Here is a 230686-nt window from a genome sequence, read left to right as displayed (position 1 = left end):
CATGCCTGCCCGCCAGTGCGCGCGTGCCGATCGTCGAAGCCGCGAACTGAAACGCGCAGTCGGATGATTTCGTTGTGGAAACAACCATCTCCAGGAGGAGACGAGCCATGGCGCAAGAACAGCATCCCAGGGTGGCGCACAGGCGCCGTATCGGCCGCACGGCGCTCGAAGTCAGCGCATTGGGTCTAGGCACCGCGCCGCTCGGCGGCCTGTATCGCGACCTGTCCGAAGAAGAGGCGCAAGCCACCGTCGACGCCGCGTGGGAAGCCGGCATCCGCTTTTTCGATACCGCGCCGCACTACGGCCACACCAAGGCCGAGCACCGGCTGGGCGCGGCGCTGCGGCGCTATCCGCGCAACGAGTACGTGATTTCCACGAAAGTGGGCCGCCATTTCGTGCCGCGCACGCACGAGTACGACGGCAGCGAGGGCTGGCAAAACCCACTGCCCTTCGAAGCGATTTTCGACTACACGCGCGACGGCATTCTGCGTTCGTTCGAGGACAGCCAGCAGCGGCTCGGCTTAGTCGATATCGATATCCTGCTCGTGCACGATATCGGCCGCTACACGCACGGCGAGCGCAACGAGCACTACTGGCGGCAACTGCGCGACAGCGGCTTCAAGGCGCTCGACGAATTGCGCAAGGCGGGCGCGATCAAGGCGATCGGCTTCGGCGTGAACGAGCGCGAAGTGATACGCGAGGCGATGCAGGAATTCGACATCGACTGCGCTTTGCTGGCGGGCCGCTATACGCTGCTCGAACAGGCTCCGCTCGACGACCTGCTGCCCGAGTGCGAGAAGAAGGGCGTGAGCATTCTGCTGGGCGGCGCGTTCAACTCGGGCATTCTCGCGCACGGACTGCTCGGCGAACTCAAATTCAACTACGCCGACGCGCCGCAGGACGTGGTCGAACGCGTGGCGCGGCTCGATACGATCTGCCGGACCTACGACGCCCCGCTCGCGGCGGCGGCGCTGCAGTTTCCCTATGCGCACCCGGCCGTGGCGACGGTGCTCAACGGCGCACGCAGCCCGCAGGAGGTGCGCGAGAACGTCGCCTCGTTCGAGACGAATTTGCCCCGCGAGTTGTGGCTCGCGCTGCGCGACAAAGGTCTCCTCGATCCGCGCGCGCCGCTTCCGCAGGCTTGAGCCATGACTACCATCTCTACGATCGAACGGATCGACGCCCATCAGCACTATTGGGACCCGGCACGCGGCGACTACGGCTGGCTCACGCCTTCGATGACCGCGCTGTATCGCGCGTTCGGACCCGCCGATCTCGCGCCGCTGCGCGCGTCGTGCGGCGTGGCGCGCACGGTGGTCGTGCAGGCCGCGCCGACTATCGAGGAAACACGCTGGCTGCTCGATCTTGCACGCAACGAGCCGTCGATTGCGGGCGTGGTGGGCTGGGTCCCGCTGGACGATCCGCACGTCGCCACGCTGATCGCCGAACTCGCGCGCGAGCCCAAGCTGCGCGGCGTGCGCCCGATGCTGCAGGATCTGCCCGACGACGACTGGATCGCGAAAGCCGATACCGCGCGCGGCGTGCAAGCGCTCATCGCGCACGATCTCGCTTTCGACGCGCTCGTATTCACGCGCCACGCGGATGCGCTCGCGACGTTCCTCGCGCGGCATCCCGCGCTGCGCGTGGTGATCGATCACGGCGCGAAGCCGCCGATCGCGGCGGGCGGCGAGAGCGGCTTTGCGGCGTGGGCGCACGCCATCACGCGCTTCGCGCAGTTTGCGCACGTGCACTGCAAGCTGTCGGGGCTCGCGACCGAAGCCGCGCCCGGCTGGGACGACGCTACGCTGGCGCCGTGGGTCGCGCATCTGCTTGCCGAGTTCGGGCCGCAACGCCTCATGTGGGGCAGCGACTGGCCGGTGCTGAACCTCAATGGCGATTACGCACGCTGGTACGCGAGTGCGCAGCAGCTTACACAAGCACTTTCCGCAGACGAGCGCGCCGCCGTTTTCGGCGGCAACGCTGCGGCTTTCTATCGGCTTGAATCCGGGCTCGGGGACCATCCAGCCGGTTAGAAAAGGTCCGCCGAACGCCACGAGGCGCGCCTGCGTCGCCATAATGGCCGTTTGCGTCATCCCAACTTCTTCCCGCGATTTCTTCGCTCGATCGCGGCATGGGGGCCTGCTGCAATACGGGGTATCGCCGTGCCGCGCTTCCAACTGGAGTGGCAGATGGTACAAAGACTGGCCGGCAAAACGGCCCTGATTACCGCGGCGGGCCAGGGCATCGGCTACGCGGCCGCCGAACTGTTCGCGCGCGAAGGCGCACGCGTGATCGCCACCGATCTGCGCATCGACGCGCTGGCAGCGCTGCCGGTCGAGGCGCGCAAGCTCGACGTGCTCGACGGCGCGGCCATCACGGCGCTCGCGCAGGAACTGGGCGCGATCGACGTGCTGTTCAACTGCGCGGGTTTCGTGCACGCGGGCTCGATCCTGGAAGCGAGCGAAGAAGACTGGGACTTCGCGTTCGATCTGAACGCGAAGGCGATGTACCGGACCATCCGCGCCTTCCTGCCGGGCATGCTGGCGAAGGGCGGCGGGTCGATCATCAACATGTCGTCGGCGGCGTCGAGCGTGAAGGGCGTGCCCAACCGCTTCGTGTACGGCGCCTCGAAAGCCGCTGTGATAGGGTTGACGAAGGCTGTGGCCGCGGACTTCGTGACGCGCGGCGTCCGCTGCAATGCGATTTGCCCGGGCACGGTGTCGTCGCCGTCGCTGGAGGAGCGCATCGCCGCGCAGGCGGCGGCGCAGGGCACGAGCGTGGACGCGGCGCGCGCCGCGTTCGTCGCGCGCCAGCCGATGGGGCGCGTGGGCAAGCCCGAGGAAATCGCGGCGCTCGCGCTCTACCTCGCTTCCGACGAATCCGGATTCACGACCGGCCAGGCGCATGTGATCGACGGCGGATGGTCGAACTAGTTAGCCCGAACCATCGCCCCAGGCGATTCTGACCGACTGCAACGCACAGACACACGAGGAACACAGACGATGAAACTGCTTCGCTACGGCCCGAAGGGCCACGAGAAACCGGGCCTGCTCGACGCCGAAGGCCGCATTCGCGCGCTCTCGGGCAACGTGGCCGACATTGCGGGCGACGTGCTCTCGGACGCCGGCCTCGCGCAACTGCGCACGATCGACCCGGAAACGCTGCCGCTCGTCGAAGGCAATCCGCGTATCGGGCCCTGCGTGGGCCACATCGGCAAGATGGTCTGCATCGGTCTGAACTATGCCGATCACGCCGCCGAGTCGGGCATGCCGGTGCCGAGCGAGCCGGTCGTCTTCAACAAGTGGACGAGCGCCATCGTCGGCCCGAACGACGACATCGAGATCCCGCGCGGCTCGAAGAAGACCGACTGGGAAGTGGAACTGGGCGTGGTGATCGGCAAGCGCGCAAAGAACGTGAGCGAGGCCGATGCGCTCAACTACGTGGCGGGCTACTGCGTGATCAACGACGTGTCCGAGCGCGAATGGCAGATCGAGCGCGGCGGCCAGTGGGACAAGGGCAAGGGCTTCGACACCTTCGGCCCGACCGGCCCGTGGCTCGTCACGCGCGACGAAGTGGCCGATCCGCAGAACCTCTCCATGTGGCTCGAAGTCGACGGCCATCGCTACCAGAACGGCAGCACGCGCACGATGATCTTCACGGTCGCGAAGCTGGTTTCCTATCTCTCGGAGTGCATGAGCCTGCAGCCGGGCGACGTGATCTCCACCGGCACGCCGCCGGGCGTGGGCATGGGCGTGAAGCCGAATCCCGTGTTCCTGAAGGCGGGGCAGACGGTGCGCCTTGGCATCGAGGGCCTGGGCGAGCAGCAGCAGAAAACGCGCGCGGCAGAGTAAGCGCGCCTGACGCACGAAAAAGCGCGCGAGGGGAGGCGGGACAAACCCGCTTCACCTCGCGCGCTTTGTTTTGCGGCGCAGACTTTTCAGTTCGTCGGACTTTTGTCTTCCGGCCCGCTGCCTTCCGCGAGCCGGTTCACCGTCCCCTGCGCCAGCGCCACGAGCTTTTCGTCGCCGTTTTCCATCACGTACACGCTGCACTGGCAGGTGGCCTGGTGGCGCCCCGCGTGCACTACCCGGGCGCGCGCCATCAGCGTGCCCTTGAGCGCCGGGCGCAGATAGTTGATCTTGTATTCCCCCGTCACCACCCGCGGCCCAAGGGCCAGCGCGCCGGCAAAGGTCAGCGCGTTGTCGGCGAGATAGCTGATCACGCCGCCATGCACGTAGCCGTGCTGCTGCTTGAGGTCGTCGCGTACCGGCAGGCGCAGGGTCAGCTCGTCCGCTCCCACGTGTGTCAGTTCCGTTCCGAGCAGCACGCTGAACGGTTGGGCATGCAAAGCGCCGCGTGCGCGGTCCACAAGATCTGTCATCGTCGCATTCCCTGGGTCTATCCCCGAGTGGTTTCCTAACCACTCTAGGAAGCCTTAGCGTCGAGTCAAGGTGAATCGAATCGAGCTGCCAACTTACATTAGTTGCGTATACGAAAAGGGCTCAATTACGTATACGAACGACTCCCCTGTCAGCAAGCATTTGATTGCAAAATGTATACGGAACTAGCCCATTTGGCGCCATTTTCCCATCTTGGTCGTCAATTCTCTGCAAACACGGCGTGATTTTCGCTGGTCGTCAGGCCGTCAGCCCGTCAGCTCAAGCGCTGCCATCCTCCTTGCGAGGAACATGAAGCCCTGCGCCCCAACGCGCTAAGGTGTTGAAAGAGTGGAGACAAAAATGGGACCAGCCGACTTCGGCGCATTCGAGCACGAAGGTTGGGAACGTGTCGCGCAGGCCTATCACACGTATTTCGGCGATTTGACTGCCCAGTCGAACCGCGCGATGCTCGAGACGCTTGGCGTGGGGCGTGGCACGCGCTTTCTCGACGTCGCATGCGGGCCTGGCTACCTCGCTGCCGCAGCCAGGCGCCGTGGTGCGGACGTCGCCGGCGTGGATTTCTCGGTCGCGATGGTCGACAGACGTATCGGCGCGATGCCGGGGAACTTCGAATTCCTATGTGCTGTGTCTTGGCTTCCGCACTCAAGGCTTAGGTGCAAGATTGTTTGCGGGAGGTCCGAGCGACAGCCCATCATCGTCCATCGAGGACGGGGCGCCTTACCGACACTGAGCATACTAGCGGCATGCAACTGCGAGACCGTCGAGTGGGCGAGTGTCATGCCCTCCCATTGACGCGCATAGTGGCTGCCCGCGCTCCATCGCGGACTGCTGACAGCGGCCCGGATAGCGTTGACGAAGATTCGGAAGACTTGCTCGTAGAGCGGCCAGACGCCAGCTCGCCGGCATGCCCGGCACGGGAACCCTGTCGCTCCGCTGTCGCGCTTGTGCGCCGCGGCGGGCGGCAGACCGTTTGCGCAGACAATTCAAGAGTTTCAGTATCCTCTGCTTCCATTGTGCAATGGCCTCGATTCTCCTGGTTGATGACGACCCGAACATCCTTCGTCCGCTTCGGATACTCCTCGAGGAGGGCTATCGTGTGCTCACGGCGCTGAACGGCCTCGCGGCCATGCCTGTCACGGCAGCCGGACGCCCGGACGTCATCGTCACCGACTGGATGATGCCGGCGGTCGATGGCGTTGCCTTCTGCCGGTGGCTGAAGGCCGACCCTGCGACGGCAACCATTCCCGTTGTGATGCTGTCGGCTGCGCTACCGCCCTGTCCGACAGGCAACCTATGGGACGTCCTCCAGATGAAGCACACGCCGATAGGGCGCCTGCTTCATGTCATCGGCCGGCTACTGGACGCGCACGGCACCGCGACCTGACGCCGACGCGCCCGCGATGGGCTAAGGTCCCGGTTACGCGCGGTGCCGGGCTCGTGCAGCTCAGCGCGCAGGGCGAAGTCATGCGCGTGACGACCGCCCCTCGTGCAGAGCCCGACGGGGTCGTGCTGCGCAAGGGTACCGTCATCAAGCTGGCGCCTGACCCGGCGCAGCAGTCCACGAGCCTGTTGCGCCTAGGCGCGAGCGTCGCCGCTATACGCCGCGAAACGTTCTCTTGAGCGCCGCAAGCGCTTGTCTGCACGGGCACACGCTACCCGTGCGAGTCCACCCACGCGCGAGCCTAAGCCAGTCCCGCCACCTGCGCGTCGTCTGGCGTGCCGAAGATGCCAAGTATGACGGAAGCCTCGACCGGTCTGTGCTCCCGAGTAATCGGGCCGCTTGCGGCATAACGCACCGGGGCAAGGAGTTCTGTTGCGCGATGGCGTGCCCCCATAGCACGTAACCTTTGTACTCTTCCTGCTCCATGTGCAAACGGCCTCGCCCGACGTGGTAACCCAACGCCGATTGTATGAGAACCTTCAGCACCGGCTGTCACGCTGCGCAGCTCGGCATACCATCCGCCTCCAATCCACGTCGTCGCGCGTTCGCAGGACTTCAAACACGCGTGCAAACGATTGTCTGCGTATTCGAGCAAGCTAGATGTCTACCGACGCCTCGTCAACTCTATCTGCCACGCATGTGCAATTGCGACCTTGTCGTTTGGCGGCATAGAGAGCCCGGTCCGCTGCAGCCACCAGGAGCGTCGGGTCGTGACCATCGCTCGTGTGGAGGACGGCGACACCGAGGCTGATGGTAACAATCCCGGAATTGCTCCCCCGGTGCGGAAGACGGAGGCTTTCTACCGCCTGTCGGATTCGCTCGGCTACGACTAGTGCGCCATCCCGGTCGGTGTCGCGCAATATCAACGCAAATTCTTCGCCGCCATATCGCGCTACGGTGTCAGTAAAGCGCGCGGCCGACGATGCAATTGTTCCGGCAACGATGCGCAGGCATTCATCGCCGCGTTGATGGCCGTAGAAGTCGTTATAGCTCTTGTACGCGTCAACGTCCGTCATGATGACGGCCAGATATCCCCGCTTGTCGGCACGCGACTCCTGTTGCCAGTGATGCGCCAGCTCGCGGTCGAAATGGCGCCGATTGAACAGTCCAGTCAGTCCATCCCGGAAGGCGAGGCCGCGTAACTCGGCTCTTTCTTCAGCGGCACGTTTCTCCAATAGCGTTCGTTCAGTGATGTCTCTGACCGTAGCGGTCAGAGAATCGGGCTTTCCCGAGAACGGTTCGATTACGCAGCGCAGGTGGGCCTCCATCCATAGAACGCTACCGTTCATGTGTCGGAGGCGACTGGTTTCAGAAGCTTCGACCTCACCCGAGGCTACTTTCGCTATGGCCGCTGCGAGCGCATCGCGGTCATCGGCTAACGCCAGGTCGGTCAGGTGTGTGCCGGTGAGGTGCTCGGGCGAGTGCCCCAACAATGAGGTGATACGCGGGGACACGTAGGTCAGCCTGCCGTCCAACCCGAGACTCATGACGATATCAGTCGCGTTTTCGGCGAGCACCCGATATCGACGTTCGCCGTCACGCAGCATCATGAAGAGCCGGTTGCGCTGGGCCTGGGTGGCGGTGATGGGCAAAGCGATGCCCAATGCGGCGACGAGGAAAAGCTGCAGGCCGAAGATACGACCTTGCATCGTTTCATAGGGGAAGACCCATAGTGGGCCCGTTCCGCGCAGGGTGAAAGAGACGGCGATTGCGAGGCACAGAAGCAGGCCAACCATGACACCTGCGAGGTCTGCCTGAAATGCGAGCAGGACAATGGGCGGGAGCGCCCAATACAGGAGCGGAAAACGGCTTTGGCCGAACACGCCTACCGTGGCAATGCAAACCACCAGTAACAGGAACGCAGTCTTGCGGCGCTGGTCGGCGCGCAGCAAATGAGCCACGTCACCAGTCCAGAAAACAAGCGCGGCAGGCGTGAAGATGGCGAGACTCAGGGCATCCGAAATAAACCAGTTGGCGAGGTCAGGCAGCAGCCGCCCACTTAGTCGTCCATGCAGTAGCGTCATCGCAAGGACGCCCGACACCGCAGGCGCAAGCAGTACGCCGCCCGCCACAAATCTCGTCAGCGGCCTCGCCCGAACCATCTCGGAAACGGTCGAGATGCGTGGTGCAAAGGCAAGGGCGATAAGTACCTCAACGATGTCGGCAGACGAATAGGACGCAGATACGCCGAAACTCTCGCCCACGAAAAGATTGGCAGCCAGATTGCCAAGCACACCACCGGCGAAAACCGAATACCGTCGCCGAGGCGGTGCAACCATCAGTTGTGACAGCAGCACCGCGTTGGTTAGCCATATTGGCGCGATTTCTCCCGCCATGGTTTTGAGCGCTCCGCTGGCGAGACAGGTGAGCGTTGTTACCATGAACGCTAGCAATAGGTGCCAGACGTCCGCAGGGTGGCTGGCAAGACTTGACGACCGCGAATCTGCTCGCAAATCGGGCGAGCGGCGAGCAGCCGAATTCCCCATCTTTATCTCTCTGTATTCTTGGTCTTCGCTTGCATCCCGGATGGATGCGCGGCGCCCATGTGCATGTTCGGAAGGCACGTTAAGCAAGACGCCTTGCTGCCTCACGAATCCATTTATCGGCCAGGAACGGCGAAACTTTACGGGGCACCATGCTGGACGGCTCTAGTTCTGTGGACCGTCTGCGGAAAATACCTGTTTGTGCCGCCAATGCAGGCACCCCCGCAAGCGGACCGCGAGGAGAAGGCCACGGAAGTCCGTTCTGCTCAATCCGAACTCTTCCAAAACTGATTGCGAAAGTGTCTTGAACAATAGTCAGAGTTTATTACGTCGCGCGTGCAACCGATGTAGTTGCGTGAACAACTATTAGGGATTTAATTCTAAAACTTGCACTCGACGACGTTGAGAAACATTTGCGTCCTGGTTCCCCCCGTATGAACGCAGTCTTCGCCGCTGCGCTGGTTCGCTGGGCCGTTTGTGTTCCTCGGTTTGGTGCCCGCGCAAGCATATCCCGCCCGGGGTGCGCGTCTTCGACACGATGAACGCTCGGTCGGAGAGCGTTTCTCACCTTGCTCAGGACACGAGCTTCATTTAAATGGCTTGCCGCCGTCAATTACACAAACTTACACTATTTGGACAAAACGGCCGGGCTCACGCCTGCAGTTGCACAGCTTGCGGTTAAAGTCTGCTGCCACGAGTCTAGGTGCCCACAAGCTCGTCGACCGCGTGAACTGCATGCGCTCTTCGCGTCACGCACCTATTTTGGTCTTGCATATACTGGGGCGCGAAGCATGGCACGAAACTATTGCTGCGGTGCCGACCATAAACCCGGTCATGATGACTCGGATGGCTGTGCCAGGACAGCGAGCCAGCAAACCGCGCCCCAAAGATGCTCGGTAGCCCATCAGAGTCGATAGACGCGCTCTGCATTGTCGTGGAACAGTGCACGACGCTCGGATTCAGAGAAGTCCTTCGTAATTGCCTTGAAGGCATCAAAGACCGCATCGTAACTGCTGAACAACTTGTCGACAGGAAAGTTACTCGAGAACATGCATCGCTCGACGCCGAATGCATCGATTGCATCGAGAACAAACGGCCGAATGCTGTCGACTGTCCACTTCCAGTCCGCCATCCCGAGCCCCGAAATCTTGCACGAAACGTTTGGCGCGGATGCCAGCATCCTCATCCCTTTTCTCCAGCCTTCGACTTCGGCGGGCATACGGTCCACCGGCATGCCAGTATGGTTGAGAATGACAGGAGTATCGGGATAAGCCTGGGCCAGCGCTGTCGCTTCTTCCATCTGCGTGCAGTACAGTTGCAAATCGAAGGACAGGTTGTAGCGTCGCAAGAGGGAGTAGCCCGCTCGCCATTGCGGGTCGCTCATGAGGTGCGGACTGTCAATGAACGTCTTGACTGGGTCACGATGGAAGTTAAGACACTGTCGGATTCCGCGCACGTTCGGATATTCGAGATGTGCCTCCATGACCTCCTGGACCTTCGGTGACGACAAGTCTGCAAAGGCGACGATTCCGTGCGGATAACCGTGCTTGTCTGCCACGCCCTGGAGCCACCGCGTTTCCGCCACCGGGTCATTATGGTCATATTCGACCTGCAGGTGGACCGTCTTGACGACATTCTGGTTCTTGATGTCGGCCAGAAAGTTTCCAATCAGATAGTCCTCACGAATCGCCGAGTAATCACCGAAAACGCGCTCAAGCATGGGCCCCTGAAGCCACGGATAGTCGCCGTTCTTCAGGTCATAAAGATGATGATGCGGGTCAATGATGGGAAGGTTGTCCACAATGTCTCCGAATACGTTTGAATCAAGGCACGTGGCCGCCCGTTCGTCCACAGGCGGCCGTCGCACGAGCAAATGCGCTTAGTAGCTGCCGGCCGACGGCGGATACACGCGCTTCACAGTAGCCTGGGTGGCGGGCTGGTCAATCGTTTCCTTGGTAACGAGCGGCTCTTTAAGCGCCAGCTCCTGAGTCGTTGGCTTCTTGTTCAAAGCGTTGTTCACCTGAGTGGTGGCGTCGATACCCTGGCCAACGGCTTCCTGCAGGAAAATTCCCTGGACGGCACCATCACGCAACAGCTTGATGGTGGTCGGGCTTCCATCCGCCGTCACAACGGCAACCTTACCTGTGAGTCCCCGCGTTTGAAGCGCTTTGGCTGCGCCCGTCGCCGCTTCATCGTACATCCCGTAGATGGCCTTAACGTCGGGGTGGGCGGTCAGAATGTCGTTCGCCTGCGAAACAGCCTCGTTGACGGTCAGACCGTGGGTCTCAAGGACCTGAACCAGGTCGCAACCGTCCGCAGCAAACGATTCCTTTGCGCCCTTCATATATTTTTGCGCGTTCTCGCGGTCTTGCGGAAGCGACAGCATCGCAATTTTGTTACCGCCGCGCTCCTTCGCCAGCTTGCAGACATACGAGCCCTGTGCCTTGCCGGTTTCATAATTATTGGCGGTGACCGCCGACGTATAGTCGGTCTGTCCAGCCTGTGGACCGATGCCAGCAAACGCGATGGGGACAGACTTTTCCTTTAGCAGCCTCAATACCGGAGGCGTGCTCGTCGAACTGACGGGCCCCATGACAATAGCGGAGACGCCTCGCGTCAGCGCCGTCTTTACGTTGTCCATCTGCTTGGCAGGAGAATTCTCGGAGGTGAATTCCACGTAGTTCATGCCCAGTTCTTTCGCGCGCTCTTTCACTCCGTACGCGACCCATTGCCAGTACGAAATGTCCAAGGACGGTGCGATGTACGCAACCGTCTGTTTGGCCTGCGGGAGCGCCGACTGTGATGCCATCGCGACGCAAGCCAGCGCGCTACAGACAGCCATCGTGGTCAACGGCTTCCCAAGGTGGTGAAATTTGGCGAGTCGAAAGACGTTCATCATTGTCTCCTTGCTGAGTGTTGTGCCGCCGGCTTATCGCCGTGCTTTGGTGACGCGGTCGACAAGCACCGCGATGAGAATCACGACACCTGTCACGGTGCCTTGCCAGAAACTGTTCACGCCAATGAGATTCGCGCCGTTCTGGATAATCGTTATCATCAGCGCGCCGAGCAGCGCACCGATGGCCGACCCGGTGCCGCCGAAGAGGCTTGCGCCCCCGATGACCACCGCCGCGATTGCCTGAAGCATCAGGGCGGACCCCGCCGTTGCCTCTGCATTACTGATGTACGAGATGCTCACGATGCCCGCAAATGACGCGAGCAATCCCGAAATTACATACGCGGACAAACGAACGCGGTTAACCGGAATACCGATGACACGAGCGGATGAGCTGCTGCTGCCGACTGCATAAAGCCATCTTCCGGCCACAACCTTTCGCAGGCAAAACTCGATAAGAATCAGCAGCAGCACGCACCAGAGCACGTAGTTGATGACTCCTGGAATCAATGTTCCGGAGTTGAGCAGCCAATAGTTCGGGTCGTTGATAGGAAGCGAGTGGCCGTCGGTGACGATGAACGACAGACTTCCGGCAATGGCATACGTACTAAGCGTGACGACGAATGGCGCGAGACCTACGAAGGTCACGAGTGCGCCATTAATCGAACCGATGATGAAACCGACAGCCAGGCCTGCGATGCTGCTGACGATTGCGCCATAGCCATGTGACATCGCGAGACCGGTGACCATGCCTGTCAGGGAAAAGACTGAGCCGACTGACAGGTCGATACCACCCGTGATAATCACGAGGAGTACACCGAACGCCATGATGACGAGCGGTGCCGCAGCCTGGGTAACATTCGCTAAATTTCCCATCGACAGCGCGGCCGGAACGACCATGCCGACAGCAAGTTCGATGACCACAATGGCAATTGCGATAGCAATTTCGGTCCGATATGCCGACATCATGCGCCGGATACCACCGCCAGAATCCTTCGAGCCGCTCCGTATTGAATGCGTCACTGCTTTCATGCTTTGTCTCCTGACTTAATCTTCGATGTCCGAAACGTTCAATGTTTCAGGCGGCCATTCCTGTAGCGCTAGCAAGGCTCTCTTCACTAACGTCTGTGTGACGAAGAATGCCGGTCGGCCGCCCGGAAAGGTCAAATGCGAGCACCGTGTCACAAAGTTCGACCAGTTCCAGGTACTCAGTCGACCACCAGACGACTGCCGTACCCTGTCTGGCGAGCTTGCGAACGAGTGCGTAGATTTCCCGCTTTGTCCGAATGTCGACTCCGCGCGTGGGTTCCTCGAGCACCAGCAGTTTCGGTTTCAGATTCAGCCAGCGCGCAACGAGGATTTTTTGCTGCGTGCCACCGCTCAAAGTTGAAGGGAGGTGCCATAGGGAACCAGCACGTATCTTGAGCGCGTCGAGGAGGGCTTGCCCCTGCCGAAGCTCTTCGTCACGAGCTATCTTTTTTCGCTCGACGATGCGCCGCGCTGCCATCAGGTTGTCGATGATTGGAAGCGTTGCGAGAATGCCCTTATTTGCGCGGTCGCCAGATATATAGCCGACCCCGGCGCGAGCCGCGCCTGACGGCCCGCGATGCTTGACCGGTTCGCCAGCGCGCTCGATATCCCATCGAGATTTTGGCCCGAGTCCCGTTAGGGCCTCAATGAGAGCCAGAGGACCGGTCGGAGCGCCCGCGAGTCCCACAATGGCCCCCGGACGTATTTCGAGTTCGATATCGTCGAGGCGGACAATGATGGGCCTTTCCGCGGTGCCACCGTTGTCGTGACTTGTGTCGTGACCTTCCCGCAAATCCGATGCAGCTTCCAGGCTGACCTCGGTTTGTTGGTCAGGCTCGACGGATTGCCCCATATAGTCGACGATTTCGCGGTCCGTGATGGCATTGAGAGGCGCACGGTCGACAGCTGTTTTTCCGTCGCGAATGATAGTGCAAACGTCAGCAATCTGACGTATCTCGCGCATGCGATGAGATACGAACAGGACGGCGAGACTTGTCTCCGCTACCAGCCTTCGAATGACCGCAAAAAGACGACCAGTTTCGGCAGCAGTGAGGTTCGCTGTCGGCTCGTCAAGCAGCAGCAGCCTCGCGCCAGACCGGAGTGCTCGAGCGATTTCGACGAGCTGTCGCTCGTGAAGCGATAGCTCACCCACCAGACGGCTAACCGATTCCCGTGCGAACTGCGGGTCAATCAACGATAGAGCATCAATCGCGAGAGCACGTGATGCTCGCTCGCTATAGGTCCCGAGCGCGCGTTGCATCCGGGGCATGGCGATATTTTCCGCGACCGACAGATGCGGCAGCAGTGCCAGCTCCTGGTTCACAACCGCAATCTCCCCTGTGTCAGCGGGCGATGCTGAGGAGCCACCGAGGTCGCGTCCGGCGAATTGAAGCGTGCCCCCGTCCCGTTGATGCTGGCCAGAGATAATCTTGATGAACGTCGACTTCCCGGCTCCGTTCCCACCAAGGAACGCGTGCACCTCTCCTGGACGGACAGACAGGTCGAAGCTCTTGAGGACGCTGGTAGCCCCGAAGCTTTTGACGATTGACTTCGCTAGCAACAACGTAGGTTGTTCAGACATTGCGCATCTCCGTCGCGAAAACAGCGAACGAACGGCTCCAACCGCAGGTTGCGAGAGCCGCCTGCAGTGAGTGACAAATTTCGGAGGCTTAACTGAGTGGCTACAAATGCAGCGAGCCGAACTCAGTGCCGGTCGCGCTCCTTAGCTGGGGGCGACCAAGTAGCGACGGACGCGTCGCTTGCTGGGAGGGGAATTCAGGGTATTCATCTACGTCTCCTGTGCGGTTGCTGCACCGCGCCATATTTATATGAGGCAATGTTTTAGGCCACTTGGGTGACCTGACACGGGGTAACATTTCAACTGTTTTCCTGTCCGTATCGTTGATGTCGAGGATGGCAGCGACCACCGTCCGAAGGCAATGCAGTTTTGTTCAATCGCGACTGAAAAAAATTTGACCATGCGAATTCCTCCGTTGAAGGCCATCATTGCTTTCGAGAGCATTGCACGCACGAAGAGCGTCAACCGGGCAGCGGAAGAGCTTGACCTTACGGCGTCGGCCGTCAGCCATCAGTTAAGCAACCTCGAATCAATGATTGGCCAATCCCTGTTTCAACGGACAGGTCGTGGTCTCGTCCTGACACCGACCGGGGAGCGATATCTTGCCGATGTGACGGGGTCGCTGGCGGACCTCAGCCGGGCAACTGAGCGTGCCTCGAGCCAGAAGGAAGTCGACATCCTGCGCGTGCATTCGAGCCCGAGTTTCGGCCTGATGTGGCTATTGCCGCGGCTATCCTCGTTTCAGGAAGCAAATGGCGACGTTCAGTTGAACGTCGCCTGCTCATACGAGAACGTATCGTTTTCGAACGGGTATTACGACATCGACATTCGTCATGGCTATGGAGAATGGAGCAACCTTGAAGTGCGCACGGTCCGGGGCGAATTCATTGCACCGCTGGCGTCGCCGGCCTATCTTGAGCGGCATCCGGTGAAGACTCCAGATGACCTGCTGGCCCAGCGGCTGGTCTATTCGGAGACGCCTCTCGTTCAGTGGCGGCAATGGTTTGGGCGGGCCGGGGTTGCTGGTGCGAACAAGACGTTCGACTTCTCGTTCGACCGTTCCTACATGTCCATCGAGACAGCTTCGCTAGGGCTCGGAATTGCTCTGGAAAGCGTGATGATGGCTTCGCAAAAGATAAAGGACGGCGCACTTGTGCAGGTCTTCGACAATAGCCATTCGGTCGAGGTTGGCGCACATCATCTCGTTTACCCTAGCCAGAACGCCGAATTGCCCCGAGTTGCAAAATTTTTGACCTGGATTGAAGAGGAAATTGAACGCTGCAAGGTGGGCTCGCAGGGATAACCCTGGGGGCTGAAAATTTCTCAGCTACGGTTGAGGGGAACTGCGTTGATGCAAGGTTCGCCGGCGGACAAACTTCGCCTACACCTAGTTCATCAATGGAGACACCCACATGTTGCTCGGGAATCAAGTCGTTATCGTCACGGGCGCGGCATCGGCACGCGGCATCGGTAAAGCGACGGCAAAGGCGATGGCAGCACACGGCGCGCGCATTGCAATTCTGGACCTGAACCTGGCGGACGCGGAAAGCGCTGCGCGTGACCTCGGGGAAGGTCATCTCGGTCTGGCGTGCGACGTCACCGACAAGGAAGCCTGCGTCGCCGCAGCAGATGGTGTCGCCGCTAAATACGGCCGAATCGACGCGTTGATAAACAACGCGGGGATTACGCAGCCCATCAAGACACTCGAAATCTCGAAGAACAACTTCGACGCAGTCGTCGGCGTGAGCCTGCTGGGGACGCTGTATATGTCACAGGCCGTCATCCCGCACATGAAGAAGCAGCAGCGTGGCAGCATCGTTTGCATGTCTTCCGTTTCCGCGCAACGCGGCGGCGGCATTTTCGGCGGCCCGCACTACAGCGCAGCGAAAGCTGGCGTTCTCGGGCTTGCCAAGGCGATGGCTCGTGAATTCGGCGGCGACCATATCCGCGTCAATTCCATTACGCCCGGCCTTATCCAGACGGACATCACGGGCGACAAGCTGACCCCTGAGATGCGCGCAGACATCATCAAGGGCATCCCACTGGGGCGTCTCGGCGAGGCAAACGACATCGCCAATGCCTGCCTGTTCCTGGCAAGCGACCTCTCCACCTATCTGACCGGCATCACTCTCGACGTCAACGGCGGCATGCTGATTCATTGAAGTGACGTGCCCTCTTTCGCTTCCGACATTGCATAAACATACGACGCACTTGGCCTAGCCGGGGCGTCTTGCCGCCAAAGCGGCACAGAGACATGGCGCTGAGCCCGTCACCGTGACGAGCTCAGATGACAGGAGACAACCCATGAAATCCAGACTGGCCACACCGGGAATCGGTGCAGACCTCTCGGCTTCGAGCGACTCATCAGACTTTGAGGCGCGAACTTACGCAAGAGTCGCCCGTCGCCTCATTCCCTTTCTGATGCTTTGTTACCTCGGCGCGTATCTCGACCGGGTGAACGTGGGCTTTGCAAAGCTGCAGATGCTCAACGACCTGCGCTTCTCTGAAACCATTTATGGCATCGGTGCAGGCATTTTCTTTCTGGGCTACTTCCTCTTCGAAGTCCCGAGCAATCTCATTCTGCACAAAGTCGGCGCGCGAAATTGGCTCGCGCGCATCATGCTGACCTGGGCGGTGATTTCCGCAAGCTTTTTGTTTGTGAAGACGCCGACCACGTTTTATGTACTGCGCTTCCTGCTCGGCGTCGCGGAAGCGGGGTTCGCGCCGGGCGTGATTCTGTACATGACCTACTGGTTCCCGGCCGCCCGGCGCGCAAAAGCGCTCTCGATGTTTTTCATGGCGATTCCAATGGCTGGCATCCTCGGTGGCCCGCTTTCCGGCTGGATTATGCATTCCTTCCAGGGAGCCCAGGGACTTGCAGGATGGAAATGGCTTTTCATGCTGGAGGCACTCCCGTCGTTGCTCCTTGGCATCGCAATTTTTCTGTATCTCGACAACGGAATCGCCAGTGCGAAATGGCTGTCCGATGACGAAAAGGCACTTCTCAAGCGCAACGTGGAAAGCGACCGTACGGCGGCCACCGAGCACGTGTCCATCCGTGCGTTTGTCCGCGACCGTCGTCTCTGGCTAATGGCTGGAATCTACTTCTGTGTAGTTCTCGGTCAATACGGCCTCACCTTCTGGCTGCCGACAATCATCCGTCGCACAGGTGTCGCGGACCCGCTGTGGGTTGGTGTCCTGACCGCGATTCCGTACATTTGCGCCATCATCGCGTTGCCGTTACTCGGAAGTAGCGCCGATAAGCGCCGCGAACGCCGTTTGCATCTGGCGATTCCGATGCTGGTTTCTGCCGCCGCTTTCGCCACACTGCCGATGCTCGGAAGCGTGGGTCCCTCGATTATCTGCGTGAGCATCGCTGCTGCCGGCATCCTCGCGTCGTCGTCATTGTTTTGGGCGCTTCCTACTGCTGTTCTCAGCGGTATGTCCGCTGCGGCCGGAATTGCCGCGGTCAACTGTTTCGCGAATCTGGCCGGCTTTTTCTCGCCCGCCATTGTCGGATGGCTAAATGACTTCACCGGCCACGCGACAGCAGGCCTCATCTTCATTTCGACGGCTGTCGTTCTGGGCGCGGTTCTGGTGTTCTTCGTGCCCGCAAAGACTGTCAATCGCTGAACGAACTCTTTCCAGGAGACGAGTAAATGAGTACAACCGTCATCGAGGATGTGTCGCTCGCTGAGCGCGCATACCGCATCCGCCGTAACGCTTTGCTAATGGGCGAAGTACAGGGCCAGGGTTATATCGGCCAAGCGCTCGACATCGCTGACGTTCTGGCCGTTTCATATTTCGGCGCGATGAACTACCGCGCGGCGGAGCCAGACTGGGAGGACCGGGACCGATTCCTGTTGTCGAATGGTCATTACGCAATCGCGCTGTACGCTGCATTGTTCGAAGCGGGCATTCTTCCCGAAGAAGAACTGGAGACCTACGGCAGCGACGACAGCCGTCTGCCCATGTCCGGAATGGCGAGCTACACCCCGGGGATGGAGATGTCCGGTGGGTCGCTCGGCCAGGGGCTAACGATTGCCGTGGGCCGGTGTCTCGGACTCAAGCGCAAAGGCTCTAAATCGTTCGTGTACACGCTCTTCTCCGACGGCGAACTTGACGAAGGAGCCATCTGGGAAGGTCTCCTCTCGGCGGCGCACTGGAAGCTTGACAACCTGATTGCGATGGTCGACGTCAACAACCAGCAGGCCGACGGCCCGTCGACGCAAATCATGGCTTTCGAGCCGCTCGTACCGAAGCTCGAAGCGTTCGGTTGGTACGTGCAACGCGTAAACGGAAACGACATCAATGCCGTGAAGGCGGCCTTCGACAACGCTCGAAATCTGAAAGAGGCTAAACCGCGAATCATCGTGTGCGACACGAAGATGGGCTGCGGCGTGCCTTTCCTCGAGCAGCGGGAGAAGAACCACTTCATCCGGGTGGACGCTCATGAATGGAAGCTGGCGCTGGACGCACTTGATGAAACTTTTGCAGGGAGCAAAGCATGAACTCGGTCGTCGATAAAAAGCCTCGTCTGAAGACCTCGGCGATGATTGCGTCCATCGCCGGCGAAGGCCAGGTGACACGCTCTGCGCCGTTCGGGCATGCACTTGTCGAATTGGCTCGCGCGAAGACGAATGTCATTGGCATGACGGCCGACCTGGGCAAGTACACCGACCTCCATGTCTTCGCAAAAGAGTTCCCGGACCGGTACTACCAGATGGGCATGGCGGAACAGCTTCTGATGGGCGCTGCCGCCGGCTTCGCCCACGAAGGAGCGCAGCCGTTCGTCACCACCTACGCCGTGTTCGCGACGCGTCGAGCGTATGATTTTATTCATCAGACCATCGCCGAGGACAACCTCGACGTCAAAATCGTCTGCGCGCTGCCTGGCCTGACGACCGGGTACGGCCCGAGCCACCAGGCCGCTGAAGACCTTGCGCTCATGCGCGCAATGCCAAACATGACGGTAATTGACCCGTGCGATGCGCTCGACATTGAACAGATGGTACCGGCCATCGCGGCGCATAAGGGTCCGGTCTATGCGCGCCTTCTGCGTGGCAACGTGCCCGCGGTGCTCGACGAGTACAACTATCAGTTCGAACTCGGCAAAGCCAAGATGCTGCGCGATGGCAACGACGTCCTCATCATTTCGTCGGGCATCATGACAATGCGTGCGCTGGAAACTGCGAAGGCGCTGGCGTCGGACAAGGTGGACGTTGCAGTGCTGCACGTTCCGACCATCAAGCCGCTCGACACGGAGACCATCATCCGCGAGTCAAAGCGGACGGGGCGCATGGTCGTCGTCGCTGAGAACCATACGGTTATAGGCGGTTTGGGTGAAGCTGTCGCAACCACGCTCTTGAGCGCCGGCGTTTCGTGTACGTTCAAACAGGTCGCGCTGCCCGACGAGTTTCTCGACGCCGGTGCACTGCCGACGCTCCACGACCGCTATGGCATTTCGACAAATGTCATGGCGGCCAACATCAAACAGTGGCTGACTTAAACGTCAGCTGGTCAGCAGGCGTTCGCGTGTAGGAGATGCGTACGCTGGCGATACTCGCTTTTCAAGCGTCTCCTCCATGTATCACGTGGAATGGACTAGGCCCACTACCGGTGGGCTATTTTTTATCCAGGTCTCGCGCCGCGGGAAAGCGATGTGACGGCATCTGTAGCCCGTGGTGACCTCGGCGTGTTCTTGCAAGCGTCAGGCACCAGCCAACATGGATTGAACTCAGGGCTCAAGAGACGACCGCGGACTAGCGTATTCGCGGCAGGCTTCGCATACTGCCTTTGACGGGCCGTGCACCGGTTTCTGCACAGCTAGGTTTGGGAAGGCGGTGCCTTGGCTGCGTACTGAGGAGGAGACAAAACGAGCTCCTTTCTCGGTACGCATTCCGCCTCGTTATTTTTTGCCCTTGAGGGTGAACGGAGCGAGGAGCGACTGAATGTCGACCTGTTGTCCCTGAAGCAAAAGCAGACGAGCGTGGAGCACCGTGTTCTCGAGAACAAGCTTCGCGGTGCTCAGCAGGTACATCGCATGGAGGTCCGAGTCCGACATCGCCGCCTCTACAACGTGGTGCCGTTCTACCAGCGAGCACATGACAAGGCGTCGTAGCTCCTGTTCGCCGAACGGTAGGTCCGCATAGTCGATTGGGTCTTCTGCCTCGACTTCACACAGCATCTCAACAAGCGCTTCGGTGCTCACTTCCATGTGCCAGCTCCTTGACGGTGGTCAGACTGTTCATGAAGTGCTTCCAGATTAACGTCTTCCGTGTGGAACGTCCAACGTTCTCTGCAACGCGATAGCTCCTTGTATAAGTCATGATGTAAGCGCTACCGAGCGATTGACCGACGAGCACGAAGGGCGCGCGTTCCCCAGCGACCTGCAATGCGCGATGCAAATCTTCAGCAACCGATTTGGCGCCTTGTGCTTCTGAGCTGCGGTCGCTCCACATGATTCCTGCGCGACTATATGAACAGGCGCGGGTGACCTTCGAAACGGATGGCTGGACGGCCGACCAGTCCAGCGAACCGCTAATGCCCAGGCCGGATTCGAACACCACGGTCGGAGAGCCATTGCCAGTGCAGTTGAGCTGTATGCGCCGGTCGCCGATGTTCACCATCTCACCCGGCGGTTGATGGTTCTCAGTCGCGAGGTGCCGCTGGAGCGCTTCATAGCCTGTTCCCGCAATAAGTAGCGCGGCGAGTATTGACAGCAAGATTAGGCCAATTCGGAAAATCAAGCGCACGGTCCAGTTCCTGGAAGTTAGTTTATGGCTGTGTGGTGGACTTGCAAAGTACGGAGATAGTTGCGCCTCCGCGCGATTATTCAAGAGAGGCGGCCGCTAATGACGAAATTGCTCATCATAGATTTTCTGAAACGCCCGCGAGATGCGTCATCAAACGACTCGCCAGTGGCGATTTTTTTCACGAGGACCGATACGCCGGCGTACCGCCGTATGCCCCAACTCGACTGCTGAGGAATATCAAAAGGAGAACGCCAAGGCCGCTCAGGGCCGCCAGTCATCGCGTGGCACCCAGAGTGAGCACGGCAGTCATGACGTTTTCATCAGGGAATGTTAAATGTCGAGGGCTTCAATCAGACGGAATTGTCGAGCCGGAAAAATCCCCTTATGATTTCGGTCGACTTTAAGGGATGCCCCGACAAGGAAAATCTAAATGGGAGCGCAGGACATTATCTCATTTATGCAGTCTGCATTATTCCAGGCTGACCGGCTCGTAAAACTCGACTCCCCTGCGGGGGCGAATGCGCTATTGCCGCAAACCGTGACGGGTACCTCACGGCTTGGCCGTAACTTCGAATACGTCATCGACGCTGTCTCGACGAACAGCTCGCTCGAGCTGAAGTCTCTTATTGCGCAGCCGGTCACGCTCTGGCTTCAGCGTGCCGACAAGTCCTATCGCCCGCAGCATGGCTACGTCCATACCGCGCGCCGGCTTGGCGCCGACGGGGAGCTAACGAGTTACCAACTGGGCTACTCCTCATGGCTGCATTTCCTGAAGTTCCGTAAGGACGCGCAGATTTTCCAGGACAAGTCAGTAGAGGCTATCCTCGAATCTGTCTTTCAGATGCATCCGCAGGCGGCCGGGGCATTCCGGTTTGACATTCAAAACGCATCGCCGGTTCGGTCATTCTGCGTTCAGTACGAGGACGACTGGACTTTCGTGCACCGGTTGCTCGAGTCCGAAGGCTGGTTCTATTACTTCGAACACGCCGATGACGGAAAGTCACACACGCTTGTCGTGACCGACGACCTCTATTCGCTCAAGGCCATGTCGCCCAAGGAGGTCGACTTCTACCGCGCCGGTACCTCCAGCCAGACGGAAGCGCTTGTGCAGTGGTCCGGCACGCGCACGCTTCAAAGCACGAGCTACAGCTCGCGCACCTTTGACTACAAGACTCCCGGCACCACCAAGGAGACTTCGTTTCCGACGGTCGTGAATCAGGGCGACCTGCCGGAACAGGCGGAGGTCTACGAATACACCGGCGCCTATAGCTGGCAGGAAAGCGACCGTGGCGACAAGCTCACCAAGCTCAAGCTGGAAGAGTGGGAGTCGCGCGCGAAGCGTTTTTTTGGCGTCGGAGGCCTGCGCAGCATCGACGTCGGCCGCTGGTTTTCGCTGGACTACCATCCCGCCCACGAGCAGGACGATGGCGAGGACCGGAAGTTCGCGGTCATCGAAGCCTCGTGGTATATCCGGAACAATATCCCGGTTAGCGAGACTCACGCGTTCCCGCATAGCCTCTCTGAACGTCTGGCGGCGGTTCGCGCTACGTATGAGCAGTGCGCAGCTGCGTTCTCGGTCGAAGATTCCGTCGGCGATGGCAGCGATGGCTTCTTTCTCGTCGAGGTCGAGGCGCAGCGACTGAAGGTTCCGTTTCGCAGCCCGTTCGAACACCGCAAGCCGGTCATGCACCTTCAGACGGCAACGGTGACGGGCCCGGAGAACGAAGAGGTCTACACCGATTCGCTCAACCGCATCCTCGTGCGCATGCACTGGGACCGACGTGAGGCGTCCGCCGCGACGTGCTGGGTGCGCGCCGCGTTCTCGGACACGGGAAGCGGCTATGGTAGCGTCCACGTGCCCCGCATCGGCGAAGAAGTGACCATCGACTGGGTCGGCGGTGATTGCGACCGGCCCATCGCGACAGGGCGCGTCTATAACGGCGCGACGCAGCCGCATTGGCACTCGAATGGCATGCTCTCCGGCTTTCGGTCGCGTGAATACGGTGGCGCGGGCGGCTTCAACCAGTTCCTGATGGACGACGCGACAGCACAGAATCGGCTGCAATTGCTGTCGTCCCAAGGTAACTCCATGCTGCACATGGGTTACCTCATTGCCCAGGACGGGAACACGCGTGGCAGTTATCTCGGCAGCGGCTTCGAACTACGCACCGATGCCTACGGCGCGCTGCGCGCGAACCGCGGGCTGTTCCTCTCGACTCACGCAGCCGCAGGCACGAACGCGCAGCAACTTGACGTAAGCGCCGCACGAGGGCAGTTGTCAGGCGCAGGCAACCTTCTCGAATCGCTCAGCAGCGCGAGCACGACGCATCAGGCCGAAAGCCTGCAAGCAGGCCAGGACGCGCTCAAAGCCTTCACCGCAGCGTCGACTGATAGCGTCCATGGCCAGGCGAGCGGGGGGCGTACTGCCGGCGGCGGCACTGGTTCGGCCAATGCGTTCAAGGAGCCCATTCTCCTGGCGGCAAGCCCGGCGGGAATCGGCGTCTCGACGCAGCAGTCAGTGCACGTGAGCGCCGACGAGCAGCTCACCCTGGTCAGCGGTCAAAGCACGCATATCGCCACAGGCAAGTCGCTGCTTGCGAGCGTGACCGACAAAATCAGCCTCTTCGTCCAGAACGCAGGGATGAAGCTCTTCGCCGCGAAGGGCAAGGTCGAGATTCGCGCGCACTCGGACAACATCGAGCTGACCGCGCAGAAGACAGTGAAGGTGCTGTCGGCCTCCGAAAACGTGGAAGTGGCTGCGAGCCAGGGCGTCCTGCTGACAGCCGGAGGCGCGTACATCCGTATCAAGGATGGCAACATCGAGATTCATGCTCCCGGGCAGATAGACATCAAGGGTGCGCAGCATGCATTCAACGGCCCCACGAGCCGTCCCTACGACCTGCCCACACTGCCGAAGGGCGACCTGCACAACAAGCTCGAGCTCAACCTGATGGACGACAACCTGAAGGCCGTGCCCAATGCGCCCTACAAGGTGGCGTTCGAAAACGGCACGACGATGGCGGGCAAGCTCGACGGCAACGGGCATGCTCTGCTTCGGGACGTGCCCGACGGGCCCGCCAAGGTCTTCTTCGGAGAAGACGCGCGACCCTTCACCCCGCAGCCCGTGCAGGCGGCGAAGGCGCTTGAGCAGGAAGACATCCTCAAGGAACTCCACGCAGGCGGCCATGACGGCATCACGGACGAAAACCTCTTCAGCCTGTTCAACAAATTCTCTGGCCGACCGGACGTGACATGAACGCTAACGACCAGCAGGCAATCGAAGATGCGGCCAAGGAGATTGGGCTGTCGATGGCGTCTAACGCCTTCCCGCTTTTCTACGTCGCGCAGAACGTCTACGACACGACGGAAAGCGTCTGGACGGTCTGGAACGCTCGCGAAAGTGTGGACGAGATAACGAAAATCGAGGCCGGCATCGACCTGGTATTCGCCGTCGTGGGCTGGGTTCCTGTCGTCGGCGCCGGCGTCAAGCGGACGTTTCGCCTGGTCAACCACAAGTCCGAAATATATGGCCCACTGCTGTTCGACATTTTGCGTCTGGTGCTTCAGCGTGCGCACCTCCAGATCAGCCCGGATGCGCTCATCGACAAGCTGTTCGATGCAACGGGCGTCAAGACGTACCTCACGGAGGCTCGTGAACATATCCAGAAGTCCTGGCTGTATCGCGAGATGCCTACGAGTGTTCAAGCCACGTTCATGCAGGCACTGGCCTTTGTAGAAACTAACCTGCCATACTGGCTCGCGCAGTTCGTCCAGCGCAAGCTGCTTCATTGGCGCAAAAAGCAGCCGAACTCGTCAGCCGTCAGCACGCTCGAGGAGCACCGAACGACTGACAAGCCAGGTGCAAAGGGCGAAGAAGCCAAAACAGGCCAGGACCGACCTGTGCCGACGCCCTCGCGCGGCGTCGTCAATGCCAAGCTCGCTGTCACCGACATCACGACGAATATCACGGGCATTCTGGGTGAGCACATCGGCGACTATTACTGCTATGAAAAGCTTAAATGGGGAAATGGCTGGAAGGACCACGACAAAGGCCTGAGCGGCAAGTGGAGTGAGCAGCCGGGGCTGCGGGTTATGGGCAAGCTCAACGATAAGGGCAAGCTGAACAAGCTTTTCGACGTCAAGGCACGTGGTCACGGCATCGACGGTGTTTGGCGTGCCGCCCCTTTTAGCAACCAGATGAAGGACTTCGCCATCGTCGAAATGAAATCGTCGACGACAACGCGAAAGCTGCAAGACCCAAACGCAAAGCACAATATCTCCAGCAAGCTCGGAACGATTAAGGAGGCGGTGCGCCCTCCTGCCCAGGACCTGCTTGAGCCGCCGGACGACGCAGGGCCAGCGTTGCCGACCAGAGGTAGCGGCAAGCCTGGCGGCGGGAAGCCTGCATCTGGCGGTGGAAAACCAACACCAGGTGGCTCCGCAAATGAGAGCAGTCCTGCGAGAAAGCAGCAGGCCGACTCCGCAACGCCGACAGCGGACACAACGCCGAAGGACAAGACCACCGCGACCGGACCGAGCAGTGCAAAAATCGCCCGGGTCCAGATGAGTCACGAGTGGATTGAAGCCAAACTCTCCGGAGCCGTTTCGGACCAAGGCCTGGTCAACACGATTTTGAGGTCCGGGTACTCGCGACATCTGCTGTACGTCCCGTTCTACCTTCCGTCCGCCGTGCAACACGTCGAAGCGCTCACGACGGGCGCTGAACACGACCATACTGACCACGACCTTCCCTTCACCCATCACTACAAGGAGGGAGAGGTTGAAGAAGCGGTCAAGCTGAAAGCGAGCAGGATAAGATAGCCTAGGGCTAAGAGATTATGGATATGAACGAAGACTTCGATTCGACACGGCGGCAACGCTTTCTTGGCGAGGACTACTTCAAGTGGCGTTTGGACCTCCTTGATGACGGCATCGCGTACTGGTCCGAAAATACTGCGCCAACCGGCAGCAATGAGAACGAGCGGAAGGCGCTGACGCAGCGCTACCTCGTTTCCGATGTCTATCGACGCTTCCTACTCCTGTATACAGGTGGAGCGGACCTCAAGCTGCTGCGTGGTGAACTTGAGCCGGTTCTCGAAGCCTTTGAACGGTACGCGAAAGCTCAACGGCTGAATCGACAGGATGCCGGCGAACCGCCATTGGTCTTTGAAGAAATTGGCGAATATGAAACGGCGATGCAGCTCATCGGCTTTTGCTACCTGCTGCATCGACGTGACCTGCTGCCGCGCATCGTCGAGATGTTTGACCCCTCCTATCGGGGGAAGGACACGTTGTATGAGGACCTGCTGGCTTACGAACTCGATGGTCGAATCAACGTAGATAGCTGGTATCACGACGTGCCGTATCGGCCCCTCGTGTTCAGTCTCTATCGCGAGACGAAGAAGGAATCTGTCGACGACATGACGGAATACCTCGAAGCCTGGTATCCGGGAATGGCCGCAGCTCCATGGCACGACGGACATCTGGAAGCCCAGAAGAATGGCAAGGGTACCTACGTCGGCTACTGGGCAGTTGAGGCGGCAGCGGTCGCATTTCTGCTGCAGCTGGACGACAGCTCTTTCCGCGACCATCTGCTGTATCCGAAGGACCTCGCTGATTTCGCGCGCAACTTCGATGCAGCGGAAGACGGCGCGCCAATACGCCGGGATAGTGGACCAATGACGGTACGAACGGGGCAGACGTGTCCGGAAACCGGCGTTTGGAAAGCACAAGGCCACAACGTACCTGGTGTGCTGGTAAATCAGGGGGATGCGATGCCGGATGTCTTCGCACCCGACCGGAATGGCGCGTACCGACCACAGCCGGCGCTGTGGGAGTTCGAACGTAAAGCCTGAGGTCTAGGTGAGTTCAGTCAGCAAGGGCACGCTGCGTACGGAAGTAGATTTCTGGGCGCGTCAGCAAATCAACGGAAGATTATTCGCCTGCTGACTGCGTGAAATCGCAGACACCCCGCCCACGCGCGAGCGGGAAGCGATTCAAAAATGACCCGAATCCTGATACAGAGGACTGTCTCGACCCTCGCCGTGGCGGTCCCGGCACTTGCGTGCGCCGTTGGCACGAGCCAAGCCAAACCTGTCAAGTACCGATGCACGGCGGACCGGAATATTGTTAGCCATTACCTGCATGTGACCGTCGACGACGAGAAGGTGAGCAAGTTCAGCTACACGGCAGGCACTCCGGCCGAGGAGAGCATCAACTCGTGCTCTGTCGACTCCAATGTAGCGACGGTGTCTGACACTGCACCGGGCGTTCAGTCTTTCTCCACGAGCGCTGGCGAGATTCTGGTGACAAGGAAGGGGAAAAAGTTCGTCTTCGACCTTCCCAAGCTCAAGGTGACCGACCTCTGCGGGCAATCCTCGACCATTGCGAAGCACATCGCTATTACACCGGCCTCCCGTCGTTGCTCAGACGTCGTCAACGTCGAATAGCCAACGGGTCGACTGTGAAACACTCCGTGCACGTCGCGACCAAAGAAGTTTGGATGCACGAGCGTCCACTCAAGAGGAGGTTGGAAGAGTTCTTCGAGACTACCGATTTCCTCTCCGAACGATGAGCGCGCTCCGGTCACGAGACGCTATGCACAGCTTTTTACGCGTGAAGTGGCTCAGGCCGGACTGTGGCCAGTCTGGTACCAGCAAACGGGTCCCGTCGCCAGTCCACGTCAGCGCGCTTGCCCGATTGTGGTTCTGCTGGCACACGGATTGCAAAATGCTCGAGCGATTGGCCCGCGCTCGTCGCCTGCACGACCCACTGAGGGGTATTGCCCTTGCCGTCCCAGGTATTTCCAAAGGCGTCGCGGTACTTTGCCGCGCGCAGTCGTTCTTGGTCCGCGGCGATAGAAGCGGCGACATCCTCTGGGTCGATTTCGAGCTCAGCCATCCTGCGCCGAAGATAGGCCACTATGCTTTCGCGTTTCCGTTCGTCCATCTAGTTGTGCTCGCCCTGAATGCAATCCTTGAGCAGGTTATCGCAGGTCGCCAGGATAACACAGGCTGATTACGACGCGCTCAGGGAGTCACCTGAGACATGAACGCGCTCGCCGACCTGGACCGGCGGCTGCGTTGAATAGTTGAAGTTCCGGTAGCTACCGTCCTGCATTCTGACCTGCACCTGGTAACTCGTCGCCTTGCGAACAGCATGCTCAATGCCATTGCCTGCAAGGCCACCGCCGACGGCGCCGGCAATCGTTGCCAGAACGCGACCGCGCCCCCCGCCGACCTGATTTCCCAACAGCCCGCCGGCGACTGCACCGCCTACGGCTCCGAGACCCGTTGTCGGCTCGGGTTCCTGGACCGTATTGACTGCGACGACTTCTCCGGCGTTCGGGTCAACGGCGACTGGTCTCGGAGCCGGTTGTGCCGACGATTGATATGTGTCGTTGTTTGCATACCGCGGGGGCTGCTCAACTGGCACGCTATGGTGATGATGGACGCGCGGCTGGGCGGGCGCTTCCTCCCTGGTCACGCGCTGCTCCGCGCTCGATTGCGGTGAAGCGACCGGTGTGCTCGCGACTTGTGCAGCGACCGGAATAGCTTGCGTCGGAGGAGCGGTCACAGCTCGGGATGTCGGAAGCACGCCTGTCATCGCCGCGATACCTGTAGCGCTGGCCAGGATGACTGCCACGGCTGCGCCGGCAACCAAAGGATGAATGCGACTACGCTGCGGTGAACCGGAATTCAGATTGGTGCTCATGTCGCGCTCCGTTGAGGTGTGTCAGCAAGAACGCCGCAATCGACACAGCGGTGCACCGGGCCAGTGTGAGATTTGTAAGCAGTTGTAGTGCTCTACGGAGGGGCAAGGGAAAGCGTCTTCGAGGGCGGACCGTTAAAGCGTCAAGGACGTCAGCTCTGTCTCCGAGTCCTGATAATTCTCTGGTTGCGTCGCCCGTCCGTGGTACTAATCGTCCAAAGAGGTGACTTGGCTGGGTACGTGCCTCGCACTGCCCCAAGTGAATTGCGGCCAGAGAGTAGCCCAGTCGCTCGACTCACGCCGAACGACTGGCGCTAACACAGCGATGCAAGTTACCTTTGCGAGGAAACACCAGGTCGCTTTTCTCCGATACGGCGAAAATTTTTCGACCGTGGTCCGCTCGATTCCGACCTGAAGCGTTCATTCCGAGCTTCCAGGCTGATGGTTTCGATTGCGCAGCAAAGTCGCGATGATGCTCATATAGCCAACGGCTCACGCCCTCATTGCTGAGGAGTGTTGCAATATAAGCGGCTGACACCGTGAGATGTAGCTGCTCGATGCCATGGCGTTCATCGGTCTGTGCTACACCAGTTTGAAGCGTTGCGAGTTCACGGTCGAGATGAGCGAGCTGCTCTGACACTTCGTTGCCCAGTTTCCCACGAGTACCAGCATCAATTTCGAGTTGCTCCGGCGGAGTGGCAGCAACAATCGCCCGCGCAAGGCCGCCGTGAAGTTTCCCTGCCCACACATGAGCTCGACAACCTCCATTTGCCGAGAAGGCTTCATCTGCTTCAGCGCCTTAAAGGTGTCGCCGGGCAGGCTTTGTCGGCAGGCAGCACGGCGGCCTCATCCGATATGCCGTAAGGGTCCAGCCGGCATTCTATTGTTGCGAGAAATGCGTGGAATGACCGTGTAACCATTGCCGAAATGATCCGTTGCGCATTTTGGGGCATTTTTTCACGGTTTAGGGCTCAAAAATCGGGTTTGCGTGGCCGTAAACGCAGTGCGGGCCCGAGCGATCACATGCTCGCGCCTCACTCATTCACTGCCATCCAGGTGTCCCGATGTTCAGCAAGATCAAGGTCGCATCCGGCCTGTTGTGTGTCCTCGTCGCGTTCTGCGTACTACAGCTCGTGACCGCAGGACTTGGTTACTGGTCGCTTACGCGCACGCACGACGACGTGGCCGACCTCTCGAAGGTGGCGTTGCGGCAGGCGAGCGCCGCCAACGTCATCACCCAGCAGTTGATGGACGCCCGTATCAATCTCTCGCGCGCGGGCACGCGCATGGTCCGCGGCGGCACGGTGCCGACCGACATGGTCAATCACGCGCGCGACCAGCTGGCCGCCGCCGACACCACGTTCGCGGCGCTCATGGCCGTCCCGCCGATCAACGACGACAATCGCGCGCGCGTCGCCGCGCTCGGCGAGCGCTATCAGGTGTACCGCAAGGCGCTCGGCGAGCTGATCGACGACCTCAACGGCAACAATCTGCAGGCCTTCCTCGACCAGCCGACGCAGTCGTACCAGGACGCCTATCTCGCCGAACTGCACGCCTTTGCGCAGTTCAACGCCGCGGCGAGCCGCGCTTCGCTCGATTCGATCGACGCGCGCCTCGCGCTCTTCCAGATCGTCGGCATCGTCATCCTGGTCCTGCTGATCGCACTCGCGACCGGCGTGCACCTCGCGCTGCGCCGCGGCGTAGTGGAGCCGCTCGAGGAAGCGGGCCGCCATTTCGAGCGCATCGCGCGCGGGCGCCTCGACGAGCGCATCGCCGCGCGCGGCGAGAACGAGATCGGCCGGCTGTTCCAGGGCCTTGCGCTGATGCAGTCGAGCCTGGCGCGCACGGTCCACACCGTGCGCGAAACGGCGGGCTCGATCAACGTGGGCGCCGACGAGATCGCCACCGGCAACGCCGATCTTTCGGCGCGCACCGAATCGCAGGCGGCGTCGCTGGAGCAGACGGCGGCGAGCATGGAGGAACTGACGGGCACGGTGCGCAACACGGCCGACAACGCGCGCGAGGCGAACGCGCTGGCCGAGGCGGCGCTCGACGCGACCGCACGCGGCGGCGCCGTGGTGGGCGAGGTGGTCGAGCGCATGCGCGGCATCGCGCAAAGCTCGGACAAGATCGCGGAAATCATCGGCGTGATCGACGGCATCGCGTTCCAGACCAACATTCTCGCGCTCAACGCGGCCGTGGAAGCGGCGCGGGCAGGCGAGCAGGGCCGCGGTTTCGCGGTCGTGGCGGGCGAGGTGCGCGGGCTCGCGCAGCGCAGCGCGCAGTCGGCCAAGGAGATCAAGACGCTGATCAGCGAGTCGGTTTCGCAGATCCGCGGCGGCTCGGAGCTGGTGGAGCGCGCGGGCGAGTCGATGCGCGAGGTGTCGAACTCGATTTCGCGCGCCACGCAGATGATGGCGGGTATCAGCGCCTCGTCGCTCGAGCAGAGCACGGGCATTGATCAGGTGAATCAGGCCGTCTCGCAGATGGACCAGATGACCCAGCAGAATGCGGCGCTCGTCGAGGAGGCCGCGGCTGCCGCGGCTTCGCTGCATCAGCAGACGCGCCAGCTTTCCGAGGCCGTGGCGGCGTTCGAGATTTCGCCGGCGGTGCTGGCGGCCTAAGCGACTCGAGCGGTCTGGGCGCCTTGGCGGCGGGCTTGCGCCCGTCTGCCTCGGCGCTTCGCGTGGTTGTGCCTCAAACGCCCATGCCCTGATAGGCCGTCAAGAGGTGATACGGCGTCGTGGACGGCATGTCCGCGCGCGCCACGTCACCGTTTGCGCTACGGCATTCCACCCAGCCCTGCGGCGTGAGAAAGCGCGGCGCGAAGCGCCCGATCTGCGGCGCGAGCGCGGCGCGCACCGCGGCGTCGCCGTGCGTGGCGAGCGCGCGCAAGTATTCCGTTTGCGCCCAGATACGCTGCGTCGCATCGATCACCCGGCCCTGCTCGTCGAGCGCGGCCGCCACGGCGCCCGTTTCCGGGTCGACGCCGTGCTTCTGTGCAAAGACGAAGGCGCGCGCGAGCGCTTCGTCCAGTCCCGACGCGCCCAACCGGGCGCCCGCACGCGAAGCCAGCCAGAACCATTCGAACTGATGACCGGGCTCGAGGCGGTTGTCCGCCGCGCCGACCGGCAATTCGGCGATGCAGCCCGTCGGCGCGTGCAGGAAGCCGCGCGCGAGGGCCTCGACAAGCCGCGTGATCGCCGTGTCGAACGCGCTGTCGCCGGTCGCCTCGCTCGCCGCGAGCCAGGCCTCGGTGAGGTGCATGAGCGGATTCTGCAGCGGGCCGCCGGTAACGCTCGCGAAGGACGCGTCGAGCGCCGCGTTGAGCAGGCCGTCGCGGGCCGCGAAGCGGTCGACGATCAGCGAGGACGTTTCGCGCGCGACGTCGAGCGCCTCGGTCGCGCCGAAGCGCTGGCCGTAGGCCGCAGTGGCGAACACCACGAAGGCGTGCGTGTAGAGGTCCTTGGTGGTGTCGAGCGGCGCGCCGGCTGCGTCGACGCTATAGAACCATCCGCCGTGCTGCGGGTCCCGATATGTGTGGCGCAGCGTTTCGAAGAGCGTTTGCGCGTGCGCGGCGTCGCCGGCCTGGGAGAAAACGAAGAGCTGGCGGGCACACGCCATCGCGCGGTAGCGCGTGACGGGCAGCGGGGTCGCGCCGGCCGCATCGAGCGCCTCGTAGGGCAGGCGCAGTTCGGCATTGAAGCCGGGGCCGCGCCACATCGGCAGGACGACGCGGTCGAAATGCTCGCGCAGGCTGGCTGCGCTCGTAGGTGTGTTCATGGCGAAAAGTTGCGGCGAAGCGCGTCACATCGAAAGAGCAATGCCGGCGATTGTACGCATTCGCAAACTACGCGGGACATTCCAGGCGGCGCAGCACGCTCGCCCACGACTGCGCACCTGCTGACCTGCGCGGGGTGTTGGTCGATGCCGGCTGGGTAAGTCGGGGAAGAGCCCCTGGCCGTGCGTTCCGGCATGCGACAATGCGCGTTCGAACCAGAACACGAGGACGTCGCCAAGCGGCCGTGACCGGCCGGCGCGCGACGCGAACCGCATCGCTGACACATGGCTGATTACGCAGATACCGCATCCTTGAGCTCTTCGCATCCCGAACGCAACGCGCCGTGGCAGCCCCACGCGACGTCCGCGCCGTCCGACGTGACTGAATCCCCGCTTGCTGTCGAATCCGATGCTCCGCACGCGCTTGCCGTCGACGGGCCCGCGGCCGTTGCCGAAGCGGATGCCGCCGTGCGTCAGGGCACGCTGAGCGGCTTCGAAAGCCCGGAGTCGGCTCAAGCGGTGGCAATGCCCGTCGACGAAGCCAGCGCGACGAGCCCTGTTGCGGCTGCAACGACTGCGCGCCGCGCGCCGCGGGCGAAACGAGTTGCTGCTCCTGCCGTGGCCGAAGCGGTGGAGCCGGGCATTGGAGTGGTGCAGGAACCGGGTCCCGCAGCCTTTGTCGCCGAGCCGTCGTTTGCCGCCGGCCCCGCCGAGGGCGTGGAGCCCATCGGGTTCGCGTCCGAAGCGGCTCACGCGGCCCCCGAGCCGGACGCGCTGACGCAGCGCCTCGACGCGCTCCAGGGCGCGCTCGCCGAGCAGCGCCGTATGGCGGTCGCCTCGTCGCGGCAACAAAAGTGGATGCTCGCCGCCGCGTCGATGGCGGTGCTCGCATCGGTCGGGTTCGGGATCGCGCAGTCGGTGCGGCTCGACAGCCTCGCAAACGAATCCCGCGCCGACGAGGCGCGCCTCGAGCAATTCATCCTGAAGCAGCAGTCCACGCTCGACGACCTGTCGCAGCGCGTGGCCGCGCAAACCGCCGCCGCGGAAACCCCGGCGCCGCCGCCCGCACGTATGTCTTCCAGGGCGGTGGCCGCCAAGGCCTCGCCCGCGCCCGCGCACCGCGCAGCGGCCCATTCCACGCGTGCGGCTCACGCGAAAAGCGCCCAGAAAGCCACGCGCTGACCGGCTTCGCCCCGCGATCCTGCCCCTGTACCCGAAATTTCGATGCGTTGTATTGCTGCAACGCATCGATTGCGCTCGACCCCGTGCGACGGCGCGTCGCAGTTTTTTTGCTGCGCTGCACTAGCGCTGCCCTAGGGAAAACCCTATAATTCGTTCTGTCTTAGGGAAAACCCTGAACCGCAGCCTAACTGGGAGTCGCCATGAGCTTCATCTTTGCCCTGTTCCAAAAGGTAAGCGACCTCTTCGCGTCGCCGTATCTGCCGATGGATTCGGAATACTCGTACGAAGCGCGCCACCGCGAAGCCGAGCGCGTTCGCCGTTCGCACTACATGCCGTTCGGCATGCCGCGTGACTGATCGAAGCTGAAACGCTTCGGGCGGCGCGCGCCGTCCAACGCGTTTCTCCGGTCAGACCGCGAGGTCTTCAGCAAGGCCGGCTCTCGCAAGAGAGCCGGCCTTGCTGCGTTTTGGGGCGGCTGCAAGCCACTGGCTTGTCGGCAGCCGCGCGCGGCTCGTGTCATAGTGATGCCGCCTCGAAATCGCTAAGCCTCATCATGTCCAATACCTACTTCTACGACCCCGCCCAGGGCCATGGCCTGCCGCACGATCCATTCAAGGCGATCGTCGCGCCGCGCGTGATCGGCTGGATTTCCAGCCGCGCAAAAAGCGGCGCGCTCAATCTCGCGCCCTACAGCTTCTTCGGCGCGTTCGCCACGTTTCCGCCGATCATTGGGTTCTGCAGCGAAGGCCGCAAGGACAGCATCAGCAACATCGAAGAGACCGGTGAGTTCGTCTGGAATCTCACGTCGAAGGCGCTGGCGCCGCAGATGAACCGCACCTCCGCGCCGGTCGCCGCCGACGTCGACGAATTCGCGCTCGCGGGCCTCACGGCCGCGCCGGGCCGCAGCGTGGCGGTGCCGCATGTGGCCGAGTCGCCTGCCGCGCTCGAATGCAAGCTGCTGAAGGTCGTGCGGCTCAACACGCTGGACGGCGCGCCCATGGACAACTGGCTCGCGCTGGGGCAGGTGGTGGGTGTGCACATTCGCGAGGAATTCCTGAAGGACGGCCTGTTCGATACGCAAGCGGCCCAGCCCGTGATGCGCGCGGGCTATCGCGCCGACTACGCGCAGATCGGCGAGATGTTCCAGATGGTGCGGCCGAGCGCGTAAGCCGCTGCGGGCGTGCGCTTCGGGATGAACGGGTCGCGGCGTTGCCGCGTGCTGCCCGCCCGCCGATAATGGCCCGACAGCGCGAAGCGCGCAGGGAGGCAATCCATGCAATCTCCGACGGGATCGGTGGTGGCGCTCAGTTCTGCCGCCTCGACGATGTTTTCGATCGGCCTGATCGCGCTGGGCTACTGGGGACTGCACGAGCCGTCTGCCTGGCGCATCGGCGACCGGGTGGTCGTCGGCATCGCGCTCGCGGGCTTCGCGTGCCTCGGCAGCGTGCCCTGGCTCGCCACCTCGCCCGCGAAGCCCAACGACGAGTCGCGCTTTCTGATGGCGCGCCGCGCCTTTCTCTGCGGCGCGGCTGCCGTGTGGGTGTCGATCGCGCTGTCGCTCGTGTTGTGACGAGAAGCGCGATCAGAAGCGGGCGCGCAACCCCACCGTGCCCACCACTTGATTGGCCGTCGTCGACGCGCCGCCCGCCGTGTTGATGAACGCCACATAGTTGTGTCCCGAGGCGTGCTGGTACATGGCCTCGCCGTAGAGGTCGGTGCGCTTCGAGAGGCGGTACACGACCTGCGCGTCCACCTGATTCCACTTCGGATCGGCGCCGTAGGTCGTCGTGTTGCTCACGTGGCCGTCCGTGAAGGTGTAGGCGAGACCGAGACTCCACGCCGGGTTCAACTGATACTTCCCGTTCACTTCGTAGTTGTTGAAGCTCATGTCGCCGCCCTGCGAGCCGAACGAGCTGGTGCCCGCATACTCGCTGCGCGTGAAGACGAAGCCCGCCGTCGCCGGCCCGAAGGTGTAGTTGATACCGCCGCCGAACGAACGCAGGCGGTCGGCGCCGAGCGCGAAGCCGCCCTTGCCGTTGGCCGTCGATTCCGCGAGATCCACCGCGCCCGGGCTGCTTGCCGTCGCGCCCTGGGTGCCGTTCAGCTGCAGATAACCGGCCGCGATGGCGAGCGGCCCGTTGATGTAGCTGGCGCCGAAGCTGTAGGCGCGGTTCACGGCGAAGTCGGTCTGGTTCGAGAACGCGTACAACGCGCCGAATTTCAGGCCGCTATACGTGTTGCTCGTGAACTTGACGGCGTTGCTCATGCGCAGCGAGTGGTTCAGGTTGTCGTTGTCGAACGGATGCGCGAAGCCCGTGTCGCCGAAGGTGCCCGCCGTGGCCGAGAGCGGCGCGACGAAGTCGACGAGCGAGTCGTACTGGCGGCCGAGCGTGAGCGAGCCGAACTGGTCGCTCGCGAGGCCCACGTAGGCCTGACGGCCGAACATGCGGCCGTCCTGGCCGAGCTTGCCGTTCTGCACGTTGAAGCCGTTTTCGAGCACGAAGACCGCATGCAGGCCGCCGCCCAGGTCCTCGCTGCCGCGCACGCCGAAGCGGCTGCCGTTCACGTTGCCGCTCGTTGCCTGCCAGAGCGCGCCGCCCGACTTGCCGCTCGCGACGTTGTTCGTGTACATGATGCCGGCGTCGATCAGGCCGTAGAGCGTGACCGAGCTTTGCGCGTGGACGGCGGGCGCGGCGAGCGTGCCGAGGGCGCCGATCACGGCGGCAGCGGTGGTGAGCGAGAGGGTGTTCTTCATTCGAGGTTCCTGTAGCGTTGTTGTTTCGCGGCGTATGCAAAAGCGGGTTTGCAACAGCGACAGGAGTGTAGGCAGTGACAGGCGCCGGAAAAACCGGCTGTGACTGGAGAGGATTCTTCCTCGATCTGGAAGGATGATTTCATCTCTCTGTCATAAATCGACTCGGGCATCGACTTGGGCGATGCTGGGCTTGCGCCCGGCCCGAAGCAGGAGCGGCCTTGCGAGTTTGGTACGATTCACGCTTTGCCAGCCGACCCTACCTGCCGCGTGAAGCGTTACGTGCCGTTGATCCGCGATCGAATCGCGATGTCGTTGTCCCGCCTGAGGCCTGCCGCCGCGCGGCTGGGCGGGTTTGTCCGTCCCGCATTCGCGCGTGCGCTCCACCATGTGCGGCACCCCACGCGGCGCGGTGTGCTCATGACGATTGGCGCGTTGCCGGCGCTCGTCGTGCTCTACGTGCTCGTGCTGATTCCGTTCACGCCGGGCATTGGCGACATCCGCAAGGCGCGGGTGGACGAACCGGCCCAGATTCTGTCCGCCGACGGCAAGGTGCTCGCCGAGTTCAAGCCATCGAACCGCGAATGGGTGCCGCTCGCGCAGATCTCGCCGCACATGGTCGATGCGCTGATTTCCACCGAGGATCACCGCTTCTACGAGCACCACGGCATCGACTTCAAGCGCACGGCGGGCGCGGCGCTGCACACGTTCTCGGGCGAGCGCCAGGGCGGCTCGACCATTACGCAGCAGCTCGCGCGCAATCTATATCCCGATGAAATCGGCCGCGCGCCCACGCTCACGCGCAAGATCAAGGAAGCGATCACGGCGTTCAAGATCGAGGCGGTGTACAGCAAGCAGCAGATTCTCGAGACGTATCTGAACACGGTGCCGTTCCTCTACAACGCCTATGGCATCGAGATGGCGGCGCGCACCTACTTCGGCGTGTCGGCGGATCAGCTCGACATCCTGCAAGCCGCGACGCTCACCGGCATGCTCAAGGGCAACGCCTACTACAACCCGGTGATCAACCCCGAGCGCGCGCTCGCGCGGCGCAACACCGTGCTCGGCCAGATGGTGAAGTACGGCAAGCTCAGCGAGGCGCAGTACGCCACGCTTTCGAAGAAGCCGCTGCGCCTCGACTTCGAGCGTCAGACCGAGCCGCCCGGCCCCGCGCCGCACTTTGCGCTGCAACTGCGCAAGTGGCTGATTTCGTGGGCCGACCGCAACGACTACAACATCTATTCGGATGGCCTCGTGGTGCGCACCACGATAGATTCGCGCCTCCAGCAAATGGCCACCGCCGCGCTGCGCCAGCACACGAACCAGCTCCAGGGCATCGCCAACGGCGCATGGAGCGGACGCAACGGCTGCGTGGCCGGCAACGACCTGTTCGCGACGTTCATGCGCGAAACGCAGGACTACAAGAGCGCACGCGACGCCGGTGCGAACGACGCCGACGCGCTCAAGCGGCTCGCTGGCGACCGCACCTTCATGCGCAACCTCTGCAAGAGCAAGACCGCGGTGGAGGCGGGCTTCCTCGCCATCGACCCGCGCAGCGGGCAGATCAAGGCGTGGGTGGGCAGCCGCGACTTTACCGACGAACCGTTCGACCACGTGCAGCAGGCACGCCGTCAGCCGGGCTCGACGTTCAAGCCGTTCGTGTACGGCGCGGCCTACGCGGCGGGCGCAAAGCCGAGCGACACGTTCATCGATCAGCCGGTGGAAATCCCGCTGGCGGGAGGCGAAATCTGGAAGCCGACCGACGACGTGCCGCCGAGCAATCGCCCGATGACGCTGCGCGACGCGATCGCGTTCTCGCGCAACCGCATCACCGCGCAGCTCATGCAGACGGTGGGCCCGGACAAGGTCGCGCGGCTCGCGCGCGCGATGGGCGTGCGCGACAGCCAGCTCGCCCCGGTGCCGTCGCTCGCGCTCGGCACGAGCCCGGTCACGTTGAAGGAGATGGTCTCCGCGTACAGCACCATCGCCAACGACGGCGAGTACCTCGAACCGCGCATGGTCACGAGTATCGAGGACCACAAGGGCAACGTGCTCGCGCAGTTCGAGAGCGCTTCGCCCGAGCGGGCGCTTTCGGCAGAGGCGGACCGCACGCTGCTCGACACGATGCGCGACGTCGTGAACCGCGGCACGGGCTCGGCCATCCGCACGCGCTTCGGCATACGCGGCGACGTGGCAGGCAAGACCGGCACGACCCAGGGCAACACGGACGGCTGGTTCATCCTGATGGACCCGCAACTCGTGGCGGGCGCGTGGGTGGGCTTCGACGACGGCCGCGTGACGCTCGACGACTACTGGGGGCAGGGCGCACGCAGCGCACTGCCGATCGTCGGCGACTTCTTCCAGCGTGCGTTGCGCTCGCGCCTCGTCGATCCGCGTGCGCGCTTCGACACCGAGGTGACGCCGGGCGCGTTCGAAACCTTCCGCGAGAACCTGCGGGCGTGGATGGACAAACTGTTCGGCAAGCACGAAGCGCCGCCTCCCGCCCCGCCGGTGCGGCATGCGCCGCCGCCGCGCGTGAGCGCGCCGGCACCTGCATCCGTGCCGGCTGCGGCTTCGGAGGCGGGGGCATCGGTGCCAGCGGAGGCATCGGCACCGTCTGCTGCTTCGGCGGCGGCCGCCGAATCCGCCGCGCGCGCGATCATGGGCCTGCCGCCGATCATCGGGCCGTCCAGCGCGCCGGCGGCGCAAGCCCCGCAGCCTTCGTATCCGGCACAGGCGCCGGCGCTCGCACCGACCCCGACGCCCGACGAGGCGGACCCTGACACGCCGGGCGCGAGCGCGAGCTACACGCCGCCCGTGGCCCAGCCTCAGCAGGGGCAATGAGCGGGGCGTCGCGCGGCCGGCTCAGCGAGTCGCGCGCGCTTCTCCCGCGCCGGTAGCGACAGGGCGCGCCGCGTGCCGGGCGCGCAGGTGAGTGAGCAGCGCCCGGCGCACGGGCGCGTCGTAGTAGCGACTGGCGACCCACGCAAGCAGCACGATGCCCGGTACGAACACGGCGGCGATGACCCGAGACGGATGGCTCAGTGTGTGAATGCGCGACACGAGGTCCTGAACGATGAATCCGAGCGGCACATGAAGAACATAGATGCCGTAGGAAACGAGGCCGGAAAAGGCGACAAGCGGGAGCAGGCGCGCCGGCGGCTCCACGCGGGACGCCACCCAGACGATTCCAGGAAGGACCACCAGCGAGAGAAACAGATCGATCGCGTTTTGATGCGCTGCTGGCCAGGGGATGCAGAGCAGTGCGATCGCCAGCACGATGACCGCGAGCGCCGCAGGATGTCTGCGCTCGCGCACGGGGCGGCCGAATCGATAGAGCAGCAAGCCAGCGGGAAAGGCGTAGCCAAGGCGGGCGAAGCCCGAATCGAAGGTGTCCCAGGCCACTCCGCCGCTGATGGAGGACGTGCAGGCCAGGTACACGAGACAGAGGCCGGATACGCACATGATGGCGACGAGCGTGCGCGTCGTCAGATCGCGAAAGAACACACCGTAGGCAAGGCTCGCCACCAACTCGAAGAACAGCGACCAGGCCGGAAAGTCGAGCGGGTAAATAAAACTCCAGACCGTCGGCCCGGGATAGAACGTAGGCAAGCCGACGTGTGACGGCAGCATCAGCACGCTTGCCGGCAGCGCCGAAGCGATCTCGCTCCAGTTCGATACGGGCAGACGCAGCCCCATGGCAACGAGACCGAGCACGAGGCCGGCGCCGTAAAGCGGGTACAGGCGAACCAGTCGCAGTTGAGTGTATTGACGGCAACTCAAGGCGCCCGACGCGAGTTTACAGTCGTAAGCACTCCCAATGACGAAGCCGCTCATGATGAAAAAGAGATCGACCGCCAGATAGCCGTGCTCGATGGCACGCACGTGGCACAGCATTGGAAAGTGTACGAAGACGACAAGCAGCGCAGCAGCGCCGCGCAGGCCATCTAGCGTGGCGTATCTCGATCCCGGCTGGGTACCCTGCATGACTCGTTCCCCTTGCGATTTTCTTATCGCTTGTGCTCGCAAGGGTATCTGCCCTGGGGATGGGGGGTGTGTTCGGTAACGAGCATATCCAGTGGAAACCGGGCTCAACGATTTCCGCCGACTCAGCGCGCATTGGGGTCAGGTATCTATTCGAGCGCGGTCGAACGCATTGAGCCGCGTTACAGACCGCGCCGAAGCATACGCGTGCGTTACTCGCGCACCTTGAACACGGAGACGAGTTCGGCGAGCGCCGCTGCATGATCGTTGAGCGCGGCGGCGGCGCGCTCGGCGTCGCCCACCAGCGCGGCGCTCTGCTGCGTCGCCGCGCCGATCTGCGAAACCGCGATATTGACCTGCTCGATACCGCCCGATTGTTCGCGAGAGGCCACGCTGATCTCGCCGATGATCGAGCGCACTTCATCCACGCGCGCGACGATGCCGCGCATGGTCGTGCTCGCTTCGCCGGCGATCCGGTAGCCCGTTTCGACCGTCGACGACGATTCGGTGATCAGCGCCGAGATTTCCTTCGCGGCCGCCGCGCTGCGCTGCGCGAGCGCGCGCACTTCGCTCGCGACCACCGCGAAGCCCTTGCCGTGCTCGCCCGCACGCGCGGCTTCCACGGCCGCGTTGAGCGCGAGGATGTTGGTCTGGAACGCGATGCCGTCGATCACACCCGTGATCTCGGCGATCTTCTGCGATGCGCGGCTGATGTCGTTCATCGTTTCCACGACGCGGCTCACGGCGCGCCCGCCGTCGAGCGCGGCTTCGGCTGCGCTCGTCACCACGGTGTTGGCGCGCGTCGCGTGATCGGCATTCTGCTGCACGGTGGACGTGAGCTCTTCCATGCTCGCCGCCGTCTCCTCCAGGCTGCTCGCCTGGCTCGCGATGCGCGAAGCGATCTCGCCGCTGCCTTGCGCGATGCGCGAGGTGTCCTCGCTCATCTGCGCGGTGGCGCTGCGCACCTGCGCGACGATCTGCGCGAGGCCCACGCCGATGCCGTCGATGGCGCGCGTGAGGCGGCCGATCTCGTCGGCACCCGCCGTGCCTTGCGCGTGCGCTGCATCGCCTTGTCCGATGCCGTTGCGGCTGTCGTTGCCGATGCGCACCGTGAGGTCGCCCGCGGCGAGCTGGCCGGCGGCGTGCGCGGCGGCGTCGAGCGGCCGGCTCACGAGGCGGCGCGCCGCGTAGATCGACAGCGCGGCGAACAGCGCGACCAGCACGAGGCCGATGGCCGCGAAGCGGTCGCGCGTGGCGTTCACGTCGGCCATGATTTCGTCGCGCACGGCGACGCCGCCCACGAGCCATTGCCACTGCGGCACGCTCACGAACGAGACGAACTTGGCGCGCGCGTCGCCTTCACCTCGCGTCGAGTCGGCGGAGGTGTAGTCGAGCGTGCCTTCGCGCGTTTCGAGCATGCGCGACCAGGGCGCGTCGGCGTCGTCGTAGTGTTTGCCGACGGCGCTCGGGTGGACGAGGAAGGTGCCGCGCGTCGGGCCGTTCGAAGCGTCCATCACGAAGTAGTAGCCGCTCTCGCCGATCTTGAGCTTGGCGATCTCGCTCTTGAGCGCATCGATCTGCGCGCCCACATCCACGCCGACGAACAGCGCGCCGATCACGTGGCCGCTGGCGTCGAGAATCGGCTTGTACTGCGTGATGTACTGCTTGCCGAACAATTGGGCGAGGCCGGTAAAGGTGCGGTTGGCCATCACCGGGCCATACGCCGGGCCCTTGCGGTCGAGCAGCGTGCCGATCGCGCGCGAGCCGTCCTGCTTCTTGAGCGACGTGGTCACGCGCACGAAGTCGTCGCCGCTGCGCGCGAAAACGGTGGCGATTTCGCCGCTGCGCGCGAGAAACTGGTCGGGGATCGTGAAGTCCAGATTCAGCACGTGATCGCCGGACTTGAAGACCGGCGTGGCCTTGCCGGCAATGTCGACCGTTTGCGTGGGGTCGAGCGTGAAGGCGCCGGGCAGGAAGCTCTCGAAGAGCTGCATGGCACGGTCGACTTCGGTTTCGAGCGCGCCGTTGATGAGCGAGATCGACGAGGCGACCGCCTGATCCTTTTCGGCAATGCGCGAGCGCACCTGGTGGCCGACCTGCGTCGCCGCCGAATGCGTGATCGCCCACGTGAAGGCGGCAAATATGGCTGCGACGAGCACGCACGATAGCAAGGCGAGGCGCACGCCGACACTCGCGCGGCTTGATAAGCGTGAAAGCATGGATTCGGTTCCGGAAAGAGCTTGTGAAGAAGGAACCTGCGCCTTCGAGGCGCTGGCATGACGCATTACGGCGCGCGCGCGCGATCCTTTAGGGCTAGAACCGAAAAACCTTACAATCGCATAAAGATTACCGATGGGTTACGCCATTTTCGGTGTGCAGATTGTGGGATATTTCGGAACCCAAAATAACGCCACCACAAAGAAAGGGCGCATGAAGCGCCCTTTCGTTATGTTTCTCGCGATACGTCGCTCGCGCTGTGCAATCCTCTGCGCGGCCGTCAGCGGCGGGCTCGCCACGTTCTGAGCAAGAGCGCGTTGGTCACGACGCTCACGCTGGAAAACGCCATGGCCGCGCCCGCGAGCATGGGGTTGAGCAGGCCGAAGGCGGCGAGCGGAATCCCGATCAGGTTGTAGAAGAATGCCCAGAACAGGTTCTGCTGGATCTTGCGCCACGTGCGCCGCGAAATATCGATTGCGGCGGCAACGAGCGCGGGGTCGCCGCGCATCAGCGTGATGCCTGCCGCGTGCATGGCGACGTCGGTGCCCGTGGCCATGGCGATGCCGATGTCGGCGGCGGCGAGCGCCGGCGCGTCGTTGATGCCGTCGCCGGCCATCGCGACGATACCGCCGCTCCTGATCTTGAGGTCGCGGATCGTGCGCGCCTTGTCGTCGGGCAGCACGTGCGCATGGACTTCGCGGATACCGAGCTGCGCGGCCACGGCCGCCGCGCTGCCCGCGTTGTCGCCGGTCACGAGCACGCTGCGGATGTCCATCGCCTCGAGGCTCGCAATGGCTTCGCGCGCCGTGGGCTTCACGGTGTCGCCGAAAGCGAGCAGGGCGAGCACCCCGCCGTGCGGCTCGAAGAGCCACGACACCGTATTGCCCGCCTCTTCGAGCGAACGCGCGCGGTCCGCGAGCGCGGGCGGTACGGCGAGCGCCAGTTCGTCGAGCCAGCGGCCGCTGCCGATGGCGAGGCGCCGGCCGTTCACTTCGGCCTCCACGCCGCGCCCCGGCACCGCGCGCGCATGGGCGGCGACAGCCAAAGCCGCTGACGCCTGGGCTTCGGCCTGGGCGTCATACGCCTGCACCACGGCCTTCGCGAGCGGGTGATCGCTGTGCCGCTGCACGGCGGCGGCGAGCGCGAGCGCCTCGCCATGCTCGAGGCCTTCGGCCGCATCGAACGCGGTGAGCGAGGGCTGGCCGAGCGTGAGCGTGCCGGTCTTGTCGAAGGCGACCACGCTCACGTTGTGGGCGGTCTCCAATGCTTCGGCATCCTTGATGAGCACGCCGTGGCGCGCGGCCACGCCGGTCCCGGCCATGATCGCGGCGGGCGTGGCGAGGCCGAGCGCGCACGGGCAGGCGATCACGAGCACGGCTACAGCGTTGAGGATCGCCGTTTCGGCGCTCGCGCCCGCGAACAGCCAGCCGCCCAGCGTGATGGCCGCGATCACGAGAATCGCCGGGACGAACACGGCGCTCACGCGGTCGACGAGACGCTGGATCGGCGCCTTTTCGGCCTGCGCGCTTTCCACGAGGCGAATGATGCGTGCAAGCGTGGTTTCCGCGCCGATGGCCGTGGTGCGCACGGCGATCGCGCCTTCGCCGTTGATCGAGCCGGCTGTGACGGGATCGTCGGGCGCTTTCGGCACGGGCAGGCTTTCGCCCGTGATGAGCGATTCGTCGATGTGGCTGCGGCCTTCGAGCACGACCCCGTCCACGGGCACACGCTCGCCGGGGCGCACGACCACCGCGGTGCCCACGCGAACCTGGGCGAGCGGCACTTCGCGCTCCTCTGCGTTGGCGCCATTTGCGCCAACGACGCGGATGCGCGCGCGATCGGGCCGCAGCGCGTTGAGGGCGCGGATTGCGTCGGTGGTCTGGCGCTTCGCGCGCGCTTCGAGCCACTTGCCGAAGCGCACCAGCGTGATGACCACCGCCGAGGCCTCGAAATACAGATGGGCCATGTCGCCGGGGTGCGCGAGCATCGCATAGACGCTCACGCCATACGCGGCCGATGTGCCGAGCGCGACCAGCAGATCCATGTTGCCCGCACCGGCGCGCACGGCCTTCCACGCGGCGCGGTAGAAGCGCGCGCCGAACACGAACTGGACGACGCTCGCCAGCGCCAGCTGTGCCGCGGCGGGCAGCATCCAGTCGAGGCCGAGCCAGTGGCCGAACATCGGCAGCACGAGCGGGGCCGTGAGCACGGCCGAAATCAGCACGGCGCGCCATTCGCGGCGCGCTTCGTCGCTGGCGGCGGCGCCTTTCTGCGGGGCGGCGGCGCCTTCGTCGGCGGCGAGTGGCGTGGCTTCATAGCCGGCCTTTTTGACGGCGGCGACGAGCAGGTCCTGCAATTCGCCCGTGAGCGGCGAGCGGGTGTTGACGGTGGCCTGCTCGGTGGCGAGGTTCACGCTTACGCCAGCCACGCCGGGCACGCGCGCGAGTGCCTTCTCGACGCGGTTCGCGCACGACGCGCAAGTCATCCCGCCGATGGCGAGCGTCGTGGCTTCCGTGGCGACGGGCACGGCTTCATAGCCGGCCTTTTCGACGGCGGCGACGAGCGCGGCGGGCGCGACGCCGCCGCTGGCCTCGACGGTGGCCTTTTCCGTGGCGAGGTTGACCGAGGCGCGCGTGACGCCCGGCACCTTGGCAAGCGCTTTCTCGACGCGCATGGCGCACGAGGCGCACGTCATGCCGTGGACTTCGAGTTCGGCCACGGCGGTATCGGTGCGTTCTGCTACGAGGGGTTCATTCATGATGGGGTGCGAGCACTGGCTGTCATCGATGTTACGCAGTATCTACGTTCCCATCATGGGAAGGTCAAGGGGCGCGACACTACGCCCCTTTCGTTTCAGAGGGAAGTCCTGAGCGCAAGCTCTCCGCCTGTAAGGCAATATTCCACGCCACAGTCTTTTCAGGCCCATGCGCGAGCGATACGATACCAACCGGCGGCATTGGCGCCTTGCCGCGTGCATTTCACTACGGCCCTGGGGGGGCCGCGCGGAGTGGCCAGCCGGTCGACGTCACTTCATGGACCGCCCGCACCGAATACAACCAACAAATGACAACAATACATCGAGCATTCTCTACGTACCGTAGCTGCTCCGCGCTCGCCTGCCTTGCCCTGATTGCCGGATGCGCCTCGGCGCCGGGCGACGTTGCGCCGAAGAGCAACGGCTGGATGAAGGACGAAGTCTCCGACTCCTATGTGTTTGGCTATCCGCTCGTGCTGATGGACGTGGCGCGCGAATCCGCCACCGGCAGCGGGCCCGGCCAGGCCGCGCCGAACACGCTGCGCCACGCGCAGTCGCTGCCGCCCGTCGGGGCCTCGAGCCCGCTCGAACCCAACCTCGACACGCTGACTTCCAGCGGCTGGCTCGACGTATCGAGCGAGCCGGTGCTCGTCACGCTGCCCGACACGCACGGCCGCTACATGGACGCACGCGCGCTCGACATGTGGACGAACGTCGTCTGGTCGACCGCCGGCGCGCAGTCGGGTGAACGTGTCAGCGGACTGAAAGCGCAAACGATTGCATTTGTTCCGGCCGGCTGGAAGGGCACGCTGCCCGCGCGCGTGAAGCGCGTCGACGTGTCGACGCGCTACGTGTGGTTCCTCGCGCGCATCCAGACACGCGGCGGCGCCGACATCGCGGCCGTGCGGCGGCTGCAGCACGGGCTGCAGGTCACAGCGCTGTCCGGGTGGGACGAGCGCGGCGCGCGCGGCAAGGCCGGCGCTCGCGGCGGCCGCGGCAACGAGCCGACCGGCGCCACGCAGAGCGGCGATCCGGTGGCGCCGGGCACACCGTCCGCCCAGGTCGCGGCGCTCGACGCGCACGGTTTCTTCGACCGGCTCGCCCTGGCGCTGGAAGACAACCCGCCCACGGCAGACGACGCGCACGCGCTCAAGATTCTCGGCGACATTGGCGTACACCCGGGCGACCCGGCGCAGCTGCCCTCGGGCGCGAAGGACGCCGCGGTCATCAAGGCGGGTCTCGCCGATGGCCGCACGCGCGCCGCGACGCCGCCGTCCAACCTGCTGGCGGGCAACGGCTGGCTCTGGGTGGGCGACGACGCAGGCAACTACGGCCCCGACTACTCGCTGCGCGCCTACGCGGCGTACACGTCGCCGGGTCTGCCGACGACCCGCGACGAAGTGCGCGCCCGCGTGAGCCAGGACAGCGACGGGCATGCGCTCAACGGCGCGAACCGCTACACGATTCACTTCACGGCGAAGCAGCTGCCGCCGGTGCGCGGCTTCTGGTCGATCACGGCCTATACCACCGACGGCGCGCTCGACGCCGACGCGCCCGTGCGCGTAGCGTTCGGCGACCGCAGCGGCGCACGGCGCAACCGCGACGGCTCGCTCGACGTGCAGGTGAGCGCCGAGCGGCCGCGCGGCGGCGCGAACTGGGTGCCGGCGCCGCATGGCGACTTCCGGCTCGTGATGCGCCTCTACGCGGCGAAGCCGCAAGCGACCGACGGCAGCTGGCAGCCGCCCGCCGTCGAGCGGCAGTAATCGCTGAACCGGCCTGAACGAAGCGTTGGCGGGGCGCTGTCCCGCCAACGTTTTTTTGCGCCGTATAAGCCCGTTCGAGCGCGCCACGCCCGGCTTGTCCGCCCGCGTTTTCATGCATCGCGCAATACGCGCGGCGCACGTTACGCAATCGCCGGGCCATCGCCTTTGCGCTGTTACTTCTTGTTGCGCAATACCTGCGCCGCGGGCGGCGTTTTCCCGTCGTCCGATCTTCTATCGGACCTATACTTCCGGCTGTCGGCATCCCCGGATTTCCGACATCAGACCCACATCCCGCGGCGGGCCTGTTGCCGCCTCATCCGCAAGCAAGCATGGCAAGCCTCAACAAAGCGTCGCTCAACTCTTCCTTGCAGTCGGTGCGCGCGGTCGCGCGTGCGCCCCGCACCCGGCACATCCTTACCGGTGTCGTCATCTTTCTGATTGTGTTCGGTCTGGTCGGCTTCTTTGCCGCGCCGCCGATCATTCGCCATGTTGCCGAGCAGCAGTTGAGCAAGCAGCTCGACCGGCCCGTCACGATCGGCCGCATCGCGCTCAATCCGTACACGCTGCGCCTCGAAGCGGACCGTGTGCATATCGGCGAGCGCGGCGGCAACGGCGACTTCTTCGATGTCTCGCGCGCCGTCGTGCAGGCGTCGTGGTCGTCGATCTTTCGCGCGGCACCCATCGTCGACGAACTGCGGCTCGACTCTCCGCGCGCCACGATCGTGCGGCTCGACGCCCAGCACTTCAACTTCTCGGACCTCATCGAGAAGTTCTCGACGCCCTCGAAACCCGGCAGCAAGCCGACGCAGTTTTCGGTTTCAAACATCCGCATCGAGAACGGCCAGATCACCTTCGACGATCGCCTGCTCAACGAAAAGCACGTGATCGACCGCTGGTCGCTCGGCATTCCGTTCATCGCCACGCTGCCTTCCAAGACCGATATCTTCGTTCAGCCGATGCTGCGCGCGCGCATCGACGGGGCGAGCACGCTCGCCATCGACGGCAGAACCAAGCCCTTTTCCGCGACGCGCGAGTCGGAAGTGGAGCTGCGCCTGACCGACCTCGATGTGCCGAAGCTCCTCACCTACGCGCCGACGAAGCTGCCTGTCACAGTGAAGAGCGGCAAGCTCTCGACCAACCTCAAGCTCGATTTCGTGATGTCGGGCGAGAAGCCCACGCTGCGTGTGGCGGGCACGACCGACCTGAACGACTTCGACTCGACCGACAACGCCAATGCGCCGTTCTTCAGCGCGCGCAGTCTGCACGTGGCGGCAGCCTCGCTCGAACCGTTCAGCAACGTCTATCGTTTCGACGACATCCATCTCGACGCGCCCACCGTGTGGGTCGCACGTGACAAGCAAGGCGTGCTGAGCATCGAGAAGCTGATGGGCGCGCCGGCCGCGCAAAACGCGCCGGCCGCGAACGAGGCCGCGAACAAGGCCGCGAGCGCCGCGCCGGCCTCGGGCGCCTCGGGTGCCCAGCGCGCGCAGGCGGCGCCCGAGGAAGCGAAGCCCGCGCCGCTCGATGTCTCGATCCGCCAGTTCGCGCTCACGAACGGCACCGTGCACATTGCTGACGATCTGCCCGCGCGCCCGGTGAACGTCGAACTCACGCAGCTTTCCACCACGCTTACGAACTTCTCGACGACTGCCAAAGCCGGCGCGCCGTTCACGTTTGCGACGAATGCGACCGACGGCGGCACGATCAAGGCGTCGGGCACGGTGAGCCTCGCGGGCAAGAACGCCGAAGCCAACATCGCGCTCGAGCGCGTGGGTCTGCCGCAAGCGCAGCCGTATATCGACAACCTCAGCAGCGCGCAGATTCTGGACGGCAGGCTCAATCTCACGTCCACGCTCAAGGCCGACTGGGCGCAGCAGCCTGCCGTCGTGCAGGTCGGCCAGAGCACGCTCGGCCTCGAATCGCTCAAGCTCGCTGCGCGCGGCGCGAAGGCGCCTGCCATCGCGCTCGACCGCGGCACGGTGCAGGTAAGCGGCATCGACCTCAATGCGCGCAAGGCGCAGATTGCATCGGTCGACGTGACCGGCCTCGTGGTGAACGCCGAGCGCCAGAAGGACGGCAAGGTCGACCTGGCGCAACTCGCCTCCACGCAGCAGGCGGTGCCCGAGCGCACGGCGATTCGCGCCGCGCAGAAGTCGGTGCAGGAAGGGCCGGCCTGGCGCTACACGATCGACGCTTTCACGCTGAACAACGGCACGATCAACTTTACGGACAATTCGACGCCGCGGCCGGTAAAGCTCGCCATCACGCCGTTCGACCTGAAGATCCAGCAGATCAGCGACGACCTGAGGCACCCGCTGCCGATCGACCTGAAGGCGACCGTCAACCGTAAGGGCACGCTCGCGCTGAGCGGCAAGATCAACCCGACGCCGCTCACGGCGCAGCTGAAAATCGACGCGAACCGGCTCGACGCCGCCGCGTTCGAGCCTTATTTCGGCAATCAGCTCAACGCGGTGATCGCGAGCGCGCTGCTCAACATGAACGGGCAACTTTCTGTGGAGCAGGGCAAGGCGCTCAAGGCGAACTATCGCGGCGATGCGGCGCTCGTGGACGTGCGCATGCTCGACAAGGCCACATCCGGCCCGTTCGCGGGCTGGCGCTCGCTCGCGCTCACGAACCTGAAGGCGAACTACGACGACGCGCGCGGCACCGACGTGGACGCGAGCCGCGTGACGTTCGCAGGCTTCTATGGCCGCGTGCTGCTCGACGCGCAAGGCAAGCTCAATCTCAAGGACGTAGTCGCGCATCAAACGGGCACCGCGCAGTCGCTCACGCAGGACAAGAGCGGCAAGCCTGGCGAGCGCGAGCCGGTGCCGCTCACGCCGCAGGCGGCGAGCGCGCCCGTGCAGACGGCTTCCGCACCGGCGTCGGCTTCCGCGCCGGCAACGGTCGTGGCCGCGCAGCCGCCGAAGAACCCCGTGCGCCTGCACTTCGGTGAGCTCGTGCTGCAGGACGGCCGCGTGAACTATACCGACAACTTCATCAAGCCGAACTACTCCGCCGATCTCGTGCAGATCCACGGCACGGTGGGCGCGTTCGGCACGCAGTCGACCACGCCTGCGCCCGTGGATGTCTCCGCGAAGCTCGCGGCGAACGGTCCGCTCTCGATCAAGGGCACGGTGAATCCGCTCATCGACAAGCCGTCGCTCGACCTCACGGCCAGCGCGCACGATATCGAGCTCACGAACCTCACGCCGTATTCGGCGAAGTACGCGGGCTACCCGATCACGAAGGGCAAGCTCAACGTCGATCTGCACTACCAGCTCGCGAACGACGAGCTCACGGCGAACAACCATATCTTCATCGACCAGCTCACGTTCGGCGATCACATCGACAACGACACGGCCACCAAGCTGCCGGTGCGGCTCGCGATTTCGCTGCTCAAGAACCGCAGGGGCGAAATCGATGTGAACATCCCGGTGTCAGGCTCGCTCTCCAACCCTGAGTTCAGCCTGGGCGGCCTGATCTGGAAGGCGGTGCTCAACCTCATCGCGAAGGCGGTGACCGCGCCGTTCACGCTGCTCGCCAATGCGTTCGGGGGTGGCGGCGAAGACCTGGGCTATGTCGAGTTCGCGGCCGGCACGGCAACGCTCACCGATGCCGACCAGAAGAAGCTCGACACGATCGTGAAGGCGCTCGACGACAAACCTTCGATCAAGATCGATCTGATCGGCCGCGTCGATCCGGCCGTGGACACGCCCGCACTGCGCGAGCAGTACGTGGATCGCCTCGTGCGGCTCCAGAAGGTGAAGGACACGGTGGGTAACGGCGAGAGCGTCGATACCTCGCAGGTCAAGGTGGACGACAAGGAGTACGAGAAGTACCTCGCCAAGGCCTATAAGGATGCGGACTTCAAGAAGCCGCACAACATGATCGGCCTCACGAAGACGCTGCCCGTGGACGACATGAAGCAGGCGCTGGCCGACCACGCACCCGTTGACGACGCCACCTTGCGCAATCTCGCTCAGGATCGTGCGCAGGCGGTGCAGCAGTACTTCGAAGGCAAGGTCGATCCGAGCCGCGTGTTCATCGTGGCGCCGAAGCTGGACGCCAAGGGCATCGACGACAAGGGCGCGACGACGCGCGTGGATTTCGGGCTGAAATAAGCCGTGGTTTGGTGATTCGATGCAGCGGCGCGTTTCGGTCTAACCGGCGCGCCGCAGCTTTTTCGGGCTCGCAAAAGCGTGTTCTTCGATGACCTGCGCGAGCGTCGCAAAGGCCGGCGCGATCTCCTCGTGCGGCACGCACGCATAACCCGTTAGCAATCCTTTGCGGTCCTGGCGCACGCTATAGTAGGCCGCAAGCGGCCGCACGATCACGCCTGCGTCGTAGGCGGCCGCAGCGACGGCGCGGTCGTCGGCATGGTCGGGCAGGCCGAGCACGAAGTGCAGGCCCGCTTCGTCGCCCATAACGGGCAGCGCATCGCCGAAGTGGCGCGTGACCGCGTCGATCAGCAACTGGCGCCGCTCGCCATAGAGCGTGCGCATGCGGCGCACGTGCGAAGTGAGATAGCCATCCATGATGAACTCGGCGAGCACGGCCTGCTGCATGAGCTGGCCTTCGCGATACAGCTCCGCCACGCCCGTGCGGAATGTGGCGGCGAGCCGCTCGGGCACGACCATGTAGCCGATGCGCAGGCCGGGAAACAGCAGCTTGCCAAGGCTGCCCACGTAGATCACGCGGTCCGATTCGTCGAGACCCTGCAACGAGGCGAGCGGCCGGCTGCCGTAGCGGAACTCGCTGTCGTAGTCGTCCTCGATGATCCACACCTTGTGCTGGCGCGCGTATTCGAGCAGCGTGCGGCGGCGCGCGAGGCTCATGACCATGCCGAGCGGATATTGATGCGAAGGCGTGACGAGCGCGATGCGCGGCGGGTCGCGCAGGTCCTGCTCACGCGGATTGAGCCCTTCGTCGTCGACGGGAATCGGTGCGAGCTTCAATCCCGAGGACTGCAACACACTGCGCGCGCCCCAGTAGCACGGTTCTTCGACCCACGCCGTGTCGCCGTGGTCGGCGAGCAGCCTCACGGCGAGATCGATGGATTGGTGAATACCCGTAGTGATGATGATCTGGTCCGGCGTGCAGCGCACCGAGCGTGCCACGCGCAGGTAGTCCGAAAGCGCGCGCCGCAGCGGACGGTAGCCGCCGCCGGGAGCGTAGGTAAGCAAACCATGATTCGCCGATTTCCACAGGCGGGCCTGCAGGCGGCTCCACGTGCGCGCCGGAAACTCGGCCACGTCGGGCACGCCCGGCATGAAGGCGCCCCACTGCCTGGCGGACACGCCCGCCTCGTCGATGAGCCGTTGGCCGCGCATCGACATGTCGCCGCGCGGGGAGGCGCCGTTCTCCTCGTCGTCCTCGTCGGCGGGGGCGGCCGCTGGCGTCGGCGTGCTCACGGCGGCCGAGTCGGGGCGCGTGTCGGCGACATAGGTGCCGCTGCCCGTGGTCGAGATCACGTAGCCCTCGGCGCTCAGCTGGTCGTAGACGTGCAGCACGGTGTTGCGCGCCACGCCGAGGTCGACCGCGAGCGTGCGCGAGCTGGGCAGCTTGGTGCCGGGCGCGAGCCGACCCGTCAGGATGGCCTGCTGCATGAGCTGGAGCAGCTGACGGTAGGCGGGCTCGGCGCTTTCCTTGTCGAGTTGCGCAGCGAGCCATTCGGACAGGATGACCATGGCCAAGTGGTTCCATCGATAATAATGAAATGGCTCCATTGAATAGAGCCGGGACCATCTATAGTAATTCGCACGTCAGGTTCGGTTAATGCCTGTGACGTATTTATTTAATCGCGTCAGAAGGCCGGCCGGGAAAAGAGCAAGCAAAGGAGACAGGGCGAATGAAGACCTCGGATGTGATCGTCAGCTTTCGCGGCGTGCGCAAGACCTACGACGGCGAAACTCTGGTCGTCAAACAACTTGACCTTGATATCTACCAGGGAGAGTTTCTGACGCTGCTCGGGCCGTCCGGCTCCGGCAAGACCACCTGCCTGATGATGCTCGCCGGCTTCGAGTTTCCCACCGGCGGCGAGATCCGTCTCGAAGGCAAACTTCTCAACAACGTGCCGCCGCACAAGCGCGACATCGGCATGGTGTTCCAGAACTACGCGCTCTTCCCGCATCTCACGGTCGAGCAGAACGTGGCCTATCCGCTGGGCGTGCGCAAGGTGCCGACCGCCGAGCGGGCGCAGCGCGTGAACGACGCGCTCAAGATGGTGCGTATGGAAGGTTTCGCCAGGCGCTATCCCGCGCAGCTCTCGGGCGGCCAGCAGCAGCGCATCGCGCTTGCCCGCGCGCTCGTCTTCCAGCCCAAGCTCGTGCTGATGGACGAACCGCTCGGCGCGCTCGACAAGCAGTTGCGTGAACATATGCAGTACGAACTGAAGTCGCTGCACGAGAAGCTTGGCGTCACATTCGTCTACGTCACGCACGATCAGGGCGAGGCGCTCACGATGTCGGACCGCGTGGCGGTGTTCGACAAGGGCATCGTGCAGCAGCTTGACAGCGTGGACCGGCTCTACGAGTCGCCGTGCAACGAGTTCGTGGCGAACTTCATCGGCGACAGCAACCGGCTGCGCGGCACCATTGCCGCCGTGGATGGCGAGTACTGCGAAATGCATCTCGCCGACGGCACGCGCCTGAAGGGCCGCAATGTGGCGGGTGCGCAGGCGGGCGCCTCAGCCATCGCCTGCATTCGCCCCGAGCGCATGAAGCTCGCGAACGGCTCGAGGGGTAACGGTGCGAACGCGCTGGCGGGCGAAGCGCGCGGCCTGATCTATTTCGGCGACCACGTGCGCATGCGCTGTGGCTTGCCCCAGCAGGACGAGTGCTTCGTGAAGGTGCCGCTCGGCACCGAGGCGCTCGACGGTTTCGCGCCCGGTCAGCCGGTCGCACTCGAATTCGCGCCGGAGCATCTGCGCGTGTTCGCTTGAGGCGTGCGGGCGCGGCGCGCAATCTCGCGCGCCGTCGCCTCGCGAAGCAGGCGTCTCGACGATCGGGCCACGTTTCTCGCATCGAAGGGCCCGGCAAGACAAACCACCAAGGAGAAGGGACTCAACCATGAAGCAGATCGGCAACATGCGCGTTGCAGCGGTCGCGGCCGCGCTCGCACTCTCGTTCGGCGTGGCGAATGCCGCGGAGCTCACCGTCGTGAACTTTGGCGGCGCCAATGGCAATGCGCAGAAGGCGGCGTTCAACGAGCCGTTCCAGTCGCAGACGGGCAACAAGATCACCGCCGTCGAATACAACGGCGAGCAGGCCAAGGTGAAGGCCATGGTCGACGCGAAGCACGTGGACTGGGACGTGGTGGAAGTCGAAACCGGCGACATCGCGCGCGGTTGCGACGAAGGTCTCTACGAGAAGCTCGACTGGGCCAAGCTCGGCAACAAGGGCGACTTCATGAAGGCCGCGCAGCAGCCCTGCGGCGCAGGCTTCTTCGTGTGGTCCACGGCACTCGCCTATAACGCCGACAAGCTCAAGACCGCGCCCACGAACTGGGCCGACTTCTGGGACGTGAAGAAATTCCCGGGCAAGCGCGGCATGCGCAAGGGCGCACGGTACAACATGGAATTCGCCCTGATGGCCGACGGCGTAGAGCCGCAGGACGTCTACAAGGTGCTCTCGACGAAGGCCGGTCAGGACCGCGCGTTCAAGAAGCTCGATGAGCTGAAGCCGAACATCCAGTGGTGGGAAGCCGGCGCGCAGCCGCCGCAGTTCCTGGTCGCGGGCGACGTGGTGATGTCCACGGCGTACAACGGCCGTATCGACGCCGCGCAGCGCGAAGGCAAGAACCTCAAGGTAGTGTGGACCGGCAGCATCTACGACCTCGACTACTGGGCGATCCCGAAGGGCGCGCCGAACAAGGCGCTGGCCGAGCAGTACATCGCTTACACGCTTTCGCCGAAACCGCAGCAGGAGTATGCGCAGCACATCGCGTATGGCCCGGTGAACGCGAACGCGATCAAGGCGCTCGATGCGAAGACGCTCGCCAACCTGCCGAATTCGCCGGCCAACGGCAAGAACGCCATCCAGGAGAACCTCACGTTCTGGACCGACCACGGCGACGAACTGGAGCAGCGTTTCTCCTCGTGGGCCGCGAAGTAAGGGTGGGCTAGACGCTCCGGCGTGCGAGCGCCGGAGCGTTTTGTAGCATGGCAGGGGGAGACCAGGTGTGACTACGATGACGACCGTGACCAACGTTGCCGGCGCGGCACGCGAGGAGACCGCGCGGCTGAAGCGCGAACTGCGCGTGGCGCAAGCGAAGAAGCGCACGATGGCGCTCATGCTGATCGCGCCGCTCGCGATCTTTCTGCTGCTGATTTTCGTGGTGCCGATCGCGGCACTGCTCACGCGTGCGGTGCAGAACCCCGAAGTGGCGACAGCGCTGCCGCATACCATCGCGGCGCTGCGCGGCTGGGACCGCAAGAGCGCGCCACCCGACGCGGCTTACGCTGCGCTTGCGCAGGACCTCACCGTCGTAAAGGAAGGTGATGCGATGGGCGCGCTGGCGCGCCGCCTGAACGTGGAAATCGCGGGCTTCCGCTCGCTCGTCGCGAAGACGGCGCGCGCCATGCCGCTCGCCGACGACGACGGCAAACCGCTTACGCTCACTCCCGCGCAAACGCGCGCCAAAATTGTCGAGCTCGACGACCGCTGGGGCGACGTGACCTACTGGCAAGCCATTGCGAAGAACAGCTCGCGCATCTCGCCGTTCTATCTGCTCGCCTCGCTCGATCATCGTCAGGATGCGTTCGGCCGCATCGTGGCCGCCGATCCCGAGCAGCAGATCTATCTCGACGTGTTCGCGCGCACCTTCGTCATCAGCGTGTTCGTCACGGTGTTCGCGCTGCTGCTCGGTTACCCGCTCGCTTACTGGATCTCGACGCTCTCCGAGCGCCGCGCGAATCTCGTGATGATCCTCGTGCTGATTCCGTTCTGGACGTCGATTCTCGTGCGCGTGGCGGCGTGGATCGTGATCTTGCAGGGCGAGGGCCTCGTCAACAAGGCGCTGATGGGCTCGGGCCTCATCTCGCATCCGCTCGCGCTGCTGTTCAACCGCGTGGGCGTCTACATTTCGATGACGCACATCCTGCTGCCGTTCATGGTGCTGCCGCTCTACAGCGTGATGAAGTCGATTCCGCCGACTTACCAGCGCGCGGCCGTATCGCTCGGCAGCCATCCGTTCGCGGCCTTCTGGCGCGTGTATGTGCCGCAGACGTACCCCGGCGTGGGCGCGGGCGTGCTGCTCGTGTTCATTCTCTCGATCGGCTACTACATCACGCCGGCGCTGCTCGGCGGCCCGGGCGACCAGATGGTCAGCTACTACGTGGCGTACTTCACCAACGTGTCGATCAACTGGGGCATGGCCTGCGCGCTCGGCGCGCTGCTGCTCGCGGCGACCACGGTGCTCTATTTCGTCTACGGGCGCTTCACGCGCACGCAACTGAGCCTTGGCTAAGGGAGGCGCGATCATGAAATTTGCCAAGCCGCTGTTTGCGCCGCATACGTCGGCCGTCGAACGCGTGTGGTACTTCGCGCTGCGCGCGCTCGTCGTGCTCACGCTGCTGTATCTGATCCTGCCCGTGCTCGCGATCGTGCCGCTGTCGTTTTCGTCGAGCACGTTCCTCGTCTACCCGATTCCGGGCTGGTCGCTGCGCTGGTATGAAAACCTCGTGATGTCCGACGAATGGCGCATGGCCGCGAAAAACAGCTTCATCGTGGGCCCCGCCGCCACAGTCGTGGCGACCGTGCTCGGCACACTCGCGGCCATCGGCATCACCAAGGCCGATTTCCGCGGCAAGACACTGCTCATGGCCGTGCTCATTTCGCCGATGATCGTGCCCGTGGTGGTGGTGGGCGTGGGCATGTATCTGTTCTTCGCGCCGCTCGGCCTCGCCAATACGTATCTCGGCCTGATCCTCGCGCACGCGTCGCTGGGCGTGCCGTTCGTCGTGACGACGGTGGCGGCAACGCTGCAGGGGTTCAATCACAATCTCGTGCGTGCGAGCCTTTCGCTCGGGGCCAATCCGGTCACGACGTTCTTCCGCATCACGCTGCCCGTCATCGCGCCGGGCGTGATTTCGGGCGCGCTGTTCGCGTTCGCCACGTCGTTCGACGAAGTCGTCGTGACGCTCTTCCTCGCGGGCGCCGACCAGACCACCTTGCCGCGTCAGATGTTCACGGGCATCCGCGAGAACATCAGCCCGACGATCGCTGCGCTTGCCACGATCCTGATCGTGTTCTCCACGTGTCTGCTGCTCGCGCTCGAATGGCTGCGCGGCAGGAATGCAGCGCGCGCGGTGAAGGCGTGATGGCTTGAGATGTCGATGAAAAAAAGGCAGCGCCGTGGCGCTGCCTTTTTTTGCCTCTGCGCACTACGCCTGCAGCAGCGGCGGCACACGCCGCTTGACCCACTGCGTGGCCTGATCGTACGCGTGGGCGAGTTGCAGCACCGAGAGGTCCGCCTGCGGCTTGCCGATCACCTGCAGCCCCATCGGCAGGCCTTGCGCATTGAAGCCCGCAGGCACGCTGATGACAGGCAGCCCCGCGAGACTGCCGCCGATTACGACTTCCATCCAGCGGTGATAGGTATCCATCGTGCGGCCCGCGATCGACTTCGGCCAATGCTCGCTCGCGTCGAACGGGAAGAGTTGGGCGCTGGGCAGCACGAGGTAGTCGTAACGCTCGAAAAGCGCGAGCAGCGCGTTGTACCACTGGCTGCGCGTGACCGAGGCGTTCCACACGTCTTCGCCCGAGAGCTTCAGGCCGCCTTCCACTTCCCATTGCGCTTCCGGCTTGAGCAGCGCGCGCTTTTCCGGGTCGCGATAGAGCGCGCCCAGCGTGCCCGCGCACGAGAAATGGCGCAGCGTGACCCACGTTTGCCACACGCGCTCCATGGCGAAGTCGGGGCGCGCGGCTTCGACCTTGCAGCCTATCGACTCGAAGTCCTTGAGCGCCGTTTCGCAGAGTGCGAGCACGCCGTCTTCCATGGGCAGATAGCCGTCGTAATCGCCTAGCCAACCGATGCGCGCGCAACCAAAGTCGCGCTCGAGCGAGCCCGCGAACTGCGCGGGATCTTCGGCAATGGAAAGCGGCGCACGCGCGTCGTAGCCCGCCTGGGTAGAAAGCAGCATCGCGAGGTCGGGCACAGTGCGGGCCATCGGTCCCGCGTAGCCGAGCTGGTGGAAGAACAGCTCGTGCGCCGGCACGGAGGGCACGCGGCCCTGCGACGGACGAAAGCCGAACACGTTATTCCAGCCCGCGGGATTGCGCAGCGACCCCATCATGTCGCTGCCGTCCGCCACGGGCAGCATGCGCAGCGCCAACGCCACGGCCGTGCCGCCGCTGCTGCCGCCCGCGCTGCGCGTGGGATCGTAAGCGTTGCGCGTGGTACCGAAGACCGTGTTGTAGGTGTTCGAGCCCAGGCCGAACTCCGGCGTATTCGTCTTGCCGATGAAAATTGCGCCCTGTGCGCGCATGCGCGCGGCCATCAGGGAATCCGCTGCGGGCACTTCGTTGCGGAACAACGGCGAGCCTTGCGTGTACGGGATGCCGGCCGTAGGCGTGAGATCCTTCGGCGCTTGCGGCATGCCGTGCATCCAGCCAAGGTACTCGCCTCGCGCGAGCTGGGCGTCGCGTTCGCCTGCTTCAGCGAGCAATGTGGCGCGCTCGCGTAGCGAGACGATGGCGTTCGCCGGCGTATTCACGCGCTCGATATGGTCGAGAAACGCCGTCATCACTTCGCGGCAGGACACCTTGCGCAGGCGTATCCATTCCGAAAGCTCAAGCGCGTCGGCCGCGACGAGATCGTTGGGGGACAGACTTGCGGGGGACAGCGATGCCTGGTTCATACGTGTCTCTCGTTTGCGGATGGAGCAGGGGGAGGGTCATTGTCGCGCAGGCGCGGTGCAAGCGAAAGGAAACGAATGGTTGCCGCCGCGGGTTGATGGTTGCCGCGTGGGGCGGCCAGGTTACCGGACGGTCGCGGCAGGCGCCGATGTGTCGTTGCCTTGCCCTCGCGGCGCGGTGCCGGGGAGCGGGGCGCCACCGAGGGCTTGATAGAGCGCCGCGGTGTCGGTCAGGCGATCCGCATGAACGCGCGAGCGGTCGAGCGTGGTCTGGAGTGCCTGGCGTTGCGCATCGATCAGCGAAAACTCGCTCACGCCGCCTGCGTTGTAGCGCGTTTGTGCGATCGCCGCGTTGGCCTGGGCCTCGCGAGCGGCGTCGTCGCGCGCCTGCAGTTCGGTCGCATCGTTCTGGAGCGCCTGCAGCGAGTCGGCGACCTGCTGCAGCGCCTGCAGAACGGTCTGCCGATAGTCGGCGAAAGCGGCTTCATAGGCGGCTTCTGACGCGCGTTTCTTCGCGCGCAATTCGCCGCCATGGAACAGCGGCTGCGTGAGGCCGAGCCCGACGTTCCAGATGTTCAGTCCGCTGATGACGTCCTCGATACGCGTGCGCTCCGACCCGATACTTGCCGAGAGCGAGATCTGCGGAAAAAGATTCGCCGTCGCTACGCCCACGTTCGCGCCGGCCTGGTGCAGCAGCGCCTCGGCGGCGCGTATGTCGGGACGCTCGCGGGCCAGCGTGGAAGGCACAGTGAGCGAAACCGTATCGGGAAGATGCAGCGTATCGAGAGAAAGGGCATCGAGCGGCGCGGCGAACCGCGCGGGCGCGACGCCCAGCAGGGTGGCGAGCTGATGCTCGGCAGCCGCGCGCTGCGTTTCGAGCGGCGGCAGCGAGGCGCGCGTTTGCGCGAGCAGGGTGCGCTGGCTGCGCAGGTCGATCTGCGCGACGCCGCCGGCCGCGTAGCGTGCCTGCATGATCGCGAGCTGGCGCGCCTGCGTCTGCGCGAGTTGCGTGGTGAGATCGATCTGGCGTTGCAGCGATGCGCGGCGGATGGCGGTGGACACCACGTTGGCGGCCACCGAAAGTCGCGCCGCCTCCATTTCGTACGCCTGATAATCGACCTGCGCGAACGTGGATTCCAGCGCGCGACGGTTGGCGCCGAACAAGTCGAATACGTACGAGACGCTGACCGAAGCGTTGTAGAGCGTAAAGGGCGGCGGATTCGGCACTTGCGTAATGCCGAAAGCGGCGAGATCGACTTTCTGGCGCGTGCCGGAAAGTTTCAGATCGACAGAGGGAAAGTTCGTCGCGCCTGCCTGCGCGTTGTAGTTTTCGCGCGCCTCCACGAGCCTGGCGCGCGCCGAGTCGAGCGTGGGACTCGCGCGCAAGGCCTGATCGACGAGTTCATTCAACTGCGCGCTGCCATATTGTTTCCACCAATCGTTTGAGGCGTGTTCCGCGGCCGTGAAGGTCTGCGCGCCGCCGCCGGGGCCGGTGGCGCTGGCGGTGGATGCCGGCACGGGCTCGCGCGTCCAGCCCGTGGCATCGGGCGCGGCAGGCGGGTGGAAATCGGGGCCCACGGTGCAGCCCGCGAGCATGAGCACAAGCAGGAGGGCAACGGTGGCGTCGCGCGTCATGGTCGTGTGCCTCGCGCTAGTCGAGCGTGCGCCGGTAAAAGCGCACGGCGATCGCCATGACCGCGACCGTAAAGACGGCGAGCGGCCAGACCGCCGGCCACAAGTCGGTCCAGCCGTTGCCCTTGAGCAGGATGCCGCGCACGAGCCGGTTGAAATACGTGAGCGGCAGCAGATTGCCGAGCCATTGCGCCCAGCGCGGCATGCCGCCGAACGGGAACATGAAGCCGGAGAGCAGCAGGCTCGGCAGGAAATAGAACATCGTCAGCTGCATGGCCTGCAACTGGTTTTGCGCGAGCGACGACAGCGTGATGCCCACCGTGAGATTCGCGGCAATGAACAGCAGCGCCGAAAGATAGAGCGTGACGAGACCGCCCGCGAACGGCACGTGAAAGACGTAGCGCGCGGCGAGCACAATGATGGTCGCCTGGATCAGCCCGATCGCCACGTACGGAATGATCTTGCCCGTCATCACCTCGATGGGCAGCACAGGCGTCGCGAGCAGGTTCTCCATCGTGCCGCGCTCGCGCTCTCGCGTGATGGCGAGACCCGTCATCATCACCATTGTCATCGTGAGGATCACGCCCATGAGCCCGGGCACGACGTTGTATTGCGTGATGCCCTCGGGGTTGTAGAGCCGGTGCACCTGCACGTCGAACGCGGCGGGGGTGCCGTTCAGATGCGCGAGCGGGCCGGTGAGGTCCTTCGCGGCCACCGGCGCGACAAGCCCGGGCAGCGCCGCGAGCGCGGTGGTGATGGCGGTGGGATCGCTCGCGTCGGCTTCGACGAGCAGCGAAGGGCGCTCGCCGCGCAGCAGGCGCCGCGAGAAATCGACAGGAATGCTGAGCACGAACTGCACCGTGCCGCGCGCGAGCGCATGACGCGCCGAGGCATCGTCAGGCAGCGTTTCGATCACGTCGAAATAGGCGGAGTTACGCATGCCCGCGACGAAGCTGCGCGCGAACACGCTGTCTTCGCGCACGACGATGGCCGTGGGCAGGTGCTTGGGGTCGGTGTTGATTGCATAGCCGAACAGCGTGAGCTGAATGATCGGCAGGCCCACGATCATCGCGAATGTGATGCGGTCGCGCTTGAGCTGCAGGAACTCCTTGAGCACGATGCTCCACCAGCGCGCCACGGAAAACGGGAACGAGGCGCTCACGACGTGACCCCGTAATTGTCCTGAGCATGGCTCATCAGGTAGATGAAGACATCTTCGAGACCGGTGTCGATGCGTTCCGCGCGCAGCGGCTGGCCTTCTACGGCACGCTCGACCGCCTTGGCGAGCGCTGCGTGATCGCGTCCGCTCGCATGCAGCGCGGAGCCGAACACCACCGTCTGGTCGATTCCCGGCGCGTCGCGCAACTGCGCGGCGAGTGCGCTGAGCCGCTCGCCATGAATCGCCCACGTTTCGAGGTTCTGTTCAGCGATCACCTCGGCCGCGGTGCCTTGCGTGAGCAGCTTGCCGTAGGCGATATAGGCGAGCTTGTGGCAGCGCTCGGCTTCGTCCATGTAATGCGTGCTCACGAGCACCGAAATGCCCCGCGCGGCGAGCCGGTGCAACTCCTCCCAGAAGTCGCGGCGTGCGGTGGGATCGACGCCCGCTGTCGGTTCGTCGAGCAGCAGCAATTCGGGCTCGTGCAGCATGCAGGCCGCGAGCGCGAGCCGCTGCTTCCAGCCGCCCGAAAGCGCACCCGTGAGCTGGCTCGCGCGGCTGGCGAGCCCGAGCGATTCGAGCGCGCGGTCGACGGCTTCGCGCCGGTTCGGCATCTCGTAGATGCGCGCGACGAAGTCGAGGTTCTCGCGGATCGTCAGGTCTTCCCAGTACGAGAATCGCTGCGTCATGTAGCCGACGTGACGCTTGATCTGCGCGCTCTCGCGCAGGATGTCGTAGCCAAGGCAGGTGCCCGAACCCGAGTCGGGCGTGAGCAGCCCGCACATGAGCCGGATCGACGTGGTTTTGCCGCTGCCGTTCGGGCCGAGAAAGCCGAAGATCTCGCCGCGCGCCACCCGCAGCGACACGTCGTTGACGACATGCTTGCTGCCGAAACGCTTGTTGAGATTGCGCACGTCGATGGCGTAGTCGCCGGCGGATCGAACTGGTGTGCTCATTGAAGCGTCACCTCGACCGGCTGGCCCGGATGCAGCTTCACGGCGTCTTCTGCGGAAGGCCGCGCCTCGATCATGAAAACGAGCTTCGCGCGGTTCTCGTTGCTGTAGATGACGGGCGGCGTATATTCGGCGGCGTTCGAAATCCACGTGATGGTGGCGGGCACCAGGGCGGCGCAGCCGTCGCAGCGCACGTTCACCTTGCGACCTGGCGCGAGCGATCCGACGATCGTTTCCGGCACGAAGAAGCGCACCTTCACGTTCTGAGGCGGCAACATCTGCACGACGGGGTTGCCCGCCTGCACCCACTCGCCTACACGAAATAGCGTGTCGTAGACGAGGCCGCCGCTCGGCACACTCACGCGCTTCTGGTCGAGCCGCCACTGCGCCTGTGCGAGCGAGGCGCGCGCGGCCTCGACGTCGGCGGCCTGGGCGGCGATTTGCGCGCTACGTCCCGGCAGATTCGCCACGCGCACCTGGTTTTGCAACTCGCGCACCTGGGCGGCCGTGGAGGCAGCCTGCGCGCGCGAATCGTCGAGCTGTGCCTGCGCAATACCGCCCGCGCGAAGCTGTGTTTCGTCGCGCGTGAGCTGGAGCGCGGCCTTGCGCGCGTTCGCCTCGGCCTGCGCGAGCTGTGCCTCGGTCACGCGCACTTCGGGCGGACGCTTGCCCGTCTGGAGGTCGGCGAGCTGCTGCTGTGCGGCCGTCAGCCGATGCTGCGCCTCGTCGCGCGCAGCCGCTTCCTCGACGGAGTCGAGCGCGAAGGCGGGCGCATTGGCGGCGACAGTCTGCCCGCGTTGCACTTCGAGGTGTGTGAGCGTGCCCGGCTGCGAAGAAGCGAGATAGACGTACTCGCCTTCGGCATAGCCCTGCCAGCCAGCCGGTCCATGCCTGGAACACGCGGCTAACACGAGCAACGCAGTGCATATGACGGCAATGAGGCGCTTCATGACGCGTCCCCCTTGCGGCTCCCCGTCGAGCCCGTCGCGCGGCGCGCACGCGTGGCCTGCGGCGCGGGCCGCAAGGCCGCGCTCAACAGCGCGCTCACATGCCGATGCAGTGCCTCGCGCTCGATCTTCGGAAAGCCGCGCACACTTTGCCAGAGCTTCGAAGTGGCGAGCGGCAGCATGACGAGCGCGAGAATCGAGATGAACAGCAGCGGAGCTTCGAGTTCGGCGTTGACGCTGCCATCGCGCTGCGCCTCGTTGACGCGCGCGGCAAAACGTTGCAACTGCTCGGTGGGCAGACGCTTGAGCATGCGCTCGCGCAGCAGGCCGCCTTCGTTGACGATTTCGCGCAGCCAGAGCGGCGACAGCCAGGGCATGCGCGCGGTGACGTCGAAGAGCCGCGCGACCAGTTCCTCCACGAGCGCGTGAGGATCTTGCGAGAGATCACTGTCAGCGCTATCCACACTCTCCCACACGAAGGCAATGGAGCGCGCAATGCGCTCCTCGACCACGGCGTCGAGCAGCTTTTCGCGATTCGTGAAGTAGTAGTGAACCATCGCGGACGTCACGCCGGCGGCCTCGGCGATCTGCGCCATGGTGGTGGCCGCGATGCCTTGCTCGCCGAACAGTTGCGTGGCGCTGGCGAGCAGCCGCTCGCGCATGTCGAGGTCGGCGGCGGCGGGGCGCCGGCCTCGCGGGCGGGCCGCAGCAGCAGCGGTGCGGGTGCGCGTGATCATTGTTCTACTTTAATTCACGCGTTAGTTAAATTCAAACTATGAGAGCAATGGGTTAACCCTGCGACAGTTTCTTGCGGGTTCTTTCAGAACTTTCCTATACACAATTGCCGCCAGGTCGTTCAGGCTGTGAGATTCACGCTGAAGGGTCAAACGAATACGCCACCATGGAACAAAAAATGAAACGCGTCGTCGTCATCGACGACCATCCGATCGTGCTGAAGATGCTCGCCAACGTGCTCAATACGGAGTACGAACTGGTCGGCGAGTGCAGCGACGGCGAAGCGGGCCTGCGCCTCGTCCAGCAACTGCATCCCGATCTGGTCATTCTCGACCTCGAGTTGCCGAAGCTCGACGGCCTTTCCGTGATCCGCGGCGTTCGCACGACGCAGCCCGGCGCACGCATTCTCGTGCTCTCTGCGAAGCCCGAGCTGGTCATGGCCAATCACACGCGCGTCGCGGGCGCGAACGGCTATGTCAACAAGAATCGCGGTGTGGAGGAACTGTGCGGTGTGGTCAAGGCGGTCTTGCTCGGCTACGACTGCTTCCCGGCGGGTAGCTGCGGTGGCGGACGCGACGTCGCGCTCAACGGGCTGTCGCCTCGCGAAGTCGAAGTCCTGCAGTATCTAGCGCGCGGTTTGAGCAACAAGGGTATCGCGGCACGGCTTGGGCTTTCCGATAAAACCGTCAGCACCTACAAGACCCGCGTACTGGACAAGCTCGGCGTGTCGTCGCTTGCGGCGCTGATCGAGTTTGCGACGTTGAACAAGCTGATCGAATAGCTCGACCCGGAGCCCAGTCGAAAAAAAAGCCCGACTTGCGTCGGGCTCCAAGTGTGACCGCACCCGTTGCCGGGCGCGGCACCTGCAAAAAACTGCGTACTTACGCCGCGAGCAGCGAGCGCAGCACGAACGGCAGAATACCGCCGTGCTTGTAGTAGTCGACTTCGATCGGCGTGTCGATGCGCAGCAGCACCTGCACGCGCTGGTCCTTGCCGTCCTTGTGGTGGATCACGAGCGTCAGGTCCTGTTGCGGCTTGAAGTCGTCCGTCAGGCCTTCGATGTCGAACGTTTCTTCGCCGGTCAGGCCGAGCGACTGAACGCTGTCCGAACCCTTGAACTGCAGCGGCAGAACGCCCATGCCAACGAGGTTCGAGCGGTGGATACGCTCGAAGCTGCGTGCGACCACGGCCTTCACGCCCAGCAGCTGCGTGCCCTTGGCTGCCCAGTCACGCGACGAACCGGTACCGTACTCTTCGCCTGCGAACACCATGGTCGGCGTGCCGGCGTCGATGTACTTCATCGCTGCGTCATAGATCGAGAGCTGTTCGCCGCTCGGCTGATGGATCGTCAGGCCGCCTTCCACGCGCGTGCCGTCGGCCTTCGCCGGGATCATCAGGTTCTTGATACGCACGTTCGCGAAGGTGCCGCGCATCATCACGTCGTGGTTGCCGCGGCGCGAGCCGTAGCTGTTGAAGTCGGCCTTCTGCACGCCGTTTTCCTTCAGCCACTTGCCTGCGGGCGAGTCTTCCTTGATCGAGCCAGCCGGGCTGATGTGGTCGGTCGTGACCGAGTCACCGAAGATGCCCAGTGCGCGCGCGCCCTTGATTTCGGGCACGCCCGAGGACGGCGTCATCGAAAAATCGCTGCCGAAGAACGGCGGCTCGGCGATGTAGGTCGACTTCGGCCAGTCGTAGACCTGACCTTCTTCGCCTTCGATCTTGCTCCACAGGTCGCCCTTCTTCGTGAGCTGGCTGTAGTTCTTCTGGAACGCGTCCGGATCGAGCGCGAACTTGAGCAGCGCGTTGACTTCGTCGCTCGTCGGCCAGATGTCGCCGAGGTAGATGTCACGGCCGCCGTTGCCCTTGCCCACCGGTTCCGTCATCAGGTCGCGCGTGATGTTGCCCGCGATCGCGTATGCGACCACCAGCGGCGGCGAGGCCAGGAAGTTCGCGCGGATGTTCGGGTGGATACGCGCTTCGAAGTTGCGGTTGCCCGAGAGCACCGCAGCCGCGACGACGTCGTTCTTGACGATCGATTCGTTCAGTTCGGGCGTCAGGTCGCCGGCGTTGCCGATGCAGGTCGTGCAGCCGTATGCCGCGAGTTCGAAGCCGAGCTTCGAGAGGTACGGCAGCAGGCCCGTTTTCGTCAGGTATTCGGTGACGATGCGCGATCCCGGCGCGAGCGACGTCTTGATGTGCGGCGCGACCGTCAGGCCCGCTTCCACGGCCTTCTTCGCGAGCAGACCGGCGGCCAGCAGCACGCTCGGGTTCGACGTGTTCGTACACGACGTGATCGCGGCGATCAGCACGTCGCCGTTGTGCAGCTTGACCTTGTCGCCCGCCGCGTATTCGGCGGAGAGGTCGGCGGCCTTCTTGTTGAAGCCGTTTTCCGCGACCGGCTTCGAGAACAGGTCCGTGAAGGTCGACTTCACGTTGCCGATTTCGATGCGGTCTTGCGGGCGCTTCGGACCGGCCAGCGACGGTGCGACCGTGCCGAGGTCGAGGACGAGCGTCTTCGTGTAGTCGATGTCGCCGGCCTTCGGCACACCGAAGAGGTCCTGCGCCTTGAAGTAGTTCGCGAACGCCTCGATTTCGGCTGGCGTGCGGCCCGTGCCCTTGAAGTAGTCGATCGTCTTTTCGTCGACGGGGAAGAAGCCCATCGTCGCGCCGTATTCCGGCGCCATGTTGCCGATCGTCGCGCGGTCGGGCACGCCGATCGACGCCGTGCCTTCGCCGAAGAACTCGACGAACTTGCCGACGACCTTCTCCTTGCGCAGCATTTCGGTGATGGTCAGCACGAGGTCGGTTGCCGTGCAGCCTTCGCGCAGCTTGCCCTTGAGCTCGACGCCCACCACGTCAGGCGTGAGGAAGTACACCGGCTGGCCGAGCATGCCGGCTTCCGCTTCGATGCCGCCCACGCCCCAGCCCACCACGCCGATACCGTTGATCATCGTGGTGTGGCTGTCGGTGCCGACGAGCGTGTCCGGGTAGTAGACGGTATCGCCGCCTTCGGCCTTCTTGTGCACGCCGCGCGCGAGGTATTCCAGGTTCACCTGGTGGACGATGCCGATGCCCGGCGGCACGACCTTGAACGTGTCGAACGCCTGCATGCCCCACTTCATGAACTGGTAGCGCTCGTTGTTGCGCTGGAATTCCAGTTTCATGTTCAGGTCGAGCGCGTCCTTCTGGCGGAAGTAGTCGATCTGGACCGAGTGGTCGACGACGAGATCCACCGGCACGAGCGGCTCGATGACCTTCGGGTCCTTTCCGACCTGCTTGGCCACGCCGCGCATGGCGGCGATGTCGGCGAGCAGCGGCACGCCGGTGAAGTCCTGCAACACGACGCGGGCGACCACGAACGGGATCTCGTCGACGCGCGTGGCGTTCGGCTTCCAGTTCGCGAGTTGCTCGATGTGCTCTTCCGCGATCTTCTTGCCGTCGTAGTTACGCAGCACAGACTCGAGCACCAGACGAATCGAGACCGGCAGACGATTGATCTTCACGCCAAGCTGCTTGCCGAGTTGCGGCAGCGAGTAGAACTTGCCTTTGCCGGAACCGCTGTCGAATTCTTTTAGCGTTTTGTGGAGATTGTGGGCCATAGTGTTTTCCTTCGTTTAATCGCGGAAATAACGCTTACTGCTCGTTTGCTGCTGTCACTGATACCTGCCTGATTGCTCAGATCACATACATGTCGACGTACTCGTTGACGGGCAGGGCGCAAAGCCGCGCCTCGTCGAGCGAGACATCGAGAATCGCCTGCTGCTGCTTCGCGGGGAAGCGGCGCACGAGGTTGATTCGAAACTTCTCGATCAGCAGCGGAATGCCTTCTTCGCGGCGCCGCTTGTGGCCGATCGGGTACTCGACTACGACCTCGTCGAGCGTCGTGCCGTCGATGAGCTCTATGGTGAGCGCATTCGCGATCGAGCGCTTGTCCGGATCGTGATAATCCTTCGTAAATTGCGGGTCTTCCACGCATACCGTCTTCGCGCGCAGCGCGTCGATGCGCGGGTCGCTCGCGACGTCGTCTTCGTAGTCGGAGGCGGTGAGGCGGCCGAAGATCAGCGGCACGGCGACCATGTACTGGATACAGTGGTCGCGATCGGCCGGGTTGGCAAGCGGGCCGCTCTTGTCGATGATGCGGATGGCCGCTTCATGCGTGCGGATGATGATGCGTTTGATGTCCCCAGCCGTCTTGCCGCGTTGCGCCAGCATGCCGTGCAGCGTCATCGCGGCTTCGGCAGCGGTCTGCGCGTGGAATTCGGCGGGGAACGAAATCTTGAACAGCACGTTTTCCATGACATACGTGCCGTAGGGGCGCTGAAACCTGAACGGCTGTCCCTTGAACGAGACGTCGTAGAAGCCCCACGTTTTTGCCGTGAGCGCCGAGGGATAGCCCATCTCGCCCGTTTTCGCCATGAGCGCTAGGCGCACGGCGCGCGAGGTGGCGTCGCCTGCGGCCCACGACTTGCGCGAGCCCGTATTGGGCGCGTGGCGGTAGGTGCGCAGCGACTGGCCGTCGACCATCGCGAGCGAAACGGCGTTGATCAGCTCGTCGCGCGTGAGCCCGAGCATTTGTCCGACCACGGCGGTGGAGGCGAGCTTCACCAGTAGCACATGGTCGAGACCGACCTGGTTGAACGAGTTTTCCAGCGCAATGCAGCCCTGGATCTCGTGCGCCTTCACCATGCCTTCGAGCACGTGCTTCATGGTGAGTGGTGGCTTGCCGTGGGCGACGGCGGTGCGCGAGAGCCAGTCGGCGGTCGCGAGGATGCCGCCCAGGTTGTCTGACGGATGGCCCCATTCGGCGGCGAGCCAGGTGTCGTTGAAGTCGAGCCAGCGGATCATCGCGCCGATGTTGAACGCGGCCTGAACCGGATCGAGCTGGAATGGCGTGCCCGGCACTTTCGCACCGTGCGGGACGATCGTGCCCGGCACGATCGGTCCCAGCAACTTGGTGCAGGCGGGGTAGGAGAGCGCCTCGAGTCCGCAGCCGAGGGTATCGATCAGGCAATGCCGGGCCGTCGTCAGCGCGAGCGCGCTGTCAACCCCGTCTTTGGCAAACCCGCCCAGCACGTAGTCGACGATATCGACCAGTACCTGGTCCGGATGCGGCCTGACGTTGGAGATCAGGGCGGACATCGAGGCGATCCTGCGGTCCTTACTGGCCCGCGGCGCCGCTGGCGGCTGCCGGAGCGCGGTTAGCCGGGTTCAGCGCTTGAGCCTGGGTCGGCGCCATTGCGCCTTGCTGCATTGCAACAGTCTTGCACTCGTCGGCCAGACGCGAACTGTCCTTGTCCGAGAACAGCATGGCCTTCGTCGGGATCACGACGAGGTCGAGGCCGGTAGCGGCGTCGTGGAAGCGGTCGGCGCCCGTGGTCGTGACCTGACGCGGCAGGTTGTAGTTCTTGTTCGCCCAGTGAACGGTGACGATCTGGTCACGCGCCATGTCGCCCTTCAGGTCGAATTGTGCGCCTTCAGCGCAGCTCCAGTGCTCCGAGCCTTCCGGGACCGGATCCATCTTCGCTTCCTTGGCCGGGTTGGCCTTGCGCTTGATGATGCGATGCTTCGGAGCCGGCTTCTTGGCGGTCGTGGTCGACGTGCCTTGTGCGGCGGCATCGGTGGCGGCCAGCATCAGCGTCGAGGACAGCGTGCCGATGACAGCGGCGATCAGCAGTTTCTTCATGAGTGTCAAACCTTTATCTATCTAAAAGCGGTTGATCAGTGCGCGGTTGAACAGGCAACCGCCGTTTGCACTGCGCGCGCCCCGAAAGCGCGCAGCGGACGCTATTTTCACCTATTTATCGCCATGAACTTCAATTTCTCCGGCCCGGTGTTGTTTGCGCCGTGGTTCGCAAGTAACTGCCTGTAACTGTCCGTGACTGCCGTCGCTGCGCCAGGTGGCGCGCGATGCGCCTGTTTGCCTTGGCGCAGTAGGTTGAAAACGTTTTCTGCGCCTTCCCGGCGCGCATTCATGCCGACTCCCGCGTCGGCTCCCCGCTCGCGAACAGCGGCGCCGCTTCGGCCGGCACGGCGCGGCCCGTGGCGCGCGCGCGCCGCAGCACCGACCAGTAATAGCGATAGCTCGCGCGGTCGTGCAGCGTGTCGCCGTGGCGCGTCGGACCCCATTGTGTATGTTGCGCGGCCAGCAGGATTTCGGCTGCCAGCGCGATTTCTTCGTCGCGCGGCGCGAAAGCGGCCACGATTGCGGGAATCTGCGCCGGGTGAATGCTCCACATGCGCGTGTAGCCGAACTCGTTGCGTGCGCGGCGCGCGTCGTTCGCCACCACGTCCATGTCGCGCACTTCCGTACTGACGTTGTGCGAGGGCACGCGGCCGAACGCGTGGCACGCGGCTGCGATTTCGAGCTTCGCGCGGCGCACGAGCGGGTGGTCGAACTGGCCGGGCGAGCGCATCGCCGTGTCGGGAATCGCGCCGTCGTGCGCGGAGACGAAGTCCATCAGCCCGAAGCTCAGCGACTCGACGCCGCGCAGCGCGGCGAGGTCGAACACGCGCGCGAGTGCGCCATGCGTTTCGACCAGCAATTGAACGGGAATGGGCTTGTCGATCCCCATCTCGACGCGCGTGGCCTCGATGAACGCCGTCATTTCGGCGGCGTCGCCCACGGCGCGGATCTTCGGCAGAGTAATGAAGGCCGGCGCGCGCTTCGCGGCGCGCAGGATCATGCGCACGTCGTCGCGCCAGTGGGGGTGATGGAAATCGTGGATGCGCACGCCGATGCGGCCGAAGCGGTCGTGTTCGCCGCCGATGAACGACGCCACGAGTTCGGCGTGTTCGGCTTCGCGGCCGACCTGCGCGCCGTCTTCGCAATCGAGCGTGATGTCGAATACCGGGCCCAACTGCTGCTGCAGCGCGAGCGATTTGAGCATCAGCTTCTCACTGCCCGCGTAGTGGTCGCATGCGGGCAGGATGGCGGGCGGCGCTTCGCCGTCAAACAGCACTTCGGCTGGCAGAATGGCGCGCATCTTCGGCGTCGGGAGTCGAGTTTTGGAGGAGATACCGGATCCGCATGCGCCCTGCCGGCAAGGCGCATGCGGATCGGGTCGAGGCGGGCCGCGGAGGCTGCCCCGCGTGCCCATAAAGCAGAACGGAACGGGCGTCAAACGCGCGTTCCGTTCGTCCAGCTGGCTTACTTGCCGAGCAGGTGAGCGACGCCTTCGCGCTCTTCGAGCAGCTCAGCCAGCGTGCCGTCCATCTTCTCGCGCGAGAACGCGTCGATTTCGAGGCCTTCCACGCGCTTGTATTCGCCGTTTTCGCAGGTCACCGGCACGCCGTAGATGATGTCTTCGGGGATGCCGTACGAGCCGTCCGACGGGATACCCATCGTGACCCACTTGCCGTTCGTGCCGAGGACCCAGTCACGCACGTGGTCGATTGCAGCGTTGGCGGCCGAAGCTGCCGACGAGAGGCCGCGCGCTTCGATGATCGCCGCGCCGCGCTTGCCGACCGTCGGGATGAACGTGTTGCGGTTCCATTCGTCGTCGTTGATCAGCTTGGTCAGCGACTGGCCTTCCGCCGTTGCGACACGGAAGTCGGGGTACATCGTCGGCGAGTGGTTGCCCCACACGGCGAGCTTCTCGATCGAAGCTACCGGCTTGCCCGACTTGGCGGCCAGTTGCGAGAGCGCGCGGTTGTGGTCCAGACGCAGCATGGCGGTGAAGTTCTTCTTCGGCAGGTCCGGAGCCGACTTCATGGCGATGTAGGCGTTCGTGTTGGCCGGGTTGCCGACGACCAGCACCTTCACGTCGCGGCTGGCGACGTCGTTCAGCGCCTTGCCTTGAACCGTGAAGATTTCGGCGTTGGCCGAGAGCAGGTCCTTACGCTCCATGCCCTTCGAGCGCGGACGTGCGCCAACCAGCAGGGCGACGTCGGCGTCCTTGAACGCGACCTTCGGGTCGTCGGTGATGACCACGCCCGCGAGCAGCGGGAATGCGCAGTCGTCCAGTTCCATCACGACGCCCTTGACGGCGGCTTGCGCTTGCGGCAGGTCGAGCAGTTGCAGGATGACGGGCTGATCCTTGCCGAGCAGGTCGCCATTCGCAATGCGGAACAGCAGGGAGTAAGCGATCTGACCTGCGGCGCCGGTGACGGCAACGCGCTTTGCGGGCTTAGCCATTGAAAATCTCCAGGAAGATGCGTTAGACGCCAGGGTAAAACGCCATTCTATATGCGCGATACACGAAGCGTAGGTGAAACAGGCGGTCTTGATCGCCGGCGTGCGCGCTTCACTGGAACGACCATGACTGACAAGCCGTGAAGCGTGCGCCGCCGGCACGGACCGCCGTGCCGGTAACCTGTGCAACATGGCAAGAGGTGAACGGGGCGCCCTTCGAGGGACACCAGACGCTGGCCGCTTCGCGTGTGCCGACTCCTGCAACAGCTCGCTCGGGCTCTACCACAGACGCGCGGCGCGCAACGACTCACGCGTGCCGGCTGGGCGGATCGAAACCTTTACTGCGTTTACTGCGTGAGGGAACAGCATCGTGCAAGGCGGATCGCGGCGCATTCGCCACGAGGTGGATGCAGCCGGCGGCGCCTCTTCGTCATGCCGTTTTCATGTCCTGAAATTAGCATGCAGGCCGCCCGCAAACCCTTGCTCGATCGGGAGTGTAGGAGTCGTCAGGGTCAAAGTCAACAGTATCTTATGTCTTATATAAGACATAACTATTGCAGGCAAAATGCTTGATGCGTAGGGGGCTTTATGTTGAAATGCGCGCCATGAGTGCAAACCCGGCCAGCAACGCGAATTCCACCGCTCCCGAGAGCGGGGCTCAAGCGTCTGCGCCCGCGGTTCCGCCGTCCCCGACCTTCAGTCCGCTGTACCAGCAGATCAAGGGGCTCATTACCCAGAGCCTCGAGTCCGGCGAATGGAAGCCCGGCGAAATCATCCCCAGCGAAGTCGAACTGGCCGCCCGTTACAAGGTGAGCCAGGGGACCGTGCGCAAGGCGATCGACGAGCTGGCTGCCGACAATCTGCTGGTGCGCCGCCAGGGCAAGGGCACGTTTGTTGCAACGCACAACGAAGAGCGCGCCCAGTTTCGCTTTCTTAGATTACTCGCCGATGACGGCGCGGAGCACCCGCACGTGAGCAAGCTGCTCGAGTGCCGGCGCCTGCGCGCTTCGGCCGAGATCGCGCGGCAGCTCGACCTCAAGCCCTCGGACCCGGTGGTGCTGATCCGGCGTCTCTTGCAGTTCGACGGCGAGAGCACCGTGCTCGACGAAATCTGGCTGCCCGGCGGGGTGTTCCGCGGGCTCACGAGCGAGCGCCTCGCCGAGTACAAAGGCCCGCTCTACGCCATGTTCGAAGCGGAATTCGGCACGCGCATGATTCGTGCAACCGAGAAGATCCGCGCCGTGGCCGCGGAGCCCTCGGTGGCCGATCTTCTCAAGGTGCCCGCAGGTTTTCCTTTGCTGTCGGTCGAGCGCGTGTCCTATACCTATGGAGACCGGCCGGTCGAGGTCCGCCGCGGATGGTATGTCACAACCGGGTACTACTATCAGAACGATTTGAGTTGACGGGCGACCGCGCAAGAGGCGCGGAGCCTTCCCCAGAGTGCCTTTGCTTGCGCGCACCACCAGCCGTACCCGACGTGGATTTCGCTGCAGCGCGATATGAAAAGGCGCTAAAATTGCGAATTAGTGTTAACACATAGTAGGGGTCTAGCATGGCAGAAGCCGCAAAAAAACCGAGGCCGGAATACCGGAACATCGGGCTTGGGCAGATATTGTTCGCATACCGCCTGCCTCTGGCCGGTCGTGTGTCGATCGGCCACCGCGTCAGCGGTGCGTTGTTGTTCCTGTTCCTGCCTTTCATCTTGTTCCTGTTGGACCAGAGCCTCACTTCGGAGCTTAGCTTCGAGGTATTCAAGGGCTTCCTCTCCAATATCATCGTCAAGCTCATCGTGCTGGTCCTCGGGTGGGCGTTCCTGTTTCACTTCTGCGCTGGCGTGCGTCACCTGTGCATGGACTTCAACCATGGCCTCGTGAGCAAGGAAAAAGGCAAGTCGACCTCCCTCGTCGTCGTGATCATCTCCACGGTCCTCACGATCGCCTTTGCGGCAAAACTCTTCGGAGCGTTCTAAAAAATGTCGGCTAATAACGGTATCGGTCCGAAGCGCCTTGTCGTCGGCGCTCACTACGGCATTCGCGACTGGATCGCGCAACGCGCCACCGCCGTGATCATGGCGATCTACACGATCGTGCTGCTCGTGCTGTTCTTCGGCGCGCACGACTTCTCGTATGACGGCTGGGCCTCCATCTTCGCCGCGCAGTGGATGAAGCTCGCGACGTTCGTCACCCTGATCGCGCTGTTCCTGCACGCGTGGGTCGGTGTGCGTGACATCTGGATGGACTACATCAAGCCGGTCGGCCTGCGCATCACGCTGGACGTCCTCACGATCGCATGGCTGCTGGGCAGCCTCGGCTACGCCGCTCAGATTCTCTGGAGAGTGTAAAAGAATGGCTGCAATCAAGAATTCATTGCCGCGTCGCAAGTTCGACGTGGTCATCGTCGGTGCTGGCGGCTCGGGGATGCGCGCTTCGCTGCAACTCGCGCGCGCTGGCCTGTCGGTTTGTGTGCTCTCGAAGGTATTCCCCACGCGTTCGCACACGGTGGCGGCCCAGGGCGGCATCGGCGCCTCGCTCGGCAACATGAGCGAAGACAACTGGCACTACCACTTCTACGACACGATCAAGGGCTCCGACTGGCTCGGCGATCAGGACGCGATCGAGTTCATGTGCCGTGAAGCGCCGAACGCCGTGTACGAGCTCGAACACATGGGCATGCCGTTCGACCGTAACGCCGACGGCACGATCTACCAGCGCCCGTTCGGCGGCCACACGGCCAACTACGGCGAGAAGCCGGTCCAGCGCGCCTGTGCTGCTGCTGACCGTACCGGCCACGCGCTGCTGCACACGCTGTACCAGCAGAACGTCGCGGCGAAGACCACGTTCTTCGTCGAATGGATGGCGCTCGACCTGATCCGCGACGCCGACGGCGACGTGCTCGGCGTGACCGCGCTCGAAATGGAAACGGGCGACGTCTACATCCTCGAAGGCAAGACCACGCTGTTCGCCACGGGCGGCGCGGGCCGGATCTTCGCGGCATCGACCAACGCGTTCATCAATACCGGTGACGGCCTCGGCATGGCGGCCCGTTCGGGCATCGCGCTGCAGGACATGGAGTTCTGGCAGTTCCACCCGACCGGCGTGGCCGGCGCGGGCGTGCTGATCACGGAAGGCGTGCGCGGCGAAGGCGGCATTCTGCGTAACTCGAACGGCGAGCGCTTCATGGAGCGTTACGCGCCGACCCTGAAGGACCTGGCGCCGCGCGACTTCGTTTCGCGTTCGATGGACCAGGAAATCAAGGAAGGCCGCGGCGTGGGTCCGCACAAGGACCACGTGCTGCTCGACCTTTCGCACATCGGCGCCGAGACGATCATGAAGCGTCTGCCGTCGATCCGCGAAATCGCGCTCAAGTTCGCGAACGTGGACTGTATCAAGGAGCCGATCCCGGTCGTGCCGACCATCCACTACCAGATGGGCGGCATCCCGACGAACATCAACGGCCAGGTCGTTGGCACGCCCAAGGGTCACGAAGAAGTCGTCAACGGCTTCTACGCCGTGGGCGAATGCTCGTGCGTCTCGGTGCACGGCGCAAACCGTCTCGGCACGAACTCGCTGCTCGACCTCGTGGTGTTCGGCCGTGCGGCTGGCAACCACATCGTCAAGCACGTCAAGGAGCTCAAGGACCACAAGCCGCTGCCGGCCGACGCCGCCGACTTCGCGCTCTCGCGCCTTGCCGAGCTCGACAAGTCGACCTCGGGCGAGTACGCGCAAAGCGTCGCGAACGACATCCGCGGCTCGATGCAGAAGCACGCAGGCGTGTTCCGCACGTCGAAGCTGCTGGCAGACGGCGTGAAGGACATCGCGGAGATCGCTGAGCGCGCGAAGCACATTCACCTGAAGGACAAGTCGAAGGTGTTCAACACGGCGCGCGTGGAAGCGCTCGAAGTGGCGAACCTTATCGAAGTTGCACGCGCAACGATGGTTTCGGCTGAAGCCCGTAAGGAAAGCCGTGGTGCACACGCACAGAGCGACTTCGAACACCGCGACGACGAAAACTGGCTGCGCCATACGCTCTGGTTCAGCGAAGGCGACCGACTCGATTACAAGCCGGTCCACATGCAACCGCTGACCGTCGAGTCCGTGCCGCCGAAGGCGCGTACGTTCTAAGGCACACGCCAGTCAAAAGGAATTGGAAATGGCCAAACGCATTTTTGAAGTCTATCGCTACGACCCGGACAAGGACGCGGCGCCGCGCATGCAAACGTACGAGCTGGAACTCACGCACGAGCGCATGCTGCTCGACGCGCTGGTCAAGCTCAAGGAACTGGACGAGACGCTGTCGTTCCGCCGTTCGTGCCGTGAAGGCGTGTGCGGTTCGGACGCCATGAACATCAACGGCAAGAACGGTCTCGCGTGCCTCACGAACCTGAACGACCTGCCGGCGAAGATCGTGCTGCGTCCGCTGCCGGGCCTGCCCGTCGTGCGCGACCTGATCTGCGACTTCACGCAGTTCTTCAACCAGTACCACTCGATCAAGCCGTACCTGATCAACGACACGCCGCCGCCCGAGAAGGAGCGTCTGCAGTCGCCTGAGCAGCGTGACGAACTCGATGGCCTGTACGAGTGTATTCTGTGCGCAAGCTGCTCGACTTCGTGCCCGAGCTTCTGGTGGAACCCGGACAAGTTCGTCGGCCCGGCAGGTCTGCTGCAGGCTTACCGCTTCATCGCGGACAGCCGCGACGAAGCGACCGGCGAGCGCCTCGACAACCTCGAGGACCCGTACCGTCTGTTCCGCTGCCATACGATCATGAACTGCGTCGACGTTTGCCCGAAGGGCCTGAACCCGACGAAGGCGATCGGCAAGATCAAGGAACTGATGTTCCGCCGCGCGGTTTGATGTTGTTGTTCTGAAATGGAATCGCACCAGTCTGACCCCCATCGTCGCGCGCGCCTTCGCTGGCGCGCGCGGCGCGGCCTGCTCGAAAACGATCTGATTTTTGAGCGGTTTTTCGAGCGCTATGAGCATGAACTCAGCGACGCCGACGTGGGCGCTCTCACGCGCCTGCTCGAGCTGAGCGATAACGACCTGATGGACTTGCTGCTCGCGCGCAAGGAACCAGAAGGCGACCTTGCCGACCCGGACGTGAAGCGGGTGCTGGAGCTGCTTCGGAACGTCTGAGCGCGGCGGCAATATGGAGGCGCCGCGCCCGACGTACAAAATTATCGAATCCCGTGTTTATCTTCGATTGAGGATGTGCTATGACCCCGTCTGATGTAAAAGCCACGCTATCGTTCAGCGACAATTCGCCGAGCGTCGAACTGCCGATCTACAAGGGCACGATGGGCCCGGATGTGATCGACATCCGCAAACTGTACGGTCAGACCGGCAAGTTCACGTATGACCCGGGCTTCATGTCGACGGCGTCGTGCAACTCGGCGATCACGTACATCGACGGGGACAAGGGCGAGCTGCTTTACCGCGGCTACCCGATCGACAACCTCGCGCAAAACGCCGACTTCCTCGAAACCTGCTACCTGCTGTACCGCGGCGAACTGCCGAACGCGGCGCAGAAGGAAGAGTTCGTGAAGACCGTCACGCAGCACACGATGGTTCACGAGCAAATGCAGTTCTTCTTCCGCGGCTTCCGTCGCGACGCGCACCCGATGGCGATTCTGGTCGCCGCAGTCGGCGCGCTGTCGGCGTTCTATCACGACTCGCTCGACATCAATAACCCGAAGCATCGTGAAGTTTCGGCGATCCGTATGATCGCGAAGCTGCCGACGCTCGTCGCCATGGCGTACAAGTACTCGATCGGCCAGCCGTTCGTGTATCCGCAGAACAATCTGTCGTACAGCGCGAACTTCATGCGCATGATGTTCTCGAACCCGTGCGAAGAGTACAAGGTCAACGACGTGCTCGTGCGCGCCCTCGACCGTATCCTCATCCTGCACGCCGACCACGAGCAGAACGCTTCGACGTCTACCGTACGTCTGGCCGGTTCGTCGGGTGCGAATCCGTTCGCGTGTATCGCTGCGGGTATCGCCTGTCTGTGGGGCCCGGCGCACGGTGGTGCGAACGAAGCCGCACTGAACATGCTGGAAGAAATCGGCTCGCCGGACAAGATTCCTGAGTTCATCAAGCAGGTGAAGGACAAGAACTCGGGCGTGAAGCTGATGGGCTTCGGCCACCGCGTGTACAAGAACTACGATCCGCGTGCGAAGCTCATGCGCGAAACGTGCTACGAAGTGCTCAACGAACTGGGCCTGCACGACGATCCGCTCTTCAAGCTCGCCATGCAGCTCGAAAAGATCGCGCTGGAAGACGAATACTTCGTGTCGCGCAAGCTGTACCCGAACGTCGACTTCTACTCGGGCATCGTGCAGCGCGCACTGGGCATCCCGACCTCGATGTTCACGTGTATCTTCGCGATGGCACGTACGGTGGGCTGGATTGCGCAGTGGAACGAAATGATCGCCGACCCCGAGCAGAAGATCGGCCGTCCGCGTCAGCTGTTCATCGGCGAAACGCCGCGCGAAGCGAAGCCGATCTCGCAACGCTAAGCAGTTTCGCTTTGCCACGCCGCGCGCTCGATGGCGCGCCGCGTGCGAGCTCTCATGCAAACGCCCCGACGGGTTATCGCCCGTCGGGGCGTTTTCTATTTGAGGCCGCGGCCGCGCTCAAATCCAGCCGTCGATCTTCAGCCCGCTCGCCGCTTCCGCCTCCTCGCGCGTGACCTCGCGCACCGTCTCGCCGAAGCTCCATACGTGGCCTTCGGGGTCGCACGCCACATAGACGCGGTCGCCGTAGAACTGGTCCGCCGGCTCGCGGATGATCTTTGCCCCGGCGGCGCGGGCGCGTTCGCAATGCGCGTCGAGGCCGCTTTTCAGCTGCACGTGGACCGACTGCGTGTTCCTGCCTTCCAGTTCGGCGGGGCTCGTGTAGGGCATGCCGGCCCAGCCGCCGCAAATCATCACGTAGCCGTCGCCAAAGCGCATTTCCGAGTGACCGAGCTTCCCGTCCGGCGACGTGACGACGAACTGGCGCGTAAAGCCGAACGCCTTTTCGAGCCAGTCGAGCGCGGCGAACGGATCGCGATAGTAGATGGCAGACCCGAAGGCCGGACGCGGCGAGAGGTTGCTCATGCTTGTCTCCCAGGCAGTACGTGTGACGAATCTAGCACCAGCGTGGTGCGATTGCGCGCAGCGCGCTCACGCCCGGCCTTTACCTCCCACGTAATCGTCAGCTCGCACGGCATCGACGACGATGTCGCTCATCGGCACACCCCACCCGCAAGGAGCGACGACCATGGCAACTCTCAACGCCCGCCAACCCGGCTACATCCGCATCGACGACGATACCGCGCTGCACTATCGCGACTGGGGCGACGGCGCACCGCTCGTGTTCCTCTCGGGCTGGACGCTCAACGCCGACATGTGGAACTACCAGTGCGCGCCGCTCGCGGCCGCGGGGTTTCGCTGCGTGGCCTACGACCGCCGCGGGCATGGCCGCTCGAGCGACCCGGGCCGCGGCTACGACTACGACACGCTCGCCGACGATCTCGAAGCTGTCCTTGCCGCCCGAGGTCTGGAACGCGCCACGCTGGTCGGCCATTCGTTCGCGAGCGGCGAGATCGTGCGCTATTTGAGCCGCTACGGCTCGCGCCGCGTGGCAGGCATTGTGCTGCTTTCGCCGGCGTCGACGCCGTGCTTGCTCAAGACTGCTGACAATCCTGGCGGCCTCGATGCGAGTCTTTTCGAAGCGTCCATCGAAGAGATGCTCACGTCGTTTCCCGACTGGATCTCGCGGCGCGCCGAGGCTTACTTCAGCCCCGGTACATCGCACGCGGTCATTCAGTGGACGGCCGACATGATGCTGAACGCGTCGCTGTACGGCGCGGCGCAGCTGTCGCGCGTGCAGATGGTCACCGACTTTCGCCGCGAACTGGCCGCGATCGACGTGCCGGCGCTCGTGCTGCACGGCGACTGCGATGCCTCGGCGCCGCTCGAGATAACCGGACGTCCCACGGCGGCCGCGCTCGAGCACGCGACGCTGAAGGTCTATGAGGGCGGCACGCACGGCATGTACTTCAACCACGCCGCGCGTGTGAACGACGATATCCGGGAGTTCGTCAAGCGGTGGCAGGCATGAAACGCGACACGTCCAGTTCGCGGAACCACGTCGCGGATACAAGTCGTAATCAGGGCCTGGCCGCTCGCGCCGGGCGCAACGGAATAGTGCCCCCGCGCCCCTCGTTTTGCAGATGACACGCGGCCGGCGCGAGCCCGCTCACGCGCTGCGTGCCAGGCGTACCGATGGAGTCTTCACGGCCAAGGCGCACAGCCCGTGCGCTGCGAGGCCGGTCCGTCGAGAGGGGCGACATCATGCGCAAACTTCTCGTCTTCACGGCGCTGGCCTGTCTGGGCGCCTGCACGACGTCGGCCACGTCGCAGCAGCCCGCGGACGCGTCGTCTTACCCGCCGCCCGACTGCCGCACCGTCACCGGCACTGCCGAGATCGACGGCGCGCCGCAGGTGATCAGCGGTCTCGCCTGCCTGCAGCCCGACGGCACCTGGCAGATCGTGCAGGGTAACGACGGCACGCTGGTCTACCCGGTGGCATGGACCGACGCGACGACCTGGTACGCCGGTCCATGGTACGGCTGGTGGCCGCCGGTGTTCGTGGGCGGCTCGTTCGTGTTCGTCGATCACTTCCATCACTTTCATCACATGGATCACGTCTTTCCTGGCGGCCCACATATGCATCCGGGGCCAGGCATGCACGGCGGATTTCATGGCGGTTTCCACGGTGGTCACGGCGGCGTCTGGAGCGGGGCGGGTGGCATGCATGGCGGCTCGCATCGCTGAAACCCACCGCACGGCCTGATTTGCGCACGGCGAATCCTTTATGATGGAGCGCGCCTTCCCACCCGAGACGCTCCATGTTTTTTGCCGCGCATTCCCTGCATCGCCGCCTGAGCATTGTGATCGGCACGCTCGCGATCCTCGTCGGCATGCTGGGTGCGCTCGGCACCTTCCTCGTCGTGCGCAGTCTCGCCGCCGAGTTCAACACGACGCTGCGCGATGCTGCCGCGCACGTGCAGACCGGCGTGCCGCATCGCGCGATCGAGCCGCGCGGCGACAGCGACGCCGCCGACAATTTCGTCGTGCAGATCTGGTCCGCCGACGACGGCGAAGTCCCGAGCCGCACGAGCAACGCGCGTATCGCGCTGCCGCGCGCGCCAAGCGGCTTCTCGTCGGTCGAGTACGACGGCGAGTCATGGGACGTGTTCGCACTCGCCGCCGGCGACGAATACATTCAGGTAGCCGAATCGCGCAGCATGCGCAATCGCAACGCCTTGCGCGTGGCGTTCTGGAGCCTGTTGCCGGTACTCGCGCTGCTGCCACTGCTCGCGCTCACGATCGCGGTGACGGTGCGCGTTTCACTGCGGCCGCTGGAGCGCGTCGGTCGGCGTGCGGCGAAGGTCGATCTGCACGACCTCAAGCCGCTCGAAGTGCGGCAGGCACCCGTCGAGCTGCGACCCTTCGTCGAGTCGATCAATCGTATGATCGAGCGCCTTTCCGTGCTCGTGAATGCCGAGCGCATGTTCATCGCCGATGCCGCGCACGAACTGCGCTCGCCGATCTCCGCCATGCAGTTGCAGATCGACAACCTGCACAACGCGCCGCCCGAACAGTACCCGGAGCGCTTCGAGGAACTGCGCCGCGGCATCGTGCGCACCGGGGCGCTCGTTTCGCAGCTGCTCGGTCTCGCGCGCGCCGAAATCGGCAGCACGCAACGCGTGCTGGCGGAGGTGCCGCTCGCGCAAGTCGTCACTGACGTGCTGGCCGACCTGCTGCCGCTCGCCGACGCGCGCGGCGTCGATCTGGGCGTGACGCGCCTCGACGACGTGACGGTGCGCGCAACCGAAACAGACATGCGCGTGCTCGTGCGCAACCTCGTGGACAACGCGATTCGCTATAGCCACGCAGGCGCGAACGTGGACGTGGCGGTGCGTCGCGAGGACAAAAGTGTCGTCATCGACGTGATCGACAACGGACCCGGCATCGCCGAGGCCGATTTGCCGCGCGTGTTCGACCGGTTTTTTCGCGCGGGTGGTCATCGGGGTGACCCGCGTGGTAAGCACGACTCGCACGGCAGCGGCCTTGGTCTCGCCATCGCGCAGGCGGTAGCGCGCAGCTATCGCGGGTGCGTGACGCTCGCGAACCGGCGCGATGGGCAAAGCGGAATCGTCGCGCGTATCGAATTACCGCGCGAGCTGCCGCGCGCGTGAGCACCGCGTCGATCTAGCGAGCACAGGTCAGGCAAAATCCGGGGAAGCATGCGAAACAAGGGACGGACACGATGCGCATTCTGCTGATCGAAGACGATCTGCTGATCGGCCCAGCGCTGCTGCGCGCGTTGAAGGACGCGTCATACAGCGTCGACTGGGTGCGCACGGGCGAGAGCGGTCGCGACGCCATTCGCGACGGCTCGTATACGGCGGTGCTGCTCGACCTCGGTCTCGGCGATATGAGCGGGCTCGACGTGCTGCGCACGCTGCGCGAGTCGCAGGACGCCACGCCCGTGCTCATCATCACCGCGCGCGACGACGTGGACACGCGCGTGGAAGGCCTCGATCTCGGCGCCGACGACTATCTCGTGAAGCCATTCGAGAGCAAGGAGCTGCTCGCGCGCATCCGCGCCGTGGTGCGACGCAAGTCGGGCTTTGCCTCGCCGACCATGGGCAGCGGCCGCGTCACACTCGACATGAACGCGCGCCGCCTCACGTTCGACGGTCAGTCCGACGATCTCTCCGCGCGCGAATACGCGCTCATGCTCGCGTTGCTCGAGCGGCCGGGCGCGATCCTGTCGCGACAGCAAATCGAGGAGCGGCTCTATGGCTGGGGTGAGGAAGTGGAAAGCAACGCGGTCGACGCCGTAATCTACAGCGTGCGCCGCAAGTTCGGTCACGCGGTGATCCGCAATGTGCGCGGGCTCGGCTGGGCCGTGTGCGTGTGAGCGTCGGCGCAATCGAAGAAAAAAGCGCGCAAAAAGCTGCGCGCTGTAAAAACCGCGGCGGGCGCGGGGCTCGCCGCGTGGCGCGATGCGCGGGGGAAGGTCACGCATCGCGCTCGAACTTACGCCAGCAGGCGCTGCCAGGGTTCCTTCTGCCACGCACGGCTAAGCGAGGCGAGCAGCGCGACTTCGCTTTCGGACACGTGCCGGTCCGAATACACGGCCACATGGCACAGATTCAGCACTTCGGCACGCAGCGCGGGATCGTCGAGCTCGCGCATCACCTGCTGCATCACGTCGGAGTCGAGCTTGCACGCATCGCTCCAGTTCAGGTGCGAAGTGGTCTGCAAGTCTTCGCAGAGGCCCTTGAGGATGTCGCCGAATTCGCCGGGCGCAAGGCCGAGCCGGTCGGCCAGGCGCGCGCGATGGACGGCTGCAAGCTCCTCGCTGCTCAGGTGGCCGTCTGCGAGCAGCGCGACGGCGACGATGCGGCCCGCGGCTTGCGGGCTGTTGCAGGTATAGGTACGCATGGTCAGGAATCCTCTTCAAACGTGATGTCGATAAAACGGCAGGCGCAGCAGCGGCTCAGTCGAAGATGTCCTGCAGCCACGACTTGCGACGGTGGCTGTTGCCGCGGTAGCTTTCGTGAGCGCGGCGCGGGGCATAGTCGCCGTGTTGCGCGCTGTGCTTCGAGCCGTGCTGGCGGAATGCCTGTGCATCGCCTTCGTTGCGGTAGTGCCGGTTGCCGCTGCGTTCGATCAGCTTGTCGAGTTCGCCGCGATCGAGCCAGACGCCGCGACACTGCGGGCAGTAGTCGAGTTCGACGCCCTGACGCTCAGTGAGCGAGAGGGTGACGTCAGGGCAGTTGGGGCATTTCATGATGCGCTCCGTGATGAGTGACAGGTCATCGAGGCCCGTGCCGTCTTGCCTGAAGGGCAACGCGGCCTCGATGGAAACCATCCTGACAGAGCAAAATGAGCGAAGAATGAGGAGCGCGCCGGCCCGACGCCGGTCAGGCGGCCGGCCACGCTAGAACTGGTAATTGATCGAGACGTCGCAAACGCCGCCCGTCTTCGACTGGATGATCGGGCTTTGCGAGGCGCTGCCGAGCAGGCGCTTGATGGCGCCGTCCGCGCTCACGAACCAATGTTTGTTGACGAAGTAGACCATCGTGATGCCGAAGCCGGCCGACTTGAGGCCCGCGCTCGCGTCGTACTGACGGTAACCCGACGCGGCCGCCTGCTGCGGCGTCACGCCAAACCAGCTCTGCATGTAGTTCGAGTCGGCGAATGTGACCGAGGGGCCGGCGAACCAGTAGAAGTTCTGGTTGCTGCCGGGCAGCGGCATATAGGCGCCGAGATCCGCGGTCCAGCCGTTCGAACCGCCGAAACTGCGCGTGAAGGCGGTGCGGAACACGAGCGGAAAGTCCTTCGAAATCACGTACTCGCCGGCGATCTTCAATTCGGGCGCCGGGTTGATGTTGCCCATGCCGTGCAGCCGCGTCGGGTCGTCCTGGCCGCGCCGTCCGAGGTCGTAGGCCCCGGCGACGCTCACGCGCCAGTTCGGGCCCTGCAGAACGTTGACGCCGAAGCCTTCGCCCGTCGAACCGAACAGGATGTCCTTGTAGCGCAGATCGATGCTCGGCCCGACCAGCGTGTGATAGCGGTCCGAGCCGTCGTAGCGCGGTTCGAAGGTGGCGCCCACGCCGAGCCGCGCCTCGAAGTCGGGACGGTTCGGCTGAAACATCTTTTCCAGCGGAATGCCCGCGGAATATTGCCATTCGCCGAGCGGCGAGGGGGTCTGCGCCTCGGCACGCGGGGCGAGCGCGGCGAGAGCGCATGCCGCAGCGGCGAGAGACACACGCTGCGTGGCCCGCGAGCGGCGCGGCGCCGATGGTTTTATTCTGTTTTTTCGTTGTTGCGCAGTGCGGATTGCGAGTGGCATGAAGCCTCCGGGTTTGCCTGGTGAGCCGCGGCGTCGTTCGTTGAGTGCGACGCACTCACAATGGAACTCCGCGCGGCCGGGCTCGTCGAGCAAACCTCGTGCCTGGCTTGTCCATGACCGGGCGGCGTCCGCCCCGGCGACTCGCCGCGCCCCCCGGTGGCGATGGCCGTCGAAAGCGTGAAACGAGTCTTGATGATCAGGAAACCTAATTGAATTGCGGAGGCTCCGCGCACCGTTCTGGAGCGCCGCAATCACCCGATTAAACCTTGGCGCCGATTTGCCGTTAGACAGCTATGGACCTCGGCGATGCGGCCCCCCTGTGTCGCGGAACCCGAAGCCCATGTTGCACCGTTCTCACAGCGGTCACCAACTTGCGCCGGTCGTGGTCGGGCCGGCGCATCCCCTTTTTTGTATCCCCGAACCCTTTTGACGCACGGCCGAGCGGCGCCCGCTACGGCGTGGCGCCCCTGCGCGCCGATGACGCGCGCGCCGGGTAACGCTGATACAGGTATCGCGACTACCACCCAACTCCCTGTTTTTTATCGCTTTTTTTCGGAAGGGGTCCTGTGGTGAGCGGGTTTCGCGTGGCATAATCGATTCACACTGTATTGCCCCGCAGTCAAACATTTCCCCGCACATCATGGCAAAGACGCTCTACGACAAATTGTGGGACACCCATGTGGTCCACACGGAAGACGATGGCACGACGATTCTCTACATCGACCGTCATCTGTTGCACGAAGTCACCAGTCCGCAGGCTTTCGAAGGCCTGAAACTGCACGAGCGCCCGGTGTGGCGCATCAGCGCGAATCTGGCCGTTTCCGACCACAACGTGCCGACCACGGATCGCAGCCACGGCATTGCCGATCCGGTCTCGAAGCTGCAGGTGGACACGCTCGATTCGAACTGCGACGCCTTCGGCATCACGCAGTTCAAGATGGCCGACCAGCGCCAGGGCATCGTGCACATCGTCGGTCCGGAGCAGGGCGCGACGCTGCCCGGCATGACCATCGTCTGCGGCGACTCGCACACGTCCACGCACGGCGCGTTCGGTGCGCTCGCGCACGGCATTGGCACGTCTGAAGTCGAGCACGTGCTGGCCACGCAAACGCTCCTGCAAAAGAAGAGCAAGAACATGCTCGTGAAGGTCGAGGGCCAGCTGCCGCGCGGTTGCACCGCGAAGGACATCGTGCTCGCCATCATCGGCAAGATCGGCACGGCGGGCGGCACGGGCTACGCCATGGAGTTCGGCGGCTCGATGATCCGCAGCCTCACGATGGAAGGCCGCATGACCGTTTGCAACATGGCGATCGAAGGCGGCGCGCGCGCCGGCATGGTCGCCGTGGACGACACCACGATCGAATACCTCAAGGGCCGTCCGTACTCGCCGCAAGGCGCGGAGTGGGATCAGGCCGTCGAATACTGGAAGAACTTCCGCACCGACGAAGGCGCGCATTTCGACCGCGTGGTCGAACTGAGCGCGGCCGACATCGTGCCGCAGGTCACGTGGGGCACGTCGCCGGAAATGGTCACGGCAGTCGACAGCCGTGTGCCGGACCCCGAGCGGGAGAAGGACCCGGTCAAGCGCGACGCGATGGAACGCGCGCTGCAATACATGGCGCTCGAACCGAATACACCGATCGAGTCGATCAAGCCGGACAAGATTTTCATCGGCTCGTGCACGCACGCACGCATCGAAGACCTGCGCTCCGCCGCTTACGTCGTGAAGAAGCTCGGCCGCCGCGTGGCGCCGAACATCCGCCTCGCGATGGTCGTGCCGGGCTCGGGTCTCGTGAAGGCGCAAGCCGAGCGCGAAGGCCTCGACAAGGTGTTCACCGAAGCCGGTTTCGAATGGCGCGAGCCGGGCTGCTCGATGTGTCTCGCGATGAACGCCGACCGGCTGGAGCCGGGCGAGCGCTGCGCGTCCACGTCGAACCGCAACTTCGAAGGCCGTCAGGGCGCGGGCGGTCGCACGCACCTCGTGAGCCCGGCCATGGCAGCCGCCGCGGCAATCGAAGGCCATTTCGTCGACATTCGCAAGCTGGGCTGAGCAGAGGCTACACGGATCATGGAAAAATTCATCGTACACACCGGCGTCGTGGCGCCGCTCGATCGCGAGAATGTCGATACCGACGCGATCATTCCCAAGCAGTTCCTCAAGTCGATCAAGCGCACCGGCTTCGGCCCGAACGCCTTCGACGAATGGCGTTACCTCGACCACGGCGAGCCTGGCCAGGACAACTCGAAGCGCCCGCTCAACCCGGACTTCGTGCTGAACCAGCCGCGTTATCAGGGCGCCTCGGTGCTGCTCACGCGCAAGAACTTCGGCTGCGGCAGCTCGCGCGAACACGCGCCGTGGGCGCTCGACCAGTACGGCTTCCGCGCGATCATCGCGCCGAGCTTCGCGGACATCTTCTATAACAACTGCTTCAAGAACGGCCTGCTGCCGATCGTGCTTTCCGAAGCGGATGTGGATCACCTGTTCAACGAGACGTATGCGTTCAACGGCTTCCAGCTCACGGTCGATCTGGACAAGCAGGTCGTGCGCACGACCGACGGCTCGAAGGAATATCCGTTCGAAGTGGCCGCGTTCCGCCGCTACTGTCTGCTGAACGGCTTCGACGACATCGGCCTCACGCTGCGTCACGCCGACAAGATCCGCCAGTACGAAGCCGAGCGCCTCGCGCGCCAGCCGTGGCTGAACAACCGCGTGCTCTGATAACTGCACATACGCACACTGAACAAACAGCGAGGAATCACAGGATGAAGATTGCAGTGCTGCCGGGCGACGGCATCGGTCCCGAGATCGTCAAGGAAGCCGTCAAGGTGCTCAATGCACTCGGCGAAAAGTTCGAGCTGGAAGAGGCGCCGGTTGGCGGCGCGGGCTACGAGGCTAGCGGCCATCCGCTGCCCGAGGCAACGCTCGCGCTGGCGAAGTCGGCCGACGCGATCCTGTTCGGCGCCGTGGGCGACTGGAAGTACGACAAGCTCGAGCGCGCGCTGCGTCCCGAGCAGGCCATTCTCGGCCTGCGCAAGCATCTGGAACTGTTCGCGAACTTCCGCCCGGCGATCTGCTATCCGCAGCTCACGGGAGCGTCGTCGCTGAAGCCGGAAATCGTTTCGGGCCTCGACATCCTCATCGTGCGCGAACTGAACGGCGACATCTATTTCGGCCAGCCGCGCGGTACGCGCGAAGCGCCGGACGGCAACTTCAAGGGCGCGCGCGAAGGCTTCGACACGATGCGCTATGCAGAGCCCGAAGTGCGCCGCATCGCTCACGTGGCGTTCCAGGCCGCGCAAAAGCGCCAGAAGAAGCTCACTTCTGTCGACAAGGCCAACGTGCTCGAAACGTCGCAGTTCTGGAAGGACATCATGATCGATGTCTCGAAGGAATATCCGGACGTCGAGCTGTCGCATATGTACGTCGACAACGCGGCCATGCAGCTCGTGAAGGCGCCGAAGGCGTTCGACGTGGTGGTGACCGGCAACATGTTCGGCGACATTCTCTCGGACGAAGCCGCGATGCTCACGGGCTCGATCGGCATGCTGCCCTCGGCCTCGCTCGACAAGAACAACAAGGGTCTGTACGAGCCGTCGCACGGTTCGGCACCGGATATCGCGGGCAAGGGCATCGCCAATCCGCTCGCCACGATCCTTTCGGCTGCCATGATGCTGCGTTACTCGCTGGGCCGCCCGGAACAGGCGGACCGCATCGAGAGCGCGGTGAAGAAGGTGCTGGAACAAGGCTATCGCACCGCCGACATCGTCACGCCGGACTGCAAGCAGGTCGGCACGGTGGCAATGGGCGATGCGGTGATCGCAGCGCTGTAAAGCCGCACGAAGGGCATGCCGTTTCAGGCGTGCCCTTTTTTGTTTCGCGCGCCTGAACGGGCGTCCAAATAGCGGAAAGCATGGTTTTTCCGCGCAAATTAACTGTTTCGTGTATATTGCTTCGATGGCGAAAATCTCCCAGATCACGACTGTTACGAACATCCACGGCATGAAAGCCCGTGCGATTTCGATCGCCATCACCACGAAAACGACGATTATCAAAACGATCACCATTCGTTGATCGCTCGTCGTGCCCGCTCATCTTCCCCGCGCGGCCACGCCGGGCGAGCGAAGCGGGGAAGTGTCCATCTCAAGGGTTAGTCATGAACGTAGGTCTCGTAGGTTGGCGCGGCATGGTCGGCAGCGTGCTGATGCAGCGCATGCAGGAAGAACGCGATTTCGACCTGATCGAACCGGTGTTTTTCAGCACCAGCAACGCAGGCGGCGCGGCTCCGTCGTTCGCCAAAAACGAGACGAAGCTCAAGGACGCGAACAGCGTCGACGAGCTCAAGAAGTGCGACATCATCATCACTGCCCAAGGCGGCGACTACACCAACGAGGTGTATCCGAAGCTGCGCGCGGCAGGCTGGAACGGCTACTGGATCGACGCCGCCTCGGCGCTGCGCATGAAGGACGACGCCGTCATCATCCTCGACCCGGTCAACCTCGACGTCATCAAGGACGCGCTGGTCAAGGGTCAGAAGGACTTCGTCGGCGGCAACTGCACGGTCAGCCTCATGCTGATGGCGCTGGGCGGCCTGTTCCGCGAGAACCTCGTCGACTGGATGACGGCCATGACCTACCAGGCCGCTTCGGGCGCGGGCGCGCAGAACATGCGCGAACTGCTCTCGCAGATGGGCGCGCTCAACGCATCGGTTGCGGGCGATCTGGCGAATCCGTCGTCGGCGATCCTCGACATCGACCGCAAGGTGCTGGCCACCATGAACAGCGACGCCATGCCGACCGAACACTTCGGCGTGCCGCTCGCGGGCTCGCTGATTCCGTGGATCGACAAGGATCTCGGCAACGGCATGTCGAAGGAAGAGTGGAAGGGCGGCGCGGAAACCAACAAGATTCTCGGCAAGCCGGCCATGGGCCAGCCGGGCTCGATTCCGGTCGACGGCCTGTGCGTGCGTATCGGCGCGATGCGCTGCCACTCGCAGGCGCTCACGATCAAGCTGAAGAAGGACGTGCCGCTCGACGAGATCGACGGCATCCTCGCTTCGGCCAACGACTGGGTCAAGGTCGTGCCGAATCAGCGCGAGGCGTCGATGCGCGATCTGTCGCCGGCCGTGGTGACGGGCACGCTGTCGGTGCCGGTTGGCCGTCTGCGCAAGCTGGCCATGGGCGGCGAGTATCTGTCGGCCTTCACGGTGGGCGACCAGCTGCTGTGGGGCGCGGCTGAACCGCTGCGCCGCATGCTGCGCATTCTGCTCGACAAGTGAATGAATTAAACTACGCGGCTAATGACGCGTAGACAGGGTGAAAAGCGCCGCGCCAGTCGCGGCGCTTTTTTATTGCATGCTTTTTATTGCATGCATCGATGCAATCGCCCCGAAGCACACACCTATTTGATCGACAGCCGCAAGAGCGGTATGCCAGGGCAACTGATGATCGTTCGATTTGATTCTGTTTCCGCCGCGCCTCGCGCGAAGCGCGCCCAAGGGCGGCGCGCCATCCGCGCCACCGTGGCGGCGGCGAGCTTCCTGTTCTGCGGCCTCGCCGCTGCGCAGGGCGGCGCGAGTGCGGCGCAAGGCGCGGCAGGTGCCAGTGCCCCCAGTGCTGCATCGTCCGTCGCGGCGGCGGTGAGCATCGCGGGGCAATACACCGTTCGTCCCGGCCAGTCGTTGCATGACGTGGCCGTCGACCTCACGCAGTCGCACGACAAGGGCACGCTCGCACGCATGAGCCACGCGCTCTTCGATGCGAACCCCAGTGCGTTCATCAAGCAGGATCCCAGCCGCATGCGCGTGGGTGCGACGCTGAACGTGCCGGCCACGCCGGACGTTTCGAGTGCGCCGCAGGGCATGACGGCGGCATCGGGTGGGGCTGCAGCTTCGGCTGCCGCCAGCGCTGCCGCCACGGCGGCCGCACCTGCTGCACCTGCCAGCACCCCGGCCGCTGCTTCGAGCGGCGCTGCCGAGGCGGTAGCGGCTGCATCGTCGGCGGCTGCTGCCGCAACGGGCGGCGCGAGTTCGGCAAGTGCTGCCGCGACGACTGCGGGGACTACCTCGGCAGTCGCAGCGAGCGGCCCCGAAGCGCCGGCGCCAGGCGCTTCTGGTGCCGCTGCCATGGGCGCCAGCGCCGCGGCGCCGGCGTCGGCGGCCAGCGACTCGCACGTATGGAGCGGTGCGGTTCAGCAGGCCCCGGCCAGCGGCGCATCGGCACAAGGCGCGAAGGCGCCCGTGACCGTCTCCAGCCTGCAGCAGCTCCTCGCACTGAAGAACCGCGTGCTGATGGCGTTGCAGCAGCACGGCATCGGCAAGCCGGCGCAAACGGCGGGCGGCGCGTCCGCGGGTGCGCCTGCTACCCAAGGCGGCGCGCCTGTGCAGAACGGTGCGGCGAACGCCGGCCCGGCCGGCGGCCAACCAGAAGTCTCGCCGAGCGCCATGGGTGCCGTGGCGGCGATCGTCGTCGCGCTGCTGGCGTTGTTCGTGCGCCTGCTTACGCGCAAACGCAAGAAACCGGCTAAGCAGGCGCCTGCGGTTTCGCCCGAAGCGCACGAGCCGACACCGTCTGGGTCGGCTGCTGCCGCCGTTGCCGCCGCGCCTGTGGCCGACGAGCCGCCGGTGTTGCACGAGCCGATTTCGCGCGCCGGGGATGAGCCGGGCGTGAACGAAGTCGCGCCTCTCGAGGAAGCGGAGTTTGTGCCGCCGGTTGCGCCGGCTGAACCCGCTGCGAACGAAGTCGCGATCACGCCGGTGCCCACCCCAGCCGTGACTGCCGCGCCGCTCGAACACGACGAAGCGCTGCCGCCGACGCTCATCGACACACTGCACCCGGCCCCTGCGCAAGCGCCTTCGGCAGCGCAGGAAGCTCACGCGGCCCCCGAACTGCCGCACGACGTCGAACCGGCGGAGCCGCAGACGCTTGCGGACGCGACCAACGCGGCCAGCCTCGCCGCAGCGGCGGAGTTGGGCGCGGATGCGCTGCCGCCCGAAAGTCTCGGCGCGCCGCGCACAGCCGAAGACGCCGAAGCGCTGGCGCGCACGCTGGAGGAACCGGCGCACGCCCAAAAGCCTGCTACGCCCGATCTCGCGCTCGACTTCGGCGACGGCGCACCGCAAGCCGCGCAACCGCAGCAAGCCGCGCAGGCGCCGCAGGCCAAACCGCCCGTCGCGACACCGCCCATCACCGAAGCCTTCGAGCGCCCGCCGGCGCCGCTTACCGCACCTGAAACCCCATCAGTACCCGCAGTCACCGCAGAGGACATGAGCTACGCCGAAGTCCCGATCGCGTTCCCGCAAGATGCAGTAGACGCGCTGGGTGGCCTCGACCTGCCCCTGCCGCCGCGTATCGGGGAGCCGGTCATGCCCACGGCGCCGCTCTCGACCGAGCCGGCCGCCACACCCGAGGCGTCGGCGCGTCTTTCTTCGCCGTTCTTCGACCCGCCTCCGCCGCTGGCGGGCCAGGCCATCGAAGCGGGTACGGCGGGCGCCGGCGCGCTCGCGGGCCTCGGCGCGCCGCGCTTTGGCGCGCTCACGCTCGACTTCGACCTGAACCTGCCGCCCGATTCGGCCGAGCCGCTGCCGGTCTTCACACCCGAGCAGCTCGCGCGCATCGCGCGCAACAAGCTCGACCTCGCGCACGAGTACATCGCGCTTGGCGACGTGTCCGGCGCCCGCTCGCTCATCAACGAAGTGATCGAGTCGAACGACCCCGCCACGCGCAGCGACGCGCAGGCGCTGCTGTCGACGCTCGCTCCGCTTTCGTGACGCTGCTGCAAGCCGTATGCGTATCGCGCTAGGAATCCAGTACGACGGCGCCGCGTTCTGCGGCTGGCAGTCGCAGCCGCACGGCAAGACGGTGCAGGACGCGCTCGAACGCGCACTGCGCGAGTTCGCCACCGTGCCGCTGTCCACCATCGTCGCGGGCCGCACCGACACGGGCGTGCACGGACTCGGCCAGGTGGTGCACTTCGACACTGACCTCGACCGCACGCCGTTCTCGTGGGTGCGCGGCACCAACGCGTTCCTGCCCTCGACGGTGGCCGTGCAGTGGGCCAAGCCGATGCCCGACGCATTCCACGCGCGCTTCGCGGCGTTCGAGCGCACCTACTACTACGTGCTCTACGTGAACCCGGTGCGATCGCCGATGCTGGCGGCCCGCGCGGGCTGGATCCATGCGTCGCTCGACGTCGATGCCATGCGGGAGGCGGCGGCATGCCTCATCGGCGAGCACGATTTTTCGTCGTTCCGCTCGTCGGAATGCCAGGCGAAGACGCCGGTCAAGCATCTGTACCAGATCGACATCCGGCCGCAGGGCGACTTCATCCACTTCCGCTTTCGCGCCAACGCGTTCCTGCACCATATGGTGCGCAACCTCATGGGTTGCCTCGTGGCCGTGGGGCGAGGGCGCTATCCGGCCGCGTGGATGGCCGAGGTGCTGGCGGGCCGCGACCGCACCGCCGCCGCGCCGACCTTCATGCCCGATGGCCTCTATCTCGCCCAGGTAGGCTATCCTGATGAGTTCGCGGTACCCGCGCCGCATACTGCGAGCGTGCCGTGGAGCGCGATCTGGAGCGACGCGCCCGAAGGCCGTGCCTGAAGCGGCCCGCACCGCAAATCGCCCCAGTCAATCACGTTGCGATTGAAGCATCGAGACCAACACCGCATCCAGAACCATGACGTCAGCCGAGCAACTCGCCCCCGCGCACCGCACCCGCATCAAGCTGTGCGGACTTTCGACGCCCGAGGCGGTTGCGCACGCCATCGACCTGGGCGCCGACGCCGTCGGTTTCGTGTTCTATCCGCCCAGCCCGCGTTCGGTGAGCGTGGCGCAGGCGGTCGAGCTCACGCGCGACCTGCCGCCGTTCGTCTCGGTCGTGGGCCTCTTCGTGAACGCCACGCCGCAGTGGATGAGCGAAGTGGCCAGCAATGTCTCGCTCACCATGCTGCAGTTCCACGGCGACGAAACGCCCGAGCAGTGCGAGTCGCTGGCTTCCGTTGCCGGTTTGCCCTGGTTGCGCGCGCTGCGAGTCGCGGCCGATACTCGGCAGGCCGATTTGATAGAATCGGCTAATCGTTATTCATCAGCCAGCGGCCTGTTGTTCGACACCCATGTCGAAGGTTACGGCGGCGGCGGAAAGGTCTTCGATTGGTCACTTATTCCCGCAGGGCTCGCGCGTCGGGCCGTTTTGAGTGGTGGCTTGAACGCGCAAAACGTCAGTGATGCGATACGCCAGGTGCGTCCGTTCGCTGTCGATGTCTCCAGTGGCATCGAAGTGCCGGGCGCAAAGGGCGTGAAGGATCACGCCCGCATGGCGGCGTTCGTACGCGCGGTGCGCGAAGCGGACGCGGGATGAAATCCGGGGCGCATGCCCCTTTGGCCGGGACGGCCCGCGCAACGCGGGTCCTTCCAAGCCCGGCCGAGCGAGTGACTTATGTACAATTTGCCAGATGAACGCGGCCACTTCGGCCCTTATGGTGGCGTATTCGCTGCCGAAACCCTCATGCAGGCGATCGACGAACTGCGCGACGCCTACGCGAAATTCAAGGACGATCCCGACTTCCGTGCCGAATATGAGCGCGAGTTGAAGCATTTTGTCGGCCGTCCGTCGCCGATTTATCACGCACAGCGGTGGAGCGAGCTGCTGGGCGGCGCGCAGATCTATCTCAAGCGCGAAGACCTGAATCACACCGGCGCGCACAAGGTGAACAACGTGATCGGCCAGGCGCTGCTCGCCAGGCGCATGGGCAAGCCGCGCGTGATCGCCGAAACCGGTGCAGGCCAGCACGGCGTGGCCACCGCAACGATCGCGGCGCGCTTCGGCATGGAGTGCGTGGTCTATATGGGCGCCGAGGACGTGCGCCGTCAGGCCGCCAACGTCTATCGCATGAAGCTGCTGGGCGCCACTGTGGTGCCGGTCGAGTCGGGCTCGCGTACGCTCAAGGACGCGCTCAACGAAGCCATGCGCGACTGGGTCACCAACGTCGAAAACACCTTCTACATCATCGGCACCGTGGCGGGCCCGCACCCGTACCCGATGATGGTGCGCGACTTCCAGCGCGTGATCGGGGACGAATGCCGCGTGCAGATGCCCGAAATGACGGGCCGCCAGCCCGACTCCGTGATCGCCTGCGTGGGCGGCGGATCGAACGCGATGGGGATCTTTTACCCGTATATCGACGACACTTCGGTGCAGTTGATCGGCGTCGAGCCTGCCGGCGACGGCATGGACACGGGCCGTCACGCCGCCTCGCTCGCGGCGGGCACCGTGGGCGTGCTGCACGGCAACCGCACGTACCTGCTGCAAGACGAGAACGGGCAGATCATCGAGACGCATTCGGTTTCGGCGGGCCTCGACTACCCGGGCGTCGGTCCTGAGCACGCGTGGCTCAAGGACAGCGGCCGCGCGCAGTATGTCACCATCGACGACGAGGAAGCGCTCAAGGGCTTCCACGACTGCTGCCGCATCGAAGGCATCATCCCCGCGCTCGAATCGAGCCACGCGCTCGCGTACGCGGCGAAGCTCGCACCGACGTTGCCGAAGGAGAAAATCCTGCTGGTGAACCTGTCGGGCCGCGGCGACAAGGACATGCACACGGTCGCTGAGCGATCGGGCATCCAGTTCTGAGCGCCCGGAGCGACACAAGCGATGCGTGACGAGTTCGACGAGCCGCAGATGCCGGCGCCCGTGGCCGAGGTGAACGCCGAAGCGGCTGCTCTGGAGGCCGCAGAGGCGGTCGCCAACGCGGCCGCCGAGTTACCCATACTCGCCACGGTGCCGGAGACCATCCGGCTCCTGAACCGCGATTTTCTGACCGATGCAGCCAACCTGCCCGACGCCTCGATCGATCTGATCGTCGCCGACCCGCCCTATGGGCTCGGCAAGGACTACGGCAACGACTCCGACATGCGCTCGGGCGAGAACTTCCTCGCCTGGACGTATGAATGGCTCGACCTGGCGATTCCGAAGCTCAAGCCCACGGGCTCGCTCTACGTGTTCTGCACGTGGCAGTACGCGCCCGAGATCTTCGTCTATCTCAAGTCGAAACTCACGATGATCAACGAGATCGTCTGGGATCGTCGCGTACCCAGCATGGGTGGCACGACGCGCCGCTTTACCTCGGTGCACGACAACATCGGTTTCTTCGCGGTGTCGAAGAATTACTACTTCGATCTCGATCCTGTCCGCATCCCGTATGATGCCGCCACGAAGAAGGCGCGTTCGCGGAAAATATTCGAAGGTAGCAGGTGGCTGGAGCTCGGCTATAACCCCAAGGACGTCTGGTCCGTCTCGCGGCTGCATCGCCAGCACGCGGAGCGCGTGGATCATCCCACCCAGAAGCCCTTGGAGATCGTCGAGCGCATGGTGCTCGCGAGCTGCCCGCCGGGCGGCCGCGTGCTCGACCCGTTCATGGGCAGCGGCACCACGGCAGTCGCTTGCGCACGTCAGCAGCGCGAATTCGTCGGCTATGAAATTAACGAAAGTTACTGCGCGATCGCGCGCGAACGCGTCAGCGCGGCCGCCGCAAGCGCCGTTGCGGCCGGCGCCTGATGCGCCGCCGCCGGACCCACGCGCAGTAACGCCTAAAAGCTGAGGACCCTGAAATGTCCCGTATCAAGACCACGTTCGAGGCGCTTGCCGCCCATGGCCGCAAAGGCCTGATCCCGTTCATGACGGCCGGCGACCCCGACCCCGCGCGCACCGTCGAGTTCATGCATGCGCTGGCCGCAGGCGGCGCCGACGTCATCGAGCTGGGCGTGCCGTTTTCCGATCCGATGGCCGACGGCCCCGTGATCCAGCAATCTTCCGAGCGCGCGCTCGAGAAGGGCGTGACGCTCAAGAGCGTATTCGCCGACGTGAAGCGCTTCCGCGAAACCGACGACAAGACGCCCGTCGTGCTCATGGGCTACGCGAACCCCATCGAGCGCATGGGCGCCGATGCGTTCGCGCAGGCCGCGAAGGAAGCGGGGGTGGACGGCGTGCTCGTGGTGGACTACCCGCCCGAGGAGTCGGTCGAGTTCGCGGCGAAGATGAAGGCCGCCGACATCGATCCGATCTTCCTGCTCGCGCCGACTTCGACCGATGAGCGCATCGCCGAAGTAGGACGCGCCGCGAGCGGCTATGTTTACTACGTCTCGCTCAAGGGCGTGACGGGCGCCGCGAATCTGGACGTTTCGAGCATCGCGGGTAAAATCCCGGCGATCAAGAAGCATGTCTCGCTGCCCGTGGGCGTGGGCTTCGGCATTCGCGACGCGCAAACGGCCGCTGCCGTCGCGCAGGTTTCGGACGCCGTGGTGATCGGCAGCCGAATCGTTCAACTGCTCGAACAGGCCGCGCCGGAGACGGCCGCCGATACCCTCACGGAGTTCATCACGGGCATTCGGTCGGCGCTGGACGAAGTCTCCGCCGGGTAGAGCTGGCAGGCTAGCGTAGTTGGCTAGATTCGAGACTGCTGTAAAATCCACTTTTCGCCATGCGCGGTCGGGGTCGGAACCCGGTCGGTTTTACCGATCGGGCGATGAAACGGTCCGCCGCGCCCGCGCATCACGAAGGTCAAGGAAGGAACATCAATGAGCTGGCTCGATAAACTGCTGCCGCCCAAGATCAAGCAAACCGATCCGAAGAGCCGCAAGAGCATTCCGGAAGGGTTGTGGATCAAGTGCCCGTCGTGCGAAGCGGTTCTGTACCGCAACGATGTCGAGGCAAATCTCCACGTTTGCCCGAAATGCGATCACCACATGCGCATCAATGCGCGCGAGCGTCTTGACGGCCTGCTCGATCCGGAAGGCCGCTACGAGATTGGCCAGGAGATCCTGCCGGTCGACGCGCTCAAGTTCAAGGACAGCCGCAAGTACCCGGACCGCCTGAAAGAGGCGATGGACGAAACCGGCGAAACCGACGCCATGGTGGTGATGGGCGGCGCGATCCGCACGCTGCCCGTGGTGGTGGCCTGCTTCGAGTTCTCGTTCATGGGCGGCTCGATGGGTTCGGTGGTGGGCGAGCGCTTCGCGCGCGGCGCGCAAAACGCGCTCGAGCAGCAAGTGCCGTTCATCTGCTTCACGGCGTCGGGCGGCGCGCGCATGCAGGAAAGCCTGCTTTCGCTCATGCAGATGGCCAAGACCACGGCCATGCTTACCAGGCTGGCCGAAGCCAAACTGCCGTTCATCTCCGTGCTGACCGACCCGACGATGGGCGGCGTTTCGGCGAGCTTCGCGTTCCTTGGCGACGTGGTGATCGCCGAGCCGAAGGCGCTGATCGGCTTTGCCGGCCCGCGCGTGATCGAGCAGACCGTGCGAGAAAAGCTGCCGGAAGGCTTCCAGCGCGCGGAATTCCTGCTGCAGAAGGGCGCGATCGACATGATCCTGGACCGCCGCAAGCTGCGCGACGAAATCGCGCAAATGCTGGCGCTGCTGCAGCGTCAGCCTGCCGACGCGGTGGCTTGAACCCGGCTTTGAGCGATCTGCGGCGCTGCGTGCGCCGCAAGCCGCAACGCTTTACCCGACGCGCCGCGAGCGAAAGCAAGCGGCGCGTTGTCATTTCCGCGATAATGCCGTTCTTTCGAAGCGGATCATTCGCGTGAACCCTCCGCCGTTGGCGGCGTCTCACGCGCAGCACCTGGCAATTTCTATCCTGATGAGTACCTTTCCCACCCTCGACGCGTGGCTCACGCACCTCGAAACTGCGCATCCGGTCGGCATCGACATGGGGCTGGACCGCATCCGTCAGGTGAAGGACGCGCTGGACCTCAAGTTCGACTGCCCGATCATCACGGTGGGTGGCACGAACGGGAAGGGCTCGACCTGCGCGATCCTCGAAACGATTCTGCTCAAGGCGGGCTATCACGTGGGCTGCCACACCTCGCCGCATCTGCTCGAGTTCAACGAGCGCGCGCGCGTGGACGGCCAGCAGGCCAGCGACGCCGAGCTGCTGCCGCACTTCGAGGCCGTGGAAGCCGCGCGCAATTCGCTCGCCACGCCCGTTACGCTCACGTACTTCGAGTTCACGACGCTCGCGATCATGCATCTGTTCGCCTCGCGCGGGCTCGATGCCGTGATCTTCGAGGTGGGTCTGGGCGGGCGTCTGGACGCCGTCAACGTGCTCGACACCGACTGCGCGATCATCACGAGCATCGACCTCGATCACACGGAATATCTCGGCGACACGCGCGAGAAGATCGCGTTCGAGAAGGCCGGCATCTTCCGTGCGGGCAAGCCTGCGATCTGCGCCGATCCGATGGCGCCGCAGTCGCTCATCGACCATGCCGAGGCGATCGGTGCCGAACTTTGGCTCTTCGGCCGCGATTTCCGCTACGAAGGGCAGCCCGGCAACGAGCGCCAGCAGTGGAGCTACGTGGGCCCGACGATGCGGCGCTCGGCGCTCGCCTATCCGGCGCTGCGCGGCGCGAACCAGCTGATCAACACCTCGGCCGCGCTCGCGGGCCTCGAGTCGCTGCGCGACCGCCTGCCGGTTTCCGCGCAGGACATCCGCCTCGGCCTCGCCAACGTCGAACTGCCTGGGCGCTTCCAGGTGCTGCCAGGCAAGCCTTCGATCATCCTCGACGTCGGCCACAACCCGCACGCGGCGGCCGTGCTCGCGCAAAACCTCGGCAGCATGGGCTATTTCCCGTACACCTACGCGGTGTTCGGCGCGATGCGCGACAAGGACATTGCGGGCGTGATCGAGCACCTGAAGGGCGAGATCGACCACTGGTGTGTGACCGACCTGCCGCTGCCGCGGGCGGCCACGGCCGAACAGCTCGAAGAAGTGCTGCGCGATGCGGGCGTGACGGACGGCGCCGACAGCAGCGTCACACGCTATGAAAATCCCGCTGCCGCGTTCCAAGATGCGCTAAAACGTGCAACCGAAAATGATAGAATTATTGTTTTCGGAAGTTTTCTGACGGTTGCCGGGGTGATGGCCTGGCGAAAGTCGCAGCAACACTGACCGCCCGGCACCGTACGCCGCCCACGTAAGACAGGCCAGGTAGGCCAACAGCAAGCCATACATGGGAATTTTCTCGTTCGGCAAGAAAGATGACGCTGACGCGCCCCGCCGGCGCGGCACCGAGTCCGGCTCCAGCCGGCGCAGCAACCAGAGCACGCGCGTGGAACGGCGCAGCCGCCGGCCGGACCGGTCGGGCGACGCCGAGGCGATGCTGCTCGACCCCACACTCCCTGAAAAGCAACGCGCGCGCCGGCGTCTCGTCGGCGCGATCGCGCTCGTGCTCGCGGCCATCGTGATCCTGCCGATGGTGCTCGATTCGCACCCGAAGCCCGTCACCGACGACATCGCCATCGACATTCCAAGCCGCCCGGTCGACAAGGCCGCCGCGCGCCAGCACGACGCCGAAGACACGCAGGCCGGCGTCGCGCCCGACAATCCCGCAGCCGCTGAAGCGTCGCCAGGTGCGTCGGGCCTCGCGGCCGCTTCGGGCGCCGCGGCCACGCAGAGCGCCCAAAGCACGGTCAACACGCCGGCACCGGCTGCCAAAAGGCCCGCACAGGCGGCAGCCGCTCCCGCCCAGTCGACGCAAACCGCCCAAACGCAAAAGCCCGCTGCCAAGCCGGCCGCGTCGGCCAGCGCGACCGTCGCCGCGAACAGCAAGCCAACGACTGCCGCAAACGACGCCGCCGACACCGGCGGCGCAAATGACGCGAAGGCCGAGTCCAGCGCCCCGGCGACGCCCCCGGGCGCGCGTTTCGCGGTACAGCTCGGCGCGTTCTCGAACGGCACGACGGCGAACAATTGGGTAACGAAGTTGAAAGCGGCGGGAGTACCCGCATATACCGAACAGCGTAAGGAAGCAGACGGCACGACGCGCACGCTGCTGCGCGCGGGCCCGTTCCCGGACCGCGCCTCGGCCACGGCGGCGATTGCCAAGGTGCGTGGCGCCGGCCTGATGGCGGGCTCGAACGCCAACGCGGAATAAGCCGTCGATGTTCACCGCATTCGACTACGCTGTAATGGCGGTGATGGGCCTGTCGGCGCTGCGCGGCGCATGGCGGGGCTTGATCGGCGAGATTTTTGGATTGATTGGCTGGATCGCGGCGTTGCTCGTGGCCTGCCGCTACGTGGATCACGTAGTGCCCTGGATTCCGGCGAACTGGCCGGGCGGGGCGCTGACCCAGTGGCTGATCGCCTTCGCGCTGATCGTCATTGCCGTGGTGCTCGTGGCCGGCGTGGGCAACGCATTGATCGGCCGTCTGGTGCAGGTGAGCGGATTGTCCGGCGTGGACCGTTCGCTCGGGATGATGTTCGGCCTCGTGCGAGGCGTCGTGCTGGTGCTGATCCTCGTCGTCCTCGGCGGGCTGACCGAGCTGCCCCAGCAGGACTTCTGGCGCCACGCGCTGCTTCGGCCTTATGCCGTGCAGGGCGTGCTCGAACTGAAACCGTTGTTGCCCGAGGCGCTCGCGGCCTACGTTCACGTCTGATCAGAAACTGATCGGACGCGATGCGAGGCGCAGCTTCCCGGCAACACTGCCCATTTGCGGCGCTCGACCGGTGTGAATGAAGCCGGGTGACCCGCGACCGATTTCGCTTTTTTGAAGGACCTGCCATGTGCGGCATCGTAGGCGTAGTTTCCCGCTCTCCCGTCAACCAGCTCCTCTATGACGCGCTGCTGCTGCTGCAGCACCGCGGTCAGGACGCGGCCGGCATTGCCACCGCGAACGGCAGCACGTTCCACATGCACAAGGCCAACGGCATGGTGCGCGACGTGTTCCGCACGCGCAACATGCGCAGCCTCCCCGGCACCAGCGGCATCGGCCAGGTGCGCTACCCGACGGCCGGCTCGGCGTCGAGCGAAGAAGAAGCCCAGCCGTTCTACGTGAACGCGCCGTTCGGCATCGTCCTCGCTCACAACGGCAATCTCACGAATTGGCAACAGTTGAAGGAAGAGATGTTCCGTGTGGATCGCCGCCACATCAACACGCATTCCGACACCGAAGTGCTGCTCAACGTGCTCGCGCACGAAGTGCAGCTCGCGACCTCGGGCCTCGAGCTCGACCCGGCCGCGCTCTTCAAGGCGGTTGCGGGTGTGCACCGCCGCCTGCGTGGCTCGTACGCGATCGTCTCGCTGATCTCCGGCTACGGCCTGCTCGCGTTCCGCGACCCGTTCGGCATTCGCCCGCTGTGCATCGGCAAGATGGAAACGCCGGAAGGCACCGAATGGATGCTCGCATCGGAATCGGTGGCGCTCGAAGGCATCGGTTTCGAGTTCGTGCGCGACGTTCGCCCGGGCGAAGCGGTGTTCATCGATTTCGACGGCAACCTCTACTCGCAGCAATGCGCCACGGCGCCGACGCTCAACCCCTGCATCTTCGAACTCGTGTATCTCGCGCGTCCGGACTCGGTCCTCGACGGCGTGCCCGTGTACAACGCGCGTCTGCGCATGGGCGACTATCTCGCCGAGAAGATCAAGCGCGAGCTGCCCGACGTGAAGATCGACGTGGTGATGCCGATTCCCGATTCGTCGCGCCCTGCGGCCATGCAGGTCGCGAACAAGCTCGGCGTGGAATATCGCGAAGGCTTCTTCAAGAACCGCTACGTGGGCCGCACCTTCATCATGCCGGGCCAGGCCATGCGCAAGAAGTCGGTGCGCCAGAAGCTCAACGCCATGGGCATCGAGTTCAAGGGCAAGAACGTGCTGATCATCGACGACTCGATCGTGCGCGGCACCACCTCTCAGGAAATCGTGCAGATGGCGCGTGACGCCGGCGCGACCAAGGTGATCTTCGCTTCGGCGGCGCCGCCCGTGAAGTACCCGAACGTCTACGGCATCGACATGCCCACGCGCGGCGAGCTCGTAGCGCACGGCCGCACCGATGACGAAGTGGCGCGCATCATCGGCGCCGATTACCTCGTGTATCAGGACGTGGACTCGCTCAAGCAGGCAGTGCGCGACATCAATCCGGAGTTGAAGCAGTTCGAGGCTTCGTGCTTCGACGGCGACTACATCACCGGCGACATCACGAGCACTTACCTCGACAACATCGAGACCGCGCGCCTCGCGCCCCAGGCGCAATCGGACCGCGACGCCGCGAGCGACGCGATGGACGGCGGCTCCCGCTCGCAATTGCACCTGCAGCTCTCGGTGGAGTGATCCCTTGGGCAAACGCGAGCGTGAGGCTCGCGTTTCCGCCGATTCCGAAAGCCCGCTTTCTGCCGACGCAAAAGCGGGCTTTTTTGCGCCTGCGCGTGCAGGATCGAAGCCTGATTGTTCAGCACACGGAGAACACGAACATCGACGACACCTTGGCTCGCGGACGATCTCGCACGCGGGCTCGATGCGGCACAGTAAGTAGTTTTAAGCAGGGGTTGTATCATCGTGGGTCGGGCGCTGCCCGGCCCATTTCCTTTTTTCTTTCCCGTGAGTTCACCATGCCCATTGTCCGTGCGTTGTTCGTCTATCCCGTGAAGTCATGCGGCGCGATCGCGCTCGACGATGCGCAGCTCGGCCTGAAGGGCATCGAGTGGGACCGCCACTGGATGGTCGCCGACGAGAACGGCCGGTTCGTCACGCAGCGCCAGTACGCCGCCATGGCGCGCATCGTGCCCGCGTTCGTCGAAGACGGCGTGCGCCTCACCATGGAAGGCGTGAGCGAAGCGCTCCATCTGCCGTTCGCGCCGCGCGGCGGCGAGTTGCGCGTGCCGGCGACGGTCTGGGACGACGATTTCGAGGCGCTCGACGAAGGCGATCACGCGGCGCAGTGGTTCACGCAGGCGATAGGCGTGCCGGTGCGGCTGCTGCGCTTCGCGCATGACGTGACGCGTCTCGCGAGCAAGAAGTGGACGAACGGCGAAGACGCGCCCACGCAATTTGCCGACGGCTTTCCGATTCTCGTGACGAGCGAGGCGTCGCTCGCGCAACTCAACGAGCGCCTCGCGGCGAAGGGCGCGCCGCCCGTGCCGATGGCGCGCTTTCGTCCGAACATCGTCGTCGGTGACATTGGCGACGCATTCGAGGAAGACTTCATCGACACGCTCACCATCGAATCGGCTACAGGCGGCGATGAGGTCGTGCTGCGCTTCGTGAAGCCGTGCGCGCGCTGCCCGATCACGACGATCGATCAGCTATCGGGCGAGCGCGACGCGCAATGGCCCACCGAACCGCTCGACACGCTGGCCGTGTTCCGCGCCGATCCGCGCGTGGACGGCGGCCTCACATTCGGCCAGAACGCGATGGTCGTGACGGGCGCGGGCAAGCACGTGACGGTGGGCGCACGCGCCGAGTGGGAATACCGCTTCGACGATTGAGGCGCGCTTGCGCGCTCAGTGTGACGGCAGCGCGCGCCACTGGCCGGGCGCGAGCCCAAAGCGGCGCGTGAATGCGTGCGTGAACGCGCTTTGGTCGCCGAAGCCGACTTCGAGCGCGATGTCGGTGAGCGATGCGCGCGGGTCGGCGAGCAGCGTGAGCGCCGTGTCGAGCCGCAGCCGCTGTAAATAGCGATGCGGCGTCTCGCCGAACGCTTCGATAAAAAGCTGATGAAAGCGCCGCATGCCGAAGCCGCAATGCGCGGCGAGATCGGCAATACGCAGCGGCTGGGCGAGATGCGCGCGCAGCCACCGGTCGATGCGCGCGAAGTCCAGCCCGGCAGCCGCGCTGAACTGGGCGCTGGCCGCCACGCCGGTTTGTGCAATGAAAGCCGCGCACAGACGCGCCGAAGCGTCCCAGTGAAAGCGGCGCGCGCGCAGGTCGGCACTGTCGCGCGGCGGCGTGGCTGCGGCGGCGCGGTGCGCGATCTGATTCACGAGCTGCGTGAGCGCGGGGTCGAGGCGCACGGCGCGCGCGGTGTCGAACAGCCGTTCGGGCACCGCGAGCGTTGCCGCGGGCAGGTCGAGCACGAGCTGGCGGTTATCGCCAATACCCATGTAGTCATGCCGTGCGCCCGCCGGAATGAGCCACGCGGAACAACTGTCGATGCGCTCGCCCCGGCCGTTCACGGTCATCTCCATTTCGCCGTCGAGACCGAGCACGATCTGGTGAAAATCGTGCAGATCGGTTTCCTCGATCGCGCCGTAGCGGCGCAGTTCGACGCCGGGCGCGGTGACGGGAGCGTGGTGATGCGGATTCATGATGACCGGTTGCGATTGCAAATAAGGCGAGCGCCGTGAAGCGTCAAGCGGGCATCAGACGTCGAGCAGTTCGACTTCGAACACGAGCGTCGCGTTCGGCGGAATCACGCCGCCCGCGCCGCGCACGCCGTAGCCCAGTTGCGGCGGAATCGTCAGCTTGCGCACGCCGCCCACCTTCATGCCCTGCACGCCTTCGTCCCAGCCCTTGATGACCATGCCGCCGCCCAGCACGAACGCGAACGGGTCGTTGCGGTCCTTGCTCGAATCGAACTTCTGGCCGTCCGTCAGCCAGCCGGTGTAGTGCACGCTGACGGTCTGGCCGGCCTTGGCTTCGGCGCCGGTGCCTTCGGTCAGGTCCTCGTACTTGAGCCCGGATTCGGTGGTCACGATAGACATGGAAAAACTCCTGATTCGGATAGGTTGGACCCGTTATTGTAGGCGCTTTGCAGGGCCGGGCGGGCGGCGGCTCCTCGGGCATGCCGGTTGCTCACTACGCGCTGCCTATAATGGGGACCGCTCGCCCGGCTTGTGGCGAAACACGAGGAATCAGATGTCGACTTCGCAAAACCGTACCGAGCGCACGGCGCGCCTGTGCGCCGAAGCAGCGCTGTTCATGCGCGACCACGTGCTCTCGCGCGTCTCGCATGATCTGCGCAGTCCGCTCAATGCAATTCATAGCTGGGCTTACGTGCTCGAACGCAAGATCGACAACGCCGACGCCTCCGCGCAACGTGCGCTCGGCGGCATTCGCACGGGCGTGGAGCAGCAGGTCCGGCTGCTCGAAACGCTCGTCGATACCACGCGCGCCGAGACGCGCAAGCTGCGTATCGAGCGCGCGCCGTTCGCCGTCGCGGCGCTGCTCGGCGCAGCCGTGGATGACGCCCGCGCCGCGCTCGGCGATGCGCGCGGCGTGACATTCGCCGTGCAGGACGCGACAGGCGCGGCGACTCTCGACGGCGACCGGGAGCGCATTGCGCAGGCGCTGTGGCTGATGCTGGTGTTCGCGGCGGAAACGAGTGCTCAGGGAGCCAGCGTGACGCTCGCGGCGAGCGCGAGCGCCACTGCCGCCCAACTCGAAGTGCAATGGCGCGCCACGCGTGCGGCGCTCACCGACGGCGCGCTGGCGCACGTGCTGGAACCGTTCGCGCGCGCCCAGGCGAGCGAGCAGCAGGAAGCGGGTCGCTACGCCTGGGTGCTGGCGCTGTGCCATCGCGTGGCCGAGGCGCATGGCGGACGCTTCGAGGCGCCGGCTCTCGTGGGCGAGGGCGAGGAGATGGTGCTCGTACTGAATGTGCCGCTGAGCGGCGCGTGAGCAGGGGCGAGCCGGATCGCACCTGACCGACTGCCGCGTGAGCGGCGGACCGGCTTGAGCCCGCCGCATCTTTCATCCACCTTGCACCCTTATACTGAGCGCTTCGTCCCTCGGAGCCTTGTGTCTTGATCCAGCTTCTCGCCCTCATCGGGGCGTTCCTGCTCGTTGCCCTCAACGGTTTCTTCGTCGCGGCCGAGTTCGGCCTCGTCAAGCTGCGCGCCACGCGCGTGCAGGCCCTCGCTCAGCAGCACGGCTTGCGCGGCCGACTGCTCGCCAAGGTCCACGGCCAGCTCGATGCCTATCTTTCCGCGTGCCAGCTCGGCATCACGCTCGCTTCGCTCGGCCTCGGCTGGATCGGCGAGCCGGCGTTCGCGCAGTTGCTCGCGCCGGTGTTCGAACTGCTCGGCGTGCAATCGGCGGAACTCGTGCACGCCATCTCGCTGGTGTTCGCGTTCACGGTCATTTCGTTCCTGCACATCGTGGTGGGCGAGCTTGCGCCGAAATCGCTCGCCATCCGCCAGTCCGAGAAGATTTCGCTGTGGACGGCCATGCCGCTCTACGGCTTCTACTGGACCATGTATCCCGCGATCTGGGTGCTCAATACGAGCGCGAACGCGGTGCTGCGTCTCGCGGGCCTGTCGTCGGAGCACGGCCACGACACGCACTATTCGACCGACGAACTCAAGCTGATCCTGCGCAGCCGCCGCGCCGCCGCCCAGGCCGAGGCCGAGGCGCATGACGCGACGCACGAGCCGCGCGGCGCAAAGAGTGCAAACGGCGCGGTGCCGCTGCTGCCCGCACCCGCCGCGAACGCCTATAGCGCCGACGAATGGAACACGCTTGCCCATTCGCTCGACTTCTCGCGCCTCACCATTTCCGACCTCATGCGGCCGACGCACGAGATGGTGGGCCTGCGCCGCGACCTGTCGCTGCGCGAGAACATGCAGATCGTGGCGCGCCATCGTTTCAGCCGCTACCCGCTGTTCGAAGACGCCGCGGGCGAGCGCGTGGCAGGCCTCATCCACCTGAAGGACCTGCTGCTCGCCCGAGAGGCGGGCAACGCCCTCAGCGATCTCGGCAAGTTCGTGCGCCCCGTGCAATACGTGCGGCCCGAGACGCCCGCACTGGCATTGTTTCGCCGCTTTCGCAAGGGCGCGCCGCATTTCGCGCTGGTGGGGCACAAGAACGCGCGCCCCGTCGGCTTTCTCACGCTCGACAACCTGCTCGGCGCGCTCGTGGGCCAGATTCACGACGAGTTTCACCAGGCCGACACCGACTGGACCCGCATGGACGACGGCACGCTGATGGGCCGCGGCAGCCTGCCGGTGGTGTCGCTGGAGCAGGCGCTCGGCATCGATATCGACGAAGGGCGCGCGGAGTCGGTGGGCGGCCTCGTGATTCATGCGCTCAACGACCTGCCCACCGAAGGGCAGCGCGTCGGGTTCGACCGCTTCGATATCGTCGTGAAGAAAATGAAGGGGCCGCGCATCGTGCTCGTGCGCGTGTATCCGAAAGATCTCGAGGACGAGGGCGGCTGAGCGCGCCTCGCGTGCAGCCTAGCTGCGCGCGAGTGTGGCGAGCACCGCGACGGGCATTGCGCCCAGGATGTCGCGCAGTGCGAGCGTCCCGCCTTCGCGCACCGTGTGCGTGGCGTCGCTGAGCCAGTCGTGCAGCGTGGCTGGCGCGCATCCTTTGGGCAACTCGACGGTCGTATCTTCCCAGCATTCGGGCGCGACGAGCGGGGTGTCGCCATCCAGCAAGCCCGCCGCGAAGCGTGTGCCGATCACGATGGCCCACGCGTCGCCGTGATGGCGCGCGAAAGCGATCACATGCGAGGCCTGCGCGCCGCTCACCGTAAGCGGCAGATAGTCGCCTTCGCGCAGCAGTTCGGGTGCGCGCGCTCGCAGCGCGAGCAGGCGGTGCACGGTGGCCAGCTTCACCTGGGCGTTGCGCCAGTCCTTCAGCTTCGCGGCGGGCGCCTGCTCATCGAGCGCGACCGCGCGGGCGGCGTAATCGACGGGCCGCCGGTTATCCGGATCGACGAGGCTAAAGTCCCAGAGTTCGGTGCCCTGATAGAGGTCGGGCACGCCCGGCGAGGTGAGCCGCAGCACCGTTTGCAGCAGCGTATTGAGTGCGCCAGCGGGCGCCACACGCGCGACGAATTCGGCCAGCGCCTGCAGGAAGCCGTCGCGCCGTTGCGGGGCGAGGATATCGAAGAGAAATGCCTGGCACTCCGACTCATAGGTTTCGTCGGGCGAGAGCCAGTTCGTGCGCAGCTTCGCTTCGCGCAACGCCTTGAGCAGCCACGTCGAGACGCGCTCCGCCAGCGCATGCACGCCCGCTTCGTCGCCCGGGTCCAGTTCGGGCGGCCAGCAGCCCACCAGCGTTTGATACAGCATCGCCTCGGCGGCCGGTCCCGGCGACCATGCCGCGCCGGCCGTCCCTTCGTTGCGGCGATGCGTCTGGTTCAGCGTCGACCAAGCGCGCAGCGTGGCACTCCAGTCGAGCGCCATCTCGCTCAATACGGCGAGCCGCGCCCGCACGTCCTCGCCGCGCTTGTGGTCGTGCGTGGCCGTGGCGAGCAGCCCATAAGGACGACGCTGGCGCAGCCGGTTCGTCGCGTGAAAGTCATGCAGCGTGCGCGCGAAATCGTCGGGGTCCGCGCCCACTTCGTTACGCGAGAGCAGGCGGCCGTAGCGATAGAGCGCCGTGTCCTCCGTGGCCTTCGCCGCGAGCGGCGCGGTGAGCTGGGAGAACAGCGCGAGCGCTGTGCGCTGCGCGATGAGCGCGTGGCTGAGCGGCGTATTCCCCTGGTTGCCGCCCGCACCCGCGTTCGCCCCGGCTGGCGCGGCGCGTGGCGTCCTGGCGGCGCTGCCTCCACTGTTGCCGCCGCCGCCGCTGGCGTTGTTCGCGGCAGGTTCGGGGGCGCGACCGCCGAGCCAGCCGTCGACGAGGTCGAGCGCCGCGAGGCTCGCGCGCGGCAGTGCACGGCGCGCGGCGTCGAGCGCAACGTCGAAATAACGGTTGTCGAGCGCGCTGCGCAAACCGTTCGCCGGATAGATCCGGTAGATCGGGAAGTACATGGCCAGATGGGCAGCCACGCGATGCACCGACGCATAGGTGGTGTCGCGCGTGCCCGGGAGTTCGCGCGCGATGCGGTGCAGCGCACGCGTCACGTGGTCGAGTTCCGCGGGCAGATAGGCGGCCAGCATCTCGCGGCGCGCGTCGAGCGCGTAGGCCGCGAACGGCCGGTCGTCGCCGGAGATGGCGGCCCACGCCTCGGCGAGCGGCGCTGCGCCTGCAGGATCGTGCAGCAAGGCGCCCACGTCGTTCATGAAGTCGTAGCCGGTCGTGCCTTGCACGGGCCAGTCGTCGCGCAGCGTTTCGCCTTGCCCGAGGATCTTCTCGACCACGATGTAGGGCGGCGTGGCGCGCAGCGAGGCGAGCCGCTGCCGCAGGCGTTCGCAGTACTCGCGCGGGTCCGCGAGCCCGTCGATATGGTCGATGCGCAGGCCGTCGATCACGCCGTCGGCGTAAAGGCGAAACACGAGCTTGTGCACGGCCTCGAACACGTCGTGACGTTCCACGCGCACGCCGGCGAGCGCGGTGATGTCGAAGAAGCGCCGCCAGTTGATCTCGTCGGTGGCCGTGCGCCACCACGCGAGCCGGAAGTGCTGGCGCTCCAGCAGGCGGTGCAGCCGCTCGCGCGGCACCGGGTCGCCGCTTGCATAGGATTCCAGAACGAAGTCGATGGGGTCCGTGCCGACCCGCTCGACGAACGCGCGCAGCGCGTCGCGACCGGCGCTGGCGCGCGCCTGGTCGTCGGGCTGGGTCGTGAGGCCCTGGAATGGTCCGGCGAGCGTGTTGAGATCGGCGCGGTTCGCGGACTGCAGGAGCGTCGCGTAATCGGTCGGGCAGATCGGGCACACGTGCGGCCCGTACTGCACGTAAAAGCGCGCGGCGGCGGGATCGAACTTCAGCTCGATGCGGCCTGCGGCGAGTTCTTCGCCGTACTGGGCGCCGAGAAACGGCATCAGCACCTTGCCGCGCAGGGCGGGGTCGGGCGAGTGCCAGTCCACGTCGAAGTGGCGCGCGTACGCGCTGTGACGTCCCCATTCGAGGATGTCGAGCCACCAGGCGTTGTGGCCGCCGCCCACGCCCATGTGATTCGGCACGAAGTCGGCGATGATGCCCATGCCGCGCTCGTGCACTTTCGCGGCGAAGCGGCGCAGCGCGCCTTCGCCGCCCAGTTCCGCGCTCACCGTGCCGTAGTCGACGGTGTCGTAGCCGTGCATCGAGCCGGGCTGCGCGGTCGTGACGGGGGAAAGGTAGAGATGGCTCACGCCGAGCGCGGCGAAGTAGTCGAGCTGCGCGAGCGCGTCGGCGAACGTGAAGCCGTGATGGAGCTGCAGGCGCAGCGTCGCGCGAGGGTGTGTCATGGCGTCGGCTTCTTTTCGGTCGCACCTGGCGCCGAGCTGGCGGTTGAGTTCGCGGTTGAGTTGGCGTCGCTCGCGCCTGCACCGGCGCTCGGCTCGGCGCGCGTGCGCGCAACGGCCTCGCGTGCGCGTACGACGGCTTCGACGCGCGCGGCGACGGCCGGATCGGCGAACAGCGTCTCGACGGGCAGCGGCAGGCGGCGGCGCCAGTTCGGATGCTCGTCGATCGAGCCGGGCAGATTCGGCTGGTCGGACAACGCGAGCAGGTCTTCGAGCGGGCAGGTGACGAGCGGGCTATGCGTTGCCGCGACATAGGCGAGCGCGGCATTCACGGGCGGCTCGTCGGCCGGCGGCGGTTCGGTGTCGCGCGGCGCGAGCCCGCTGTGCTGCAACGCATGCCAGAGTGCGACGCGATCCGTCGCGCGCCGCGCGCGGTCGAGCGCGACGGGGTCGCGTCCATCGGCACGCGGGAGCGTCTGGCCGATGCGGTTGCGCCAGTCGATGTCCGCGCCGCTCCACCAGCCCGCGACGGTCGGCAGATCGTGTGTGGTGGTCGTCGCGACGCCGTGCGGGTCCCAGCGCGCGGGCGCGAGAAAGCCCTTGCCGTCGTGCTCGAACCACAGCACGCGAATGCCATACAGGCCGTGCGCGGCGAGCCGCTCGCGCAGCCCCGGCGGCACGGTGCCGAGGTCTTCGCCGATCACGATCGCGCGATGCCGCCACGATTCGAGCGCGATGAGCCGCACGAGGTCGTCGAACGGATAGCGCAGATACGCGCCGTGGCGCGCGCTTTCGCCTTCGGGCACGAGCCAGAGCCTGCGCAGCCCGAGAATATGGTCGATGCGCACACCGCCCGCATGGGCGAAGGCCGCGCGCAGCATGTCGATGAACGCGCGGAAGCCGTTGTTGTGCATGGCGCGCGGCGAGAACGTCGTGAGCCCCCAGCTTTGCCCGGCCTGGTTGAAGATGTCGGGCGGCGCGCCGACCGAAACGCGTTGCAGCATGTCCTGCGGCAGCGACCACGCGTGCGAGCCCGCGCCGTCGCAGCCCACGGCGAGATCGGCGACGAGGCCGATCGCCATGCCGGCCTCGTGCGCGCTGCGCTGCGCGCCCGAGAGCCCGAGCGCTGCGAGCCATTGCAGGAAGCGGTGAAAGTCGACTTCGCGCCGGTGCTCCTGCGCAAACGTCGCCACGTCGGCGCTGCGCGGGTCGCGCAGCGGCTCGGGCCAGTCGCGCCAGTGGCGCTCGCCGCCGGGACCATGCAGCATGGCTTCCTGCAGCGCCTCGAAACGCGCGTGGTCTTCGAGCGCCTCGCCGCCCTGCGCACAGAACGCGGCGAAAGCGGCGGCACGCGGCGAGCCGCTCGCGCGCTCGTCGGCGTCGAAGCGCTCGAACAGCGCGCGCAGCACCTTGAGCTTGAGCGGCAACGCACGCTGCCAGTCCACGAGCGGCGCGGCTTCGAGTTCGCGCCACGCGTCGAGCGCATTCGCGGCCGCGCTCGCGTCGTGCGCGGCCTTGGCGCCGAATTCCGCAGCGGGGTCGATGTGCGCGACATTGACCCACAGGCGCGACGACGGCGAATAGGGGCTGAAGTGACCCGGCTCGGCGCTGAACATCGCGTGGGTCGGGCTCACCGCGAGTGCCTGCGCGCCGCGCCGCGCGCTTTGCGCGGCGAGCGCGGCGAGCGCGGTGTAGTCGCCGACGCCGCCGTCGCCGTTGCGTCGGAGTCCGTACAATTGCGCGGCGAGGCCCCACAGCGGCGGCACTGTGCCGCTGTCGCCGTGACGTGCGCGCCAGGCGTCGGCGACGGTATGGCAGTGCGGCGGCGCGACCGCGATCGTCAGGCGATGGTCATTGACGGTGAGCGTGTGATAGCCCGGCTCCGCAAGCGGCGCGAGCAACGCGCTCTCGCCGCGCGGCGAGGTGAAGCGGCCCTCGATGTGCTCGCCGCTTTCGAGGTCGATCCGATAGTGGCTGCCCGCGCGTACGGCAGAAGGCGGCAGTTCGATCGCGCTGTCGTATTCGGCGGTGATGAGCGGCGGCAGTCGCCGCGTCGACTGTTCCGCATTGAGTGCGGAGGTGCTCTGGCGGATTTGCGTGGCGTTGGCGCAAGGCAGGCCCGCGCATTCCAGCAGAGCGGAGAGCGTGCTGTCGGGCACGCGCTGCACGGCGCCGTGTGCGTCGGTCCATTCGACCTCGAAGCCCGCGCGTGCGGCGAGTGTCGCGAGCGTGTCGCTGCGGCGCGCCGTGCTCATGCGTTGGGCTCCTCGCGATGCACGATGCGCGCGTCGTGTTCGCTCGAGTACTCGGGCACGTTGCCGGTGAGCCATGCAATGCACGCGCTCTCGGGCAGCACGCCATTGTCGGCAAGGTCGCGCGCACGTGGCGGCGTTTCGAAGATCACCATGCCATCGGGTCGTGCATCGAGCGGGACGCCGTCGCGGCCCAGGTTCAGCGCGATCGTGAGCGTTTCGCCATCGTCGAGGCGCCAGCGCGCGACGAGCGCGGCGAGACCGTTCGCAGCGTCGTCGGCGAGCACGGTTGCGCCGAGCGCGCGCGCGTGGCGCAGGCGCGGCATGAGCAGGTGCGCCCGCACGCATAGCGCCGACTTATAGAAGTGCATCCATTCGAGCCGTTCGCCGTCGAGCGGCGCGTCGGCCAGCGGCGACGAATTCACGAAGGTCTGCAGATCGTTCGGATCGGGAATGCGCGCCCGGCTCGCTTCGTCGTTGAACGCGCTGAATGCCTTGAATTCGCTGCGGCGGCCTTCGCGTACCGCATCGGCCAACTGGCCGGTGAAGGCGGTGAAAAACTGGAACGGCTGCGTCGAGCCGTATTCCTCCTCCATGAAGAGCAGCGGAATTTGCGGCGAAAGCAGCAGCATTGCCGTGGCCGCGCGCAGGGCGTCGTCATCGGCCAGCGTGCGCAGCCGGTCGCCCATTGCGCGGTTGCCGATCTGGTCGTGGTTCTGCAGGAACATCACGAACGCGGTGGGCGGCAGGTGCGCGCTCGGTTCGCCGCGCGGCTTGCCCCCGTGCACGGGCGACGGGTCGCCCTGGTACACGAAACCTTCGCCGAGCACGCGCGCGAGTTTGCCGATGGGCGAATCCTCGAAGGCGCGATAGTAGCCTTCCGACTCGCCGGTGAGCAGCACGTGAAAGCAGTGATGCGCGTCGTCGTTCCATTGCGCGCTGAAGTGCGATTCGAGCAGATTGGCTTCGTTGTGCTCGTTTTCGAGCACCAGGTGCACATGGCGGCCGGACTCGACACGCGCCTTCACGTGGTCGGCCAGCTCGCGCAACCAGTCGGTGTTGCCGATCGCATGTGCAGCGTCGATGCGCAGACCGTCGAAGCGATATTCCGTGAGCCAATAGAGCGCGTTGTCGCAGTAGAAGTCGCGCACTTCGAAGCGGTCGAAGTCGAGCGCTTCGCCCCACGGCGTCTTCACGTCCTGGCGGAAAAACGGTTTGGCGTAGAGGCCGAGCCAGTTCCCGTCGGGGCCGAAGTGGTTGTACACGACGTCGATGAACATCTGCAGCCCCAGCCCATGCGCGGCATCGACGAGCGCTTTCAGTTCGTCAGGACTGCCATAGGCCGCGTGCGGCGCGTAGGGCAGCACGACGTCGTAGCCCCAGCCGCGCTCGCCCGGATAGTCGTTGAGCGGCATGAGTTCGACGGCCGTCACGCCGAGCGCCGCCAGCGCGGGCAGACGTTTCATTACACCCTGATAGCCGCCCAGCGCGCCCACGTGCAGCTCGTAGATCACGGTCTCTTCCCAAGGGCGTCCTTGCCAGTGCGCATGCTGCCAGGCGTACGCGCGCGGGTCCAGCACTTCGCTCGGCCCATGCACGCCCTGCGGCTGGAAGCGCGATGCGGGGTCGGGTACGCGTTGCTGGCCGTCGAGGCAGTAGCGGTACAGCGTGCCCGGCCCGCACGACGCCTGCGCTTCGAACCAGCCGTTACCGGTCGGCGTCATGTCGAGCGGCGGCGCGTCTCTCACGTTCTCGAACACGACCTGCACCGTTTGACACGACGGCGCCCAGAAACGAAAGCGCGTATGCGGCTGCGAGTGCGCCGCGCCGATCAGCTGCGCGCCGAACGGCAGGCAATGCATGTACTGGCGGGCGTGCGGATCGTGCGAAAGCGGGGACATGGTGGATTCCTGGTTGCGTCCTGTTCCTATCCAGCGGCGGCTTGGTCCGGGCCCGCGGGGGCGCCCGACCCGGAGGCGCCCGGCGTGCGGCGCGGGTCCGGCGTGGCCGCGTCGCCGCGCGTGCCCGCTGGCCGGTGCGTGTCGGCACGCGCCGGACGGGCGCAGAGCACGGCGAGCGCGCGCGCGGCCAGTTCGTACGTCGTGTCGGGCAGCGCGTAGGGCACTGCGTCGGGCCGCGCGGTATCGAGCAGCACCTCCCATGCCATGCGCGGCGCGGGCGCGACGAACGTCACCGCGCCCTGCGAGGCGTTCAGCATCATTAACAATACTTCCATTTGGCCGTGGAGTCCCGCTCCGGCGCGTCGCATGGTGAACGCGCTCGCTTCCGGGTCGTGCCAGGCCTCGGGCGAGAGCGGCTCGCCGCGTTCGTCGAACCAGTCGATGTCGTGCACGCCGGGCATCAGCTCGCGCTCGCCGAACAGAAAGCGCGTTTCATGCAGCAGCGGATGTTCGCGGCGCAGCGCGATCACGCGCGCGGTGAAACGCGTCATGGCCTTGCCCTGGGGCGTTTCGGCGAGCGCCCAGTCGAACCACGAAATGTCGTTGTCCTGGCAGTACGCGTTGTTGTTGCCGCGTTGGGTGCGGCAAGCCTCGTCGCCCGCGAGCAGCATGGGTGTGCCGAGCGCGATGAGGAGTGTGGCCATCATCGAGCGGCCCACGCGTGCGCGCGTGGCGAGGATGGCGGGGTCGTCGGTCGGGCCTTCCACACCCCAGTTCGCGCTCCAGTTTTCATTGTGGCCGTCGCGGTTCTCTTCGCCGTTCGCTTCGTTGTGCTTGCGCTCGTACGAAACGAGATCGGCGAGCGTGAAGCCGTCGTGCGAGGTGACGAAATTGATCGACGCCCAGGGCCGGCGCTTGCGTTTGTCGAACAGATCCGCGCTGCCGGTCAGGCGCGCCGCGAGGTCGGCGCGCTGGCCCGGCGCGCCGCGCCAGTAGCGCCGCACGCTGTCGCGAAAGCGATCGTTCCATTCGGAAAAGCCGGGCGGGTGGTTGCCAAGCTGATAGCCGCCCGGGCCCACGTCCCACGGCTCGGAAATCAGCTTGCATTGCGAAAGCACGGGGTCCTGGCGCAGTACGTCGAAGAAGCCGCCGTTCGGGTCGAAGCCCGCCGGCTCGCGCCCGAGCGTGACGCCCAGGTCGAAGCGAAAGCCGTCGATGCCATATGACGTGACCCAGTGGCGCAGCGAATCGGCGACCATCTGCAGCACGCGCGGATGCGAAAAGTCGAGCGTGTTGCCGCAGCCGGTGTCGTTGATGAAGTGGCGCTCGTCGCCAGGCACGCAGCGGTAATAGCTGGCGTTGTCGAGGCCGCGCCACGAGACGGTGGGGCCCATTTCGCCGCCTTCGCAGGTGTGGTTGTAGACCACGTCGAGAATGACTTCGATACCCGCCGCATGAAGCTGGCGCACGGCAATGCGCATTTCGTCGGTGTCATAGCCCACGAGGTAGCTGGGCTCGGGCGCGAAGAACGCGGCCGAGTTGTATCCCCAGTAGTTGCGCAGTCCGCGGTCGATCAGAAAGCGCTCGGAGAGAAACGCGTGTACCGGCAGGATCTCGATGGCCGTCACGCCGAGGTTGTGCAGATGGTCAATGAAACGCGGCGCGGCCAGCCCGGCAAAGGTGCCCCGCATGTGCGTGCGCAAATCGTAACGCTGCATCGACAGACCGCGCAGATGCGCCTCGTAGATGATGGTGTCGCCCCACGGTGTGTTGGGCCGCCGGTCGCGCGACCAGTCGAAGTTGTCGTTCACGACCACGCACTTGGGCATGGCCGGCGCGGAATCGCGCCGGTCGATCGAGAGGTCCACGCGGTTCGAATGCGCGCGGTAGCCATAGAGCGTGTCCGACCAGCGGAACTGCCCGATGAGCTGCTTCGCGTAAGGGTCCAGCAGCAGCTTGTGCGGATTGAAGCGGTGCCCCAGATGCGGCTGATAGGGCCCATGCGCGCGCAGGCCATAGACGGTGCCGGGATGCGCGCCCGGCAGATAGCCGTGCCACACCTCATCGGTGCATTCGGGCAAGGTGTAGCGAATGCGCTCCTTGCGGCCGGTGGGGTCGAAGAGGCACAGCTCGATGCGCCACGCGTGGGCCGAGAACACGGCGAAGTTGGTGCCGAGTCCGTCCCACGTCGCCCCGAGCGGCCAGGGGGAGCCGGGCAGCAGGCGCTCAGGCGGACCGTTTGCCATGACGATGCTCCATCTGTTGTTCTTCGTTTTGCATCGGGTTCCTGATCAAATCCCGCCGCTGCGCCGGCTTAGCGGCGCAGGCGCAGGATCAGCGTGCCGAGCGGCGGCAGGACGAGTGCGGCCGACTGCGGCTTGCCGTGGCTCACCACGCTCTCCGTGCTGACGAGGCCCCCGTTGCCTATGTTCGAGCCGCCGTACACTTCGGCGTCGGTGTTGAGCGCCTCTTCCCACTGTCCCGGCTGCGGCATGCCGATGCGGTAGCCGTGGCGCGGCACCGGCGTGAAGTTGCAGATCACCACGATCTCGCGGCCCGATCCGTCCACGCGGCGCCACGCGAGCACGCTGTTTTCGCTGTCGTCGGACACCAGCCATTCGAAGCCGCCGGGTTCCGAGTCGAGCGTGTAGAGCGCGGGCTCGCTCGCGTAGAGGTGGTTCAGGTCGCGCACGAGCGTTTGCACGCCGCGGTGCAGCGGATCGTCGAGCAGGTTCCAGTGCGGCGTGCCGTCGTGATCGAATTCGGCCATCTGCCCGAACTCGCCGCCCATGAACAACAGCTTCTTGCCGGGGTGCGCCCACATGAAGCCGAAATACGCGCGCAGGTTCGCGAACTTCTGCCAGCGGTCGCCCGGCATCTTGCCGAGCAGCGACCCCTTGCCGTGCACCACTTCGTCGTGCGACAGCGGCAGCACGAAGCGTTCGGACCACGCGTAGACCATTGCGAACGTCATCAGGTGATGGTGATAGCGGCGATAGACAGGGTCTTCGTGCATATAGTGCAGCGTGTCGTGCATCCAGCCCATGTTCCACTTGAACTGGAAGCCGAGGCCGCCATCCTCGGGGCGCGCCGTGACGCCCGGCCATGCTGTGGATTCCTCAGCAATGGTGATGACGCCGGGGCGTTGCGGAACATATTGCGTTTCGTGATTGAGGCGCTTGAGAAACGCAATCGATTCGAGATTTTCGCGACCGCCGTAGATGTTGGGTACCCATTCGCCTTGCGCACGCGAATAGTCGCGGTAGAGCATCGAGGCGACCGCGTCCACGCGCAGCGCATCCACGTGATAGCGCATGAGCCACGCAAGGCCCGAAGCGACGAGGAACGCGCTCACCTCGCGGCGTCCCAGGTTGTAGATCATCGTGTTCCAGTCGGGGTGATAGCCCTCGCGCGGGTCGGCATGCTCGTAGAGCGCCGTGCCGTCGAAATCGATTAGACCGTGCGCGTCGTTCGGGAAATGCGCGGGCACCCAGTCGAGAATCACGCCCAGCCCCGCTTCGTGCGCGCGGTCGACGAACGCCGCGAAGTCCACCGGCGCGCCAAGGCGCGCGGTGGGCGCGAACTGCGAGAGCGGCTGATAGCCCCACGAGCCGCCAAACGGGTGTTCCGCCACGGGCAGCAATTCGATGTGCGTGAAGCCCATGCCCTGCGCGTAGGGGATCAGGCGCTCGGCGAGCGCGCCCCAGTCGGGCGCGGGGGCATCGGCGCCTTGCGTGGGCAGCCAGGAAGGCGCATGGACCTCGTAGACCGACATGGCCGCGCGTGCGTTCTGCCGTTCGGCGCGCGTTTGCAGCCACTCGTGATCGCGCCACGCGTAGTGGTCGATCGCCTCGACGGGCGCCACGATCGAAGCCGTGCCCGGCGGGCACTCCGTCTGCAGCGCACAGGGATCGGCCTTGAGCGGCAGGACCGCGCCGCGCGCGCCGAGTATCTCGTACTTGTAACGCGCACCGGCCGCCACACGCGGAATGAACAGCTCCCATACGCCGGCTTCGTGGCGCAGCCGCATGGGGTGACGCCGCCCGTCCCACGCGTTGAAGTCGCCCACCACGGAGACGCGCTTCGCATTCGGCGCCCAAACCGCGAAGCGCACGCCGGGGATGCCGTCGCAGGTCAAGGGCCGCGCGCCAAGGCATTCGAGCACCGCGTAGGGGTCCCCGTCTGCGAGACGCACCAGCGCTTCGTGCGATAGCTGCGGGCCGAATGAATAGGTATCTTCGATTTCCTGGCTCACGCCATGCCAGTCGACCACGAGCCGGTAGGGCACCGCTTCCGCGAGTGGTCCCGCATAGAGGCCTGCCGGATGCACGAGCGAGAGTTCGCCGAGCGTGTGGGCGCGGTCGCGCGCCACCACGCTTGCGCCCGAGGCGTTCGGCAGCCATGCGCGCACGTAAGGGGCGCCGTCCACCCAGTGCAGCCCGAGCACGGAGAAAGGATCGGAGTGGTACGCGCCGGCGAGTGCGTCGGCGTCGTGGAGATTCAGCCCGGCTTGGGCCGCGCGCTCAACCATGGCCACCTCCGCCGGAATGCGATTGCGTGGACTGCGTAGGGGTGAGTCCGAGCACGCGTGCCGCCAGCGCCGCGAGACCGCGTACCGGCAACGCGAGCCAGGTGGGGCGGTTGGCCGCCTCGTAGCGGATCTCGTAAGCCGCTTTCTCGATCAGGAACAGGTCGAGCAGCGCCTGCTCGTGCGAAGCGCTGACGAGCGTGAGCGGTCCTTCTGCCACGGCCGCGCGGTACTGGCTCAGGAATGCTTCGGCCGCATAGCCGCGGAAGCGCTCGAACAGGGCGCGCTTGCGATCGACGACTTGCTGCGGCGCGTTTTCGAGCGTCGATTGCGCGGCGGCGCCCGCATACGAGAGCGAGCGCAACAGGCCCGCCACGTCGCGCAGCGGCGAGGTCTTGGCGCGCCGGTAGTCGAGCGCTCGCGCGGGCTCGCCTTCGAAGTCGATCAAATACGCGTCGCCCTGGGAAAGCAGGACCTGGCCCAGGTGGAAATCGCCGTGGATGCGGATGCGCGCGGCCTTGGTGTCGTCGGGCACGAGTTCGTCGATCTTCGCGACGAGCGCCTTGCGGCGATCGATCAGGCTGCGCGCGAGGTCGCGCGCGTCTTCGTCGAGCGTTTGCTCGTCTTCGCCCGTATGCTGCGCGACGATGTCGAGTGCTTCGTTGAGCATGGTCTTGGTGTCGGCAATCCAGTTGCGCACGTCGTCGGGGGTGGCGGCAACGGGCGCGAAGGCTTCGTCGTCGCTGGGTTGGGAGAGCATCGCGTGCAACTCGCCCAGGCGCTTGCCGATGGCGCCGATCACCGCGCAATAGCCGTGCACGGCTTCCTCCTCGTGCGCCTGGTCGACGCTCGTGTCGTCGTCCACGGCGAGCGCGAGTTCGTCGATCGTGCGGCGCAGATAGTCGAGCGCCCAGTCCCACGCATTGCCCTGATTGTCGATGAAACCCTGCACGATGATGAGCGTATGCGGTACGCCCGCGGGATCGACACGCACCACTTCGCCATAGAGCGGCGCCGTGTTCGCGTAGCCGAGCTTCGTGAGGTAGCGGCTCATTTCCGCTTCGGGGTGCACGCCCGCCATCAGCCGGCGCACGATCTTGAGCACGAGGGTTTCCGCGATCACGAGCGAACTGTTGCTCTGCTCAGCCGCGAGCCAGCGCACCTCCGGCGTCTCGCCAAGGTCGAGTTCGTCGAGTCGCTCGGTCGGCTCGAAGCGGATCGTGCTCTGCTGCACGGTGGGTACCGTGGCGCGCTCGCGCAGCTTGCGCAGCACGCCATAGGCGAACCACGGCAGCGAGAACGCATCCGTGAGATAGCCCACCGTGCGGCCGCGCCGCACGCGCGAGAGCGCCAGCTGAATATGCAGCGGCGTGGTGATTTCGGTGCCCCAGGTAATCGCGATCGGCAGGACGTAGCGCTCGCTCGTGCCGTCCGCCAGCTCGGCCTCGATTTCTGTGAACGCGAAGCCCGCGCCGTAAATCGTCGTGAGCGCCGCGAGGCGCACGGAGCGCAGCGGCTTGTCCTTGGAGGCGAACCAGCGGCGACGCGAGAGCCACGAAGGCAGCACTTCCGATTCGAGCAGCCGCACGTTTTCGGGCGTCGCACCGGTTTGCCCTTCGCGGATCACCACGGTCACGAACTCGGGCAATTGCTCCGAAGTCGGCTGGCTCCACGAAGGCCGCTGATCGCCGGCGCTCAGGAGGAACCACAGGAAGCCGTAGGGCGGGAAAGTCAGCAGATAAGGCAGTTGCCCGATGGCCGGAAACACGGAGTCGGCCGTCATTTCGACGGGGGACATGCCCGCGAATTCGGAAAGATCGAGTTCCACCGCCTGTGGCGCGCGTGAGAGGTTCGCCACACAGAGGATCGGCGCTTCGCCGGGCATCTCGCGCAGGTACGCGAGAATCTTGCGGTTCGCGGGCCGCAGGAAGCGGATCGTGCCGCGCCCGAACGCCTGCTTTGCGCGGCGCGTGGCGAGCATGCGACGCGTCCAGTTGAGCAGCGAATGCGGATCGCGGCTTTGCGCTTCGACGTTGATGGCGTCGTACCCATAGAGCGAGCCCATGAGCGGCGGCAACACGAGCTGTTCGGGGTCGGCGCGCGAGAAGCCGCCATTGCGGTCCGACGACCACTGCATCGGCGTGCGCACGCCGTCGCGGTCGCCCAGGTGGATGTTGTCGCCCATGCCGAGTTCGTCGCCGTAATAGATCACGGGCGTGCCGGGCATGGAGAGCAGCAGCGAGTTGATGAGTTCGATGCGGCGGCGGTCGCGCTCCATGAGCGGCGCGAGACGCCGGCGAATGCCGAGGTTCAGGCGCGCGCGCCGGTCGCTCGCGTAGGTGTTCCAGAGGTAATCGCGCTCGGAGTCCGTCACCATTTCGAGCGTGAGTTCGTCGTGATTGCGCAGGAAGATCGCCCACTGGCAGCTCGGCAGCAAGTCCGGCGTCTGCTTCATGATGTCGAGAATCGGGAAGCGGTCCTCGCTCGCAATCGCCATGTAGAGGCGCGGCATGAGCGGGAAGTGGAACGCCATGTGGCATTCGTCTTCGTTGCCGAAGTACTCCTGCACATCTTCCGGCCACTGGTTCGCTTCGGCCAGCAGCATGCGGTTCGGGTAGTGCTCGTCGATGGCCGCGCGGATCCGTTTGAGAATGCCGTGCGTTTCGGGCAGGTTCTCGTTGTTCGTGCCTTCGCGCTCCACGAGATAGGGCACGGCGTCCAGACGCAGCCCGTCGATACCCATGTCGAGCCAGAAGCGCATGACCTGCAGCACTTCGCGCAGCACGGCCGGATTGTCGAAGTTCAGGTCGGGCTGGTGCGAATAGAAGCGGTGCCAGTAGTACGCGCCGGCCACGGGGTCGTGCGTCCAGTTGGACGGCTCCGTGTCGATGAAGATGATGCGCGTGCCCAGGTACTTCTGGTCGGTGTCGGACCACACGTAGTAGTTGCGATGATTCGAGCCGGGCTTGGCGCGCCGCGCGCGCTGGAACCACGGGTGCTGGTCCGAGGTATGGTTGATGACCAGTTCGGTGATCACGCGCATGCCGCGCGCATGCGCTTCCTGAATGAAGCGGCGCACGTCGGCGAGCTGGCCGTAGTCGGGGTGCACGTTGCGATAGTCGGCGATGTCGTAGCCGTCGTCGCGGCGCGGCGAGGGGTAGAACGGCAGCAGCCAGATCGCCGTGACGCCGAGGCTGGCAATGTAATCGAGTTTCGCGAGCAGGCCAGGGAAGTCGCCCACGCCGTCATTGTTCGCGTCGAAGAACGATTTCACGTGCACCTGATAGATGATCGCGTCCTTGTACCAGAGCGGGTCGTCGGACAGCATCGACGCCTTGCCGCGCCGTTGCGTGCCGCGTTCCTCATGGTGTGGATCGTGTGCGGTCGAGTCTCGCGTGACGGTCTGCACGTTCGTTGCGACAGGCTCGTGGGTAGCGGGGTCGCGTTTCATGTCGCTCCTCCGGGCGGGAAGTCCGCGTCCAGTTCGGGATGGCCCTCGATGTGCTCATCGGCGTGTTCAGGCAGCGGTTCTTCGCGCGGCAGGCCCGTCGCGGGCTCGATGCGCCAGATCGCGAACGGGCGCGCATGCGGGTCGAGCCGCACGTGCTGCCAGCGCCCACGCCATTCGAAGCGCTCGCCCGTCGTTTCGTCGATCACATTGAGGGGGGCGTGGTCGTCGAGGTGCCAGCGCTGGAATGTCGCCCACGAAAGTTCGAAGTCGGCGCCCTGCTCGTTGAAGGCATCGAGGTTGATGGCCACGACGAGCACGTTGTCGCGCGCGGGCGTGGCCTTCTCGAAGCAGAGCAGCGAGTCGTTGCGCGCGTCGAGGAACGTGATGCCGAGATGCGTGTGCAGCGCCGGGTTGGCGCGCCGGATGCGGTTGAGCGTGGCGATCTCCGCGACGATGTTGCCGGGGCGATGCCAGTCCCATGCGCGCAGCTGATATTTTTCGGAGTCCAGATATTCCTCCGAATTGGGCATGGCGCGCCCTTCGCACAGTTCGAAGCCGCAGTAAACGCCCCACAGCCCGGAAAGCGTCGCAGCCAGCGCGGCGCGGATCAGGAAGCTCGAACGCGCGCCAGTCTGCAGATGGCGCGGATTGATGTCGGGCGTGTTGACGAAGAAGTTAGGCCGATAGAAGTCGCGCACCTCGGTTTGTGTGAGTTCCGTGAGGTACTCGGTGAAATCGCGTTTCGATTCGCGCCACGTGAAGTAGGTGTATGACTGCGAGAAGCCGAGCTTGGCGAGCCGGTACATGAGGCGCGGCCGCGTGAAGGCTTCGGAGAGGAAGATCACGTCGGGGTGGCGCGCGCGCACGTCGGCGATCATCCATTCCCAGAACGGCAACGGCTTCGTGTGCGGATTGTCCACGCGGAAAATGCGCACGCCCGTGTCCACCCAGAACAGGATCGCGTCGCGCAGCGCGAGCCACAAATCAGGCTTCGCGTCGTGCGCGTAGAACTCGGGGTTCACGATGTCCTGGTACTTCTTCGGCGGATTTTCGGCGTAGCGCAGCGTGCCGTCGGGCCGCCATGCGAACCAGGTGGGATGCGCCTTCAGCCACGGGTGGTCGGGCGAGCATTGAATCGCGAAGTCGAGCGCGATTTCGAGGCCTTGTTCGCGCGCCGCGGCGAGCATGCGGCAGAAGTCCTCGAGCGTGCCCAGTTGCGGATGCACCGCGGTATGGCCGCCTTCGGCCGCGCCGATCGCGTAGGGGCTGCCCACGTCGCCGGGCTGCGCATTGAGCGTGTTGTTGCGCCCCTTGCGGTTGGCGAGGCCGATGGGGTGGATCGGCGGGAAGTACAGCACGTCGAAGCCCATTTCGCGGATGCGCGGCATCTTCGCGATCACGTCGTCGAAGGTGCCGTGGCGCGATTCGTCGTCGCTCATCGAGCGCGGGAAGATCTCGTACCAGCTCGCGAAGCGTGCGGCGCCGCGCTCCGCATCCACGCGATTGACGATTGTGTCGCGCGAGAGAAACGGGCGGTGGCGCGCGGCGCGCACGGCCGCTGCGGTCGCAGGCGCGGCGATGATCGCGCAGCGTGTTTCGGTGTCCGCAGCAATGAAGCGCTTGACGATGGCGTCGAGCGTTTCGTTGTTGCGCTTCTGGTCGTCGTCGCCCGAGCCCGATGTTTCCGCAGTGGCGAGCACGAGCGCGAACAGGCGGCTCGCTTCTTCCAGTTCGAGATCGACGGGCTGGTTCGCCGCGCGCTTCTTGTGCAGATGTTCCGCAAGCGAGGCGAAGTCGTCGCGCCAGGCAATCACGACGTATTCGTAGCGTCCGATGCGATCGAGCGGAATGTGGCCCGCCCACAGGTCGGTGCCCGCGGGCGGCACGGGCGTCATCGGCGACTCGTGCCAGGCGGTTTCGTCGGCGGCGCGCCAGAGCACGGCGGCGTCGATGCGGTCGTGGCCCTCGGCGAAGATGGCCGCGCGCACTTCGCAGCGCTCGCCGACGGTGCGCTTCGCGGCGAAGCGGCCGTGATCGACCGAGGGCTGCGCGCTCTCGATGGCAATACGCGGCGCGGCGATCGCTTCGAGCACGCTCTTGTGTCCACTCGTGTCGGTCTTGCCGCGATCTTCGGGCGGCGCGAGCACTACGAGCGGACTCGCGAGCGCGCGGAACATCCAGCATGCACCCGCGGGCAGCGTGAACGCATCGGGAATAGCGCTCGCGTCGCGCGGCGCGGGCAGGCGCGCGCCGCGCAGCGTTTCGGCGTCGAGCGGCGCGAAGCGCGTGAAGCCGCCGGGCACGCCGTCGAGCAGGCGCGCGAGATCCACGCGCACAGGCGCGGCGAGCGCGGGATTGATGAGCGTGAGGATGGCGTCTTGCGCGTCGCGCAGGTCCGCGCGGTCGCCGCGCAAGAGCGCCGCGACGCTGGCGCCAGGGCCACTGAGTGCGCGCAGTTCACCGTTGGTCTGCAGCGCCCACGTTTCGCGTTGCAGCGCGTTGGCGTGCGCGACATCGGCGCTCAGATCGAAGGGCGCGCGGGCTTTCGCTGCTTCCCACGTCTGCGTGCTGTTGCCGCTGTGCGAGGTCGCTTCGTCCACGCCATATTCGAAACCCATCGGCATGAGCCAGCCGGTGCCTATCGCCGCTGCCGCGCGCAGCATGCGGCGATAGGCGCGCTCGACCGCGCGCGCATCGGCGGCGCCTTCCTGATCGTGCGCGTAGCGCGCACCATAGGGCGCTTCTGGAAACGTTATCGGTGAGCCTACGCGGCGCAATGCGGCGTGCTCCTCGACCATCCAGCTCGACGAGAAGTCCCACCAGCGCAGCGAGGAGAAGGCGGCGTCGAAGCCCGCACCTTCGAGGTGCGTGATCGCTTCGCGCGGCAGGCCTGGTGTCGCGGCGAGCCAGCGCGCTTGCGGAAAGCGTGCGCGTACGGCATCGAAGATCGCGCGTAGCACGTGGGGCGGCGTGCGGTGCGGCGAGTCCACGCGAAAGCCGCCGATGCCCGCTTCGACGAGCGCGATGGCGCGCGCCGTCCACCATGCGATGAGCGGCGCGCTCGCGCGCTCGAAATCGGCATAGGCCACGTTGGCTTCGCTGTGGCCGTGGCGTGGGTCGAGGCGCGCGTCTTCGGGCTCGAAGGGATGGAACCATTCGGGATGCGCAGCGTAGAGCACGCCATCAGCGGCGCTGCGGTCGAGCACGAGATCGGCGAGCAGCGTGACGCCGCGCGATTGCGCCGCGAGCGCGAGTTCGCGCACGGCGTCGTCGGCGGAGAGCTGGCTGCCGAAGGCTGCGTTCAGGCGCGCGTGGTCGGCGACAATGCGGTCGTCGCCCGACGCGCCCGAGGCGAACAGCGCGCCGATCAGGACGTGATCGAAGCCAAGCGACGCCGCGCGGGCGATGTGCGCCGGCCACGCGTCGAGTGGTCCTGCCAGGACGGAATGGACGAAGTAGATCCGCGGCGCATAGGCGTGGGGGGGTTCCATCGGTCGTATTCCAGGTACGTCAGGCGAAGGGGATGCAAGTCGGGGTTAGCCGAAATGCGATCGCGCCGCCCGGGGGCTGCCGGAGCGTGCCGCGCTGCGCGTGGTGGACAGGCACCTGTTCAGAGTAGTGCAAGAGCAGGCCGGAACCAAACCGCTTGCGCCGCGTGGCGACTTGCGGGGGAATCGAGCAAGGCACATGCCCATGAGCACACAGGCGCGCGGCGCCGCGTGCAAGGCGCATGTTCGCAAAGCCTGGGCGCAAAGGCGGCCGAGTCGAGCGGAGAACCCGGCGGCGATTGCCGGTATCGGTTGCAGCGGAGAAAAACGGATCAGCTACCGACCATGCTCGCGGCGATGTTCACGCACAGGCCTAGCACAGAAACGTTGAAATAGAACGACAAAATCGATTGCGCGAGCACGCCGCGCCGCGCGCTGCGCCCGCGCAGGCCGATATCGGCGGTTTGCGACGCGCAGGCGATGGTGAACGAGAAGTAGAGAAAGTCCCAGTAATTCGGCGTGAGCTTTTTGTCGGGAAACGCGAGAGCGGGCTCGTTGGGATCGGAACCGTAGTAGAGGCGCGCGTAATGCAGCGTGAAGATGGTGGGAATGAGGAACCACGCCCCGATGAGCGTGAGCCCCGTGAGCAGCGAATGCAGCACTTTCGAGGCCGTGCCGAGATCCTTCGTCGTACCCAGCTCGATGACGATGGCGACGATGCTCGCCACCGTTGCGATGCAGATGAGAAACAGCACGGTCCCCGCGTTTTCGTCTTCGCGGCGGGCGTTCGCGCGCACGCTCTCTTCGTTTGCTAACACCATGTGTAGCCAGATCAGCACGAGGTAGGTCCATACCGTGGCGTCCCAGCCGAGCAGGACGCGCGCGGAAGTATGGATCGAGGCGGGCGAGAGCAAGCCGAGCACGACGCCCACGGCGATGGCGATCATCAAGTGCGGCCGGTTGCGCAGTACCAGCGGTATGAAGTTCATGGCGTGGCCCGGGGTCGCGCGGGTTAGCAATCAATTGCGGCGATTCTACCGTGCGCGGTCCGCCGGAGTGACGCGCTGTTCACTGTTATGCCGGGCATGCAAGCTTTCGGTTTGTCTTATCGGGCCATAAGGGGCTATATTGCTTGCGCAACGCGCAAGCGCGCTCTCGCAGTCAGCGCAACGACGGTGCATATGCATTGATCCGCGTTGAATGACGATAGCAAACGTTTTTCGCATGGCCTGTTTTCAGGCGCCGCCCGCGCCGGCGGCAAGCGTGTTTCGCCCCCCGCCAGGGGAACCTGGCGGGATCGACCTCATCTGGAGTGCCCATGACAGAGGTGACACAACACGGGATGTCTCAGGCGCCGCACGATCTTCCTGCTGTATTTGAGCGCCTCGGCCGTCCTGGCCGCAGGCGTTTCGTCTCGGGAGCGTGCGCAGCGGCGCTGCTCGCCTTCGCGGCTGCCGGGCGCTCGCGCGCGCCTTTCGGCGTGGGCCGCGCTTTCGCGGCCACCTCGGCGAGCGCATCCGGTACCGGCTATGACGCCTTCATCGAGCTATCGCAGCGCCTCACTGGCCGCACGAGCTTCGACGCCGTGCTCGGCAAGCGCGTCTATGCCGCGCTCGGCCACGCGAGCAGTCAGTTCGACGCGAATGTCGCCACGCTCAACACCTGGATTCAAGGTCATGGCGGCGTGCCCTCCGATACCGTGACCGCCGCGCTCAAGCCCGATCAGCCGGAACTCGCATCGATGGTGGGCGACATCATGCGCGCGTGGTATCTCGGTCTCGTGGGCGAGATGCCGAAGGTGCAGGTGGTGGCCTTCGAAAAGGCGTTGATGTTCGACCCCGTCAACGACGTGCTCACGATTCCCTCGTATTGCCGCGACGTGCCGTTCCACTGGAAGCACAAACCCGCAGGCGAATAGCGGAGCAACCGGCACATACATCACGGCCGCGCCAGGCCCCCACAACGAAAGCCAAAGGATGAGGTCGACAATGGCGACAGGACGTTGCGCCGACGTGGTCGTCGTCGGTTCCGGCGTGGCGGGCAGTCTGGTGGCGCACCAGCTCGCCCGGGCCGGCGCTTGCGTGGTGCTGCTCGAAGCGGGGCCGCGCGTTGCGCGCTGGCAGATCGTGGAGAACTTCCGCAATTCGCCCGCCAAGGCCGATTTCGCCACGCCGTATCCGTCTGTGAGCTACGCGCCGCATCCCGAATACGCGCCGCCCAACGAGTATCTCGTGCAGAAGGGCGATTATCCGTACAACTCACAATATTTGCGTCTCGTGGGCGGAACCACGTGGCACTGGGCCGCCGCCGCGTGGCGCTTGCTGCCGGCGGACTTTCGTTTGAAAACCCAGTACGGCGTGGGTCGCGACTGGCCCTATCCCTACGAGACGCTGGAGCCGTGGTATCAGCTCGCGGAAGAGGCACTGGGCGTGTCCGGTCCGGACGCGACGTACGATCTCGGCTCGCCGCGGGCAAAGCCGTATCCAATGAGCATGCTGCCGCTTTCCTGGATGGATCAGCGCTTCTCGCAAGTACTGAATGCGAATGGCTTTCACGTGGTGCCCGAGCCGGTCGCGCGCAATAGCCGCCCGTTCGATGCGCGGCCCACCTGCTGCGGCAACAACAACTGCATGCCGATTTGCCCGATCGGTGCGATGTACAACGGCGTGGTTCACGCGGACAAGGCCGAGCGCGCGGGCGCGAAGCTCGTGCCCCAGGCCGTGGTCTATCACATCGAGGCCGACAACAAAGGGCTCGTTACTGCCGTTCACTACAAGGATCCAGGCGGCAGAAGCACGCGCGTGACCGGCAAGCTCTTCGTGCTCGCCGCGAACGGCATCGAGACGCCCAAGCTCATGCTGATGTCGAAGAGCGACGCGTTTGCGCACGGCATTGGCAATAGCTCCGGGCAGGTGGGCCGCAATCTCATGGATCATCCGGGCACGGGCATCACGTTCATGGCCAACGAACCACTGTGGCCGGGGCGCGGGCCCATGGAAATGACCTCGGTCGTGAACTTCCGCGACGGTGCGTTCCGCTCCGCGTATGCCGCGAAGAAACTGCATCTGTCGAACGGGGTGCCCACCATGGCCGTGACGGCCGCGCTCATCGCGAACGGCTTGACCGGCGCGGAACTGGACCGGGAGATACGCGAGCGCACGTCGCGCACGCTCACCATCAACAGTTTCCACGAGCATTTGCCCGAGCCGCAGAACCGCGTGCTGCCCTCGAGCGAACACAAGGACGGACTCGGCATTCCACAGCCCGAGATCTATTACTCGATCAACGATTACGTCAAGAAGAGCGCGGCGAACACGCATGAACTCTATGCGCAGATCGCGCAGCTTTTCGGCGGCACGGACATCGCATTCGACGATACCTTCGCGCCCAACAATCACATCATGGGCACGACGATCATGGGCGCGAACGCCGCCGATTCGGTCGTCGATGCCGATTGCCGCACGCACGATCATGCGAATCTGTTCGTCGCCAGCAGCGCGGTGATGCCCTCGGCCGCCTCGGTGAACTGCACGCTGACGATTGCCGCGCTGTCGCTGAAGCTGGCCGACAAGCTGCGCCACGAGCTTTGATACGAGCCAGACGATGAAAACAGCGAAGTCCTCCACAGCGGCCACCACGAATCACGAGCGAGAGCGACGCGCGCGTGCCGCTCTCGCGGCCGCGCTTTTCTGTGCCTTCGCGCTCTATATCGCGTGGCACGCCTCGCACGAGTCGAACTCGCGTCCCGTCGACGAACTGCCGATGTCCACGGCGCGCGGCGACGACACGTCGACGCCCATTGCGGACGCCGACAAGCCCGAGCTCATCAAGCGCGGCGCCTATCTAGCGCGCATTGGCGACTGCGTTGCGTGCCATACCGCCGATCCAGGCCGGCCGTTTGCGGGCGGCCTGCCCATCAGCACGCCGCTTGGAAAAATCTACACGCCGAACATCACGCCGGACCCCGATACCGGCATCGGCCAGTGGAGCGATACCGACTTCATACGCGCGTTGCATGAAGGCATCGGCAAGGGCGGCGAACGGCTGTACCCCGCGTTTCCCTACGTCGAATTCACGCGGATGACTGAGCAGGACATGCTTGCGATCCGCGCCTATCTGAATACGATCGCGCCGGTGCATTACACGCCGCCCGCGAACGAGCTGCGCTTTCCATTCAATCAGCGCTGGCTGATGATCTTGTGGAATCTCTTCAACTTCAACGAAGGCCGCTTCGTGCCGGACCCGAAGCAAAGCGCCGAATTCAACCGCGGCGCCTATCTCGTCGAAGGCCTCGCGCATTGCGAGGAATGCCACACGCCGCGCAACTTCATGCAGGGTCTCAAGACGACAGAGCGTTTCTCGGGCGCGACGCAAGCAGGCTGGCAGGCCTACAACATCACGCCCGACCGCACGAGCGGCATTGGCAACTGGAGCGACGACGCGCTGATCGCCTATCTCTCCACGGGCATTGCCGCGGGGCATGCGAGCGCAGCCGGTCCGATGGCCGACGTGGTCCAGCACTCGACGCAATATCTGACGCATGAGGACCTGCGCTCGATCGTGGCGTATCTGCGCGCGCTGCCGCCGGTTTCGGGCGGCGTGACGCGGCCGCGCGATGCCTGGGGCAAGCCCGCTGTGAACGACATCACCGCGCTGCGCGGCACGACGATCACGACCGTGAACGGCTTGCAGCTTTTCGTGGCGAACTGCGCGAGTTGCCACCACTGGACAGGCGGCGGCGTGGGGGGAAGCGCGCCGGGCGCGTATCCATCGCTCATTCATAACAGCGTTGCAGGCGCGCCGAGCCCGGACAACCTCGCGATGGTGATCCTGCACGGTGTGCGGCGCCAGACGAAGGACAGCGACGTGCTGATGCCGGCATTCGGCGATGCATTGAGCAACGAACAGGTGGCAGCCATTTCCAACTACGTGACGACGCAGTTCGGCGATCTGCGGGCCACGCTCACGGCCGGCGAGGTCGCGGCGCTGCGTGCCCAGCCCCAGTAACTCACCGTAACGCCGGGGCTTTGCGCCGCGCTCGCGGCGGCACTGATAACCGCAAACGCGTATGCTGTGAACGCAGGCACGCCGCTTGCGTGTAGTCTGCTTAGTGACGCGCCTGTCGCAATCGTATTCGGTACGATATTTGGCGCTCATATGGCCCACTCACACAGCGCTATGATGAAGTGATGACGCATACACCCGACGCTCTCGTGCAGCACCATGCCGCCAATCTTGCAGGTCGCGACTTCGTAGTAGGCGATTTGCATGGTTGCGTGGAGGCGTTGCGCTATCTTTTGCGCGAAGTCGAGTTCGACACCGCGCGTGACCGGCTGTTTTCTGTGGGCGATCTCGTTGACCGCGGCGAGCGCGAGCAGTGCGAACAGGCGCTCGCGCTGCTCGACAAACCGTGGTTCTACGCCGTGCTCGGCAATCACGAAGACGCACTGTGCGCCGTAGCCGAAGGGAAGATGCCGCGCAACCGCTGGTATGGCATCGGCGGCGGCTGGGCGCAGAGCGTGCCCGACGCCGAACTCGTGCACTACGCGCAACGGCTACGCCAATTGCCGCTCGCGCGCGTGGTGGGCGAGGGCGAAAAGCGATTCAATATCATTCACGCGGAATTTTTCGGCGACGACGCCGCGCTCGACAGCGGCCAGTTCGATTCCGACGTGCGCGAACGCATGCTTTGGGGCCGCGATCTCGTGCTCGGCACGGGCGATCCGGCGCGCCATGCGCTCTCGCTCACGTTCTGCGGGCATACGCCGGTGCGTGAAGTGCGGCAGATCGGCTCGCAGGTGTTCATCGACACCGGAGCGTTCATCACCGAAGGACGCCTCACCATGGTCGAGGCGCTCACATCGCGCATCTTGTCGGTCTCGCAGGTCGAGGCGCTCGCGCACGGCGCGGCCGCGATCGTGCTTCCCTGAGGCCTCGCGCCTGCCGGTCTCCCGTTGGCCGCTCGGCTCATACGATGCGGTTCAACTCGAACACCATGTCGATGGTGTGCCCATTCCAGTTGTATTCCAGATACGCCGCGTGATGGCACGCGCGCAGCAGCGTCGTGCTGAAGGCGGCGAGACATTGGCCGTCCTCGTCGCGAACCGAGGGATACGCAATGCCCGGCGCACGCGCCTCGCGGGCGGCGCGGCCTAGCGCCTGGCCGGCCGTGTAGTCGTCGGGCGAGAGCACGCCCGGGTCGAGCGCGGGGTCATCGCGCAGATCGATTACCTCGCCGTGTGCGATCACCGTATAGAGCCGCATTTGCTGACGGATGGGCGGCTCGTTCGTGGCCGCGAGAAAAAGCCCCGAGTGATAGCGCGTTTCCGCCACGGCGGTCGCGCGCGAGCGCGCGCAGTAGAACACGCCGTAGGTGCCGTCGGAAAAACGGCTGCCCTGCGGATTCAGATGCGTGAAAGCCGCCATGATCGGCCCGTAGCCGGGGCCGAAGCGGCGCTCCTCGCGCGGCACGAGGTCGAGGTCGCCGGTTTCGGTGCGCAGCCGGTCGTTGGTGAGCGCTTCGAGCGCGTAGAGCGCCTCGAAGTCGTCCGCGGAAGCCACGCGGTCGAACAGGTTCACGGCTGGAAACCGGGTGGGAATCACCCTGAACGCGGGTGACCAGGTGAGATGCGCGCTGCGCCAGCGGTCTTGCCAGTTCGTTTGCGTCACGCCCAGCCGCCTCGCATTGCGTCGAGATACTGGCGCACCGCCACGAGGTCGCTGACGTTGCCGGCCAGCATGCGGTCGAGCGCGCGCCGTCCGCCAAAGGGCGGCGCGCTGTTGGGACGCTTGATCCAGGTGTCGGCGGAGGTGGGTTGGGGCAGGAGAATCTGCAACGCCTTGTAGATGCCGAGCAGCAGCGAAAGGCGTTCGAGTGTGTCGCGGCCCAGCCGGGCGGTGTGCGGGGACTGCTTCCACTTGAAGAACGTGGATCGGCCCGGCGAGCCGAGCAGAATAATCTGCTCTTCGGCGCTCAGGTCCCAGTCGCGCGCAATGTTGAAGAACGCCCTGAGCCCCGCCGCCGACATTTCGGTGAGCGAGGGTTCGGCGCGGGGACGTCGCGACGGCGTGACGGAAGCAGTGGCGGGTGACATGGTGGTCGAGTCCTGAATTGAACTTTTAGTAGATATTAGTCCATATATGGATTATTGCAAGTTTTGACTCGGTATAATCCTCGCCGGACATTGGGACGGCATTGGGGGAGACAGGTGCGGGCAGGTGTATTGATGGCTCATGCCCGGCGAGGCCCACGCCGCAGCCCGTGTGCATCATCCCGCTTCCGGCGCGGCGCCCGCGTCCAAAAGTGCGATTCCCGTGCCGCACGCGCTGCCGCCCATCCTGAGCTGAACGCTATCTAGCCCGTGCCGAGCCCCGACGCGAACAATTGCAGCGTCGCCGCGGTTCGCGGCTCGCGCACCCGCGAGTGAAGCAGGACCTGCGAAACCGGCAGCGCGGGCAAACCGAGCCGAGCGCCGACGTCGATCAGTTCGCGCGGCGCGACCCGGCGCGCCAGCGGCGAAACCGCGAGACCAGCGGCCAGCGCCGCGCCCACCGCGGCGACACCGCCGCCCACGAACACTTCGGTCCACGCCACGCCCGCGGCGTCGAGCGCGCGAATCGCTGCGGCCCGCACCGCGCATGGCGCGGCGAGCAGCGCGAGCGGCAGCGCCGTGCCGGGCTGCCACTGCCATTGCGGTGCGGCGAGCCAGACGAGCGGCTCCGCGAAGAGCCGACGGGCATCGCCGCGCGGCGCCTCCTCTTCCTCCTGACGGACGATGACGGCATCGAGCCGCCGCTCGTCGAACTGCGCGAGCAGATGCGCCGAGAGCCCCAGATGCAGCTCGATCACGAGTCCCGGATCATGGACGCGAAGCTGGGCGAGCTGGCGGGCGAGGTTGGCGTCCGCAACATGCTCGCTCAGGCCGAGCGCGAGCCGCCGCTCGTCGCCCGCAAGCGCCCCGAGCGCGCGCTCATGCGCGCCCAGCAGGTCGCGCGCGGCGGCGAGGAACGTGAGGCCATCCGCCGAAAGCCGCACGACGCGCGGCGTGCGTTCGAGCAACTGCTTGCCCAGATGCGCCTCGAGGCGCTTGAGCTTGAGGCTCACCGCCGATTGCGTGGTGTCGAGGGCGTCGGCGGCACGCGTGAAGCTGCGCAGCTCGGCGACGAGCACGAAGGCGCGCACGGCGTCGAGATCCAGTGGTTTCATTTCAGACGAAAATGGATGAAATATCTATCTATGCCTGTTTATTATGATAGATCGCACCTAAGCTGATGTCATGTCAAACCCACCGAAGCAGGAGATCGACATGCCGTTCACTCGTATCGCGGTTCGCGCAGGCAAGCCCGCCACGTATCGCAAGGCGCTCACGCAGGGCATTCACCAAGCGCTGATGGAGGTGTTCAAGGCGCCTGAAGACGACATCTTCATGATCATCACCGAGCACGATGCCGATAACTTCGTGTTCGGCCGGCATTACCTCGGGATCGAGCGCAGCGACGATCTGGTCATGATTCAGATCGCCGTGAACAACACGCGCGGGCAGGAGCAGAAGAAGGCGCTGTTCGCGCAGATTGCCGAAAACCTCGCGCGCGCTCCGGGGGTGAGGCGCGAGGACGTGTTCGTGAATCTCGTGGATGTCGCGCGGGAGAACTGGTCGTTCGGCAATGGGGTGGCGCAGTACGCGACCTGAGCGCGGAGCGTGCCGCCCGACGCGGCCGTCAGCCGGCCGCGCGATTGCTCCCGCGCGGCAGCCACGTCACCACTTCTTCTCGTCGAGCAGGCGGTCGAACAGCCGTTCCCGCAGCGCGTCGGGCACGGCCGACAGCCCGAGCAGCGTGCTGAACGCGATGCCGCTCGCGGCGAAGTAGCGTAGCAACGAGAGTTCGAGGTCGCGGGCCTCGACCTGCAGCTGTTCCATCTTGGCCGCGTCCTGGGCCTTCAGGTCTTCGAGCAGCGCCGGGCTTTCGACCAGGGCCGCGAGCACGGCGCGCGCGACGGAGTCCGGCTGGTTGATCGACTCCCTGAAAATCGCGATCTGCGCCGAAAGGACCGGTTCTGCCCGGGCCTGGCCGCCCGCTGCCAGGTGATCTTGCGCGATCTGCTCGAATTGTTCCCGCTGACGATCCAGCAGCGCGCGCAGCACGCCCAGTTTGTTACGGAACTGGTGTAGCAATCCGCCTTTGCTGATGCCGCTTTCGCGCGCGAGCGCATCGAATGTCAGTCCGCCGACCCCGTCGCGGGTCAGGATCGCAAGCGCCGCGTCAATCGCCTTTCTGCGGGAAATCTCGGAACGTGTCTGGTTATCCATGGGCGCGATTGTACCCCTGCATCGTTCCACAAACAAACCGGATAGACGGTTTACATCCTCCGAGGCCGATGCTACGCTTCGTCTCGTCGTAGACTCGGCCGGATGCCAGGCGGTATCCGGCAACTTTTAAAAGGATGCCTTCGTGCTCAACAACCGTTTTCTTCACATGTCGTCGGCTTGCGTAGTACTCCTGATGTTGTCGGCGTGTGCGGGCGTGCAGCCCGTGGCCTATAACAGCCTCGCCTCGTCCTCCCAGCTCAAGGAGAACCGGGATCACGACGCCGCGCAGACGCCATTCCGCTATGCGGCGCCGGTGCTCTGGTCGCGCTACTCGCAGGTCATCGTCGATCCGGTCGCGGTGTATCAAGGCGCCGACAATCAGTTCGGCGACCTGTCGGACTCGGACAAGGACGTGCTCGCCGCCTACATGCACAAGACGTTTGCCGACACGCTATCGAAGCGTTTCGACCTGGCGACCCAGCCGTCGCCCGCGACGCTGCGCGTGAAACTCACGTTGACCGGCGCGGAGAAAACGACTGCCCTGATCGGCCAGGCGATGCATTTCGACATCGCGGGCAATCTCTACAACGGCGTTCAGGCGATCCGGGGCGGCAAAGGAGCGTTTAGCGGCTCGGTGTCGTATGCCGTGGAGGTGTACGACAGTGCGTCGGGGCGTCTGCTTCGCGCCTACGTGACAAAGCAATACCCGAACGCGATGAATCTGCCCGCTGCCTTCGGCTCCCTGAGCGCGGCCGAAACCGGCATCGACAAGGGCGCCGATGCGCTCGTCGAGCAGTTGCGCTAACGGCGAAGCCGCCTGAGCGGAAAGGGCGCCGCCGGTCCGAACCCCATCGACTTTCTCGCCAGATCTTCAACGCACCGTGAGTCTCTTCAGCTTCTTTGCATGCGCGGTTGGCCATGCGCTCGCCTTCGCATCCCGATTTGCGAGGCGCGTATGGCATGTCGTCGTGGGGAAGTTGTGAGTGACCGGCGGTGGTGGCATGCCGCAGTCTGGGCCGCGTGGGTTTTGGCGAACCTGGCTGGCGGCCTGATGCTCGCTCAAGCGCTGTCGCAACGCAGCACCCGTGTAACCGTGAGCTTCGTGTCGGGCGCCGGGCTCGTCGCCGGCAAAACGCCGGTGCGATATCGCGGCGTGGTCGTTGGCCGGCTCGAGCATCTGCGTTTGTCCGCGGATGGTCAGCGTGTGGATGCCGAACTGAGGCTCGATGCGGCCGGACCACACATCGCCATGTGCGGCGCGAAATTCTGGGTTGTGCGTCCGCGCATCGACGTGAAGAACATCTCCGGGCTCCTGACCGCCGTATCGGGAACCTGGATCGACGTCGATATCGACATTCATTCGCCCAGGGCGTGCTACACATTCACGGGCTTCGACACGCCGCCGGCCATCACCAGCGACGCAGAGGGCACGCGTTTCGTGATTCGCGCCCCAACGCTCGGCTCGCTGAATGCCGGCTCGCCCGTTTATTTTCGCGGTGTGCAGGTCGGGGAGGTGCTCGGCTATTCGCTGGTGACCAGTGGCGACAACGTCCGTATCGGCGTTTTCGTCAGGAGACCGTTCGATCGTCTGGTCACGTCCGATACGCGCTGGTGGCAATCGAGCGGCGTCGAACTCAAGCTCGATTCCAGCGGCATGCGGCTGGAAACGCCGCCGGCCGCGGCGCTGCTCGCGGGCGGCCTCGCATTCGATACGCCGCGTGGGAGCGTGCGCCCAGTGTCCGCGACGAGCGTCGAGGATTTCCGGCTCGCGGAAAGCCGCACGGACGCGATGCGCGCCAACGAAGGTCCGCCTGCCGTGGTGCGCATGCGCTTCGCGCAGTCGGTGCGAGGGCTGTCCGTTGGCGCGCCAGTCGAATTCCGCGGCGTTGGATTGGGCACGGTCACGGCAGTCGCTATCGACTTCCAACCCAAGAGCGGACGTTTCGACATGCTGGTCACGCTGAGCCTGTATCCCTCGCGGCTCGGCCGCAACTACCGCGACGCGCTCGGCGACGGTGCGGGAACGGCAGGCAAGAGTCTGCTGCACCAGCTCGTCGCTCAGGGACTGCGCGGCCAGCTACGCACGGGAAGCCTTTTGACGGGGCAGAAGTACGTCGCACTCGACATCTTCCCGCGCGCACCCGCGGCGCGCGTCGACACGGAGCGCTCGCCGGTCGAATTGCCGACGGTGCCCAACTCACTGGAAGAACTCCAGGACCAGGTGTCGAATATCGTGCGCCGGCTCGACCGCATGCCGCTTCAGGCGATCGGGCGCAACCTGGACGCGTCGTTGCAGCAGTCGAATGTCCTCTTTGCGCGGCTCGATACGGAGCTCGTACCGCGTGCGCGTTCGACGCTCGAATCGGCGCAACGGGCGTTTCGTTCCGCGCAAGCGATGCTCGACCAGGATTCGCCGTTGCAGAGCGACGCTCATCAGGCGTTGGCCGCGTTGCGGCGTACGCTGGCCAGCCTGAACGCCTTATCCGATTATCTCGAACGCCACCCCGAGGCATTGATCTGGGGGAAGCGCGCAGACCCGTGAATCGGCAGGGCCGCCTACGGCGCCCGACTCACCAGCAACGGATCGACCACCCCGATCGCCTCTGCGTCCCGGCTCGCATAAGGCAGCTTGTGCAGCACGAATCGCATGGCATTGAGCCGCGCGCGCTTCTTGCAATCGGAGCGAACGACCGTCCACGGCGCATCGGCGGTGTCCGTCTGCGAGAACATGGCCTCTTTCGCCAAGGTGTACGCCTCCCACTTGTCGAGCGAAGCGAGATCGACGGGACTCAGCTTCCATTGCTTGAGCGGATGCACCTTGCGTTCCTTGAAGCGTCGCCGCTGCTCGGCACGGCTCACTGAAAACCAGAACTTGATCAGATGGATGCCGCTCCGGATCAATTGCCGTTCGAACTCCGGCACCTGCTGCATGAAATCGGCATATTCCTCCGGCGAGCAGAAGCCCATGACATGCTCGACGCCCGCGCGGTTGTACCAGGACCGATCGAACAGCACGATCTCTCCGGCCGAAGGCAGATGCTGCACATAGCGCTGGAAATACCATTGGCCGCGCTCGACTTCGGTGGGCTTTTCAAGCGCGACGACGCGCGCGCCGCGCGGGTTCATATGCTCCATGAAGCGCTTGATCGTCCCGCCCTTGCCGGCCGCGTCGCGGCCCTCGAACAGGATCACGACGCGCTGACCGGTTTCGCGCACCCACGCCTGGAGCTTGAGCAGTTCGACCTGCAGCCGGTACTTCTGGCGCTCGTAGGCGCGGCGCGACATCAGGTTGCGATACGGATAGCCGCCTTCGCGCCAGCCGGAGGCGAGTTCCTCGTCGGGGTGGCGCGAGCGCGAGTTGCGCCAGTCGGCAGGGTTGCCTTCGAGGATCAGACTGCGCAACTGGGCGGCTTCGTCGGGCGACATGCCTTGCATCAATGCTGCGATCGACTCGAGCAGCATGGCGGGCGGATTGTGCCCGGCGCGAGTGCGCGCGACGAGATCATGGACAGCGCCTGCGATCGTCTCGCTCGCGGATTCGACGCCACTGTCGACGGTGCGCAATTCGGCGCTGTGGGGCGTGACGAGCGGCAGTCGTGCGGCGGGGCTGGCGGCGTCGGAAGCGGGGTAGGGAATGGATTTGGGCATGGTGTCGGCGGATGCGGGGATGGGAGTGCATGCGCAGTGACTCGCATTCAACGCGGATGCATCGAAGGCGCGCGCGGCAATGGCACGCAGGGAAGTCGTCGGGGCTTGATTGGCAGGGCGGCGCCGAGGCAAAAGCCTGCGCGCCGCTGGCCAGCGCCGGCCCGCTTGTCCAGCTAACGGCCAGTGCTGGACGCCGGCCGGCTCAGGCGTTTGCCGCCTTTTTGAGGATGAGGTAGAGCGAGTCCTTCAGTTGAAGCTTTTCCTTTTTTAGCTGCTCGACTTCCATGCCGTGCGAAGCCACGACACCCGCTTCCATGTTCTTGATCTGCTGGTCGAGTTCGTTGTGACGATGAAAAATCCGGGCGAAATGGTCGTCCTGGATCTTGAGGCGCGAAATCAAATCTCTGTACTCAGGGAACACTCAACACTCCTTACAGACAGGCAAAATGGGAGAAATTGGCAGGTCGTTATTTTTCCACCGTCTGGTCGTGGCAGTCTTGACCATCATCAGACTCCGATTGCCCGAAGGGTCAGGGACGTTACCTGGGGCATCGGGGCGCGCTCGCGTGTACCATCGATCGCGTCGTCGCAGTTCCTGGTTCTCCATCCGCTTGCACTGTTCCAAGCCGTCGCCCGACAGAACCCTGGAGCGTTCATGGATCGCGTTCTGGAAATCGTGCTGGATGTCGTGATCCCGGCAGCGCCGGATAGACAAAACGCAAAAGCCGTCGCCGCCACGGGAGCGGCGTCCAGGGCGCACGCCAGCCCGAAACCTTCGGAGCGGGCCGCCAGCCTGGGCGCGGCATTGCCGATGCTCGTGGCGCTGCCCGACGCGCGCGAGCGCGTGACGACGGTCGCCTTCGACCGCGGCGGGGTCCTTCGGGGGCTCGGCTGGCGCGTGTCGGTCGAATCGCGCGGCGACACGCAGCGCGTTGTCGTGTCGAGCCGACGCGTTCATACGCCTGGGGTTACCGTGGTCGCACCGATCTTCGAGGCGGCGCTCGATGCGAACGGCATCGCGCATGCGCTCTTCGACGCCGCGCCCGAGCCGTTTCGCGAGGCGCTGGGCAGCGCGGACGATCTCGCTCCATCGGCCACCCTCGTGGCGATGCGCAGCCGCTGGCAGTGGCCGCGCGATGGCATCGACGTATTGCTTACGCTCGACGAAGACTTGCACGAGCCGTCGGCAGCGCAGCAAGAAATGGTGGCTCGGGACACTCACGGCGCGGATGCGGCGCCCCCGCCCGACTTGTCCGCCTTGCACGAGTTGCGCGTGAGCGCGCCCTGGCCCGAAGGCGAGGACGAGCGGCCTATCGTCGATGCGCTGTTTGCCTGTGCCGGCGACCTGATCGGGGCGCTCCCCGCATTCGTGCGGCTGACCGACGCGCTCGAGCGCGCCAGCGCCGGCAGCGTGACCGGCGACGCCGAAGCCATCAAGGCCGAAGCCGTGGATCTGGCCGGCGCGGCCACCGCCGAGGCCGCGCTCGTGGCGATCGGGCGCAACATCAGCGTGCAGTGGTTCGGCAATGACGCGGGCGTGCGCGACAGCACGAACGGCGAGTTCATCCATCAGATGCGCGTCTCGCAGCGGCGGCTGCGCACCGCCATGCGCATTTTCTCGCGCTGGTGCGACGAGGCGTGGGAGACGCGCATCGAGCCGGAGCTCAAATGGCTCGGCGGCCTGCTCGGCGATGCGCGCGACCGCGATGTCTTCGTCGAATCGACGCTGCCTGCGCTCGCTGCCGCCGACGTCGAGCCGGGGCGCTGGGACGCGATTCGCGACGCGGCCAACGCGCAGCGGCTCGCCGCGCGCGCGCGGCTGCGCGAGGCGCTGGCCTCGCAGCGCTATGCGCTCGCGGCGCTGGCGTGGCTCCAGTGGCTCGACTTGCGCGCGCGACGCGCGCACGACGCCGGCAGCGCCGGGTTTTCGCTGCATCGCCACGCGAAGAAGCGCGTGCGGCGCTACTACGAGCAACTCGCGAGCACGCAAAAGCTCACGGCCATCGACGAGGCGAGCCGTCATCGCGCGCGCATCAACGCGAAGTATTTGCGCTACACGATCGAATTCTTCGCCACGCTCACGTCGCGCCGCACGCGCATGGAGGTGGCGCGCGCGCTAGCACGGCTGCAGAGCGTGCTCGGCGACGGCAACGACGCCGCGGTGGCCCTGCGCTATCTCGAGCGCATGGACGCCGAGCCGTATCAGCTTGGGTTCGCACGCGGCTGGTGCGAGGCCGTCAAGCGCTATACCGCGAAGGAGGGCGAACGCCTGTTACGCGAACTGGGTGCGCCGAAGGTGGCGCGCGGCGCCTGACGTGCGTCTCTATAATCGCTGGCGCGGATTGGCGGTTTGGCGAGCCGCGCCGAACCATCGTTCGTTCGTCTCGTTTTCGCTTATGTTGCGCATGATGAATCCCACTGACCTGAACTCACCATCCGCCGGAGCCGGCCAAGCCGACGCCGGCTCCACTGATACATCGACACCCGCCGAGGCGCCGGAACTGGGTCTGGGCGGCTCGGTCTGGTTTCAGTCCGGCCAGCAGATGCTTGGCGGCGCGGCGCGCATTGCGCTGCTGGAAGCCATCCATGCAACCGGTTCGATCACAGGCGCCGCGAAAGCGGTCGGCATGAGCTACAAGGGCGCCTGGGACGCCGTCGACGTCATGAACAATCTCGCGGGCGAGGCGCTCGTGGTGCGCGCGACGGGCGGCAAGGGCGGCGGCGGGACGACGCTCACGCCGCGGGCGCTGCGGCTCGTCGAGACGTTTCGCGCTATCGAGCGGGAGCACCAGCGCTTTATCGAGCGTGCGGCGCACGCGCTTGGGGCCGTTTCGGGCGAAGGCGGCGATGCGCACGCTGGCGGGTTCGCGCGCGACCTCGCCGTGCTCGGCCGCTTCGCCATGCGCACGAGCGCGCGCAATCAGCTCTTTGGCACCGTCTCGGGGATCGTGCGTGGTGCGGTGAACGACGAGGTGTCGATCGCGCTGCCCGGCGGCGAGGGCATCGTCGCCACGATCACCCACGAGAGCGCCGAAGCGCTCGGCCTTGCCGCAGGCGCGCCCGTGGTGGCGCTCGTGAAGGCGACGTCGGTCGTGCTGGTCGCGAGCGCGGCAGACGCCGACCGGCTTTCGGCGCGCAACCGGCTCAGCGGGACGATCGAGGTTGTGCAACGTGGCGCCGTGAACGCCGAAGTGACGCTCGCCCTGCCGGGCGGCACCGTCATCGCCGCGATCGTGACCGAAGCGAGCGTGGACGCGCTGGGATTCGTCGCAGGGCAAGCGGCGACGGCCGTGTTCAAGGCTTCGAGCGTGCTGCTAGGCGTGGCCGGTTGAGCGGCGTCGAACGGGGCGCCGCCCATCAGGCGGCTTCAGGCGTGGCGCTGGGCGGGCGGCGTGAGGCCGTTGCGGGTTTGCGAGACGGGCGCGACCGGCGCGCGGTTGGCGCGGTTGGCCTTCCATTTGGCACGCACGTAGGGCCGGTCGTGACCCGAAACCGTGAGCGCGATGTGCGTGACCCAGCGATGCGTGGGCACATGCACGTTGTGCAACGCGACAGTCAGCGCCGCGAGGCTCAGCGCGACGGCCGCCGCCGAAATTCGCCGGGCTTGCGCCTGCCACCAGTAGCGCGCGAACACGAGCGCGGTGAGCGCCCCGACCACGCAGCCCGTGACAGCCTCGGAAGGCGAGTGAGCGTCGAGCACGACGCGCGAGAGCGCGACTGCGAGTCCCACCGCGAGGCCTATGGTCACGCCCGTGGCGCGCACGAAGGACGGCGCGCCTTGCAGCATCAGGAAAAACGCGACGGGATAGACGGCCGTGGACAACATGGCATGGCCGCTGATCCCCGTGAAATCTAGTTCTCTTACCCCCACGCCCCAGCCGAGAAACGCGATCTTGGTGAGCGTTACCAGGCCGATTGCCAGACCGAGCACAAACACCCAGCTCGCCGCCATGCGCCACGAGTAGCCGACTATCAGCCACAGCGCGATAGCCAACGCCAGCGGGAGGGTGAGGCCGGCGCCGCCGAGGTTGGTAATCGAGTACCAAAGGTGAAGGGGCAAATCTGGCATGGTCCGCGCTGCCGGCTGTCTGAAGAGGATCCTGGGGTTGCAGGTGCTTAACCGCTACTTCATAGCGACTTAACGCGCGAGCCGCCTGGCTGGCCGACACGCGCGTGAGACACGCATCCAGTATAGCTGCCTCGCATAGACGAAGGCGTGCCTCGACGAACGAACGCGCGGACAGAACCCAGCCTGTTCGATCTGCAGCGTCATCCAAATGGTGTTATTGTGCGTTGCACAACGACGGATCGCGGCAAAACGCCACGATGTGTCGGACCCTTTTACGAGGCCATAGATGACGAAAAATCTGACGAAGCTATGGGCAGGTGGCATGCGACGTCTGCTCGCCATCCAGACCCGGGCGACCCGCGACGCCCTGAAAGGCGCGGGGATCGATGCACCCAAGCCGCAGGCAATCTGGCGCGCCGCTCAGGCCGCAGCCGAGCAGGCGGCCAGCCGAGTGACTCCAGGGCAGGCGCGCAGCGGCGCGCCGGTGCGCGAGTCGCGCGTGGGTCCGCGTGCGGCCGCCTGGGCCGCGGGCGAATGGCGCCGCGCGGATCACCTTGTACCGGCGAACGACCTGCATGCCGGACGTTCCCTGCCTTACGGGCTGTACCTGCCGACGGCGCGCAAGACGCGGGGCATGCCGCTCGTCGTGATGCTGCACGGCTGCAAGCAGTCGATGGATTCCTTCGCCGAAGGCACCCGCATGAATCTGCTCGCCGACCGTCATGGCTTCGCGGTGGTGTATCCCGAGCAGTCGGAACGCGCGCATCCGCATCAATGCTGGCATTGGTATGACTCGCGCGACGCGGCGGGCGGCGGCGAGGCGGCATCCGTCGTTTCGCTGGTCGATGCGCTCGTCGAGGAGCATGGCTTCGACCGCTCGCGCGTCTATCTGTCCGGTTTGTCAGCGGGAGCAGGGCTCGCGATGCTGCTCGCGGTGCGCTCGCCCAGCCGTTTCGCCGCCATCGCGCTGCATTCCGGCCCCGCTTTCGGTGAGGCGCGCTCGGGCGTGACGGCGCTCGATGTGATGCGGCGCGGCGTGCACCACGATCCAGTGGCGCTCGTCGATACCCAATTGGGCGAGCGTATCCATCCGGGCATGCCCGCGATCGTCGTGCAGGGCGAGGCGGACGCCGTCGTCGCGCCCGTCAACGCGGAACAGCTCGCGCTGCAACTGCTGCGTTTGAACGGTCTTGCGGATACGCGCGGCGTGCGTCAGGGCGTAGTGTCGCGCGAGACCTTCAAGGACGGTTATCGCGAGCAGGATTACGAGCTAGACGGCGCGAGTGTCGTGCGACTGTGCCGCGTGGCGGACCTCGACCACGCCTGGAGCGGCGGCGACGACACCGTACCGTTCCACTCCTCGACGGGACCGGACGCGAGCACGTTGATCTGGGACTTTTTCGAGGCTCAACGCCGGGAGGCCTTCGACGAGGCCTACGACGCCGAAGTGACCCAGGACGTTGGTTAAAAGCGACTACGGGTAATTTAGGGGTTTACCCTTAACAGGGTTTACCCTATAATGGCTTCATTCGATTCGCGGGCACGTGCCCGTCAAAGAAGGGCCAAATCATGTACCTGCTCAGCCGTCTTTTCCTTTTCCTCTCCGAAACTGCAGAAGCTCGCCGCCAGCAGCGCGAGGAAGCGTACCTCGCGCAGTCCGTCGATATCTACGATCTCGAGTTCCGCATGCGCAAGATGGATCGCGAGAAGGCCACGCGCCACCCGTCGTGGATGAACCATTACGGCTAAGCAGGAATGCAGCCCCCGCTAACGGGGCAAAATGAAAACGGCGCCAAAAGGCGCCGTTTTTGCGTTTTGACTTTGAAGGACTACCGCGCCGCCGGTCAGCGTCCCGAGTCCGGCATTTCCGCGGCCTGCTTTTCCTGCACGCCAAAGCAGCCGCGATAGGTCGCGTAGAACGAGCAATAGAGCATCGTCGTCACGATGTAGCAAAACCGTTTGGAAACAATGGGTTAGCCAAAGTCAACATTCATTCTCCCTCATTTTTTGCACGTTGGTGCAAATTTGGTGCAAATGAGGCTTACAAATGGCTAGCATCATCAAGCGAGGCGACAAGTGGCAAGCAAGGGTGATCCGCAAGGGGTTCCCTCCACAAAGCAAGTCCTTCGATAGCAAAGCAGAAGCTCAAACTTGGTCAACCGAAGTTGAAGCTGCTATGCAAGCAGGTTCGTTTGCTGCAAACAAAGCAGACCTGGCGACTACATTGGGTCAACTAATAGACAGGTATTTGGATTCCGATCCCAACCTGCATGTGCGCCCCAATGGTCCTCTTGTTACTAAAAACACCCTGTATCTGAAATACAGACTGCTCAACCTGAAGGAGCGTCTGGGTGCATACACGGTCGAAACCTTAACCCCACAAGTACTTTCCAAATACAGGGACGAGCGGTTGAAGTTGGTTTCACCAGGTACGTTGCTGCGTGAAATATCGATATTGGAAAGTGTGTTCAAGCGTGCGCGTCGGGATTGGGACATGAACCTTCCAAATCCGTTCGGCAAGTTTATAAAGCCCAAGTACTTCAGTGAACGCGACCGCATACTTACACAAGCAGAACTTGAACGGCTCTGGGTTGCACTAAAGAGCAGGGATGAACTGTGGGAGCCACGCAAAGCGAAGAACAACATCAATCCGCATCTGTTGCCACTTGCGAAACTGGCTCTCGAAACTGCAATGCGTAGAAGCGAGATGCTGGAGCTTACTTGGGATCGCGTTGATACCGAACGCAGGGTTGCCTACCTCACGAAAACGAAAAACGGCAAACCTCGTACAGTTCCGCTCAGCACTGCTGCAATTGCCATCCTTCAGGAAGTAAAAGCAGCACGCGAGAAGATGCCACTGGACGGCTTTGAAGCAGAGTCTAACCGCGTTTTCCCGATATCGTATCGTGTTGTTGATCAGGCATGGGTGCGTGCTGTGAAGCGGGCCAAGATCAAGGACTTCCGCTTCCATGATCTGCGTCACATGGCAATCACCAACATGTCCAAGAAGATACCGAACGTGATCGAGCTAAGCCGTATATCTGGTCACAGCAATCTGAAAATGCTTGCGCGGTACTACAGCACACGACCGGAAGATCTTGCGTTGAAACTTGGCTAAGCAAAAGGGGAGCACTTGGCTCCCCTTGTTGTTAATGTGTCTTGCGTTTGCACTTGTCGAAGTGGTATCTCATCATGTTGTGGATACCACCTTCCAGGTCGCAATGTGGACAAGTCACTCTCTCCGATTTCCTACCTACAAGCGCTTTGCTGATGTTGGCTTTGTGTTCAGCGGTGTGCTTAATCCCTAACGTGCCTTCGGTGGCATTCTGGCTGTTGGTGATGCAGTAGATGTTTCCCAGTTCGTAGGGGCCAGTATCGCCGTATCTGCCCATGCAGTACTTGTCTTTGCCATTGCCGCGTTCGTGATAATGGCCTGTTGCTTGCCACCAGTTCCACCAGTCATCGAATGTGAGATTGAACGGTATAGCGCTTCCGTCTTTGGCCTTGCGCCGTTTGACGCCGCTCTTTTGGCAGTTATATTTGTGGCGGTCTTTGCTCGTGGGTTTTGAATATTGCATAACTTTTTTCTTATTATTTTTGTTATACGGAAATTTTAGAGCCGAGCGTCGCCCCGAGTCAAAATTTAAATTCGAAAATCGGGCTCGATTTTTAATCGAATCGAATCTGCGACAAAGGTAGAAAAGGGGAGCACTTGGCTCCCCTTGTTGCTTGTGCTTGCTGCTTAAGCTGCCATGCTTGCAGAAGTTGGCCACGGCCACGGAACTTGTTCCTGTTCCCGAACATTCTCACCTTTCGTTGTTGCTGGTGCCTCGCTGCGCACATCTACCTTGCCTGCTTCCAGCGAAGTTTTGTACTTCTCGAACAGTGGTTGCGGCCAGTCTTCGCCGAGCAGTTGCTTCTGCGCTGCTTCGTCCAGATCTTCATGCTTCAGCTTCTTTGCATCAGTGCCTGCAAGCTTGTGCTCGTACAACTTGAGCGCAGCATCGAGGAATGCAATCGGTTCCTGCTGAAAGCGGATTGCGCCGTTGCGACGACCGAAGAACTTAACCAAAACGTCGCCGTGCTGCATGATCCCCCAGATGCTGTCTTTCTTCGGCTTGTCGTTCTTGCCTTTGCCCTTGATAAACGCATGACCGATCTTGATGATTTTCGGTTGTGCCGGTTTAAGTTCAACTACTGCGTCACGCACGACAACGGCAAGCGCTTCTGGGGCGTTCTGGCTAGTCTCTGGGGCATCCACAACGACAGCAACAATCTTCTTGGCTGCTCGTTTCTCGCGCTTTTGAACTGCGTTGGGCGTCATCGAAAGTTCCTTAGTCATGTTCCTCTCCTTACAGTGCCAAAAGGCCAGTGGTTATAGACGCTGCGTTGGTAGCTTTAAAATCTGCAAACGGCAGCACGCAGTTATCCTTGGTTTTCAGTGCGTAGTAGATTGCTGCTGTGCGCGCTTGATCAAACGTTGCTGCTTGTGCTTCGGCGATCTGCTCACCCTTGAACAAAATCTCAAACTTGTACACGTCGCTTACTCCGTTAAGTGTTCCGCACTGCTTACCATGCTCAGATGGTAGATTCACGTGGCAACCAATCAAGCAAAGAGTTCCTATTGAGCCTGCGTGATTCAATTAGGAAAACCAACTGAACTGGCTATTGATGCCGCAGTGGTGGAACGTAGACTCAGAACGTGGTTAAACAACACGTAACGGAGAAAACGCAATGAGCTACGAACTGCCCCGCGCTGCAAAGCTGCTGATCAATGTCGATAGCAAGTACATTGGTCTGGATGCAGGACGCACACACAAGGCAGGAAAGAAAGTGAAGGTACAAAGATCACCTGCCGATCCGGGTACGTTCATCATCTGGTTCGGCAAGACGGAAATTGCGAAGGTCCCTGCGATTCAACTTACGCAAACGATCGAGTACACAGACGGCCGGGTGCAGTACTGATCGCAGCTTGAATCCGTCCAACTAAGTGCTAACATACAAGGAGATAACGACCGTGAGAGACCAAATGGACATCGCAAAGTTTGAGGCAGAGCTTGAGCAGACGCGTGCATTGACCTCCAAGCTGTTGGCCGAGAACATCAAGATTCAACGCGAGGCGCGTTGGATGCCTTGGGTGTCGATGGCAGTCATCCTCGGTGCAATCCTTGGGGTTGCGAAGCTGATGCACTGATCGAGCAGCATGGCCAACAAAAAAGGGAGCTTTTGCTCCCTTTTTTCATTTTCGGGTGAATCGACAAATTCTGAAGCAAGCGTGCCTGCTGGCGTTGCTTTAGGTTTTGCCCCTTCACTTCAGCTTGCGAGCGCACGACCGTAGACAGTTGCGCCGCCATCTCGGCTCCAGAACTCGAAGAAGTTTGAGCCTGACGCGTTCCATGTGATACCAAGGGTAGTGAAGTCAGTTGTAATCGTGCCGTCCGACTTGATCCAGTGCAGGTTGTTGTACGGCCCCCATGTAGTCGCGTATGCGCCACCATTGACGATCTCCCAGCGGAAGCGCTGCATCTTGCCAGTAACACTAGCCCATCCAGCCATGTTCAGCTGCGTGTTGACCGTAATGGTGCTGTAGAACTCGCCGTTGTTGACTGCGTTCACGTAGATCGTCCCGCTGCCTTCTCCACCTGGGACTTGGGCTTTTGCATAAGTTGTTGCTTGAATGGCCCATGCCGACCATGTGCCGCTGTTCTTGCCTCTGGTGTATAGAGTGCCGCCGTCTGAACTCCAGTACACTTGGACTCCAAACCCTGTACCGTTCAGAACGGAGAAGCCGTAGCCGGTCGGATCAGAGTCCGGCACGTTAGCCGCGCCTTGCGAGTAGAAGAACGCCATGTTTGGGACGTTGTTAAGGTCTACGGCGATCACCATCTGACCGAAAAGGCACAACCAGTTTGTTGCGTCTTGGTCGGGCGTAGTGCTGCTCAGCAATACCGATGCGGCGATCATCAGGTAGACCTTGTCGTTGTAAGACACAACGTCATTCGGCGCGTAGTCATAGGTCGCGTTCCATGCACCACGGAAGTTGACCGCACCATCGGTATTGCTCGCAGTAGATGCGATGACCTGCTGGATGTAAGTCTGGATCAAGCTCAAAGGCACCTGCTGGTTGCCAGCAGTGCCACGACCAAGCAACATGCCCGGTAGTGATGTTGCGACTGCAAAATCAGAAGTAGTTCGTGTCATAAAGCTCCTAGCTTTGTGAAGTGTTAATGGTGTAGAGCGCTTGCGTGCTCATAGGTGAAGAAACCAAAAGGGAAGCCCACGTTGTGCGCGCTTCAACCTCTTGCGGCAACGTCGACCAATCGAAAATGCCGTCGTTGGCTGAAGTAACGGTGAGCTTGTCGCTGTAGTTCTGAGTTACATCGATACGCAGGAAGCCTTGCGCGTTGTTCGGCAGGGCGGACCCATACTGCTGTGCCACATACGCAAGTGCAGCGGTATCAGTACCGTGGCTTTGTGTGGTCATCGTGATAGTGCCGTTGTTGTCCGTGAACACGGCAACCGTCCCAGCACCATCTCCAGCAGCGCAATAGCCCACGTTCGTATAGGTGGCAAGCTGCTGCGTCTGCGTTCCTGCAACGGCCAGCGTCCCAGTGTTGGCGTAGCTGTATCGGTAGGTCGCGTCTACTGAACACACGGCGCGGTCACTTTCGATGGACCACGTTCCGGGGCAGTTGTATATGCCGTATGCGACTGTGAAATGTGGGTCTGACTTGCTATACGTCTGCGCGCCGGAAGCGATCGACACCGTGTACGGAGCAGCCTGTTGCGCGGAGTTCATTGTGAAGCTGCTTGGGTAGCTGCCCTGCAAGAAGCCAGCGTTGTTTCCGAAGACCAACGACGAGTTGCGCGACTGCCCGTAGTGCATCAACCCATACGAAGGATCAACGCTTGGTCCTTCTTCGCAATCAAGGTTGACGACATAGGAAACAGGGAAGCCGCCGTAGTTGTTGAACTGCCCCGTGAGGTCGTAGAAGTCGCCAGTGCTGCCGTTGTAGGCGTTGCTTTGTGTAAGCCAGAGACCGAACTGATCCAGATGTGTCTTGATCGACTCAAACGAATCCTGATTGAGTGGATAAAAGAGCGCGTTCCAGCCGTTGACAAGCACTGGTTCTGGTGGCGTGTCGTTGTTCGATACAAGAGTAAAAGTGTAAGTCGTTGTCATTGCTAAAACCTCAAGCGTTCTGCGAGCCAGCAATGAAGCGACGAACCATGTCTTCCTGCATCGGCCATAGCGTGTTGGAGCCGCCTGCTCCGTCCATCTGCTTGATCAGACCGACGACAGTTTGATCAGGACCCGTAGACGAGTTGCCGGGCACCATTGCCCAATGGAACCAGTTAACCTTGCCGCCCATGTTGGTGTACATGTAGTTCATGAGCGCATCGGCCCACTTGACGTTATCAGGGATCGCGCCGCTAAAATTGCCGCCCCATTCAGTGATGATGATTGGGGCTATGTCCATATTTACGATCCACCCCCAAAGCGTGTCCCATACCTCGATCATCGTTTGAGGAAACGAGTAGTCCTGAGTCCAGTTGTACTCAGGCCCGTAGTACTCGTGCGGCGCATAGCACAGCTTGTCCTGTCGAACAGCAAGCTTCACCTTGCGGAAGTGCACGCCCCACAGGTTTTGCCCCCAAGCGGGCCAAGTGCCGTACTTGCTTGGGTAAGCTGGTAGTTGATCTTCTGTGATGAGGTTGCCTTCGCAGATGATCAACACATCGGGGTTTACCGCTTGGATAGCGTTACCAATGCGCTCGTAAGCGGCAGGCAAGCCGGTCATTGGATCGTCGTCCCAAGTCGTATCCCACGGCTCGTTGATGAGATCGAATCCACACACAGCGGGTTCGTCCTTGTATCGATTCGCGAGAACAACCCAAGCGTCGATCAGGCTTTGTTCGTTGCGCGGATCTTTAGCCAAGCCGAGCGTTGTTCCTGCTGGGCCTTGCGGACCTGTGCTTGTGTACCAACGACCGTTGAAGCCGATGCTGTTGTCAGTATTTGGCGCTGAGCAGTGCATGTCCAAGACGACTCGCAAGCCAATCGACTTGGCGTAAGCAACCATCTTGTCCAGAATCTCAAGCGGAGAAATCAGCGCATAGCCGTTTGCAGTATCGGCACCAGCAGGAAGAAAGTTGTAGTTGATCAGGTCTGGGTTTAGAGCAACGGACACGCCATCGAAGGACTGGCATATTGCTCGGTCCCATGTCATGTCTTCGCAGATAGGGAAGCGGACTGCATTGAATCCCACTGCCGCGATCTGATCAAGAATGCCTTGCTGCACAACGCCATTGATCGTGATGGACTTGTATGCACGAACTGAAAGCAGGCCGGGGAACATACGGCTTTCAAAGCCGCTCCAGTTCACACCACGCAATCTGAAGTCAGTACCATCTTGCAGCGTTAGGTTCGCGCCAACAGCTTGTAACCATTGAGTGACGGGTGGCATGATATAAGGTGGATCGTCGGTGATCTGCGTCCCGTCGTCATCGACAAGTGCAGTCCCATCGTCATCCGTTGCATAAAGAATCTCGTTGTAGTCGGCTCCATCATCGACCAGCGCGTTTCCGCTGTCGTCGATGATGGTTGTTCCATCATCGTCAATGAGAATGATGGGAGCACCAGATAACGAGGTGCGGAAAGGGTTCACGGAAACAATTGGCATGATCAGGCACCTACCGCTGCGAACCAGTTGGTGCCGTCAGTCCATACCTGTGCACTCTGGCCGGTGGCCAAAGCGATAGTGCCGTCGAGCTTGCCATTCAGGTAGACGCCGGTTTGCACTGCGAGCGTAACTACGCCAGTGCCTATGTTGAGAAATCCTGTGCGCCATCCGTTCGGAAATCCACCGCTTACACCAGTTGCGGCCGGTAGCGTGTTCACCACAGGGTCTTCCGTGTTCATGACGAGCAAGCCGCTACGATCTAACGAAAACGGCGTGTAACCGGTCGTTTTGATCACTACGTTGCCCGCTGCAACAGGCACAGTGCCTGACAGGCCAAACGATGGACCTGAAAACGTGGGATCAATTGATGGTGGCGCTAGGACTTCAACCACGTCACCGGGCGATGTAGTAATGTCCTTGGTGAATGTGAAGGTTCCAGTCGTGTAGCCCGCGTTGAAATTCACGGAGCCGATTGGCGTGACCACACCTGCACTAATTTTGTTGATCGGGCAGCTAACGTTGCCTGTAGGGGCGGTGTCGCAATACGCGTAAGAACCAACCAGACCTTGAGGAAGTGTTAGCGCTTGCGGCGTAACAGCCTTCAAGATTGGCTGCGATGCCACAATCACACCAAGGAAGTAGCCAACCAGGTCCATCGTTGCGGTTGCAGGCGATTGTGCGGCTGTCACTGCTGTCTGTACGGTTGCTTCCGTATCCGCGATCACGTTCAGCATGTCTTGCAACGTGCCGCTCAATTGCAGGGGCAAGAACGGGCCGAAGTTTGCGACTAGCTGGTTTTGGTCCCCTTGCAGCGTGAAGATCAGTTGTGTGTTGCCGTTGCTACTCATTGCGTGCCTCCTTGTGCGATAGGAGACGCCTTGATGCGCAACCAGATTGGATCGCTGAACAGTTTGGAGCCGTCCTGCAAGATGACCTGCAAGATAAGCTGTGCTTTGCCGACTGGCCACGTAGCGGTTTCGGTCGCGCTTGCGCTGAGCACGAACAGGCCATTCGATTCTGGGTTTGAAGGAATCGAGATGTTGAGGACCGTAATCGCGCCGAGCAATTTGTCGCCGGTTTGGTCGTACACGCCTGCTGTTACTGCAATTTGGCTAAAGTCCGGTTGGTTTCCGTTGACGCCGGAAGTGCCGCCGGTTGTCTCGCCAACCAGTTGCATGCTGCCTGCGAAATTGAATGTGCTGCCTGCGTAGAAGTCGTATGCCATCATTCCGCCTCTTTTGTAGTTGTTCTTGGTGTGGCGAATTCGCCGTAGTAGTGGAGGCGAGCTGCTTGCGCTACTCGTCCCGCTTCTTCGGCTGTGTCATAGATGCCGAGCGGAATACGTTTTTTGTTGACTGTAATTTGTGCGGTGAAGCGCTTTCCACGTGGACGGACGCATTTATATCCAGTCTTGTTGTCCTTGCGGAGCGGCTGATTGATGATGTTCTGGGATTGCGTTGCTTCCCGCAGATTGCACCAACGATTGTCGTCTTTGATGCCGTTGATGTGGTCGGCTACTTCATTCGGGAAGCGACCTACCATATACAGGAACGCAAGTCGGTGCGCATAATACGCTTCAGCTTCAATGCATATGACTCGATATCCACGTTTGTTTAACGTGCCGGCTTCATCGCCAGCTTCGCGTCTGCTTGTTTTTGTGAGATGAGTAAAGACCCCTGTCGTTGGGTCGTAGTGCAGGAAGCTTCGAAGCTTCTCTTGTGTCAGTGTGTCCATCTTGGTTTCCGCTGCGTGCCGCTCTCCAATTCGAGCGTGTTGTTGTTCTTCGTATTTATGCAGGTGAAGCGGAAACGCCGCGCAAATGAAAAGGCCGCTATGTAGCGGCCTTTGTGCTTTACTGCTGTGCTGGTGTCGCGGGTGGAAGAGACGGCAGCACGCCTGTCATCAGTCTCTTGATGTCTGTAACAAGAAGCTGGTTGGTCAATGCAGGCAGCAACTGTGTGGTGATCTGCACTTCGGTGTAGTTCTTGAGTTGCTGCGCGAGTTTCAGCAGGTCGGGGATGCTTGGGTATGACTTCAAGCTGTTCAGTTGGGCGATCAGTGCATCCATCACTTCACCTCCTTGCGCCACTTGGTTTCGAGCTTGCTGAAGTCGAAACGTGGGGCAATGCCGTCCCACCAGTCCTGGTTGCTTGAGAACGTGATTGCCGTACAACCGATGTTCTTCGCTACCTCGTTCAATTCGTCGTTGAACACGCGCATGATCGAGCCTGCATTGCTCTTGTTCGTGGTGTCGTTGCTCACTGCAATCCAGATGTGCAGTGCAGATTGCTTGTAGTCCTTCGTCTTCTGCAAAACGACGAAACCTGAACTGTCTGCAATCGCTGCTTCACGCGTTGCGTACTTCAGGCCTTTTTCTGGCTCACGCATGATCGATGTGAAGAATAGCGTTGCACTGCTCGTCTTCAGTGCCATGTAAATGTCTTCAGGCAACCACCCGTCTGGGTTTCGTCCTTCCGACACCATGTATTCAAGGCCGGGGCGTACCAAATGCCAGTACGTGTGAAGCTCGCTTGCCTCAAGCTGGATTAAGTTGTTGGGTTTTTCTAGATCGAACATGCTGTATCCCTCCGAGTGATCTGTTCGGAACTATTTAGTTGGAGGGTGGTGCAGCAAGAACGCGTCTCCAGATAAATACTTGGTCAGTTAAAAGGAGACGACAAAATGCGAGAAGCGCATCACTTCACTATGAAACACCCGTTCGAGACCACACCCATGCTTATGAAAATGCCAACGGGTGCGATCATTTGGCCGCAGCCAACAGTAAGGGAGGACGAACGAATGATCGACCAATGGGTCAAAGACAACGATCTGCGAGACTTCGTAAAGACACCACTTGTTGAACACAAAGGCAAGAATGGTATGTGGGGCTTCGAGCTACCTACGTACACGTTCTTCAGAGACGCAGACGCAGTTGCATTCAAGCTGGTATTCGGAGACAAGTTCGAATACAGCGTGTACGACACGGACGACTTCTAATAAATAGACAGGCAAGTGTTGTCATGAGCATTTGCCATTATGTCTCTCCTTAATGCACGATGGCCCGGTTAACCGGGCCATTTTGTCACTGCTGCTTCTGTGCCTTCAGTTGCGCCACGTAGTCGCTGTATCGAATCACTTTCACATCGTCAACAGTTTGTATGGGCGGCTTAGGCGCCTTCTTGTTGTAGGCCCGCTTTTGTCTCAGTATGGGCGCGTTTGGACCAGCAGCACATCGTTCGTCGTGCTTGTTCAGGTGTGCATCTATGCGTCTGGATACGTGTCCGCAGTATTTGCAGACGTACTTCTTCTTGGGAACTCCGAACGTCATAGGTAGTTTGCCCATCTGAGTTTGAAGTGCAGGGCGTCTGTCGCGTTGAAGAGATAAAACATGACTGGTTGCACCGCTTTGTGTGGGTGGAAAACCTTTGCTCGTCCTTCCTTAATTGCGTCCAGCAAAAAGAACGCGTCCTCTGTTTCGTCTTCACTGATTGATGTGTCGTATTCGTCAGTATTGCCTTTGCACCACAAAACCATGTCCATGTATGTGCCTGTGCAGTCTGGATATACAGTGACCTCGTAAGTGTCATTTTTCATTGCTTGTCTCGTTGAAACGGGCCAAGAACGCTTCTAGCATCTCGTAGCCAACAAGAACTACACGCACATAATAAGTGAGTGCAATAGGCGAGCGGAATTGCTCGGAGGCAAAGCTATACAACGAAGTACCCTTAGCCGTACGGATAAGGTCCATAAGCCATTGGGAAGGCTTGCTGTCATCGAATTCGAAGCCTTCCGCTTCCATTTCGCCATACGCAGCCAGAAGCCACTTGTACATATCAAGGCACTGTGCTAATGAGTAACCTTCAATGTTTACTTCGAAGGGTTTCTTTGTCATAACCTTTGAACAAATCATCTGGTGTATGTCGAATTTTGGTGTTGTGAATTCAATCATTGAACTGCCCCGTTAAATTAGTTGCTGCGTTTATTTATCGGGTGCTTGAGGGCGTGTCAATTTCCGCGGTTGGTGGCGTATTTCAGCACTCATAGAGGAAGTAATTCCTTTCGACCTGGGCATGCGAGAACGCGAAGCGTTTCTGCACTCATAGAGGAAGTCTTCTTATAGATATAATCTATGAGTGCTGAAAACCCTCTATGAGTGCCGAAAGCACTTGGACAGGGTTTGCACACTCATTGGATCACTTCGTGATATCTGGCTTTCTTGCAGAAAGACTGATTTCCAAGGAAATCTTCGCTTTACTCAGATTTGATTGCTGGCTTCCTCTATGAGTGCCGAAAGTGTGTTGCGCCGCTGCCCCGCGATAATTTGCGCAGCGCGTCACGGAAAATTTGCATCCCGCTGCCAGAATAAATAGACTAGCGGAAGGGTTAACGCTCTACCGCATCAGCCATTTTCATAGTGTGTCTGTTAGAAATTTTCCAAAGTTGGCAAGACCCCTGACAAAGATCAGGGGTTTCGCTTTATTGGCGCACGTTTCCCGCGCTTTTTGCTAAATATAATCGTAGCGGATAATTTTGCACTCATAGGGGAGCGGAGATATAATCGCTATACGGCTTGGAAAACCGTCTAACAAAAACAACTATAAAAGGCTTTGAAATGGCTAACACCAACCTTCCGAATAGCGCCCAAGCTATTCTTGCTGCCGATCGCGCAGCCCAGAACGCAAAGTTCAACAAGCAGTTCACCGACCAACAGCGCATCAACAAGCATCGTGAGCGCTGCAAAAAGCTAGGTCTCAATCCATTCACAACCAAAGCTGCTGATCTGCCAGCAGGCGATCCAAACGACAGCTACGACAACTACGTCATGCCAAGTCTTGATGGCATTACGCGTCTGAGCACTGCGCTATTCGTCAACCACAAGACCAACGTCAGCGGCAAAACGTCGGTCACGTACACACTGCAAGCTGACGTGTGGACTGATCCAGTGACCGTTGCGCACAAAATCGGCAAGCCAGAGCGCAAGGTGTACTTCAACCTGCAAAGTGGCAAGGCAATCACCTACAAGGCAAACGAGTATGTGAACGGTGGTCGCACTTGGAAGGACGGCAAGCAAGTACGCGGTGATAGCTTGATGACTGAACAGTACCGAGACTTCTACCTTGAGAAAGTGCAAGAGTTTGAAGCAACCGTCAAGCAAGCATACCCAGATGCGGTGATTTACGCTGGCTTCTGCAAAGCAATGCCAGATCGAGCAGCGAAACTTGGCACAAAGACAATCACTAGCCAGTTCGTTGTTATCGCTGTTGCTGGTGAAGGCGAAGAAGTTGATTGCGGTGGGAAATTCTACCAGGGCGAAGAAGAATTTCCTTTCTGCATGTCGTTCAATCCCAATGAGAAGCAGAACGCTCCATTGCTGATTGGTAGCTTTTGTGCCGAGCAAATGACCGAGCAGCAGTACGACAAAGCAGTGCTTGAAGTTCAGATCGAAAAGCTAAAGCACAAGCCAATCGCTTCCGCGGAAAGCGACATCATCGACAACATTCAAGTAATCCCTGGGCAGGAAAACCATCTGCAATTGGCGAGTCCCAATTCGGCTGTATCTGTATAGATAAATACTTGTGCGGCAATTAAGCCGTAAGCCGGGTCGATCAACAGGGATGGCAAGCCTGACCCGGCTTCCATACAACTATGGTCAAGATGTTTCTCTATCTGGATGGCGACAGCTTCATCAAATACCGATGCGAAATCGGTAGCTGGCTGTTCACCAACAAGCTGGCTGTCCAGATCGAGATACATCAACGACTGAATCGCGTGAAGGTGTTGTTTGAAAACACCAGCGACGCGCTTAAATTCGCACAGTATTTCGAGGGACTATGAGCAGAAACGCTCCAAAGGTGCTACATGAGCACAATGACAAGCAGAATAACCGGTTGATGCAGGTTGTCGAGCAGAACGACACATACGTCGTGCTTTACGAAGGCAAACCATTCAGTGAAAAGCTGCTGAAGACAGAACCAGTTGGCAATGTGGTTCAGCTCAAAAAGCAGGCACCACACTACGTCAACACCACGTTCACGTCTGCTGGACCAGCACATAACTTGGCTGATCGACTAAACGCCAGATACAGGACGGACAAGTTTGCTGCGTTCAAAGTTACTGACGTCACGCAAGCTTGAAAAGGCCACTAGGCGGCAGCAACGGGCAAGCAGAACGAAAAAAGGTCAGAAATAAATACTGACTGCAGCAGCGAGGCTTTAAAGCTCGCGTCTTAAAAACAACAATAACAAGGACAAGAAATGACTGCATCGAGAGAAGTTGTCATCGACTCAAGTGGTAGTCGATCCGTTGACGTTTCATCACTCCCACATACATATACCTATAATGCAGATGGCACATTGGCAACCGATTCCGTAACAGACGGAATTCTTACGTGGGTGAAAACCTACGGCTATACAAGCGGCAAGCTGACTAGCGAAACAGCCTGGGTGAAGCAATGATCCTGGGTGAATTTAAGAAGCTTCTTGCCCTATGTGGCTATCCGGGCCAAACCAATACGAACGCGCAATCAGGCGGCGGTGGTGTGGGTGTGAAAGCTATCGGCTTGCTTGCCGCGTCCGGTGCAACGGTCGCACCTTCAGCCATCGGATACAACATCGTGCTTGCTTCGATCCCAGTTCCCGCCAATACGCTGAACGCGAATGGTGCACTCCGTGTCTACTTCAAGTTCTCTTGCACGAACAACGCGGACGAGAAAGACATCTCCGTGTACTTTGGTGGTCAGCAAGTCTGGTCATCTGGTGTTAACAGTGGCGGCATGTACGAGGCGGCCATCGTGATCCAGAACACCAACTCGATGCACGCGCAGTCCACGACACGAAGCTACGCTTCGTTCACGACCGGGTTCAATTCGAACTCGTATAATGCGTCAACGGTTGATACGACGCAGGCGCAAACGCTGCAACTCGAATGCAACCTACCAACGGCTATCGACGCATTCCAATTGAACGGCTATACCGTTGAAGTGATGAATCCGTAATCACGTGTCCTCGATGCCGTCATAGCAGCCTGTCAGCGCGAATACAGCGGTGAACCAATGGCCGCACGCTTCGCAGACATATTCTTGATGGACGGTGATCGTCCCAACTCCACAAGCTCCCATAGTGGGGTTGGGCGCACCGCAAGCACGGCAGATCACCACGCCTTCCCGCACGACTTCCTTGTGCCAATCTTCCGAACTGAGCATATCAACCTCGCGTGTAGATAACCGTTGAGCGCTCGTCGCTCCAGTGCAGAGTGCAGTTCGTGAACGCCTTGAAATACTGCAAGTCGGGCTCCGTGAGCTTGTGCTGCTGGCAGTATAGGCGCGTCAACACCATCGCATAGTAGCGGGCGTCAACGGGGTCGATACCCCCATCGAACTGCATGATAGCAGTGCGCTCTTCGAAGAATTCAGTCGCGTTGTCCATGCAGACACTGTATATCCATACAGTACTGTGGACAACAAAAAACCCGCTTAAGGCGGGTTCTTGCTCTTGTGAATCGGCTTACGGATCCAGACCAGTAGATGTGTGCGTTGCTGCTGAGATCAGCCCGGCGACGAGCGCTTTGCTGATTGAGTTGAGGAGGAAATTTAACAAATTACTCATGGCTTTGGCTCCAGGGACATGGTTGAACGGCACGTTTCGATTTGTGCTGTCCGGGCCGAGGCTTATGGTGTAACTGCACTTTTCCCTTGCTGCTCTCCGGTTTAGGGGGAGCGGCGGTCTGGGTTACTACCGCACTCTGCGATGTGTTCGTACAAAAAACACAAAGCACTACTGCTTGGCTGGGTGCCTGGCCGGTTCCTGTTTTCGCAGGATCCGTAAGACGACTCAACTTGAGAACATTTAATAATAGTTCAACCCGACCCCTTCGTCAAGCCCCCAACGCGTCAACTTCTTGTTCATCTGGCACTAAATATGGCAGTGGACTAGTTGGGAGGTGATATGGACGAGGACACAAAGAGCGAGCTACAAGACCACATCTTGGAATGCTCCCAGAACTACGGGGAATTGAAAGCTGAAGTTGCGTTGCAGAACGCAAAGATTGACGTGCTCGGTGAACAGGTCGCAGAAATGTACAAGTTCGCGAAGACGTCAGTCCTCTACGTGCTGCTTGGTGCAGTCAGCGTAGCTTGGTTCTTCATTCAACATTTGTTTCTGAGGTAAGACGAGAGGCCCACAATTGTGGGCCTCTTTTCACATGTCTTGTGCCAACCAACGGTGGTGTTATCTTCGCGATCCGGTTAAACACTTCGGACAACGAAATGAAAATTGAAGCTACTGTAGTACCAACAGTTGAGCGTTTGGCCTTCCTGCCGAAGCTGTTTGGCGTTGAGTTCATGATGCGCGCTGAAGCGATGCTCTACAACTACGCTGGGCAGTTTGCGCCGGATTCGTATAAAGGCGGGATTTGGGACTTCTACACGCTCAGCAATGGAGGCGGGTATGCAGCTCCACGCACGCCCGAGCAACTGAACCTCAACGTAGACGGCAACGGGTTCGAAGGTGATATGTCCGCTGACGCAGCAGGCATTGTATTCACCATGTTCGTGCTGAATCAACTGTGCTACGAGGCATACCAGAAGGACGCTAGTCTTACCGAAAAGCTGAGTGGTCACTATCACCAGCTACGAGACTTTGCAAAGCACCACAAGGAAGCAAGCAGTATCTTCCGCGCTATCGACTGAGGTGCAAGATGATCATCTCAGCAGCGCAATACGAGGCCCGCCGACAATTTGCACTTGCGTTCAGGCGCACACCAAGACCCGACCTAGTTTCTGTACTTGGCCCCCGCTGGAGTGTAGGCTTGGAAGTACGCAGGCTCACAGACGAGGATTACTTCAAGCTCGCAGTGAGGCAGTTTAACAAGCGCATTGGGATGAGGAACTTCGCCCCAGAGGAAAAACAACTACTTTATAACCAGACTGGAGTTTGAAATGAATCTAAAGCAAGTGCTTAAACCTGCACCTTACGGGGTAGAGCAGAAGGGCAACATGGGTGCAGCGGTCGTTGTCGTGTTTGCAGCGCTGTTCGGCTACGCGTTCTATACGATGAGCGGCGCACAACGCGAGACAGTCATCGTCGCTGCTGTGTTGCTTGCGGTCGTGCTGTGCTTCTACTTGTTCGTTGCGCTCATACCTGCGATGCTGCGCACTGCAATTCGTCTGCTTCCCGCAATCATCACACTGCTGTTCGTCGGCTTCTTCGTTGGTATCGGATTCATCCTCGCAACGCACGTCATCTAGCACAATCATGCTGCACGCTCAATAGGTTCCTTCGGGAGCCTATTTCATTTGGATGCTTGTTCACCTCGCTAAATACGGTTCATAGAACTTGAATGGCCTACCCGCAAGGGCGCCCCAGCGAGGAAGCATGAGCAACAAGAACAAACCAACTAATGCCTTTACGGCGACCAACCAGCCGACACCCGGTAACACACGCGGCAAGTCACCAAAGACAAAAGCGCTAGCGGCATTGCAGCGCATCCAGGGATGGTCAGAAGACGATCTCTACGACCATATCGCAACTGAAGCTTTCCAGAACAACAACAAAGACATGTTGAAAGCGTTTCTGGATGCAGCAGTCCCGACCGCGCGCACAACGCTCCCATCAGTTGCATTCCAATACGACCGCAACGCGCCATACCACGAGAAAGCCGAAGTGGTCATGGACGCGATGAGCAAGGGCGAGCTACCGCCAGATGTAGCGCTCGACATCATCAACAGTATCAAGCATATCGCGAACGTTCACGAACAAGAGCAACTGATCAAGCGCATCGAGCAGCTTGAAGAACTGCTAAAGGGCGCGCTATCGCAATGACATCACTTCCAACAAAAAAAGATAGGGCTGCGTTTATTGACCAACGCACACGCACCAAGAAACGTTTAGACGCAGACGGCAATCCAATCGAGTTCCGCTTGACCTTCGAAGAATGGTGGGACTGGTGGCAAGCAACAGGCCACTACCACGAACGCGGTCCACGTAGAGGTCAGTATGTAATGGCCCGCACGAATGATACTGGGCATTACGAGCTAGGCAATATTTTTTGCTGTCTTGCGGCCGACAATGTCAGACAGGCAAGTGTTCGTAGAACTGGCAAGAAACGGCCCCCAATCTCTGCTGAACAGAAAGCCAAGATTAGTGCTGCACTAAAAGGTAAGAAAAAACCACCACGTACAGCTGAGCATCAAGCAAACATTAATGCGGCTCTTAAAGGACGCAAAAATCAACCAGCCTCTGAAGAAACGCGATTAAAGATCAGCGAGGCTGTGAAAGCGGCAAAAGCGCGACGCAAATTAGAAAAAGCGCTGGTTGTGAGCAGTGAATGTCTAGAACGCTAATAACAAGACTAGACGCTTTGGAAGAGTTGGTCAAGCAACAACAGCAGATCAAGCAACCAAAGCAATTCCGCATAGGCGTATTCAAGTCTAGCAGCGAGCAGCACCTACTTGGCGTCGTTGATATCAACGGCAACCCACTGCAAGGCACCGATCACAACACCAGCATCACTGAAGACTTTCTGCCACTTCTAAACAGCACGTACCGCTTCGTCTCAATGCGTGGTGGTCGTGGCTCTGGCAAGTCGGTAACAGTGGCAAAAATCCTGCTGATACAGGCATACACCAAGCCGCTAAAAATCCTGTGCTTCCGTGAAGTGCAGAACAGTATCAAGGACTCAGTTTATACGTCGCTGCTTGACCTGATAAGTGAACTTGGTCTTGGCGACTTCTACACGTTCACGTTGAACGAAATCCGCGGAGCAAATGGCAGCGTATTCATCTTCAAGGGCTTGTCGGATCAAACAGTAGACAGTATCAAGTCGTTCTCAGGCATTGATATTTGTTGGGGTGAGGAAGCAGCAGGACTCACAGAAAAGTCGCTGAAGACTCTAATCCCAACAATCCGTAACGAAGGGTCACGCTTCTACTTTACGTGGAACCCATCGCTTGATACCGACGCGGTTTATCAGCGCTATGTGCTTGATACCCGCGATGACGTGAAAGACGTAGAGGTCAACTGGAACCACAACCCTTGGTTCCCACAAGTCCTCGAAACGGAACGCAGAGCCGACCTAAAGCGCCTACCTGAAGACGAATACAAGAACATCTGGGAAGGCACGATATTGCCAGCACAAGTTGGCGCGGTGTACTTCCGTGAACTGAGCAAGGCATTTGAGCAAGACCGCGTTACACGCGTGATGGTCGATCCAAAGCTTCCAGTGCATGCAATCTGGGACTTGGGCTGGGCCGACCAGACCGCAATCATCCTTGTGCAACGAACCCTCTCTGAATTGCGCGTAGTTGGCTATATCGAGAGCAATCAGAAGACGCTGGCCGAGTACAACCACGAGCTACGTGACTGGGGTGTCAAGCACAGCGCCAACTGGGGGACTATGTGGCTCCCACACGATGGCGCACACCGCGATTTCAAGACTGGTCAATCAGCACAAGAAATCATGGAAGCATTCGGCTGGAAGGTGCAGATCACGCCCAACATGGCAATCGATCAGGGCATCCGTTCAGCAAAGCAGATGTTTGGCGTCGTGTACTTCGACAAGGACAACACCACAAAGCTTCTGGAGTGCCTGAAGCGTTACCACTACAAGGAGCGTGCAGATGGCAGCTTTGGTGATCCAGTCCACGACCAATTCTCACACGGTGCTGACGCGTTCAGATACGTGGCAGTCAACCAAGAAGCCCTCACTTCAACAAACCAATCATCTACGTGGGGCAAGCCGCTGAACTACAAGAGCAACAGCGTCTTTAGATGAACCATAGCCTAAAACAAGGATAAATAAAAATGGCGACAGAAAATCACTCTCCTACCAATGAAAGCAGCGGAAGCGCAAACCCTGCAATCAGCGGCGCAGAAATTGGCGGAGCCCTTAGCGAGAATGATCTTGCTAGCTACCTTAACGAGAAGACCGAATCGATCCCAAAAGCATTTGAGGGTAAGCGGGGCGGTGAGAAAGGGAAGATGCTTCCCAATCCGTTTGAACCGCAAGCAGAAGCAAGCGGTGAAGAACAAGAAGTTAATAGTGAGTCCGACAGCGACGAAGACGCGCTGGACTTGGACCTACTCGACGGCGATTCAGAGCATACCAAAGACGAGGAAGGCAAGGACAACGACGACGAGCCGATGTTCGAGATCACAGTAGATGGAGAGAAATTCGAAGTTAAGCAATCTGAGTTGATCGCAGATGCACAGAAATACCGTGCAGCAACAACCAAGTTCAGGGACGCTGAAAAGCTCCACGTCACAGCTTCTGAAATGCGCAAAGAAGCGGACGAAATCAAGGAACTGTACTCGCAAGAGCGCAACCCCTTGAAGGGCTTGTTGACTCAATATCAGAATTTTATTGAAGAATCTTACCGAGCACAGCAACCAGATTGGAATGCATTGCTACAGAACGACCCTGTCGAATACATTCGACAGAAAGAGTACTGGCAAGCGAAGCAATACCAAGTGGAGCAAGCTAAGGCGCACCAACAGCAAATCCGCACGAACGAAGAAGCGGAACTCAAGGTGAAGCAGCAAGAGCATCTGAAAGCACAGCAGCAAAGACTGTATGAGCTTTTCCCTACGTGGAAGAACCCAGAGGTGGCAAAGAAGGCCGCAAGCAAGATCGAAACGTATCTGGATGCAGAAGGCTTTACCAAAGAGGAACGAGACGGCCTAAACGACGCTCGTTTGCTCATGGTTGCACATAAGGCAGCTTTGTACGATCAGTTAGTAAAAGCTAACAACCAGAAGAAGGGCAACCAACCTTCTGGCAAAACTTTGAATGCAGGCGCGACTACTAGCGGTGATCCTGGCTTTGCAAAACGCCAGCAACAGACCGCAGCAGCACGCGAAGCAAAGGGATGGAATGACTCATTGAAGTCAAACCCATCCCAGAAGAACTTTGAAGCTTACTTGGCCAATCAATGGTCAAAGAAGACGAAGTAATTTGAATCCGTCTGGTTAACTATAAGGAAAATAAAATGCCAGCCAATACAGTAACAACCTACAGCACAGTAGGTAATCGCGAAGACCTGATCGACAAGGTATTCATGATCTCCCCAACTGACACCCCATTCGTGTCAGCAATCGCGCAAACATCAGCATCAGGTATCTACCACGAGTGGCAAACTGACGCATTGAGCGCGCCAATCGCCAACAATGCAGCAGTTGAAGGTGCCGACGCTTCATACAGCGTTGAAGCTCCAACAGCACGTCTCGGCAACTACAGCCAGATCGTGTTGGACGCATTCTCCGTGTCAAACACACAAGAAGCTGTTAAGCACGCAGGCCCAAACCAGATCGCTCGTCTCCAAGCGAAAACAATGATGCAGCTGAAGAAGGACATTGAAGCTTCAGCTATCGTCAATGGTACTTCCGCAGCAGGTTCAAGCTCAACCGGCCGTCAAATGAAGGGCTTGGCGGGCTGGATTAGCTCAAACTACATCGGTGGTGCAGGCGGTTCCGCTCCAGTAGCAGGCAACCCAGGTACAGCCGCTGTTGCAGGTACACCAGAAGCCTATACAGAAACATTGTTGAAGCAGGGTCTGCTTGAAGCCTACAACGCCGGTGGTAACGTCAATATGCTGTTGCTGACTCCACTAGGCAAGCAAGTGCAATCAGGCTTCTCAGGCAACGTCACCCGTTTCCAAGACATTAATAACAGCGGCGAAGTCACGCTGAAGACAAGCTACACAATCTATCAGTCAGACTTTGGCGACGTTACATGCGTTCCTAACCGTGTGCTGTCAGCAGTTGGTGACCACGCCGTATACGGCGTCGACACTGACATGTTCGCACTGGCCGTTCTGCGTGGCATGGAGACCGAAGAAATGGCAACAACCGGCGACGCACGCAACTTCCAGATCCGTTGGGAAGGCACGCTGGAAGCTCGCAACCAAGCATCAAGCTTCCAGATCCGCGATCTGAACAACGTCTAAGCGTTGCACATGCGGTAACACGAAAGGGAGCTTATGCTCCCTTTCTTCATATCTTGGTCTTATTGATCCAACCATCTGTTTCGGTGTTGTCATCCGTGTCGATCGTGTCGCGGAGTCGATTGTGCAAGTAGATCGCATTCAAGCGAATTCTATGCCCTTCAATTTGGTTGTTGATATCGTCAGCAGCTTCTTCGAGATCGATCTGAGTGACCCCAAAGATGGCGGGAAACTTCTTGGCCTTGGTTTTATCTTCCGTCTTGCCGTCGAAGTGGATCGCGTTCAAATGATCGCGTACATCGTAAGCAGACACAGTGACGGCGTCTTTGTTCGCCGCGACTTCCCCAACGAACTGTCGCACGATCAAGGCACTGTACGCGTTCCTAACGTAATTCAGCAGCGACGGGCCGATTACATGATCGTGAAGCCTGTCGAGCACTTCCGTAAGCAGGTCAAATTCGGTAACGCCGTTGGACGCTTCGATGGCCTTGATGGCTTCAGACATACGTTCGCGCGTATACGTGTCCCTGACCTTTTGCCAGGCAACATAGTCCTTAGGGAAAGATTGGAAAAGGTTGTGTGCTTCCGCGGGTGTCATGCTGCCCTCGCTACGGTGGCGTATGCGTATTAGATGAATCGCGCTAACTAAATATACGGTAAACCTGATAACAGGAACCGTTAATGGCTAACAAGAACAACAACAGCCAGATTGTCCCAGAGGATGATAACTCAAGCTTCGTCAATGGTAACGGCAACTTCAGCCCGCCACCTGACGACAACAATCCGCTGTTCGCAAAGAAGAAGAACCGCAAGCCCAACGATGCGCTAGTGCAGCAAATGAACCAACTGCTGCCGGGTGTCCTTCCACAAGATGAAGGCCCAAGCATCGAAGTATCAGCAGAGAAGCACGGCACAGACGAAGACGGGAAGCCACTAGAGCCGCTGTCCGACATGGACGTGATTGCGATCTTGAATGTTCGCAGCACACGCGCTCGTGAGTTCATCCGCGATGAGATTTCCATCCGTGCAATGCAGAGTATCGAAGACTACTTTGCGCAACCACACGGCGACTACCAACGCCCAGACAGCCCAGGTCGATCACATTGGGTCGATAGCTCCGTAGCAGATACGGTCAACTGGCTGTTGCCACCGCTGCTAGACGTGTTCTGCGGCACCGACGACGTAGTTAATTTTACTCCACGTAGCGCAGCACAAGAACGCTCCGCGGAAATGACCACAGCGATGGTCAACCACGTCTGGAAGGTCGAGAACTGTGGCTACGAGATTGCACGCACATGGATTCACGATGCGTTGTGGACACCGGCCGGAATTCTCAAAGTGTACTGGGAGCCTGACCTTGCCCCAACCTCAGACTACCACCGTGGCTTGACCGACTTGCAATACGGCTTGCTCGCACTAGCGGCGGAAGCAGGCGAGATTGCCATCATCAAGCACAAGCAGTACGAGAACCCGGACTTTAGTCCGCTGACAGTGTTGCAGCACGGCTTGGCAATGGCAACTGGCCAAGCACCAGCGATTGCTCCGCAACTACAGCAAGGAGCACAACAGGGTGCGAATGCATTACAGCTTGCGCAGAACACGCAGCTTGATCCCAACGACCCGAAGATCAGCGAGTTCCTGCATGACGTGGTGATCTACAAAGACGTTGACCATACCAAGAACAGTCGCGGTCAAGTCAAGCTACAAAACATTCCGCTGGAAGAGTTCTACTTTGACCCGCTCGCACGCAACGTACAGGACTCAACGTACTGCGCACACGCACGTCGCATAAGCATTTCAGACTTGCGAGCGATGGGCTTCGATGCCGACTTGCTGGACGAGATCAGCAACACGCAGTTTGATCCTGAGATGTCGCCAACGTTCCTTGCTCGCACACAGCTACAAGGTTCGTACGCATACAGCTACTTCAACAACAACGTAGACCCATCAATGCGTGAGGTGATTGTCGTTGAGAGCTACATCAAGATGGACTACATGCAGACTGGCGTTGCAGAGTGGCGCAAGATCATCCATTGCGGCAACACGATCCTGTTGAACGAAGCTGTAGATGGCAATCCGTTCATCCTGCTTGTAGCGAACCCAATCCCACATACAGCGTTCGGTATCTCTCCTGCGGAGCAAGCGCGCAACGCGCAGTTGAACCAGACTCAGCTTATGCGTGCGTTGATCGACAATGTGAGCTTGGGCGCTAACTCGCGGATGTTTGCAGTAGACGGGGAAGTAAACCTCGATGACCTATTGGATTCACGTCCAGGCGGCATTGTGCGCGTCAAGAGCCCTGAGTCTGTTGGCGTTCTGCAAACGACAAGCGGCGACGTGTCAAGCGTTACTGCATTGATCGAAGTGATGGACACCATGAAGCAGGAGCGTACTGGTGTGCAGAAGCTGACACAGGGTAGTGACGCTGACATTGTGAACGAAACAGCGACAGGCTATCAGGCGATGACAGAGCGCAGCGAACAGCGCATCAAGTTGATCGCACGCCACTTTGCGGAGACAGGATTTAAGCCGCTTGCGCTACGCATCCAAAAACTGTTGGCGCAGTATCAGGACGAGTACATGCAAATCCGCGTCAACGGCCAGTTGATGGAAGCTGACCCGATGGATGCGGCTAATCGCTATGACGTAGACGTAAAGGTTGGTCTCGGCACCGGCGACAAGTCCCGCGAGCTAGCAAACCTGCAACAGGTGCTGCAACTGCAACAGGCAGCGCTTGCACAGTCAACCGGCATGACGAACCTGAACCTTGTGCATAACACGGTACAGAAGCTGGTGAAGGCAATGGGGTTGAACCCAGAAGAGTACTTCTGTGCGCCTCCAGCACCGATGCCACAACCACCACAGCCACAAGTTCCGCCACAGGATCAAGTCAAGCTGCAAATTGCACAGCAAAGCGCACAGGCCGAACAGCAACGTCAGGAACGACAAGCGCAACTGGATGCAATGCGTATCCAAGCGCAAGCGCAGAGCGACAATCAGCAAGCGCAGTTGGCACATGAACGCGAGATGCAAAAGCTCGTCGCACAGCAACAGATCGAACGCGAGAAGCTTTATCTGCAAGCTGCTATTCAGCGTGAGCAAGCTGCGTTGCAAGCGATGGTCGATCCGCAGGAAGAAGCGGCCATGTTCAACGAGACATTTAGCTCGACCACAAGGACGCTCAACGATGCGCTGACCGGTATCAACTTGAAGGCGAGCGGCGACTACGACAAGTTCTTGCAAGCAGTCGTTGATGCACCAGAACCAAGTACGCCTGATGAAACAGGCCCACAAGGACAATAAAGATGCTGATGAGAATGTTCTACAAGCTCAGAAACCTGTTGAGTACCAAAGCTCAACAGGAGAAGCGTTGGGAGAAGTATTGGAACGAGTACGTCACCGACCTAACAGTGGAGTGTTTGATTCACTCTGGACAAGCAATTAAGGATTAAAGATGCAACGTAACCAAAAGAGCGCCACTGAGTACGACGCGCAAATCGCTAAGGGCAACGAGGCAGCAGCGCTGCTGTCCAATGCCCTGCTAGCTGCCACTCTGGACAAGATGGAAGCTGAAGCAACACAGAAGATGATCGATTCGCTAAAGCTTGAGGAACGCGAGCTAGCGTGGCACAAGGTGCAAGCTGTTCGCGGCTTCAAGCAGGAGCTGAAGAACCTGAGCAACACCGGTCGTATCGCTAAGCAGAAGAAAGAGCAGTTGAAGGGTGATGCAGCATGAAGAAGTTCTTCCCAGAAGATTTCACACGTCGCACAGACTTTCACATCGAGAAGGACGTAACGGGCGAGACGATCACGGCAATCCACACGGTAGACATTACGGGTGCAGTTGAACAAGCAAAGCGTATGCGCGACGAGCTGGAGCAAACATCAAGCAGAGGTGAGGAAATGCGCCCTGTGATGGAAGTTCCAGACATCATCATCGAGCAGTATTGCTTTACGCGCGGCATCACATGGGCCGAGTTCTGGAGTCCCGGCGAGAACAAGAAGCACATCAAAGCGCTGTTGATGGACCCAGACTTAGCGGCATTCCGTTTGCGTAGCGCCTACCGAGGCCAGTAACGCGAACTGCTCACCGCATAACAACAATAACTAGGTGACAAATGGCATCACTAGACTTTGAATCATACGACGACTTTCAGGACGTGGTTGCGACGTACTTGCAGCGTCAAAACCTGAACGCGCAAATTCCGCTGTTCATTCAGCTTGCGGAAGCAAGGCTATCGAACCTCATCAAGACGCTGCCGCAACAAGTTGCGCTGCCTTACTCGCTGACCCCAGCGAAAGGCACGAACATCATCACGTTGCCGTCTGACTTCGGCGCGTTGATCCGCTGCACTTACAACGGCGTTCCGATGACATACATCTCGCCTGAGCAGTTGGACTTGGAGAAGACCAGCGACTACACGTACCAGTTCACGATCATCGGCAACAACCTGTTCCTGCAAACCTACGTAGATGGCAGTTCAAAACTGAGCCTGTACTACTACAGCGCATTGCAGGGCCTAAGCGACAGCAACGAAAGCAACTGGCTGCTTGAGGACTATCCCAACATCTATCTGTACGCGACGTTGCTTGAAGCCGAGCCGTACCTGATGGATGACGAACGCATTGCAACATGGCAGGGGTATTTGTCCGAAGCAATTCAGGAAGCGAAGAACGCAGCAATCATTGCATCGACTCCGCAGAAAACAAAGCTAACAAGAACACGCAGCTAAAGGTGTCGAATGGCAACAAAACTACAAATACAGCCACAGAAACTGCTCGGGTTTGCTCCTGACCTTGACCCGAGTACACCGGGCATATTCCAGACATGCAACAACGTTGTGCCAACTCTGATTGGCTTCAAGAGCGCAGCAAGCCCCGTAAATGCTGGACTACCGGCGCTCACACAACCTGCGCGAGGCAGTGCATTGATCTCGCGCCTCGATGGAACAGACCGACAATTTGCAGGCACTGAGAGCCGCCTGTTTGAGAGCACAGGTGGTAACTGGGTCGATCAAAGCCGCGCTGGTGGTTACAGCATTGGCAGCGGCAACCAGTGGCGCTTTGCTGCGTTCGGCAACGAATCGCTTGCGGTCAACGGAACAGACGTGTTGCAAGCAAGCTTGGACGGGGCATTTACGAATGTGCCTGTGTCGTTGCAGTCAATCACAGTAACGGCAGGCGGGACAGGTTACACAAGCCCAACAGTGACCATCTCTGCTCCTGATTTGCTCACAGGCGTTCAGGCAACAGCTACAGCAACCGTTACAGATGGCGTTGTAACCGCTATCACGCTCACAAGCGCAGGATCGGGCTACTACAACACACCAACGATCACAATCAGCGACAGCACAGGCACAGGTGCTGGTGCTACAGCTACAGCAGAACTAGTAGCGGCGCCTGCGGGCAGAATTATTTTCGTCGCTAACGGTCAAGTGTTTGTGTGCAACTGCTCGTCTCCACCTCAGGTTGCTGGGGGAAATTTCTGGTTCGCATCTGGCATGTACGATCACACGCAATGGGACTACACGAATGAGCAGACGCTTTGCGCATACGGCCAGTTGATCGACACACCGGGACCAATCACAGCAGGTACTAGCTTAGGTCCGAATGCCATCCTGTTCAAATCTAACTCGATGTTCATCGGCACGCAGACCGGCTATCCAATTGGTTGGGACTTCCAAGCTATCAGCAAGGAGATCGGCACGCTGTGTCAGGAGGCAGTGGTCAACACAGGCACAGCGCTGTTCTTTATTGGGCCGGATGACTTTTACGCGTATCAGGGCAATAGCTTGCCTGTACCTATCGGTCAGAACGTGCGTCGTTGGTTCTTCAATACGCTCAACCCCAACTACAAGACGGCGATCAGCTCGTACTTCGATCAAAACCAACGAATCATCTATTGGGCGTTTGCTTCGAACGCATCACTGGACGGCGCGCTTGACACTTGCATAACCTACAACTGGTCAACTGGTACGTGGGGGCGCATGGATACAAATATTCAAGGCTTCGTGCAGGTCATTAGCGGGCAGATAACATACAACGAATTGGGCGTGCTGTATCAGGACTGGCAAGACTTGCCAACGGTGTCGTGGGATTCTCCGTTTTGGATCAACTTCCGCGTCACACCCGGCTACTTCGACAGCAACAGTACCTTGCAAGCATTAGCAGGTGCATCGAGCGGCGCAACAATCACAACGAACGCGTTCGGTGACGACCTGTTTTACTCGTCCATGCAGCAGTTCAAGATGCGCTTCTATCAGGAGCCTGTATCTGGGTCTGCTCTGTGGCAAGGACGCCCAACACTAGGCACGAGCGACCCAACTCAAATTACAACTACGCAGACAGGGCCATTTATGGCTAGTGATGCGCGAATAGACGTCGATCAGAACGCACGCTGGCACAACTTGAACCTGACATTCACAGGGGACTTTGAGTTGTTGCAGTGGTACCCGCTGATGGTGCAGACGGGGAGAAATTAATGGCACGTATAGGGAGAATCGTCCTTCCAACAACTACAACGACGATCAATGGGCAGAGCATTACATACGCGAACACTTCGCAGTTGGAGCAAGTGTTAAACAAGATGGCCACGCAGATCGATGCGTTGTCAGCGGGGCAGATTGCAGCGACATATAACGCCGCATCTGCGCCACCTACAGCAGTAGGCAAACCGCTGACGACAAACCCAACTGGCAAGGTGCTAGGCGTTACATGGGGCGTAGGAGATTTCCTCGCTAACAAGAACCCGTCCGTATCAAATATCGACGGGCACAACTATCTGCTGATCGGCTGGTACTGCACAGTTGCTGGTAACGTGGGCACAAACGCACCGCCGACGTTTGAACCGGCCTATGTGATTGTCGATCCGTTCTAAGCGAGCCATCTGAACTAAATAACAAGAATAAGAAAAGGATTCAATATGGCATCTCTTCTCTCACTTTTGGGTCTCGACAACTCTAGTGGGTTGCCGTTCAAGCTGACGGATGACGAACAACAGCAGTTAGCGCAACAGGCACAGGGCACACCGACAAGCGGCGTATCCGCACTGATGGGCGTCACAGGTCAGGACTCAACTTCGCAGCAAGCACAGCCAATCCAAGCCGCAACCCAGCAAAGTTTGCTTTCTCAGGTAGCGCAAGGTGATTCGAACGACGCAAAGGGTTCAGACGCGAACCCAAGCTATGCAACAAAAGCGAACGTCGATCAGTCCGACACAGACTCTGAAAGCAACAACGACGCGACAGCAGCACCGACTAACAGCGACAACCCAAGCACGTCAACGGTCGCCGATGTAGACACACCGAGCAACGCAACGCCTGCAGCGAACACGGACACTTCCGCGGGAGCGCAACCGAGCTTTCTGTCCAAGCTGATGACCGAAATGCGTTCGAACCCAACGTTGGGCGAGGCATTGATGAATGCCGGGTTCGGCATGATGGCAAACAGCCGCTACGGGACACCGGGCCTTGCTGCTGTTGGTATGGGCGCACAGACGGGCTTGCAGACATACAACGCGTTGAAGCAGCAGCAAATTCAGAACCAGATTGCGCAACTAAACGCACAGCGCGAGATACAGACTGCGAACGTCAACAACCAGCAGACTATCGCGAACACCCAGCAGACACAGCTAGCAAACGCAAGTAAGCGCTCACTGATGGCGTATGCAGCGCAAGCGGGCACTAACTTCACAATTCCGGGCGCGATTGCAGCCGGCGCATTGCCACAAGACGCAATCAGCGCATTCCAAGGTCTGCATCCGAACCTGAACGTTCAGACGGACGACGCTGGCAACGTGTACGGCATCAACCCACAGACAGGGCAGCGTATCAATCTGGGCAGTGCAACGAAGATCGTCAACACGCCAGCAGGCAACACGACTACGGCATACAACGGGACAGGCTCAGGCGGTCAAATTACTCCGCAAGTTGTGCAACAAGGCGGTCTTGCTCCCGAGCAGGTCAACCAGAACGTGCAAAAGTACAACACGGCGCAGCAAGCGGCGGTCACGAAGTCACAGCAAGCGGGGCAGTTCCTGAACCAGTTGCAGACAGCAGATGCAATGAACGGTTCAGGCGCTGGTGTTATCGGCGCCGGTATGCGTACAGTCGAAAGCAAGTTGGGTATGAACGACCCAAATTCGATTCTGCGTCAACAGTTTGCGTCAACGAACATTCAGCAGATTTTGAGTGGTCTTCCAAGTGGCTCACGTATGGATCAGAACTTCCTCAAGCTTGCTGAAAACACAGTCGCAAACCCAGACACAGCGACGCCCGAGAATATGTTGCGCACTACAGCGCTTCTGAAGTCGAAGGCGGACTACGACAGCATTGATAGCGAAGCTCGCTCTGCATACGTTGCAGCAAACGGTGGTATGGAAACACCGCTGAAGAAGGCGACAACGGTAACGGTCAACGGTAACTCTTGGCAGCTACCAGCAGGTACGACAATTCAGCAACTGAGCGACGCTGCTACAAAGAAGTTTGTGGATTGGGATCCAGCATTGATCAATCCGAAGTGGGCGGACGGAAAGTCCCAAGCGCAGATTAACCAAGCACAAGCTTTTGCAAACGATCCAAAGCAACGCGACAAGTTGCGTGCAGCAGGCGTTTTGCTGCCATCAAACATGCGTAACGGGGGCTAATAATGGCCGATACAGGTATTGTTGATCTTGGGTCAACAGGTAATTCCGCAAGTGGTAGCGGGATTGTCGATCTTGGTGCATCAAAGCAATCACCACAGACCGACTTCAGCCCAAACGGCTTTGCTTCTTACTATCAAGACGCTATCCAGAACGCAGCTACAAAGCTAGGGGTTCCGGCGTCAGCCATTGCAGGCCAATGGGGCTTGGAAACAGGGTGGGGAAAGAGCGTTATCCCAGGCACAAACAACCTGGGCAACGTCAAGTCCACAGCGAACAGCGGGCAGGGCGTGCAAGCGACCGACAACGCGACCGGCGGCACAGATTCATATCAGCAGTTCGACAATCCGCTCGACTTCTCTAACGCATACGTCAACTTGATCCAGAAGCAATATCCGAAAGCGGTAGGCGCACAAAGCCCTACAGCGTTCGCAACCGCGTTGAAGCAAGGCGGCTACGCTGAAGATCCGAAGTACGTTGGTAAGGTGTCGGCAGCGGCCAACTTGGCCAACACCGCGCTTACCGCGCTTTCCGGTTCATCCAGTGCAAATGCGAGCGAGGCACCTCAACAGCAATCAGGCGACGACTTCAACCAGTGGCTACAGAGCAACAGCAAGGGCGCGAGTCCAGCAACAGCGTCTACTTCGACTGGTGGAAACGACTTCGATAGCTGGGTGAAGACCAACGGCCAGATGGGAACCGGCAGTGTTGCTGAGAACATCTGGAACGGCATCAAGAACATTCCAAGTGACGTAGCAAACGGCGTTAGCCAATCGTTCCAGCACCCATTAGACTTTGCGAAGGGTGCTGCTTCGTCCGTGTGGAATCCGCTCATTAATGCGTTCGCAGGCCAGACAGTTGCCGAAGCTTCACAAGCGCCTAACAGCACTGTGAACGTCACACCTCAGACAATCGCAGCGCAAAAGGCCGTATCGCAGCAGCACAACATCACACCAGGCTCGAACACGAACCAGTCTGCGTACAACGCAGGTCACTTTGTTGGCGACACGGCAGTATCCGCAGGCGTTGGTGCAGTTGCTCCTGAATTCGCTGGTGCTAGTTTGCTAGGCCGTGTCGGCGCAGCAATTGGAAACGGCGCAATGCAGGGTGCAATCCAAGGTGGCGTTTCATCGACACTCGATGGCGACTCGTTAGCGCAGATCGCACAGAACACAGCGATAGGTGGTGCTGGTGGTGCCGCACTTGGTCCTGTCGCACACGCAGCAGGAGCGATTGCAAAGCCGGTCATTAGCAAAGTGCTTGGTACGAAGGCAGCTATCGATGCCGTTGATGCTACTGCTTCAAACGCTGGCACGGCAACAGGTGGCGCGTTCAGTCCAGCGGAAAAGGACATGGCAGGAAAGATCGCGCAAGCGGTCGATGCCGACTCGTCTCCTCAGACAGCACAGGATGTTGCGACACAGCTAAGCAGCAACGCGAACAGCACCGTACCTGGCTATCAACGTACAGCAGCGGAAGCAACCGACAATCCAACTATCCAAGCCATCCAACAGGGTTTAGACAAGAGCGATAACAACTCAGGTTTGGCAGCGCGTGCGAACACGAACGCTGACGCAAACACATCCTTTCTGCGTCAAGGTGCTACGAGCGACGCCGACTTGCAAGCCCAGCGAGAGCAGTTCCAGCAATCGCAAGATGCACTGGCCGCACAGGGCAATGCACAGATGCCAGCAGTAAGCGCGTCTGACGACAATGGCTTGTTCAATACGCCTGCGATGCAACGCACTTTGGGACGCGCGAATGTACTTGCCCAAAACGAAGGCGATCCGATCATTCAGCGTGCGTTCGATGCGCCCAACGACAATTTGGTAAGTCGATGGAACAACATTGCAGGAAGTCCTCAGAAGACAGCGAACCTGGAGCTTGAGCGTCAGTTTAGAACGTCGCCCATGTATCAGGACGTGTTGGATCAAGCTGCACCGATTGCTGTTGACGATCATCTTGCAGGGCTGCTGAACACACCAGCTATGCAGCGAGCTTTGCGTGCCGTGGAGACGTTCAAGAACAACGCGCAGGACGACACGCCAGTAATTCAGGACGTTACAGCACTTGGGTCCGATGGACGCACATACGCGCAGTCGATCAATCCGCAGGACTTGAACCTTGCGAAGATGCATCTTGATGACTACATGCAGCGCATGGGCAACCCGTCTGATATCGCTTCCGCGGACAAGTTTGAACTGACGAACTACGCGCGCATTCGAGCACAGGTGAACAATCTGCTTGAGGGGCAAGTTCCCGGCTTCGCAGACGTGAACAAGCAGTATGCGAAGCTTTCCGATCAGATGGCCGAATCCAAGTTCCTGACAAGCCCGAACATGGTAGATGCGTTTGGCAAGCTGAATGTCCGTCAACTGGATTCATTGGTCAAGTCGCTTGAAGCGGGCAAGGCAAACAACAACGAATTCGACCCTGCGAAAGCGGTATCGAACGCCAAGCTTGCGCAGCTCACAAAGATGCGTGACGACGCCGTAGCAATGCTGGGCCGTAACAACGCACGTGGCCTGCGAGGCGATGCATACAGCTACATGCGACAAGCTGCTGAGAAAGACCCTGTTGCCGCACAAGCGTTGCAGCAGCACTTGGAAGCTAACGCACCTGCGTACAAGCAGTTCTATGCAGATCAGCAAGCAGGGCAGGATGCGATTGCACGCCAAGGCAACTACAACGATTTGGTGAAGAAGTTCGACACGCGCACGGACGGCAATGTTTCGTGGCATGACGTGAAGGATCTCGGCAACAGTGCAGACCAGTTCGACCCAATCAATGTTGCTCGCCTGAACGCAGTCCGTGACAACTTGCAACGCTATGCGACGCGTACTGAGCGCGTCGCAGGCTCAGACACAGCAAGCAACTTTGGGAAGCGTGAGGGCTTCGAGAATCTGGTTGCTGGCACGCGCGGAAACGGCATCGGCAATGCGTTGATGAGCGAAGCAGGTGAACGTGCTGTGCGTACCGGTCTGGGTTCCGTAGCTACTGGCTTGGGATTCTCACACTTTGGTCCACTCGGCGGTATTGCTGCCGACTACTTGATGGACAAGGCAGGCACCAAGGCCGCAACAGCGCTCGGTAAGGCGTTCGGTGGAGATACGGCGGAAGCGATTGCTGCAAAGACGGCAGCTAACCGTGATGCAGTGGAAAACTTGCTGCTGAATCCGAAGCGCTTGTCAGATGCGATCAGTGCAGTGGACACGGCAAACAAGGCCAAAGCCAAGCTGTCTGAGAATCTGATAAGTAAGGTGAAGGGAGTTCAGAACGCAGGCGGATTGTTGGGCGCGATAGCAGCAGGTCAAGTTGCAGCGGGAAACAACAAGAAGCAGGACAAGTAAGAAGCACCAGTCCCAAAGAAAAATAATAACAAGGGAAGAAGATGTCGATCTTTGTATTCAAACGTAAGGCCCAATGGGGTCATTGCATCCCGATGGGAAGCAGCGGAAGCAGCGGTGGTAGTTCCACAACCACTACCGAACTTCCGGGCTATGCGCAAGGAACTGCGCAAGACATTCTGAGCAAGGGTACTTCGCTCAGCAATTCAGCGATTCCGCAATACACCGGGCAAACATACGCGGGCATGAATAGCACGCAGAACAACGCTATTCAGGGTATGTCGAACCTCGCGAACAGCGGTGGCGTAACCGGTCAAGTAAGCGGCGCAGTTAGCCAGATGGCGAACAACGGTGGCAATGGATACGGCAACGTAGCCGCGCAGACCGCTACAGCGTCGCAAAACCCCTACGCGAGCATGAGCAATCCATATCTCGCGCAGCAGGTGAACGCAGCCAACCAGCAGACCACACAGGCGTTCAACCAGAACGCAATGAATCTGAATTCTCAGTTTGCAGGTTCTGGTGCGTTCGGCGGCAGCGCATATCAGAACGCGGTGAACGATCAAAATAGGACGCTCGGTACGGCGCTTGCCAACAACTCGGCAAACATCTACGGAAACGCGTACAACACGGCCGCACAAGCAGCTAGCGTCAACGCGTCATTGGGTACGCAGGCAAGCTTGGCTAACCAGTCTGCTGGATTGCAGGCCGCGAACCTCAACAGCAACAACTACAACACAGCGCAAGCCCGTGCACTAACTGCTGCGGGTCTTGCGCCAACGCTGGATTCGTCAACGATCAATCAGTTGAACGCTGCATACACAGGCGGCACAGCGCAACAAACTGCAGCACAGAACCAGCTTAATTCGCAGTACCAGCAGTGGTATCAGAACGCGATGCAGCCGTATGAGCAGCTTGGTATCGAGCAAGGCGCATTGTCTGGTGCGTTGGGTAACGGCGCGCAGGGTATTACAAGCTCGTCGCAGAGCGCAAATCCATTGGGTCTAGCGGTCGGTGGACTTACAGCCGGTGCTGGGATTTTGTCGTCTCTTTCAAGTTCAGGAGTACTATAAATGCCGGTTCCATCATCCATATCACAACTCAGTACAACAGCGGGACTGAACAGCCCATCTGGCAGCGAGCCGGTTGGTAACAACGCCTCGTTGTACATTCAAGCACACGCCGCTTTCATTGCGCAGATTGCGAACGGCACGCAGTTCAAGACCACGATTCCGTTGTCAATGAACGGGCTGCAAATCAACAACCTAGCGAACGGCTCAGCAACCACGGATGCAGCAACAATCGGTCAGCTTCGTAACTACCTGCCTGTTGGCGCGATCATGCTCTACAGCGGGACAGCAGCAAGCATTCCAACAATGTGGGGCGCAAGCTGGGCGTTGTGCAACGGCCAGAACGGCACACCTAACTTGATGGATCGTTTCGTCATCGGTGCAGGCGGTTCTTATTCGCCAGGCGCGACAGGTGGCACGACGACTTACGTGCTGTCCGTCGCAAACATGCCTACTCACAGCCACGGCGTTAATGATCCCGGTCACGCGCACGGTGTTGCAGACCCAGGCCACAGTCACGGTGTTGCAGACCCAGGTCACGCACACAACCCGGCAGTAATGCTTGGTGCTGCTGGTAAGGCATATCTGGGTAACGGTACAAATGAGTTCTCTGGCGGTGGTGCTACGTCGTTTGGTAATGGCGGTACAGGATTCCCAACCAACGTATCAGGGACCGGTATTGGCATTTACGGCTCGAGTACAGGCATCGGTATCTACGGATCAGGCACAGGTATCTCACTGAGCAACGCAGGTTCAGGTGCAGCGTTTAGCGTGATTCCGCCTTACTACGCGCTTTGCTATGTGATGAAGATCTCCTAAAGAACAACGAGAATAATATGGGATCACTAGGAAACACACTCTCGCCAACAAACCATGATTCGCCTATCGGCGCGATCATGGAGCCAATCGACAAGATTGCTAACCCGTTGTCATGGGTTACAGGTGGCAAATGGGCGCAGATCGAGAACGAGGACATACCCGACTTCGCGAATAAAGCGCTTTCACCTATTACTCAAGGTTTGGGACAGATCGACAAGGCGATCAACCCGCTACGTCGAATCGGGATCATTAACCAAATCGGCGACATCGCAGAAGCAAAGCCAGCAGATACGATTGGTCTTGTCGTCGGTTCTATCTTTTCAGGTGGTGCGCTTGATGGCGCAATGGCTGGTGCCGGTGGTGCGGCTGGTGCTGGTGCTGCTGGTGTCGGTGCAGCAGACGCGGGTACGGCAGCCGCAATCGGCGCTGGTGCCGCTGACGTTGGTACTGCCGCCGGTCTTGGTTCTGGTTTGCTTGCTGGTACGTCAGGCACTGCTCTTGGCAGCGGCGCACTTGCTGCGTCAATGGGTACAACAGTAGGCGCATCAGGTGGTCTTGGTGCTGCTGGATTGGGTGCTGCTGGTCTAGGCGCAGCAGGTACCAGTATTGGTCTAACCGGTGTCGGTAACGGCATTGGCGCAGGGATTGGCGCTGGTGCTGGTCAAGTCGGTACAGGCGCTTACGGCGCCTTGCAAGGTGCTGCGGCATACGGCGATGCTGGTTTGACTGGCACTGTCGGCAACGGCTTCTTCGCGATGCCTTCAGCTTACGGGTCTGCATTGGGTGACGCGCCAGCAGGTCTATATAGCGGTTTGCTGCCCGGTGGTGGTATGACCGGGACTGCTTCTGGCGCACTCGGTGGTGGTGTATCGGGCGCTGTTGATGGTTCAGCAGGCATTGGTTACGGCTCAGTCGCTACCGCAACGATGGGCGGTCTCGCAAACAGCCCAATGATCGGCACTGTCGGCCAGTTCGGTAATGCGTTGTCTAACGGCCAGCGAGCTTATAGCGCAATGAATGCATTGCAACCTCAGCAAGCAGGCGGGGCACGAGTAGCACCAGCGCAGTACCGCAGGACAGGAAGCGGTGCAAGCATGCCGATCCCAACTGCGCTTCCAATGATGACCAATCCGTCTGCGTCGTACGCGGCGATGCCGGGAGCATCTATGTTGCCGACAACGAACAGCACGTACCAGAATCTGTTGACCAACATGCTGACCAACGAGATGCAGCCGCCAACAGCGGGGCTGGTCGGATCAGGATCAACTGGCAGTTACTTGCCGGGTGCAGGCGGCATGATGAACCCCAGCTACTTGATTCCGGGCATGTACTGACCCCGTTTTCCGCACTCATAGAGAAGGTATTGCTATAGATATAATCTATGAGTGCTGAAACTCCTCTATGAGTGCTGAAGGCACCTATCTGGAAGTCCCAGAACTCAATGGATTGCTTCGCAATGCCCAGGCGGATTCAATGGTTTCCTCTATGAGTGCTGAAATGGCCCCGTCTCACAAAAAACGCCAATGACCCCAACTTTTGTCGATATCTTGAGCCAGTTGTTCCACGACCTTGAATTCACGTACTACGATGATTCGTGTCTCTCAAGTGAAGAAGCATTTGAATCGAAGTTTCTCGACGCATACGAAGCGGAGCCACAACTTGACCCAGACGCCGTTGCCGAAGACCTGGACAAGCAGTGGCGCAGCGACGATCAAGCAGCCAAAGAATATGCCTGCATTGCTCGCTGCTGTGTGTTCGCGGTTGCCGCAAAGCAAGCATACGAGGTAGACCGTGAAAAGGCGTGGGCATACCTGTGTCGCGCTCAATACGAGTACGGTGTGACCGTCGCTATGATTTCAGTGCCATGGGGAATCGTCTTTGACCGCAAGAAACAAGCTACCAAGAACATAACGAAGCGATACGACCGCTACCGGGCTATCGAAAAGCACGCGCTCAATGAGCTGGACAAGCTGTTGCGGGAACCCGGCAACAAGATCAAGTCGGCAAGCGGCGCAGCCAGAGAGCTACTCAAGGCGGTCAGGAAGTACGCTCAGGATAAGCACGACACGGCGAGTAGTGACAACGACGACCCATTCTTTGGTTACGACGAGCCGCCATCAGTCAGTCATGAAGCACTGAGAAAGTGGTTCAAGGACGTCCAGTTCCCCTCCAAAAAGCAGTAATTCCCGTCTTATCCCCATCCTAAGCTGGTATCTACTGGTACATACCTGAAAAAATGGTATGTACCAGTGCGTACCAATGGAAATCATTTTCCAGCCGTCTAATAATCTAATCCAACGACGCAACGCATTAAACGCGAAACGCCGATAACCAAGCAAGTCCGATTAACCCTAGCCAAACCATATAACGGCAAACCCAGACGTGACTTAGCGCTCACGACTGCGGGGCAGCGCGCTCTTTAACAATTTGGATATCACAGATCGAGCAACTGAATTTCAGAGTTTGCCGAGCCGAAATTCTTGCTGTGTTCAAAAATCTGTACGCGCCTTGGGTAAACATATTTGATCGGTTTATCGAAACTTTATAGGAGAAAATAGCGATGGAATTGAATTATGTCTTGTCGAAGCAACCGTACCGTCTTCAATGCGATGTGTTTGGTATCGGCGGTGGCGGTGTAGTTGCATCTGGTTTTGTTTGGAAAATCGAATTTATGACTTCTCAGAATAATCTGAGTGAGGTTATGCAACACGTTCTTGATGTACAGCAATGGATTAACGAAGAGGTGATTTCTGAAAATGTCTTGGCCGGTATCAAGTTGAGCGTGGACGTGAAGGCCAAGATTGCACTGGAAGTTGTCGGGAAATCAAATGGCGTAATCGAGTATAAAAAGGGCGAGCCGAATCACATGTATAACGGGGTTTCAGGGGCGCCGTTTGGACATTATTCAATCGGCGTGGTGTTTGCTGTTAAGCCGGAACACGGCAGCAAGAAGGAGCAAAAGAAGCTGGCCGATAGTTTGGCCATGCAGTTCAAGCTGAGGTTTCTTTGAAAGACGCAGTGCCACAAAGAAAAACGGCAGTTATCAACCAGCAGTAACCCAACGCAGTAATTTTCTAACTTTTACAGGAGTATTTTTCATGAAGCCTACGATCATTTCCGCAGCTATTAACGTCCGCTTTGAATTCGACCAGCAGCAGTACGACAAGCACATGCCGAATCTGAGCAAGTTCGCAGAAGACAACAAGCTTGACGAACCGCAGGAGTTTGCCGACGTGCAAGCTCCGATTACTCGCCGCAACGTGAAAACTGGCGAGACGATTACGGTTGCTAGCGAAGCCAAGACGACCTATACGGTTGAGCTTACCCTGACGAGCATCGAGCAGTACAACAGCATCCGCAACTACGGCGCTGAGAAGAAGCAGACTGGTTCTGGAGAGCGCATTACTTATCCGCAGTGTGTGAAGGATAAGGCAATTGAACTCAAGATCGCCAAGAAGACGGAAGAAGAGATTCGCACCGCGTTGAAGGACATTTGCGAAGCGAACGGGATTATGACCGTGCCGTCGACGAACAGTATCCGCAATTGGGCTGGCGCAGGCAACAAGGTAGCACAGGCCGCATAACCCTTTAAACCGGTGGTTCCGTAAAACCCTTGACGTGGTAAGGCCATGTCCACATACACCGCAGTCCACATCTTTATTCGATCAGCCTGAGGTTTTGGGTTTTCTAGAGACTCAATATCTCAGGCTGCTCGATAACCCAATACGTTATAGGAGTAAGCAATATGTCAATTACATGGCAACAGCCACATCACCCGCGTTTCTTTGAAGTTGATATTGAAGACGAACAATTGGCTCTTTTAGTGCGCAACGAAGTTGACCTTTGGGTGAGCGATAACGAACTGCTAGCTGTAGATATCCATACGTTTCGCAACTGCGAGCAGATCAGTACTTTTGATCCCCAACTTGGTAAGTTTGTTGGCTCCGAGGAGTTCGGAGTGTACTTCTCGATCGTAGTCGATTTCGAAGCCGATGCAGACGCAATTGCGTTCAAGCTCAGGTTCTGCTGAACGGGAGGTAGTTTGAACAAGTTATATTGGGAAATTAACCGGCTTCGCCGAACAGAGTTTATCGCGTCCACCGAAGACGAACAGCTTGCAATTCAAGCAGTGCACGAAATTCACGATTGGATGCAGGACAACGATATGTCAACTGCGGATCTGCATCTTGTCCGTGAGACAGACTGCGCGCAGGTATACCTGCTTTCCCATGGAGTTTTCGCCGATAAGGAAGAGTTTGATATCCAGTACCGCCTAAGAGTTGAGTGTGGGAACGAAGTCCAAGCAGTCGCCTTCAAGCTTAGATTCTACGACCAGGAGGAGTAATGCTCTCAGAAAAGTTATCGCGAGTTTTGGTGGGCGACGACAGCTATGTCTACGTAGCTCAGTTTCACAGCATAGGCGCTCGTAAGCGTGCTTATGCTTTATACAAGCAGCTTAAGGAGTGGTGGAAGTCGTGTGTGGACACAACCGACGAGCAAGGTGAGGTTTCCATCACCTTACACGAGTGGGGCGGCTACCATGTAGATGTTCGCTTCACGGACGAGAAGAATGTCGTGCTGTTCAAGCTGGCGTTCGACCACAACGAAACTAAGTCCAGGCTGGTCAGCACAGGGCAAACGTAGTGGGGAAATTAGAGGTAAACCTCTAAAAGTACAAAGGGGTCAGCATAGCTGACCCCTTTTCTGTGCTTGATGCGCCATCTGCTACGTGTAGACTGTTGTGCTGTACTGCTTGTGGCACCAGATTGCTAGGTGTTCGTTTCCAAGAGGAATTGCACACCATGTTGACGCGCAATCTTGTGCAAACGCGGTGCAAACGGCGAGGGATTTTTGACCAAACTTTGGACTAGACCGTTAACCCACAATCTTGCTAAGTCATTGATTCTTCGGTGCTATTTTTCTCCTGCACACCGAAGCATCCTCTGTACGTAGCGTAGAACGAGCAATAGAGCATCGTCGTCACGATGATGAGCGCGGGCATCAGGATCGCCACCGTGAAGTCGCCGGCGCCGAGCGCGCGCAGCAGCGTCGACAGGCCGATCGATACGACCGTCGAGACGGCGAACCACAGCGCCCCATACACCATGAACGCGCCCTTGTTGCGCCAGCAGCTCACGATGCTGAAGAACAGGGCCTTCACGGGCGGCACGTCGTGCCACGCCGTGAGCACGGGCGCAAACCAGAACAGCATCGACACCGGCACGTAGCAGAGCAGCGAAGCAAGCACCGCGAGCGGCACGTCGCTGTTGGCGAGCGCTTGCGCGTCGAGGTCGCCGCCGATCGTCATCAGCCGCAATAGCGCGCCGCCGTCCACGAACGCAGACGCGGCCAGCACCAGCAACATCGCCCCCACGTAAATCGCCCCGAGCACCAGCAGTTGCTTCGCCACGTTGCTGCCGTACGAACGAAAGCCGTCGATCAGAATGGTCGGGAACACCGGTTTGCCCGCGATCGTGTTGCGGCACGCCGCCATGAAGCCGACGGCCACGCCGGGCACGAACAGCAGAGGCAGCACGCCGCCGATCACGGGAATGGCGGAAATCAGCGTCATCGCCAGCAAATAGGCGAAAAACAGCGTGAGAAACGCGAGCGGATTGCGGCGGAACAGCCAGATACCCTGGCGGAACCAGACATAGCCCGTCTTCGCGGGGACTTCAATTAGTTGCATGGGCGATGGGGCAAGGCGTGATGGGAACCCGCGTCGCTGCCGGCGAGGCGCTCGCGCAGGATGCGCTCGAAGTGGCCGGGATCGTGCGGCTTGAGCAGTTCGGCCGAGCGCGGCAGGTGGAAATCATACAGGCGCGAGACCCAAAAGCGGTACGCGCCTGCGCGCAGCATGTCCATCCAGTGCCGCGTTTCCTCGGGCGTGAATGGGCGCACGGTCTGGTAGGCGCGCAGGAGCGCGTCGGCGCGCGCCGTGTCGAGCTTGCCGGTGGCGAGGTCGACGCACCAGTCGTTCACGGTCACGGCCACGTCGAAGAGCCACTTGTCGCAGCCGGCGAAATAGAAGTCGAAGAAGCCGCCCAGCCGAACTTCGTGGCCCGGCGCCGGGTGCGAGTGCGCGAACATCGCGTTGTCGCGGAACAGGTCGCAGTGGCACGGACCGCCCGGCAGCGCCGCGTAGTCGGCCGAGCCGAAGAATGCGCGCTGATGGTCGAGTTCGCTCGTGAGGAGGGTGCGCTGGGCGTCGTCCAGAAACGGCAGCACCGTCGGCACCGTTTCTTCCCACCATGAAAGGCTGCGCAGATTCGGCTGGTCGCCGCGGTAGTCGCGGCCCGCCAGGTGCATACGCGCGAGCATCTGGCCCACTTCCGCGCAGTGCTCCACGCCGGGCGCGAGTTCGGGCTTGCCTTCGAGCTTCGAGACGATGGCCGCGGGCTTGCCGTGCAGCAGGCCGAAGAGCGCGCCGTCCTTGCGCGGCATGGGGTCGGGTACCGGCACCCGATGCGAGGCGAGGTGCCGCATCAAGTCGAGGTAGAACGGCAGTTGTTCGGCCGTCAGCTTTTCGAAGATCGTCAGGACGTATTCGCCGCGCGTCGTCGTCAGGAAGAAGTTGCTGTTCTCAATGCCGGACTGGATGCCGCGAAATTCGACGACATCGCCGAAATCGTAGTCGCGCAGCCATTGGGCAAGCTCTTGGTCGGTGACAGCGGTGAAGACGGCCATGCAAGAAGGTCGGTTGATTGGTAATGGCGGGTCGGCGAACGCTGCGAGGTGCTGCCCGAGGGGCTTGCAGGCGTGTCCGGCTCAGGCGCGATGGCCGCGGCCCGGCTCAAGGGGCGGCGCACATGGCGTTGGCGCGGGCATGCCCAACAAAGGCATGCGCGCGCCCGGATGGCTCAGTAATGCAGGTTGATCGACGGCAGGCGCGTGCTGGCCTGGCCGTTGTTGCGCACTTGCGGCGAGGTGTCGGGGTTGGCGCTCATCGTGTAGCGCGTGCCGAAGTTCGAATGCACGTTGATCTCGACGGGCTTGCCCTTGTCGCGGAACTCGGTGATTTCGGTGCCGTTCGGGCTCACTTCGTGATAGCTGGGCACGCGCGGCACGTCGTTGATGTCGACCTTCGAGGTGACGCGTGCGGCCGGCTTGTTGTTGATCGCAGCCAGATCGGGCAGGCCCGCGCGTTCGTTCTCCGATTGCGCGGATTGTGCCTCGACGGCGGTCTTTGCGTCGTCGGCCGGCGCGGCCATGGCGACCCCGCTGAAAGCGAGCGTCACCGCGACGGCGGCAAGAAGGTGCGACTTCATGGTCATTCTCCGATGGGATGCCCCAATTCTAGCAAATCCGGGCGCTTTGCCCCATGTCGCTCAAGCGCTGCGGCCCGCGCCCGGCGGGCGGTGCGCGGCGCTCGCAGCGCTCTCGCGGCGGGTGCTCCAAAAGCCCTCGGCGCGGCCAGGTCCGTCGCCAGAAAGTCGCACCTTCCGTGGTAATGTGGACCCATCAAACGGAGAGGCGAACGAAGATGAACAACGATAGCTACCTGCGGCCCCTCATGACGCCGGCGCACGACTTCCCGGACGAGTTTTTCGAAGACGCCGCCGACGCCGTGGCGCGCCTCTCGAGCATCTACGAAGCGAATACGTCGTTCCTGCGCGATGCGTTTGCGCGCTATCGCCGCGGCGAGGCATTCGAGCGCCGTGTGCGCGCGTGCTACCCGTTCGTGCGCATCCGCACCAACGTCAACACGCATATCGACTCGCGCCGCTCGTACGGTTTCGTGGCGGGCCCCGGCGTGTTCGAGACCACGGTGACGCGGCCCGATCTTTTCGGCAATTACTATCGCGAGCAGTTGCGTCTGCTGGCGAAGAACCATCATGTGGGCATCGAAGTGGGCGTGTCGGATCAGCCGATTCCCGTGCACTTCGCGTTCGCCGAAGGCATCCACCTCGAAGGCGATCTCGACCGCGAGCGCCTCTTCGCCATGCGCGACGTGTTCGATACGCCCGATCTCGCGCAGCTCGACGACCGCATCGTGAACGGCACCTTCGAGCCGGAGCCCGGCGAGCCGCATCCGCTTGCGCTCTTCACCGCGCCGCGCGTGGACTTTTCGCTGCATCGGCTCAGGCACTACACGGCCACGTCGCCCACGCACGTGCAGAACTACGTGCTCTACACGAACTACCAGTTCTATATCGACGAGTTCGTGAAGCTCGGCCGCGCGATGATGGCGCATACCGACGACGCGGACCTGCGCAACTATCGCAGCGAATACACCTCGTTCGTCGAGCCCGGCGACGTGGTCACCTACAACGCGAACCTGGGCGAACAGGACGACGAAGGCACGGCGCCCGCGCGCCTGCCGCAAATGCCGGCCTACCACCTCAAGCGTGCGGACGGCAGCGGTATCACGATGATCAACATCGGTGTGGGACCTTCGAACGCGAAGACGATCACCGACCACATTGCCGTGCTGCGTCCGCATGCGTGGATCATGCTCGGCCACTGCGCGGGCTTGCGCAACACGCAGCGTCTGGGCGACTACGTGCTCGCGCACGGCTATGTGCGCGAGGATCACGTGCTCGACGCCGACTTGCCGCTGTGGGTGCCGATTCCGGCGCTCGCCGAAGTGCAACTCGCGCTTGAGCGCGCGGTCGCGGAGGTCACGAAGCTCGACGGTGTGGAACTCAAGCGCGTGATGCGCACGGGGACGGTGGCGAGCGTCGACAACCGCAACTGGGAGCTGCGCGATCATCGCGAGCCGGTGCAACGCCTCTCGCAAAGCCGCGCGATCGCGCTCGACATGGAAAGCGCAACCATTGCCGCGAACGGATTCCGCTTCCGCGTGCCGTATGGCACCTTGCTGTGCGTGTCCGACAAGCCGCTGCACGGCGAACTCAAGCTGCCGGGCATGGCCGATTCGTTCTATCGCGCGCAAGTCGATCAGCATCTGCAGATCGGCGTGAAGGCGATGGAGATCCTGCGCACGAACGGCTTGCACAAGCTCCATAGCCGGAAATTGCGCAGCTTCGCCGAAGTGGCGTTCCAGTAGCCGCTTGATGGCTGGCCGGCGCGCGGTGAGCGCCGGCCAGTCTGTCGAATTGCGCTGTTGTCTTTTATCAATTCGGATGCCGAATCATTCGCCGGCGTCACTTACTGCCCGAACCCCGTCAGCCCAATCAAACTTCCCGCGCCAAGCAGCCACAGCGGATGAATCTTCGTGCGAAACGCGAGCACGGCGCACACGCCGGTAATCGCCCAGGCGATCCACGATGGATCGGAGGCCCGCGCGATCAGCACGGCGCTCGCGGCCACGAGACCCGCCGTCACCGGCACGAGGCCCTTTTGCGCGATGCGCCGCCACGGGCGGTCCTTGAAGCGATCCCATGCATGCAGCGCGGCGATCGTGACGAGCGACGACGGCCCGAACTTCGCAATCGACGTGACCAGCATGCCTGCCCAGCCGGCCACGTGCCAGCCCACCAGCGTCACGACCATCATGTTCGGGCCCGGGGCGGCCTGGGCAAGCGCGAATAGCGCGCTGAACTCGCTCGCCGGCATCCAGTGGTGGACCTCGACGACCTGACGCTGCATCTCGGGCAGGATCGTGTTGCCGCCGCCGAAAGCGAGCAGCGAGAGCTGGCCGAAGATCGCGGCGAGCGCAACGAGTGTGGCGCTCATCGCGAGCCTCCTTCCTTGCGCGCCGCGCGTGCCGCGAGCGCGATGCCGACTGGCGTGAGCACGAGCATGGTGGGCAAGAGCGGCGTGCGCAGCACGGCAATGGCTACGAAGCCGAGCGTAGCAACGACGGCCGCGGCCGGATCGCGCCGCAGCGGCAGCACGATTTTCAGGGCCATCGAAACGAGCAGCCCGGCGGCGGCCGCGGCGAGCCCCACGAACAGATGCCGCACGTGCGGGTCGTCTTGCGTGCGCTCGTAGAGCACGCCGAGCCCGATCACGACGAGCGACGGACCCGCGATCAGGCCGAGGATGCCGGCGAGCGCGCCGCGCCATCCCTGAAAACGCATGCCGAGCGCGACCGAGAGATTGATGACGTTGCCGCCCGGCAAAAACTGGCAGAGGCCGAGCAGATCGGTGAACTCGCCGGCGGTGAGCCAGCGGCGCTGCTCGACGATGGTGCGGCGCGCCAACGGCAGCGCACCGCCAAACGACGTGAAGCCGAGACCGAGAAAGCCGAGGAACAGATCGCGTACCGAGGGCGTGTGCAGGCCGTCGTCCGCGCCATGTCCGGCTGCGGCGGGCGATGAGATGGGTTGTTTCATGAATGGAAGGGACCTCTGAGGCAAGTTCGGAGATTAAGCCCAATCGCGCGCGCGGCAAAACGATTTCTATGCCGCGCTCTTGTGATCTACACTCACAAGCATGGCACGCTCCCTTCCTCCCTTTCCCGCGCTGCGCGCGTTCGAAGCCGCTGCACGGCACAACAGCTTCTCCGCTGCGGCGGGCGAGCTCAATGTGACTCACGGTGCCATTAGCCGGCAGGTGTCCGCGCTCGAAGCGTGGGTCGGCGTGCAGGTGTTTCACCGGCACGGCAAGCGGGTCGCGCTGACCGAGGACGGGCGGCGCTACCTCGCCGCCGTGCAGTCGGCATTCGACGACATCGCGCGCGCAACCACTCAGCTGCGCGACACGGGCGTGGTGCACGTGCTGCGCGTGAGCGCGCTGCCTACCTTCGCGATGAAATGGCTGCTGCCGCGGCTCTCGCAGTTTCAGCGCCTCGCGCCGAACGTCGAGTTGCGCCTGTCGACTTCGAACGCGCCGGTCGAGACGCTCGAAGGCTTCGACGTGGCCGTGCGGCGCGGCCCGGCCCACTGGCCCGACTGCGAGGCCGGTCATTTTCTCGACGAGATGGAATTGCCGGTATGCAGTCCAGCGCTGCTCAAGCGCGCGCCGATTCATCAGGCGAGCGATCTTGCGCGTCACGTGCTGCTACATTCGGACACGCGGCCCGATGCGTGGCGCACCTGGCTTGCGGCCGCAGGAGTGAAAGCCAAATGCCGCAAGAAGCAGTCGTTCGACCACTTCTATCTGGCTTTGCAGGCTGCCGTGGATGGTCTGGGCGTCGCGCTCGGCCCGCTGCCGCTGCTCGACGACGAACTCGCGTCGGGACGTCTCGTCACGCCGCTCGCGGGGCCGCATCTCGACGCGCGCGGCTACTGGTGGGTGGCGCGCCGCGAGGTGGCGCAAGCGCCGCTCGTCGTGCAGTTTTGCCGCTGGCTGGAGGAGCAGGCGAGCGCTCGGGCGCCGCTCGGTGCGTCCGGCGTGCCCGCAAGCGCGGAGAAAGCATGAGGGGAGTGATGCGCTGAGGCGCGAGCGGTGCGCAGGCCTGCGAAAACATTAACCGCAGGCCATCCGCAAGCGGTGCATCAGAGATAGAACATCCGGTCTTCGTCGGAGTCGCGGTCGCTGCGCGCCGGATGCTCCTTGCCGGTATCTTCGGCGGTGTCCGCATCTTCGTAGAACTTGAGAACGGCTTCGAGCACCTGGTCCGGGTCGTCGATCACCTGCATCAGGTCCATGTCTTCGGGATTGATGAGACCCATGGGCACGAGCGCCGAGCGGAACCAGTCGAGCAGGCCCTTCCAGAAGTCGGCGCCCACCAGAATGATGGGCACGTGGCGCGACTTTTTCGTCTGGATGAGCGTGAGCACTTCGGCCAGTTCGTCGAGCGTGCCGAAGCCGCCGGGCATGACGATCACGGCGTCCGAGTTCTTCACGAACGTGACCTTGCGCGTGAAGAAATGGCGGAAGCGCAGCGAGATGTCCTGCCACTGGTTGCCCGACTGCTCGTGCGGCAATTCGATGTTCAGGCCGACGGAAGGCGACTTGCCCGCATGCGCGCCCTGGTTCGCGGCTTCCATGATGCCGGGGCCGCCGCCGGAGATCACGGCGAAGCCCGCATCGGACACCTTGCGCGCGATGGTGGTGGCGAGCTGAAAGTACTCCGACTCCGGTTTCAGGCGGGCGGAACCGTAGATGCTGACCGCCGGCCGGATCTCGGACAGGTACTCGGTCGCCTCGATAAACTCTGCCATAATCGTGAACATCTGCCACGATGCGCGCGCCTTCTTGGCCGTCGCGCGCTCTTGATCTGCGAGTGAACGCAGACTCGGAATCACTTTTCTCTTGTCCATAATGCCTGAAGAACTACGCGTGGATACAAAGCTGAAGCTACAAAACGGGCTGGAAGGTAAGACCCTGCTGCTGGTCGACGGTTCTAGCTACCTCTATCGGGCCTTCCATGCGATGCCGGATCTGCGCGGTCCTGACGGCGAACCCACGGGCGCGCTATACGGCATCATCAACATGCTGCGTCGCATGCGCAAGGACGTTACGGCAGAGTATAGCGCGTGCGTGTTCGATGCAAAGGGCAAGACGTTCCGCGACGACTGGTACCCCGAGTACAAGGCCAACCGGCCTTCCATGCCCGAGCCGCTCGCTGCACAAATCGAGCCCATTCACACGGCCGTGCGCGCGCTCGGCTGGCCGCTCCTGATGATCGAAGGCGTGGAGGCCGACGACGTGATCGGCACGCTCGCGCATCAGGCCGAGAAGCTCGGCATGAAGGTCATCGTTTCCACCGGCGACAAGGACCTCGCGCAGCTCGTGACAGACCACGTCACGCTCATCAACACGATGACGAATGAAACGCTCGATCGCGAAGGCGTGATCGCCAAGTTCGGCGTGCCGCCGGAGCGCATCATCGATTATCTCTCGCTCATCGGCGACACCGTCGACAACGTGCCGGGCGTGAACAAGTGCGGCCCGAAAACGGCGGTCAAGTGGCTCACGCAATACGACTCGCTCGACGGCGTGATCGCGCATGCGGATGAAATCAAGGGTGCAGTGGGCGGCTATCTGCGCGACGCGCTCGACTTCCTGCCGATGGCGAGAAAGCTCGTCACGGTGGAAACGGCTTGCGATCTCACGCCGCATCTCGAGTCGATCGAAGCGTCGCTCGCCACGCGAGCCGAAGCGCGCGAAGAGCTGCGCGATATTTTCGCGCGCCACGGCTTCAAGACCTGGCTGCGCGAAGTCACCGAAGCGAGTCAGCAGAGCGAGACGGTGCCCGCCGCGACCCAGGGCGACGTGCCCGAAAAAGATGCGATCGTGCAGCCCGCGCTGTTCGTCGACGCCCCGCGCCATTACGAAACGATCCAGACGTGGCCGCAGTTCGACACGTGGCTCAGGCGCATCGAAGCCGCCGAACTCACCGCGTTCGACACCGAGACCACGGCGCTCGACCCGATGGTCGCGAAGCTCGTCGGCATCTCGTTCTCGACGGAACCCGGTGTGGCCGCCTACTTGCCGCTTGCGCATCGCGGCCCGGACGCGCCCGATCAACTGCCGCAGGGCGAAGTGCTTGCGCGCCTGAAGCCCTGGCTCGAAAGCGGGAAGCACAAGAAAGTCGGCCAGCACATGAAGTACGACGAGCAGGTGCTCGCGAACTACGGTATCGAGCTCAATGGCGTGGAGCATGACACGCTGCTCGAATCGTATGTGCTCGAATCGCATCGCAGCCACGACATGGACAGCCTCGCGCTGCGCCATCTGGGCATCAAGACGATCAAGTACGAAGAGGTAGCGGGCAAGGGCGCGCAGCAGATCGGCTTCGACGACGTCTCGCTCGAAAAGGCCGCCGAATACGCTGCCGAAGACGCCGATGTCACGCTGCAACTGCATCGCGCGCTCTATCCGCAGATCGCGCCCGAGAAGGGCCTCGATCACGTGTATCGCAACATCGAATTGCCTACGTCGCGCGTGCTGCGCAAGATCGAGCGCAACGGTGTGCTGATCGACTCCGAGAGGCTCGAAAAGCAGAGCGCGGAAATTGCCGTGCGGCTCATCGCGCTCGAAGAGGAAGCGTATGCGCTCGCGGGCGGCGAATTCAATCTGGGCTCGCCCAAGCAGATCGGCCAGATCTTCTTCGAGAAGCTGCAACTGCCGGTCGTGAAGAAAACGCCGAGCGGCGCGCCTTCCACCGACGAAGAAGTGCTGCAAAAGCTCGCCGAAGATTACCCGCTGCCCAAGATCCTGCTCGAGCATCGCGGGCTTGCGAAGCTCAAGTCCACGTACACCGACAAGCTGCCGCGCATGGTGAACGCGCAAACGGGCCGCGTGCACACGAACTACGCGCAGGCCGTGGCAGTCACGGGCCGTCTTGCGTCGAACGATCCGAATCTGCAGAACATTCCCGTGCGCACGGGCGAAGGCCGGCGCATTCGCGAGGCGTTCATCGCGCCGCCGGGGCACAAGATCGTTTCCGCCGACTATTCGCAGATCGAACTGCGCATCATGGCGCATATCTCGGGCGACGAGTCGCTGCTCGCGGCGTTCGCGCGCGGCGACGACATTCACCGCGCCACGGCTTCCGAGGTGTTCAGCGTCACGCCGCTTGAAGTGAGCGCGGACCAGCGGCGCATCGCCAAGGTCATCAATTTCGGCCTGATTTACGGCATGAGCGCGTTCGGCCTCGCATCGAATCTCGGCATTACGCGCGACGCGGCGAAGCTTTATATCGACCGTTATTTCGCGCGCTATCCGGGTGTGGCGCGCTATATGGACGAAACGCGCATGGACGCGAAGTCGCGCGGCTATGTCGAGACCGTCTTCGGGCGCCGCCTGTGGCTGCCCGAGATCAACGGCGGCAACGGCCCGCGCCGCCAGGCCGCCGAGCGCGCCGCCATCAACGCGCCCATGCAGGGCACGGCCGCCGACCTCATCAAGCTTTCCATGGTCGCGGTGCAGAAGTGGCTCGACGAACGCAAGATCGGCACGAAGATGATCATGCAGGTGCACGATGAACTCGTGCTCGAAGTGCCGGGCGACGAACTCGCCGAAGTGCGCAAGCGCTTGCCCGAGCTGATGTGCTCGGTGGCGCAGCTCAAGGTGCCGCTCGTCGCCGAAGTGGGCGTGGGCGAGAACTGGGAAGAGGCGCACTGAAGGCGTTGTAGTGCTTAGTGAAGCTCTACTAAGTACATACTGAATGCGAAGTGCCGCCGCAAAAGCCGTAACCGGGACGTAACTGCCCGCGCGCGATAAGGCAAGCCTCGCGTGCGTGATGTCGCGAATGCGCGCCGCAAGGGTTGCCGCCGCGCGCTCCGTCGGCCGACAATGATTTGATTGAAGGCCGGTGCCTCGCACGTCACGTTGTCGACGCATCGGCCTTTCTATCGCCTTTCGACATGCACGGAGAGTCTATGCATCGCTTTATCGTTGTGGGAGGAGGCGCAGGCGGGCTGGAGCTGGCAACACGGCTCGGCGATCGTTATGGCGAGGCGCGCGCGAAGCGGGGCAAGCCGCAAGCGGCATCGATCACGCTGGTCGACCGCAATCCAACGCATATCTGGAAACCGCTCCTGCACGAAGTCGCGGCGGGCAGCATGGACCCATTCACGCATCAGCTCGAATATCCGGCGCAGGCGCGCTGGCATGGCTTCGAGTTCCAGCAGGGCGAGCTGACCGGGCTCGACCGCGCGGCAAAGCGCATCACGCTCGGGCGCGTGCTCGACGAAGACGGCGCGGAAATGCTGCCCGAGCGCGTGCTCGAATACGACACGCTCGTGCTCGCAATCGGCAGCACGACGCATTTTTTCGGCGTGCCGGGCGCGGCCGAGAATTCCATCGCGCTCGACACCGTCGAGCAGGCCGAGCGGTTTCGCAAGCGTTTGATCGCCGCGTGCATGCGCGCCGAACATCAAGCGCCCGAAAAAGTCGCGGTGGAGGTGACGGCGGACGACCTCGCGCCGGCCATGGACGCCGGCGCCGAGCCGCGCGTGCAGGTGGCGATCATCGGCGCGGGCGCGACGGGCGTCGAGCTTTCCGCCGAGCTGCGCAACACCGCGCAGGTGCTGTCGGCCTATGGACTGCACAAGCTCGATCCGCGCAACGACGTGGGCATCGTGCTGATCGAGGCCGGCCCGCGCATCCTGCCCGCGCTGCCGGAGCGCGTTTCTTCGGCGACAGGCGAGCTGCTGAACAAGCTCGGCGTGAAGCTGCTGACGAGCGAACGCGTGATCGAAGTGGCGCCTGGCGTCGTGCGCACCGCGAGCGGCAAGAACCTGCGCGCGGACCTCACGGTCTGGGCCGCTGGCATTACCGCGCCGGCTGTGCTCTCGCGGCTTGACGGTCTCACCGTCAACAAGCTCGGCCAACTGATCGTGCGCCGTACGCTGCAAACGGAACTCGACGACAACATCTTCGCGCTCGGCGACTGCGCGGCCTGCGAATGGCCGGGCCACGAACGCGGTGTGCCGCCGCGCGCGCAAGCCGCACACCAGCAGGCCACTTTCCTGTTCAAGTCGCTGGGCAATCTGCTCGCCGGCAAGCCGCTGGAAGAGTTCACCTATCGCGACTTCGGCTCGCTGGTGTCGCTCGGGCACTTCAGCGCGGTCGGCAATCTGATGGGCGGGCTGATCGGCGGGAATATGTTGATCGAAGGGTTGTTTGCCCGTTTCATGTACATGTCGCTGTACCGGCTGCACATCGCGGCGCTGCACGGCTACGCGCGCATGGTGCTCGACACCTTCGCGCACTGGCTGCGCCGCACGACGTTGCCGCGCGTGAAGCTGCACTGAGCGGCTGCACCGGGCGGCGCTTGTGTCCGGGGCGCGGCGCTATTCTGCCTGTTTCCGCTGTTTGATCTATCTTCAAGGAGCGCTGCATGCTGAAACCTGAAGTCGATAGCCTCGTCCCGCACGTGCCGTTCGATCGGCGCACCTTCATCAAGGCGGCGCTCGGCAGCGGATTCGCCGCTGCCGTGCTGCCCGTCTCGGCGCAAACCATTCACACCGACAGCGAAGGCCTCGAAGCCGGCGAGATCGGCTTCCAGTCCGGCGGCACGCTCATCCCGGCGTATCGCGCGCAGCCGCGCGGCAAGACGCACTTGCCGGTGATCATCGTGATCCACGAGATCTTCGGCGTGCACGAGCATATCGCCGATGTGTGCCGCCGCTTTGCGAAGCTCGGCTATCTGGCCATCGCGCCGGACTTCTTCGTGCGTCAGGGGGATGCCTCGGCGTACCCGACAGTGCAGCAAATCAGCGAGAACATCGCGAGCAAGGTGCCGGATGCGCAGGTGCTCGGCGACATCGATGCGGCGCTTGTCTGGGCTGGCGAGAACGGTGGCGATCTGAAGCGCGTGGGCGTCAATGGCTTCTGTTGGGGCGGGGTCTACACGTGGCTCTATGCCGAGCACAATCCGCGCATCAAGGCGGCGGTTTCCTGGTATGGCCGCGTAGCGGGCGCACACACGGAAAATTCGCCGCAGAATCCGCTCGATCTCGCTGGCAATCTGCAGGTGCCGGTACTCGGCATGTATGGCTTGCAGGACAACAGCATTCCGCAGAACACGCTCGAGCAGATGAAGGCCGCCATCGCGCAGGGTCCGCAGGATGGGCGCGGCTCGCAAATCGTCGTGTACAACGATGCGGGCCACGCGTTCTTCGCGGACTACCGGCCGAGCTATCGCAAGGCCGATGCGGAGGATGGCTGGAAGCGCGCGATTGCCTGGTTCAAGGAGCACGGCGTGGTGTGACGCCGTGCCCGGCTCCGGATACCCGGCTTAGGGGTTGGGGCCAGTCGCGACCGGCCGCGACGCGTCGGCGCTCCATTCGCTCCACGAACCGGGATAGAGCGCCGCGCCGTGCAGGCCGGCAATCTCCATCGCGAGCGCATTGTGGCAGGCGGTCACGCCCGAGCCGCATTGCAGGACCACGTGTTCGGGCGTGATGCCAGGCAGCACCGCCGTAAAATCTTCGCGCAGCGCATGCGCCGACTTGAAGCGGCCGTCCGGCGTGAGATTGTCCTGATAAAACCGATTGCGCGCGCCAGGAATATGGCCGCCCACCGGGTCGATCGTTTCGTTCTCGCCGCGATAGCGGTCGGCGGCGCGCGCGTCGACGACCGTGAGTTCGTGCGTGGCGAGATTGCGGACGATGGCCTGCGCGTCCACCGTCACCTGCAGCGGCGCGCCGGCCTTGAAGGTGCCGCGCGCGGGTGTCGGCACGTCGCGCACGAGCGGGAAGCCCGCGGCTTCCCACGCCTTGAGGCCGCCGTCGAGCACGGCCACCGAGTCGTGGCCGAGCCAGCGCAGGAGCCACCACAGGCGGGCGGCGTAGGCGCCGCCTTGCGCGTCGTAGGCCACGACCTGCTGGCCTTCGTTGAGCCCGCGCAGCAGGAGTGTGGCAACGAGCGCCGAGCGGTCGGGCAGCGGATGGCGGCCGTTCTTGCCGGTTTTCGGGCCCGAGAGGTCGCGGTCCAGATGCAGGTATTGGGCGCCGGGCAGATGGCCGAGCGCATAGGCGTTCTCACCCGCGGCGGGATTGGCGAGATCGAAGCGGCAGTCGAAAACCAGCACGCTGCCCGGCGCGGCGGTCAGGCGTTCGTGCAGATTGGCGGCCGAGATCAGCGTGGTGTAGTGCGTGTGGGGCATGACGGCTCCTTGAATCGTGCAAGGCCGCCCTCTCTCGCGATGCGACGGCCCGGTGCCGTCAGTCTAAACAAAAAGACGGGCCGAAGCCCGTCTTTCCGTGATGCGTTCGAGTTGCCCGACGCCCGCGCCAGGCCGTGCGTCAGATCGGTCCCAACTCGCGGCGCAGAAACTCGTGGAAGTGCTGCATGCCGTCTTCCATCGGGCTCTGGTACGGGCCGACCTCGGAAACGCCACGCTCGAACAGCGCCCTGCGGCCGGCGTCCATGCGCTCGGCAATCTCGTCGTCTTCGACGGCGGTTTCCATATAGGCGGCGCGCTCGGCCTCGACGAACTCGCGCTCGAAGAGCGTGATTTCCTCGGGGTAATAGAACTCGACGATGTTCTTCGTCTTCTGCGTGCCTTCGGGGATCAGCCACGAGACCACGAGCACGTGCGGATACCACTCGATCATAAGATTCGGGTAGTACACCATCCAGATCGCGCCGAACTCCGGTGGCTCACCGTTACGGAAGCGCAGGACTTCGTCGTGCCACTTGCGGTACGTCGGGCTGCCCGGCTTGCCGAGGTGCTTGTGCACGCCGACCGTCTGCACGCTATACCACTCGCCGAACTCCCACTGGAGATCGTCGCACGAGACGAAGTTGCCGAGTCCCGGGTGGAACGGCACGACGTGATAGTCTTCCAGATAGACCTCGATGAAGGTCTTCCAGTTGTAGTTGCACTCGTGAACCTCGACGTGATCGAACATGTAGTCCGTAAAGTCGAGGTGTTTCGCCGGCCCAAGGCGTGCGAGATCGCGCGCGACGTCGCGGCCCGCGGATTCGAACAGCAGCCCGTTCCACTTCTGGAGCGGCGAGCTGTTCAGATTCAGACACGGCTTGTCCGCGAAGTGCGGCGCGCCGAGCAATTCGCCCTTGAGGTCATAGGTCCAGCGATGCAGCGGACATACAATGTTGTCTGCCGTGCCGCGACCGTTTAGCATGATGGCCTGGCGATGCCGGCACACGTTCGAGAGCAGCTCGATTTCGTTGCTCTTGTTGCGAACGAGCACGCGGCCTTCTTTTTCGCCGGGCAGCGCAAAATAGTTTCCCGCCTCGGGCACCATGAGTTCGTGCCCGACGTAGCGAGGACCCTTCTGGAAAAGCGTGTCGATTTCGCGCTTGAGTAGCGCTTCGTCAAAATAAGCGGTGACTGGCAGCTGGCTGTGGATAGACTTCAGCTGCAATGCATTGCTCAGATTGGACATTCCCACTCCCGATGAAGACGTGAAAGCAGTGAACAACCCAACCATCGAAGATTCGATTTAGGGAGCCGGCGATTATACCCGGTTACCCCCTCGTGGGGTAGCTAAGTGACTGATTTTTGCCAAAATTACACCGGAAAGACGGCAGGAATTCAGGAAGTATGAGACAAATGCACGGGTAATCGGGCCTTCTGGAACCGATTTGTACTGGCCCCGAACATGTGGTCGAGAGGGTACACAAGCCGGGGAGCGGGTCGAACGGGACCTTTTGCCGTAGAATGTCCGCCTTGTTTCATTCTGGCGACGACTCATGGCGAAATCCGCAACGAAAGACCGCGCTGGCGCGGGCGAAAGCGAAGCCGGGCTGGCCGAGGGCGAAGCCCTGCCCGAGAGCTACGAGGTGGCGCTTGCGGAGCTCGACGGGCTCGTTGCACGCATGGAAGGCGGCAGCCTGAGTCTGGAAGAATCGCTTGCAGCCTACCGCCGTGGCGCGGCGCTCGTGCGCTTCTGCCAGCAGCAGCTCGAAAAGGTTGAACAACAGGTGCGCGTGCTCGACGGCGAGACGCTGCGGCCCGTGCCCCTCAATACGACAGACTCCGCAGCGGGCGGAGACGACGATCTATGACATTTGACCAATGGACCCGGCACGTACTCGACCGGGTCGAAAGCGCGCTCGATCACTATTTGCCGGCTGCCGACGTATTGCCGGCGCCGCTGCATGACGCCATGCGTTATGCCGTAATGGGCGGCGGCAAGCGGGTGCGTCCGCTCCTGTGCCACGCGGCGGGCGAACTCACCAACGCCACGCCGCAAGCGCTCGACGCGGCGGCCTGCGCGCTCGAAATGATCCACGTCTACTCGCTCGTGCACGACGACATGCCGTGCATGGACGACGACGACATGCGTCGCGGCAAACCCACCGTACACGTCAAATATGACGAACCGACGGCGCTGCTGGTGGGCGATGCGCTGCAGTCGCAAGCCTTCGTCACGCTGACCTCCGATGTGCTCGGTGCCCAGCACCAGGCATCGCTCGTGCGCGAACTCGCGCTGGCCAGCGGCTCGATCGGCATGGCCGGCGGCCAGGCCATCGACCTCGCGAGCGTGGGCCATTCGCTCACCCGCGAGCAGCTCGAAACGATGCACCGCCTGAAGACCGGCGCGCTCTTGCGCGCCGCGGTCCGCATGGGCGCGCTGGCGGGCGAGACGCCTTCGGCGGAAAACCTCGCCGCACTCGACAAATACGCGGCGGCCGTGGGCCTCGCGTTCCAGGTGGTGGACGATATTCTCGACGTCACCGCCGACTCCGCAACGCTCGGCAAGACCGCTGGCAAGGACGCGAAGGACGGCAAGCCGACCTACGTGTCGATTATCGGTCTTGATGCCTCGCGTGCGCTCGCGCAGCAGTTGCGCGCCGACGCGCACGCGGCGCTCGAACCGTTCGGCGCGCGCGCTCAGCGCCTCGCCGAACTCGCTGACCTGGTGGTGAACCGGGTGAGCTGACCGCGCAACCCGCCCACGCGCATGAAATGGAAGTAATGCGCAGAAAAAGTGCGGGAGCGCCAGTTTTCCTACAATGGAACGACGATGTACGACTTGCTGAAAACCATTGACGACCCGGCGGATTTGCGCCGCCTTGATCGCCGCCAGTTGCAACCGCTTGCCGACGAACTGCGTGCCTTCGTTCTCGAGAGCGTCTCGCAGACGGGCGGCCACCTGTCGTCCAACCTCGGTACGGTCGAACTGACGATCGCGCTGCACTACGTGTTCGACACGCCGCGCGACCGCATCGTCTGGGACGTGGGCCATCAGACCTATCCGCACAAGATCCTGACGGGCCGCCGCGATCAGATGTCGACGCTGCGTCAACTCGGCGGCATTTCGGGTTTCCCGAAACGCGACGAGTCGCCGTACGACACGTTCGGCACCGCGCACTCGAGCACGTCGATTTCGGCGGCGCTCGGCATGGCCGTGGCGAGCAAGCTCAAGGGCGACAACGCCATGGGCATCGCCGTGATCGGCGACGGCGCGATGACGGCCGGCATGGCCTTCGAGGCACTGAACAACGGCGGCGTGGAAGACGACGTGCCGCTGCTCGTCATCCTCAACGACAACGACATGTCGATTTCGCCGCCGGTTGGCGCGCTCAATCGCCATCTCGCGCGCCTCATGTCGGGCCGCTTCTACGCCGCCGCACGCGCGGGCGTGGAGCGCGTGCTGCGCCATGCGCCGCCGGTGCTCGACCTCGCGCGCAAGCTCGAAGAGCACGCGAAGGGCATGATCGTGCCGGCTACGCTGTTCGAGGAATTCGGCTTCAACTACATCGGGCCGATCGACGGCCACGATCTGGATTCGCTGATCCCGACGCTGCAGAACATCAAGGAACTGCGCGGCCCGCAATTCCTGCACGTCGTGACGAAGAAAGGCCAGGGCTACAAGCTCGCCGAAGCCGACCCGGTCCTGTACCACGGTCCCGGCAAGTTCAACCCGGCCGAAGGCATCAAGCCGTCGACAACGCCCGCCAAGAAGACCTACACGCAGGTGTTCGGCGAATGGCTGTGCGACGCGGCTGAACTCGATTCGCGCGTGATCGGCATCACGCCGGCCATGCGCGAAGGCTCGGGCCTCGTCGAGTTCGAAAAGCGCTTCCCGGACCGCTACTACGACGTCGGCATCGCCGAGCAGCACGCAGTCACGTTCGCGGGCGGCATCGCGGCAGAAGGCCTGAAGCCCGTGGTCGCGATCTACTCGACCTTCCTGCAGCGCGCGTACGACCAGCTGATCCACGACGTGGCCCTGCAGAACCTGCCCGTCGTGTTCGCGATCGACCGCGCGGGCCTCGTCGGCGCGGACGGCGCAACGCACGCCGGCGCGTACGATCTCGCGTTCATGCGCTGCATTCCGAACATGATGATCATGGCGGCGTCGGACGAAAACGAATGCCGCCAGATGCTTTACACGGCGCTCCAGCAGGACTGCCCGACGGCCGTGCGCTACCCGCGCGGTGCGGGCACGGGCGTGGCGACCGTCAAGCAGATGGCCGCGCTGCCGGTGGGCAAGGGCGAAGTCCGCCGCGAGAGCAACGCGCCGGCAGGCAGCCGCATCGCGATCCTCGCGTTCGGCACGATGGTTGCGCCGTCGCTCAAGGCCGCCGAGGAACTGGACGCCACCGTGGCGAACATGCGCTTCGTGAAGCCGCTCGACGCGGACCTCGTGAAGCAGCTCGCCGAAACGCACGACTACCTCGTGACCGTCGAGGAAGGCTGCATCATGGGCGGCGCCGGTTCGGCCTGCGTGGAAGCCCTCCTTGAAAGTGGGGTTATCAAGCCCGTACTACAATTGGGCCTCCCCGACCGCTTCATCGACCACGGCGACCCGGCGAAGCTGCTGGCGGGCTGTGGGCTCGACGCAGCAGGGATCGCGAAGTCGATTCGCGAGCGCTTTCTCGACAAGGCAGTGTCCGGCAAGTCGGTGATGCGCGTTGCCTGAGGTCGATTGAGATCGCGATAGTTTGATTGGTGCGTCGCCCTCGCGGCAGCCCAATTCACATTTGAACTGGCGGGCGGGTTCCTACCCGGCTTTCCGCCAGCAAACGCCGGCTCATGCCGGCGTTTGTTATTTGCGCGCCGCGTATGGCGCGGCTTGAGGATAAGAACATGAATCAGATGAACCCGGCCTTCGTGATGCCGGACGTCCAAAGCTCCGTCGATACCCGTCAGATCGTGATCCAGCGCGTCGGCGTGAAGGCCGTGCGCCATCCGCTCACGGTGAAGACGGGCGCGGGCGACGTCCAGCCGAGCGTCGGCACGTGGAATCTCGACGTTCATCTGCCGGCCGACCAGAAGGGCACGCACATGTCGCGCTTCGTCGCGCTGCTCGAAGAGAACAAGGCGCCGCTGGAACCCGCCACGTTCCGCGCGATGCTGGCCGCGATGCTCACGAAGCTCGAATCGCAGGCGGGCCGTATCGAAGTGACGTTCCCGTACTTCGTGAAGAAAGTGGCGCCGGTGTCGGGCGTGGAAAGTCTGCTGGACTACGAAGTGACGCTCACGGGCGACGTGCGCAACGGGCAAACGCGCCTGTTCCTCAAGGTGCTCGTGCCCGTGACGAGCCTGTGCCCGTGCTCGAAGAAGATCTCGCAATACGGCGCGCACAACCAGCGCTCGCACGTGACGATGAATGTCGAGTTCGAAGGCGATCTGCCGGTGGAAGATCTCGTTCGCATCGCAGAAGAAGAGGCGTCGTGCGAGCTGTGGGGCCTGCTCAAGCGTCCGGACGAGAAGTTCGTGACCGAGCGCGCGTATGAGAACCCCAAGTTCGTCGAAGACCTCGTGCGCGACGTGGCCGTGCGACTGAATGCCGATGCGCGCGTGATCGCCTATACGCTCGAAGCCGAAAACTTCGAGTCGATCCACAATCACAGCGCCTACGCCGTGATCGAGCACGACAAGCGCGCGGCGTAACGCCGGCCGCCTGGTTGCACCGTCAATAAAAAAGCCGCCGAAGGGCGTGGCCCTTGGGCGGCTTCTTCAGTGGCGAACGGATTAGTGCTGCGCGAGCGACGTCAGATCCCAGCGCGGCTTTACCGTGAACGCATAATCGCGCGTGGCCTGCTCGGGCCAGCGCGCGAGGCGCAGCGCCCCCGCGAGCGCGATCATCGCGCCGTTGTCGGTGCACAGCGACAGGTCCGGGTAATGCACCTCGAAGCCGCGCTTTTGCGCCGCCGCCGAAAGCGTCTCGCGCAACTGCTTGTTGGCCCCCACGCCGCCAGCCACCACAAGGCGCTTCATCTTCGTGCGCTTGAGCGCGGCGAGCGATTTCGCGGCCAGCACCTCGACGGCTGCGTCGACGAAACCGCGTGCGATGTCGGCCTTGCCCTGCTCGCAGATGTTCGTGCCGAGCTTCTTCACCTGCGTGAGCACGGCCGTCTTGAGGCCGCTGAAGCTGAAGTCGAGATCGCCCGAATGAAGCATCGGACGCGGCAGTTCGACCGCGCCTGGCGTGCCGAACTCCGCGAGGCGCGAGACTTCCGGGCCGCCCGGATAGCCGAGGCCGAGCAGCTTGGCCGTTTTGTCGAAGGCTTCGCCGGCGGCGTCGTCGAGCGTCTCGCCGAGGGTTTCGTAGACGCCCACGTCGGTCACGCGCATGAGTTGCGTATGGCCGCCCGACACGAGCAGCGCGACGAACGGAAACGGCGGCGGCGCATCGACCAGCAGCGGCGAAAGCAGGTGCCCTTCGAGGTGGTGAATCCCCACGGTCGGCCGATTCCAGGCCATGGCGAGCGCATTGGCGATGCTCGCGCCCACGAGCAGCGCGCCCGCGAGGCCGGGGCCCTGCGTGAAGGCGATGGCGTCGATGTCGTTTTTCGCCGCGCCGCTCTTCGCGAGCACTTCTTCGAGCAGCGGCAGCGCACGGCGGATATGGTCGCGCGAGGCAAGCTCCGGCACGACGCCGCCGTACTCGCGGTGCATGGCGATCTGTGAATGCAGCGCGTGCGCGAGCAGGCCGCGCTCGCTGTCGTAGAGCGCGAGGCCGGTTTCGTCGCAGGAGCTTTCGATGCCGAGAACGAGCATGGTGGGAGGCAGGGCGGCGGCATTGGGCGGCACGAGCCGCCAAAAACCGCCGCTAAATCAAGAATTAACAGAACATAAAAGTATAGCAGCGCGCGTCGAAGCCGGTTGAGCGCGGCAAGCGGTGTCCCTCCCGGACAAGCCCCGCCGCCGCGCAGGTAGAATGCGCGCCATGGAATCTTTCGACATCGCCGTGATCGGCGCAGGGGCGGCCGGCATGATGTGCGCGGCGGTGGCGGGCCAGCAGGGCCGCCGCGTGGCGCTGATCGACCACGCGCCGCGCCTCGCGGAAAAAATCCGCATCTCGGGCGGGGGGCGCTGCAACTTCACGAACCTGCACGCGAGCCCGGCCAACTATCTCTCGCACAACCCGCATTTCTGCCGTTCGGCGCTGGCGCGTTACACGCCGCGCGACTTCCTCGCGCTGCTGCGCCAGCATCGCGTGACCTGGCACGAAAAGCACAAGGGCCAGCTTTTTTGCGACCAGTCGAGCGACGCGATCATCGACGTCCTGCGCGCCGAGTGCGACGCGGGCCACGTGGCGTGGCGCCGGCCGCTGCCCGTCGAAGCGGTGAGCCACGCCGACGGCGCCGGCTTCACGCTCGGCACGCCGCAGGGCGAGATTCGGGCGAAAGCGCTCGTGATCGCGACCGGCGGCTTGTCGATCCCGAAGATCGGCGCAACCGACTTCGCGTATCGCGTCGCGAAGCAGTTCGGCCACAAGCTCGTCGACACGCGCCCGGCGCTCGTGCCGCTCACGTTCGCGCAGGACGAGTGGGCGCCCTATGTGCCGCTCGCGGGCGTATCGCTCGAAGTCCACGTGGCGACGGGCGAGCGCAGGACCGGGGGCGCGTTCGACGAAGACCTGCTCTTCACGCATCGCGGCCTTTCCGGCCCCGGCGTCCTGCAGATTTCGAGCTTCTGGCAGCCCGGCCAGCCGATCCGCGTGAACCTGCTGCCCGAGCACGATCCGGCGGCGGCGCTGATCGACGCCAAGGGCGCGACAAAACGTCAGATCGGCAACCTGCTCGCCGAGTGGGTGCCGGCACGCCTCGCGCATGTATGGCTGGAGGCGCATCAGGTGAAGGCCGACGCGCGTATTGCCGATCTGCCCGATAAAACGCTGCGCAAGATCGGCGAGGGGCTGGCCCAGTGGACGCTTACTCCCACGGGTACCGAAGGCTACAAGAAGGCCGAAGTCACGCGCGGCGGCGTGGACACACGCGAGCTTTCCTCGGCGACGATGATGAGCCAGCGCGTGCCTGGCCTCTATTTCATAGGCGAAGCCGTGGACGTGACGGGCTGGCTTGGCGGCTACAACTTCCAGTGGGCGTGGGCCTCGGGCGTCGCGGCCGGCGAGGCTGCCGCCGAATATTCACTGGGCGCGGGCTGATTTCCTGACCGATACGCACTGCCGAATCTCTCGCGGTTGACCCCTGTCATTGTTGGCTGGGCGCCCGAGGTTCACGCTTGAATGCCTGACCACGAGGAAAAGGTACGAAACGTGAATCGAGAGGAACAGCAGCACAGCGGGCAAATGCGCGGGCCACTGCGGCGAATCATGATTGCCGTGGACGATTCGAAGGCATCGACGCAGGCACTGCGTTTCGCGTCGCGCGTGGTGCCGCGCGACGCCCAGGTGCGTATCGTCTGCGCAGCCGAACAGCCGGGCGCGTGGAACGCGGGCGGCGCGTACAGCGCGGGCGATGCGTGGATGACGGGCGCGCTCAACGCGGCGCGCGACGATTCTCTCCACGCCGCCGAGCGTACGCTCGAGCACGCGATGTCGGCGTTCAACGGCCAGGTCGCGCTGGTCGAAGGGCAGGTGGTCGGTCTTTCCGGCGAAGCAGGCACTGTCGTGCCTGCGCTCGCCGACGCGGCGCGTGACTGGGAGGCCGACATGCTGGTGGTCGGCACGCGGCACCAGGGGCGCATGAAGCGCTGGGTCGACGGTTCGGTTTCGGGCGCGCTCGCGGTTTGCGCGCCCTGTCCGCTGCTGGTCGTGCCCGTGGAGTACGAGGAAGCGAACGGTCACGCGCCACTCGCCCGCATCCTGCTGGCGACGGACGGCAGTCCGGCCTCGGCGCAGGCGATCGACGCGGCGCTGCGGCTGGCCGAACCGCAAACCACCTTGCGCGCGGTTTATGTCGTGGACCGCAGCAGCGTGGCCGGCGACCCGGTGCCGGGCTCGGTGCTGGAAGATGCGCTTGCCGACCTCGGGCGCAAGGCGCTGGCCAGCGCACACACGCAGCTCGACGTGTCAGGACGTGCTTATGAAACGGCGCTGGTCGCCACCGGGCGCATGCGCGATGACATCGCCCACACCGTTTTGCGCGACGCGCAGGATTGGCAGGCCGAACTCGTCGCGCTCGGCACGCAGGGCCGGCGTGGCGTCGCGCGCTGGCTGCTCGGCAGCGTCGCCCAGCGCGCCATCGAGATCACGCATGTGCCGTTGCTGCTGGTCGGGCCGGGCGCTGCCTGATGATGCTGCGCAGCCCCGCCGGGGAAGGCTCCGGGGGCGATCGGGGCGGCTGCCGGAATTGGGGTTTCCCCCCGAACCGGCACGCGATGCCCCAACCCGGAACTGCTATACTCAATTTTCTTTACCCCCGATCCGTTATTGGAAAATGACGACCATCCGCGTAAAAGAAAACGAACCCTTTGAAGTTGCCATGCGCCGCTTCAAGCGCACGATCGAGAAGAACGGTCTCTTGACCGAGCTTCGCGCGCGCGAGTTCTACGAGAAGCCTACGGCTGAACGCAAGCGCAAGAAGGCGGCGGCGGTGAAGCGCCACTTCAAGCGTCTGCGCAGCCAGATGTTGCCGAAAAAGCTGTACTGATTCCGGCGTAGCCGTGACGCGTGCCCGCGCAGTTCCAGCGTGGGCCTCGCATCAATGTCACGGCGACGTGGACAGCCGGTCCGCGGTCTCTGGTTTCATCGCGCAACGCGGCCGCCGCTGTCCTCTGGTGTGGTCGCAACCATGTCGAATTTGCGCCAACCCGCCTGGAAGCGTTTCCAGGCGGGTTTTTGCATTCCAGCAACCCCAACGTATTTCAGGTGAGTGATGAGTCTCAAAGACCAGATCAACGACGACATGAAAACCGCGATGCGCGCGCGCGAAAGCGAGCGCCTCGCCACGATTCGTCTGCTGCTCGCCGCTATCAAGCAACGTGAAGTCGACGATCGCGTGACGCTCGACGACGCGGGCATCACGGCCGTCATCGACAAGATGATCAAGCAGCGCAAGGACTCGATCAGCCAGTTCGAGGCCGCGGGCCGCACCGATCTCGTCGAGAAGGAAGCCGCCGAGCTGGTCGTCCTGACCGCCTACATGCCCGCGCAGCTCTCGGACGCCGAGATCGCCGCCGAAGTGCAGGCCGCCGTCGCCCAGGTGGGCGCAGCCGGCCCGCAGGACATGGGCAAGGTGATGGGTGTGCTCAAGCCGAAGCTGGCCGGGCGCGCCGACATGACGGCCGTTTCCGGGCTCGTCAAAGCCGCGCTCTCGAAGTAAGCGCAACCGGCTCGCACGCGGCGCCGGCCCGGCCCAAGGGCGGACGCCGCGAGGCCCGTACGTCACGCGTATGCCGCGCGTATGTCACGTATAGGGCCGCGCGAGCCCCGGCTGCCCAAGCGCGCTCGCTTCGATGATTCCGCATTCGTTCCTGCAAGACCTGCTGAACCGCGTCGATATCGTCGACGTGGTGGGTCGCTACGTGCAGCTCAAGAAGGGCGGCGCGAACTTCATGGGCTTGTGTCCGTTCCACAACGAGAAGAGCCCTTCGTTCACGGTTAGTCCAACCAAGCAGTTTTATCACTGCTTCGGCTGTGGCGCGCACGGCACCGCCATCGGCTTCCTCATGGAGCACGCGGGACTGACGTTCCCTGAAGCCGTCGAGCAACTCGCCCAGTCGGTCGGCCTGACCGTGCCGCAAGAGCCTTCGCCCATGCGTGGCGGCGGCGGTGGGGCTGGCGCGGCGGGCGGCTATGCTCCGGCAGCCTCGAAGGCCGTCACCACCGCGCTTTCCGACGTCATGCAGACTGCCTGCGACTACTACCGCAAGCAGCTGCGCAGCGCGACCAACGCCATCCAGTACCTCAAGAAGCGCGGCCTCACCGGCGAAATCGCCGCGCGCTTCGGCCTCGGCTACGCGCCCGATGGATGGCAGAACCTCGAATCTGCGTTTACCAACTATCGAGACGATGCGCTGGTCGAGGCGGGTCTCGTCATCGTCAGCGAAAAGCAGGACGCGCAAGGCCAGTCGCGCCGCTACGACCGTTTCCGCGACCGCGTGATGTTCCCGATCCGCAACGTGAAGGGTCAGGTCATCGGCTTTGGTGGCCGTGTGCTGGATGGCGGCGAGCCCAAATATTTGAATTCCCCGGAAACGCCGCTATTTAACAAGGGCAGCGAACTGTACGGGTTGTTCGAGGCCCGCCTCGCGATCCGGGAACAGCGCTACGTTCTGGTGGTCGAGGGGTATATGGATGTCGTCGCGCTCGCTCAGCTGGGTTTCCAGAATGCCGTGGCGACGCTTGGCACCGCGTGCACGCCGATCCACGTGCAGAAGCTCATGCGTCAGACCGACACGGTGATTTTCAGCTTCGACGGCGACTCGGCGGGCCGCCGCGCGGCGCGCCGTGCGCTCGACGCTTGCCTGCCGCACGCGGCCGACAATCGCACGATCCGCTTCTTGTTCCTGCCCCAGGAGCACGACCCGGACAGCTACGTGCGCGAATTCGGCACCGAGGCGTTCTCGGAGCAGGTCGAGCGGGCCATGCCGCTGTCCCAGTTCATGCTCAACGAGGTGCTGGCGGACAAGGAACTGGACCAGCCGGAAGGGCGCGCCCGGGCGCTGTTCGACGCGAAGCCGCTGCTGCAGCAACTGCCGGCGAACGCCCTGCGGGCGCAGATCATGCACATGTTCGCGGACCGCCTGGACGTGCCGTTCGAGGAAGTGGCGGCGCTGTGCGAAGTCGACGCGCGCATTGCTCAGGCGGCGCGCCAGGCGCCCGCACGCAAGGACCGGCACCTCGTGACCGGGATCGAGCGCAAGGCGCTGCGCAACCTCGTGATGCACCCGCGCATCGTGCTGCAACTGGAGGAAGAGGCCGAAAAGGCGTTGATTGGACTGACGCGCCACGGCGAGTTGTTCGAGGAAGTGACCACTCACGCGCGGGCGCTGGGCGAGTCGGCGGAATTTCAGCTCCTTTCGGACCTGCTGAGAAATGGGGCCAATGCTCCAACCTTCGAGGAGATTTTTCGCGAAATTCTGGACTATGATGAAAACGTTCGGGATTTGCTGATGAAAAATCCGGAAGATGGCGCTGCAGTGGAGGAGCGCCGCGAGCAGGAGCGGCTCGTGAGCGAAGAATTGACGGCGGCAATCCTGAAAATGCGGTACGACGCCTGTTGCGATCGCCTGGACGCGCTTTCGCGGCAGTCGCGACATACGCCTGAGGAACTTGCCGAATTGATGTCACTGAATCAGACGCGGGCTGACATGAAACGTCAGCTCGGTTTGTAAGGGAAGGACCGCACAGGGGGATTATTGCCCTGCGTGCTAAAATAACAGGTTTTCAGCGGTTTGTTTTTGTTTTTTCCGGGTGGGCATAATGGGTTGGGGTAATCCGTGAATGTCCAGTTTTCCAGCAAGGGGCGGAATGGCAATGGCAAAGACTACAGGCGGAAAAAAGGCAACAGGCAAGGGCTCGACGGAGCCGACCAGCAAGGTCACAACGGCCACAGTTGCCAGTTCTTCCGCCCGGTCGTCGGGCAGTGGGTCCACCAACCGTTCTGAACCGGCTACCCGGAAGAGGTCGATGACTGTTTCGGCTGCGCGAGCAGCGCCTGTCCGTGCGGCGAAAGCCGCTACGCAGCCGGCAACGAAGCGGTCCGGTTCGAGAAGTGCAAGGGAAGTGCCTGCCGTCGAGGACGATGCGGCAGAGCGCGAGGCTCAAGCATCCACGGTTCAAGAGGCTGTTGTCCAGCAGCCGCGAGTCGAGACACTAGCCGGTACGGCGAACTCCATGACGAAAAAGCTGAATGAAGTACCCGTCGATGACGACGCAAACCAGAGCGAAGACAGCACCCCCGCCGCGGGCAAGGTCGAAAAGACCACCCGTGCGCGCGACCGGCGAGCGAAGGAGAAGGCGCTGCTGAAAGACGCGTTCGCGTCGTCGCAGCCCGGCACCGTCGAGGAGCTCGAGGAGCGCCGCACGAAGCTGCGTGCGCTCATCAAGCTCGGCAAGGAGCGCGGCTTCCTCACCTATGCGGAAATCAACGATCACCTCCCGGACAACTTCACGGAAACCGAGGCGATCGAAGGCATCATCAGCACGTTCAACGACATGGGCGTGGCCGTCTACGAGCAGGCCCCCGACGCCGAAACGCTGCTGCTCAACGACAACGCGCCCAACGCTTCTTCGGACGACGAAGTGGAAGAGGAAGCGGAAGTCGCGCTTTCCACCGTCGACTCCGAATTTGGCCGCACGACCGATCCGGTGCGTATGTACATGCGCGAAATGGGCACGGTCGAACTCCTCACGCGCGAGGGCGAAATCGAGATCGCCAAGCGCATTGAAGACGGCCTCAAGCACATGGTCATGGCGATCTCCGCCTGCCCGACCACCATTGCCGACATCCTCGCCATGGCCGAGCGCGTGGCGAACGACGAGATTCGCGTGGACGAGCTCGTCGACGGCCTGATCGATCCGAACGCCGAAGACACCGACGGCTTCAACGCGAAGGAAGCGGAAGAGATCGAAAACGAGGACGAAGAGGAAGAAGCCGAAGAGGAAGAAGAAGAGGAGGAGGAAGAGGACGACGGCGCGGCGCAGGCGACGGCCAACGCGGCGCAGCTCGAAGCCCTCAAGCGTGCCTCGCTCGAAAAGTTCGCGCTCATCAGCGAATGGTTCGACAAGATGCGCCGTGCGTTCGAGAAGGAAGGCTACAAGTCGAAGTCTTACCTCAAGGCGCAGGAAACCATCCAGAACGAGCTGATGTCGATCCGCTTCACGGCGCGTACCGTCGAGCGTCTGTGCGACACGCTGCGTGCGCAGGTGGACGAAGTGCGCCAGGTCGAACGCCAGATTCTCCACACGGTCGTGGACAAGTGCGGCATGCCGCGCTCGGAGTTCATCGCGCGTTTCCCGGGCAATGAAACCGACCTCGAGTGGTCGGAGAAGATCGTCGGCGAGAGCCATGCGTATAGCGGCATCCTTTCGCGCAACATTCCGGCCATCCGCGAGCAGCAGCAGCGCCTGCTCGATCTGCAGGCGCGCGTGGTGCTGCCGCTCAAGGACCTGAAGGAAACCAACCGCCAGATGGCGGCCGGCGAGCTCAAGGCGCGCCAGGCGAAGCGCGAGATGACCGAGGCGAACCTGCGTCTCGTGATCTCGATTGCGAAGAAGTACACGAACCGTGGCCTGCAGTTCCTCGACCTGATCCAGGAAGGAAACATCGGCCTGATGAAGGCGGTGGACAAGTTCGAATATCGGCGCGGCTACAAGTTCTCGACCTACGCGACATGGTGGATCCGTCAGGCCATCACGCGCTCGATCGCGGACCAGGCGCGCACGATCCGCATTCCGGTTCACATGATCGAAACGATCAACAAGATGAACCGCATTTCGCGGCAGATCCTGCAGGAAACCGGTCTCGAGCCGGATCCGGCAACGCTCGCCGAGAAGATGGAAATGCCGGAGGACAAGATCCGCAAGATCATGAAGATCGCGAAGGAGCCGATCTCCATGGAAACGCCGATCGGCGACGACGACGATTCGCATCTGGGCGACTTCATCGAGGACAACAACACGGTGGCGCCTGCCGACGCCGCGCTGCATGCCTCGATGCGCGATGTGGTGAAGGACGTGCTCGACTCGCTTACGCCGCGCGAGGCGAAGGTGCTGCGCATGCGCTTCGGCATCGAAATGAGCACCGATCACACGCTCGAAGAAGTGGGCAAGCAGTTCGACGTGACGCGCGAGCGCATTCGCCAGATCGAAGCGAAGGCGCTGCGCAAGCTGCGCCACCCGAGCCGTTCGGACAAGCTCAAGTCGTTCCTTGAAGGGAATTGAGATTGGTTGGTTTTAATGCACAGAAGTCATGTGCAAGATGGCCAGGCCGACCCGCTTTCGTGTAGTATGTCGGCCTGTCGTCGAAAAGCCCGGCCTTTGGGTAGACCGGGCTTTTTTGTTGACACGTCATCGTTGTTTCGTTTGTCGCTACGCTTCGTAGCTTCGTGGGCCGGACGCCGTGTTGGTTGCAGGCAGCGGACTCATAATCCGCCTCCGAAAGGACGTCGTGGGTTCGAACCCCACCCGGCCCACCATTCGCTATTCCATAGAACTCCAACATCCTGCCCGCACGTCGGAAAATGATGCAGGCTTGGGCCGATCATCTCGATAAATTGGAACGTGGCGCAAGGACGACCCCAAAAGAGCAGACACGGTTTTAATAGGAATACTTACCACATAGATCGATTCCGCTTCGATTTCTTCGAGAAAACTTCAACCGCTCACGCAGCGCGGAGAGAGAAGCGGTGCCGTGGATTCATTTGGCCGATGACCTACCGAAGCACGCTGGGCGACGCCCGGCTGCCTGAGCAATATGGAATTCAGCCGAGGGCTGACTCGACCAGCCAACGACGTGCAAGCTCGGTGCAGAGCGACGGCCGCTCGAGGGTTGGGAAGTGTCCGCAACCTTCGAGCGACACAAAGCGGGCGTGCGGAATCAACGTGGCAATGCGACGGCCCACGCTGACTGGAACGAAACGGTCAGCATCCCCCCATACGAGCAGTGTTGGTATCCTGCTCGCTGCAAGCGTCGGCCAATGATCTGAACGAGTCAACGTAGCATCCGACTGGCGTGCGAATACTTCGGCCCCCGCGTCGCGGGCCATCTGAACGAACGCAGCCCTCGAAACAACGTCCTGAGAAGGAATCGCATGCTCGGCGAACTCTGCGATTACGCGCTCATGTTCGCCGGAACGAATTCTCTGGCTTGTTGCACGAGCCACATCCGGATTCGGGTGAACGCCTGGTTGGCAGTTCATTAGCCAGATTCCGTGGACGCGATCTGGACACCGTGCCAGCACCTCCATTGCAAGGCACCCACCATAGGCTGTGCCAGCTAGGATGAATGGGCCTTTTGTGGAAGCCAAAAGGCTCTCCGCACTTTCGGCAAAAGTCGATTGCGTGAGTACGCAAACAGACGCTGATACAAGATCCTTTAGTCCGTGGACCTGTTCGGCGTACATACGCCCGTCGCACGGCATAGCGGGGAGAAAAATCAGCGGTAGCGGCATAGAGGGAAGACAGGTGTTTTCAGGCCCAGCGGGCGGCGCGCGTGCCGACTAGGCAGCAAAGCGATTGTCCGCGTTTTTGACCAACCTTCCAATTAGAGCAGACGCTCGCGACGGGCTGTTGCAATGACGATCTCATTGACCGTCAACGATCTATAGGTTGATGGCGAACTGCCGTTCTCGGCTGCGGCAGTTCGCCGACCGACTGTCGGCAAGCAAATGGGCGACCCGCGACCGCGGTGCGCAAAGGGCCCAGGCGGTAGCCATTCCCCAACCTAATCGCTGATGTGACCTGGCTCGACCACTTCCTTGATGAAGGCAAGGAGGAGCTCGCTGAGCCGAACCGGCTGCTCCTGTTGGATCCAGTGACCGGCGCCGTCGATCAACTCGATGCCCCCCATTCTCGTCGCCGCCTTCGTCCTCATGAGATCGAGCGCGCCAGGCGCTGAATAGGTGCCCCAATCGCTCTTCCCGCCAATGAAAAGCGACGGGACATCGATCGTCTTGCCCGAGAACAGGCGCAACTCAGCGTTCAGGTCAGGGTCGGAAAAGACGCGATAGGCCTGCAGGGCGCCTTGAAATCCCGTGCGGCCATACTCCTCCGTGTACACCCCAAGTTCCGGCTCGGTGAGCCATTTGCAGGCCATGACATCGGCGGAGGAAGGTTGGAATGGAGCGACGGTCTCGGGCATCGTCTTGCCGAGATCCATGACGTAATAGGTGGGCAACTGTGCAAGTTCTGTGGCGGTTAGCGCCTTCAACGGATGCGGCTTGTTTCCCGGCCAGTCGGCGCTTTTGACGTAGAAAAATGCTCGAAGAAACGCGTGTAAGCCCTGAGGGGGGTGCCACATGTCATGGTTCGCCTCTCGTGAACTCAGGTATTGCTGGTAATGCTCTCTCGGCGGGTCGAGTGCCGCCAGCGCGGCTGCTAACTTTTGATTGGCCGTGTTCGGTTGAACCGGCGATACCTCGCTTTCCGCAATGTCGAACGGAAGAGCCGGCGGGCCGGGGAACGGTGCGCTCATCAGCGCCACCGAGGGAAAAACATCAGGTCTGGCTAGCGCACAATAGGCCGCCACGGGCGAGCCGAGGTCGTGCCCGACAAGCATTGCCGTACGCCGATATCCCAATGCCAAAACCAGTCCGAGGGCGTCGCGCGTCATATTCAGAAGGCTGAAGGGCGCTAGCTGGGCGTCGTACTCGTTCACCCAACCGGTGGTGCGGCCAAAGCCCCGCTGGTCAGGCGCTACGACGTGGTAGCCGGCGTCAGCCAGAATTGGAATCAGGTGTCGCCAGCCGTAAGCCAGATCAGGAAAACCGTGCAGAAGCAGTGCGAGCGGCCGGCCGGGTTTGTCGTAACCGGCCTCGAGAATATGGACATCGAGGCCATTTACCCCGTGGATCATGCGCGAGCGGACCGTCTTCGGGAGCGTTCCCTCGGCATATGTCGATGTGGACAAGTCAATTCCTCCAATGGGGTTTGCGCGGGCGGGTCGAATTAAAGAGGCCGCCAGGCTGACCGCGCCCATCGCCAGGACAGCTCGTCGGGAAGGCATAAAGCCACGTGGATGACTCATGACGGAACGCCCCGTCCGCATGCAAGCGCTGGGTTCAGTTCCAGCGAGCGCGCCGCCGCAATCTGGGCAGGCGGCGCATGATTGAACGAGCCTTCTTGACTTGCGATTGGGTCGGGAGGCATCGGCAACTCCTGGTATGGTGATCGCCATAGTATGGCAATCACCATAGAATCAGCAAGCGAAACGTGCTATGTTCTCGGCATGCCACGTAAGACTGACGCCCGCGCCCGTGCGATTGCCACGGCCCAACGACTGTTTCGCATCCAGGGCTACACTGCGACGGGATTGACCCAGCTCCTTGAAGAAAGCGGTGCGCCTAAAGGATCGTTCTACTTTCACTTTCCACGCGGCAAGGCACAACTCGCGGAAGAAGCAATCGATGAGTACGTTGCGAATCGAATTGCTGTGTTACGGGACATCTCGGCGAATACGACCGGTGATGCCCTGAATTTTGTTCATCAGATTTTCAGGACCTTTGCGGCCGAAATGGTCGCCTCTGATTTCCAGTACGGATGTCTAATGCAAAATCTGGCGAATGAGCTGCCCGCGCTCGACGCTGAGCTAACCAAACGGGTAGCGCGCGGATTTGCTGAGTCGACTGGGCTTATTGCGGAGCATTTCAGGGGATGCGGCTTCGCTCCCGAGCGCGCGTCCGCTACGGCAGCCGCATTGGTTGCAGCCCTCGAAGGCGCGCGGACGATCGCCCGCCTTGAACGCACGCCGGCTATATTCGAGGCGCTGGCAGAGGTCAGTGCCCAAAGGTGGGCTGGGCCGGAGGGGTGATCCGGTCCAGTGTTCTCGGTCGGACGAAATCGGCACCGAGCATCCTGTGAAGACCGTCGGTCTTTCGCCAATGTCCGTTCGCAGACGAGCAGCCACCGCAGGAACGTCTTGGCATTGTCCATTGCCGGACCGCACAACCGGTTTGGCTTCGGCTTAAGTAGGCATATGCCGTGCCAATTCTCTCGACTGTGTTCGCTTGGGACGTGCAGCGGCAGCCGGGGCAATTTGAACGCCTGGAGAATGGCCATGCAGACGAATTCGAAGAAGGCCGAACAGGTCGGCCTCCCGGCGACCTCACGGCTGAGCCGGTCGTACGGCAAGGCTGATTTTGCCGACGCATTTTCGGTGGACTTGCCAGGGACTTCCTGCAACGACGCAGAGTCTCTCGCTCGACACATCTTTGCCGAGCAACCCGAGTGGATCGCGACGCTGCAGGGAGTTCGCGACATTGCCGTATGGCCATTCGGACTTAAAAGAACGGTCGATCTGAAAATCGCGAAGGGAGACCGGCTTAGTATTTTCCGCGTGTTCGAACGGCACAAAGACGAGATCATTCTGGGCGAGAACGACACGCATCTTGATTTCCGTGTGTCGGTGCTCGTGCAGCCTGCATCTGAGGGCCGGCCCCAGCGGCTGATAGTCACTACGCTTGTCTTCTACAATCGTTTGCTGGGTCGGGCCTATCTCGGCCTTATCGCTCCTTTCCACCGCCTCGTCGTGCGAGCCTCGCTCGACCGGGCACAGCGGATCGGATGGCCCGGCCGCTAGCGGCGATTCACCAACGCCCTTCCAGCGGGCCGTAGATGACCAGATCTCAAAGTGGCGGGCTCCTGAGAGCGGTCAGGACCAGGCGTAGCTATCCATTTTGACCTGTTCAGTCACGCTATCGCACCTTCACTTGCAGCCACTCATGCCCGACAGGGCCGCCGAGGCTGTTCCAGACGCAGTACCAGATAAATACGCCATTGATCCGTTCTGCCGTCGCCATGTGCATCGTGGAGTATTCGCTCATGCTGCAGCCGACGCCGTCATCCTCAACGAGCGGTGACGCAAATAAACGTTGTTCATGATTAGCGCGACGGCAGTCAATGTTGCGCCCCCGATCTGGGCCGACATCGGCACTACTCCGGTCAGCGCGGACACGACGAATGCGGTAATCGGTACGACGTCCATGAACAGCACGCCGTTCATCGGACCCAGGATCCGGTTTCCGGAGACCCAGAACAAGATCGCGCCGAACCCAGCGACAGGCCCCATGTAGAGCAGATGCGGCGCAATGGAACGCAGCATCGACAACGTCGGCGCGGGCACCGCGTGCAGTGCAATCAAGATCGCGTTGACGGTAACGATCGTGGTAAGACCTAGCCAGGTCGTCATCGTTGTGTACTTCAGTGCTGACCAGCGTGCGAACCGCGCCGAGCCGAACGTGTATACCACCCAACAAAACGCTCCGATCACGATCAGCCCGCTGGCAGCGTAGTGCTGGGGTCCGTGAATGGCGGCCAGCAAATCGCCGTTCGTAATCACCAGCGACACGCCTGAGAACGATGCCGCGACGAACAGAAGCGAGAGCACTGGTGGTGCGCTGCGTCGTAGCCACGAGCTAAGAAGCAAGCCCATCATCGGTTGCGTTGCCATCATGATCGACGCATCGAGCGCGCCGTCCGGCCCGGCAAGTTGCTGCCCGAGAAAAACGAACGAGCCGAAGCCGCAAAAGCCGACAGAGCCGAGCAACCACGCAGTCCCGAGCGAGTGGCCGTGGGCGGCAAACGCGCCAGCACCTTCGCGATACCGTAGCAGCATAGCGAAAGCGACCCCGGCTATCAGATAGCGCAGGGACGTAAACGTGAATGGATCGACGTGTGTCAACGCGTCAGTCATTATGGGAAACATCGCGCCCATCAGCACCGTACCCACCAGGCACAGTGCAACGCCCTTCCAGTAACGTATCGAAGATGCAGATGAAGCTGAGATTGATTTCATGACTGATCGTTCTCAAAATGGGTTAAAAAAATGCCAGCGGCCACCGACATCCCAACAATCACCGACTCGTGCCGATGGAAACGTTCATCTCAGACCAGCGCTCGCATCGTCATGTCCACAATCGACGTGAGCGCGGATTTGTCCAAGTCGGTCTTGCCGAGCACTCGCATCCCCTGAACGATGCAGAGCAGAAACCGACCAACCTCCTCTGCGTCCAAGCGTTTATCGAATTGGCCAGCCTGCTGGCCGCGCGCGATCGCAAGACTGAACTGCGTCGCGATGCGGTGCAGCGTCGATTCGATGTGGGAACGCATGTCCTGGTCGTCCGGTAGCAACTCGATCGCCGCATTGGTGATCAAGCAGCCGTGCCGATCGAGCAGATTCGCGCTGACCAACGTGTAATGCAGCAGCGCCGCGCGCAACGCGTCAGCCGGCGGCATGTCGGCGGCCAGCCGCTCCTTCAGCCGCGCGACTGCACCTTCCGCATAGCGATCGAACGCCGCGACAAGCAAACCGTGCTTGTCGCCGAAGGTCCGGTAAAGACTGCCGCGGAACACGCCTGTAGCGTCGCACAGCGCCTCGACAGGCGTCGCGTGATAACCATGCGCCCAAAATATTCGGGCAGCAGCGTCGATCGCCTGGTCGACATCGAATTCCCGCGGTCGGCCGCGTTCCGCAGAACGTCCGGGACGGGAGCGAGCGCGAGTTCGGGAACTGTCGAAGGTAGTCATGGAGTAGATATTAGAACCAATCGTTCTCAAAATCAACCTGCAGACTCTATTCCAAAACGCTCGCTGGGCGATTGAGGATATTCAGTTTTCTGGATGAAACCTTGATCGCCGCAATCGGAAATAAGAGAGGGATACTGATGCCGGAATTGAACGACCGAGTGCACCAGTCGTCTGGGACGCGCCTGATGCAACAGGCATAGTCGACCCGGAGCGGTCCTATAGAAACGTAGAGAGGATTGTCGCGTCCTCGCGCGAGAGCCATTCAGCTGCGGCGAAATGGGTGCTTTTGCTTACCACCCCTCCCAAAACGACTAGTTCGATTTGGAAGTCAATGCAACGTTCGCTGGACCTGTTGCAGGCGGCGCTTCCGGCTCGTCGAGATGGCATTCGAAATAGAGGAGGTGATGCCACTCGCCATGGATGGGCGAGTTACGCTGACAAGATTGACTCTACCGACGATCGTATCGTCGAGCCAAACGAGGTACTGATAGGCTCGATCTCCGTCTCTATCGCTAGTTGCTGCTCTTATCGCTTCGCGAACCGCGGAAGCGCTGTAGTAGTCGCAAGGGCGAGCGTTAATCCATTGCTCGAAGTAGGCCCGGTTTTCGACCTCGAATGCAAGTAGCGCGTCGGCATCGCTCAACGTCGGTGGAGCCATCGTTGTCGTCCAACGGCTCGGGTGTGCACAAGCAGGAAATCACTCTCGGGACTAAAGCGCGGATCTGATCTTGTGCAGCGAGCTGTTGCAGGGCCCTCGGAAGTCGACGGCCTTCCGCCAGGGATAAGCCGAAATCCGCAATCGTCGCGCCTTCAACCGGTCGTCGCACAGCGCCAACCGTGACCCTTTCTCCCGTTCCTTGCCGCTCCAGATAGATTTTCCAATGCAGTTCCATGACCGTCTCTCCCCAGCGGCTCAAGAACTCCAGTGTAGTCGTTGCGGTCGACTCCCCACGATCTCGTGCGCTCCCGTGGACGCCGCTAACGGAAATTGCGAGCGACAACATCGGCACACTCTCACGAAACGCTCGCATGTGCCGCGATCAGAGCCGCCTGAATTAACGCTGTAAACGTGAAATGATTAAATAATGATTTTGTAATTAATGGATATTTGCACCATTGCGATGATCGACAGAAAGCGCTTGAACCACGTTGGTGCCGGAATTCGCAATTAGAGAGCAAATACTTAAACATGATATTGCTCCATCAAAAAAAGTTTTCTCACTGGCATTTTTTTTTGCTATCTTCGACTCGCTTCAACAAAACTGACACATAGATCTGGCGGTCCGAGACCCCTGATGGCGTCCAGGCGGAGGGCAAATGACGGATAGTCGGCCGCGTTGGTGCCGAAGCGAAATGTATTGGGTTAGTACAACTATCGATTGTCGATAAGCACAAGAAGCATTGCGGGTTCATGAGCGGCCAGGAAATTGCCGCGTGGGCTGCATTTGCTAATTCGTAGTGCGAATGTAATTTCGCACAAGTCGGTTTCTGCCACGCGCGACTTGTGGTCATGGCGTGACGAGGGTTTTCTGCGGCAGGATTGGGGCGTACTGCGCCGAGGGAGCGAAGGTGGTGATGAAAGTGCAAATGGGAGCGCCAGCCGAAGGCGTGCGCTCGGGCGGACCAGGCCGCCCACGCGAATTCGGGCGTAGGCAGCAGAACCCTGTGCGCCGCTACGGCGGAATTGGCGCGGTAATCGTATTGCACATTGTGCTCATCTACGCGTTGGTCAATGGTCTTGCAAACAAGGTCGTGCAGGTGATTCAGCATCCGATTGAAACGAAGATCATCCAGCCCGTAGCACCGCCGCCGCCGCCCCCGCTGCCTACCGTGCAGCTGCCGCCGCCGAAGTTCGCGCCTCCGCCGCCGCCTTTCGTGCCGCCTCCCGAAGTGCCGGTGCAGGCGCCACCGCAGCAGTCGATCGTGCATCAGGCTGCGCCCGTGGTCAGCGCGCCTGTCACCGCACCGCCTGCACCACCCGCGCCGCCTGCACCCGTGCAGAAGCCGGTGAGCCACGAAGTGGGCGTCGTGTGCCCAAACTCGGATGAGATCCGTTCGTCGATCCGCTATCCGAAAGAGGCACAGGACAACGGTGTGACCGGCGACGTGCTCATCGAATTCGTGGTGGATCCGCAAGGTCATGTTACGAATGAGCGAGTGGCGCAGTCGGCCAATGACGACAGTCTGGATGCCGCTGCATTCAACGCAGTCAAGAAGTTCAACTGCATTTCGCAAGGCCAGCCGGTACGCGTGCAGGTTCCGTTCTCGTTCAGTCTCAACTGACGCTCGGGCTGCATGTATCGGGTGGCGACTCATTACCCGGATTTTTAGATGTTCAACGGATGAATTGGAGCAGGCATGAAAAAGCGTTCCTACGCCGCACTCGCGGCAAGCATGTTGATCGCGGTAGCCACGGTCGATACCTTTGTCGCGCCGCAGCTTGCCAACGCGCAGGCTAGCGTCCCTGCGGCAGTCGCGTCGGCGCCCGCCACCGCAGCCGTCGCCGCACCGTCACCCGCCGCGAGCGCGGACCAGCCGGCGCCGCCCCCCGCACCGGCCACCTCGGAGACGGTCACGAACCCATACGGTCTCGGCGCGCTCTGGAAGAACGGCGACTTCGTCGCGCGCTTCGTCCTGTTGCTGCTCGTGGTGATGTCGATGGGCAGCTGGTACATCATGATCACCAAGTTCTTCGAGCAGTTCCGCGCAAACCGTCGTGCGAAGAGCGCTGACGAGCAGCTCTGGAGCGCGCCGTCGCTAGCAGAAGGCGCAAAGCAACTCGAGGAGTCGTCGCCGTTCCGGTTCATCGCGGAAACCGCGATCGAGGCCGGCGAGCATCACGACGAAGCGCTGCTCGAGGCCGTCGATCGAAACACGTGGATCGACGTTTCGGTCGAGCGCGCCATCACCAGCGTGTCGAATCGCCTGCAGGACGGCCTGGCATTCCTCGGCACAGTGGGCTCGACCGCGCCGTTCGTCGGCCTGTTCGGTACGGTGTGGGGCATCTATCACGCGCTGACGGCCATCGGTATTGCAGGTCAAGCTTCGATCGACAAGGTCGCGGGTCCGGTCGGTGAGGCGCTCATCATGACCGCCATCGGTCTGGGCGTGGCCGTGCCGGCGGTGCTCGGCTACAACTTCCTCGTGCGACGCAACAAGGCTGTGATGGAGCGTGTCCGCGGCTTCGGCGCGCAACTGCATACGGTTCTGCTGGCTGGCGGCAAGCGCGTCGCGCGCTCCGCGCCGCGCGCCGCCGTCATGGCCGACTGAGCGAGGAGTACGCCATGGCCATGAGCGTTGGAGGCGAGGGCGATGACGACGAGGTCATCTCGTCCATTAACACGACGCCGCTCGTCGATGTGATGCTGGTATTGCTGATCATCTTTCTGATCACGATTCCCGTGGTGACGCATACAGTGCAGCTCCAGCTACCGAAGCAGACGGTGACGCCGCTGCAGACGCAGCCGAAGAGCGTCGAGATCGCGGTCAATCGCGATGGCGACTTCTTCTGGTACGAGCAGCACGTCGATGCGCCGACGCTGCTGGCACGGCTGAAGACAGTGTCCGTGCAGACGCCGCAGCCGGAAGTGCATATCCGCGGCGACCAGGCGACGCGCTATGAGGCCATCGGGCGCGTGATCACGTCGTGCGAGCGGGCGGGAATCGCCAAGGTGTCATTCATTACGGAGCCGCCGGCGCGCGGCGGTTAAGGGGCGGTTATGGGCATGAACGTATCGTCGGGCGGTGGAGCAAGCGAACCCGAAGTGATGGTGGACATCAACACGACGCCGCTGATCGACGTGATGCTGGTGTTGCTGATCATGCTGATTATCACCATTCCGATCCAGATGCACGCGGTGAAGATGAACTTGCCGGTGGGCAATCCGCCGCCGCCGGCCGTGCAGCCGGAGGTGGTGCAAATCGACATCGACTTCGACGGCGCCATGACCTGGAACGGCACACCGGTGCCCGATCAGGAGACGCTGGAGCGCAGGTTCGCGCAGGTCGCGGCCGAACCGGAACAGGCAGAAATTCATTTGCGTCCGAACCGGCTCGCGCCATACAAGGACGTGGCCGAAGTGATGGCCGCGGCCCAGCGCGAAGGCGCAACGAAGATCGGCTTGATCGGCAACGAACAGTACATGCAGTGAGGCATTCGAAAGCGATGAGCATTTCTTATCGATTCAAGAGGACGGCGCTTGCGCTCGCGGTGAGCGCATTGTCGACGCTGGCCATGGTGCCGACAGCGGCGCGGGCGGCGGACACGCTACGTCCCGACGTGGCGAAGCCGCTGAACGATGCGCAGAACCTGTACCGCGCGCACCACTACGAGGACGCGCTCAACAAGATTGCGCAGGCCGCGGCCGTATCGAACAAGACGCCGTACGAAACGTACATGGTCGAGGAGATGCGCGGCGCCGCCGCCATGGCGGCGGGCCAGAACGGCGTTGCCGCGCAGGCGTATGAATCGCTGCTCGCGAGCGGGCAGCTCAAGGGCGAGGACGCCCAGCGCACGACGGCGGCGCTTGCGGGCATCTACTTCCAGCAGAAGAACTATGCCCAGGCGATCAAGGTCGCGCAGCGCTACCAGAAGGCTGGCGGCGGCGATCCCCAGATGGCCACGCTGCTGGTCGAGTCGTACTACCTCTCCGGCGACTACGCCAGCGCGACGCGTCTGCTGAATGCGAGCGTCGAAGCTCAGGTGCGCGGCGGCCATACGCCGGAGGAGGCGCAACTGCAGCTGCTCGGTACCTGCGCTCAGCATGCGAACGACCAGGAAGCTTATCGCAGTGCGCTCGAAAAGCTCGTGGCTTATCACCCAAAGCAGTCATATTGGGACGACCTGCTGCACGCGATTCGCAGCAAGCCCGGCTATCTCGGCGCACTGGATCTGGACACGTATCGCCTGCGCCGCGCGACGGGCTCGCTTTCCAGCGCCGATGACTACATGGAGATGACGCAACTGGCGATCGTTGCCGGGTCCACGGCCGAAGGCAAGCAGATCATCGATCAGGGCTTTGCGTCTGGCGTGCTGGGTCACGATGCTGGAGCCGATCGCGAACGTCGCCTGCAGGCACTAGCGGCAAAGCGCGCCAATGCTGCGCCCGACCCGGCCAATCCCGTCGCACCGTTCGATGCGGCATTCAATCAGGTGTATGCGGGGCAGGCGAAGCAGGGTCTCGCGACCATGGAATCGCTCATTGTGAAGGGCGCCCTTGATCACCAGGATCTAGCGCGACTGCGCCTCGGCGAGGCTTATTTTGCCTCGGGGCAGAAAGCGCGAGCCATCCAGGCTTTCAATGCAGTACGGGGCAACGATGGCAGCGCCGATCTGGCGCAGCTCTGGGTGCTGGTGGCATCGAAGCCGTGAGTGTTTGAGCGAACCGCAACAACGCATCAAAGTTCGGTAGTTAGTTAGGTATACGTAGGAAAGAAGGAGTGGCGTGGCCCGGTTTGGCTCGGCAGGGGTGGATGTGACAGAAGTGAAGCAGCACGAGGTTTTGGGGGCAAGTGGTCGGCTGTAAATGGAAGAGCCCTGGGGAGGGCGAATCCAGGTAAAAAGTGGCGCGATGCGACAGCGTCGTCAAATCTAATGCGGGGGTTCACGAGACCTTGCTTCGCATAACGAAGTAGACGTGACCGACGAGAGAGAAGGGGGAAACTGTGAAACAAAGAGCATTGGCTGTTGCCATTCGAAGAATAATCTGGGCGGAATTGGCGTTTTCAGCGGCGTTTGCGGTACCGGCGTTCGCGCAGAGCCAGCCCGTGACCAACGGCGGCGCGGCGATCGCGGCGGATAATGCAACCGCGCCAGCGTCCGCGCAGCAGTCGGGCGCGAGCGCGCAGACGAGTGCCGACAGCACGGGCGGCGCAGCCGCCACGACTGGTGACAAAGCCACCGTCAAGCAGCTGAAGAAGTTCGAAGTGACCGGTTCGCTGATCCGGCAATCGGACAAGACGGGCTTCCAGCAGGTGCAAACGATCACCACGAAGGACATTCAGAATAGCGGCGCGACGACCGTGGCCGACTATCTGCGCTCGGTTTCGGCCAACTCTGCCAATAGCTGGAGCGAAGGCCAGGCGGGCAACTTCGCGGCCGGCGCGGCGGGTATCGCGCTGCGCGGCTTGAGCGAGAAGTACACCCTCGTGCTCGTCGACGGCCAGCGCGTTGCGCCGTTCGCCTTCTATTCGAACAGCACCGACAATTTCTTCGACCTCAATACCATCCCGCTCAACGCCATCGATCGCATCGAGATCGTGAAAACCGGCGCTGTGTCGCAGTACGGCTCGGACGCCATTGCGGGCGTGGTCAACATCATCACGAAGCACGATTTCCGCGGCCTTCAACTCGACGGCAGCTACGGCAGTTCGGTGAGCGACGGTGGCGGCAACGGCACGACGAAGTTCGGCGTTCTGGCGGGCTTCGGCGACCTCAATGCGGACCGCTTCAACGTCACCGCATCGGCGAGTGTCTATCACTCGGCGGGCTCGACGCTGGCCGACCGCGATTCCACGTCGGCGCAGGACTTCACGAACAAGCCGGGCGGCCTCTCGCTGCTCGCGCCGTCCTATTGGCAAACGGGGCCCAACACCGCACAGGCGTTGAGCGGGTGCCCATACGGCGGCTCCGTCCATCCTGCCGGCAGCAATTTCCTGGGCGCGGCTGCTGGGCTGGGCGGCACGGTGTGCGCGTTCAACACCGCCAACGGCATGTCGATCGCGCCGGAGACGACGCGCGCGAGCGCAAAGGTCCACGCCGACTTCAAGGTCGACGACACGACCACCGCCTTTGCCGATCTGTGGGAAAGCTACACCCAGACGACCACGAACGACGGTCTCTGGAACAACATCGTCGGCAGCCCCCAAACCCCGACGCTCACCTATACTCCGGGCGTTGGTCTGACGCCGTTCAACAACGTCGTTCCCGCAAGCAACCCGTACAACCCGTATGGCGTGGACACGCCGCTCACCTATTCGTTCCCGCGTACCGTGGCAGAAGAGACGTACGCGAACTTCTGGCGTGCGTCCACGGGCATTCGCGGTTCGTTCTCGGTGCCGAAGTATGGGGACTGGGACTGGTCGACTGCTTATAGCCACTCGCAGAGCAACGTTTCGAACACCTACACGAATCAGCTCAACGCTGCGACGCTCAATAACATCTACCAGAACGGCACATTCAACTTTGCCAATCCGTCGTCGACGCCGAACGGCCTGAACGGCCTGTACATGGATGCGAACAACCAGGGCATCTCGAAGCTCGATACGGTTGACGCAACGCTCGCCACGCCGAATCTGTACCATCTGCCAACGGGCGATATCGGTGTCGGCTTCGGCGCCCAGTTCCTGCACCAGAGCGAAGTCATCAACCCGGGCGCGGAGTTTTCCCAGGGCCTCGTGGCGAACCCGATGCTGCAGACCGTCAACGGCCAGCGCAATGTCGCGGCGGTGTACTACCAGGTCGACGTGCCCATCGTCCACAACCTGACGTTCAGTCAGTCGGGCCGCTACGACCACTACAGCGACTTCGGGGGCGCGTTCTCGCCGCGCTTCGCCCTGCGCTATCAGCCCGTCAAGGAGCTGACGATGTACGGCTCCTATAACCGCGGCTTCCGCGCGCCGACATTCGTCGAAAACAGCACTTCGCAGACGCTCGGTATCCAGCAGTCGGCCACCGGCACGGTCACCACGATCACCGAGGGCAATCCGAACCTGCAGCCTGAACGCACGCGCAACATCAACCTCGGCTTCCAGACTTCGCCCACGCGCACGACCGATTTCGGCTTCGACTGGTACAAGATCCGTGTCGATCACGTCATCGGCGAGGCGGCTTCGCCGTCGCAGGTCGTGACGAATGCGCAAGGCCAGGTGGTTTATGAAGTGTTCCCGTACGAGAACCTCGGCTACCTCGACACGAACGGCTTCGAAGGCACCTTCCGCCAGGCGTTGCCGACGAAGGCGGGCACGTTCACGCTGACGGCCGACTGGGCGTACGTGAAGGACTTCACGCTCGGGCAGTCCACGGGTCCCATCAACGGTGCGGGCAACAACTTCACGATCACGCAGCCGTTCGGCGGCAGCTTCCCGCGCTGGAAGGGCAATACGACGCTCGACTGGGCCTATCACGGCTGGAATGCGGCGCTCACGTGGATGTACACGGGACCGTACGCGCAGACGCTTTCGGTGGCTGCGCCCACGCCGGTTGCCGACAAGGTAGGTTCGTATAGCCAGTTCAACCTGATGGTCACCTACACGGGCATCAAGCACTGGACGATCTACGGCGGCATCAACAACATCTTCAACCGCACGCCTCCGTTCGATCCGATCTTTGCCAGCAGCGCGCTCGACCAGACGGGCTACGACACGTCGCTGTACAACTATATCGGCCGTTTCGCGCAGATCGGAGCGACGTACAAGTTCTGAGCGATCGGTGCAACGTAGTGAGTAGTCGATGAGGCAGGCGGCCAAGGCCGCCGGCCTCGAATGTTTCCTGTAGTGGCGAGCGACGGCGGCAAACCCCTGCCACGTCGGACAGACGAACCGTGCATCGGCCAGACGCCGGTGTGCGTCCTCATGCAGACAGACGATGAGATTGAAGAAGTTGAGCTTGTCACGATTGTCGCCGCATTGGTCAGGTGCGGTTTGCGCACTGGTCATGGCAGTGGGTGTGGGTGCGCTTGCCGGGGTGCCGGCACGAGCGGCTACGGCGCTCGCGCAGTACGATCAGCCGAAGTATCCCGCCGGCTTCACCCATTTTGACTACGCGGACCCCGATGCGCCGTCGAACGGCGTCCTGAGTTTCGAAAACTACAATGAGTACCAAAGTTACGATTCGCTGAATCCTTTCCTCGTGCGAGGCGCACCCGCGCCGGACATCCAGAATCTGTTGTTCGACACGCTGATGCAGCGCAGTTGGGACGAACTGGCGTCCGAATATCCGCTGATTGCCGATCGCGTTGACGTCGCGGCCGACCTGGCTTCGGCGACGTTCCATATCAACCCGGCTGCGCGCTTCTCGAACGGCGATCCAATAACGGCCACCGATGTCAAATACTCGTTCGATACGCTCACGAGCCCTCAGGCTTCGCCGCTCTTCAATGCGCAGTTTTCGGTGATCAAGAAGGCGGTCGTGGTGAACGCCTCGACAATCCGTTTCGAGTTCCGTCGAGCGGAGCGTGACGCGCCGCTCATTGCAGGCGACTTGCCTATCTTCTCGCCCAAGTGGGGGATGAAACCGGACGGCACGCGCGTTCCGTTCGACCAGTTGTCGAACGAACCGCCCATTGCGAGCGGCGCGTATCTGATCGCCGAACGCAAGAACGACAAGCAGATTGCGTATCGCCGCAATCCCGCGTATTGGGCGGTCAATCTGCCCACGCGCCGCGGCATGTACCGCTTCGAGCGCATCACGTTCAAACTCTACCTCGACCTGTACACGCAACTCGAGGCGTTCAAGGCCGGCGATGCCGATGTGCACGTGGAAGACAGCGCGACCCAATGGGCGCGCAAGTACGTGGGCAAGAACTTCCGTAACGGCACGCTCAAGCAGACCAATTTCCCGGACGGTCCCGCACAGATGCAGGGCATGCTATTCAATCTGCGCAAGCCGATGTTCCAGGACGTACGCGTGCGCCATGCGCTTTCTCTCGCGTTCGACTACGACTGGATGAACCGCATGATGTTCTACGGTCAGTACCTGCGCCTGCACAGCTATTTCGAGGCGAGCCCGTTCGGCGCGACCGGCACGCCGGGCGAGAAGGAGTTGAAGCTGCTCGAACCGTGGCGCGCGAGCCTGCCGCCGGAAGTGTTCGGGCCGATGATCAAGCAGCCAACGACGCTGCCGCCCGATTCGCTGCGCGGCAATCTGCGTGAGGCGCGCGATCTCCTTGCGCAGGCGGGTTGGCATTATCGTGACGGCGCGCTGCGCAATGCCGCGGGCGAGCCCATGAACATCGAAATCCTGGACGACCAGCCGGGCATGGACCGCGTGATCCTCCCCTACACGCAGGCCCTCGCGACGCTCGGCATCAGTGCGCATCTGCGCGAAATCGACAGTGCGCTGTACCAGAAGCGCCTGGACAATTTCGACTACGACATGACCACCTGGCTCTACAGCCCGGTGACGATTCCCGGCGCGGAGCTTGAACGCCGCTTTGGCAGCGCGGCTGCCTCGCAGGTGGGCTCGGAAAACTATCCGGGCGTGCGCTCGCCGGCCGTCGACGCGCTCGTGAAGGCGGTGCAAGCCGCGAACACGCTCGACGATCTCGAAGCGGCAACGCGTGCCCTCGATCGTGTGTTGCTGAACGAGTACTACCTCGTGACGGAGTACTACCCACCTAACGCGCGCATCGCATACAAGACGTCGCTCGGTTATCCGTCAGTCGTGCCCGTATCGTTCGGGTCCCAGGACTGGATCATCGATTACTGGTATCGCAAGCCGCAAAACGCGCAGGTCGCCCGGACCGCGCAAGCGGCCGCCCACTGAGGACCACCATGTTCGCCTACATTTTTCGACGTCTATTGCTGATGGTGCCGACGCTGATCGGCGTCGTCACGCTCACGTTCGTCGTCACGCAGTTCGTGCCCGGCGGCCCGGTCGAGCAGATCATGGCGCAACTGCGCCATGGCAATGCGACGCGCGGCGGCGAGACCGGCGCTGGAGGAGGCGGCTATCACGGCAGCCAGGGCGTGGATCCGCAACAGATCGAGCAGATCAAGAAGGAGTTCGGCTTCGACAAGCCTCCGCTCACGCGCTATTTCCTCATGCTCAAGGACTACGCCACGTTGGATCTTGGCCAGTCGTACTACCAGCACGACAGCGTCTGGAACGTGATCCGCTCGAAGTTGCCCGTTTCGATCACGCTTGGCCTGTGGACAGTACTGCTAACTTACGTGATATCCGTGCCGCTCGGCATCGCAAAGGCGGTGCGCAACGGGTCGCGATTCGACACCGTGACCAGCGTACTCGTGCTCTCCGGCTATGCGGTGCCGGGTTTCGTGCTCGGCGTGCTGCTGCTGATGCTGTTCGGTGGCGGCTCGTTCTGGCAGGTGTTCCCCATGCGGGGTCTCACGT

General features: G+C 62.5%; 205 protein-coding genes, 1 tRNA gene and 2 pseudogenes (2 of these 208 only partly in view). 128 read left to right on the top strand and 80 right to left on the bottom strand.

Annotated elements, in window-relative coordinates; translation table 11 throughout:
- The 5 genes from AB3X99_RS07035 to AB3X99_RS07015 form a co-directional block, all read left to right on the top strand.
- Positions 1-50 carry the 3' portion of a UxaA family hydrolase gene (locus AB3X99_RS07035; RefSeq protein ID WP_368616506.1) on the top strand. The gene continues 1264 nt to the left of window position 1, outside the view, so the window shows 50 of its 1314 coding nt (coding positions 1265-1314); the start codon falls outside the window, past its left edge; its stop codon occupies positions 48-50.
- Between the two features lie 57 nt (positions 51-107).
- A complete protein-coding gene (locus tag AB3X99_RS07030; protein ID WP_368616505.1) occupies positions 108-1145 on the top strand; it encodes an aldo/keto reductase in 1038 nt (345 codons plus the stop codon).
- Between the two features lie 3 nt (positions 1146-1148).
- Positions 1149-2033, top strand: a complete 885-nt coding sequence (locus AB3X99_RS07025) for an amidohydrolase (protein WP_368616504.1) — start codon at positions 1149-1151, stop codon at positions 2031-2033.
- Positions 2034-2189: 156 nt separating this feature from the next.
- Complete coding sequence (locus tag AB3X99_RS07020; protein WP_069261439.1) at positions 2190-2933, top strand: SDR family oxidoreductase; 744 nt, start codon at positions 2190-2192, stop codon at positions 2931-2933.
- A 69-nt stretch (positions 2934-3002) separates the two neighbouring features.
- Positions 3003-3851 carry an ureidoglycolate lyase gene (locus tag AB3X99_RS07015; protein ID WP_368616503.1) on the top strand — a complete coding sequence of 283 codons (849 nt, stop codon included), beginning with the start codon at positions 3003-3005 and terminating at the stop codon, positions 3849-3851.
- An 86-nt stretch (positions 3852-3937) separates the two neighbouring features.
- On the opposite strand, the gene AB3X99_RS07010 is transcribed toward AB3X99_RS07015, so the two are convergent.
- Positions 3938-4381 carry a PaaI family thioesterase gene (locus AB3X99_RS07010; RefSeq protein WP_069261437.1) on the bottom strand — a complete coding sequence of 148 codons (444 nt, stop codon included), beginning with the start codon at positions 4379-4381 and terminating at the stop codon, positions 3938-3940.
- Between the two features lie 358 nt (positions 4382-4739).
- Here AB3X99_RS07010 and AB3X99_RS07005 point away from each other — a divergent pair.
- Positions 4740-4982, top strand: a pseudogene (locus AB3X99_RS07005) (class I SAM-dependent methyltransferase); the annotation flags it as partial.
- Between the two features lie 436 nt (positions 4983-5418).
- Positions 5419-5784 carry a PleD family two-component system response regulator gene (locus AB3X99_RS07000; protein ID WP_368616502.1) on the top strand — a complete coding sequence of 122 codons (366 nt, stop codon included), beginning with the start codon at positions 5419-5421 and terminating at the stop codon, positions 5782-5784.
- A 298-nt stretch (positions 5785-6082) separates the two neighbouring features.
- On the opposite strand, the pseudogene AB3X99_RS06995 reads toward AB3X99_RS07000, so the two are convergent.
- From AB3X99_RS06995 to AB3X99_RS06970, 6 genes and pseudogenes are all read right to left on the bottom strand, one after another.
- Positions 6083-6267, bottom strand: a pseudogene (locus AB3X99_RS06995) (hypothetical protein).
- A gap of 170 nt (positions 6268-6437) precedes the next feature.
- On the bottom strand, positions 6438-8222 hold the full coding sequence (locus AB3X99_RS06990; RefSeq protein WP_368616501.1) for a diguanylate cyclase: 1785 nt from the start codon (positions 8220-8222) through the stop codon (positions 6438-6440).
- 1006 nt (positions 8223-9228) lie between these two features.
- Positions 9229-10125 carry an amidohydrolase gene (locus AB3X99_RS06985; RefSeq protein ID WP_368616500.1) on the bottom strand — a complete coding sequence of 299 codons (897 nt, stop codon included), beginning with the start codon at positions 10123-10125 and terminating at the stop codon, positions 9229-9231.
- 78 nt (positions 10126-10203) lie between these two features.
- Entirely contained in the window at positions 10204-11223 is a 1020-nt protein-coding gene (locus AB3X99_RS06980) for a substrate-binding domain-containing protein (protein WP_368616499.1), read from the bottom strand.
- Positions 11224-11253: 30 nt separating this feature from the next.
- On the bottom strand, positions 11254-12249 hold the full coding sequence (locus AB3X99_RS06975; RefSeq protein WP_368616498.1) for an ABC transporter permease: 996 nt from the start codon (positions 12247-12249) through the stop codon (positions 11254-11256).
- 46 nt (positions 12250-12295) lie between these two features.
- The gene (locus AB3X99_RS06970; RefSeq protein WP_368616497.1) at positions 12296-13828 is read right to left on the bottom strand and encodes a sugar ABC transporter ATP-binding protein; all 1533 of its coding nucleotides are present in this window, start codon (positions 13826-13828) and stop codon (positions 12296-12298) included.
- A gap of 397 nt (positions 13829-14225) precedes the next feature.
- On the opposite strand from AB3X99_RS06970, the gene AB3X99_RS06965 reads away from it, so the two are divergent.
- The 5 genes from AB3X99_RS06965 (at position 14226) to AB3X99_RS06945 (ending at position 19334) form a co-directional block, all read left to right on the top strand.
- Positions 14226-15128 carry a LysR substrate-binding domain-containing protein gene (locus tag AB3X99_RS06965; RefSeq protein ID WP_069261846.1) on the top strand — a complete coding sequence of 301 codons (903 nt, stop codon included), beginning with the start codon at positions 14226-14228 and terminating at the stop codon, positions 15126-15128.
- A gap of 109 nt (positions 15129-15237) precedes the next feature.
- Complete coding sequence (locus tag AB3X99_RS06960) at positions 15238-15987, top strand: SDR family NAD(P)-dependent oxidoreductase (RefSeq protein WP_368616496.1); 750 nt, start codon at positions 15238-15240, stop codon at positions 15985-15987.
- A 142-nt stretch (positions 15988-16129) separates the two neighbouring features.
- Positions 16130-17458: an MFS transporter gene (locus AB3X99_RS06955; protein ID WP_069261431.1), complete on the top strand. Its 1329-nt coding sequence runs from the start codon at positions 16130-16132 to the stop codon at positions 17456-17458.
- A gap of 26 nt (positions 17459-17484) precedes the next feature.
- Positions 17485-18336, top strand: a complete 852-nt coding sequence (locus AB3X99_RS06950; protein ID WP_368616495.1) for a transketolase — start codon at positions 17485-17487, stop codon at positions 18334-18336.
- Positions 18333-19334, top strand: coding sequence for a transketolase family protein (locus AB3X99_RS06945; protein WP_368616494.1), 1002 nt, complete (start codon positions 18333-18335; stop codon positions 19332-19334). The genes AB3X99_RS06950 and AB3X99_RS06945 overlap by 4 nt, the downstream gene beginning before the upstream one ends.
- A gap of 399 nt (positions 19335-19733) precedes the next feature.
- Here the strand turns inward: AB3X99_RS06945 and AB3X99_RS06940 are convergent, their stop codons facing one another.
- Entirely contained in the window at positions 19734-20042 is a 309-nt protein-coding gene (locus AB3X99_RS06940) for a hypothetical protein (protein WP_069261428.1), read from the bottom strand.
- On the bottom strand, positions 20014-20580 hold the full coding sequence (locus AB3X99_RS06935) for an alpha/beta fold hydrolase (protein ID WP_368616493.1): 567 nt from the start codon (positions 20578-20580) through the stop codon (positions 20014-20016). The genes AB3X99_RS06940 and AB3X99_RS06935 overlap by 29 nt, the downstream gene beginning before the upstream one ends.
- A 457-nt stretch (positions 20581-21037) precedes the next feature.
- Here AB3X99_RS06935 and AB3X99_RS06930 point away from each other — a divergent pair, with 457 nt between their 5' ends.
- The 4 genes from AB3X99_RS06930 (at position 21038) to AB3X99_RS06915 (ending at position 27029) form a co-directional block, all read left to right on the top strand.
- A complete protein-coding gene (locus tag AB3X99_RS06930) occupies positions 21038-23836 on the top strand; it encodes a type VI secretion system Vgr family protein (RefSeq protein ID WP_368616492.1) in 2799 nt (932 codons plus the stop codon).
- On the top strand, positions 23833-25401 hold the full coding sequence (locus tag AB3X99_RS06925; RefSeq protein WP_368616491.1) for a hypothetical protein: 1569 nt from the start codon (positions 23833-23835) through the stop codon (positions 25399-25401). Before AB3X99_RS06930 ends, AB3X99_RS06925 begins: the two co-directional genes overlap by 4 nt.
- Before the next feature lie 23 nt (positions 25402-25424).
- On the top strand, positions 25425-26435 hold the full coding sequence (locus AB3X99_RS06920; protein WP_069261845.1) for a PoNe immunity protein domain-containing protein: 1011 nt from the start codon (positions 25425-25427) through the stop codon (positions 26433-26435).
- Between the two features lie 147 nt (positions 26436-26582).
- On the top strand, positions 26583-27029 hold the full coding sequence (locus AB3X99_RS06915) for a hypothetical protein (protein ID WP_368616490.1): 447 nt from the start codon (positions 26583-26585) through the stop codon (positions 27027-27029).
- 160 nt (positions 27030-27189) lie between these two features.
- On the opposite strand, the gene AB3X99_RS06910 is transcribed toward AB3X99_RS06915, so the two are convergent.
- The 3 genes from AB3X99_RS06910 to AB3X99_RS06900 form a co-directional block, all read right to left on the bottom strand.
- The gene (locus AB3X99_RS06910) at positions 27190-27480 is read right to left on the bottom strand and encodes an H-NS family nucleoid-associated regulatory protein (RefSeq protein ID WP_368616725.1); all 291 of its coding nucleotides are present in this window, start codon (positions 27478-27480) and stop codon (positions 27190-27192) included.
- 117 nt (positions 27481-27597) lie between these two features.
- Entirely contained in the window at positions 27598-28293 is a 696-nt protein-coding gene (locus AB3X99_RS06905) for a glycine zipper 2TM domain-containing protein (protein WP_342946945.1), read from the bottom strand.
- Between the two features lie 292 nt (positions 28294-28585).
- On the bottom strand, positions 28586-29038 hold the full coding sequence (locus AB3X99_RS06900; protein ID WP_368616489.1) for a plasmid partitioning protein RepB C-terminal domain-containing protein: 453 nt from the start codon (positions 29036-29038) through the stop codon (positions 28586-28588).
- Positions 29039-29354: 316 nt separating this feature from the next.
- On the opposite strand from AB3X99_RS06900, the gene AB3X99_RS06895 reads away from it, so the two are divergent.
- Entirely contained in the window at positions 29355-30914 is a 1560-nt protein-coding gene (locus AB3X99_RS06895) for a methyl-accepting chemotaxis protein (protein ID WP_069261421.1), read from the top strand.
- A 73-nt stretch (positions 30915-30987) separates the two neighbouring features.
- On the opposite strand, the gene AB3X99_RS06890 is transcribed toward AB3X99_RS06895, so the two are convergent.
- A complete protein-coding gene (locus tag AB3X99_RS06890) occupies positions 30988-32073 on the bottom strand; it encodes an AGE family epimerase/isomerase (protein WP_368604933.1) in 1086 nt (361 codons plus the stop codon).
- Positions 32074-32448: 375 nt separating this feature from the next.
- Between AB3X99_RS06890 and AB3X99_RS06885 the strand changes: the two genes are divergently transcribed.
- The 4 genes from AB3X99_RS06885 to AB3X99_RS06870 all read left to right on the top strand — a co-directional run bounded on the left by AB3X99_RS06885 (position 32449) and on the right by AB3X99_RS06870 (position 34822).
- Positions 32449-33252, top strand: a complete 804-nt coding sequence (locus AB3X99_RS06885; protein WP_368616488.1) for a hypothetical protein — start codon at positions 32449-32451, stop codon at positions 33250-33252.
- Between the two features lie 200 nt (positions 33253-33452).
- On the top strand, positions 33453-33608 hold the full coding sequence (locus AB3X99_RS06880; protein ID WP_165822904.1) for a hypothetical protein: 156 nt from the start codon (positions 33453-33455) through the stop codon (positions 33606-33608).
- A 197-nt stretch (positions 33609-33805) separates the two neighbouring features.
- Positions 33806-34420 carry a flavin reductase family protein gene (locus tag AB3X99_RS06875; RefSeq protein ID WP_069261419.1) on the top strand — a complete coding sequence of 205 codons (615 nt, stop codon included), beginning with the start codon at positions 33806-33808 and terminating at the stop codon, positions 34418-34420.
- A gap of 105 nt (positions 34421-34525) precedes the next feature.
- A complete protein-coding gene (locus AB3X99_RS06870) occupies positions 34526-34822 on the top strand; it encodes a hypothetical protein (protein ID WP_028202877.1) in 297 nt (98 codons plus the stop codon).
- Between the two features lie 12 nt (positions 34823-34834).
- On the opposite strand, the gene AB3X99_RS06865 is transcribed toward AB3X99_RS06870, so the two are convergent.
- Positions 34835-36007 carry a porin gene (locus AB3X99_RS06865; protein ID WP_368616487.1) on the bottom strand — a complete coding sequence of 391 codons (1173 nt, stop codon included), beginning with the start codon at positions 36005-36007 and terminating at the stop codon, positions 34835-34837.
- 306 nt (positions 36008-36313) lie between these two features.
- Between AB3X99_RS06865 and AB3X99_RS06860 the strand changes: the two genes are divergently transcribed.
- A complete protein-coding gene (locus AB3X99_RS06860; protein ID WP_368616486.1) occupies positions 36314-38848 on the top strand; it encodes a transglycosylase domain-containing protein in 2535 nt (844 codons plus the stop codon).
- A gap of 21 nt (positions 38849-38869) precedes the next feature.
- Here the strand turns inward: AB3X99_RS06860 and AB3X99_RS06855 are convergent, their stop codons facing one another.
- From AB3X99_RS06855 to AB3X99_RS06845, 3 genes are all read right to left on the bottom strand, one after another.
- Positions 38870-39991 carry an acyltransferase family protein gene (locus tag AB3X99_RS06855; RefSeq protein WP_368616485.1) on the bottom strand — a complete coding sequence of 374 codons (1122 nt, stop codon included), beginning with the start codon at positions 39989-39991 and terminating at the stop codon, positions 38870-38872.
- A gap of 209 nt (positions 39992-40200) precedes the next feature.
- Complete coding sequence (locus tag AB3X99_RS06850; RefSeq protein ID WP_342946953.1) at positions 40201-42207, bottom strand: Cache 3/Cache 2 fusion domain-containing protein; 2007 nt, start codon at positions 42205-42207, stop codon at positions 40201-40203.
- Between the two features lie 278 nt (positions 42208-42485).
- Positions 42486-44963 carry a heavy metal translocating P-type ATPase gene (locus tag AB3X99_RS06845; RefSeq protein ID WP_368616484.1) on the bottom strand — a complete coding sequence of 826 codons (2478 nt, stop codon included), beginning with the start codon at positions 44961-44963 and terminating at the stop codon, positions 42486-42488.
- 305 nt (positions 44964-45268) lie between these two features.
- Between AB3X99_RS06845 and AB3X99_RS06840 the strand changes: the two genes are divergently transcribed.
- Entirely contained in the window at positions 45269-46723 is a 1455-nt protein-coding gene (locus AB3X99_RS06840) for a DUF1254 domain-containing protein (RefSeq protein ID WP_069261414.1), read from the top strand.
- A gap of 329 nt (positions 46724-47052) precedes the next feature.
- Complete coding sequence (locus tag AB3X99_RS06835) at positions 47053-50847, top strand: DUF748 domain-containing protein (RefSeq protein WP_368616483.1); 3795 nt, start codon at positions 47053-47055, stop codon at positions 50845-50847.
- 39 nt (positions 50848-50886) lie between these two features.
- Here the strand turns inward: AB3X99_RS06835 and AB3X99_RS06830 are convergent, their stop codons facing one another.
- Complete coding sequence (locus AB3X99_RS06830) at positions 50887-52419, bottom strand: PLP-dependent aminotransferase family protein (RefSeq protein WP_141710535.1); 1533 nt, start codon at positions 52417-52419, stop codon at positions 50887-50889.
- A 155-nt stretch (positions 52420-52574) separates the two neighbouring features.
- Between AB3X99_RS06830 and AB3X99_RS06825 the strand changes: the two genes are divergently transcribed.
- From AB3X99_RS06825 to AB3X99_RS06810, 4 genes are all read left to right on the top strand, one after another.
- The gene (locus AB3X99_RS06825; RefSeq protein ID WP_069261411.1) at positions 52575-53666 is read left to right on the top strand and encodes an ABC transporter ATP-binding protein; all 1092 of its coding nucleotides are present in this window, start codon (positions 52575-52577) and stop codon (positions 53664-53666) included.
- A gap of 145 nt (positions 53667-53811) precedes the next feature.
- Positions 53812-54837: an ABC transporter substrate-binding protein gene (locus AB3X99_RS06820; RefSeq protein ID WP_368616724.1), complete on the top strand. Its 1026-nt coding sequence runs from the start codon at positions 53812-53814 to the stop codon at positions 54835-54837.
- 76 nt (positions 54838-54913) lie between these two features.
- A complete protein-coding gene (locus AB3X99_RS06815; protein WP_368616723.1) occupies positions 54914-56191 on the top strand; it encodes an ABC transporter permease in 1278 nt (425 codons plus the stop codon).
- A 13-nt stretch (positions 56192-56204) separates the two neighbouring features.
- Positions 56205-57044 (top strand): ABC transporter permease, encoded by an 840-nt coding sequence (locus tag AB3X99_RS06810; RefSeq protein ID WP_069261408.1) that lies wholly within the window; start codon positions 56205-56207, stop codon positions 57042-57044.
- A gap of 63 nt (positions 57045-57107) precedes the next feature.
- Here the strand turns inward: AB3X99_RS06810 and AB3X99_RS06805 are convergent, their stop codons facing one another.
- The 6 genes from AB3X99_RS06805 to AB3X99_RS06780 form a co-directional block, all read right to left on the bottom strand.
- Positions 57108-58583: an amidase gene (locus AB3X99_RS06805; protein ID WP_368616482.1), complete on the bottom strand. Its 1476-nt coding sequence runs from the start codon at positions 58581-58583 to the stop codon at positions 57108-57110.
- 120 nt (positions 58584-58703) lie between these two features.
- The gene (locus AB3X99_RS06800) at positions 58704-60215 is read right to left on the bottom strand and encodes an efflux transporter outer membrane subunit (protein ID WP_368616481.1); all 1512 of its coding nucleotides are present in this window, start codon (positions 60213-60215) and stop codon (positions 58704-58706) included.
- Positions 60216-60231: 16 nt separating this feature from the next.
- On the bottom strand, positions 60232-61374 hold the full coding sequence (locus tag AB3X99_RS06795; RefSeq protein WP_368616480.1) for an ABC transporter permease: 1143 nt from the start codon (positions 61372-61374) through the stop codon (positions 60232-60234).
- Positions 61371-62324 carry an ABC transporter ATP-binding protein gene (locus AB3X99_RS06790; RefSeq protein ID WP_368616479.1) on the bottom strand — a complete coding sequence of 318 codons (954 nt, stop codon included), beginning with the start codon at positions 62322-62324 and terminating at the stop codon, positions 61371-61373. Before AB3X99_RS06790 ends, AB3X99_RS06795 begins: the two co-directional genes overlap by 4 nt.
- Positions 62321-63271, bottom strand: a complete 951-nt coding sequence (locus AB3X99_RS06785; protein WP_069261403.1) for an HlyD family secretion protein — start codon at positions 63269-63271, stop codon at positions 62321-62323. The genes AB3X99_RS06790 and AB3X99_RS06785 overlap by 4 nt, the downstream gene beginning before the upstream one ends.
- A complete protein-coding gene (locus AB3X99_RS06780; RefSeq protein ID WP_368616478.1) occupies positions 63268-64005 on the bottom strand; it encodes a TetR/AcrR family transcriptional regulator in 738 nt (245 codons plus the stop codon). The genes AB3X99_RS06785 and AB3X99_RS06780 overlap by 4 nt, the downstream gene beginning before the upstream one ends.
- 176 nt (positions 64006-64181) lie before the next feature.
- Here AB3X99_RS06780 and AB3X99_RS06775 point away from each other — a divergent pair, with 176 nt between their 5' ends.
- Positions 64182-64784, top strand: coding sequence for a response regulator transcription factor (locus AB3X99_RS06775; protein WP_069261842.1), 603 nt, complete (start codon positions 64182-64184; stop codon positions 64782-64784).
- Between the two features lie 100 nt (positions 64785-64884).
- Here AB3X99_RS06775 and acnA read toward each other — a convergent pair whose 3' ends face one another.
- From acnA to AB3X99_RS06750, 5 genes are all read right to left on the bottom strand, one after another.
- Positions 64885-67602: an aconitate hydratase AcnA gene (acnA, locus tag AB3X99_RS06770; RefSeq protein ID WP_368616477.1), complete on the bottom strand. Its 2718-nt coding sequence runs from the start codon at positions 67600-67602 to the stop codon at positions 64885-64887.
- A 76-nt stretch (positions 67603-67678) separates the two neighbouring features.
- On the bottom strand, positions 67679-69142 hold the full coding sequence (locus AB3X99_RS06765) for a bifunctional 2-methylcitrate dehydratase/aconitate hydratase (RefSeq protein WP_368616476.1): 1464 nt from the start codon (positions 69140-69142) through the stop codon (positions 67679-67681).
- A 19-nt stretch (positions 69143-69161) separates the two neighbouring features.
- A complete protein-coding gene (locus tag AB3X99_RS06760; RefSeq protein WP_069261399.1) occupies positions 69162-69686 on the bottom strand; it encodes a hypothetical protein in 525 nt (174 codons plus the stop codon).
- Positions 69687-69972: 286 nt separating this feature from the next.
- Entirely contained in the window at positions 69973-70986 is a 1014-nt protein-coding gene (locus tag AB3X99_RS06755; protein ID WP_368616475.1) for a CoA ester lyase, read from the bottom strand.
- A gap of 164 nt (positions 70987-71150) precedes the next feature.
- The gene (locus AB3X99_RS06750; RefSeq protein WP_069261397.1) at positions 71151-72137 is read right to left on the bottom strand and encodes a malate dehydrogenase; all 987 of its coding nucleotides are present in this window, start codon (positions 72135-72137) and stop codon (positions 71151-71153) included.
- Between the two features lie 602 nt (positions 72138-72739).
- On the opposite strand from AB3X99_RS06750, the gene AB3X99_RS06745 reads away from it, so the two are divergent.
- The 7 genes from AB3X99_RS06745 to gltA all read left to right on the top strand — a co-directional run bounded on the left by AB3X99_RS06745 (position 72740) and on the right by gltA (position 78649).
- Entirely contained in the window at positions 72740-73537 is a 798-nt protein-coding gene (locus AB3X99_RS06745) for a GntR family transcriptional regulator (protein ID WP_342946963.1), read from the top strand.
- Positions 73538-73686: 149 nt separating this feature from the next.
- Positions 73687-74103, top strand: a complete 417-nt coding sequence (gene sdhC, locus AB3X99_RS06740; protein ID WP_069261396.1) for a succinate dehydrogenase, cytochrome b556 subunit — start codon at positions 73687-73689, stop codon at positions 74101-74103.
- 3 nt (positions 74104-74106) lie between these two features.
- A complete protein-coding gene (gene sdhD / locus AB3X99_RS06735; RefSeq protein ID WP_042273220.1) occupies positions 74107-74475 on the top strand; it encodes a succinate dehydrogenase, hydrophobic membrane anchor protein in 369 nt (122 codons plus the stop codon).
- A gap of 4 nt (positions 74476-74479) precedes the next feature.
- Positions 74480-76255: a succinate dehydrogenase flavoprotein subunit gene (sdhA, locus tag AB3X99_RS06730; protein WP_069261395.1), complete on the top strand. Its 1776-nt coding sequence runs from the start codon at positions 74480-74482 to the stop codon at positions 76253-76255.
- A gap of 28 nt (positions 76256-76283) precedes the next feature.
- On the top strand, positions 76284-76985 hold the full coding sequence (locus tag AB3X99_RS06725) for a succinate dehydrogenase iron-sulfur subunit (protein WP_069261394.1): 702 nt from the start codon (positions 76284-76286) through the stop codon (positions 76983-76985).
- Between the two features lie 15 nt (positions 76986-77000).
- Complete coding sequence (locus AB3X99_RS06720; protein ID WP_028202905.1) at positions 77001-77267, top strand: succinate dehydrogenase assembly factor 2; 267 nt, start codon at positions 77001-77003, stop codon at positions 77265-77267.
- Between the two features lie 80 nt (positions 77268-77347).
- Complete coding sequence (gene gltA / locus AB3X99_RS06715) at positions 77348-78649, top strand: citrate synthase (protein ID WP_133183860.1); 1302 nt, start codon at positions 77348-77350, stop codon at positions 78647-78649.
- Between the two features lie 117 nt (positions 78650-78766).
- Here gltA and AB3X99_RS06710 read toward each other — a convergent pair whose 3' ends face one another.
- Positions 78767-79231, bottom strand: coding sequence for a VOC family protein (locus tag AB3X99_RS06710; protein WP_368616474.1), 465 nt, complete (start codon positions 79229-79231; stop codon positions 78767-78769).
- Positions 79232-79394: 163 nt separating this feature from the next.
- Between AB3X99_RS06710 and AB3X99_RS06705 the strand changes: the two genes are divergently transcribed.
- From AB3X99_RS06705 to AB3X99_RS06690, 4 genes are all read left to right on the top strand, one after another.
- Positions 79395-80237, top strand: coding sequence for an alpha/beta fold hydrolase (locus AB3X99_RS06705; protein WP_368616473.1), 843 nt, complete (start codon positions 79395-79397; stop codon positions 80235-80237).
- A gap of 233 nt (positions 80238-80470) precedes the next feature.
- The gene (locus AB3X99_RS06700) at positions 80471-80953 is read left to right on the top strand and encodes a hypothetical protein (RefSeq protein WP_342946966.1); all 483 of its coding nucleotides are present in this window, start codon (positions 80471-80473) and stop codon (positions 80951-80953) included.
- Positions 80954-81027: 74 nt separating this feature from the next.
- Positions 81028-82380, top strand: a complete 1353-nt coding sequence (locus AB3X99_RS06695; RefSeq protein WP_368616472.1) for a sensor histidine kinase — start codon at positions 81028-81030, stop codon at positions 82378-82380.
- A gap of 71 nt (positions 82381-82451) precedes the next feature.
- Positions 82452-83108 carry a response regulator transcription factor gene (locus AB3X99_RS06690; RefSeq protein WP_321930572.1) on the top strand — a complete coding sequence of 219 codons (657 nt, stop codon included), beginning with the start codon at positions 82452-82454 and terminating at the stop codon, positions 83106-83108.
- 119 nt (positions 83109-83227) lie between these two features.
- Here the strand turns inward: AB3X99_RS06690 and AB3X99_RS06685 are convergent, their stop codons facing one another.
- The 3 genes from AB3X99_RS06685 to AB3X99_RS06675 all read right to left on the bottom strand — a co-directional run bounded on the left by AB3X99_RS06685 (position 83228) and on the right by AB3X99_RS06675 (position 84965).
- Positions 83228-83635 carry a TerB family tellurite resistance protein gene (locus tag AB3X99_RS06685; protein WP_368616471.1) on the bottom strand — a complete coding sequence of 136 codons (408 nt, stop codon included), beginning with the start codon at positions 83633-83635 and terminating at the stop codon, positions 83228-83230.
- A 55-nt stretch (positions 83636-83690) separates the two neighbouring features.
- A complete protein-coding gene (locus AB3X99_RS06680) occupies positions 83691-83984 on the bottom strand; it encodes a zf-TFIIB domain-containing protein (protein ID WP_069261840.1) in 294 nt (97 codons plus the stop codon).
- Positions 83985-84134: 150 nt separating this feature from the next.
- On the bottom strand, positions 84135-84965 hold the full coding sequence (locus AB3X99_RS06675) for a MipA/OmpV family protein (protein WP_368616470.1): 831 nt from the start codon (positions 84963-84965) through the stop codon (positions 84135-84137).
- A gap of 724 nt (positions 84966-85689) precedes the next feature.
- Here AB3X99_RS06675 and leuC point away from each other — a divergent pair.
- From leuC to AB3X99_RS06595, 16 genes are all read left to right on the top strand, one after another.
- A complete protein-coding gene (gene leuC, locus AB3X99_RS06670) occupies positions 85690-87099 on the top strand; it encodes a 3-isopropylmalate dehydratase large subunit (protein WP_368616469.1) in 1410 nt (469 codons plus the stop codon).
- Positions 87100-87117: 18 nt separating this feature from the next.
- Complete coding sequence (leuD, locus tag AB3X99_RS06665) at positions 87118-87768, top strand: 3-isopropylmalate dehydratase small subunit (RefSeq protein ID WP_069261385.1); 651 nt, start codon at positions 87118-87120, stop codon at positions 87766-87768.
- A 44-nt stretch (positions 87769-87812) separates the two neighbouring features.
- A complete protein-coding gene (leuB, locus tag AB3X99_RS06660) occupies positions 87813-88880 on the top strand; it encodes a 3-isopropylmalate dehydrogenase (RefSeq protein ID WP_069261384.1) in 1068 nt (355 codons plus the stop codon).
- Positions 88881-89203: 323 nt separating this feature from the next.
- Complete coding sequence (gene asd / locus AB3X99_RS06655) at positions 89204-90325, top strand: aspartate-semialdehyde dehydrogenase (RefSeq protein WP_069261383.1); 1122 nt, start codon at positions 89204-89206, stop codon at positions 90323-90325.
- A gap of 165 nt (positions 90326-90490) precedes the next feature.
- The gene (locus AB3X99_RS06650) at positions 90491-92815 is read left to right on the top strand and encodes a FimV/HubP family polar landmark protein (RefSeq protein ID WP_368616468.1); all 2325 of its coding nucleotides are present in this window, start codon (positions 90491-90493) and stop codon (positions 92813-92815) included.
- 16 nt (positions 92816-92831) lie between these two features.
- A complete protein-coding gene (gene truA / locus AB3X99_RS06645; protein WP_368616467.1) occupies positions 92832-93647 on the top strand; it encodes a tRNA pseudouridine(38-40) synthase TruA in 816 nt (271 codons plus the stop codon).
- Between the two features lie 76 nt (positions 93648-93723).
- Positions 93724-94404 carry a phosphoribosylanthranilate isomerase gene (locus AB3X99_RS06640; protein WP_069261381.1) on the top strand — a complete coding sequence of 227 codons (681 nt, stop codon included), beginning with the start codon at positions 93724-93726 and terminating at the stop codon, positions 94402-94404.
- Positions 94405-94482: 78 nt separating this feature from the next.
- Positions 94483-95676 carry a tryptophan synthase subunit beta gene (trpB, locus tag AB3X99_RS06635; RefSeq protein WP_368616466.1) on the top strand — a complete coding sequence of 398 codons (1194 nt, stop codon included), beginning with the start codon at positions 94483-94485 and terminating at the stop codon, positions 95674-95676.
- A gap of 21 nt (positions 95677-95697) precedes the next feature.
- Complete coding sequence (locus tag AB3X99_RS06630; protein ID WP_368616465.1) at positions 95698-96600, top strand: site-specific DNA-methyltransferase; 903 nt, start codon at positions 95698-95700, stop codon at positions 96598-96600.
- Positions 96601-96653: 53 nt separating this feature from the next.
- Positions 96654-97463, top strand: coding sequence for a tryptophan synthase subunit alpha (gene trpA / locus AB3X99_RS06625; RefSeq protein ID WP_342946973.1), 810 nt, complete (start codon positions 96654-96656; stop codon positions 97461-97463).
- Between the two features lie 156 nt (positions 97464-97619).
- Positions 97620-98492, top strand: a complete 873-nt coding sequence (gene accD / locus AB3X99_RS06620) for an acetyl-CoA carboxylase, carboxyltransferase subunit beta (RefSeq protein ID WP_069261377.1) — start codon at positions 97620-97622, stop codon at positions 98490-98492.
- Between the two features lie 190 nt (positions 98493-98682).
- Entirely contained in the window at positions 98683-99993 is a 1311-nt protein-coding gene (folC, locus tag AB3X99_RS06615; RefSeq protein WP_342946974.1) for a bifunctional tetrahydrofolate synthase/dihydrofolate synthase, read from the top strand.
- 61 nt (positions 99994-100054) lie between these two features.
- A complete protein-coding gene (locus AB3X99_RS06610) occupies positions 100055-100978 on the top strand; it encodes an SPOR domain-containing protein (RefSeq protein WP_368616464.1) in 924 nt (307 codons plus the stop codon).
- Positions 100979-100985: 7 nt separating this feature from the next.
- Positions 100986-101480: a CvpA family protein gene (locus AB3X99_RS06605; RefSeq protein WP_069261374.1), complete on the top strand. Its 495-nt coding sequence runs from the start codon at positions 100986-100988 to the stop codon at positions 101478-101480.
- Positions 101481-101605: 125 nt separating this feature from the next.
- Positions 101606-103150 (top strand): amidophosphoribosyltransferase, encoded by a 1545-nt coding sequence (gene purF / locus AB3X99_RS06600; protein WP_069261373.1) that lies wholly within the window; start codon positions 101606-101608, stop codon positions 103148-103150.
- Positions 103151-103428: 278 nt separating this feature from the next.
- On the top strand, positions 103429-104304 hold the full coding sequence (locus AB3X99_RS06595) for an MOSC N-terminal beta barrel domain-containing protein (RefSeq protein WP_342946976.1): 876 nt from the start codon (positions 103429-103431) through the stop codon (positions 104302-104304).
- Positions 104305-104319: 15 nt separating this feature from the next.
- Here AB3X99_RS06595 and AB3X99_RS06590 read toward each other — a convergent pair whose 3' ends face one another.
- The gene (locus AB3X99_RS06590) at positions 104320-105123 is read right to left on the bottom strand and encodes an AraC family transcriptional regulator (RefSeq protein WP_342946977.1); all 804 of its coding nucleotides are present in this window, start codon (positions 105121-105123) and stop codon (positions 104320-104322) included.
- A 54-nt stretch (positions 105124-105177) separates the two neighbouring features.
- Positions 105178-105519: an FKBP-type peptidyl-prolyl cis-trans isomerase gene (locus AB3X99_RS06585; RefSeq protein WP_028202932.1), complete on the bottom strand. Its 342-nt coding sequence runs from the start codon at positions 105517-105519 to the stop codon at positions 105178-105180.
- Between the two features lie 154 nt (positions 105520-105673).
- Between AB3X99_RS06585 and AB3X99_RS06580 the strand changes: the two genes are divergently transcribed.
- Both AB3X99_RS06580 and AB3X99_RS06575 read left to right on the top strand, forming a co-directional pair.
- Positions 105674-106435 (top strand): HAMP domain-containing sensor histidine kinase, encoded by a 762-nt coding sequence (locus AB3X99_RS06580; RefSeq protein WP_342946978.1) that lies wholly within the window; start codon positions 105674-105676, stop codon positions 106433-106435.
- A 125-nt stretch (positions 106436-106560) separates the two neighbouring features.
- The gene (locus tag AB3X99_RS06575) at positions 106561-107973 is read left to right on the top strand and encodes a hemolysin family protein (RefSeq protein WP_069261369.1); all 1413 of its coding nucleotides are present in this window, start codon (positions 106561-106563) and stop codon (positions 107971-107973) included.
- 18 nt (positions 107974-107991) lie between these two features.
- Here AB3X99_RS06575 and treY read toward each other — a convergent pair whose 3' ends face one another.
- The 8 genes from treY to AB3X99_RS06535 form a co-directional block, all read right to left on the bottom strand.
- Positions 107992-110874 carry a malto-oligosyltrehalose synthase gene (gene treY, locus AB3X99_RS06570; RefSeq protein WP_368616463.1) on the bottom strand — a complete coding sequence of 961 codons (2883 nt, stop codon included), beginning with the start codon at positions 110872-110874 and terminating at the stop codon, positions 107992-107994.
- Positions 110871-113126, bottom strand: coding sequence for a 4-alpha-glucanotransferase (gene malQ, locus AB3X99_RS06565; RefSeq protein WP_368616462.1), 2256 nt, complete (start codon positions 113124-113126; stop codon positions 110871-110873). Before malQ ends, treY begins: the two co-directional genes overlap by 4 nt.
- Positions 113123-115024 carry a malto-oligosyltrehalose trehalohydrolase gene (treZ, locus tag AB3X99_RS06560; RefSeq protein WP_342946981.1) on the bottom strand — a complete coding sequence of 634 codons (1902 nt, stop codon included), beginning with the start codon at positions 115022-115024 and terminating at the stop codon, positions 113123-113125. Before treZ ends, malQ begins: the two co-directional genes overlap by 4 nt.
- A 26-nt stretch (positions 115025-115050) precedes the next feature.
- The gene (gene glgX, locus AB3X99_RS06555; protein WP_342946982.1) at positions 115051-117270 is read right to left on the bottom strand and encodes a glycogen debranching protein GlgX; all 2220 of its coding nucleotides are present in this window, start codon (positions 117268-117270) and stop codon (positions 115051-115053) included.
- Positions 117271-117338: 68 nt separating this feature from the next.
- Positions 117339-119555: a 1,4-alpha-glucan branching protein GlgB gene (gene glgB / locus AB3X99_RS06550; protein ID WP_368616461.1), complete on the bottom strand. Its 2217-nt coding sequence runs from the start codon at positions 119553-119555 to the stop codon at positions 117339-117341.
- Positions 119548-122880, bottom strand: coding sequence for a maltose alpha-D-glucosyltransferase (treS, locus tag AB3X99_RS06545; protein WP_256094466.1), 3333 nt, complete (start codon positions 122878-122880; stop codon positions 119548-119550). The genes glgB and treS overlap by 8 nt, the downstream gene beginning before the upstream one ends.
- 119 nt (positions 122881-122999) lie before the next feature.
- A complete protein-coding gene (locus AB3X99_RS06540) occupies positions 123000-126494 on the bottom strand; it encodes a maltotransferase domain-containing protein (protein WP_368616460.1) in 3495 nt (1164 codons plus the stop codon).
- A gap of 329 nt (positions 126495-126823) precedes the next feature.
- A complete protein-coding gene (locus AB3X99_RS06535) occupies positions 126824-127480 on the bottom strand; it encodes a DUF1345 domain-containing protein (RefSeq protein WP_069261362.1) in 657 nt (218 codons plus the stop codon).
- Between the two features lie 353 nt (positions 127481-127833).
- Here AB3X99_RS06535 and AB3X99_RS06530 point away from each other — a divergent pair, with 353 nt between their 5' ends.
- The 4 genes from AB3X99_RS06530 (at position 127834) to AB3X99_RS06515 (ending at position 132421) form a co-directional block, all read left to right on the top strand.
- Positions 127834-128409, top strand: coding sequence for a sugar dehydrogenase complex small subunit (locus AB3X99_RS06530; protein ID WP_368616722.1), 576 nt, complete (start codon positions 127834-127836; stop codon positions 128407-128409).
- 70 nt (positions 128410-128479) lie between these two features.
- Entirely contained in the window at positions 128480-130081 is a 1602-nt protein-coding gene (locus AB3X99_RS06525) for a GMC family oxidoreductase (protein WP_368616459.1), read from the top strand.
- Positions 130082-130094: 13 nt separating this feature from the next.
- A complete protein-coding gene (locus tag AB3X99_RS06520) occupies positions 130095-131498 on the top strand; it encodes a c-type cytochrome (RefSeq protein ID WP_368616458.1) in 1404 nt (467 codons plus the stop codon).
- 182 nt (positions 131499-131680) lie between these two features.
- A complete protein-coding gene (locus AB3X99_RS06515; RefSeq protein WP_069261358.1) occupies positions 131681-132421 on the top strand; it encodes a metallophosphoesterase in 741 nt (246 codons plus the stop codon).
- Between the two features lie 37 nt (positions 132422-132458).
- On the opposite strand, the gene AB3X99_RS06510 is transcribed toward AB3X99_RS06515, so the two are convergent.
- The 3 genes from AB3X99_RS06510 to AB3X99_RS06500 all read right to left on the bottom strand — a co-directional run bounded on the left by AB3X99_RS06510 (position 132459) and on the right by AB3X99_RS06500 (position 134697).
- Complete coding sequence (locus AB3X99_RS06510; RefSeq protein WP_069261357.1) at positions 132459-133160, bottom strand: RES family NAD+ phosphorylase; 702 nt, start codon at positions 133158-133160, stop codon at positions 132459-132461.
- The gene (locus tag AB3X99_RS06505) at positions 133157-133585 is read right to left on the bottom strand and encodes an MbcA/ParS/Xre antitoxin family protein (RefSeq protein WP_069261356.1); all 429 of its coding nucleotides are present in this window, start codon (positions 133583-133585) and stop codon (positions 133157-133159) included. The genes AB3X99_RS06510 and AB3X99_RS06505 overlap by 4 nt, the downstream gene beginning before the upstream one ends.
- Before the next feature lie 260 nt (positions 133586-133845).
- Positions 133846-134697 carry a LysR family transcriptional regulator gene (locus AB3X99_RS06500; protein ID WP_368616457.1) on the bottom strand — a complete coding sequence of 284 codons (852 nt, stop codon included), beginning with the start codon at positions 134695-134697 and terminating at the stop codon, positions 133846-133848.
- A 100-nt stretch (positions 134698-134797) separates the two neighbouring features.
- On the opposite strand from AB3X99_RS06500, the gene AB3X99_RS06495 reads away from it, so the two are divergent.
- The gene (locus AB3X99_RS06495) at positions 134798-135181 is read left to right on the top strand and encodes a tautomerase family protein (RefSeq protein ID WP_368616456.1); all 384 of its coding nucleotides are present in this window, start codon (positions 134798-134800) and stop codon (positions 135179-135181) included.
- A gap of 66 nt (positions 135182-135247) precedes the next feature.
- Here the strand turns inward: AB3X99_RS06495 and AB3X99_RS06490 are convergent, their stop codons facing one another.
- Positions 135248-135799 carry a TetR/AcrR family transcriptional regulator gene (locus tag AB3X99_RS06490; RefSeq protein ID WP_069261353.1) on the bottom strand — a complete coding sequence of 184 codons (552 nt, stop codon included), beginning with the start codon at positions 135797-135799 and terminating at the stop codon, positions 135248-135250.
- Between the two features lie 193 nt (positions 135800-135992).
- Here AB3X99_RS06490 and AB3X99_RS06485 point away from each other — a divergent pair, with 193 nt between their 5' ends.
- A complete protein-coding gene (locus AB3X99_RS06485) occupies positions 135993-136604 on the top strand; it encodes a DUF3313 domain-containing protein (RefSeq protein ID WP_176732813.1) in 612 nt (203 codons plus the stop codon).
- A 246-nt stretch (positions 136605-136850) separates the two neighbouring features.
- Positions 136851-138341, top strand: coding sequence for an intermembrane transport protein PqiB (locus AB3X99_RS06480; protein WP_368616455.1), 1491 nt, complete (start codon positions 136851-136853; stop codon positions 138339-138341).
- A 14-nt stretch (positions 138342-138355) separates the two neighbouring features.
- Here AB3X99_RS06480 and ppk2 read toward each other — a convergent pair whose 3' ends face one another.
- Positions 138356-139393 (bottom strand): polyphosphate kinase 2, encoded by a 1038-nt coding sequence (gene ppk2, locus AB3X99_RS06475; RefSeq protein WP_368605208.1) that lies wholly within the window; start codon positions 139391-139393, stop codon positions 138356-138358.
- A gap of 256 nt (positions 139394-139649) precedes the next feature.
- Entirely contained in the window at positions 139650-139868 is a 219-nt protein-coding gene (locus AB3X99_RS06470; protein WP_028202952.1) for a YdcH family protein, read from the bottom strand.
- Positions 139869-140102: 234 nt separating this feature from the next.
- Here AB3X99_RS06470 and AB3X99_RS06465 point away from each other — a divergent pair, with 234 nt between their 5' ends.
- Positions 140103-141761 carry a CHAD domain-containing protein gene (locus tag AB3X99_RS06465; RefSeq protein WP_368616454.1) on the top strand — a complete coding sequence of 553 codons (1659 nt, stop codon included), beginning with the start codon at positions 140103-140105 and terminating at the stop codon, positions 141759-141761.
- A gap of 91 nt (positions 141762-141852) precedes the next feature.
- Positions 141853-142779, top strand: coding sequence for a TOBE domain-containing protein (locus AB3X99_RS06460; protein ID WP_368616453.1), 927 nt, complete (start codon positions 141853-141855; stop codon positions 142777-142779).
- Positions 142780-142814: 35 nt separating this feature from the next.
- On the opposite strand, the gene AB3X99_RS06455 is transcribed toward AB3X99_RS06460, so the two are convergent.
- Entirely contained in the window at positions 142815-143516 is a 702-nt protein-coding gene (locus AB3X99_RS06455; protein ID WP_069261349.1) for a phosphatase PAP2 family protein, read from the bottom strand.
- 286 nt (positions 143517-143802) lie between these two features.
- Between AB3X99_RS06455 and AB3X99_RS06450 the strand changes: the two genes are divergently transcribed.
- The 3 genes from AB3X99_RS06450 (at position 143803) to AB3X99_RS06440 (ending at position 146634) form a co-directional block, all read left to right on the top strand.
- Positions 143803-144984 (top strand): PHB depolymerase family esterase, encoded by a 1182-nt coding sequence (locus AB3X99_RS06450; RefSeq protein ID WP_368616452.1) that lies wholly within the window; start codon positions 143803-143805, stop codon positions 144982-144984.
- Positions 144985-145085: 101 nt separating this feature from the next.
- On the top strand, positions 145086-145265 hold the full coding sequence (locus AB3X99_RS06445; protein ID WP_042269847.1) for a DUF3563 family protein: 180 nt from the start codon (positions 145086-145088) through the stop codon (positions 145263-145265).
- A 298-nt stretch (positions 145266-145563) separates the two neighbouring features.
- Positions 145564-146634 carry a site-specific integrase gene (locus tag AB3X99_RS06440; protein WP_368616451.1) on the top strand — a complete coding sequence of 357 codons (1071 nt, stop codon included), beginning with the start codon at positions 145564-145566 and terminating at the stop codon, positions 146632-146634.
- A 31-nt stretch (positions 146635-146665) separates the two neighbouring features.
- On the opposite strand, the gene AB3X99_RS06435 is transcribed toward AB3X99_RS06440, so the two are convergent.
- Genes AB3X99_RS06435 through AB3X99_RS06425 form a run of 3 tightly spaced genes read right to left on the bottom strand, consistent with a single transcriptional unit; the run spans position 146666 to position 148054 of the window.
- A complete protein-coding gene (locus AB3X99_RS06435) occupies positions 146666-147295 on the bottom strand; it encodes a hypothetical protein (RefSeq protein ID WP_368616450.1) in 630 nt (209 codons plus the stop codon).
- Positions 147259-147858, bottom strand: coding sequence for a hypothetical protein (locus tag AB3X99_RS06430; RefSeq protein ID WP_368616449.1), 600 nt, complete (start codon positions 147856-147858; stop codon positions 147259-147261). Before AB3X99_RS06430 ends, AB3X99_RS06435 begins: the two co-directional genes overlap by 37 nt.
- A 10-nt stretch (positions 147859-147868) precedes the next feature.
- A complete protein-coding gene (locus AB3X99_RS06425) occupies positions 147869-148054 on the bottom strand; it encodes a hypothetical protein (protein WP_368616448.1) in 186 nt (61 codons plus the stop codon).
- 196 nt (positions 148055-148250) lie between these two features.
- On the opposite strand from AB3X99_RS06425, the gene AB3X99_RS06420 reads away from it, so the two are divergent.
- Complete coding sequence (locus tag AB3X99_RS06420) at positions 148251-148481, top strand: hypothetical protein (protein WP_368616447.1); 231 nt, start codon at positions 148251-148253, stop codon at positions 148479-148481.
- Positions 148482-148545: 64 nt separating this feature from the next.
- On the top strand, positions 148546-148710 hold the full coding sequence (locus tag AB3X99_RS06415) for a hypothetical protein (RefSeq protein WP_368616446.1): 165 nt from the start codon (positions 148546-148548) through the stop codon (positions 148708-148710).
- 119 nt (positions 148711-148829) lie between these two features.
- Here AB3X99_RS06415 and AB3X99_RS06410 read toward each other — a convergent pair whose 3' ends face one another.
- The 8 genes from AB3X99_RS06410 to AB3X99_RS06375 all read right to left on the bottom strand — a co-directional run bounded on the left by AB3X99_RS06410 (position 148830) and on the right by AB3X99_RS06375 (position 154777).
- Entirely contained in the window at positions 148830-149717 is an 888-nt protein-coding gene (locus AB3X99_RS06410) for a pyocin knob domain-containing protein (protein ID WP_368616445.1), read from the bottom strand.
- A 7-nt stretch (positions 149718-149724) separates the two neighbouring features.
- Positions 149725-150699: a hypothetical protein gene (locus AB3X99_RS06405; protein WP_368616444.1), complete on the bottom strand. Its 975-nt coding sequence runs from the start codon at positions 150697-150699 to the stop codon at positions 149725-149727.
- 10 nt (positions 150700-150709) lie between these two features.
- A complete protein-coding gene (locus tag AB3X99_RS06400) occupies positions 150710-152200 on the bottom strand; it encodes a glycoside hydrolase family 5 protein (RefSeq protein ID WP_368616443.1) in 1491 nt (496 codons plus the stop codon).
- 2 nt (positions 152201-152202) lie between these two features.
- Positions 152203-153048 carry a hypothetical protein gene (locus AB3X99_RS06395; RefSeq protein WP_368616442.1) on the bottom strand — a complete coding sequence of 282 codons (846 nt, stop codon included), beginning with the start codon at positions 153046-153048 and terminating at the stop codon, positions 152203-152205.
- Positions 153045-153428, bottom strand: a complete 384-nt coding sequence (locus AB3X99_RS06390; protein WP_368616441.1) for a hypothetical protein — start codon at positions 153426-153428, stop codon at positions 153045-153047. The genes AB3X99_RS06395 and AB3X99_RS06390 overlap by 4 nt, the downstream gene beginning before the upstream one ends.
- A complete protein-coding gene (locus AB3X99_RS06385; protein WP_368616440.1) occupies positions 153425-153934 on the bottom strand; it encodes an HNH endonuclease in 510 nt (169 codons plus the stop codon). The genes AB3X99_RS06390 and AB3X99_RS06385 overlap by 4 nt, the downstream gene beginning before the upstream one ends.
- A gap of 118 nt (positions 153935-154052) precedes the next feature.
- Positions 154053-154268 (bottom strand): hypothetical protein, encoded by a 216-nt coding sequence (locus AB3X99_RS06380; protein WP_368616439.1) that lies wholly within the window; start codon positions 154266-154268, stop codon positions 154053-154055.
- Positions 154268-154777 carry a hypothetical protein gene (locus tag AB3X99_RS06375; protein WP_368616438.1) on the bottom strand — a complete coding sequence of 170 codons (510 nt, stop codon included), beginning with the start codon at positions 154775-154777 and terminating at the stop codon, positions 154268-154270. The genes AB3X99_RS06380 and AB3X99_RS06375 overlap by 1 nt, the downstream gene beginning before the upstream one ends.
- Before the next feature lie 105 nt (positions 154778-154882).
- Here AB3X99_RS06375 and AB3X99_RS06370 point away from each other — a divergent pair, with 105 nt between their 5' ends.
- Positions 154883-155197: a hypothetical protein gene (locus AB3X99_RS06370; RefSeq protein WP_368616437.1), complete on the top strand. Its 315-nt coding sequence runs from the start codon at positions 154883-154885 to the stop codon at positions 155195-155197.
- Positions 155198-155524: 327 nt separating this feature from the next.
- Here the strand turns inward: AB3X99_RS06370 and AB3X99_RS06365 are convergent, their stop codons facing one another.
- Both AB3X99_RS06365 and AB3X99_RS06360 read right to left on the bottom strand, forming a co-directional pair.
- Complete coding sequence (locus tag AB3X99_RS06365) at positions 155525-155794, bottom strand: hypothetical protein (protein ID WP_368616436.1); 270 nt, start codon at positions 155792-155794, stop codon at positions 155525-155527.
- A complete protein-coding gene (locus tag AB3X99_RS06360; protein ID WP_368616435.1) occupies positions 155784-156149 on the bottom strand; it encodes a hypothetical protein in 366 nt (121 codons plus the stop codon). The genes AB3X99_RS06365 and AB3X99_RS06360 overlap by 11 nt, the downstream gene beginning before the upstream one ends.
- A 663-nt stretch (positions 156150-156812) precedes the next feature.
- Here AB3X99_RS06360 and AB3X99_RS06355 point away from each other — a divergent pair.
- The 4 genes from AB3X99_RS06355 (at position 156813) to AB3X99_RS06340 (ending at position 159194) form a co-directional block, all read left to right on the top strand.
- Complete coding sequence (locus tag AB3X99_RS06355) at positions 156813-157766, top strand: hypothetical protein (RefSeq protein ID WP_368616434.1); 954 nt, start codon at positions 156813-156815, stop codon at positions 157764-157766.
- Positions 157767-157855: 89 nt separating this feature from the next.
- Positions 157856-158035, top strand: coding sequence for a hypothetical protein (locus AB3X99_RS06350; RefSeq protein ID WP_368616433.1), 180 nt, complete (start codon positions 157856-157858; stop codon positions 158033-158035).
- Complete coding sequence (locus AB3X99_RS06345) at positions 158032-158334, top strand: hypothetical protein (protein ID WP_368616432.1); 303 nt, start codon at positions 158032-158034, stop codon at positions 158332-158334. Before AB3X99_RS06350 ends, AB3X99_RS06345 begins: the two co-directional genes overlap by 4 nt.
- A gap of 317 nt (positions 158335-158651) precedes the next feature.
- Complete coding sequence (locus AB3X99_RS06340) at positions 158652-159194, top strand: hypothetical protein (protein ID WP_368616431.1); 543 nt, start codon at positions 158652-158654, stop codon at positions 159192-159194.
- Here the strand turns inward: AB3X99_RS06340 and AB3X99_RS06335 are convergent, their stop codons facing one another.
- Both AB3X99_RS06335 and AB3X99_RS06330 read right to left on the bottom strand, forming a co-directional pair.
- Positions 159195-159401 (bottom strand): hypothetical protein, encoded by a 207-nt coding sequence (locus AB3X99_RS06335; RefSeq protein WP_368616430.1) that lies wholly within the window; start codon positions 159399-159401, stop codon positions 159195-159197. It abuts the gene before it with no gap.
- A gap of 1 nt (position 159402) precedes the next feature.
- Positions 159403-159624, bottom strand: coding sequence for a hypothetical protein (locus AB3X99_RS06330; protein WP_368616429.1), 222 nt, complete (start codon positions 159622-159624; stop codon positions 159403-159405).
- Between the two features lie 519 nt (positions 159625-160143).
- Between AB3X99_RS06330 and AB3X99_RS06325 the strand changes: the two genes are divergently transcribed.
- From AB3X99_RS06325 to AB3X99_RS06290, 8 genes are all read left to right on the top strand, one after another.
- Positions 160144-160365: a hypothetical protein gene (locus AB3X99_RS06325; protein WP_368616428.1), complete on the top strand. Its 222-nt coding sequence runs from the start codon at positions 160144-160146 to the stop codon at positions 160363-160365.
- A gap of 98 nt (positions 160366-160463) precedes the next feature.
- Complete coding sequence (locus AB3X99_RS06320) at positions 160464-160886, top strand: antirestriction protein (RefSeq protein WP_368616427.1); 423 nt, start codon at positions 160464-160466, stop codon at positions 160884-160886.
- 249 nt (positions 160887-161135) lie between these two features.
- A complete protein-coding gene (locus tag AB3X99_RS06315; protein ID WP_368616426.1) occupies positions 161136-161444 on the top strand; it encodes a hypothetical protein in 309 nt (102 codons plus the stop codon).
- Positions 161445-161571: 127 nt separating this feature from the next.
- Positions 161572-162018 (top strand): hypothetical protein, encoded by a 447-nt coding sequence (locus tag AB3X99_RS06310; protein WP_368616425.1) that lies wholly within the window; start codon positions 161572-161574, stop codon positions 162016-162018.
- On the top strand, positions 162015-162539 hold the full coding sequence (locus AB3X99_RS06305; protein ID WP_368616424.1) for an NUMOD3 domain-containing DNA-binding protein: 525 nt from the start codon (positions 162015-162017) through the stop codon (positions 162537-162539). The genes AB3X99_RS06310 and AB3X99_RS06305 overlap by 4 nt, the downstream gene beginning before the upstream one ends.
- Positions 162540-162556: 17 nt before the next feature.
- Positions 162557-163969, top strand: a complete 1413-nt coding sequence (locus tag AB3X99_RS06300; protein ID WP_368616423.1) for a PBSX family phage terminase large subunit — start codon at positions 162557-162559, stop codon at positions 163967-163969.
- A gap of 29 nt (positions 163970-163998) precedes the next feature.
- On the top strand, positions 163999-165147 hold the full coding sequence (locus tag AB3X99_RS06295) for a hypothetical protein (protein ID WP_368616422.1): 1149 nt from the start codon (positions 163999-164001) through the stop codon (positions 165145-165147).
- Positions 165148-165182: 35 nt separating this feature from the next.
- A complete protein-coding gene (locus AB3X99_RS06290) occupies positions 165183-166139 on the top strand; it encodes a DUF5309 family protein (RefSeq protein ID WP_368616421.1) in 957 nt (318 codons plus the stop codon).
- Between the two features lie 46 nt (positions 166140-166185).
- Here AB3X99_RS06290 and AB3X99_RS06285 read toward each other — a convergent pair whose 3' ends face one another.
- Complete coding sequence (locus tag AB3X99_RS06285; RefSeq protein WP_368616420.1) at positions 166186-166734, bottom strand: hypothetical protein; 549 nt, start codon at positions 166732-166734, stop codon at positions 166186-166188.
- A gap of 83 nt (positions 166735-166817) precedes the next feature.
- Between AB3X99_RS06285 and AB3X99_RS06280 the strand changes: the two genes are divergently transcribed.
- From AB3X99_RS06280 to AB3X99_RS06200, 17 genes are all read left to right on the top strand, one after another.
- Positions 166818-169439 carry a hypothetical protein gene (locus AB3X99_RS06280; RefSeq protein ID WP_368616419.1) on the top strand — a complete coding sequence of 874 codons (2622 nt, stop codon included), beginning with the start codon at positions 166818-166820 and terminating at the stop codon, positions 169437-169439.
- 151 nt (positions 169440-169590) lie between these two features.
- Positions 169591-169872 (top strand): hypothetical protein, encoded by a 282-nt coding sequence (locus AB3X99_RS06275; protein ID WP_368616418.1) that lies wholly within the window; start codon positions 169591-169593, stop codon positions 169870-169872.
- Positions 169869-170213 carry a hypothetical protein gene (locus tag AB3X99_RS06270; RefSeq protein WP_368616417.1) on the top strand — a complete coding sequence of 115 codons (345 nt, stop codon included), beginning with the start codon at positions 169869-169871 and terminating at the stop codon, positions 170211-170213. Before AB3X99_RS06275 ends, AB3X99_RS06270 begins: the two co-directional genes overlap by 4 nt.
- Positions 170214-170254: 41 nt before the next feature.
- On the top strand, positions 170255-170869 hold the full coding sequence (locus tag AB3X99_RS06265) for a hypothetical protein (RefSeq protein WP_368616416.1): 615 nt from the start codon (positions 170255-170257) through the stop codon (positions 170867-170869).
- Positions 170870-170878: 9 nt separating this feature from the next.
- Positions 170879-172618, top strand: a complete 1740-nt coding sequence (locus tag AB3X99_RS06260) for a hypothetical protein (RefSeq protein ID WP_368616415.1) — start codon at positions 170879-170881, stop codon at positions 172616-172618.
- A 104-nt stretch (positions 172619-172722) separates the two neighbouring features.
- Positions 172723-173013: a hypothetical protein gene (locus AB3X99_RS06255; RefSeq protein ID WP_368616414.1), complete on the top strand. Its 291-nt coding sequence runs from the start codon at positions 172723-172725 to the stop codon at positions 173011-173013.
- A gap of 45 nt (positions 173014-173058) precedes the next feature.
- On the top strand, positions 173059-174780 hold the full coding sequence (locus AB3X99_RS06250) for a hypothetical protein (RefSeq protein WP_368616413.1): 1722 nt from the start codon (positions 173059-173061) through the stop codon (positions 174778-174780).
- 2 nt (positions 174781-174782) lie between these two features.
- A complete protein-coding gene (locus tag AB3X99_RS06245; protein ID WP_368616412.1) occupies positions 174783-178127 on the top strand; it encodes a glucosaminidase domain-containing protein in 3345 nt (1114 codons plus the stop codon).
- 41 nt (positions 178128-178168) lie between these two features.
- Positions 178169-179197, top strand: coding sequence for a hypothetical protein (locus AB3X99_RS06240; protein ID WP_368616411.1), 1029 nt, complete (start codon positions 178169-178171; stop codon positions 179195-179197).
- The gene (locus AB3X99_RS06235) at positions 179198-180013 is read left to right on the top strand and encodes a hypothetical protein (RefSeq protein WP_368616410.1); all 816 of its coding nucleotides are present in this window, start codon (positions 179198-179200) and stop codon (positions 180011-180013) included.
- Positions 180014-180090: 77 nt separating this feature from the next.
- A complete protein-coding gene (locus AB3X99_RS06230) occupies positions 180091-181347 on the top strand; it encodes a hypothetical protein (RefSeq protein WP_368616409.1) in 1257 nt (418 codons plus the stop codon).
- Positions 181348-181536: 189 nt separating this feature from the next.
- Positions 181537-182196, top strand: coding sequence for a hypothetical protein (locus tag AB3X99_RS06225; RefSeq protein WP_368616408.1), 660 nt, complete (start codon positions 181537-181539; stop codon positions 182194-182196).
- 377 nt (positions 182197-182573) lie between these two features.
- Positions 182574-183023, top strand: a complete 450-nt coding sequence (locus AB3X99_RS06220) for a hypothetical protein (RefSeq protein WP_368616407.1) — start codon at positions 182574-182576, stop codon at positions 183021-183023.
- 88 nt (positions 183024-183111) lie between these two features.
- Positions 183112-183597 carry a hypothetical protein gene (locus AB3X99_RS06215; RefSeq protein ID WP_368616406.1) on the top strand — a complete coding sequence of 162 codons (486 nt, stop codon included), beginning with the start codon at positions 183112-183114 and terminating at the stop codon, positions 183595-183597.
- A gap of 161 nt (positions 183598-183758) precedes the next feature.
- A complete protein-coding gene (locus AB3X99_RS06210) occupies positions 183759-184043 on the top strand; it encodes a hypothetical protein (protein ID WP_368616405.1) in 285 nt (94 codons plus the stop codon).
- A gap of 12 nt (positions 184044-184055) precedes the next feature.
- Positions 184056-184358: a hypothetical protein gene (locus AB3X99_RS06205; RefSeq protein WP_368616404.1), complete on the top strand. Its 303-nt coding sequence runs from the start codon at positions 184056-184058 to the stop codon at positions 184356-184358.
- A complete protein-coding gene (locus tag AB3X99_RS06200; protein WP_368616403.1) occupies positions 184358-184657 on the top strand; it encodes a hypothetical protein in 300 nt (99 codons plus the stop codon). The genes AB3X99_RS06205 and AB3X99_RS06200 overlap by 1 nt, the downstream gene beginning before the upstream one ends.
- Before the next feature lie 247 nt (positions 184658-184904).
- On the opposite strand, the gene AB3X99_RS06195 is transcribed toward AB3X99_RS06200, so the two are convergent.
- From AB3X99_RS06195 to AB3X99_RS06185, 3 genes are all read right to left on the bottom strand, one after another.
- On the bottom strand, positions 184905-185702 hold the full coding sequence (locus AB3X99_RS06195; RefSeq protein ID WP_368616402.1) for a BPSS1780 family membrane protein: 798 nt from the start codon (positions 185700-185702) through the stop codon (positions 184905-184907).
- Positions 185693-186700 carry a homoserine kinase gene (locus AB3X99_RS06190; protein WP_368616401.1) on the bottom strand — a complete coding sequence of 336 codons (1008 nt, stop codon included), beginning with the start codon at positions 186698-186700 and terminating at the stop codon, positions 185693-185695. The genes AB3X99_RS06195 and AB3X99_RS06190 overlap by 10 nt, the downstream gene beginning before the upstream one ends.
- A 173-nt stretch (positions 186701-186873) precedes the next feature.
- On the bottom strand, positions 186874-187281 hold the full coding sequence (locus AB3X99_RS06185; protein WP_069261345.1) for a hypothetical protein: 408 nt from the start codon (positions 187279-187281) through the stop codon (positions 186874-186876).
- A 215-nt stretch (positions 187282-187496) separates the two neighbouring features.
- On the opposite strand from AB3X99_RS06185, the gene AB3X99_RS06180 reads away from it, so the two are divergent.
- Complete coding sequence (locus AB3X99_RS06180) at positions 187497-189023, top strand: AMP nucleosidase (protein ID WP_069261344.1); 1527 nt, start codon at positions 187497-187499, stop codon at positions 189021-189023.
- 101 nt (positions 189024-189124) lie between these two features.
- On the opposite strand, the gene AB3X99_RS06175 is transcribed toward AB3X99_RS06180, so the two are convergent.
- A complete protein-coding gene (locus tag AB3X99_RS06175; protein WP_069261343.1) occupies positions 189125-189652 on the bottom strand; it encodes a chromate transporter in 528 nt (175 codons plus the stop codon).
- Positions 189649-190254: a chromate transporter gene (locus tag AB3X99_RS06170; protein ID WP_368616400.1), complete on the bottom strand. Its 606-nt coding sequence runs from the start codon at positions 190252-190254 to the stop codon at positions 189649-189651. The genes AB3X99_RS06175 and AB3X99_RS06170 overlap by 4 nt, the downstream gene beginning before the upstream one ends.
- Positions 190255-190354: 100 nt before the next feature.
- Between AB3X99_RS06170 and AB3X99_RS06165 the strand changes: the two genes are divergently transcribed.
- On the top strand, positions 190355-191281 hold the full coding sequence (locus tag AB3X99_RS06165) for a transcriptional regulator GcvA (RefSeq protein WP_368616399.1): 927 nt from the start codon (positions 190355-190357) through the stop codon (positions 191279-191281).
- Positions 191282-191358: 77 nt separating this feature from the next.
- Here the strand turns inward: AB3X99_RS06165 and AB3X99_RS06160 are convergent, their stop codons facing one another.
- Positions 191359-192126, bottom strand: coding sequence for a TIGR00730 family Rossman fold protein (locus tag AB3X99_RS06160; protein ID WP_342946997.1), 768 nt, complete (start codon positions 192124-192126; stop codon positions 191359-191361).
- Position 192127: 1 nt separating this feature from the next.
- On the opposite strand from AB3X99_RS06160, the gene polA reads away from it, so the two are divergent.
- The 3 genes from polA (at position 192128) to AB3X99_RS06145 (ending at position 197528) form a co-directional block, all read left to right on the top strand.
- The gene (gene polA, locus AB3X99_RS06155) at positions 192128-194935 is read left to right on the top strand and encodes a DNA polymerase I (protein ID WP_368616721.1); all 2808 of its coding nucleotides are present in this window, start codon (positions 192128-192130) and stop codon (positions 194933-194935) included.
- Positions 194936-195192: 257 nt separating this feature from the next.
- Positions 195193-196569 (top strand): NAD(P)/FAD-dependent oxidoreductase, encoded by a 1377-nt coding sequence (locus AB3X99_RS06150; protein ID WP_069261339.1) that lies wholly within the window; start codon positions 195193-195195, stop codon positions 196567-196569.
- 86 nt (positions 196570-196655) lie between these two features.
- Positions 196656-197528: a dienelactone hydrolase family protein gene (locus tag AB3X99_RS06145; RefSeq protein WP_069261338.1), complete on the top strand. Its 873-nt coding sequence runs from the start codon at positions 196656-196658 to the stop codon at positions 197526-197528.
- Positions 197529-197555: 27 nt separating this feature from the next.
- On the opposite strand, the gene AB3X99_RS06140 is transcribed toward AB3X99_RS06145, so the two are convergent.
- Both AB3X99_RS06140 and AB3X99_RS06135 read right to left on the bottom strand, forming a co-directional pair.
- A complete protein-coding gene (locus AB3X99_RS06140) occupies positions 197556-198425 on the bottom strand; it encodes a sulfurtransferase (protein ID WP_069261337.1) in 870 nt (289 codons plus the stop codon).
- Between the two features lie 139 nt (positions 198426-198564).
- Entirely contained in the window at positions 198565-199671 is a 1107-nt protein-coding gene (locus AB3X99_RS06135; protein ID WP_069261336.1) for an aromatic ring-hydroxylating dioxygenase subunit alpha, read from the bottom strand.
- 307 nt (positions 199672-199978) lie between these two features.
- Here AB3X99_RS06135 and AB3X99_RS06130 point away from each other — a divergent pair, with 307 nt between their 5' ends.
- From AB3X99_RS06130 to folE2, 4 genes are all read left to right on the top strand, one after another.
- The gene (locus AB3X99_RS06130; RefSeq protein WP_342946998.1) at positions 199979-200293 is read left to right on the top strand and encodes an exodeoxyribonuclease VII small subunit; all 315 of its coding nucleotides are present in this window, start codon (positions 199979-199981) and stop codon (positions 200291-200293) included.
- A complete protein-coding gene (locus tag AB3X99_RS06125) occupies positions 200290-201171 on the top strand; it encodes a polyprenyl synthetase family protein (protein ID WP_069261334.1) in 882 nt (293 codons plus the stop codon). The genes AB3X99_RS06130 and AB3X99_RS06125 overlap by 4 nt, the downstream gene beginning before the upstream one ends.
- An 84-nt stretch (positions 201172-201255) precedes the next feature.
- Complete coding sequence (gene dxs, locus AB3X99_RS06120; protein WP_069261333.1) at positions 201256-203157, top strand: 1-deoxy-D-xylulose-5-phosphate synthase; 1902 nt, start codon at positions 201256-201258, stop codon at positions 203155-203157.
- A gap of 167 nt (positions 203158-203324) precedes the next feature.
- Entirely contained in the window at positions 203325-204131 is an 807-nt protein-coding gene (gene folE2, locus AB3X99_RS06115) for a GTP cyclohydrolase FolE2 (RefSeq protein ID WP_368616398.1), read from the top strand.
- 81 nt (positions 204132-204212) lie between these two features.
- Here the strand turns inward: folE2 and tsaD are convergent, their stop codons facing one another.
- Positions 204213-205241, bottom strand: coding sequence for a tRNA (adenosine(37)-N6)-threonylcarbamoyltransferase complex transferase subunit TsaD (gene tsaD, locus AB3X99_RS06110; RefSeq protein WP_368616720.1), 1029 nt, complete (start codon positions 205239-205241; stop codon positions 204213-204215).
- A gap of 169 nt (positions 205242-205410) precedes the next feature.
- On the opposite strand from tsaD, the gene AB3X99_RS06105 reads away from it, so the two are divergent.
- From AB3X99_RS06105 to dnaG, 5 genes are all read left to right on the top strand, one after another.
- Positions 205411-206631: an NAD(P)/FAD-dependent oxidoreductase gene (locus AB3X99_RS06105; RefSeq protein ID WP_368616397.1), complete on the top strand. Its 1221-nt coding sequence runs from the start codon at positions 205411-205413 to the stop codon at positions 206629-206631.
- Between the two features lie 111 nt (positions 206632-206742).
- Complete coding sequence (locus AB3X99_RS06100) at positions 206743-207720, top strand: universal stress protein (protein WP_368616396.1); 978 nt, start codon at positions 206743-206745, stop codon at positions 207718-207720.
- A gap of 145 nt (positions 207721-207865) precedes the next feature.
- Positions 207866-208078 carry a 30S ribosomal protein S21 gene (rpsU, locus tag AB3X99_RS06095; RefSeq protein WP_013434742.1) on the top strand — a complete coding sequence of 71 codons (213 nt, stop codon included), beginning with the start codon at positions 207866-207868 and terminating at the stop codon, positions 208076-208078.
- A gap of 225 nt (positions 208079-208303) precedes the next feature.
- Positions 208304-208750: a GatB/YqeY domain-containing protein gene (locus AB3X99_RS06090; protein WP_069261329.1), complete on the top strand. Its 447-nt coding sequence runs from the start codon at positions 208304-208306 to the stop codon at positions 208748-208750.
- A 133-nt stretch (positions 208751-208883) separates the two neighbouring features.
- A complete protein-coding gene (gene dnaG / locus AB3X99_RS06085) occupies positions 208884-210764 on the top strand; it encodes a DNA primase (RefSeq protein WP_368616395.1) in 1881 nt (626 codons plus the stop codon).
- A 36-nt stretch (positions 210765-210800) separates the two neighbouring features.
- On the opposite strand, the gene AB3X99_RS06080 is transcribed toward dnaG, so the two are convergent.
- Positions 210801-211025: a hypothetical protein gene (locus AB3X99_RS06080; protein ID WP_256094439.1), complete on the bottom strand. Its 225-nt coding sequence runs from the start codon at positions 211023-211025 to the stop codon at positions 210801-210803.
- A gap of 34 nt (positions 211026-211059) precedes the next feature.
- Between AB3X99_RS06080 and rpoD the strand changes: the two genes are divergently transcribed.
- The gene (gene rpoD / locus AB3X99_RS06075) at positions 211060-213315 is read left to right on the top strand and encodes an RNA polymerase sigma factor RpoD (RefSeq protein ID WP_256094438.1); all 2256 of its coding nucleotides are present in this window, start codon (positions 211060-211062) and stop codon (positions 213313-213315) included.
- A 166-nt stretch (positions 213316-213481) separates the two neighbouring features.
- Positions 213482-213569 (top strand) — tRNA-Ile (locus AB3X99_RS06070).
- Positions 213570-213854: 285 nt separating this feature from the next.
- On the opposite strand, the gene AB3X99_RS06065 is transcribed toward AB3X99_RS06070, so the two are convergent.
- Positions 213855-214496 (bottom strand): alpha/beta fold hydrolase, encoded by a 642-nt coding sequence (locus AB3X99_RS06065; RefSeq protein WP_368615672.1) that lies wholly within the window; start codon positions 214494-214496, stop codon positions 213855-213857.
- Between the two features lie 320 nt (positions 214497-214816).
- Positions 214817-215947 (bottom strand): alpha/beta fold hydrolase, encoded by a 1131-nt coding sequence (locus AB3X99_RS06060; RefSeq protein WP_368616719.1) that lies wholly within the window; start codon positions 215945-215947, stop codon positions 214817-214819.
- A gap of 324 nt (positions 215948-216271) precedes the next feature.
- On the opposite strand from AB3X99_RS06060, the gene AB3X99_RS06055 reads away from it, so the two are divergent.
- Both AB3X99_RS06055 and AB3X99_RS06050 read left to right on the top strand, forming a co-directional pair.
- Complete coding sequence (locus AB3X99_RS06055; RefSeq protein ID WP_368616394.1) at positions 216272-216901, top strand: TetR/AcrR family transcriptional regulator; 630 nt, start codon at positions 216272-216274, stop codon at positions 216899-216901.
- Positions 216902-217147: 246 nt separating this feature from the next.
- On the top strand, positions 217148-217669 hold the full coding sequence (locus AB3X99_RS06050; RefSeq protein WP_368616393.1) for a DUF2867 domain-containing protein: 522 nt from the start codon (positions 217148-217150) through the stop codon (positions 217667-217669).
- A gap of 240 nt (positions 217670-217909) precedes the next feature.
- On the opposite strand, the gene AB3X99_RS06045 is transcribed toward AB3X99_RS06050, so the two are convergent.
- Together AB3X99_RS06045 and AB3X99_RS06040 are read right to left on the bottom strand one after the other, a co-directional pair.
- Positions 217910-218884, bottom strand: coding sequence for a DMT family transporter (locus tag AB3X99_RS06045; protein WP_342947006.1), 975 nt, complete (start codon positions 218882-218884; stop codon positions 217910-217912).
- Positions 218885-218973: 89 nt separating this feature from the next.
- Entirely contained in the window at positions 218974-219615 is a 642-nt protein-coding gene (locus AB3X99_RS06040) for a TetR/AcrR family transcriptional regulator (RefSeq protein ID WP_069261324.1), read from the bottom strand.
- Positions 219616-221190: 1575 nt separating this feature from the next.
- Between AB3X99_RS06040 and AB3X99_RS06035 the strand changes: the two genes are divergently transcribed.
- The 8 genes from AB3X99_RS06035 to AB3X99_RS06000 all read left to right on the top strand — a co-directional run.
- A complete protein-coding gene (locus AB3X99_RS06035) occupies positions 221191-221898 on the top strand; it encodes an energy transducer TonB (RefSeq protein ID WP_368603334.1) in 708 nt (235 codons plus the stop codon).
- Positions 221899-221973: 75 nt separating this feature from the next.
- Entirely contained in the window at positions 221974-222885 is a 912-nt protein-coding gene (locus AB3X99_RS06030) for a MotA/TolQ/ExbB proton channel family protein (protein WP_069261322.1), read from the top strand.
- 14 nt (positions 222886-222899) lie between these two features.
- Positions 222900-223325 carry a biopolymer transporter ExbD gene (locus tag AB3X99_RS06025; protein WP_069261321.1) on the top strand — a complete coding sequence of 142 codons (426 nt, stop codon included), beginning with the start codon at positions 222900-222902 and terminating at the stop codon, positions 223323-223325.
- 9 nt (positions 223326-223334) lie between these two features.
- Complete coding sequence (locus AB3X99_RS06020) at positions 223335-223766, top strand: biopolymer transporter ExbD (RefSeq protein WP_069261320.1); 432 nt, start codon at positions 223335-223337, stop codon at positions 223764-223766.
- An 83-nt stretch (positions 223767-223849) separates the two neighbouring features.
- Positions 223850-224986 carry a tetratricopeptide repeat protein gene (locus AB3X99_RS06015; protein ID WP_368616718.1) on the top strand — a complete coding sequence of 379 codons (1137 nt, stop codon included), beginning with the start codon at positions 223850-223852 and terminating at the stop codon, positions 224984-224986.
- 293 nt (positions 224987-225279) lie between these two features.
- Positions 225280-228036, top strand: a complete 2757-nt coding sequence (locus AB3X99_RS06010; protein ID WP_368616392.1) for a TonB-dependent receptor plug domain-containing protein — start codon at positions 225280-225282, stop codon at positions 228034-228036.
- Between the two features lie 232 nt (positions 228037-228268).
- Positions 228269-230098: an extracellular solute-binding protein gene (locus AB3X99_RS06005; protein WP_368616391.1), complete on the top strand. Its 1830-nt coding sequence runs from the start codon at positions 228269-228271 to the stop codon at positions 230096-230098.
- Positions 230099-230106: 8 nt separating this feature from the next.
- Positions 230107-230686, top strand: partial view of a microcin C ABC transporter permease YejB gene (locus AB3X99_RS06000; RefSeq protein WP_368616390.1) — the 5' portion only. Its footprint extends 476 nt past the window's final position; the window shows 580 of its 1056 coding nt (coding positions 1-580); it begins with the start codon at positions 230107-230109; the stop codon falls past the right edge of the window.

It is taken from the genome of Paraburkholderia sp. BR10882, from assembly GCF_040948855.1.
In the GTDB taxonomy this organism is placed as follows: domain Bacteria; phylum Pseudomonadota; class Gammaproteobacteria; order Burkholderiales; family Burkholderiaceae; genus Paraburkholderia; species Paraburkholderia nodosa_A.
Note: the sequence above shows the minus strand (reverse complement) of the source record. Positions and strands in the feature narration are given on the sequence as shown.

Coding starts and splice junctions, on each gene's coding strand:
- AB3X99_RS06690 (WP_321930572.1), top strand. CDS start 82,452: ATGCGCATTCTGCTGATCGAAGACGATCTGCTGATCGGCCCAGCGCTG.
- AB3X99_RS06920 (WP_069261845.1), top strand. CDS start 25,425: ATGAACGAAGACTTCGATTCGACACGGCGGCAACGCTTTCTTGGCGAG.
- AB3X99_RS06880 (WP_165822904.1), top strand. CDS start 33,453: ATGAGCTTCATCTTTGCCCTGTTCCAAAAGGTAAGCGACCTCTTCGCG.
- AB3X99_RS06220 (WP_368616407.1), top strand. CDS start 182,574: ATGGAATTGAATTATGTCTTGTCGAAGCAACCGTACCGTCTTCAATGC.
- AB3X99_RS06135 (WP_069261336.1), bottom strand. CDS start 199,671: ATGTCCAATCTGAGCAATGCATTGCAGCTGAAGTCTATCCACAGCCAG.
- sdhA (WP_069261395.1), top strand. CDS start 74,480: ATGGCTGCAATCAAGAATTCATTGCCGCGTCGCAAGTTCGACGTGGTC.
- AB3X99_RS06775 (WP_069261842.1), top strand. CDS start 64,182: ATGAAACGCGTCGTCGTCATCGACGACCATCCGATCGTGCTGAAGATG.
- AB3X99_RS06325 (WP_368616428.1), top strand. CDS start 160,144: ATGGACGAGGACACAAAGAGCGAGCTACAAGACCACATCTTGGAATGC.
- AB3X99_RS07010 (WP_069261437.1), bottom strand. CDS start 4,381: ATGACAGATCTTGTGGACCGCGCACGCGGCGCTTTGCATGCCCAACCG.
- AB3X99_RS06305 (WP_368616424.1), top strand. CDS start 162,015: ATGACATCACTTCCAACAAAAAAAGATAGGGCTGCGTTTATTGACCAA.
- AB3X99_RS06870 (WP_028202877.1), top strand. CDS start 34,526: ATGCAATCTCCGACGGGATCGGTGGTGGCGCTCAGTTCTGCCGCCTCG.
- AB3X99_RS06755 (WP_368616475.1), bottom strand. CDS start 70,986: ATGCGCGCCATTCTGCCAGCCGAAGTGCTGTTTGACGGCGAAGCGCCG.
- AB3X99_RS06415 (WP_368616446.1), top strand. CDS start 148,546: ATGGACATCGCAAAGTTTGAGGCAGAGCTTGAGCAGACGCGTGCATTG.
- AB3X99_RS06055 (WP_368616394.1), top strand. CDS start 216,272: ATGGCAATCACCATAGAATCAGCAAGCGAAACGTGCTATGTTCTCGGC.
- folE2 (WP_368616398.1), top strand. CDS start 203,325: ATGAATCAGATGAACCCGGCCTTCGTGATGCCGGACGTCCAAAGCTCC.
- AB3X99_RS06845 (WP_368616484.1), bottom strand. CDS start 44,963: ATGAATGAACCCCTCGTAGCAGAACGCACCGATACCGCCGTGGCCGAA.
- AB3X99_RS06175 (WP_069261343.1), bottom strand. CDS start 189,652: ATGAGCGCCACACTCGTTGCGCTCGCCGCGATCTTCGGCCAGCTCTCG.
- AB3X99_RS06685 (WP_368616471.1), bottom strand. CDS start 83,635: ATGCGTACCTATACCTGCAACAGCCCGCAAGCCGCGGGCCGCATCGTC.
- AB3X99_RS06835 (WP_368616483.1), top strand. CDS start 47,053: ATGGCAAGCCTCAACAAAGCGTCGCTCAACTCTTCCTTGCAGTCGGTG.
- AB3X99_RS06955 (WP_069261431.1), top strand. CDS start 16,130: ATGAAATCCAGACTGGCCACACCGGGAATCGGTGCAGACCTCTCGGCT.
- AB3X99_RS06405 (WP_368616444.1), bottom strand. CDS start 150,699: ATGACAACGACTTACACTTTTACTCTTGTATCGAACAACGACACGCCA.
- treZ (WP_342946981.1), bottom strand. CDS start 115,024: ATGTCCCCGCTTTCGCACGATCCGCACGCCCGCCAGTACATGCATTGC.
- AB3X99_RS06240 (WP_368616411.1), top strand. CDS start 178,169: ATGTCGATCTTTGTATTCAAACGTAAGGCCCAATGGGGTCATTGCATC.
- AB3X99_RS06530 (WP_368616722.1), top strand. CDS start 127,834: ATGTCTCAGGCGCCGCACGATCTTCCTGCTGTATTTGAGCGCCTCGGC.
- AB3X99_RS06860 (WP_368616486.1), top strand. CDS start 36,314: ATGTCGTTGTCCCGCCTGAGGCCTGCCGCCGCGCGGCTGGGCGGGTTT.
- sdhD (WP_042273220.1), top strand. CDS start 74,107: ATGTCGGCTAATAACGGTATCGGTCCGAAGCGCCTTGTCGTCGGCGCT.
- AB3X99_RS06280 (WP_368616419.1), top strand. CDS start 166,818: ATGGCTAACAAGAACAACAACAGCCAGATTGTCCCAGAGGATGATAAC.
- AB3X99_RS06720 (WP_028202905.1), top strand. CDS start 77,001: ATGGAATCGCACCAGTCTGACCCCCATCGTCGCGCGCGCCTTCGCTGG.
- AB3X99_RS06090 (WP_069261329.1), top strand. CDS start 208,304: ATGAGTCTCAAAGACCAGATCAACGACGACATGAAAACCGCGATGCGC.
- leuC (WP_368616469.1), top strand. CDS start 85,690: ATGGCAAAGACGCTCTACGACAAATTGTGGGACACCCATGTGGTCCAC.
- rpoD (WP_256094438.1), top strand. CDS start 211,060: ATGACTGTTTCGGCTGCGCGAGCAGCGCCTGTCCGTGCGGCGAAAGCC.
- AB3X99_RS06050 (WP_368616393.1), top strand. CDS start 217,148: ATGCAGACGAATTCGAAGAAGGCCGAACAGGTCGGCCTCCCGGCGACC.
- dnaG (WP_368616395.1), top strand. CDS start 208,884: ATGATTCCGCATTCGTTCCTGCAAGACCTGCTGAACCGCGTCGATATC.
- AB3X99_RS06030 (WP_069261322.1), top strand. CDS start 221,974: ATGAAAAAGCGTTCCTACGCCGCACTCGCGGCAAGCATGTTGATCGCG.
- accD (WP_069261377.1), top strand. CDS start 97,620: ATGAGCTGGCTCGATAAACTGCTGCCGCCCAAGATCAAGCAAACCGAT.
- AB3X99_RS07015 (WP_368616503.1), top strand. CDS start 3,003: ATGAAACTGCTTCGCTACGGCCCGAAGGGCCACGAGAAACCGGGCCTG.
- AB3X99_RS06485 (WP_176732813.1), top strand. CDS start 135,993: ATGTTGTCGGCGTGTGCGGGCGTGCAGCCCGTGGCCTATAACAGCCTC.
- AB3X99_RS06700 (WP_342946966.1), top strand. CDS start 80,471: ATGCGCAAACTTCTCGTCTTCACGGCGCTGGCCTGTCTGGGCGCCTGC.
- purF (WP_069261373.1), top strand. CDS start 101,606: ATGTGCGGCATCGTAGGCGTAGTTTCCCGCTCTCCCGTCAACCAGCTC.
- AB3X99_RS06150 (WP_069261339.1), top strand. CDS start 195,193: ATGCATCGCTTTATCGTTGTGGGAGGAGGCGCAGGCGGGCTGGAGCTG.
- AB3X99_RS06750 (WP_069261397.1), bottom strand. CDS start 72,137: ATGGCTAAGCCCGCAAAGCGCGTTGCCGTCACCGGCGCCGCAGGTCAG.
- AB3X99_RS06210 (WP_368616405.1), top strand. CDS start 183,759: ATGTCAATTACATGGCAACAGCCACATCACCCGCGTTTCTTTGAAGTT.
- AB3X99_RS06500 (WP_368616457.1), bottom strand. CDS start 134,697: ATGAAACCACTGGATCTCGACGCCGTGCGCGCCTTCGTGCTCGTCGCC.
- glgX (WP_342946982.1), bottom strand. CDS start 117,270: ATGGCAAACGGTCCGCCTGAGCGCCTGCTGCCCGGCTCCCCCTGGCCG.
- AB3X99_RS06910 (WP_368616725.1), bottom strand. CDS start 27,480: ATGGCTGAGCTCGAAATCGACCCAGAGGATGTCGCCGCTTCTATCGCC.
- AB3X99_RS06340 (WP_368616431.1), top strand. CDS start 158,652: ATGATCCTGGGTGAATTTAAGAAGCTTCTTGCCCTATGTGGCTATCCG.
- AB3X99_RS07000 (WP_368616502.1), top strand. CDS start 5,419: ATGGCCTCGATTCTCCTGGTTGATGACGACCCGAACATCCTTCGTCCG.
- AB3X99_RS06840 (WP_069261414.1), top strand. CDS start 45,269: ATGACAACAATACATCGAGCATTCTCTACGTACCGTAGCTGCTCCGCG.
- AB3X99_RS06450 (WP_368616452.1), top strand. CDS start 143,803: ATGACGAAAAATCTGACGAAGCTATGGGCAGGTGGCATGCGACGTCTG.
- AB3X99_RS06810 (WP_069261408.1), top strand. CDS start 56,205: ATGAAATTTGCCAAGCCGCTGTTTGCGCCGCATACGTCGGCCGTCGAA.
- AB3X99_RS06465 (WP_368616454.1), top strand. CDS start 140,103: ATGGATCGCGTTCTGGAAATCGTGCTGGATGTCGTGATCCCGGCAGCG.
- AB3X99_RS06350 (WP_368616433.1), top strand. CDS start 157,856: ATGTTTCTCTATCTGGATGGCGACAGCTTCATCAAATACCGATGCGAA.
- AB3X99_RS06480 (WP_368616455.1), top strand. CDS start 136,851: ATGCTCGCTCAAGCGCTGTCGCAACGCAGCACCCGTGTAACCGTGAGC.
- AB3X99_RS06815 (WP_368616723.1), top strand. CDS start 54,914: ATGACGACCGTGACCAACGTTGCCGGCGCGGCACGCGAGGAGACCGCG.
- AB3X99_RS06255 (WP_368616414.1), top strand. CDS start 172,723: ATGGCCACGCAGATCGATGCGTTGTCAGCGGGGCAGATTGCAGCGACA.
- AB3X99_RS06820 (WP_368616724.1), top strand. CDS start 53,812: ATGCGCGTTGCAGCGGTCGCGGCCGCGCTCGCACTCTCGTTCGGCGTG.
- AB3X99_RS06765 (WP_368616476.1), bottom strand. CDS start 69,142: ATGTCCGCCCTGATCTCCAACGTCAGGCCGCATCCGGACCAGGTACTG.
- AB3X99_RS06975 (WP_368616498.1), bottom strand. CDS start 12,249: ATGAAAGCAGTGACGCATTCAATACGGAGCGGCTCGAAGGATTCTGGC.
- AB3X99_RS06105 (WP_368616397.1), top strand. CDS start 205,411: ATGGAATCTTTCGACATCGCCGTGATCGGCGCAGGGGCGGCCGGCATG.
- AB3X99_RS06385 (WP_368616440.1), bottom strand. CDS start 153,934: ATGGACACACTGACACAAGAGAAGCTTCGAAGCTTCCTGCACTACGAC.
- AB3X99_RS06005 (WP_368616391.1), top strand. CDS start 228,269: ATGGCAGTGGGTGTGGGTGCGCTTGCCGGGGTGCCGGCACGAGCGGCT.
- AB3X99_RS06335 (WP_368616430.1), bottom strand. CDS start 159,401: ATGCTCAGTTCGGAAGATTGGCACAAGGAAGTCGTGCGGGAAGGCGTG.
- AB3X99_RS06960 (WP_368616496.1), top strand. CDS start 15,238: ATGTTGCTCGGGAATCAAGTCGTTATCGTCACGGGCGCGGCATCGGCA.
- leuB (WP_069261384.1), top strand. CDS start 87,813: ATGAAGATTGCAGTGCTGCCGGGCGACGGCATCGGTCCCGAGATCGTC.
- AB3X99_RS06595 (WP_342946976.1), top strand. CDS start 103,429: ATGCCCATTGTCCGTGCGTTGTTCGTCTATCCCGTGAAGTCATGCGGC.
- AB3X99_RS06515 (WP_069261358.1), top strand. CDS start 131,681: ATGACGCATACACCCGACGCTCTCGTGCAGCACCATGCCGCCAATCTT.
- treY (WP_368616463.1), bottom strand. CDS start 110,874: ATGACACACCCTCGCGCGACGCTGCGCCTGCAGCTCCATCACGGCTTC.
- AB3X99_RS07020 (WP_069261439.1), top strand. CDS start 2,190: ATGGTACAAAGACTGGCCGGCAAAACGGCCCTGATTACCGCGGCGGGC.
- AB3X99_RS06585 (WP_028202932.1), bottom strand. CDS start 105,519: ATGTCTATCGTGACCACCGAATCCGGGCTCAAGTACGAGGACCTGACC.
- AB3X99_RS06360 (WP_368616435.1), bottom strand. CDS start 156,149: ATGATTGAATTCACAACACCAAAATTCGACATACACCAGATGATTTGT.
- AB3X99_RS06045 (WP_342947006.1), bottom strand. CDS start 218,884: ATGAAATCAATCTCAGCTTCATCTGCATCTTCGATACGTTACTGGAAG.
- AB3X99_RS06780 (WP_368616478.1), bottom strand. CDS start 64,005: ATGATCACGCGCACCCGCACCGCTGCTGCTGCGGCCCGCCCGCGAGGC.
- AB3X99_RS06970 (WP_368616497.1), bottom strand. CDS start 13,828: ATGTCTGAACAACCTACGTTGTTGCTAGCGAAGTCAATCGTCAAAAGC.
- AB3X99_RS06890 (WP_368604933.1), bottom strand. CDS start 32,073: ATGAACACACCTACGAGCGCAGCCAGCCTGCGCGAGCATTTCGACCGC.
- acnA (WP_368616477.1), bottom strand. CDS start 67,602: ATGGCCCACAATCTCCACAAAACGCTAAAAGAATTCGACAGCGGTTCC.
- AB3X99_RS06875 (WP_069261419.1), top strand. CDS start 33,806: ATGTCCAATACCTACTTCTACGACCCCGCCCAGGGCCATGGCCTGCCG.
- AB3X99_RS06245 (WP_368616412.1), top strand. CDS start 174,783: ATGGCCGATACAGGTATTGTTGATCTTGGGTCAACAGGTAATTCCGCA.
- AB3X99_RS06790 (WP_368616479.1), bottom strand. CDS start 62,324: ATGAGCACACCAGTTCGATCCGCCGGCGACTACGCCATCGACGTGCGC.
- AB3X99_RS06260 (WP_368616415.1), top strand. CDS start 170,879: ATGGCAACAAAACTACAAATACAGCCACAGAAACTGCTCGGGTTTGCT.
- AB3X99_RS06015 (WP_368616718.1), top strand. CDS start 223,850: ATGGTGCCGACAGCGGCGCGGGCGGCGGACACGCTACGTCCCGACGTG.
- rpsU (WP_013434742.1), top strand. CDS start 207,866: ATGACGACCATCCGCGTAAAAGAAAACGAACCCTTTGAAGTTGCCATG.
- AB3X99_RS06145 (WP_069261338.1), top strand. CDS start 196,656: ATGCTGAAACCTGAAGTCGATAGCCTCGTCCCGCACGTGCCGTTCGAT.
- AB3X99_RS06925 (WP_368616491.1), top strand. CDS start 23,833: ATGAACGCTAACGACCAGCAGGCAATCGAAGATGCGGCCAAGGAGATT.
- AB3X99_RS06390 (WP_368616441.1), bottom strand. CDS start 153,428: ATGATGGCATACGACTTCTACGCAGGCAGCACATTCAATTTCGCAGGC.
- AB3X99_RS06725 (WP_069261394.1), top strand. CDS start 76,284: ATGGCCAAACGCATTTTTGAAGTCTATCGCTACGACCCGGACAAGGAC.
- AB3X99_RS06420 (WP_368616447.1), top strand. CDS start 148,251: ATGAGCTACGAACTGCCCCGCGCTGCAAAGCTGCTGATCAATGTCGAT.
- AB3X99_RS06440 (WP_368616451.1), top strand. CDS start 145,564: ATGGCTAGCATCATCAAGCGAGGCGACAAGTGGCAAGCAAGGGTGATC.
- AB3X99_RS06825 (WP_069261411.1), top strand. CDS start 52,575: ATGAAGACCTCGGATGTGATCGTCAGCTTTCGCGGCGTGCGCAAGACC.
- AB3X99_RS06745 (WP_342946963.1), top strand. CDS start 72,740: ATGAGTGCAAACCCGGCCAGCAACGCGAATTCCACCGCTCCCGAGAGC.
- AB3X99_RS06650 (WP_368616468.1), top strand. CDS start 90,491: ATGATCGTTCGATTTGATTCTGTTTCCGCCGCGCCTCGCGCGAAGCGC.
- AB3X99_RS06895 (WP_069261421.1), top strand. CDS start 29,355: ATGTTCAGCAAGATCAAGGTCGCATCCGGCCTGTTGTGTGTCCTCGTC.
- AB3X99_RS06395 (WP_368616442.1), bottom strand. CDS start 153,048: ATGAGTAGCAACGGCAACACACAACTGATCTTCACGCTGCAAGGGGAC.
- AB3X99_RS06330 (WP_368616429.1), bottom strand. CDS start 159,624: ATGGACAACGCGACTGAATTCTTCGAAGAGCGCACTGCTATCATGCAG.
- AB3X99_RS06605 (WP_069261374.1), top strand. CDS start 100,986: ATGTTCACCGCATTCGACTACGCTGTAATGGCGGTGATGGGCCTGTCG.
- AB3X99_RS06980 (WP_368616499.1), bottom strand. CDS start 11,223: ATGATGAACGTCTTTCGACTCGCCAAATTTCACCACCTTGGGAAGCCG.
- AB3X99_RS06410 (WP_368616445.1), bottom strand. CDS start 149,717: ATGACACGAACTACTTCTGATTTTGCAGTCGCAACATCACTACCGGGC.
- AB3X99_RS06230 (WP_368616409.1), top strand. CDS start 180,091: ATGGAGCCAATCGACAAGATTGCTAACCCGTTGTCATGGGTTACAGGT.
- AB3X99_RS06380 (WP_368616439.1), bottom strand. CDS start 154,268: ATGGATGCACTGATCGCCCAACTGAACAGCTTGAAGTCATACCCAAGC.
- AB3X99_RS06165 (WP_368616399.1), top strand. CDS start 190,355: ATGGCACGCTCCCTTCCTCCCTTTCCCGCGCTGCGCGCGTTCGAAGCC.
- AB3X99_RS06200 (WP_368616403.1), top strand. CDS start 184,358: ATGCTCTCAGAAAAGTTATCGCGAGTTTTGGTGGGCGACGACAGCTAT.
- AB3X99_RS06525 (WP_368616459.1), top strand. CDS start 128,480: ATGGCGACAGGACGTTGCGCCGACGTGGTCGTCGTCGGTTCCGGCGTG.
- AB3X99_RS06180 (WP_069261344.1), top strand. CDS start 187,497: ATGAACAACGATAGCTACCTGCGGCCCCTCATGACGCCGGCGCACGAC.
- AB3X99_RS06295 (WP_368616422.1), top strand. CDS start 163,999: ATGGCGACAGAAAATCACTCTCCTACCAATGAAAGCAGCGGAAGCGCA.
- AB3X99_RS06950 (WP_368616495.1), top strand. CDS start 17,485: ATGAGTACAACCGTCATCGAGGATGTGTCGCTCGCTGAGCGCGCATAC.
- AB3X99_RS06805 (WP_368616482.1), bottom strand. CDS start 58,583: ATGAACCAGGCATCGCTGTCCCCCGCAAGTCTGTCCCCCAACGATCTC.
- asd (WP_069261383.1), top strand. CDS start 89,204: ATGAACGTAGGTCTCGTAGGTTGGCGCGGCATGGTCGGCAGCGTGCTG.
- AB3X99_RS06785 (WP_069261403.1), bottom strand. CDS start 63,271: ATGAAGCGCCTCATTGCCGTCATATGCACTGCGTTGCTCGTGTTAGCC.
- AB3X99_RS06160 (WP_342946997.1), bottom strand. CDS start 192,126: ATGGACAAGAGAAAAGTGATTCCGAGTCTGCGTTCACTCGCAGATCAA.
- AB3X99_RS06630 (WP_368616465.1), top strand. CDS start 95,698: ATGCGTGACGAGTTCGACGAGCCGCAGATGCCGGCGCCCGTGGCCGAG.
- AB3X99_RS06195 (WP_368616402.1), bottom strand. CDS start 185,702: ATGCAACTAATTGAAGTCCCCGCGAAGACGGGCTATGTCTGGTTCCGC.
- AB3X99_RS06945 (WP_368616494.1), top strand. CDS start 18,333: ATGAACTCGGTCGTCGATAAAAAGCCTCGTCTGAAGACCTCGGCGATG.
- sdhC (WP_069261396.1), top strand. CDS start 73,687: ATGGCAGAAGCCGCAAAAAAACCGAGGCCGGAATACCGGAACATCGGG.
- AB3X99_RS06695 (WP_368616472.1), top strand. CDS start 81,028: ATGTTTTTTGCCGCGCATTCCCTGCATCGCCGCCTGAGCATTGTGATC.
- gltA (WP_133183860.1), top strand. CDS start 77,348: ATGACCCCGTCTGATGTAAAAGCCACGCTATCGTTCAGCGACAATTCG.
- trpA (WP_342946973.1), top strand. CDS start 96,654: ATGTCCCGTATCAAGACCACGTTCGAGGCGCTTGCCGCCCATGGCCGC.
- AB3X99_RS06460 (WP_368616453.1), top strand. CDS start 141,853: ATGATGAATCCCACTGACCTGAACTCACCATCCGCCGGAGCCGGCCAA.
- AB3X99_RS06850 (WP_342946953.1), bottom strand. CDS start 42,207: ATGCTTTCACGCTTATCAAGCCGCGCGAGTGTCGGCGTGCGCCTCGCC.
- AB3X99_RS06915 (WP_368616490.1), top strand. CDS start 26,583: ATGACCCGAATCCTGATACAGAGGACTGTCTCGACCCTCGCCGTGGCG.
- AB3X99_RS06130 (WP_342946998.1), top strand. CDS start 199,979: ATGGCGAAATCCGCAACGAAAGACCGCGCTGGCGCGGGCGAAAGCGAA.
- AB3X99_RS06930 (WP_368616492.1), top strand. CDS start 21,038: ATGCAGTCTGCATTATTCCAGGCTGACCGGCTCGTAAAACTCGACTCC.
- AB3X99_RS06445 (WP_042269847.1), top strand. CDS start 145,086: ATGTACCTGCTCAGCCGTCTTTTCCTTTTCCTCTCCGAAACTGCAGAA.
- AB3X99_RS06990 (WP_368616501.1), bottom strand. CDS start 8,222: ATGGTAACAACGCTCACCTGTCTCGCCAGCGGAGCGCTCAAAACCATG.
- AB3X99_RS06285 (WP_368616420.1), bottom strand. CDS start 166,734: ATGACACCCGCGGAAGCACACAACCTTTTCCAATCTTTCCCTAAGGAC.
- truA (WP_368616467.1), top strand. CDS start 92,832: ATGCGTATCGCGCTAGGAATCCAGTACGACGGCGCCGCGTTCTGCGGC.
- AB3X99_RS06040 (WP_069261324.1), bottom strand. CDS start 219,615: ATGACTACCTTCGACAGTTCCCGAACTCGCGCTCGCTCCCGTCCCGGA.
- AB3X99_RS06505 (WP_069261356.1), bottom strand. CDS start 133,585: ATGTCACCCGCCACTGCTTCCGTCACGCCGTCGCGACGTCCCCGCGCC.
- AB3X99_RS06345 (WP_368616432.1), top strand. CDS start 158,032: ATGAGCAGAAACGCTCCAAAGGTGCTACATGAGCACAATGACAAGCAG.
- AB3X99_RS06275 (WP_368616418.1), top strand. CDS start 169,591: ATGCAACGTAACCAAAAGAGCGCCACTGAGTACGACGCGCAAATCGCT.
- folC (WP_342946974.1), top strand. CDS start 98,683: ATGAGTACCTTTCCCACCCTCGACGCGTGGCTCACGCACCTCGAAACT.
- AB3X99_RS06965 (WP_069261846.1), top strand. CDS start 14,226: ATGCGAATTCCTCCGTTGAAGGCCATCATTGCTTTCGAGAGCATTGCA.
- AB3X99_RS06125 (WP_069261334.1), top strand. CDS start 200,290: ATGACATTTGACCAATGGACCCGGCACGTACTCGACCGGGTCGAAAGC.
- AB3X99_RS06025 (WP_069261321.1), top strand. CDS start 222,900: ATGGCCATGAGCGTTGGAGGCGAGGGCGATGACGACGAGGTCATCTCG.
- AB3X99_RS06310 (WP_368616425.1), top strand. CDS start 161,572: ATGAGCAACAAGAACAAACCAACTAATGCCTTTACGGCGACCAACCAG.
- AB3X99_RS06265 (WP_368616416.1), top strand. CDS start 170,255: ATGGCATCACTAGACTTTGAATCATACGACGACTTTCAGGACGTGGTT.
- AB3X99_RS06865 (WP_368616487.1), bottom strand. CDS start 36,007: ATGAAGAACACCCTCTCGCTCACCACCGCTGCCGCCGTGATCGGCGCC.
- AB3X99_RS06060 (WP_368616719.1), bottom strand. CDS start 215,947: ATGATCCACGGGGTAAATGGCCTCGATGTCCATATTCTCGAGGCCGGT.
- glgB (WP_368616461.1), bottom strand. CDS start 119,555: ATGGTTGAGCGCGCGGCCCAAGCCGGGCTGAATCTCCACGACGCCGAC.
- malQ (WP_368616462.1), bottom strand. CDS start 113,126: ATGAGCACGGCGCGCCGCAGCGACACGCTCGCGACACTCGCCGCACGC.
- AB3X99_RS06225 (WP_368616408.1), top strand. CDS start 181,537: ATGACCCCAACTTTTGTCGATATCTTGAGCCAGTTGTTCCACGACCTT.
- AB3X99_RS06580 (WP_342946978.1), top strand. CDS start 105,674: ATGTCGACTTCGCAAAACCGTACCGAGCGCACGGCGCGCCTGTGCGCC.
- trpB (WP_368616466.1), top strand. CDS start 94,483: ATGTACAATTTGCCAGATGAACGCGGCCACTTCGGCCCTTATGGTGGC.
- AB3X99_RS06490 (WP_069261353.1), bottom strand. CDS start 135,799: ATGGATAACCAGACACGTTCCGAGATTTCCCGCAGAAAGGCGATTGAC.
- AB3X99_RS06760 (WP_069261399.1), bottom strand. CDS start 69,686: ATGAAGAAACTGCTGATCGCCGCTGTCATCGGCACGCTGTCCTCGACG.
- AB3X99_RS06375 (WP_368616438.1), bottom strand. CDS start 154,777: ATGTTCGATCTAGAAAAACCCAACAACTTAATCCAGCTTGAGGCAAGC.
- AB3X99_RS06855 (WP_368616485.1), bottom strand. CDS start 39,991: ATGCAGGGTACCCAGCCGGGATCGAGATACGCCACGCTAGATGGCCTG.
- AB3X99_RS06020 (WP_069261320.1), top strand. CDS start 223,335: ATGGGCATGAACGTATCGTCGGGCGGTGGAGCAAGCGAACCCGAAGTG.
- AB3X99_RS06680 (WP_069261840.1), bottom strand. CDS start 83,984: ATGAAATGCCCCAACTGCCCTGACGTCACCCTCTCGCTCACTGAGCGT.
- AB3X99_RS06320 (WP_368616427.1), top strand. CDS start 160,464: ATGAAAATTGAAGCTACTGTAGTACCAACAGTTGAGCGTTTGGCCTTC.
- AB3X99_RS07025 (WP_368616504.1), top strand. CDS start 1,149: ATGACTACCATCTCTACGATCGAACGGATCGACGCCCATCAGCACTAT.
- AB3X99_RS06705 (WP_368616473.1), top strand. CDS start 79,395: ATGGCAACTCTCAACGCCCGCCAACCCGGCTACATCCGCATCGACGAC.
- treS (WP_256094466.1), bottom strand. CDS start 122,880: ATGCTGTCCGACGACCCGCTCTGGTACAAGGACGCGATCATCTATCAG.
- tsaD (WP_368616720.1), bottom strand. CDS start 205,241: ATGCTCGTTCTCGGCATCGAAAGCTCCTGCGACGAAACCGGCCTCGCG.
- AB3X99_RS06590 (WP_342946977.1), bottom strand. CDS start 105,123: ATGAATCCGCATCACCACGCTCCCGTCACCGCGCCCGGCGTCGAACTG.
- AB3X99_RS06185 (WP_069261345.1), bottom strand. CDS start 187,281: ATGAAGTCGCACCTTCTTGCCGCCGTCGCGGTGACGCTCGCTTTCAGC.
- AB3X99_RS06455 (WP_069261349.1), bottom strand. CDS start 143,516: ATGCCAGATTTGCCCCTTCACCTTTGGTACTCGATTACCAACCTCGGC.
- AB3X99_RS06170 (WP_368616400.1), bottom strand. CDS start 190,254: ATGAAACAACCCATCTCATCGCCCGCCGCAGCCGGACATGGCGCGGAC.
- AB3X99_RS07030 (WP_368616505.1), top strand. CDS start 108: ATGGCGCAAGAACAGCATCCCAGGGTGGCGCACAGGCGCCGTATCGGC.
- AB3X99_RS06535 (WP_069261362.1), bottom strand. CDS start 127,480: ATGAACTTCATACCGCTGGTACTGCGCAACCGGCCGCACTTGATGATC.
- AB3X99_RS06250 (WP_368616413.1), top strand. CDS start 173,059: ATGGCATCTCTTCTCTCACTTTTGGGTCTCGACAACTCTAGTGGGTTG.
- AB3X99_RS06355 (WP_368616434.1), top strand. CDS start 156,813: ATGGCTAACACCAACCTTCCGAATAGCGCCCAAGCTATTCTTGCTGCC.
- AB3X99_RS06035 (WP_368603334.1), top strand. CDS start 221,191: ATGAAAGTGCAAATGGGAGCGCCAGCCGAAGGCGTGCGCTCGGGCGGA.
- leuD (WP_069261385.1), top strand. CDS start 87,118: ATGGAAAAATTCATCGTACACACCGGCGTCGTGGCGCCGCTCGATCGC.
- AB3X99_RS06370 (WP_368616437.1), top strand. CDS start 154,883: ATGCGAGAAGCGCATCACTTCACTATGAAACACCCGTTCGAGACCACA.
- AB3X99_RS06315 (WP_368616426.1), top strand. CDS start 161,136: ATGAATCTAAAGCAAGTGCTTAAACCTGCACCTTACGGGGTAGAGCAG.
- AB3X99_RS06140 (WP_069261337.1), bottom strand. CDS start 198,425: ATGCCCCACACGCACTACACCACGCTGATCTCGGCCGCCAATCTGCAC.
- AB3X99_RS06190 (WP_368616401.1), bottom strand. CDS start 186,700: ATGGCCGTCTTCACCGCTGTCACCGACCAAGAGCTTGCCCAATGGCTG.
- AB3X99_RS06710 (WP_368616474.1), bottom strand. CDS start 79,231: ATGAGCAACCTCTCGCCGCGTCCGGCCTTCGGGTCTGCCATCTACTAT.
- AB3X99_RS06270 (WP_368616417.1), top strand. CDS start 169,869: ATGAAGAAGTTCTTCCCAGAAGATTTCACACGTCGCACAGACTTTCAC.
- AB3X99_RS06215 (WP_368616406.1), top strand. CDS start 183,112: ATGAAGCCTACGATCATTTCCGCAGCTATTAACGTCCGCTTTGAATTC.
- AB3X99_RS06430 (WP_368616449.1), bottom strand. CDS start 147,858: ATGACTAAGGAACTTTCGATGACGCCCAACGCAGTTCAAAAGCGCGAG.
- AB3X99_RS06365 (WP_368616436.1), bottom strand. CDS start 155,794: ATGAAAAATGACACTTACGAGGTCACTGTATATCCAGACTGCACAGGC.
- dxs (WP_069261333.1), top strand. CDS start 201,256: ATGTACGACTTGCTGAAAACCATTGACGACCCGGCGGATTTGCGCCGC.
- AB3X99_RS06610 (WP_368616464.1), top strand. CDS start 100,055: ATGGGAATTTTCTCGTTCGGCAAGAAAGATGACGCTGACGCGCCCCGC.
- AB3X99_RS06905 (WP_342946945.1), bottom strand. CDS start 28,293: ATGAGCACCAATCTGAATTCCGGTTCACCGCAGCGTAGTCGCATTCAT.
- AB3X99_RS06540 (WP_368616460.1), bottom strand. CDS start 126,494: ATGGAACCCCCCCACGCCTATGCGCCGCGGATCTACTTCGTCCATTCC.
- AB3X99_RS06065 (WP_368615672.1), bottom strand. CDS start 214,496: ATGTACGCCGAACAGGTCCACGGACTAAAGGATCTTGTATCAGCGTCT.
- AB3X99_RS06400 (WP_368616443.1), bottom strand. CDS start 152,200: ATGCCAATTGTTTCCGTGAACCCTTTCCGCACCTCGTTATCTGGTGCT.
- AB3X99_RS06520 (WP_368616458.1), top strand. CDS start 130,095: ATGAAAACAGCGAAGTCCTCCACAGCGGCCACCACGAATCACGAGCGA.
- AB3X99_RS06640 (WP_069261381.1), top strand. CDS start 93,724: ATGACGTCAGCCGAGCAACTCGCCCCCGCGCACCGCACCCGCATCAAG.
- polA (WP_368616721.1), top strand. CDS start 192,128: ATGCCTGAAGAACTACGCGTGGATACAAAGCTGAAGCTACAAAACGGG.
- AB3X99_RS06235 (WP_368616410.1), top strand. CDS start 179,198: ATGCCGGTTCCATCATCCATATCACAACTCAGTACAACAGCGGGACTG.
- AB3X99_RS06290 (WP_368616421.1), top strand. CDS start 165,183: ATGCCAGCCAATACAGTAACAACCTACAGCACAGTAGGTAATCGCGAA.
- AB3X99_RS06800 (WP_368616481.1), bottom strand. CDS start 60,215: ATGACGCGCGACGCCACCGTTGCCCTCCTGCTTGTGCTCATGCTCGCG.
- AB3X99_RS06495 (WP_368616456.1), top strand. CDS start 134,798: ATGCCGTTCACTCGTATCGCGGTTCGCGCAGGCAAGCCCGCCACGTAT.
- AB3X99_RS06940 (WP_069261428.1), bottom strand. CDS start 20,042: ATGGAAGTGAGCACCGAAGCGCTTGTTGAGATGCTGTGTGAAGTCGAG.